The sequence below is a fragment of the Nocardia sp. Marseille-Q1738 genome, from assembly GCF_965283145.1.
The window spans coordinates 1028629-1251853 of the sequence record NZ_CBDIMS010000001.1; the positions used below are offsets into that span (position 1 = coordinate 1028629).

General features: G+C 67.9%; 224 protein-coding genes, 1 tRNA gene and 3 pseudogenes (2 of these 228 running past the window's edge). 135 read left to right on the forward strand and 93 right to left on the reverse strand.

All coding sequences use genetic code 11. From position 1 onward, the window contains the following. A protein-coding gene (locus tag ACWPXK_RS04610) for an amidase family protein (RefSeq protein ID WP_454194728.1) crosses the window boundary here: on the forward strand, positions 1-964 show its 3' portion. The gene continues 518 nt to the left of window position 1, outside the view; the window shows 964 of its 1482 coding nt (coding positions 519-1482); its start codon lies off the left edge, out of view; its stop codon occupies positions 962-964. Here the strand turns inward: ACWPXK_RS04610 and ACWPXK_RS04615 are convergent. The 3 genes from ACWPXK_RS04615 to ACWPXK_RS04625 all read right to left on the reverse strand — a co-directional run bounded on the left by ACWPXK_RS04615 (position 954) and on the right by ACWPXK_RS04625 (position 4729). Further along, positions 954-1841, reverse strand: a complete 888-nt coding sequence (locus tag ACWPXK_RS04615) for a LysR family transcriptional regulator (RefSeq protein ID WP_454194729.1) — start codon at positions 1839-1841, stop codon at positions 954-956. The two genes, ACWPXK_RS04610 and ACWPXK_RS04615, sit on opposite strands and share 11 nt — an antisense overlap. A gap of 432 nt (positions 1842-2273) precedes the next feature. Further along, positions 2274-3107, reverse strand: coding sequence for an SDR family oxidoreductase (locus ACWPXK_RS04620; protein WP_454194730.1), 834 nt, complete (start codon positions 3105-3107; stop codon positions 2274-2276). Next, the gene (locus ACWPXK_RS04625) at positions 3104-4729 is read right to left on the reverse strand and encodes an aldehyde dehydrogenase family protein (protein ID WP_454194731.1); all 1626 of its coding nucleotides are present in this window, start codon (positions 4727-4729) and stop codon (positions 3104-3106) included. Before ACWPXK_RS04625 ends, ACWPXK_RS04620 begins: the two co-directional genes overlap by 4 nt. Positions 4730-4909: 180 nt before the next feature. On the opposite strand from ACWPXK_RS04625, the gene ACWPXK_RS04630 reads away from it, so the two are divergent. Next, positions 4910-6217 (forward strand): PucR family transcriptional regulator, encoded by a 1308-nt coding sequence (locus ACWPXK_RS04630; RefSeq protein WP_454194732.1) that lies wholly within the window; start codon positions 4910-4912, stop codon positions 6215-6217. 11 nt (positions 6218-6228) lie between these two features. On the opposite strand, the gene ACWPXK_RS04635 is transcribed toward ACWPXK_RS04630, so the two are convergent. Both ACWPXK_RS04635 and ACWPXK_RS04640 read right to left on the reverse strand, forming a co-directional pair. Beyond that, positions 6229-6492 (reverse strand): DUF2277 domain-containing protein, encoded by a 264-nt coding sequence (locus ACWPXK_RS04635; protein ID WP_454194733.1) that lies wholly within the window; start codon positions 6490-6492, stop codon positions 6229-6231. A gap of 9 nt (positions 6493-6501) precedes the next feature. Continuing rightward, positions 6502-6651, reverse strand: a complete 150-nt coding sequence (locus ACWPXK_RS04640; RefSeq protein WP_454194734.1) for a hypothetical protein — start codon at positions 6649-6651, stop codon at positions 6502-6504. Between ACWPXK_RS04640 and ACWPXK_RS04645 the strand changes: the two genes are divergently transcribed. Next, a complete protein-coding gene (locus ACWPXK_RS04645; RefSeq protein ID WP_454194735.1) occupies positions 6650-7483 on the forward strand; it encodes a DUF1266 domain-containing protein in 834 nt (277 codons plus the stop codon). The genes ACWPXK_RS04640 and ACWPXK_RS04645 overlap by 2 nt on opposite strands. On the opposite strand, the gene ACWPXK_RS04650 is transcribed toward ACWPXK_RS04645, so the two are convergent. After that, positions 7463-8407, reverse strand: coding sequence for a hypothetical protein (locus tag ACWPXK_RS04650; protein WP_454194736.1), 945 nt, complete (start codon positions 8405-8407; stop codon positions 7463-7465). The genes ACWPXK_RS04645 and ACWPXK_RS04650 overlap by 21 nt on opposite strands. A gap of 437 nt (positions 8408-8844) precedes the next feature. Between ACWPXK_RS04650 and ftsH the strand changes: the two genes are divergently transcribed. The 19 genes from ftsH (at position 8845) to ACWPXK_RS04745 (ending at position 27800) form a co-directional block, all read left to right on the forward strand. Beyond that, positions 8845-11229 (forward strand): ATP-dependent zinc metalloprotease FtsH, encoded by a 2385-nt coding sequence (ftsH, locus tag ACWPXK_RS04655; protein WP_454194737.1) that lies wholly within the window; start codon positions 8845-8847, stop codon positions 11227-11229. 240 nt (positions 11230-11469) lie between these two features. Beyond that, positions 11470-12075 carry a GTP cyclohydrolase I FolE gene (gene folE / locus ACWPXK_RS04660; protein WP_454195448.1) on the forward strand — a complete coding sequence of 202 codons (606 nt, stop codon included), beginning with the start codon at positions 11470-11472 and terminating at the stop codon, positions 12073-12075. 110 nt (positions 12076-12185) lie between these two features. Then, positions 12186-13094, forward strand: coding sequence for a dihydropteroate synthase (gene folP / locus ACWPXK_RS04665; protein WP_454194738.1), 909 nt, complete (start codon positions 12186-12188; stop codon positions 13092-13094). Next, positions 13091-13528 carry a dihydroneopterin aldolase gene (folB, locus tag ACWPXK_RS04670; protein WP_454194739.1) on the forward strand — a complete coding sequence of 146 codons (438 nt, stop codon included), beginning with the start codon at positions 13091-13093 and terminating at the stop codon, positions 13526-13528. Before folP ends, folB begins: the two co-directional genes overlap by 4 nt. A 61-nt stretch (positions 13529-13589) precedes the next feature. Beyond that, positions 13590-14126 (forward strand): 2-amino-4-hydroxy-6-hydroxymethyldihydropteridine diphosphokinase, encoded by a 537-nt coding sequence (folK, locus tag ACWPXK_RS04675; protein WP_454194740.1) that lies wholly within the window; start codon positions 13590-13592, stop codon positions 14124-14126. A gap of 2 nt (positions 14127-14128) precedes the next feature. Then, entirely contained in the window at positions 14129-14599 is a 471-nt protein-coding gene (locus ACWPXK_RS04680; protein WP_454195449.1) for a DUF3180 domain-containing protein, read from the forward strand. Positions 14600-14669: 70 nt separating this feature from the next. Continuing rightward, positions 14670-15593 (forward strand): DUF6779 domain-containing protein, encoded by a 924-nt coding sequence (locus ACWPXK_RS04685; protein WP_454194741.1) that lies wholly within the window; start codon positions 14670-14672, stop codon positions 15591-15593. Between the two features lie 156 nt (positions 15594-15749). Continuing rightward, complete coding sequence (locus ACWPXK_RS04690) at positions 15750-16679, forward strand: Rossmann-like and DUF2520 domain-containing protein (protein WP_454194742.1); 930 nt, start codon at positions 15750-15752, stop codon at positions 16677-16679. Next, positions 16679-17659 carry a pantoate--beta-alanine ligase gene (panC, locus tag ACWPXK_RS04695; RefSeq protein WP_454194743.1) on the forward strand — a complete coding sequence of 327 codons (981 nt, stop codon included), beginning with the start codon at positions 16679-16681 and terminating at the stop codon, positions 17657-17659. Before ACWPXK_RS04690 ends, panC begins: the two co-directional genes overlap by 1 nt. A 13-nt stretch (positions 17660-17672) precedes the next feature. Beyond that, positions 17673-18092, forward strand: a complete 420-nt coding sequence (panD, locus tag ACWPXK_RS04700) for an aspartate 1-decarboxylase (protein WP_454194744.1) — start codon at positions 17673-17675, stop codon at positions 18090-18092. Between the two features lie 17 nt (positions 18093-18109). After that, a complete protein-coding gene (locus tag ACWPXK_RS04705) occupies positions 18110-18907 on the forward strand; it encodes a type III pantothenate kinase (RefSeq protein WP_454194745.1) in 798 nt (265 codons plus the stop codon). Between the two features lie 181 nt (positions 18908-19088). After that, a complete protein-coding gene (locus ACWPXK_RS04710; RefSeq protein WP_454194746.1) occupies positions 19089-19691 on the forward strand; it encodes a cysteine dioxygenase in 603 nt (200 codons plus the stop codon). An 8-nt stretch (positions 19692-19699) separates the two neighbouring features. Then, the gene (locus ACWPXK_RS04715) at positions 19700-20122 is read left to right on the forward strand and encodes a rhodanese-like domain-containing protein (RefSeq protein WP_454195450.1); all 423 of its coding nucleotides are present in this window, start codon (positions 19700-19702) and stop codon (positions 20120-20122) included. A 261-nt stretch (positions 20123-20383) separates the two neighbouring features. After that, on the forward strand, positions 20384-21883 hold the full coding sequence (gene lysS / locus ACWPXK_RS04720; protein ID WP_454195451.1) for a lysine--tRNA ligase: 1500 nt from the start codon (positions 20384-20386) through the stop codon (positions 21881-21883). Positions 21884-21999: 116 nt separating this feature from the next. Beyond that, complete coding sequence (locus ACWPXK_RS04725; protein ID WP_040773246.1) at positions 22000-22359, forward strand: histone-like nucleoid-structuring protein Lsr2; 360 nt, start codon at positions 22000-22002, stop codon at positions 22357-22359. Between the two features lie 181 nt (positions 22360-22540). Then, positions 22541-23188, forward strand: a complete 648-nt coding sequence (locus tag ACWPXK_RS04730) for an FHA domain-containing protein (RefSeq protein WP_454194747.1) — start codon at positions 22541-22543, stop codon at positions 23186-23188. Positions 23189-23321: 133 nt separating this feature from the next. Next, a complete protein-coding gene (locus tag ACWPXK_RS04735; RefSeq protein WP_454194748.1) occupies positions 23322-23912 on the forward strand; it encodes an anthrone oxygenase family protein in 591 nt (196 codons plus the stop codon). An 84-nt stretch (positions 23913-23996) separates the two neighbouring features. Then, positions 23997-24956 carry an esterase/lipase family protein gene (locus ACWPXK_RS04740; RefSeq protein ID WP_454195452.1) on the forward strand — a complete coding sequence of 320 codons (960 nt, stop codon included), beginning with the start codon at positions 23997-23999 and terminating at the stop codon, positions 24954-24956. A 288-nt stretch (positions 24957-25244) separates the two neighbouring features. Next, a complete protein-coding gene (locus ACWPXK_RS04745; protein WP_454195453.1) occupies positions 25245-27800 on the forward strand; it encodes an ATP-dependent Clp protease ATP-binding subunit in 2556 nt (851 codons plus the stop codon). 378 nt (positions 27801-28178) lie between these two features. On the opposite strand, the pseudogene ACWPXK_RS04750 reads toward ACWPXK_RS04745, so the two are convergent. The 3 genes and pseudogenes from ACWPXK_RS04750 to ACWPXK_RS04760 form a co-directional block, all read right to left on the reverse strand. Beyond that, positions 28179-28229, reverse strand: a pseudogene (locus ACWPXK_RS04750) (hypothetical protein); the annotation flags it as partial. Between the two features lie 387 nt (positions 28230-28616). Then, positions 28617-30347 (reverse strand): histidine kinase, encoded by a 1731-nt coding sequence (locus ACWPXK_RS04755; RefSeq protein ID WP_454194749.1) that lies wholly within the window; start codon positions 30345-30347, stop codon positions 28617-28619. Between the two features lie 157 nt (positions 30348-30504). After that, positions 30505-30723 carry a hypothetical protein gene (locus tag ACWPXK_RS04760; protein WP_454194750.1) on the reverse strand — a complete coding sequence of 73 codons (219 nt, stop codon included), beginning with the start codon at positions 30721-30723 and terminating at the stop codon, positions 30505-30507. Positions 30724-31032: 309 nt separating this feature from the next. Between ACWPXK_RS04760 and ACWPXK_RS04765 the strand changes: the two genes are divergently transcribed. The 5 genes from ACWPXK_RS04765 to ACWPXK_RS04785 all read left to right on the forward strand — a co-directional run bounded on the left by ACWPXK_RS04765 (position 31033) and on the right by ACWPXK_RS04785 (position 32711). Beyond that, a complete protein-coding gene (locus ACWPXK_RS04765; protein WP_454194751.1) occupies positions 31033-31812 on the forward strand; it encodes a helix-turn-helix domain-containing protein in 780 nt (259 codons plus the stop codon). Positions 31813-31904: 92 nt separating this feature from the next. Then, positions 31905-32108, forward strand: coding sequence for a DUF397 domain-containing protein (locus ACWPXK_RS04770; RefSeq protein ID WP_454194752.1), 204 nt, complete (start codon positions 31905-31907; stop codon positions 32106-32108). Beyond that, on the forward strand, positions 32105-32308 hold the full coding sequence (locus tag ACWPXK_RS04775) for a DUF397 domain-containing protein (RefSeq protein ID WP_454194753.1): 204 nt from the start codon (positions 32105-32107) through the stop codon (positions 32306-32308). Before ACWPXK_RS04770 ends, ACWPXK_RS04775 begins: the two co-directional genes overlap by 4 nt. Then, entirely contained in the window at positions 32305-32508 is a 204-nt protein-coding gene (locus ACWPXK_RS04780) for a DUF397 domain-containing protein (RefSeq protein WP_454194754.1), read from the forward strand. The genes ACWPXK_RS04775 and ACWPXK_RS04780 overlap by 4 nt, the downstream gene beginning before the upstream one ends. Then, the gene (locus tag ACWPXK_RS04785) at positions 32505-32711 is read left to right on the forward strand and encodes a DUF397 domain-containing protein (protein WP_454194755.1); all 207 of its coding nucleotides are present in this window, start codon (positions 32505-32507) and stop codon (positions 32709-32711) included. The genes ACWPXK_RS04780 and ACWPXK_RS04785 overlap by 4 nt, the downstream gene beginning before the upstream one ends. A 117-nt stretch (positions 32712-32828) precedes the next feature. Here ACWPXK_RS04785 and ACWPXK_RS04790 read toward each other — a convergent pair whose 3' ends face one another. Next, positions 32829-33434, reverse strand: coding sequence for a TetR/AcrR family transcriptional regulator (locus tag ACWPXK_RS04790; RefSeq protein ID WP_454194756.1), 606 nt, complete (start codon positions 33432-33434; stop codon positions 32829-32831). A gap of 107 nt (positions 33435-33541) precedes the next feature. Here ACWPXK_RS04790 and ACWPXK_RS04795 point away from each other — a divergent pair, with 107 nt between their 5' ends. The 3 genes from ACWPXK_RS04795 to ACWPXK_RS04805 all read left to right on the forward strand — a co-directional run bounded on the left by ACWPXK_RS04795 (position 33542) and on the right by ACWPXK_RS04805 (position 35119). Further along, positions 33542-34189, forward strand: a complete 648-nt coding sequence (locus ACWPXK_RS04795) for an FMN-dependent NADH-azoreductase (RefSeq protein WP_454194757.1) — start codon at positions 33542-33544, stop codon at positions 34187-34189. Position 34190: 1 nt separating this feature from the next. Next, positions 34191-34511: a DMT family transporter gene (locus ACWPXK_RS04800; RefSeq protein ID WP_454194758.1), complete on the forward strand. Its 321-nt coding sequence runs from the start codon at positions 34191-34193 to the stop codon at positions 34509-34511. Positions 34512-34678: 167 nt separating this feature from the next. Beyond that, a complete protein-coding gene (locus tag ACWPXK_RS04805) occupies positions 34679-35119 on the forward strand; it encodes an OsmC family peroxiredoxin (RefSeq protein WP_040773273.1) in 441 nt (146 codons plus the stop codon). Between the two features lie 126 nt (positions 35120-35245). Here the strand turns inward: ACWPXK_RS04805 and ACWPXK_RS04810 are convergent, their stop codons facing one another. From ACWPXK_RS04810 to mhuD, 4 genes are all read right to left on the reverse strand, one after another. Continuing rightward, the gene (locus tag ACWPXK_RS04810) at positions 35246-35713 is read right to left on the reverse strand and encodes a hypothetical protein (protein ID WP_454194759.1); all 468 of its coding nucleotides are present in this window, start codon (positions 35711-35713) and stop codon (positions 35246-35248) included. 36 nt (positions 35714-35749) lie between these two features. After that, positions 35750-36541, reverse strand: coding sequence for a CbtA family protein (locus tag ACWPXK_RS04815; protein WP_454194760.1), 792 nt, complete (start codon positions 36539-36541; stop codon positions 35750-35752). Then, positions 36532-36726 carry a CbtB domain-containing protein gene (locus ACWPXK_RS04820; RefSeq protein ID WP_039794710.1) on the reverse strand — a complete coding sequence of 65 codons (195 nt, stop codon included), beginning with the start codon at positions 36724-36726 and terminating at the stop codon, positions 36532-36534. The genes ACWPXK_RS04815 and ACWPXK_RS04820 overlap by 10 nt, the downstream gene beginning before the upstream one ends. A 262-nt stretch (positions 36727-36988) precedes the next feature. Continuing rightward, entirely contained in the window at positions 36989-37303 is a 315-nt protein-coding gene (gene mhuD, locus ACWPXK_RS04825) for a mycobilin-forming heme oxygenase MhuD (protein WP_454194761.1), read from the reverse strand. A 58-nt stretch (positions 37304-37361) separates the two neighbouring features. Here mhuD and ACWPXK_RS04830 point away from each other — a divergent pair, with 58 nt between their 5' ends. After that, complete coding sequence (locus ACWPXK_RS04830) at positions 37362-38108, forward strand: alpha/beta fold hydrolase (RefSeq protein WP_454194762.1); 747 nt, start codon at positions 37362-37364, stop codon at positions 38106-38108. Here ACWPXK_RS04830 and ACWPXK_RS04835 read toward each other — a convergent pair. After that, positions 38105-39019, reverse strand: coding sequence for an A/G-specific adenine glycosylase (locus ACWPXK_RS04835; protein WP_454194763.1), 915 nt, complete (start codon positions 39017-39019; stop codon positions 38105-38107). The genes ACWPXK_RS04830 and ACWPXK_RS04835 overlap by 4 nt on opposite strands. A 99-nt stretch (positions 39020-39118) precedes the next feature. On the opposite strand from ACWPXK_RS04835, the gene ACWPXK_RS04840 reads away from it, so the two are divergent. Both ACWPXK_RS04840 and ACWPXK_RS04845 read left to right on the forward strand, forming a co-directional pair. Further along, positions 39119-39742 carry a carbonic anhydrase gene (locus tag ACWPXK_RS04840; protein ID WP_454194764.1) on the forward strand — a complete coding sequence of 208 codons (624 nt, stop codon included), beginning with the start codon at positions 39119-39121 and terminating at the stop codon, positions 39740-39742. A 124-nt stretch (positions 39743-39866) separates the two neighbouring features. Next, positions 39867-40523, forward strand: coding sequence for a hypothetical protein (locus ACWPXK_RS04845; protein WP_454194765.1), 657 nt, complete (start codon positions 39867-39869; stop codon positions 40521-40523). A 238-nt stretch (positions 40524-40761) separates the two neighbouring features. Here ACWPXK_RS04845 and radA read toward each other — a convergent pair whose 3' ends face one another. Both radA and ACWPXK_RS04855 read right to left on the reverse strand, forming a co-directional pair. Next, entirely contained in the window at positions 40762-42159 is a 1398-nt protein-coding gene (radA, locus tag ACWPXK_RS04850; protein WP_454194766.1) for a DNA repair protein RadA, read from the reverse strand. Positions 42160-42527: 368 nt separating this feature from the next. Then, positions 42528-43298: a hypothetical protein gene (locus ACWPXK_RS04855; protein ID WP_454194767.1), complete on the reverse strand. Its 771-nt coding sequence runs from the start codon at positions 43296-43298 to the stop codon at positions 42528-42530. 431 nt (positions 43299-43729) lie between these two features. Between ACWPXK_RS04855 and carD the strand changes: the two genes are divergently transcribed. The 7 genes from carD to ACWPXK_RS04890 all read left to right on the forward strand — a co-directional run bounded on the left by carD (position 43730) and on the right by ACWPXK_RS04890 (position 48943). Next, entirely contained in the window at positions 43730-44218 is a 489-nt protein-coding gene (carD, locus tag ACWPXK_RS04860) for an RNA polymerase-binding transcription factor CarD (RefSeq protein WP_011206964.1), read from the forward strand. A gap of 3 nt (positions 44219-44221) precedes the next feature. Further along, positions 44222-45010, forward strand: a complete 789-nt coding sequence (gene ispD / locus ACWPXK_RS04865) for a 2-C-methyl-D-erythritol 4-phosphate cytidylyltransferase (RefSeq protein ID WP_454194768.1) — start codon at positions 44222-44224, stop codon at positions 45008-45010. A 2-nt stretch (positions 45011-45012) separates the two neighbouring features. Continuing rightward, positions 45013-45480 (forward strand): 2-C-methyl-D-erythritol 2,4-cyclodiphosphate synthase, encoded by a 468-nt coding sequence (gene ispF / locus ACWPXK_RS04870; protein ID WP_454195454.1) that lies wholly within the window; start codon positions 45013-45015, stop codon positions 45478-45480. Between the two features lie 64 nt (positions 45481-45544). Continuing rightward, positions 45545-46951: a cysteine--tRNA ligase gene (gene cysS / locus ACWPXK_RS04875; protein ID WP_454194769.1), complete on the forward strand. Its 1407-nt coding sequence runs from the start codon at positions 45545-45547 to the stop codon at positions 46949-46951. Next, on the forward strand, positions 46951-47931 hold the full coding sequence (rlmB, locus tag ACWPXK_RS04880; protein WP_454194770.1) for a 23S rRNA (guanosine(2251)-2'-O)-methyltransferase RlmB: 981 nt from the start codon (positions 46951-46953) through the stop codon (positions 47929-47931). The genes cysS and rlmB overlap by 1 nt, the downstream gene beginning before the upstream one ends. Before the next feature lie 45 nt (positions 47932-47976). Continuing rightward, entirely contained in the window at positions 47977-48129 is a 153-nt protein-coding gene (locus tag ACWPXK_RS04885; RefSeq protein ID WP_454194771.1) for a TrmH family RNA methyltransferase, read from the forward strand. Positions 48130-48634: 505 nt separating this feature from the next. After that, complete coding sequence (locus ACWPXK_RS04890) at positions 48635-48943, forward strand: DUF4190 domain-containing protein (protein WP_454194772.1); 309 nt, start codon at positions 48635-48637, stop codon at positions 48941-48943. A 406-nt stretch (positions 48944-49349) separates the two neighbouring features. Here the strand turns inward: ACWPXK_RS04890 and ACWPXK_RS04895 are convergent, their stop codons facing one another. The 7 genes and pseudogenes from ACWPXK_RS04895 to kstR form a co-directional block, all read right to left on the reverse strand. After that, complete coding sequence (locus ACWPXK_RS04895) at positions 49350-50159, reverse strand: enoyl-CoA hydratase/isomerase family protein (protein WP_454194773.1); 810 nt, start codon at positions 50157-50159, stop codon at positions 49350-49352. A 54-nt stretch (positions 50160-50213) separates the two neighbouring features. After that, positions 50214-51386: an acyl-CoA dehydrogenase family protein gene (locus ACWPXK_RS04900; protein ID WP_454194774.1), complete on the reverse strand. Its 1173-nt coding sequence runs from the start codon at positions 51384-51386 to the stop codon at positions 50214-50216. A 589-nt stretch (positions 51387-51975) separates the two neighbouring features. Continuing rightward, positions 51976-52845: a metal ABC transporter permease gene (locus tag ACWPXK_RS04905; RefSeq protein WP_454194775.1), complete on the reverse strand. Its 870-nt coding sequence runs from the start codon at positions 52843-52845 to the stop codon at positions 51976-51978. A gap of 230 nt (positions 52846-53075) precedes the next feature. Continuing rightward, a pseudogene (locus ACWPXK_RS04910) lies at positions 53076-53939 on the reverse strand (metal ABC transporter ATP-binding protein); the annotation flags it as partial. A gap of 4 nt (positions 53940-53943) precedes the next feature. Continuing rightward, entirely contained in the window at positions 53944-54768 is an 825-nt protein-coding gene (locus tag ACWPXK_RS04915; RefSeq protein ID WP_454194776.1) for a metal ABC transporter solute-binding protein, Zn/Mn family, read from the reverse strand. Between the two features lie 216 nt (positions 54769-54984). Then, complete coding sequence (gene otsB, locus ACWPXK_RS04920; protein WP_454194777.1) at positions 54985-57558, reverse strand: trehalose-phosphatase; 2574 nt, start codon at positions 57556-57558, stop codon at positions 54985-54987. A 256-nt stretch (positions 57559-57814) separates the two neighbouring features. Continuing rightward, entirely contained in the window at positions 57815-58465 is a 651-nt protein-coding gene (kstR, locus tag ACWPXK_RS04925; protein ID WP_364335458.1) for a cholesterol catabolism transcriptional regulator KstR, read from the reverse strand. Between the two features lie 143 nt (positions 58466-58608). Between kstR and ACWPXK_RS04930 the strand changes: the two genes are divergently transcribed. The 7 genes from ACWPXK_RS04930 to ACWPXK_RS04960 all read left to right on the forward strand — a co-directional run bounded on the left by ACWPXK_RS04930 (position 58609) and on the right by ACWPXK_RS04960 (position 66130). Next, positions 58609-60762, forward strand: coding sequence for an acyl-CoA dehydrogenase (locus ACWPXK_RS04930; protein ID WP_454194778.1), 2154 nt, complete (start codon positions 58609-58611; stop codon positions 60760-60762). A gap of 25 nt (positions 60763-60787) precedes the next feature. Next, entirely contained in the window at positions 60788-61852 is a 1065-nt protein-coding gene (locus ACWPXK_RS04935) for an acyl-CoA dehydrogenase family protein (protein WP_454194779.1), read from the forward strand. After that, the gene (locus ACWPXK_RS04940) at positions 61837-62997 is read left to right on the forward strand and encodes an acyl-CoA dehydrogenase family protein (protein WP_454194780.1); all 1161 of its coding nucleotides are present in this window, start codon (positions 61837-61839) and stop codon (positions 62995-62997) included. The genes ACWPXK_RS04935 and ACWPXK_RS04940 overlap by 16 nt, the downstream gene beginning before the upstream one ends. A gap of 18 nt (positions 62998-63015) precedes the next feature. Then, positions 63016-63951: a bifunctional MaoC family dehydratase N-terminal/OB-fold nucleic acid binding domain-containing protein gene (locus tag ACWPXK_RS04945; RefSeq protein ID WP_454194781.1), complete on the forward strand. Its 936-nt coding sequence runs from the start codon at positions 63016-63018 to the stop codon at positions 63949-63951. Beyond that, the gene (locus ACWPXK_RS04950; protein ID WP_454194782.1) at positions 63948-64370 is read left to right on the forward strand and encodes a MaoC family dehydratase; all 423 of its coding nucleotides are present in this window, start codon (positions 63948-63950) and stop codon (positions 64368-64370) included. Before ACWPXK_RS04945 ends, ACWPXK_RS04950 begins: the two co-directional genes overlap by 4 nt. 22 nt (positions 64371-64392) lie before the next feature. Then, the gene (locus ACWPXK_RS04955; protein ID WP_454195455.1) at positions 64393-65592 is read left to right on the forward strand and encodes a lipid-transfer protein; all 1200 of its coding nucleotides are present in this window, start codon (positions 64393-64395) and stop codon (positions 65590-65592) included. A gap of 103 nt (positions 65593-65695) precedes the next feature. Next, a complete protein-coding gene (locus tag ACWPXK_RS04960) occupies positions 65696-66130 on the forward strand; it encodes an NUDIX hydrolase (RefSeq protein ID WP_454194783.1) in 435 nt (144 codons plus the stop codon). A 17-nt stretch (positions 66131-66147) separates the two neighbouring features. Here the strand turns inward: ACWPXK_RS04960 and ACWPXK_RS04965 are convergent, their stop codons facing one another. Next, positions 66148-66747, reverse strand: a complete 600-nt coding sequence (locus ACWPXK_RS04965; protein WP_454194784.1) for a TetR/AcrR family transcriptional regulator — start codon at positions 66745-66747, stop codon at positions 66148-66150. Positions 66748-66809: 62 nt separating this feature from the next. Between ACWPXK_RS04965 and zapE the strand changes: the two genes are divergently transcribed. The 6 genes from zapE to ACWPXK_RS04995 all read left to right on the forward strand — a co-directional run bounded on the left by zapE (position 66810) and on the right by ACWPXK_RS04995 (position 72279). After that, a complete protein-coding gene (zapE, locus tag ACWPXK_RS04970; RefSeq protein ID WP_454194785.1) occupies positions 66810-67832 on the forward strand; it encodes a cell division protein ZapE in 1023 nt (340 codons plus the stop codon). A gap of 178 nt (positions 67833-68010) precedes the next feature. Next, positions 68011-68928 carry a DUF4129 domain-containing protein gene (locus ACWPXK_RS04975; protein ID WP_454194786.1) on the forward strand — a complete coding sequence of 306 codons (918 nt, stop codon included), beginning with the start codon at positions 68011-68013 and terminating at the stop codon, positions 68926-68928. A gap of 132 nt (positions 68929-69060) precedes the next feature. Further along, entirely contained in the window at positions 69061-69558 is a 498-nt protein-coding gene (locus ACWPXK_RS04980) for a hypothetical protein (protein WP_454194787.1), read from the forward strand. Between the two features lie 29 nt (positions 69559-69587). After that, positions 69588-70550 carry an AAA family ATPase gene (locus ACWPXK_RS04985; protein WP_454194788.1) on the forward strand — a complete coding sequence of 321 codons (963 nt, stop codon included), beginning with the start codon at positions 69588-69590 and terminating at the stop codon, positions 70548-70550. Continuing rightward, a complete protein-coding gene (locus ACWPXK_RS04990) occupies positions 70547-71821 on the forward strand; it encodes a DUF58 domain-containing protein (RefSeq protein WP_454194789.1) in 1275 nt (424 codons plus the stop codon). Before ACWPXK_RS04985 ends, ACWPXK_RS04990 begins: the two co-directional genes overlap by 4 nt. Then, positions 71818-72279 (forward strand): hypothetical protein, encoded by a 462-nt coding sequence (locus ACWPXK_RS04995; protein ID WP_454194790.1) that lies wholly within the window; start codon positions 71818-71820, stop codon positions 72277-72279. Before ACWPXK_RS04990 ends, ACWPXK_RS04995 begins: the two co-directional genes overlap by 4 nt. A 140-nt stretch (positions 72280-72419) precedes the next feature. Here ACWPXK_RS04995 and ACWPXK_RS05000 read toward each other — a convergent pair whose 3' ends face one another. Together ACWPXK_RS05000 and ACWPXK_RS05005 are read right to left on the reverse strand one after the other, a co-directional pair. Continuing rightward, positions 72420-72626 carry a DUF397 domain-containing protein gene (locus ACWPXK_RS05000; protein ID WP_454194791.1) on the reverse strand — a complete coding sequence of 69 codons (207 nt, stop codon included), beginning with the start codon at positions 72624-72626 and terminating at the stop codon, positions 72420-72422. Then, positions 72623-73528 (reverse strand): helix-turn-helix domain-containing protein, encoded by a 906-nt coding sequence (locus ACWPXK_RS05005; RefSeq protein WP_454194792.1) that lies wholly within the window; start codon positions 73526-73528, stop codon positions 72623-72625. The genes ACWPXK_RS05000 and ACWPXK_RS05005 overlap by 4 nt, the downstream gene beginning before the upstream one ends. 307 nt (positions 73529-73835) lie before the next feature. Between ACWPXK_RS05005 and ACWPXK_RS05010 the strand changes: the two genes are divergently transcribed. From ACWPXK_RS05010 to ACWPXK_RS05030, 5 genes are read left to right on the forward strand one after another with little or no spacing between them, the layout of a single operon-like run. Next, on the forward strand, positions 73836-74333 hold the full coding sequence (locus ACWPXK_RS05010; RefSeq protein WP_454194793.1) for a DNA-directed RNA polymerase subunit beta: 498 nt from the start codon (positions 73836-73838) through the stop codon (positions 74331-74333). Then, entirely contained in the window at positions 74323-74481 is a 159-nt protein-coding gene (locus tag ACWPXK_RS05015; RefSeq protein ID WP_454194794.1) for a hypothetical protein, read from the forward strand. Before ACWPXK_RS05010 ends, ACWPXK_RS05015 begins: the two co-directional genes overlap by 11 nt. After that, positions 74481-74720: a hypothetical protein gene (locus ACWPXK_RS05020; protein WP_454194795.1), complete on the forward strand. Its 240-nt coding sequence runs from the start codon at positions 74481-74483 to the stop codon at positions 74718-74720. The genes ACWPXK_RS05015 and ACWPXK_RS05020 overlap by 1 nt, the downstream gene beginning before the upstream one ends. Beyond that, positions 74717-75064 carry a hypothetical protein gene (locus ACWPXK_RS05025; RefSeq protein ID WP_454194796.1) on the forward strand — a complete coding sequence of 116 codons (348 nt, stop codon included), beginning with the start codon at positions 74717-74719 and terminating at the stop codon, positions 75062-75064. Before ACWPXK_RS05020 ends, ACWPXK_RS05025 begins: the two co-directional genes overlap by 4 nt. Continuing rightward, a complete protein-coding gene (locus ACWPXK_RS05030) occupies positions 75061-75465 on the forward strand; it encodes a hypothetical protein (protein ID WP_454194797.1) in 405 nt (134 codons plus the stop codon). The genes ACWPXK_RS05025 and ACWPXK_RS05030 overlap by 4 nt, the downstream gene beginning before the upstream one ends. A gap of 63 nt (positions 75466-75528) precedes the next feature. On the opposite strand, the gene ACWPXK_RS05035 is transcribed toward ACWPXK_RS05030, so the two are convergent. Continuing rightward, a complete protein-coding gene (locus tag ACWPXK_RS05035) occupies positions 75529-75909 on the reverse strand; it encodes a nuclear transport factor 2 family protein (protein WP_454194798.1) in 381 nt (126 codons plus the stop codon). Beyond that, the gene (locus ACWPXK_RS05040; RefSeq protein ID WP_454194799.1) at positions 75906-76673 is read right to left on the reverse strand and encodes a hypothetical protein; all 768 of its coding nucleotides are present in this window, start codon (positions 76671-76673) and stop codon (positions 75906-75908) included. Before ACWPXK_RS05040 ends, ACWPXK_RS05035 begins: the two co-directional genes overlap by 4 nt. A gap of 499 nt (positions 76674-77172) precedes the next feature. On the opposite strand from ACWPXK_RS05040, the gene ACWPXK_RS05045 reads away from it, so the two are divergent. The 3 genes from ACWPXK_RS05045 (at position 77173) to ACWPXK_RS05055 (ending at position 79688) form a co-directional block, all read left to right on the forward strand. Then, the gene (locus ACWPXK_RS05045; RefSeq protein WP_454194800.1) at positions 77173-77652 is read left to right on the forward strand and encodes a hypothetical protein; all 480 of its coding nucleotides are present in this window, start codon (positions 77173-77175) and stop codon (positions 77650-77652) included. Positions 77653-77694: 42 nt separating this feature from the next. Continuing rightward, positions 77695-78765 (forward strand): hypothetical protein, encoded by a 1071-nt coding sequence (locus tag ACWPXK_RS05050; protein WP_454194801.1) that lies wholly within the window; start codon positions 77695-77697, stop codon positions 78763-78765. Between the two features lie 512 nt (positions 78766-79277). Next, on the forward strand, positions 79278-79688 hold the full coding sequence (locus ACWPXK_RS05055) for a hypothetical protein (RefSeq protein WP_454194802.1): 411 nt from the start codon (positions 79278-79280) through the stop codon (positions 79686-79688). 313 nt (positions 79689-80001) lie between these two features. On the opposite strand, the gene dmpG is transcribed toward ACWPXK_RS05055, so the two are convergent. From dmpG to ACWPXK_RS05075, 4 genes are read right to left on the reverse strand one after another with little or no spacing between them, the layout of a single operon-like run. After that, positions 80002-81039, reverse strand: coding sequence for a 4-hydroxy-2-oxovalerate aldolase (dmpG, locus tag ACWPXK_RS05060; protein WP_454194803.1), 1038 nt, complete (start codon positions 81037-81039; stop codon positions 80002-80004). Positions 81040-81052: 13 nt separating this feature from the next. Next, positions 81053-81964 (reverse strand): acetaldehyde dehydrogenase (acetylating), encoded by a 912-nt coding sequence (locus tag ACWPXK_RS05065; protein WP_454194804.1) that lies wholly within the window; start codon positions 81962-81964, stop codon positions 81053-81055. Between the two features lie 10 nt (positions 81965-81974). After that, positions 81975-82760 carry a 2-keto-4-pentenoate hydratase gene (locus ACWPXK_RS05070; RefSeq protein ID WP_454194805.1) on the reverse strand — a complete coding sequence of 262 codons (786 nt, stop codon included), beginning with the start codon at positions 82758-82760 and terminating at the stop codon, positions 81975-81977. Between the two features lies 1 nt (position 82761). Then, positions 82762-84387, reverse strand: a complete 1626-nt coding sequence (locus tag ACWPXK_RS05075) for an FAD-binding protein (RefSeq protein WP_454194806.1) — start codon at positions 84385-84387, stop codon at positions 82762-82764. Positions 84388-84501: 114 nt separating this feature from the next. Between ACWPXK_RS05075 and kstD the strand changes: the two genes are divergently transcribed. The 5 genes from kstD to ACWPXK_RS05100 all read left to right on the forward strand — a co-directional run bounded on the left by kstD (position 84502) and on the right by ACWPXK_RS05100 (position 89939). After that, entirely contained in the window at positions 84502-86202 is a 1701-nt protein-coding gene (gene kstD / locus ACWPXK_RS05080; RefSeq protein WP_454194807.1) for a 3-oxosteroid 1-dehydrogenase, read from the forward strand. 168 nt (positions 86203-86370) lie between these two features. Then, positions 86371-87237: a MaoC/PaaZ C-terminal domain-containing protein gene (locus ACWPXK_RS05085; RefSeq protein ID WP_454194808.1), complete on the forward strand. Its 867-nt coding sequence runs from the start codon at positions 86371-86373 to the stop codon at positions 87235-87237. Between the two features lie 373 nt (positions 87238-87610). Beyond that, a complete protein-coding gene (locus ACWPXK_RS05090) occupies positions 87611-88237 on the forward strand; it encodes an MspA family porin (protein ID WP_454194809.1) in 627 nt (208 codons plus the stop codon). A 62-nt stretch (positions 88238-88299) separates the two neighbouring features. Beyond that, positions 88300-89238, forward strand: coding sequence for a hypothetical protein (locus ACWPXK_RS05095; RefSeq protein ID WP_454194810.1), 939 nt, complete (start codon positions 88300-88302; stop codon positions 89236-89238). Then, positions 89202-89939 carry a hypothetical protein gene (locus ACWPXK_RS05100; RefSeq protein ID WP_454194811.1) on the forward strand — a complete coding sequence of 246 codons (738 nt, stop codon included), beginning with the start codon at positions 89202-89204 and terminating at the stop codon, positions 89937-89939. The genes ACWPXK_RS05095 and ACWPXK_RS05100 overlap by 37 nt, the downstream gene beginning before the upstream one ends. A 139-nt stretch (positions 89940-90078) precedes the next feature. Here the strand turns inward: ACWPXK_RS05100 and ACWPXK_RS05105 are convergent, their stop codons facing one another. From ACWPXK_RS05105 to hsaA, 7 genes are all read right to left on the reverse strand, one after another. Further along, positions 90079-91143, reverse strand: coding sequence for a lipase family protein (locus ACWPXK_RS05105; protein ID WP_454194812.1), 1065 nt, complete (start codon positions 91141-91143; stop codon positions 90079-90081). A gap of 526 nt (positions 91144-91669) precedes the next feature. Next, positions 91670-92809, reverse strand: coding sequence for a baeRF10 domain-containing protein (locus ACWPXK_RS05110; protein ID WP_454194813.1), 1140 nt, complete (start codon positions 92807-92809; stop codon positions 91670-91672). A 286-nt stretch (positions 92810-93095) separates the two neighbouring features. Then, a complete protein-coding gene (locus ACWPXK_RS05115; RefSeq protein WP_454194814.1) occupies positions 93096-93659 on the reverse strand; it encodes a YdeI/OmpD-associated family protein in 564 nt (187 codons plus the stop codon). Positions 93660-93783: 124 nt separating this feature from the next. Next, positions 93784-94356, reverse strand: a complete 573-nt coding sequence (gene hsaB / locus ACWPXK_RS05120; RefSeq protein ID WP_454194815.1) for a 3-hydroxy-9,10-secoandrosta-1,3,5(10)-triene-9,17-dione monooxygenase reductase subunit — start codon at positions 94354-94356, stop codon at positions 93784-93786. A gap of 20 nt (positions 94357-94376) precedes the next feature. Next, positions 94377-95282 carry an iron-dependent extradiol dioxygenase HsaC gene (gene hsaC / locus ACWPXK_RS05125; RefSeq protein ID WP_454194816.1) on the reverse strand — a complete coding sequence of 302 codons (906 nt, stop codon included), beginning with the start codon at positions 95280-95282 and terminating at the stop codon, positions 94377-94379. After that, positions 95282-96160, reverse strand: a complete 879-nt coding sequence (gene hsaD, locus ACWPXK_RS05130; protein ID WP_454194817.1) for a 4,5:9,10-diseco-3-hydroxy-5,9,17-trioxoandrosta-1(10),2-diene-4-oate hydrolase — start codon at positions 96158-96160, stop codon at positions 95282-95284. Before hsaD ends, hsaC begins: the two co-directional genes overlap by 1 nt. A 9-nt stretch (positions 96161-96169) precedes the next feature. Then, complete coding sequence (gene hsaA, locus ACWPXK_RS05135) at positions 96170-97333, reverse strand: 3-hydroxy-9,10-secoandrosta-1,3,5(10)-triene-9,17-dione monooxygenase oxygenase subunit (protein WP_454194818.1); 1164 nt, start codon at positions 97331-97333, stop codon at positions 96170-96172. Between the two features lie 197 nt (positions 97334-97530). Here hsaA and ACWPXK_RS05140 point away from each other — a divergent pair, with 197 nt between their 5' ends. The 3 genes from ACWPXK_RS05140 (at position 97531) to ACWPXK_RS05150 (ending at position 100039) form a co-directional block, all read left to right on the forward strand. Further along, positions 97531-98730 (forward strand): Rieske 2Fe-2S domain-containing protein, encoded by a 1200-nt coding sequence (locus tag ACWPXK_RS05140; protein WP_454194819.1) that lies wholly within the window; start codon positions 97531-97533, stop codon positions 98728-98730. Then, positions 98730-99062, forward strand: a complete 333-nt coding sequence (locus ACWPXK_RS05145) for a hypothetical protein (protein WP_454194820.1) — start codon at positions 98730-98732, stop codon at positions 99060-99062. Before ACWPXK_RS05140 ends, ACWPXK_RS05145 begins: the two co-directional genes overlap by 1 nt. A gap of 158 nt (positions 99063-99220) precedes the next feature. Next, positions 99221-100039 carry an MBL fold metallo-hydrolase gene (locus tag ACWPXK_RS05150; protein ID WP_454194821.1) on the forward strand — a complete coding sequence of 273 codons (819 nt, stop codon included), beginning with the start codon at positions 99221-99223 and terminating at the stop codon, positions 100037-100039. Between the two features lie 6 nt (positions 100040-100045). Here ACWPXK_RS05150 and ACWPXK_RS05155 read toward each other — a convergent pair whose 3' ends face one another. Together ACWPXK_RS05155 and ACWPXK_RS05160 are read right to left on the reverse strand one after the other, a co-directional pair. Then, complete coding sequence (locus ACWPXK_RS05155; protein WP_454194822.1) at positions 100046-100456, reverse strand: cupin domain-containing protein; 411 nt, start codon at positions 100454-100456, stop codon at positions 100046-100048. A 7-nt stretch (positions 100457-100463) separates the two neighbouring features. Then, the gene (locus ACWPXK_RS05160) at positions 100464-101546 is read right to left on the reverse strand and encodes a saccharopine dehydrogenase NADP-binding domain-containing protein (RefSeq protein ID WP_454194823.1); all 1083 of its coding nucleotides are present in this window, start codon (positions 101544-101546) and stop codon (positions 100464-100466) included. A gap of 95 nt (positions 101547-101641) precedes the next feature. On the opposite strand from ACWPXK_RS05160, the gene ACWPXK_RS05165 reads away from it, so the two are divergent. Continuing rightward, positions 101642-102559 (forward strand): AraC family transcriptional regulator, encoded by a 918-nt coding sequence (locus ACWPXK_RS05165; RefSeq protein WP_454194824.1) that lies wholly within the window; start codon positions 101642-101644, stop codon positions 102557-102559. 344 nt (positions 102560-102903) lie between these two features. Here ACWPXK_RS05165 and ACWPXK_RS05170 read toward each other — a convergent pair whose 3' ends face one another. The 6 genes from ACWPXK_RS05170 to ACWPXK_RS05195 all read right to left on the reverse strand — a co-directional run bounded on the left by ACWPXK_RS05170 (position 102904) and on the right by ACWPXK_RS05195 (position 109826). Further along, positions 102904-103656, reverse strand: coding sequence for a DUF427 domain-containing protein (locus ACWPXK_RS05170; RefSeq protein ID WP_454194825.1), 753 nt, complete (start codon positions 103654-103656; stop codon positions 102904-102906). A gap of 415 nt (positions 103657-104071) precedes the next feature. Then, positions 104072-105127: an acyl-CoA dehydrogenase family protein gene (locus ACWPXK_RS05175; RefSeq protein WP_454194826.1), complete on the reverse strand. Its 1056-nt coding sequence runs from the start codon at positions 105125-105127 to the stop codon at positions 104072-104074. A 70-nt stretch (positions 105128-105197) separates the two neighbouring features. After that, a complete protein-coding gene (locus ACWPXK_RS05180) occupies positions 105198-106229 on the reverse strand; it encodes an acyl-CoA dehydrogenase family protein (protein WP_454194827.1) in 1032 nt (343 codons plus the stop codon). Further along, the gene (locus tag ACWPXK_RS05185) at positions 106226-107368 is read right to left on the reverse strand and encodes an acyl-CoA dehydrogenase family protein (RefSeq protein ID WP_454194828.1); all 1143 of its coding nucleotides are present in this window, start codon (positions 107366-107368) and stop codon (positions 106226-106228) included. Before ACWPXK_RS05185 ends, ACWPXK_RS05180 begins: the two co-directional genes overlap by 4 nt. Further along, entirely contained in the window at positions 107368-108273 is a 906-nt protein-coding gene (locus ACWPXK_RS05190; protein ID WP_454194829.1) for an enoyl-CoA hydratase, read from the reverse strand. Before ACWPXK_RS05190 ends, ACWPXK_RS05185 begins: the two co-directional genes overlap by 1 nt. Then, on the reverse strand, positions 108273-109826 hold the full coding sequence (locus ACWPXK_RS05195) for a FadD3 family acyl-CoA ligase (protein WP_454194830.1): 1554 nt from the start codon (positions 109824-109826) through the stop codon (positions 108273-108275). Before ACWPXK_RS05195 ends, ACWPXK_RS05190 begins: the two co-directional genes overlap by 1 nt. An 84-nt stretch (positions 109827-109910) precedes the next feature. Between ACWPXK_RS05195 and ACWPXK_RS05200 the strand changes: the two genes are divergently transcribed. The 5 genes from ACWPXK_RS05200 (at position 109911) to ACWPXK_RS05220 (ending at position 114761) form a co-directional block, all read left to right on the forward strand. Continuing rightward, complete coding sequence (locus ACWPXK_RS05200) at positions 109911-111119, forward strand: acyl-CoA dehydrogenase family protein (RefSeq protein ID WP_454195456.1); 1209 nt, start codon at positions 109911-109913, stop codon at positions 111117-111119. Further along, entirely contained in the window at positions 111116-111913 is a 798-nt protein-coding gene (locus ACWPXK_RS05205; protein ID WP_454194831.1) for an SDR family oxidoreductase, read from the forward strand. The genes ACWPXK_RS05200 and ACWPXK_RS05205 overlap by 4 nt, the downstream gene beginning before the upstream one ends. Positions 111914-112125: 212 nt before the next feature. Beyond that, a complete protein-coding gene (locus tag ACWPXK_RS05210; protein ID WP_454194832.1) occupies positions 112126-112905 on the forward strand; it encodes a hypothetical protein in 780 nt (259 codons plus the stop codon). A gap of 34 nt (positions 112906-112939) precedes the next feature. Beyond that, positions 112940-113557 carry a TetR/AcrR family transcriptional regulator gene (locus ACWPXK_RS05215; protein WP_157172145.1) on the forward strand — a complete coding sequence of 206 codons (618 nt, stop codon included), beginning with the start codon at positions 112940-112942 and terminating at the stop codon, positions 113555-113557. 10 nt (positions 113558-113567) lie between these two features. After that, positions 113568-114761 (forward strand): acetyl-CoA C-acetyltransferase, encoded by a 1194-nt coding sequence (locus tag ACWPXK_RS05220; RefSeq protein WP_454194833.1) that lies wholly within the window; start codon positions 113568-113570, stop codon positions 114759-114761. 104 nt (positions 114762-114865) lie between these two features. Here the strand turns inward: ACWPXK_RS05220 and ACWPXK_RS05225 are convergent, their stop codons facing one another. After that, positions 114866-115339, reverse strand: a complete 474-nt coding sequence (locus ACWPXK_RS05225; RefSeq protein ID WP_454194834.1) for a YbhB/YbcL family Raf kinase inhibitor-like protein — start codon at positions 115337-115339, stop codon at positions 114866-114868. Between the two features lie 296 nt (positions 115340-115635). Further along, positions 115636-116211 (reverse strand): TetR/AcrR family transcriptional regulator, encoded by a 576-nt coding sequence (locus ACWPXK_RS05230; RefSeq protein ID WP_454194835.1) that lies wholly within the window; start codon positions 116209-116211, stop codon positions 115636-115638. A 78-nt stretch (positions 116212-116289) separates the two neighbouring features. On the opposite strand from ACWPXK_RS05230, the gene ACWPXK_RS05235 reads away from it, so the two are divergent. Beyond that, a complete protein-coding gene (locus tag ACWPXK_RS05235; protein WP_454194836.1) occupies positions 116290-117075 on the forward strand; it encodes an SDR family NAD(P)-dependent oxidoreductase in 786 nt (261 codons plus the stop codon). A gap of 3 nt (positions 117076-117078) precedes the next feature. Here the strand turns inward: ACWPXK_RS05235 and ACWPXK_RS05240 are convergent, their stop codons facing one another. The 4 genes from ACWPXK_RS05240 to ACWPXK_RS05255 all read right to left on the reverse strand — a co-directional run bounded on the left by ACWPXK_RS05240 (position 117079) and on the right by ACWPXK_RS05255 (position 120624). After that, positions 117079-118164, reverse strand: a complete 1086-nt coding sequence (locus ACWPXK_RS05240) for an NAD(P)H-dependent flavin oxidoreductase (RefSeq protein ID WP_454194837.1) — start codon at positions 118162-118164, stop codon at positions 117079-117081. Continuing rightward, a complete protein-coding gene (locus tag ACWPXK_RS05245; RefSeq protein ID WP_454194838.1) occupies positions 118161-118919 on the reverse strand; it encodes a CoA-transferase subunit beta in 759 nt (252 codons plus the stop codon). Before ACWPXK_RS05245 ends, ACWPXK_RS05240 begins: the two co-directional genes overlap by 4 nt. Next, positions 118919-119794 (reverse strand): CoA transferase subunit A, encoded by an 876-nt coding sequence (locus ACWPXK_RS05250; protein ID WP_454194839.1) that lies wholly within the window; start codon positions 119792-119794, stop codon positions 118919-118921. The genes ACWPXK_RS05245 and ACWPXK_RS05250 overlap by 1 nt, the downstream gene beginning before the upstream one ends. 65 nt (positions 119795-119859) lie before the next feature. Continuing rightward, entirely contained in the window at positions 119860-120624 is a 765-nt protein-coding gene (locus ACWPXK_RS05255; protein WP_454194840.1) for an enoyl-CoA hydratase family protein, read from the reverse strand. 62 nt (positions 120625-120686) lie between these two features. Here ACWPXK_RS05255 and ACWPXK_RS05260 point away from each other — a divergent pair, with 62 nt between their 5' ends. The 3 genes from ACWPXK_RS05260 to ACWPXK_RS05270 all read left to right on the forward strand — a co-directional run bounded on the left by ACWPXK_RS05260 (position 120687) and on the right by ACWPXK_RS05270 (position 123196). Beyond that, positions 120687-121469 (forward strand): SDR family oxidoreductase, encoded by a 783-nt coding sequence (locus ACWPXK_RS05260; protein ID WP_454194841.1) that lies wholly within the window; start codon positions 120687-120689, stop codon positions 121467-121469. Positions 121470-121511: 42 nt separating this feature from the next. Continuing rightward, positions 121512-122423, forward strand: a complete 912-nt coding sequence (locus ACWPXK_RS05265) for an SDR family oxidoreductase (protein WP_454194842.1) — start codon at positions 121512-121514, stop codon at positions 122421-122423. A gap of 374 nt (positions 122424-122797) precedes the next feature. Beyond that, positions 122798-123196: a hypothetical protein gene (locus ACWPXK_RS05270; protein WP_454194843.1), complete on the forward strand. Its 399-nt coding sequence runs from the start codon at positions 122798-122800 to the stop codon at positions 123194-123196. Positions 123197-123622: 426 nt separating this feature from the next. On the opposite strand, the gene ACWPXK_RS05275 is transcribed toward ACWPXK_RS05270, so the two are convergent. Both ACWPXK_RS05275 and ACWPXK_RS05280 read right to left on the reverse strand, forming a co-directional pair. Beyond that, the gene (locus ACWPXK_RS05275) at positions 123623-124039 is read right to left on the reverse strand and encodes a helix-turn-helix domain-containing protein (RefSeq protein ID WP_011207048.1); all 417 of its coding nucleotides are present in this window, start codon (positions 124037-124039) and stop codon (positions 123623-123625) included. A gap of 360 nt (positions 124040-124399) precedes the next feature. Next, positions 124400-125563, reverse strand: coding sequence for a steroid 3-ketoacyl-CoA thiolase (locus tag ACWPXK_RS05280; RefSeq protein WP_454194844.1), 1164 nt, complete (start codon positions 125561-125563; stop codon positions 124400-124402). 101 nt (positions 125564-125664) lie between these two features. Here ACWPXK_RS05280 and ACWPXK_RS05285 point away from each other — a divergent pair, with 101 nt between their 5' ends. Continuing rightward, complete coding sequence (locus ACWPXK_RS05285; RefSeq protein ID WP_454194845.1) at positions 125665-126966, forward strand: cytochrome P450; 1302 nt, start codon at positions 125665-125667, stop codon at positions 126964-126966. Between the two features lie 60 nt (positions 126967-127026). Here ACWPXK_RS05285 and ACWPXK_RS05290 read toward each other — a convergent pair whose 3' ends face one another. Genes ACWPXK_RS05290 through ACWPXK_RS05310 form a run of 5 tightly spaced genes read right to left on the reverse strand, consistent with a single transcriptional unit; the run spans position 127027 to position 131514 of the window. Beyond that, entirely contained in the window at positions 127027-127440 is a 414-nt protein-coding gene (locus tag ACWPXK_RS05290) for a nuclear transport factor 2 family protein (RefSeq protein WP_454194846.1), read from the reverse strand. Continuing rightward, a complete protein-coding gene (locus ACWPXK_RS05295; protein ID WP_454195457.1) occupies positions 127437-128339 on the reverse strand; it encodes a TIGR03619 family F420-dependent LLM class oxidoreductase in 903 nt (300 codons plus the stop codon). Before ACWPXK_RS05295 ends, ACWPXK_RS05290 begins: the two co-directional genes overlap by 4 nt. A 5-nt stretch (positions 128340-128344) precedes the next feature. After that, entirely contained in the window at positions 128345-129511 is a 1167-nt protein-coding gene (locus ACWPXK_RS05300) for a thiolase domain-containing protein (protein WP_454194847.1), read from the reverse strand. Further along, positions 129508-130548: a thiolase domain-containing protein gene (locus ACWPXK_RS05305; RefSeq protein ID WP_454194848.1), complete on the reverse strand. Its 1041-nt coding sequence runs from the start codon at positions 130546-130548 to the stop codon at positions 129508-129510. Before ACWPXK_RS05305 ends, ACWPXK_RS05300 begins: the two co-directional genes overlap by 4 nt. 12 nt (positions 130549-130560) lie before the next feature. Beyond that, entirely contained in the window at positions 130561-131514 is a 954-nt protein-coding gene (locus tag ACWPXK_RS05310) for a Zn-ribbon domain-containing OB-fold protein (RefSeq protein WP_454194849.1), read from the reverse strand. Positions 131515-131681: 167 nt separating this feature from the next. Between ACWPXK_RS05310 and ACWPXK_RS05315 the strand changes: the two genes are divergently transcribed. After that, entirely contained in the window at positions 131682-132716 is a 1035-nt protein-coding gene (locus ACWPXK_RS05315) for an LLM class F420-dependent oxidoreductase (protein ID WP_454194850.1), read from the forward strand. 73 nt (positions 132717-132789) lie between these two features. Beyond that, positions 132790-134340 (forward strand): acyl-CoA synthetase, encoded by a 1551-nt coding sequence (locus tag ACWPXK_RS05320; RefSeq protein ID WP_454194851.1) that lies wholly within the window; start codon positions 132790-132792, stop codon positions 134338-134340. 628 nt (positions 134341-134968) lie between these two features. On the opposite strand, the gene ACWPXK_RS05325 is transcribed toward ACWPXK_RS05320, so the two are convergent. Then, entirely contained in the window at positions 134969-135970 is a 1002-nt protein-coding gene (locus tag ACWPXK_RS05325; RefSeq protein WP_454194852.1) for a sigma-70 family RNA polymerase sigma factor, read from the reverse strand. A gap of 184 nt (positions 135971-136154) precedes the next feature. On the opposite strand from ACWPXK_RS05325, the gene ACWPXK_RS05330 reads away from it, so the two are divergent. Then, positions 136155-136574 carry a VOC family protein gene (locus ACWPXK_RS05330; protein WP_454194853.1) on the forward strand — a complete coding sequence of 140 codons (420 nt, stop codon included), beginning with the start codon at positions 136155-136157 and terminating at the stop codon, positions 136572-136574. A gap of 73 nt (positions 136575-136647) precedes the next feature. On the opposite strand, the gene ACWPXK_RS05335 is transcribed toward ACWPXK_RS05330, so the two are convergent. Next, the gene (locus tag ACWPXK_RS05335) at positions 136648-137430 is read right to left on the reverse strand and encodes a crotonase/enoyl-CoA hydratase family protein (RefSeq protein WP_454194854.1); all 783 of its coding nucleotides are present in this window, start codon (positions 137428-137430) and stop codon (positions 136648-136650) included. A 60-nt stretch (positions 137431-137490) separates the two neighbouring features. Between ACWPXK_RS05335 and ACWPXK_RS05340 the strand changes: the two genes are divergently transcribed. After that, complete coding sequence (locus ACWPXK_RS05340) at positions 137491-139140, forward strand: acyl-CoA synthetase (RefSeq protein ID WP_454195458.1); 1650 nt, start codon at positions 137491-137493, stop codon at positions 139138-139140. A 64-nt stretch (positions 139141-139204) separates the two neighbouring features. Here the strand turns inward: ACWPXK_RS05340 and ACWPXK_RS05345 are convergent, their stop codons facing one another. Beyond that, positions 139205-140392, reverse strand: coding sequence for an FAD-dependent monooxygenase (locus ACWPXK_RS05345; protein ID WP_454194855.1), 1188 nt, complete (start codon positions 140390-140392; stop codon positions 139205-139207). A gap of 100 nt (positions 140393-140492) precedes the next feature. Between ACWPXK_RS05345 and ACWPXK_RS05350 the strand changes: the two genes are divergently transcribed. Genes ACWPXK_RS05350 through ACWPXK_RS05360 form a run of 3 tightly spaced genes read left to right on the forward strand, consistent with a single transcriptional unit; the run spans position 140493 to position 141687 of the window. Further along, positions 140493-141080, forward strand: a complete 588-nt coding sequence (locus ACWPXK_RS05350; protein ID WP_454194856.1) for a TetR/AcrR family transcriptional regulator — start codon at positions 140493-140495, stop codon at positions 141078-141080. Positions 141081-141121: 41 nt separating this feature from the next. Then, a complete protein-coding gene (locus ACWPXK_RS05355; protein WP_454194857.1) occupies positions 141122-141319 on the forward strand; it encodes an antitoxin Phd in 198 nt (65 codons plus the stop codon). Further along, entirely contained in the window at positions 141316-141687 is a 372-nt protein-coding gene (locus ACWPXK_RS05360; RefSeq protein WP_454195459.1) for a type II toxin-antitoxin system death-on-curing family toxin, read from the forward strand. Before ACWPXK_RS05355 ends, ACWPXK_RS05360 begins: the two co-directional genes overlap by 4 nt. Before the next feature lie 27 nt (positions 141688-141714). On the opposite strand, the gene ACWPXK_RS05365 is transcribed toward ACWPXK_RS05360, so the two are convergent. The 3 genes from ACWPXK_RS05365 to ACWPXK_RS05375 all read right to left on the reverse strand — a co-directional run bounded on the left by ACWPXK_RS05365 (position 141715) and on the right by ACWPXK_RS05375 (position 144381). Beyond that, positions 141715-141954: an AbrB/MazE/SpoVT family DNA-binding domain-containing protein gene (locus ACWPXK_RS05365; RefSeq protein ID WP_454194858.1), complete on the reverse strand. Its 240-nt coding sequence runs from the start codon at positions 141952-141954 to the stop codon at positions 141715-141717. A gap of 109 nt (positions 141955-142063) precedes the next feature. Further along, on the reverse strand, positions 142064-143167 hold the full coding sequence (locus ACWPXK_RS05370) for an acyl-CoA dehydrogenase family protein (RefSeq protein ID WP_454194859.1): 1104 nt from the start codon (positions 143165-143167) through the stop codon (positions 142064-142066). A 20-nt stretch (positions 143168-143187) separates the two neighbouring features. Then, complete coding sequence (locus ACWPXK_RS05375; protein WP_454194860.1) at positions 143188-144381, reverse strand: acyl-CoA dehydrogenase family protein; 1194 nt, start codon at positions 144379-144381, stop codon at positions 143188-143190. 207 nt (positions 144382-144588) lie between these two features. Between ACWPXK_RS05375 and ACWPXK_RS05380 the strand changes: the two genes are divergently transcribed. From ACWPXK_RS05380 to ACWPXK_RS05435, 12 genes are all read left to right on the forward strand, one after another. After that, complete coding sequence (locus ACWPXK_RS05380; protein WP_454194861.1) at positions 144589-144777, forward strand: ferredoxin; 189 nt, start codon at positions 144589-144591, stop codon at positions 144775-144777. A gap of 43 nt (positions 144778-144820) precedes the next feature. Beyond that, entirely contained in the window at positions 144821-145723 is a 903-nt protein-coding gene (locus ACWPXK_RS05385) for a 3-oxoacyl-ACP reductase (RefSeq protein ID WP_454194862.1), read from the forward strand. A gap of 292 nt (positions 145724-146015) precedes the next feature. Further along, the gene (locus ACWPXK_RS05390) at positions 146016-146780 is read left to right on the forward strand and encodes an MlaE family ABC transporter permease (RefSeq protein WP_454194863.1); all 765 of its coding nucleotides are present in this window, start codon (positions 146016-146018) and stop codon (positions 146778-146780) included. Between the two features lie 4 nt (positions 146781-146784). Further along, positions 146785-147636, forward strand: coding sequence for an MlaE family ABC transporter permease (locus ACWPXK_RS05395; protein ID WP_454194864.1), 852 nt, complete (start codon positions 146785-146787; stop codon positions 147634-147636). A 5-nt stretch (positions 147637-147641) separates the two neighbouring features. Beyond that, positions 147642-148856, forward strand: a complete 1215-nt coding sequence (locus ACWPXK_RS05400) for an MCE family protein (protein ID WP_454194865.1) — start codon at positions 147642-147644, stop codon at positions 148854-148856. Further along, a complete protein-coding gene (locus ACWPXK_RS05405; protein WP_454194866.1) occupies positions 148853-149881 on the forward strand; it encodes an MCE family protein in 1029 nt (342 codons plus the stop codon). Before ACWPXK_RS05400 ends, ACWPXK_RS05405 begins: the two co-directional genes overlap by 4 nt. Beyond that, on the forward strand, positions 149878-150939 hold the full coding sequence (locus tag ACWPXK_RS05410) for an MCE family protein (RefSeq protein WP_454194867.1): 1062 nt from the start codon (positions 149878-149880) through the stop codon (positions 150937-150939). Before ACWPXK_RS05405 ends, ACWPXK_RS05410 begins: the two co-directional genes overlap by 4 nt. 82 nt (positions 150940-151021) lie before the next feature. Then, complete coding sequence (locus ACWPXK_RS05415; RefSeq protein ID WP_454194868.1) at positions 151022-152296, forward strand: MCE family protein; 1275 nt, start codon at positions 151022-151024, stop codon at positions 152294-152296. Beyond that, a complete protein-coding gene (locus ACWPXK_RS05420; protein WP_454194869.1) occupies positions 152296-153543 on the forward strand; it encodes an MCE family protein in 1248 nt (415 codons plus the stop codon). Before ACWPXK_RS05415 ends, ACWPXK_RS05420 begins: the two co-directional genes overlap by 1 nt. Further along, positions 153540-154964, forward strand: coding sequence for an MCE family protein (locus ACWPXK_RS05425; protein WP_454194870.1), 1425 nt, complete (start codon positions 153540-153542; stop codon positions 154962-154964). Before ACWPXK_RS05420 ends, ACWPXK_RS05425 begins: the two co-directional genes overlap by 4 nt. Further along, the gene (locus ACWPXK_RS05430) at positions 154961-155752 is read left to right on the forward strand and encodes a hypothetical protein (protein WP_454194871.1); all 792 of its coding nucleotides are present in this window, start codon (positions 154961-154963) and stop codon (positions 155750-155752) included. Before ACWPXK_RS05425 ends, ACWPXK_RS05430 begins: the two co-directional genes overlap by 4 nt. Next, positions 155749-156243 (forward strand): h domain protein, encoded by a 495-nt coding sequence (locus ACWPXK_RS05435; protein WP_454194872.1) that lies wholly within the window; start codon positions 155749-155751, stop codon positions 156241-156243. Before ACWPXK_RS05430 ends, ACWPXK_RS05435 begins: the two co-directional genes overlap by 4 nt. Before the next feature lie 257 nt (positions 156244-156500). On the opposite strand, the gene ACWPXK_RS05440 is transcribed toward ACWPXK_RS05435, so the two are convergent. From ACWPXK_RS05440 to ACWPXK_RS05455, 4 genes are all read right to left on the reverse strand, one after another. Further along, the gene (locus ACWPXK_RS05440) at positions 156501-157886 is read right to left on the reverse strand and encodes a sensor histidine kinase (protein WP_454195460.1); all 1386 of its coding nucleotides are present in this window, start codon (positions 157884-157886) and stop codon (positions 156501-156503) included. Between the two features lie 74 nt (positions 157887-157960). Continuing rightward, positions 157961-158692, reverse strand: coding sequence for a response regulator transcription factor (locus ACWPXK_RS05445; protein WP_454194873.1), 732 nt, complete (start codon positions 158690-158692; stop codon positions 157961-157963). 85 nt (positions 158693-158777) lie between these two features. Beyond that, positions 158778-160328 carry an alpha,alpha-trehalose-phosphate synthase (UDP-forming) gene (locus ACWPXK_RS05450; protein WP_454195461.1) on the reverse strand — a complete coding sequence of 517 codons (1551 nt, stop codon included), beginning with the start codon at positions 160326-160328 and terminating at the stop codon, positions 158778-158780. 84 nt (positions 160329-160412) lie between these two features. Continuing rightward, positions 160413-160583, reverse strand: a complete 171-nt coding sequence (locus ACWPXK_RS05455) for a hypothetical protein (protein ID WP_169333842.1) — start codon at positions 160581-160583, stop codon at positions 160413-160415. A gap of 186 nt (positions 160584-160769) precedes the next feature. Here ACWPXK_RS05455 and ACWPXK_RS05460 point away from each other — a divergent pair, with 186 nt between their 5' ends. The 4 genes from ACWPXK_RS05460 to ACWPXK_RS05475 all read left to right on the forward strand — a co-directional run bounded on the left by ACWPXK_RS05460 (position 160770) and on the right by ACWPXK_RS05475 (position 162727). Further along, on the forward strand, positions 160770-161603 hold the full coding sequence (locus ACWPXK_RS05460) for an alpha/beta fold hydrolase (protein ID WP_454194874.1): 834 nt from the start codon (positions 160770-160772) through the stop codon (positions 161601-161603). Positions 161604-161772: 169 nt separating this feature from the next. After that, positions 161773-162015 carry an MbtH family protein gene (locus ACWPXK_RS05465; RefSeq protein WP_040773625.1) on the forward strand — a complete coding sequence of 81 codons (243 nt, stop codon included), beginning with the start codon at positions 161773-161775 and terminating at the stop codon, positions 162013-162015. Positions 162016-162124: 109 nt separating this feature from the next. Continuing rightward, positions 162125-162199 (forward strand) — tRNA-Thr (locus tag ACWPXK_RS05470). Positions 162200-162565: 366 nt separating this feature from the next. Beyond that, complete coding sequence (locus ACWPXK_RS05475; RefSeq protein ID WP_454194875.1) at positions 162566-162727, forward strand: hypothetical protein; 162 nt, start codon at positions 162566-162568, stop codon at positions 162725-162727. Between the two features lie 583 nt (positions 162728-163310). On the opposite strand, the gene ACWPXK_RS05480 is transcribed toward ACWPXK_RS05475, so the two are convergent. Further along, complete coding sequence (locus tag ACWPXK_RS05480) at positions 163311-164294, reverse strand: aldo/keto reductase (RefSeq protein WP_454194876.1); 984 nt, start codon at positions 164292-164294, stop codon at positions 163311-163313. A 128-nt stretch (positions 164295-164422) separates the two neighbouring features. Here ACWPXK_RS05480 and ACWPXK_RS05485 point away from each other — a divergent pair, with 128 nt between their 5' ends. Next, complete coding sequence (locus tag ACWPXK_RS05485; RefSeq protein ID WP_454194877.1) at positions 164423-164845, forward strand: MarR family winged helix-turn-helix transcriptional regulator; 423 nt, start codon at positions 164423-164425, stop codon at positions 164843-164845. 52 nt (positions 164846-164897) lie between these two features. Here ACWPXK_RS05485 and ACWPXK_RS05490 read toward each other — a convergent pair whose 3' ends face one another. Next, positions 164898-166013, reverse strand: a complete 1116-nt coding sequence (locus ACWPXK_RS05490; protein ID WP_454194878.1) for a helix-turn-helix domain-containing protein — start codon at positions 166011-166013, stop codon at positions 164898-164900. Between the two features lie 507 nt (positions 166014-166520). Here ACWPXK_RS05490 and ACWPXK_RS05495 point away from each other — a divergent pair. After that, positions 166521-167726 carry an IS110 family transposase gene (locus ACWPXK_RS05495; RefSeq protein WP_454194879.1) on the forward strand — a complete coding sequence of 402 codons (1206 nt, stop codon included), beginning with the start codon at positions 166521-166523 and terminating at the stop codon, positions 167724-167726. A gap of 746 nt (positions 167727-168472) precedes the next feature. Then, on the forward strand, positions 168473-170191 hold the full coding sequence (locus tag ACWPXK_RS05500) for a glycoside hydrolase domain-containing protein (protein ID WP_454194880.1): 1719 nt from the start codon (positions 168473-168475) through the stop codon (positions 170189-170191). Between the two features lie 6 nt (positions 170192-170197). Here the strand turns inward: ACWPXK_RS05500 and ACWPXK_RS05505 are convergent, their stop codons facing one another. After that, a complete protein-coding gene (locus tag ACWPXK_RS05505) occupies positions 170198-170623 on the reverse strand; it encodes an HIT family protein (protein WP_454194881.1) in 426 nt (141 codons plus the stop codon). Positions 170624-170671: 48 nt separating this feature from the next. Beyond that, positions 170672-171049, reverse strand: a complete 378-nt coding sequence (locus tag ACWPXK_RS05510) for a PH domain-containing protein (RefSeq protein ID WP_040773644.1) — start codon at positions 171047-171049, stop codon at positions 170672-170674. A gap of 332 nt (positions 171050-171381) precedes the next feature. Between ACWPXK_RS05510 and purD the strand changes: the two genes are divergently transcribed. Continuing rightward, entirely contained in the window at positions 171382-172653 is a 1272-nt protein-coding gene (gene purD / locus ACWPXK_RS05515; RefSeq protein WP_454194882.1) for a phosphoribosylamine--glycine ligase, read from the forward strand. Positions 172654-172659: 6 nt separating this feature from the next. Here the strand turns inward: purD and ACWPXK_RS05520 are convergent, their stop codons facing one another. Beyond that, positions 172660-173643 carry a M23 family metallopeptidase gene (locus ACWPXK_RS05520; protein ID WP_454194883.1) on the reverse strand — a complete coding sequence of 328 codons (984 nt, stop codon included), beginning with the start codon at positions 173641-173643 and terminating at the stop codon, positions 172660-172662. Positions 173644-173694: 51 nt separating this feature from the next. Here ACWPXK_RS05520 and ACWPXK_RS05525 point away from each other — a divergent pair, with 51 nt between their 5' ends. From ACWPXK_RS05525 to ACWPXK_RS05550, 6 genes and pseudogenes are all read left to right on the forward strand, one after another. Beyond that, positions 173695-174864, forward strand: a complete 1170-nt coding sequence (locus tag ACWPXK_RS05525) for a pyridoxal phosphate-dependent aminotransferase (RefSeq protein WP_454194885.1) — start codon at positions 173695-173697, stop codon at positions 174862-174864. A 128-nt stretch (positions 174865-174992) separates the two neighbouring features. Then, positions 174993-175589, forward strand: a pseudogene (locus ACWPXK_RS05530) (TetR/AcrR family transcriptional regulator); the annotation flags it as partial. Positions 175590-175962: 373 nt separating this feature from the next. Beyond that, on the forward strand, positions 175963-177384 hold the full coding sequence (gene purB / locus ACWPXK_RS05535) for an adenylosuccinate lyase (protein ID WP_454194886.1): 1422 nt from the start codon (positions 175963-175965) through the stop codon (positions 177382-177384). Between the two features lie 181 nt (positions 177385-177565). After that, positions 177566-177988: an HIT family protein gene (locus ACWPXK_RS05540; protein ID WP_454194887.1), complete on the forward strand. Its 423-nt coding sequence runs from the start codon at positions 177566-177568 to the stop codon at positions 177986-177988. Positions 177989-178114: 126 nt separating this feature from the next. Continuing rightward, positions 178115-180292 (forward strand): S9 family peptidase, encoded by a 2178-nt coding sequence (locus tag ACWPXK_RS05545; protein ID WP_454194888.1) that lies wholly within the window; start codon positions 178115-178117, stop codon positions 180290-180292. A gap of 154 nt (positions 180293-180446) precedes the next feature. Next, the gene (locus ACWPXK_RS05550) at positions 180447-181148 is read left to right on the forward strand and encodes a DUF2334 domain-containing protein (protein WP_454194889.1); all 702 of its coding nucleotides are present in this window, start codon (positions 180447-180449) and stop codon (positions 181146-181148) included. Between the two features lie 139 nt (positions 181149-181287). Here the strand turns inward: ACWPXK_RS05550 and ACWPXK_RS05555 are convergent, their stop codons facing one another. Beyond that, complete coding sequence (locus ACWPXK_RS05555; protein ID WP_454194890.1) at positions 181288-182679, reverse strand: glutamate decarboxylase; 1392 nt, start codon at positions 182677-182679, stop codon at positions 181288-181290. A 245-nt stretch (positions 182680-182924) separates the two neighbouring features. On the opposite strand from ACWPXK_RS05555, the gene ACWPXK_RS05560 reads away from it, so the two are divergent. Beyond that, the gene (locus ACWPXK_RS05560; RefSeq protein ID WP_454194891.1) at positions 182925-184280 is read left to right on the forward strand and encodes a M20/M25/M40 family metallo-hydrolase; all 1356 of its coding nucleotides are present in this window, start codon (positions 182925-182927) and stop codon (positions 184278-184280) included. A 2-nt stretch (positions 184281-184282) separates the two neighbouring features. Here ACWPXK_RS05560 and ACWPXK_RS05565 read toward each other — a convergent pair whose 3' ends face one another. After that, positions 184283-184927 carry an MBL fold metallo-hydrolase gene (locus ACWPXK_RS05565; protein WP_454194892.1) on the reverse strand — a complete coding sequence of 215 codons (645 nt, stop codon included), beginning with the start codon at positions 184925-184927 and terminating at the stop codon, positions 184283-184285. A 130-nt stretch (positions 184928-185057) separates the two neighbouring features. On the opposite strand from ACWPXK_RS05565, the gene purS reads away from it, so the two are divergent. Together purS and purQ are read left to right on the forward strand one after the other, a co-directional pair. Continuing rightward, a complete protein-coding gene (gene purS / locus ACWPXK_RS05570; protein WP_454194893.1) occupies positions 185058-185294 on the forward strand; it encodes a phosphoribosylformylglycinamidine synthase subunit PurS in 237 nt (78 codons plus the stop codon). Continuing rightward, positions 185291-185968 (forward strand): phosphoribosylformylglycinamidine synthase subunit PurQ, encoded by a 678-nt coding sequence (gene purQ / locus ACWPXK_RS05575; protein WP_454194894.1) that lies wholly within the window; start codon positions 185291-185293, stop codon positions 185966-185968. Before purS ends, purQ begins: the two co-directional genes overlap by 4 nt. Positions 185969-186249: 281 nt before the next feature. On the opposite strand, the gene ACWPXK_RS05580 is transcribed toward purQ, so the two are convergent. Then, positions 186250-187326: a substrate-binding domain-containing protein gene (locus tag ACWPXK_RS05580; protein WP_454194895.1), complete on the reverse strand. Its 1077-nt coding sequence runs from the start codon at positions 187324-187326 to the stop codon at positions 186250-186252. A gap of 49 nt (positions 187327-187375) precedes the next feature. Between ACWPXK_RS05580 and ACWPXK_RS05585 the strand changes: the two genes are divergently transcribed. Beyond that, a complete protein-coding gene (locus tag ACWPXK_RS05585) occupies positions 187376-187807 on the forward strand; it encodes a MarR family winged helix-turn-helix transcriptional regulator (protein WP_454194896.1) in 432 nt (143 codons plus the stop codon). A 443-nt stretch (positions 187808-188250) separates the two neighbouring features. Further along, positions 188251-189549, forward strand: a complete 1299-nt coding sequence (locus ACWPXK_RS05590; protein WP_454194897.1) for a M18 family aminopeptidase — start codon at positions 188251-188253, stop codon at positions 189547-189549. Here ACWPXK_RS05590 and ACWPXK_RS05595 read toward each other — a convergent pair. Continuing rightward, complete coding sequence (locus ACWPXK_RS05595) at positions 189498-190799, reverse strand: glycosyltransferase 87 family protein (RefSeq protein WP_454194898.1); 1302 nt, start codon at positions 190797-190799, stop codon at positions 189498-189500. The genes ACWPXK_RS05590 and ACWPXK_RS05595 overlap by 52 nt on opposite strands. A 272-nt stretch (positions 190800-191071) precedes the next feature. Between ACWPXK_RS05595 and purL the strand changes: the two genes are divergently transcribed. Beyond that, complete coding sequence (gene purL, locus ACWPXK_RS05600) at positions 191072-193366, forward strand: phosphoribosylformylglycinamidine synthase subunit PurL (RefSeq protein WP_454194899.1); 2295 nt, start codon at positions 191072-191074, stop codon at positions 193364-193366. Positions 193367-193424: 58 nt separating this feature from the next. Here purL and ACWPXK_RS05605 read toward each other — a convergent pair whose 3' ends face one another. Beyond that, positions 193425-193715, reverse strand: coding sequence for a YiaA/YiaB family inner membrane protein (locus ACWPXK_RS05605; protein ID WP_454194900.1), 291 nt, complete (start codon positions 193713-193715; stop codon positions 193425-193427). 187 nt (positions 193716-193902) lie between these two features. On the opposite strand from ACWPXK_RS05605, the gene ACWPXK_RS05610 reads away from it, so the two are divergent. Together ACWPXK_RS05610 and ACWPXK_RS05615 are read left to right on the forward strand one after the other, a co-directional pair. Next, a complete protein-coding gene (locus ACWPXK_RS05610) occupies positions 193903-195636 on the forward strand; it encodes an alpha/beta hydrolase (protein WP_454194901.1) in 1734 nt (577 codons plus the stop codon). Then, entirely contained in the window at positions 195633-196280 is a 648-nt protein-coding gene (locus tag ACWPXK_RS05615; RefSeq protein ID WP_454194902.1) for a CPBP family intramembrane glutamic endopeptidase, read from the forward strand. Before ACWPXK_RS05610 ends, ACWPXK_RS05615 begins: the two co-directional genes overlap by 4 nt. A 42-nt stretch (positions 196281-196322) precedes the next feature. On the opposite strand, the gene ACWPXK_RS05620 is transcribed toward ACWPXK_RS05615, so the two are convergent. Both ACWPXK_RS05620 and ACWPXK_RS05625 read right to left on the reverse strand, forming a co-directional pair. Next, complete coding sequence (locus tag ACWPXK_RS05620) at positions 196323-196601, reverse strand: hypothetical protein (protein ID WP_454194903.1); 279 nt, start codon at positions 196599-196601, stop codon at positions 196323-196325. A 15-nt stretch (positions 196602-196616) separates the two neighbouring features. Next, positions 196617-197450, reverse strand: a complete 834-nt coding sequence (locus ACWPXK_RS05625) for an alpha/beta fold hydrolase (protein WP_454194904.1) — start codon at positions 197448-197450, stop codon at positions 196617-196619. Between the two features lie 126 nt (positions 197451-197576). On the opposite strand from ACWPXK_RS05625, the gene ACWPXK_RS05630 reads away from it, so the two are divergent. Together ACWPXK_RS05630 and ACWPXK_RS05635 are read left to right on the forward strand one after the other, a co-directional pair. After that, a complete protein-coding gene (locus ACWPXK_RS05630) occupies positions 197577-197846 on the forward strand; it encodes a hypothetical protein (protein ID WP_454194905.1) in 270 nt (89 codons plus the stop codon). Between the two features lie 40 nt (positions 197847-197886). Continuing rightward, positions 197887-198246, forward strand: a complete 360-nt coding sequence (locus ACWPXK_RS05635; RefSeq protein WP_454195462.1) for a sterol carrier family protein — start codon at positions 197887-197889, stop codon at positions 198244-198246. Positions 198247-198543: 297 nt separating this feature from the next. Here ACWPXK_RS05635 and ACWPXK_RS05640 read toward each other — a convergent pair whose 3' ends face one another. Together ACWPXK_RS05640 and ACWPXK_RS05645 are read right to left on the reverse strand one after the other, a co-directional pair. Beyond that, complete coding sequence (locus tag ACWPXK_RS05640) at positions 198544-199545, reverse strand: acyl-CoA dehydrogenase family protein (protein ID WP_454194906.1); 1002 nt, start codon at positions 199543-199545, stop codon at positions 198544-198546. 28 nt (positions 199546-199573) lie between these two features. Next, positions 199574-200842: an ABC transporter permease gene (locus ACWPXK_RS05645; protein ID WP_454195463.1), complete on the reverse strand. Its 1269-nt coding sequence runs from the start codon at positions 200840-200842 to the stop codon at positions 199574-199576. 216 nt (positions 200843-201058) lie between these two features. Here ACWPXK_RS05645 and purF point away from each other — a divergent pair, with 216 nt between their 5' ends. Then, the gene (purF, locus tag ACWPXK_RS05650) at positions 201059-202648 is read left to right on the forward strand and encodes an amidophosphoribosyltransferase (RefSeq protein ID WP_454194908.1); all 1590 of its coding nucleotides are present in this window, start codon (positions 201059-201061) and stop codon (positions 202646-202648) included. Positions 202649-202745: 97 nt separating this feature from the next. Here the strand turns inward: purF and ACWPXK_RS05655 are convergent, their stop codons facing one another. The 4 genes from ACWPXK_RS05655 to ACWPXK_RS05670 are packed head-to-tail and all read right to left on the reverse strand — an operon-like array spanning position 202746 to position 204438. Continuing rightward, positions 202746-203246 (reverse strand): hypothetical protein, encoded by a 501-nt coding sequence (locus ACWPXK_RS05655; RefSeq protein ID WP_454194909.1) that lies wholly within the window; start codon positions 203244-203246, stop codon positions 202746-202748. A gap of 22 nt (positions 203247-203268) precedes the next feature. Further along, positions 203269-203709 carry a hypothetical protein gene (locus ACWPXK_RS05660; RefSeq protein WP_454194910.1) on the reverse strand — a complete coding sequence of 147 codons (441 nt, stop codon included), beginning with the start codon at positions 203707-203709 and terminating at the stop codon, positions 203269-203271. Positions 203710-203721: 12 nt separating this feature from the next. Further along, the gene (locus tag ACWPXK_RS05665; protein ID WP_454194911.1) at positions 203722-203931 is read right to left on the reverse strand and encodes a hypothetical protein; all 210 of its coding nucleotides are present in this window, start codon (positions 203929-203931) and stop codon (positions 203722-203724) included. 6 nt (positions 203932-203937) lie between these two features. Beyond that, the gene (locus tag ACWPXK_RS05670) at positions 203938-204438 is read right to left on the reverse strand and encodes a DNA-directed RNA polymerase subunit beta (protein WP_454194912.1); all 501 of its coding nucleotides are present in this window, start codon (positions 204436-204438) and stop codon (positions 203938-203940) included. Between the two features lie 590 nt (positions 204439-205028). On the opposite strand from ACWPXK_RS05670, the gene ACWPXK_RS05675 reads away from it, so the two are divergent. The 7 genes from ACWPXK_RS05675 (at position 205029) to purM (ending at position 213848) form a co-directional block, all read left to right on the forward strand. Beyond that, entirely contained in the window at positions 205029-206315 is a 1287-nt protein-coding gene (locus ACWPXK_RS05675; protein ID WP_454194913.1) for a helix-turn-helix domain-containing protein, read from the forward strand. Continuing rightward, positions 206312-206647: a hypothetical protein gene (locus ACWPXK_RS05680; protein ID WP_454194914.1), complete on the forward strand. Its 336-nt coding sequence runs from the start codon at positions 206312-206314 to the stop codon at positions 206645-206647. The genes ACWPXK_RS05675 and ACWPXK_RS05680 overlap by 4 nt, the downstream gene beginning before the upstream one ends. Positions 206648-207248: 601 nt before the next feature. Beyond that, positions 207249-208781: an ABC transporter substrate-binding protein gene (locus ACWPXK_RS05685; RefSeq protein ID WP_454195464.1), complete on the forward strand. Its 1533-nt coding sequence runs from the start codon at positions 207249-207251 to the stop codon at positions 208779-208781. 119 nt (positions 208782-208900) lie between these two features. After that, positions 208901-209911 carry an ABC transporter permease gene (locus ACWPXK_RS05690; RefSeq protein ID WP_454195465.1) on the forward strand — a complete coding sequence of 337 codons (1011 nt, stop codon included), beginning with the start codon at positions 208901-208903 and terminating at the stop codon, positions 209909-209911. Continuing rightward, entirely contained in the window at positions 209911-210957 is a 1047-nt protein-coding gene (locus ACWPXK_RS05695; protein WP_454194916.1) for an ABC transporter permease, read from the forward strand. The genes ACWPXK_RS05690 and ACWPXK_RS05695 overlap by 1 nt, the downstream gene beginning before the upstream one ends. Next, on the forward strand, positions 210950-212641 hold the full coding sequence (locus ACWPXK_RS05700) for an ABC transporter ATP-binding protein (RefSeq protein ID WP_454194917.1): 1692 nt from the start codon (positions 210950-210952) through the stop codon (positions 212639-212641). The genes ACWPXK_RS05695 and ACWPXK_RS05700 overlap by 8 nt, the downstream gene beginning before the upstream one ends. A 130-nt stretch (positions 212642-212771) precedes the next feature. Continuing rightward, the gene (gene purM / locus ACWPXK_RS05705) at positions 212772-213848 is read left to right on the forward strand and encodes a phosphoribosylformylglycinamidine cyclo-ligase (RefSeq protein ID WP_454194918.1); all 1077 of its coding nucleotides are present in this window, start codon (positions 212772-212774) and stop codon (positions 213846-213848) included. 150 nt (positions 213849-213998) lie between these two features. Here purM and ACWPXK_RS05710 read toward each other — a convergent pair whose 3' ends face one another. From ACWPXK_RS05710 to ygfZ, 4 genes are all read right to left on the reverse strand, one after another. Continuing rightward, on the reverse strand, positions 213999-214208 hold the full coding sequence (locus tag ACWPXK_RS05710; RefSeq protein WP_043686525.1) for a DUF3073 domain-containing protein: 210 nt from the start codon (positions 214206-214208) through the stop codon (positions 213999-214001). A 175-nt stretch (positions 214209-214383) separates the two neighbouring features. Next, positions 214384-215337, reverse strand: coding sequence for an asparaginase (locus tag ACWPXK_RS05715; protein ID WP_454194919.1), 954 nt, complete (start codon positions 215335-215337; stop codon positions 214384-214386). 93 nt (positions 215338-215430) lie between these two features. Further along, a complete protein-coding gene (locus ACWPXK_RS05720; protein ID WP_454194920.1) occupies positions 215431-216138 on the reverse strand; it encodes an MOSC domain-containing protein in 708 nt (235 codons plus the stop codon). Between the two features lie 101 nt (positions 216139-216239). Beyond that, complete coding sequence (gene ygfZ, locus ACWPXK_RS05725; protein ID WP_454194921.1) at positions 216240-217355, reverse strand: CAF17-like 4Fe-4S cluster assembly/insertion protein YgfZ; 1116 nt, start codon at positions 217353-217355, stop codon at positions 216240-216242. Positions 217356-217674: 319 nt separating this feature from the next. Here ygfZ and ACWPXK_RS05730 point away from each other — a divergent pair, with 319 nt between their 5' ends. The 4 genes from ACWPXK_RS05730 to ACWPXK_RS05745 all read left to right on the forward strand — a co-directional run. Next, entirely contained in the window at positions 217675-218595 is a 921-nt protein-coding gene (locus ACWPXK_RS05730; protein ID WP_454194922.1) for an aminodeoxychorismate lyase, read from the forward strand. A 409-nt stretch (positions 218596-219004) separates the two neighbouring features. Next, on the forward strand, positions 219005-220498 hold the full coding sequence (locus ACWPXK_RS05735) for a cytochrome ubiquinol oxidase subunit I (protein WP_454194923.1): 1494 nt from the start codon (positions 219005-219007) through the stop codon (positions 220496-220498). Between the two features lie 9 nt (positions 220499-220507). Further along, positions 220508-221539: a cytochrome d ubiquinol oxidase subunit II gene (gene cydB / locus ACWPXK_RS05740; RefSeq protein ID WP_454194924.1), complete on the forward strand. Its 1032-nt coding sequence runs from the start codon at positions 220508-220510 to the stop codon at positions 221537-221539. 4 nt (positions 221540-221543) lie between these two features. Then, positions 221544-223225 carry the 5' portion of an ABC transporter ATP-binding protein/permease gene (locus tag ACWPXK_RS05745; protein WP_454194925.1) on the forward strand. It continues 367 nt past the right edge of the window, so 1682 of the gene's 2049 nt are visible here — the first part of the coding sequence; its start codon is at positions 221544-221546; its stop codon lies beyond the right edge, outside the window.

Sequence of the window (223225 nt, forward strand, 5' to 3'; positions counted from 1 at the left end):
TCCGGGGGATGCTTCGGATCGCGTTGTGCACAACCCATGGAACGCCACGCGTGACGCGGGCGGATCGGCCGGTGCGGCGGTCGCGGCAGGGCTTGTGCCGTTGGCGCACGGCAGTGACGGCCTCGGTTCGGTGCGCGTCGCCGCGGCTTGCTGCGGGGTCTTCGGGATCAAGCCCGGGTGCTACACCGCTGCCGGGGCGGGCGGTTGGCCGGGCCTGGTCGAAAACGGCGTGCTGGCGACGACGGTGCAGGACGCGGCATTGGCGCTGTCCGTGCTGGCCGCGCGGCCGAATCTAGCCGAGGTGGACCCACCCGGCCGACTACGCATCGGGCTGGCCGTGGATCCACCGTCGCGCCTGGTGCAGGTCGACCGGCATTGGACCGCAGCCGCCCGCAGAGCCGCTTCGGTCGCAGCGGCGGCAGGCCATCTCGTCGAAACCGCCACCGTGCCCTACGGCAACGCCCTATTCGCGGTCTTCCTACGCTGGCTAGCCGTGGGGGCGCGCGACGCCCCCGCCCCACCCCAGTCCGCTCGACTATCGGGTCGCACCCGGCACCAACTGGCCCTCGGCCGGGCGGTGCACCAGTTGCGGCTCGTGCGCCCAGGCCAGATCGACCGGGTCGAGGCGCGACTACTGGAATTCTTCGACCGATACGACGTGGTGATCACACCCACGCTCGCCGCCCCGCCACCAAAGGCGCGGGCCTGGCACTCCCGCGGTCGACCGGCCACTCTGCTCGCCGGCGCGCGGTTCACACCTTTCACCCCGCTGTGGAATCTGGTCGGCTGGCCCGCCGCCTCCGTGCCGATGGGCATGCATCCGTTGTCGGGGACTCCCGTAGCGGCACAGCTGGCCGGTCCGCCCGGCAGTGAATCCACCCTGTTGCGACTGGCCGCGCAGCTGGAGACCCGGCACCCCTGGCAGCGCACCGCGCCCTCAGCCGCGACGCCGTTCAGACGCTGACCGGGGATTGCTGCGCGGCGAAGCCGCCGTCGACGGCGCGGCCGGCGAACTCCAGGATGGTCGGCCGGTTGTCGTCGGCCCGCCACGCCACGGCGAGCTCACACGGCGCGAGCCCGGAGACGGGGCGCGCGGTGAGGCCGGGCCAGCGGTACATCGGCACGTTGTTCTCCGCGAGCAGGCAGACGCCGAGGCCGAGGCTCACCGCCTCCAGCCGGTCCTCCGGAGTCGCGGCCTCGGCGCCGATCTTCGGCGCGCGGCCGCCACGGCCCTCGTTGCCGAGCCAGAAGTCGCGCACGGCACCGGCTTCGGTGGGCAGCGCGACGAACGGCTCATCGAGCAGATCGGCGAATTCGATGGTCTCCGAGACCGCCAGCGGGTGGTTCTCCGGGAGCAGCACCCAGCGCGGCTCGGTGCGCAGCACCTGCCAGCGGTAACGGCTCGGGTCGGGTAGCGGAAGCCAGACCAGGGCGAGGTCGGCCTGACGTCCCGCGAGTCCGCTGGACGGATCGGTCCAGGACGCGGCGTGCAGTGCGAGGCGGTGGCCGCTCGCGCTCTCCAGATCGCTGAGCAGGCCGCGGCCGAGCGCGGACTGAATGCCGACGCGCAGCACCTCGCCCGCCTCCTGCAGCGAGACGTTGGTGACTTCCCAGAGCTCCAGGATCTTGCGGGCGCCTTCGAGCAGCTCCTTGCCCGCGACGGTCAGCGCGACACTGCGCTGGTTGCGGTCGAACAAGACCACGTCGAGCTGGCGTTCCAGCTGACGGATCTGACGCGACAGGGTGGGTTGAGCGATGTGCAGCCGCTGAGCGGCGTTGGTGAAGTGCAGTTCCTCAGCGACGGCGACGAAATACCGCAGGTCGCGCAAATGCGGGTCCATAGCCCCTTGCTATCAGAATCAGTCCTGAATTTCCAGCCTTATCAGGCCGAAAAGTCCGGATACGGGCGCCGAAACAGTCGGCAGGTTTGTTAGAGACAGCATATTGCTTGTCATGGTGCTCCGCACTAGGCAGTTGGCCAATCCTCGGCATGCGCCGAGCTATCCGACCCGAAACCCGCAGTTGGGCGTTTGACCAGCATTGATGCGAGGATATCGGTGGTGCCGATAGCGGATTGTGGACACCCAAAGAGTTGCCGATGACCGGCTGCGCATTTGCCATCGAACGCCCAGGACGTGTAATCGATCGCTCTGGTGATTTTCATCACACATTGTTTGTGGCACCAATCCGTACGCGCCGGCGGTGTGCCCGAACGCATCGCGGCGCCGCCCTCCGGATGAATCCGGGACGGCGGCGCCGCGGCCTGGCGACGATCACACTCCGCGGGCGCGCTCCTCATACGCTTTGCGCTTCTCGGCATCGAGGTCGTCCAGGAACGCGTGTCCGGAGCCGAGCGCGCGGCCGATGCTGTCACCGAGCTTCTCGGGCAGCAGCCCGACCACCTGGGCGACGAAACCGGCCAGCGCGGTCACTCTGACCTTGGACTTCGGTGCGACGATCAACTCGGCGATGGCGTCGGCGATTTCCTCCGGCTCGGCCGCACGCAGGAGGACCGGCGCCGTGACGCCTGCGCCCAGTTCGGTATTGGTCAGCGTGGGCAGGACCGAGGAGAAGTGCAGGCCGGTACCCCGGTACTCCTCGCGCAAGGTATCGGTGAACCCCAGCACGGCGTGCTTACTGGCGTTGTAGGTGGCCAGGCCCGGAATGTGCGTCTCGCCCGCCAGCGAGGCGATGTTGATGATGTGCCCGCGCCCGCGCGGCAGCATCCGGCGCAGGCCGAGTTTGGAGCCGAGAATCACGCCGTAGACGTTGATGTCCAGGATTCGGCGGGTCACCTGGTCCGGCTCGTCCACCAGCTTGCCGGTCGGCATGATGCCAGCGTTGTTGATCAGCACGTCGACCGGGCCGAGGGTGCGCTGCACGTCGTCGAGGAAACTCTCGAACGAGTTCTGATCGGTCACGTCGAGCTTGCCGTAGAGCTCGAACCCACGCGCCGAGCCGGCTTCTTTTACCGCGGCCTCGTCGATATCGCCGATGGCGATCTGCGCGCCGAGGGCCTGCAGCGTGGTGGCCGTGGCCAGTCCGATGCCGCGGGCGCCCCCGGTGATCACGACGACCTTGCCGCGGATCTGCTTCGCATCGATCACTTGTCGTCACCCTTCAGCTTCAAGAGGGCGGGCAGGTCGAGGCGGCGCAGACCGCGCGCACCCGCCGCGCGCATGGCGCCGAGCGCGAACAGGAGCTTCGGCATCGAATACGGGTACCAGAAAAGCTCCTTCTGCTGAGTCGGCAAGATCGGTGTGGTGATCGCCTGCTGACGGCAGTACTTGCGCACACCGTTCGCCCCGCCCCAGCGGGCCCCGAACCCGGACAAGCCCCAGCCGCCCATCGGTAGCGCATAGCTGAACAGGTTGGCGAACACATCGTTGATGTTGACCGCACCCGCTTCGAGTTGCCGGGCGATCCGCGCGCCGCGCTCTTTGTCGCCCGTCCACACCGACGCCGACAGCCCATAGACCGAGTCGTTGGCCAGCCGGATCGCCTCCGCCTCGTCGGCCACCTTCATCACCGGCAGCGTCGGGCCGAAGGTCTCCTCGGTGACGCAGGACATGGTGTGGTCGACGTCGACGAGCACGGTCGGCTCGAACGCGGTGCCGAACCCGGCCCGCTTGCCGCCGGTCAGCACCTTCGCGCCCGCCGCGACGGCCTCGTCGACGTGGCGCTGCACGATGGCTACCTGGTTCTCGTTGGCCAGCGCACCCACGTCGTACTTCGCGTCGCGTCTGTCCAGACCCTGGCGCAGCGCCTTGACGTTGGCGGTCAGCTTGGCGACGAACTCGTCGTAGACCGGCGCCTCGACATACACCCGCTCCACCGAGATGCAGACCTGGCCGGAGTTGAACATGCCGCCGAAGGCGATGCCGTGCGCCGCGCGATCGAGGTCCGCGTCGGCCAGGACGATGGCCGGGTCCTTGCCGCCGAGCTCGAGGCTGTAGGGGATCATCCGCTCCACGCAGGCGGCGGCGATCTTGCGGCCGGTGGCGGTGGAGCCGGTGAACTGGATGTAGTCGGCGTTGCCGACAACGGCGGCCCCGGTCCCGCCCGAGCCCGTGACCACCGCGAAGACCGGCGGAGCGCCGATTTCCGCCCAGCCCTTGGCCAGTTCGAGCGCCGACAGCGGAGTCACCTCGGACGGCTTCAGGATGACGGCCGCACCGGCGGCGAGCGCGGGAAACACGTCCATCACCGGCATGGCGAGCGGGAAGTTCCACGGCGTGATCACGCCGACTACCGGATAGGGCCGGTAGACCGTGGTCAGTCGCTTGACCCTGGCCAGCGGACTGTGCGGTGACGGGTGGTCGTCGGCGAGGAACTTGGCCGCGCGGCGCGCGTAGTAGCCGATCAGATCGGTCGCGAAGCCCGGGTCGATCAGGGCGTCCACCCGCGGCTTCGCGGTCTCCGACTGCAGCACGGTGGCCAGGCGGTCGGTGTTGTCGATCAGCCAATCCTGGAACTTCAGCAGCCACGCCTTGCGGCCGTCCGGACCGATCGCCTCCCATTCCGGCTGGTACAGCCGCAGCTCGCGAACTTTCGCGGCGACCGCGTCCGGGCTCTCCTCCGGCACCGTGCCCACGACCGCACCGGTACCGGGGTTGCGCACCTCGATGACGGCCGGGGTGTCGCCGGTCTTCGCGGTTTTCGTGCGTGGCTGCGGTTTCCTGGCCGTGGCCTTCTCGGTCGCGCCCGGCGCTGGTTCGGTGTTGGTCACTAGCTGTTCTCCCACTGACGTTGTGCTGAACCGCGGTCTGCCTGTGAATCAGGCCACTGAACTATGATCGTGACACAATTCGTGGGGACTTTCTTGGCCTCATTCGTCAATGCTGGCTGGTGGTTTTGTGTCTCCAACACAAGTTGTTGCGCGATTTCGTCCGGAGGGAAGGAGCCGGTGATGACCGTTCCGCCATCGCCGCGCGCGACCAGGCCGAGCCCCGATCCGGACGAGGTGCGGGACTGGCTGGCCGACTACGTCTACGAGACGATGCGCGGCGAGACGCTCGACCGCCTGGTCACCCGGCTCGACGACGTCATCGTCGCGCGCATCCCCGAACTCGCCGATCGCGATATGCGCCGCGATCTGGCGGCGAGCACCAGGGCACACGCCAGGATCGTGCTCAGCCGCCTGACCAGCGACACCTTCGAGTTCTCGCTGCCGGAGGAGGCGCACGCGTTCGCGCGCAGCGTGGCCAGGCGCGGATTCGCGTTGCGGTTGCTGCTGCGCGTCTACCACGTGGGCATGGAAGCGGTGCTGGACTACATGACCGAGGTGGTCGAGCAGCGGCAGGCGCCGCCGGAGATCGAGCGCGTGGTGCTGCTGCGGCTGTTCGAGCGCGCCACCAAATGGATGGGCACCTCGGTCGAATTACTCACCGAGACCTACATGGAAGAGCGCGAGCAGGTCCTGCGCGCCGCGCTCAACCGGCGCGCCGAGACCGTCCGCGCCGTGCTCGAGGGCGACGACGTGGACGTCGAGCAGGCGTCGGTGCGGCTGGGATACCGGCTGTCCCAGCAGCATCTGGCCTTCCTGCTGTGGACCGACGAGCCCACGGGAGAGCCCGGCGGCGGGGACGGGGAGGCGACCGGAATGCTGGACCGGGTCGCGGCCCGGCTGGCCGCCGCCCTCGGCAGCGGTCGCGTGCTCACCGTCCCCTCCGGCGCCAGTGCGATGTGGGCCTGGGCGGGGTTGGACGACCCGGAACGCGCCGCCGAACTCGCCGCGCCGGGCGAGGTGGAGCGGGTGGTGGCGGCTCAGGTCGAGGCTCCGGTGCGGGTGGCGCTCGGGGTACCCGCCGGGGGGATCGCGGGCTTCCGGCAGAGTCATCGTGAGGCGGTCGCCGCACGGAATGTCGCCGAGCGCGCGCCCACGGACGGGCGGGTGACCGGGTATCGCGCGGTGGAGATCGCCTATCTGGCTGGCGCCGACGACGCCGCCATGCGCGGGCTGGTGCAGCGTGAGCTGGGCGCGCTGGCGGCCAGGGACGCGAACGCCGCGCGTCTGCGCGAAACGTTGTACGCCTACCTGCGCAGTCACCGCAGCCCGGAGGCCACGGCGAAACTGCTCGGCGTACACAAGAACACGGTCCGCTACCGCATGCAGCGGATCGAACACCTCCTGGGATTCACGATCGAGGAGCGGCGTTTGCCGCTGGAGATCGCGCTGGTCTGCGTCGCGATCTACGGCGTCGACGCCCTGCCCTGACCCGGCCGGACTTACTCGCCGGCGGCCTCGCGCGCCGCGAGGCGGCGTAGCGGTGGCTCGGTGGGCGGCGCGACCCTGCGGTCGGGCAACTCGGCGAGCAGGGTGGTGGTCGCCGCTGCGATGGCCGCGACGGCCTTGTCGACGGCCGGTTTGGTGGTCGAGCTCAGGCCGGACACGCCACCGACCTTGCGCACGTACTGCAGTGCGGCGGCATAGATTTCCTGCTCGGTTGCGGCAGGTTCCAAACCACGCAGGACGGTGATGTTTCTACACATGCGAGAACACTAGCCCCAGACCACGACCTGCGTCAGGCAAGTAGACACCGAGCGGCGATCGATTCGCTCCACGGACGCGTCGCGGCCCGACGCGACGACGAACACCGGAAGCGCGAATACCCGGCCCGCGCCGTGACGGATGGGGAACAATCGGGTCATGTCTTCGCGCGGTGTACCGACCTTGACGACGTTTCCGTACGCGGAGCTGGACGAGCGGGAGGAAGACCATTGGTCCGGCGCCGCGATCTCCGACGACCAGCTGCGGGCGCTGGCTCTCGGCGCCTTCTACTCCGCGCGCTGGGACGCGTTCCACGACGCGCTGCTGCTCGGGCCGGAACGCGCCCATCCGCTCGGTGACCGGCGCGAGCTGGCCATCGACACGCTCACCGGCGCGTGGGGCATCACCGACGGAACCGAGGCGCGAGCGTCGATGGAACAGTTGCTGGACGGTATGCACGCCCCGCTCTACGCCTTGGTGCACCCGCTCGTGACGGCCTCGATCAACGCCAGCGAGCGCGACCGCTTCGGCGAGCGGGCCGACCGGCACCGGGCGTTCCTGCGGCAGGTCGGCGCGTTCCGCGGCATGGACAACCCCGAGGCGTTGGTCCGGGACTACGACATCTGGTCGCAAGCGATCAAGATCGGTTTCACCGATCATCTGGCCAGGCCGCTGCCCAGCGACATCCACGCCTGGGATCTGGCCAGGGTGGTCGCGGTGGCCAGGATGGCCTACACCGCCGGCTACCTCGATGCCGACCTGGCCTGGAGCTATCTTGGTCGCGCCCTGCCGATCGCGCAGCGCAAGTACCGCAACTGGCGCCAGTTCGGGGACGCCTATCTCACCGGGTGGACCTATTGGCAGGCCTGCGAGGACCTGGCCGAGCTGAAAAACGGCGGCGTCGACCGCCGGATGGAGTTGCTGCGGCTGTGGCTGCGCCCGACCAGCCCGTGGCGGCGGGTCGCGCTGAACTCAGCTCCCGTCGGGGAGTGAGCGCAGGATGCCGCGGCCGTAGCGCTGGAACTGCGCGTCGTCGACCATGCCGAGGGAGTGCCGCTCGACCAGCAGCTCCCATTCCGTATACAGCTGGGCCACACCGGGATCCGCGGACCCGCTGGCGCCGTCCGCGGATTCGCGGCGCACCGCGAAGTTCACCGCGCAGGTGACCCGCTCGGTGTCGGCACGCTCGGTGCCCGCGAAACGCAGCGTCCGGTTGCCGTCGTGCACGTCCATGCCCGTCGTGCCGCGCACCGGGCCGATCTCGCCGGGGCCGACCGGGGGAGTGTCGGTGTTCCGCGCCCAGATGACCGTGGGGATGGGCAGTTCGTACGCGTACCGCGGCTCGCCGATGGCGATGAACAACAGCCGTTCCGTCGTCGCGGCGAGCAGGCCGAGCCCGGTGCCCGCAGGCGGATGCGCGACCGCGACGGCGGTCTCCAGTACATACTCGTCAGGCGTCACGTAACGATGCAGAGCCGCTATGGCCGGTTTGGCCTCGCGGCGCGGCGTCATCCTGCCGGCCGCCCGGTCCACGTCCGCGCGGGTCGGGCCGCTTCGGCCCCAGGTGGGTGTGGGTGGACGCAGATCGGGTGCGGCCACGTCGATGCGCTGGGTGGCCAGAATGTGGGCGTTGATCCGGTCGACGATCTCGGTGGCCGCGGGAACGTCGTGCTCGGCGATCAGTACCGGCAGTGGAGTGCGGTCCGCGGGCACGCCGGTGAGCACGGGCGTCGGGTATCGCAGGTAGATCTCGATGACCACCGCGTCGTCCGCGCGCCGGTTCAGCCGGACCTTGAGCAGGTCCGAGACGGGAACGTCGAGTACACGCTCGCCGTCGGATCCGGGCCGCAGAACTATCAGCCTGCCGCGGCCGTGACGCAGTATCGCTGTAGGTGTCCGTAACTCGACTATGTCCATACCCCCTGCGTTCTTGTCCGATTCGCGGCGCTCCCGGGGGGCTTGGTGGTTACGCGAGCTACCGCTGACGTGCCCGTCGCTCGCGCCGCTGTGTCTGATGGGTGGTACTCCGGGTGCCCTTCGTGGTTACGCAAGCTACCGCCTCCGTGCCCGTCGCCCGCGCCGCGTGTTGTGTCGTCGCTCACGATAGGCCGAACATGCCATGATTGTTGCCACTTGGAGGAAGCCGAACCGTAGACATCGGGAACCACCGTCGGTCTCCGGCCGTTGACCTCTTTAGCTGCACCTGCAGCCGAACTGCGCGATGTATCGAGTAGACCGTACGCGGTAACGTGGCATGTCCGCATCCGAACCCCCGCGGAACCGGACGCGCCAGACGCATCGCTAGGCAAGAACCGGAGACACCGGAAAGGACTGGCCGCCCCGGCCGACGCTCTATGAACCGCAAGACTGTGTTTCGCACCCTGGCCATAGTCTCGGGCATCCTGCTCGTGATCTATGCGTTCAGCTACTTCGGCAACGACACGCGGGGCTGGAAGAGCGTCGATACATCGGTTGCCCTGAGCCAGCTCGAGGACAAAAGCAACGTTCAGAACATTCAGATCGACGACCGCGAGCAGCAGCTGCGCATCGAGCTGAAGAACGGCAACGACGCGACCAGCGGCCAAAACAAGATCATCGCGAAGTATCCGGGCGGCAGCGAGACCTCCGCGCAGATCTTCGACGCCGTGAAGAACTCCGGCGCGAACTACAACACCGTGGTCAAGCAGGAGAGCTGGTTCACCCAGATCCTGCTGTTCGTGCTGCCGATGGTGATCCTGCTCGGCCTGTTCATCTTCGTGATGGCCCGCATGCAGGGCGGTGGGCGCGGCGGCATGATGGGCTTCGGCAAATCGAAGGCCAAGCAGCTGTCCAAGGACATGCCCAAGACCACGTTCGCCGACGTGGCCGGTGCCGACGAGGCGGTCGAAGAGCTCTACGAGATCAAGGACTTCCTGCAGAACCCGGTCCGCTACCAGGCCCTCGGCGCCAAGATCCCCAAGGGCGTGCTGCTCTACGGCCCGCCCGGCACCGGTAAGACCCTGCTGGCCCGCGCGGTCGCTGGCGAGGCTGGTGTGCCGTTCTTCACCATCTCCGGCTCGGACTTCGTGGAGATGTTCGTCGGCGTCGGCGCCTCCCGAGTGCGCGACTTGTTCGAACAGGCCAAGCAGAACAGCCCCTGCATCATCTTCGTCGACGAGATCGACGCGGTCGGCCGCCAGCGTGGCGCCGGCCTCGGCGGTGGTCACGATGAGCGCGAGCAGACCCTGAACCAGCTGCTGGTCGAGATGGACGGCTTCGGTGACCGCACCGGCATCATCCTGATCGCGGCGACCAACCGTCCCGACATCCTCGACCCCGCGCTGCTGCGTCCGGGCCGTTTCGACCGGCAGATCCCGGTCGGCAACCCCGATCTCGCCGGTCGCCGCGCCATCCTGCGGGTGCACTCGCAGGGCAAGCCGATCTCGCCGGACGCCGACCTGGACGGCCTCGCCAAGCGCACCGTCGGCATGTCCGGCGCGGACCTGGCCAACGTGATCAACGAGGCCGCGTTGCTCACCGCCCGCGAGAACGGCGCGATGATCACCGGCGACTCGCTGGAGGAATCGGTCGACCGCGTGATCGGCGGCCCGCGCCGCAAGAGCCGGATCATCAGCGAGCACGAGAAGAAGATCACCGCCTACCACGAGGGCGGTCACACCCTCGCCGCCTGGGCGATGCCGGACATCGAACCGGTGTACAAGGTCACCATCCTCGCGCGCGGCCGCACCGGTGGCCACGCCATGACGGTGCCCGAGGACGACAAGGGCCTGATGACCCGCTCGGAGATGATCGCCCGCCTGGTCATGGCGATGGGCGGCCGCGCGGCCGAGGAACTGGTGTTCCACGAGCCGACCACCGGTGCGTCCTCCGACATCGACCAGGCCACCAAGATCGCTCGCGCGATGGTCACCGAGTACGGCATGAGCGCCCGGCTCGGCGCGGTCCGGTACGGCCAGGAACAGGGCGATCCGTTCCTGGGCCGCTCGATGGGCATGGGTTCGGAATACTCGCACGAGGTGGCCGGCGCGATCGACGAGGAGGTGCGCAACCTGATCGAGGCCGCGCACACCGAGGCCTGGGCCATCCTCAACGAGTACCGTGACGTGCTCGACGATCTGGCCACCGCGCTGCTGGAGCGGGAGACCTTGCACCGCAAGGATCTCGAGCAGATCCTCGCCTCGGTGCACAAGCGCCCGCGGATCACCGCGTTCAACGATTTCGGCGATCGCGTGCCGTCGGACAAGCCGCCGGTGAAGACCCCGGGCGAACTGGCCGCCGAGCGCGGCGAGTCGTGGCCCCCGGAGCCCTTGGTGAAGCCGGTAGCCGCGTCCGCGCAGCGCGAGCCGCAGGGTGCCAACGGTTACCCGCCGCACGATGGTGGGTACGGCGCGCCGCCGCAGTACGGCCGCCCGGCCGCGCCCGGCTACCCGCTTCCACAGACGCCAGCTCCGGGCTACCCGCGCCAGGGGACGCACGGCTCGCGGCCGGATTACGGCGCTCCGGCGGGCTGGTCGGCTCCCGGTTGGCCGCCGCGGGACGAGCCGCAGCAACAGGGTCAGCCCGGCGCGTGGGGCGATCCCCAGCAGCCGCGGCAGGGCTACCAGCCATGGGGCGGGCCCGACGACGGCTATGGCGGGGACGGGTACGGCGACCGTGGTGGCTATGACGAGCCGCGTCGTAACAACCCGGTCGGCGACGGCGAGAACGGCGATTGGGATGGACCTAACGGGCGACACTGAAACCGGGGCGGCTTTCGGTCCCCGGGTCCGTCGGTCGCGCCGCAGGGGCTGATCGGCGGCGCCGCGGGCCTGTCGCTCGCGCCGCGGCCGGTGACGATTAGGCTCGATCATCGGGGGTGCCGAGTAATTGCCGGCATCCCGAGATTTTGGAGGTGTCCTCGATTGTCGGCCAACAATCACGGCGGTGGCTACGTCCTAGCCGAGTCGAATACTGCTGAATACGACGGTGTCGACCTCGGCATCACCGAGCCCGGCCTGGTCGCACTGGAAACCGGCAAGTCGTTCGACCGGGCCCGCGCCGAAGCCGCGGTGCGGGAATTGTTGATCGCCGTCGGCGAGGATCCGGACCGGCCCGGCTTGCGGGAGACGCCCGCCCGGGTCGCGCGCGCGTACCGGGAGACGTTCGCCGGGCTCTACGTGGAGCCGGATTCGGTGCTCAACACCACGTTCGACGAGGGACACCAGGAACTCGTGCTGGTCCGGGATATCCCGATGTACTCCACGTGTGAGCACCATCTGGTGTCGTTCCACGGCGTCGCTCACGTCGGCTACATCCCCGGGCTGCACGGCCGGGTCACCGGTTTGTCGAAACTGGCCAGGCTGGTCGACCTGTACGCCAAGCGTCCCCAGGTGCAGGAGCGTCTGACCAGCCAGATCGCCGACGCGGTGATGCGCAAGCTGGACCCGCGCGGCGCCATCGTGGTGGTCGAGGCCGAGCATCTGTGCATGGCGATGCGCGGCATTCGCAAGCCGGGCGCGAGCACCACCACGTCCGCGGTGCGCGGACAACTGCAGTCCGACGCCGCCTCGCGCGCCGAGGCGCTCGATCTCATTCTGCGTAAGTGAGCGGGCCGGCGGTGTCTGGACTGGGGAGCGACGAAAGCGCAGCGACTGGAGCGACGAGGGAAGACACCGCAAGGCGGGCTGAGGACGGGCAAACGGTCACGGACGCCCAGATGATCGGGCCCGGAGGTGTCAGGGCGCGCGGCGGTCGGTCCTGTGTGGTGATGGGTGTGGTGAACGTCACCAGCGATTCGTTTTCCGATGGCGGCAGGTATCTCGATCCCGAACTGGCCATCGCCCACGGCGTCCGGCTGTATGCCGCGGGCGCGGACATCATCGATGTCGGCGGCGAGTCCACCAGGCCGGGCGCGGTCCGTATCGACGCGACGACCGAGGGGGCTCGGGTTGCGCCCGTCATCCGTGGACTGGTCGCGGCGGGCGTGCCGACCAGTGTGGACACCATGCGCGCCGCGGTAGCCGAGGCGGCGATCGAAGCCGGGGTCTCGGTGGTGAACGATGTCTCCGGTGGCCGCGCCGATCCCGACATGGTGCGGGTGGTCGCGTCCGCCGGGGTCCCGTGGATTCTCATGCACTGGCGGGCAGGCGCCGACTACCGGCACACCGGCCCCGCCGACCACTACGACGACGTGGTCGCCGAGGTGCTGGCCGAATTGAGCGTGCAGGTGGACGTGGCCGTCGCCGCCGGAGTCGATCCCGCCCGGTTGATCCTCGACCCAGGTCTTGGCTTCGCGAAGAACGCCGAACACAACTGGGACCTGCTCGGTGCGCTACCCGAACTGGTCGGGAACGGACTGCCGATCCTGATCGGGGCCTCACGCAAGCGTTTCCTCGGCGCGCTGCTCGCCGACGACGCTGGACCGCGTCCACCGGACGGCAGAGAGACGGCCACCGCGACCATCTCGGCGCTTGCCGCGCTGCACGGCGCGTGGGGCGTGCGCGTGCACGACGTGCGCGCCTCACTGGATGCCATAGCCGTCGTCGACGCGTGGCAGAATGCCGCACGGCAGCGCGCCGCAGAGCACGACACCGTCCGCCCGAGTGCGCGAGGAGCTCACCGATGAGCCAGTCCCCGGTCCATGCCGAAGCCGGTGCCGTGTCGCGGAACACGCCGGTCCGCCGTGGCGCCGACCGGATCGAGTTGCGCGGCTTGCGCGCCTACGGGCACCACGGGGTTTTCGATCATGAACGCCGCGATGGCCAGGAGTTCCTGGTCGATCTGACGGTGTGGGTGGATTTCGCGGTCGCCGCGGCGTCCGACGACTTGGCGGCCACGGTGGACTACGGTGCGCTGGCCGAGCGCGCGGTGCGGATCATCCAGGGCCCGCCGCGCAATCTCATCGAGTCGGTGGTGTCGGAGATCGCCGACGACGTGATGACCGATCCGCGGATCAGCTCGGTCGAAGTGGTGCTGCACAAGCCATCCGCGCCGATCCCACACACCTTCGCCGACGTCCGGGTGGTCACCTCGCGCCACCGAGGGGAGCACCCCGCATGAGTGAAAGCAATCCGGGCTCGGTCCTTCCGCGGACCGAGCCGAGCGCCGCGGAGGCGTGCCGATGACTCGTGCGGTGCTGTCCATCGGCTCGAATCTGGGTGACCGGCTCGCGCACCTGCGGAGCGTCCTGGACGGGTTCGGCCACCGGGTGCTGGCCGTGTCCGCGGTGTATTCGACCGCGCCTTGGGGCGGTGTCCCTCAGGAGGACTACCTCAATGCCGCTGTGTTGATGGAGGATCCGGCATTCGGCTGCGCGGACTGGCTGCGCCGTGGCCAGGAGCTGGAGCAGGCCGCGGGGCGGGTCCGCGAGGTGCGCTGGGGGGCGCGCACGCTCGACGTGGACGTGGTGTGGTGCGCCGAACTGCGCAACGGCGAGCCCGTGGCTTGTCGCAGCACCGACCCGGATCTGATCCTGCCGCACCCGCAGGCGCACCGCCGTGCCTTCGTGCTGGTGCCGTGGCTGGATGTGGTGCCCGATGCGGTGCTCGAGCTCGACGGCACGCCGTACGCCGTCGCGGATCTGCTGGAGCGGCTCGATCCGGCCGAACGCGCCGGGGTGCGCCGCACCGCGTTCTCGCTGACGGGCACGGCGTCGTGAAACTGAAGCCGACCCGCGTTCTCGATCTCGTGGCGACCGTGCTCATCGCCGCGCTCGTCGCGTGGATCGCCACCAGGGTGGCCTACGACAATTTCCCGCCGATCTCGATCTTCGCGGGCGCCTCGCTCTATCCGGTGGCCGCCATCGAGGCTGTGCTCGCTTTCGTGATCCGGTCCAGGGTCAACGACAATCAGCTCGGCGATGGCCGCCACCAGCTGCATCCGATCACCGCGGCCCGCGCCGTAGCGTTGGCCAAGGCGTCGGTGCAGGTGGGTTCGATCGCCGCTGGCATCTGGCTCGGCTTCCTGTGCTGGGTCTTCCCGCAACGCGGCACGTTGCGCGCGGCGGCGGCCGACAGCCCAGGCGCGATCGTCGGGATGCTGGCGGGGGTGGCTTTGGTTGCTGCGGCCCTGTGGCTGGAGTACTGCTGCCGCGCGCCTGAGGACCCGACCGACGATGCGGCAACCACATAGCTAGTTTCACAAAGGGGAGTACCAAACCGGAATCTGGGCGTCGCTCGTCGTTTTGGCTACCCTGGCTGGCATGGTTTCACCCTCCCGTAGCAGCACTTCCCGTCGACGGCGGGACGACGCGGGAAAACTGTTCATCGGCGCCTTGATTCTGTTGGGTCTGGTTGCCAGCGTTTTCCTGGTCTTCAGTAACAATGTGCAGTTCGTACGGGTAGGTCTGGTCGCGGCCCTGTGGGCCGCCGCGATCGGCGCGCTGACCGCGACGAAGTACCGCAAAGAGGCCACGATCGACAAGGCGAAGGTCCGCGATTTGCAGACGGTCTACGAGTTACAGCTGGAGCGCGAGGTCACCGCGCGCCGCGAGTACGAGCTCGGCGTCGAGGCGCGCGTGCGCGAGGAAGTGGGCGCCGACGCGGCCGAACTAGCGGCGCTACGCGCCGAGCTCACCGTGCTGCGCCAGAGCTTGCAGCGGCTGTTCGACGGCGATCTGCCGATGGATCGGCCCGCGCTACGCGCCGACGCGACTCGGATTCAGGAGTTGCCCAGCTCGAGCGCGGAATCGGCGAACAATAGCTCCGCGAATGCCGGAATGTGGTCGGTCTTCGCCGACCAGCAACCGCATAGCAGTATGACGCCGATCTTCGAACCCGATCACCCCGCGCCACCGGTCTTCGCCAGCCCCTTCGACGAGCCGGTCACCGCGGAGACCGCGATCGTCTCCTTCGACGAGGACGACGACGAGCAGACCAGGTACGCCGAGCCGCACGGTTGGGCCGACGCCTTCACCGAGACGGTCGACGAACCTCCGACGCAGCCCGCCGTGCGGCCCGACCCCCGCCCCGAGCCCGTATCGGGGCCGACCTCCGCGCCGAGCGTCGGCACGCCGAGCACGCGCAGGCGACGCAGGGCCCAGGACGACGGAGAGACGCCGTCGCGCCGCCTTTCCGTCGCGGAGATCATGGCCAACTTGCAGTCCGAGCGGCGCGAAGGGCGCTGAACGGCGCGCTGTCCCCGGCCGGGCAGTGCGGTCTAAATCACGCGGGCACCCCGTGGCATCGGCGAACCGCGTGCCGATATTCTCGTGACGTACCGTCCGGTACCCGCATGGCGGGACTGGAACGACATCGAGAGGACAACGTTGACCTCGAGAAGCGTGAATTCCGATAGCGCTACTTCGGGCTACGACCCCGCGCCCGCACGCCTGACGGTGGGAATCGTCTCGGCGGGACGCGTGGGTTCTGCATTGGGCGCCGCCCTCGAGCGCGCCGGACACGTGGTGTTCGGCGTCTGCGCGATCTCCGACGCCTCGGTTCGCCGTGCCCGTACCCGGCTGCCCGACTCGAAGATCCTGCCGATCGAAGAGGTGGCCGCGCGCAGCGAGCTGCTGCTGCTCGCCGTGCCCGACACCGAGCTGGCCGGTCTGGTTCGTGGCCTGGCCGGGGCAGGTGTCGTCCGGCCGAGCACCATCGTGGCGCACACCTCCGGCGCGAACGGGATCGGCGTGCTGGCCCCGCTGGCCGAGCTCGGCGCCCGTCCGCTGGCCATCCACCCCGCCATGACCTTCACCGGCCACGACGAAGACGTGACCAGGCTCGGCAACGCCTGTTTCGGCATCACCGCCGCTGACGAGGTCGGCTACGCCATCGCGCAGTCACTGGTGATCGAGATGGGCGGCGAGCCGGTGCGGGTACCGGAAGAGAACCGGCAGCTGTATCACGCGGCGCTCGCGCACGGCAGCAATCACCTGGTCACGGTGATCGTCGACGCGCTGGCCGCGCTGCGCGTCGCGTTGGAGGGTCCCGGCCTGCTCGGCCAGCAGGTGGTCGACGACCAGCCGGGCGGGCTGGCCGAGCGTCTGCTCGCCCCGCTGGCCTCGGCCGCGCTGGACAATGCCTTGCGCCGCGGCCAATCCGCGCTGACGGGTCCGGTGGCCCGCGGCGACGCGGAAGCGGTCGCCGCGCATCTGGCCGCGTTGACCGCGGTCGATCCGCGACTGGCCGAAGGGTATCGCGCGTTGTCGCTGCGCACCGCGGAACGGGCGGGCACCGCCCCCGCCGTTATCGAGCTGCTGGAAGGACGCTGATGTTCGATCCGAAATTGCGCGGTGCGTACCGGCCCGGCGAGCTGACCGTGCACCACGATCCCGCAGTGCTCAGCGCGGTGTCCGGCGCCTTGCGCGGCGTCGGCCGCACGGTCGCGTTGGTGCCGACCATGGGCGCCCTGCACGAGGGCCATGTGGAGATCGTGCGGCTGGCCAAGCGGACCAATCAGGTGGTCATCGTCTCGATCTTCGTCAACCCCTTGCAGTTCGGCGCGAACGAGGACCTGGACACCTACCCCCGCACGCTGGACACCGACGTCGAGCTGCTGCGTGCGGAGGGCGTCGAGCTGGTGTTCGCGCCGAGCGTGTCCGATATGTACCCGGACGGTCCGCGCACCACCGTGCACCCGGGCCCGCTCGGCGCCGAGCTCGAGGGGGCCAGTCGGCCGACCCATTTCGCGGGCATGCTCACCGTGGTCGCCAAATTGCTGCAGATCGCGCGCCCCACCGAGGCGTTCTTCGGTGAGAAGGACTACCAGCAGCTCACGCTGATCCGGCAGATGGTTCGCGATCTGAATTTCGACGTGAAGATCACCCCGGTGGTCACCGTTCGGGAGGCCGACGGCCTGGCCCTGTCCTCGCGCAATCGTTATCTCGATCCGGTGCAGCGCGAATCGGCGCTCGCGTTGTCCGCCGCACTGTCGGCGGGCAGGCACGCGGCCGGTCTCGGCGGCGAGGCCGTATTGGCCGCCGCTCGCCAGGTGCTCGACGCCGCGACCGGCGTCGACCTCGACTACCTGGAGCTGCGTTCGGCCAACCTCGGTCCCGCACCGGCCACCGGCAACGCCAGGTTGCTGATCGCGGCCAAGGTCGGTGCCACCCGGCTCATCGACAACATCGCCGTCACCCTCGGCGCTCCGATCGATGGGCACCCCACCGTCTCCGGTTCGCGGCCCGCCGCGGATTACTCCCAGCCTGCCCCGGCGGTGTCAGATCCCGCCCTGCTCCCTCCCGCGAACTAGAAAGGGCGACGCAATGCTGCGCACCATGATGAAGTCGAAGATCCACCGCGCCACCGTGACGCACGCCGACCTGCACTACGTCGGCTCGGTGACGGTGGATCAGGACCTGCTCGACGCCGCCGATCTGCTGGAAGGCGAGCAGGTCTGCATCGTGGACATCGACAACGGCGCCCGGCTGGAGACCTACGTCATCGCCGGTGAGCGGGGTTCGGGCGTGATCGGGATCAACGGGGCCGCCGCCCACCTGGTGCATCCCGGTGACCTGGTCATCCTGATCGCCTACGGTCAGCTGAACGAGCAGGAAGTCGCGGAGTACGACCCCAAGGTCGTTTTCGTCGACGAGCGCAACCGCCCGGTCGAGCTGGGCTCGGACCCGGCGCACGCGCCGGAGGGCTCGGGACTGACCTCGCCGCGCTCGCTGTCGTTCGTCTGAGAGCCGGCGACCGGGACATGCTGCTGACCATCGATGTCCGCAACACCAGTATCGAACTCGGTCTGTTCTCGGGGACCGGGGAGCATTCGAAACTGGTGCGGCACTGGCGAATGCACACCAATCCGCTGCTGACCGCCGACGAATTCGCCATGCAGGTGCGCGGGCTGGTCGGCGCGCAACTGGACGAGGTGATCGGCGTCTCCGCGCTGTCGACCGTGCCGCCGGTGCTGCGGGAACTCCGCGGAATGCTGAGCCAGTACTGGGGTCACGTTCCGCACGTGCTGGTGGAACCCGGTGTGCGAACGGGCATTCCGCTGTTGGTCGACAATCCGAAAGAAGTCGGCGCGGACCGCATCGTCAATTGCCTGGCCGCCTACCAGCGGTATTCCTCGGCCGCGATCGTCGTCGATTTCGGCACGGCGATCTGTGTGGATCTGGTGTCGAAGAAGGGGGAGTTCCTCGGCGGGATCATCGCGCCAGGCGTGGAGATCTCCACGGAGGCGCTGGTGGAACGCAGCGCGCTGCGGCGGGCCGAGTTGACCCGGCCACGGTCGGTGCTGGGGAAGAACAGCATGGAATGCATGCAGTCCGGCGCGGTATTCGGATTCGCCGGTCTGGTGGACGGACTGATCGATCGGATTCGCGACGAGTTCGACGCCTTCGCCGGCGACGACGTGGCGGTGGTGGCTACCGGCGCGACCGCGCCGTTGATCGTCCCGGAATCCGAGACCATCGAGGACCATGACCCGCATCTCACGCTGAACGGCCTGCGGCTTGTATACGAACGCAACCAGCGGCGCAAGGGCAGTGTCTGATATGCGCGGTGTTGGCTTTGTCGCAGGACAGGGACTTGCCGACCCCGCGCACTGTGCTGTTAAACTCGCATTCGTGTTTTCTAGCGTGAGCACCCAGGAGTGTTGTCGAGGCTGACCTGCCTCGACCGATCGAGGCTGCCTACCCGCCCTCGACCGATACCATCCTCCTGGAGATTCGCTCATGCGTTCTTCCGTACTTTCCCTTTCGTCCGCGCGTACCGCGTTGTCAGCCACCCCGCCGCTGGATCGTTCGGTGGCGCCCGCGCTGCCGACCCGGCTGCGCCCGGCCGATCTGCTGCGGCTGACCGACGAAGGTGCCGAAGACGTGCTGGCCGGGCGCTATGACCATCTGCTTCCCGCGAACGGCGAGTGGCCGACCGACGAGCGCTGGGCGAGGAGATTGCTCGCCGACGACGAGGTCGACGTCTGGCTGATCAGCTGGACGCCGGACAAGTCCACCGAGCTGCACGACCACGCCGGATCGCTCGGCGCGCTGACCGTGCTCAGCGGCGCGCTGTCGGAATTCCGTTGGAATGGAAGGGAACTGCGCTGCCGCACGCTCACGGCGGGTGATCAGGCGTCGTTCCCGATCGGTTGGGTGCACGACGTGATGCGGGCGCCCGACGCCGGCGCTACCGCATCCGCGGGCCCGCTCGATCCCACGCTGAGTGTGCACGCCTATTCCCCACCGCTTACCGCCATGTCGTATTACGAGGTGACCGGCCACGGCACCCTGCGGCGCACCCGAACCGTCCTCACCGACCAGCCCGAAGGTGATATGTAATGACCCGTTTGACCGTCGATCAGATGCTCGAGAACGCGCGGGCCCAGCTGAACCGGATCTACGCCTTCGAATTGCCGGAAGCGATCGAGCGGGGCGCCATTCTGGTGGATATCCGGCCGCAGGCGCAGCGCGGGCGCGAGGGCACCCTACCCGGCGCCTTGGTGATCGAACGCAATGTGCTGGAATGGCGGCTGGATCCCTCCAGTTCCGCCCGGCTGGCCTTGGCCGCCGACCACGACGTGGAGTGGATCGTCGTCTGCTCCGAGGGCTATACCTCCAGCCTGGCGGCCGCCGCGTTGCAACAACTGGGACTGCATCGGGCGACCGACCTGGTCGGCGGCTACCAGGCACTGAAGGCGGCGGGCCTGCTGAACGTGGCGGTGCGGGCGCCGCACTTCGCCCGCGAGCTCGACGCGCTCGCCTCGCTGTAATTCCCCCTGATCACTTCCATCTCGAATTAGCCGGGCGCACAGGTGTTTACGGGCACCTCATGGTGCGCGCCGGCTATTTTCGAGTTCCCTGAGTGCCCTCGGGGCAGCCCGGGTGGGTCGCAGGGCCGATGCCGTTTCGTTACTACCGGCTCGAGCCTGGGCGGCCCGCAAAACGATTTCCGGTGCACGCTAGGGTTGTTCGATGTGAGCACCCCGAACTCTGCATCCTCCAGCGCATCGACATCGGATTCGCGGCCTGCCGTGGCGCCCGACGCCGACGACGCCCCGGAGCAGATACGGATTCGCCGGGAGAAGCGCGAGCGGCTGCTCGCGGCCGGTGGCGAGGCCTATCCAGTCGTCGTGCCGCGTACGCATACCCTCGCCGAAATTCGGGCCGCATATCCCGACCTGGCCGCCGACACGGCCACCGGCCAGCAGGTCGGTGTCGCCGGACGCGTCATATTCATGCGTAATACCGGCAAGTTGTGTTTCGCGACGCTGCAGGAGGGCGACGGCACCAAGTTGCAGGCGATGATCAGCCTCAACGGGGTGGGCGCGGACTCGCTCGCCGCCTGGAAAGCCGACGTCGACCTCGGTGACTTCGTCTTCGTGCAGGGGGAGGTCATCGCCTCGCGGACCGGGGAGCTGAGCGTCATGGCCGATTCCTGGTTCATGGCGGCAAAGGCGCTGCGTCCGCTGCCGGTCGCGCACAAGGAGATGAACGAGGAGTCCCGGGTACGGCAGCGTTATGTCGACTTGATCGTGCGTCCTGAAGCCAGGGAAATGGCACGTACCCGCATCGCCGTGGTGCGGGCGCTGCGCGGCGCGCTCGAGCGCCGGGGATTCCTCGAGGTGGAGACGCCGATGCTGCAGACGCTGCACGGCGGCGCGGCGGCCCGGCCGTTCGTCACCCATTCGAATGCCCTCGATATGGACCTCTACCTGCGCATCGCGCCCGAACTGTTCCTGAAGCGCTGCGTGGTCGGCGGCTTGGAGCGGGTCTTCGAGATCAACCGGAACTTCCGGAACGAAGGCGCGGACTCCACGCATTCCCCCGAGTTCGCGATGCTGGAGACATACCAGGCATATGGCACCTATGACGACTCGGCGCGGATGACCCGGGAATTGGTGCAGGAAGTGGCCCAAGAGGTGTTCGGCACGCAGGTGGTCACCCTGGCCGACGGCACCGAATACGATCTACGCGGCGAGTGGGCGACCGTCGAGATGTACCCGTCGCTGTCGGACGCGCTGGGTGTGTCGGTCACGCCGGAAACGTCCGTTGCCGAATTACGGGCACTCGCGGATCGGGTCGGTCTGGAAATTCCCGAGGACAAGGGCTATGGCCACGGGAAACTCGTCGAGGAACTATGGGAACACCAGTATGGCGACAAGCTGTACGCACCGACTTTCGTGCGCGACTTCCCGGTCGAGACATCCCCGCTGACCAGGCAGCATCGCAGCCGGGCCGGCGTGACGGAGAAGTGGGATCTCTATGTGCGCGGCTTCGAGTTGGCCACCGGCTATTCGGAGTTGGTCGACCCGGTGATCCAGCGCGAGAGGTTCGTCGACCAGGCTCGGCTGGCCGCCCAGGGTGATGACGAGGCGATGGCGCTGGACGAGGACTTCCTCGCCGCGATGGAGCACGGCATGCCGCCGACCACCGGAACCGGTATGGGAATCGATCGGTTGTTGATGGCGCTGACCGGATTGGGAATCCGAGAAACGATACTGTTCCCAATTGTGCGTCCGGTCACCAGGTGACCGATCGGATTGCAAAGTAGCGACTCCGTCTTGGAATTTCCGGAATTCGAGGTATTCTTGCCTCGGGTAATCGGCCTAGTATGCGGGTCGCACGATTTCGAGAGGACGTTCATCTCATGGCAAAGAAGGTCACCGTTAGCCTGATCGACGATGTCGACGGTGAGTCCATCGCAGACGAGACCATCGAGTTTGCGATCGACGGTGTGTCGTACGAGATCGATCTGTCGTCGGCAAATGCGGCGAAGCTGCGCGACGGTTTGGAAGAGTGGGTTTCGAATGCGCGCCGGGTCAGCGGTCGGCGCCGGGTCAAGGCCGCCGCGACGGCGGCGGGTACGCCCAAGAGCCGGGTCTCCATCGACCGGGAACAAAGCGCCGCAATTCGCGAGTGGGCGCGTCGGAATGGACACAAGGTGTCCGCGCGGGGCCGTATCTCCGCCGACATCACCGACGCGTACAACAAGGCCGCGAAGGGATAGTTCTATTTTCGGCCGCCGTCCCGGCGAATCGTGCGACGTCGGGGCGGCGGTCTTGTTTGTGATAGGGCTTCGATATAGCAGCAAGACCAGATCACACGGTGGCCCGTGACGGCAGGCGAATCGATCTTGCTCGAAGTTCCCGAACGGGGCACCATGGAAACGTGCGACGGTCACTGGCGGTATGGAAAGGCGAGGTATCGGCGCAGTGACAGGATTCGTCGGATCATTCTTACGGTTCACCGATGACGACGGTCGCCAACAGGAGTTCACCCTCACACCTGACAGCGGCCGTGTCACCATCGGTCGTTCTCCGCATGCCGATCTGTCCCTGAGCTGGGACGCGGAAGTCTCCCGGCTGCACGCGGCGGTCGAATACCTGGGCGCGCACTGGACCATCGTCGACGACGGCCTTTCCCGCAACGGCACGTTCGTCAACGGCGACCGGCTGGTCGGCCGGCGCAGGCTGATGGCCGGCGACGTCATCCGGGTCGGCACCTCGACGGTGTCCTTCCATGATTTCGGCGGTGTGGCCGACGACATCACCCGCACCTCGACCGGCTCGATTCCCACCGCGCGTTCGCTCACCGAGACACAGCGCTCGGTGCTGATCGCGCTGTGCCGCCCGTACAAGCACGGCGCCGGTTTCGCTACGCCCGCTTCCAATCAGCAGATCGCGGAAGAGCTGTTCCTCAGCGTCGACGCGATCAAGACCCATCTTCGCGCGCTGTTCGCCAAGTTCGGCGTGGAGGATCTGCCGCAGAACCAGAAGCGGGTGCGGCTGGCTGGACTGGCCATGCAGAGTGGGCTCATTTCCGATCGGGACCTGTGAGACCTCCACCGTAGACGCTCGCTTAGCCGGTCGAGCTTCTCGGCCATGGAGAGTGCCCGCGTCAGCGGCTTGACTTGGAGGCACGCGCCGGATGCGATTCCGCTCCGGCCGGGTTTTCGAGCAGGAGGAAATCATGACCGCCACACGTCTCGCCGCACTGGTGCTCGCCACGCTGGCGACGGGCCTGATCGCGGGGCTTTTCTACGCGTACGCCAATTCGGTGATGCCCGCCCTGGCCCGCACGGACGACCGCGCGATGATCGACGTGATGCAGAAGATCAACGTGGTGATCATCAACCCCTGGTTCATGATCGGGTTCCTCGGCACGGTCGGCTTCACCATCTTGGCCGCGGCGCTGCACCTGGGGCGGGAGCACCGGAGCACGCTGATCTGGATCGTGCTCGCGCTGGTGCTCAACGTGATCGCCTTCGCGGTGACCTCCGGGCTGAACGTCCCGCTCAACGACCAGCTGGCCGCCGCCGGTGATCCCGCTTCGATCACCGATCTCGCCGCCGTGCGCGCCGATTTCGAATCGGCTTGGGTCCGTTGGAACATCGTGCGCGGCGTCTTCCACACGCTGGCCTTCCTGGCGCTGTGCGGCGCGCTGTTCGTCGCGGGCGTCCAGCAGGGGAAGTCGACCGTCGCGGCGGGAACGGGTCAGATGATCGCGGGCCACTACGCGGCGCCGAACCAGCCCGGAGCGCCTGCTTTCGGTCAGCGCTAGTTTTCTCCGGCAACCCGCCGGAATTTCCCCCGCCTGGGACACTCCATGCGGTAGCTTCCCGGACACGGTCGATACCTGGAGGCTATCGTGCGACGTGTCTCAGGCTTTTCGTTGGTCGTCTCGTTGGTCGTCGTGCTGCTCGCCGCGGTCTGCGCCGCCATGGCGGGCTCGGCGCACGCGCAGGAGCGATATCCCGTCGACTACAACTTCTTCGTCGGCATCCCCGCCGAGCTGGCGAATCCCGGGGGTTCGCTGCCCGGCACCAATGACTGGTCCTGCCGGCCGAACCCCGCGCGCCCGAACCCGGTGGTTCTGGTGCACGGCACAGGCGGTGGCGCACAGACGAATTGGGGCGTGTATGCGCCGCTGCTGGCCAACGAGGGCTACTGCGTGTACTCGGGCACCTTCGGCAACTACGACGTGCCCTGGCCCGGGTCGGCCATCGGCGGCATGCTTCCGATCGAGCGGAGCGCGGCGCAGCTCGGCGCCTTCGTGGACCGGGTGCGCGCCGCGACCGGCGCGGCCCAGGTCGACCTCATCGGTCACTCCCAGGGCAACTTCATCGGCAATTACTTCGTCAAGCGGCTCGGTGGCGCGGCGAAGGTGGACAAGATGGTCGGACTGGCCCCACCCTGGCTCGGCTCGAACGCGGGTGGGATGGCGGAACTGAACGAGTTCGGCACGCGGCTGGGTCTGGGCCCGGTCTTCGACGCGGTGGCCGGATCGCCGTGCCAGGCATGCCGCCAGGTGTTGCAAGGATCGGAATTCGTGCGCGCCCTCAACAAGGACGGCGTCTACCACCCCGACGTGACCTATACGAACATCGCGACCGTGCTGGACGAGCTGGTCGTGCCCTACACCGCAGGACTCGTCGCCGGGCCTCGCGTGACCAATATCGTGGTTCAGGACGGCTGCGCGACGGACTACTCTGGGCATACGGGCATAGCGGGCAGCCCGAGAGCCGCGACCTATGTGCTCAACGCGCTCGATCCCGCGCATCCACGTCCGGTGCCCTGCGGTTTCGTCGCTCCGTACACCGGGTAGGCAGCCGGGGTCATACGTGCGCGCCGGAGATCCGGTCGTCGGGCAGCCTGTTCGCTGAGGGCAAAACCTGGCCGGAAACGAATCCCGCGACGCCCACGTTATGAGTGAATGACCGTGCTGTCGCCGGTCGGCAATAGGGTGGACTGGCGACGGCGGCATCTCCCGCCAACTAGAGTGGATGGCGGGGGCCGCAACCCCCGGGCTTCATGGCAGTCTGACGCCCACGGTTGTACACAGCACACTGCGGCGTCTGTTGCCAGAATGTCGGAGCAGGAGAGTGAGGGAGCGATGTTCGAGAGGTTCACCGACCGCGCGAGGCGTGTCGTTGTCCTGGCCCAAGAAGAGGCCCGGATGCTCAACCACAACTACATCGGCACCGAGCACATCCTGCTGGGGCTGATCCACGAGGGTGAGGGCGTCGCGGCCAAGTCGCTGGAGTCGCTCGGCATCTCGCTGGAAGGCGTGCGCAGCCAGGTGGAGGAGATCATCGGCCAGGGCCAGCAGGCCCCGTCCGGGCATATTCCGTTCACCCCGCGCGCCAAGAAGGTGCTGGAGCTGAGCCTCCGCGAGGCCCTGCAGCTCGGCCACAACTACATCGGCACCGAGCACATCCTGCTCGGCCTCATCCGCGAGGGTGAGGGCGTGGCGGCGCAGGTGCTGGTGAAGCTGGGCGCCGATCTCAACCGCGTGCGTCAGCAGGTCATCCAGCTGCTGTCCGGGTACCAGGGCAAGGAGCCGGTCGAGTCCGGCTCGCGCGGTGAGGCGGGTACCCCGTCCACCTCGCTGGTGCTCGACCAGTTCGGCCGCAACCTGACCCAGGCCGCGCTCGAGGGCAAGCTCGACCCGGTCATCGGCCGCTCGAAGGAGATCGAGCGGGTCATGCAGGTGCTCAGCCGCCGCACCAAGAACAACCCGGTGCTGATCGGCGAGCCCGGCGTCGGTAAGACCGCCGTGGTCGAGGGTCTCGCGCAGGCCATCGTCAACGGCGAGGTGCCCGAGACGCTGAAGGACAAGCAGCTCTACACCCTCGATCTCGGCTCCCTGGTCGCGGGCAGCCGCTACCGCGGTGATTTCGAAGAGCGTCTGAAGAAGGTGCTCAAGGAGATCAACACCCGCGGCGACATCATCCTGTTCATCGACGAGCTGCACACGCTGGTCGGTGCGGGCGCCGCCGAGGGCGCCATCGACGCGGCCTCGATCCTGAAGCCGAAGCTGGCCCGCGGCGAGCTGCAGACCATCGGCGCGACCACCCTCGACGAGTACCGCAAGTACATCGAGAAGGACGCCGCCCTGGAGCGCCGGTTCCAGCCGGTGCAGGTGGGCGAGCCGACGGTCGAGCACACCATCAACATCCTCAAGGGTCTACGCGATCGCTACGAGGCGCACCACCGGGTCTCCATCACCGATGGCGCACTGGTGGCCGCCGCCACCCTGGCCGACCGCTACATCAACGACCGGTTCCTGCCGGACAAGGCGATCGACCTGATCGACGAGGCCGGTGCGCGCATGCGCATCCGTCGCATGACCGCTCCGCCGGACCTGCGCGAGTTCGACGACAAGATCGCCGAGGCGCGCCGGGAGAAGGAGTCCGCGATCGACGCGCAGGACTTCGAGAAGGCCGCGCGGCTGCGCGACAAGGAGAAGCAACTCGTCGCCAAGCGGGCCGAGCGCGAAAAGCAATGGCGTTCGGGTGATCTGGACGTCGTGGCCGAGGTCGACGACGAGCAGATCGCCGAAGTGCTGGCCAACTGGACCGGTATCCCGGTGTTCAAGCTCACCGAGGAGGAGACCACCCGTCTGCTCCGCATGGAGGACGAGCTGCACAAGCGGATCATCGGCCAGGAGGACGCGGTCAAGGCCGTCTCCAAGGCGATCCGCCGCACCCGCGCCGGTCTGAAGGATCCGAAGCGTCCGTCCGGCTCGTTCATCTTCGCCGGTCCGTCCGGTGTCGGTAAGACCGAGCTGTCCAAGGCGCTGGCGAACTTCCTGTTCGGCGACGACGACGCGCTCATCCAGATCGACATGGGCGAGTTCCACGACCGCTTCACCGCCTCGCGGCTGTTCGGTGCCCCTCCGGGCTACGTCGGCTACGAGGAGGGCGGCCAGCTCACCGAGAAGGTGCGCCGCAAGCCGTTCTCGGTCGTGCTGTTCGACGAGATCGAGAAGGCCCACCAGGAGATCTACAACACCCTGTTGCAGGTCCTGGAGGACGGCCGCCTGACCGACGGCCAGGGCCGGACCGTGGACTTCAAGAACACGGTGCTGATCTTCACCTCGAACCTCGGCACGTCGGACATCTCGAAGGCCGTCGGCCTCGGCTTCACGCAGAGCAACGCCGAGGGTTCGAACTACGAGCGGATGAAGCTCAAGGTCAACGACGAGCTGAAGAAGCACTTCCGGCCCGAGTTCCTCAACCGCATCGACGACGTGATCGTCTTCCACCAGCTCACCACCGACCAGATCGTCGAGATGGTGGACCTGATGATCAACCGCGTCGCCACGCAGCTGAAGAACAAGGACATGGCGATCGAGCTCACCCAGAACGCCAAGAACCTGCTGGCCAAGCGTGGCTTCGACCCCGTGCTCGGTGCCCGGCCGCTGCGCCGCACCATTCAGCGCGAGATCGAGGACCAGCTGTCGGAGAAGATCCTCTTCGGCGAGATCGGCCCTGGCCAGACCATCGCGGTCGATGTCGAGGGCTGGGACGGCGAGGGCTCCGGCGAGGACGCCAAGTTCACCTTCACCGGTAAGGCGAAGCTGACCAAGGCCGCCGCCGAGGAGAAGCCCGAAGTCGTGCTGACCGGCGCGTCGGAAGGCTCCGCGGAGTCGGCCGCAGGCGAGTAAGTCGCGATCGAAAGGTCCGTGCCCACTGAATGTGGGCACGGGCCTTTCTTGTTCCCAATGCTGGGAATTTTCCACTAGTGCTGGGCGGTGCGCCGCGGCTCGGTCGGGATGGCGAGCCTGCTGCGCTTGGACGTGTGTATGGCGGCCGCAAATCGCGGATCTCCACAGTGCTTTACCAGGTGATTGCTGGATAGCGTCGGATTCAGTTAACCAATGGATTGCCAACTCCACGTTCGCTGGATCGCGTGGCGTAGCGGCTTCTGTTGCCATCCCGGGCGGACCAGCCCCGATTCGTACGCCACGACCACGAGCTGGGCTGGCGTTCAGCTGGGTGCGGATACGGCTGACGTGGATGCGCGCCGTTGCCGGGCTCATGAAGAGGCGGTCGCCGATTTCAGCGTTGGTGAGCCCCTCGGGGACCAGGGCCATCACCTCCCGCTCCCAGTTGGTGAGTTCGGTGAGGGTCGCGTCCGGTGGCGTCCTCGCGCGCGCAGAGAACTCCGCGATCAGCCTGCGGCTGCGGCGCCCGGGTCGTTTCCGGTGGACGCCAGTGCTTCCAGCGGATGTACTCGGTTGCTCAGTGTCGGCGGGCTGCACCGGCGAACTGCCCGGTTCCGTCGTGGTCGGCGGCGCCCGGGTCGTTTCCGGTGGACGCCAGTGCTTCCAGCGGATGTACTCGGTTGCTCAGTGTCGGCGGGCTGCACCGGCGAACTCCCCGGTGCCGTCGTGGTGGGCGGCGCGTCGAGCGAGGCCGCGTTCCCCTCGGCGTGTTGTCGTGGGGTCGTGCATCGCGGCCTCCCCTGTCGTCGGCCCGGGCTAGCGCTTCGTTCGTCCGGCGGATGTGCTCGGTCGCTCAGCGGGTTCGTCTCGCGGACCACTTGATGGGCCCATGCCCGGCTCCGGCAGGCCTGATCCCGCTTTGCTCGGAGCGGTCGTGTCAGGGGCCGTCCTGGTCGCCGCATCGTGTTCGGCCGCCCCCTGCGCGAGGGTGCTTGTTGTCGCGCTGCGAGGAGCGGTCGGGCCGGAGGTGGTCGTGGGCGGTGCGGTGCCGGTCGGTGTGCTGGCGGGCGGCGTCGTTCCTGGTCTCGCCGTGCTTGGTCCGGCCGCATCCTGATCGGCTGCGGTTGTTGCCGGGTTGCTCGGGGCGGTCGTGCTCGCTGCTGTGCCGATCCGCGTTGTTCCTGGTGACGCCGTATCGGCTCGAGCCGCTCCCGGCTCAGGGGTTCGGGCGGGCAGGCGCGCCGCGACTCGGTAGCCGCCGCTGGGGCGCGGGCCTGCCGTGAGCGCGCCGCCGAGTGCGTGGGCTCGCTCGCGCATGCCGATGATGCCGTTGCCGCCGCCGCTGCCGGAGCGCGATGGGGCGCTGGTCGGGCGGGTGTTGTCGACGGTGATGTCGACCGAGTCGGCCGCGTAGCGCACGGTCACCGTCGCGTCGGCGCCCGGCGCGTGCCGGAGCACGTTGGTCAACGACTCCTGGACGATCCGCGCCGCCGCCGCGTCGATGACAGTGGGCAGCTGCTGTGGGGTGCCGAGCACTCGGGTGTCGACCGTCAAACCGGTCGCGCGCGGGCGCTGCAACAACTGGTCCAAGTCGCCGATGCTCGGTGCCGGAGCGCGCGGTGCGGGCGGTGGCTCGGCGGCATCGGCCCTCGCCGGGGAAGTATCGCTGTCGTTCGAATCAGGCTCGGCAGCCGTCGAATCGCGGCCGTTACGCGAGCCGAGCGTGCGAGGGTGGCCGGACTCATCGTTGGGGTATGCAGCGGCGGCCGGTTGGTCCTCGGGCGTCGCGACCGTTCCGGAGCGGATCGTGTGCAGCAGCGCGTGCACCTCGGCCAGCGCGTCGCGGCTGACGGTCTTGATCGCCGTCAGCGCCGTCTCCGCGTGCTCGGGTCGCTTGTCCAGCAGTTCCAGCGCCATCGAGGACTGCATGTTGATCATCGACAGGCTATGGGCGAGCACGTCGTGCAGTTCGCGGGCGATGGCCAGGCGCTCCTCGCTGGCCCGCAGCTCGCGCTGCGCTTCCTCATCCCGGCGCGCGGCCTCGGCGCGCTGTCCGCGCGCGACGAGCACGGCCTTGCGCTGCCGGATCCCTTCGGCGGCCGACAGCAGCACGGCCGGCCAAGCCATCAATGCGAAGATCTGCCACAGGTTGGAGGGCCGGCCGAGCAGCGCGGGCACCGGCCAGACCAGGGCAAGGTAGCCGAGCGGGACGAGCGGGTAAGTCCACCAACGAGATCCGCTGCTCGCGGCGGTCAGGAAGGCGACGATCAGCGAGACGAAGATCGGCCCGTACCCGTAACCGCGCACGAAATACAGCACGCAGGCGGCCAGGACGACGAACAGCACCGGCACCGGCTGCGCCCGCCGCCAGATCAGCGCCACCGGACCGGCGAGCAGTAGCAGGTAACCGAGCACATCGACCGACTGCACCCCCGTCTGCCGCATGTTCGCGAAGGTTCCCCCGACCACTTGGACCGCGGCGACGACAAGCGCGACCCCCCAGTCCAAGCCGACCGAGCTCCGATCTGTAACCGCTGCCACCCGCACGCACGTAGCCTATGCGGCTGGGCACAGATTCGACGTCTGCCTGAGAACGTATTTCCCGAATCGGCATTCGAATACGTGATGGGGGCGGATGAGATTCCGCCGCCGTGGATGCGGTGAATTCTCTGTTGACGATCACCGTGACCCCCGCTCTGCCTGGTCAGTCCCATGCCCAGAGTCGCCAATGCGGCAGGGGTGGCACGTTGCCCTCGGGATCATCGACCGACTCGACCTCGACGGTGTAATCCGGGTTCCAGTTCTTCAGTGCCGTGAGGAAGCGCGCGATGACATCCGGGGGCGCGGTGTAGACCAGTGCGGGGTAGCGCTTCGATTCCCGGCCGAAGTCGACCCGTACCACCCGACGCGGCAATTCGTTCATCCTTCGCGCACCCGCCTTCCGTTGGTGAGCACCCGGAACCGAGGCTGGACCGCACCACCCAGCAACAGTCGCTCTTCGACCGTGCCGGATGTCCCACTGGCACAGGGCAGATGCCACGGGCTTTCCCGGTTCCGGGTGCGGGCCAAGTAGATACCCGGAACACCCAGGTGGACAGTCCATTTGGACGACCCATACAGATTCGCCCGTTTCTCCAGCAACCCGTTCGCGATGCGTGCACAATGCAATCCAGCACCAGGTGACCGGCCACCCACGAAATCGACCAGGTGCCACCCACGACGAGGGGGACGAATGGGGAAGATTCCGAGCACGATCCCGCGCCGCCAGCTCGGCCGACGTCTCCGCGACATGCGGCTCGAGGCGGGACTGTCGATCCAGGACGCCGCCCGGCTGATCGAACGGGGAGCGGGCACCCTGCAACGCCTGGAGAAGGGCGAGGCCAACCGCATCCGGCTGCTCGACATCCAGGCGCTGTGCCAGATCTACGACCGGATGGACCAGCTGCCCGGGCTACTCGAGCTGGCGAAGGTGGCTGCGAGCGGGGACGGCGAGGACGGCTTGTGGTGGTACGAGGACGGCCATGCCATCCGGGCCGACTTCGAGCTGTACGTGAGCCTGGAGGCATCGGCGTCGAAGCTCACCGTGTACCGGCCGGACATCATCTCCGGACTGTTCCAAACGCCTGCCTACGCACGGGAATTGGACACGCTGTACTTCCCGGATGCCTCATCCGACGACCTCGACCAGCGCGTGCGCGTCCGGCTGAACCGACAGCGGATCATCACCCGGCGGCGCAATCCGGTCGAAGTGGACCTGCTGCTCGATGAGAACGTGCTCCGCCGTGCGGTCGGCGACCCGGGTGTCATGGCAGGCGCATTGTGTCATCTCGCGGACCTGCCCGAGAACGTCACGGTCAGCATCCTGCCCTTCTCACGCGGTTATCCGGGGGGTGTCGCGCCGGGGCCGTTCACCGTGTTGGACTTCGACCGGGCGACGGGTGAGCCACCCACGGTCTACGTGGAGAATTACACCGGAAACATGTATTACGACCGCCCCGAGACCGTCTCCTAGTACCGAGACGCGCATGAGGCGCGCAAGCGGGTAGCGTTGCCCATGGCAGACAGCAAACAGATGCTTCGGCGAATAGCTAGGGAGTACGAGCAGTGAAGGCTGATCTTTCCGGCGCTCGGTGGTTCAAGTCGAGCCACAGCAGTGGGGGCAACGACTGCGTAGAGGTGGCGCATCTCGACGGCGGCATGGTCGGTGTTCGCGACTCCAAGAATCCGAGCGGGCCTGCGCTGGTGTTCACCCCTGGCGAGTGGGATGCATTTCTGGCCGGTGCCGCTGATGGGGAGTTCGAGCGGTGAAGGCTGATCTTTCCGGCGCTCGGTGGTTCAAGAGTAGCCACAGCGGCGGGGGCAACGAGTGCGTAGAGGTGGCGCATCTCGACGGCGGCATGGTCGGTGTTCGCGACTCCAAGAATCCGAGCGGGCCTGCGCTGGTGTTCACCCCTGGCGAGTGGGATGCATTTCTGGCCGGTGCCGCTGATGGGGAGTTCGAGCGGTGAAGGCTGATCTTTCCGGCGCTCGGTGGTTCAAGAGTAGCCACAGCGGCGGGGGCAACGAGTGCGTAGAGGTCGCCTGGCTCGACGGCGGCATGGTCGGTGTTCGCGACTCCAAGAATCCGAGCGGGCTAGCGCTGGTGTTCACGCCCGGTGAGTGGGATGCGCTCCTGGCCGGTGCCGCCGACGGGGTGTACGAGCAGTGAAGTCTGATCTTTCCGGCGCGCGGTGGTTCAAGTCGAGCCATAGCGGCGGGGGCAACGACTGCGTAGAGGTGGCGCATCTCGACGGCGGCACGGTCGGTGTTCGCGACTCCAAGAATCCGAGTGGGCCTGCGCTGGTGTTCACCCCCGGCGAGTGGGATGCGTTCCTGGCCGGTGCCGCCGAGGGGGAGTTCGAGCGGCCGTAGGTCAGTTCTGGGCACACCACACTGGTTCGCTCACCGGCGACCAGCATAAACCGAGGTCGAGCACAACGCTCGAGTGCCGCTACCGGTCGACTACCTGGCGTATACCTCGGTTCGCCGTTACTTGTCGCCGAGAAGGGTTTCCGCGATTGTTCGCAGGGCGTCGGTGATCTGCGCAGACGTGAGTCCGCGCTCGCGTTGCCGCCGATAGACCTCCGCGGCCAGTGGCGCGAGAAGCGGATCGACCATCGCGTCCGGCTCGCGAATTCCTGCCGACACCAATAGTGCTCGCACGTGCGCGTACCAGAATCCGTACGCGCCGGTAGCGAAGCGGGCGCCGCCGATTTCGGCGCCGAGCACCAAATGTGCGTGCGCATCCAGCAATTCGACCATCGCGGCGTAGAACGCGGCCAGCCGTTGTCCGGGTCCGGCTCCGGGGCCGAGCGGCGGTGGACCGGAGAGCAATTTCTCTTGCAGGGTGCGCTCGTGTTCGTCGAGCAGGGCTACCGCGATCGAATTGATGTCCGGATAGCGCCGATACAGGGTGCCGCGACCGACACCGGCCGCCTTTGCGATGTCATCCATCGTCACCGTGCGGGGATCCCGGGTGGCGAACAGTTCTGCCGCCGCCATCAGGACCTTGGCCCGGTTGCGCGCCGCGTCCGCGCGTTCGGGCGGTGTCACCGCCCGGTCGGTGCTGGTGAGCAGGTCGGCGCGGGGTTCCATGTCGTGACTCTAGCCGATGACGGAGCAACTGGACAATGTGTCCAGTTAAGGCTAGCGTGGTTCCGACTCGAAGTGGACGATATGTCCAGTTAGTTGGAGGTTGGATGATGACCACCTTGTTGCATCTGGATGCCAGCGCGCGGCGGCAGTCGATCAGCCGGGAGTTGAGCGCCGCGTTCGCCGATGCCTGGCGTGCACGGCATCCCGAGGGCGACTACCGCTACAGGGATCTCGCGGCCGACCCGGTGCCCTTCATCGGAGCAGCGTGGACCGAATTGTGTGACGCGGTGCTGGCCCTGCCGCACACGGATCCGGAGCGGCTCGGCGAACTTGTCCGCACCGCCGAGCAGGCTGCCGCGTGGGAAATCGTGGCGCCCCTGCTCACGGAACTGCTCGCGGCCGACGTGGTCCTGATCGGGACGCCGATGTACAACTACTCGATCCCGGCCTCGCTCAAAGCGTGGTTGGATCAGGTGACCTTTCCGCGAATGTCGTTGGGACACCGGCGGTTCGTCGTGACGACGGCACGCGGCGGCGCTTACTCGCCCGGCGCGCCCAAGGCGGCCTATGACTATCAGGAAGGTTTTCTGCGCGATTTCTTCGCAGGACATTTCGCCGTCTCCGACACGGTCTTTGTCCATGCGGAACTGGCCAATTCCCGCCAGGACCCGGCCCTGGCGAATCGGCGCGCCGAGCACGACAAGTCCTACGCCCGCGCGCTGGTGACCGCGCGCGATCTGGCCGCGGGGTACTGAGATGAACTGGGTAGTCCTGGGCATCGCCGGGTTGGTGGAGATCGTCTGGTCGCAGAGCATCAAACCGACCGAGAACTTCACCAGACTCGTGCCGACGCTGATCTGTTTCGCGCTCGGCACCACCGCGGTGTACCTGCTGTCCCGAGCCATGCAGACGCTACCGGTAGGCACCGCCTACGCGGTCTTCACCGGCATCGGAGCACTCGGCGCGATCACCCTCGGCATCGTCGTCAACAAGGACCCGCTCAGCGCGGGCCGCATCCTCGCGCTCACGCTGATTCTGGGCGGCATTGTGCTGGCCAGGATCACGAACCCGGAGTGATGTACGCCGAACGACTTGGGGCGCCTGGTTTTACGGGTGTGGCCACCGCAACGCGAGTGCGGGCAAGACGATAGTGCGAACATGATCCGCGAACTGGTGGGCCGGGGCCGGGCGGCCGGGGTAGGTTCGTGCTGAATCGTCAAACGATCATCGGCGAAAGGACCGTGATGCCCACACGTACCGCGCGTACTGCCTGGACCGGAACCCTGCAGGAGGGTTCGGGACAGGTCGAGCTGACCAGTTCGGGGGTCGGCAAGTACGACGTGTCGTTTCCGAAGCGTTCCGCCGAGGAGGCCGACGGCACCACCAGCCCGGAGGAACTGATCGCGGCCGCGCACTCCTCCTGCTACGCGATGGCGCTCTCGGCGCAGATCGGCAACGCGGGCGGCACGCCGGAGAGCCTGGACGTCACCGCCGACGTGACCCTCGGCCCCGACCCGGCGGGCGGCTTCCGGATCACCGGCATCAAGCTGACCGTCCGCGGTCGCGTCTCCGGCATCGACGCCGACGCCTTCCAGGCCGCCGCTGAGGCCGCCAAGGCGGGCTGCCCGGTCAGCAAAGCGCTGGCGGGTGTCGACAACATCACCCTCGACGCGGCCCTCGCGTAGTTTCGCGCGGCCGCTTTGTTCCCCGCACACCGCGGTGACGTGTGCGGGGAACGAGGCGGGTGCGTGAAAATTCGGCGACCGCGGAGCCAGCGGCGGGGATGTGGAGCGCGACGGATGCGCGGAGAATCAATGCTTGCGAAAGTAGCGGCGGGCGGTGCGGGTGTAGAGCGCGGGAATCGCGATGAGCACGGCGGCTATGTGGACTGCGCGAAAGACACCGAGCGACACGGATGCAGGGGTGACGTCGGTGAACAGGTCGCGCAATTCCTTTGCGGACATGGCCGCCGCCAGCGGCCCGATGATCAGCGAAAGCAGGCCGAACACGCCGATGCCCACCGTGATCAGCAGGCGCGCCCAACGGTCGCCAGAGGTCATACGGACCGCGACAGCCAGCACCACCAGGTAAATCGCCACGCGCATGCCGAATCCGGCCACCAAGCCCGCCGGGTCGATGTCGAGCGCGCGTGCTGCTCGCACGATCGCCTCGGCGACGCCCGCCAGCAAAGCGACGACAAGCGCGACGAACGCGACGCGAACCGAGGATGGTGGCGCGGAGACGTGGGCGGGCCAAGACGAAAAGGCAGTGCCGGTCATAGGACCGAACACTGCCTCAGCGCTTCTGGACGCGAATCAGTCCGCGGTAGCGGCCGTTACTCGTACCGGGGTATCGGTACGCGTCGCGAATTCGGTGAGCGCGGCGAAGCCCAGGGCCAGGCACGTCCACAGCGTCGCGGTCTCGGCCAGTGACGCCACTCGGAACTCCCACAGCAGGCTGGCCGGGAAATCCGCCTGCACTTCGTTCACGCCGGGCAGCAGGACGTAGCCGAGCGCCGTCACCGACACGAACGCGGCAACACCGCCGATCAGCCGGATCGTGGACAGCTGTGCGCGCAACACGGTGAACACCGCCACCGCGGCACCGACCGCCACGATGCCGAGCAGCACCGCCGCCAGCCACAGCAGGGTGCGGTCGTTGATGGTGTCGGGATCACCCACCGCCGGTGGATTGGCCGGGTACTTGAAGAAGGGCACCGCGACGATCGCGGCCCAGCCGGCTACGCCCAGCACCAATGCGAGCCGCGGCCCGGACAATGTGGTGTAGCGCCGCGCGACATGCGCGACCGAGGCGTAGATGGCGCCGAGCGCGACCCCGGCCAGCCCGAGCGCGAGGAACTGCCCGAACTTCTGGCCGGTGCGGCTGACCAGCGGTTCTTCTTCGTCCCCGTGCGAATGCCCGGCCGGCGACTCGGCGTGCTCGCCGTGCGTGTGCTCGGCGGCGGAACTTGCTTCTTCGATGGCGATCGCGGCGTCCACCTTGGGTTCGCCGACGAAGTAACCGACTGTCGCGGCCAGCAGCCCGGCGATGAGGCCGGCCAGCAGGCCGCGAAGCAGCAGTGTGGTGAGCGATCCGATCAGTGGCACGGAAGCCCCAGCAGGTGGCGTCCGTCGTGCATCAGCTCATGCAGGTACATCCCGCTGCGCGAGATGACGCCCTGGTCGAATCCGACCAGGTAGAGCGTGAGCAGTGCGAGAAGAACGACACCGACCGTGACGAGCACGGTGGCCAGGGAATCGGTTGCCCGGCTGGGTGAATGCGCGATGGCCATTCGAGTCCTCCTTGGGATACGCGTCCCATCGGGTGGTGGCGCGACGGTGCCGGTGTCTGGCTTTCCGGCACCGGACTCGGTGCATGGAACACAGTGGCGCGACCGCTCCGGAATCTCACCGGAATTACCGCATCACCTTCGCGTTTGTCCTTCGAACTGTGACACCCGCACGCACCCGGCGTCAACTGTGTCCGGCACGGGCGTACCACGGCGTCGGGCGAGTCGCCGGGCAGGCAGGCCTGCCCGGCGATAGGCACCGAGGTCAGTTCGCGGGCTTCCCGGCGACGTCGAGCACGACCTCGAACTCGAGCAGCGAAGCGCCCGTCGCGACCGGCTTCTGGCGCTCGCCCGCGTGTGCCTCGCGCGCGGGTCCGTCCCGCCATGCGGCGAAGGATTCCTCCGAATCCCACTGCGTGACAACGAAGTACCGGCTCTCTCCGGCGACCGGGCGCAGCAACTGGAAGCCGAGGAAGCCGGGTGAGTTCTCGACCGCGTGCGCACGGTGGGCGAACCGCTTCTCCAGCTCGGGGCCAGCGCCCTCGGGAACCTCGATCGCGTTGATCTTCACAACAGCCATGCGTCCAAGCTAGCGGTTGCCGCCGAGCAGGTGCTCGGTGCCTCGTATTGTCGAACCGATGTTGCACGACGAAGGCGGAGCAGGCGCGCCGATACTGCTGCTGCACGGACTGATGGGCAGCGCGCGCACGTGGCGCAATCAGCTGGACTGGCTGCGCGAACACGGCCACATCTTCACCTTCGACGCCGCCGGGCACGGCAGGCCCGCACCGGCGGAACTGACGACCGAGGCGTTCGTCGACGACGTTGCCACGAGCACGGCCGGAATCACCGAGCCCATGGTGGTGATCGGGCATTCGATGGGCGCGCTGCACGGTTGGGTGTTCGCCGCGACCTACCCCGAGCGGGTACGGGCGCTGGTGATCGAGGACATCGCCCCGGACTTCACCGGCCGCACCGCCGCGCACTGGGCCGCGATGATCGAGGCATGGCCGCAGCCGTTTCCCGACGCCGAGGCGGTGCTTTCCTTCTTCGGACCGGTGGCCGGACAGTACTTCCTGAACGCATTCGAGCGCGGGCCGGAGGGATACCGGCTGCACGGCGCGGTCACCACGTTTCGTGACATCTCCGAGGAGTGGGGCACACGCGACTTCTGGCGGCAATGGCATGCCGTGCAGGTGCCTGTCCTGCTGCTGGAGGGCGAGCACAGCATCACCCCACCGGGACAGATGCGGCGGATGGCCGCCGCACATCCGGAAGCCGACTACGTCTTGGTCCCCGGCGCGGGGCACCTCGTGCACGATGACCAGCCACAGCGTTACCGGGCGGAGGTCGAGCGCTTCCTGCGGCGCGTGCTCGGCGGCTAAGGACGGATTTCCGCGTCGTGGCCGCCGCCCTCGCCCGCGAGCGCGAACAAGCCATCGGCGGTTTGTTCGATCAGGCCGTCCACCAGAAGCGAGTCGAGCGCCCGATCGCGTTGTCCTGGGTCGCGGGTCCAGGCCAGATCGAGGCGTACCCGCTCGACCGGGCCGCTGGCGTGGCGCAGGACATCCAGCAGGCGACCGCGGGCTTGGCGGTCGGTGCCCTCGTACTTCTGGGTGCGGCGGACCAGGTCGCTCACCGGCCGTCCCGCGGTGACCCACGCGCAGCTCGGCAGCGGACACCGTGAGCAATCCGGGGTGCGCGCGGTACACACGGTCGCGCCGAGTTCCATTAGAGCCGCGGAGAATACGGCGGCGCGGTCGACCTGGTGTGGCAGCAGCGCTTCGGTCTCGGAGAGATCGCGCGAGGACGGATTGCCCGCTTCCGCGCGCCCGTGCACCGCTCTGGCAACCACGCGGCGGACGTTGGTGTCCACCACCGGGACTCGCTGACCGTAGGCAAAACACGCGACGGCACGCGCGGTGTAGGCGCCGATGCCGGGCAGGCCGAGCAGCACCTCCACGTCGGCGGGCACCTCGTCGCCGTGCTCGGCCGCCAGTACTCCGGCGCACTCGTGCAGGCGCAGGGCGCGCCGCGGATACCCGAGCCTTCCCCAAGCCCGCAGCACTTCGGCCGGCGAGGCTGCCGCCATCGCCGACGGAACCGGCCAGCGCGCCACCCACTCGCGCCAGATCGGCTCCACGCGCACGACCGGGGTCTGTTGCAGCATGATCTCGCTCATCAGGATCTGCCACGCGGTGACGCCCGGCCTGCGCCACGGCAGGTCGCGCGCGGTCGCTCGATACCAGTCCAGCAACGTGTCCGCGTCGATGCCCTTCGGTGCGCCGTTCCGCACTGCCCTCACTATCCCTGTCCTATCGCCGCAAGGCGGTATTTGCCCACCTGTAACCGACCAAACTCGCTGGTAACACAACCGGCGTGCACAATGATCGGTATGCCGGATTCCAACCCGATCAGTGCCTGGAAGTCCCTGCGAGAAGGCAACGAACGCTTCGTCAGCGGTGCGCTGCTGCATCCTAGCCAGGGTGCCGCGGACCGGGCCAAGCTCGTCAGCGGCCAGCACCCGCAAGCGATCCTGTTCGGCTGCGGCGACTCCAGAGTCGCGGCCGAGTTGATCTTCGACCAGGGCCTCGGCGACATGTTCGTCGTGCGCACCGCGGGCCATGTGGTCGACAGCTCGGTACTCGGCTCGATCGAGTACGGGGTGCAGGTGCTCAACGTGCCGCTCATCGTAGTGCTCGGCCACGACAGCTGCGGCGCGGTGAAGGCGACCATCGACGCGCTCGACGGCGGCGAGGTCCCCGGCGGATTCATCCGCAGCGTGGTGGAGCGGGTCACACCGTCCATTCTGATCGGACGCCGCGAAGGTCTGTCCACCGTCGACGAGATGGAGGCCAGACACGTGGTGGAGACCAGCCGCTTGCTCATGCAGCGGTCGATGATCATCTCGCAGCGGGTCGCGACCGGCGAGTGCGCGATCGCGTGCGTGACCTACAAGCTGGCCGAGGGCAAAGTGCAATTGCACCGGGTCGTCGGCAACATCGGCGAGGTGGTCTGAAACCGCGGCGCGCCCGAGGTTTGCCCAGCGTGCCGGCGGAATGTACCTGCCGCCAACGGGGGCGGGCGGCCGACACGCCGTGGCCCTGAGACGCTGTGCCCGATGGTGCCCTTACCGTTGAGGCGTGCTGGAACCGAATGGACCGCTGCCACCGGAGATCTACTGGCGTCGTCGCGCATTCGCCATCGGCATTCTGGTGGTCGCGCTGGCGCTGGTGATGTGGGTCGTGCTCGCGGTCGTGCGCGGCGGTGACTCGCCGGGCGACACCAAGGTCGCCGGGTCCAGTTCGGTCGTGGCCAAGCCCGCCGACACGGGGGCGGCCAAACCGTCGGGCGCCGGTGATTCCGGCGTACCGAAGTCGTCGGCCGCCGCCGGCGTGGTGGCGGCGGCCCCGTGCCCTGACCAGTCGCTCGCGATCAAAGTGACCGTCGAGCAGCCCACTTACCGGACCGGCGAGCAGCCGGTGTTCGGGATCGTCATCACCAATATCTCGTCGGTGGCCTGCACCCGCGACATGGGCTCCGGTCTGCAGCAAGTGTCGGTGCACACGCTCGACGGCCAGCGGCGGCTGTGGTCGAGCACGGATTGCTACCCGGACGGCCAGCCCGACGTCCGCACGATGAATCGCGGTGAGCAGGCGGCGTTCACGGTGACCTGGTCGGGCTCCACCTCGCAGCCCAACTGTGCGGGCGAACGTGTTCCGGTGCCACCCGGCGCGTACAACGTTGTGGCGCAACTGGGTTCGGTGCGCAGCGCGGCCGAGCCGTTCAACATCGCGTGACTGTGCTTGTTTTGCAGCGCCTGCGGCGCTGCGTGTTCGCGGCCCCCTAGTGGCTCGCGTCCGAGCGACCGCCGCTTGCGACTGCGTCGCGGACGCGGCGGCCACTCGGACGCGAGCCGGGCCGCGAACGGGGAACGCTCGGTCTCGCTTCGCTCGAAAGCGGGGGTCGGGCCGGTGTGGTCGCGTTTTGTGGCTAACGCGAGACCTATGTGTTGCTATCCGAGCCGGGTTGAGCGCACTAGCTCGCTGCCTCTTCGGGGGCGGCGCGCAGTTTGCGCAGGCCCGCTATGCGGATGGCGGAGCGGAGGTCGGTGACCTCGTGGATTTTCATGGTGGTTTTCACCGGGGCCAGGCCGGGAGGTATCAGGGCGGTGGTGAAGCCGAGGCGTTGGGCTTCGGCCAGTCTGCGGCTCACGCCGGTCACCTTGCGGACCTCCCCCGCCAGCCCGACCTCGCCGAGGATCACCCAGCCCGGAGGGATCGGCACATCGGCTTCGGCGCTGGCGATGGCCAGTGCGATGGCCAGGTCGGCCGCGGGCTCGACCAGGCGCATGCCGCCGACCGTCGCGGCGTAGACGTCGCTTTTACCGAGGAATACCCGGCCGCGGCTCTGCAGGACGGCCAGCACCATGGCGACCCGGTTGTAGTCCAGCCCGCTCACCGCGCGGCGCGGCTGCGGGATCTCGGTCTTCACGGTGAGGCCCTGCACCTCGCCGACCAGGGGTCGTTTGCCGTCCATCGCGACGGTCACCGCGGTGCCCGGCACCGAATCGGTCCGGTGGTGCAGGAACAGGCCGGACGGATCGTCGACACCGGCGATACCGTCCTCGTGCAGCTCGAAGCAGCCCACCTCGTCGGCGCTGCCGAAACGGTTCTTGATGCCGCGCACCATGCGCAGCGTTGAGTTCTTGTCGCCCTCGAACTGCAACACCACGTCGACAAGGTGTTCGAGCGTGCGCGGACCGGCCACGTTGCCGTCCTTGGTGACGTGTCCGACCAGCAGCACCGCGATCCCGCTCGCCTTGGCCAGCGACGTCAGCGCGGCGGTCACCGCGCGCACCTGGGTGACGCCGCCGATCACGCCGTCGGCGTCCGGAGCGAGCATGGTCTGCACGGAGTCGACCACGAGCAGCGTCGGGCGCACCTGCTCGACGTGCCCGAGCAGGATCGACAGATCCGATTCCGACGCCAGATAGACCCGCTCGTGCACCGCGCCGGTGCGATCGGCACGCAGCCGGACCTGCCCCGCCGACTCCTCCGCCGTGACATAGAGCGATTTCTCGTCGCGCTCCCTGGCCCACCGATGGGCGACCTCGAGTAGCAGCGTCGACTTGCCCACCCCTGGCTCGCCGGACAGCAGCACCACCGAACCGGGCACCACGCCGCCACCGAGCACCCGGTCCAGCTCGCTGACTCCGGTCGGCCTGGCCTTGGTGACCTTGGCGTCGATCTGGGAGATCGGCGCTGCCGCGGTACTGGGCAACATCGCCTTGCGCCCAGGAGCCCCGACCGCACCCGCTCCGACGGTGACCTCGTCGACGGTGCCCCAAGCCCCGCACTCGGGACACTTGCCCACCCATTTGGCGACTTCGTGCGAACAGGCGGAACACCGGAAGATCGGCTTGGTCTTTGCCACACGGGCACCTTACGCACCAACACCGACAGGGCCGGATTCCCCAGTTCCCGCGGCGCTGCGTATTGCGCTTCGGATGCAAACAGACGCTCTATAGCTGCAATCCGTGCTGAATGGCGCCACAGCTGTCCACAGCTAACTCGGATATCGAATGCACTGCCGACACGCCAGCGAGTGCTACCCGACGCAACTACACCGGACCAACCCCCGATTTCGAGCGAAGCGAGACCGAGCATTCCCCGTTCGCGGCCCGGTTCGCGTTAGAGCGGGCGAAGCGCATGCGCCGCAGGCGCGAGTCTCGCCCGCTCTAACGAGGGCCACAGAGGGGCCGCGAACACGCAGCGCCGCAGGCGCTGCAAATCAGACACAGCTCAGTGACCGCCCTTGTGTTCGCCTTCGGCCGGGCCGGACTTGTCGGACTCGTGCCGCTCGGTGTGCAGTCCCGCGTCGACCGGGACCTGAACCTGGACCGTGCCGTTCTGCTTGAAGTTGAACGAGACGTTGTAGGTCAGGCCGGGGGTGATGTCCTTGGTCAGGCCGGTGATCTCGATGAGGATCGGGTTGGCCTCGGGGTCGGCGGCGGGCTGGGTGCCGTGGTCGTCGGCACCGTGCGAATCGGCCGCGGTGGTGGTCGGCGCGGTCGTGCGGGCCGTGGTGGTCGGTGCTCCAGCCGTGGTGGTCGGCGCCGCAGTTGTCGTCGGTGCCGCGGTCGTCGTCGGTGCCGCGGTCGTGGTGGTCGGCGCGTCGTGCTTGACCGGGTGGGTACCGGCGACGACGGTCTGCTGCGGGGCGAGCTGGACGCCGGACTTCCCGGCGACCGGGGTGATCTTGACGGTGCCCAGGTCGGTGGTGATGCTGGCCAGCTCGTCGGTGACGGACTCGCTGTTGTTGATGATGGACAGGGCGATGACCGCCTTGCCGCCCTTGGCGTTGGTGTACGCGGTGCCCTCGGCCGGGTAGACGATGTGCACGTTGCGCAGCGCGATGTCGCCGACGTCGGCGGAGTTGCCGTTCACGGCGGCGACCTGCTCCGCGGTCTGCGAGATCTGACCCGCGCTGCAGCCGGACAGCGCGATCGCCGCTCCTGCGGCGAGTGCGGCAACCGTCACCATGCGACGTCGCGCCCTCTTCGGGGCGGTCACAGCTTTCAGGGCAGTCACGGGTTGTCCCTCCATGTCGACCGGGCTCTGCTCCGCTCGGGAGCGTAGTAACTAGGCAGCGTAGTAGTTCCCTCGGCGGTCCAGGCGTGGGGGCTGTGCTAACTTGCCCCGGCGCCGTGCGAGTCCGCTCCGGAGCGGTGTCGGGTCGGGCGCGGGCATGCCCGCGTCGACACCCCCGCGCGCGGGTAACAGTTCGGTCGAGCTTCGGAGGTTGCGGAGACGGTGCCGGGCCGCGGGCGGGACAGCGGGGCCGACCGAGCCGGGAGATAACCCGTTCTGGCACAACGTAATGCACACAGCCCGGCTTCTGTCAAGCCCCGCGGTCGCCTCGTTGTGGCCCTGACCTGCACAGTTGATCGCGCCGTTATCGAGTCGCATGTTAAACTGTGAACATCGAAAGGGGCACGGGACACATGATTTTTAAGGTCGGAGACACCGTCGTTTACCCCCACCACGGAGCGGCGCTGATCGAAGCAATCGAGACTCGCACCATCAAGGGTGAGCAAAAAGAGTATCTGGTCCTGAAGGTCGCCCAAGGCGATCTGACTGTTCGGGTTCCCGCGGAGAACGCCGAATACGTCGGCGTGCGTGACGTCGTCGGCCAGGAGGGTCTCGATCGGGTCTTCCAGGTTCTGCGGGCGCCACACACGGAGGAGCCGACCAACTGGTCTCGCCGCTACAAGGCCAACCTGGAGAAACTCGCCTCCGGCGATGTGAACAAGGTGGCCGAGGTCGTCCGCGACCTGTGGCGCCGGGAGCAGGACCGCGGCCTCTCCGCGGGTGAGAAGCGCATGCTCGCCAAGGCTCGGCAGATCCTGGTCGGTGAGCTCGCGCTGGCCGAAGGCACCGATGACGGCAAGGCCGAGACCCTGCTCGATGAGGTCCTCGCCGCGGCTTCCTGACCCGTGAACACACCTGACAACGGTGTCCGTTCCATCAGCGGACCCGTCGTTGCTCTGGTGCCTGCCGCCGGTCGTGGCGTACGTCTGGGCGAATCGATGCCCAAGGCGTTCGTCACGGTCGGCGGCACGCCCATGGTCCGGCTCGCCGTCGAAGGCCTGATCGCCTCCGGCGCGGTCGACCGGATCATCGTGATGGTTCCCACCGAGCTCGTCGACAGCGCCGTTGCCCTGCTGCCGACCTCGGATTCGGTCCACGTGGTCGTCGGCGGCGCCGAACGCATCGACTCGGTGCGTGCGGGTATCGCCGCCGCGCCCGACGCGGGCTACTTTCTCGTACACGACGCCGCCCGAGCCCTCACGCCTCCCGGGCTGATCGCCCGGGTCGCCGCGGAGCTGCGGGCGGGGCGATCAGCGGTGATTCCCGGGCTCCCGGTCGCCGACACCATCAAGTCGGTCGATGCGACCGGGGCGGTCACCGGCACTCCTGATCGCGCCCAATTGCGTGCCATACAGACGCCGCAGGGTTTCGCGGCCGATCTGCTGCGCTCCGCCTACGCGACCGAAGGCATCCAGGCCACGGATGACGCGGGGCTGGTCGAGCGGCTCGGCGCCGTGGTCACCACCATTCCCGGCGATCCGCTGGCTTTCAAGATCACCACTCCGCTCGACCTCCTGCTCGCCAACGCGGTGCTGGACGGTGCGGAGATCGGCCGGGTGATGAGCGAGCTTGCGAGCGCACCATCGACACAGCGCGCCATGGCGGCGCCGAGCGCCGGCGAGGTGGCGCCGTGACCATGCGCGTCGGCATCGGTAGCGACGTCCACCCCATCGAGGCCGGTCGGCCCTGCTGGATGGCTGGTCTGCTGTTCGACGGCGACGACGGCTGCGCGGGCCACTCCGACGGCGACGTCGCCGCGCACGCGTTGTGCGACGCGCTGCTGTCCGCGGCCGGCATGGGCGACGTCGGCGCGGTGTTCGGCACCGGACGCCCGGAATGGGAAGGCGTCTCCGGGGCGGCCATGCTGAAGGAAGTGCGCAGGCTGCTCGGCGAAGCGGGCTACGAAGTGGTCAACGCGGCGGTGCAGGTGATCGGCAATCGGCCCAAGATCGGGCCCCGCCGCGCCGAGGCGCAACAGGTGCTCGGCGAGCTGCTCGGAGCCCCGGTTTCGGTGTCCGGCACCACCACCGATGGTCTCGGGCTGACCGGGCGCGGCGAGGGCGTCGCCGCTGTGGCGACGGCCCTGCTGCAAGCCTGTCGTTGATCCTGCTCCGGCGGACCAGAGCCGGTCCGTGAACGCCCTGAAACACCAGCTAGGATCGACTGCCGTGACGCTGCGCCTCTTTGATACCGACACGCGGACCGTGCGCGAATTCGCGCCGTTGGTCCCCGGCCGTGCTTCGGTGTACCTCTGTGGCGCCACCGTGCAGGGCGAGCCGCACATCGGCCATGTGCGCAGCGGAGTCGCGTTCGACGTGCTGCGACGCTGGCTGCTCGCGCACGACTACGACGTCTGGTTCATCCGCAACGTCACCGATATCGAGGACAAGATCCTGACCAAGGCCGCCGAGGCGGGCCGGCCGTGGTGGGAATGGGCCGCCACGCACGAGCGCGCCTTCGATCGCGCCTACGAGAAGCTCGGGGTGCTGCCGCCGTCCGCGGAGCCCCGCGCCACCGGCCACATCACCCAGATGGTCGAGATGATGCGGCGGCTGATCGATCGGGGGCACGCCTACGCCTCGGCGGGCAACGTCTACTTCGACGTGGTGAGCTATCCCGAGTACGGCAAGCTTTCCGGCCACAAGCTCGATGACGTGCACCAGGGCGAGAGCGCGGGCGAGGGCAAGCGCGACCCGCGCGACTTCACCCTGTGGAAAGCCGCCAAGCCGGGCGAGCCGACCTGGCCGTCGCCGTGGGGGCCCGGCCGCCCCGGGTGGCACCTGGAGTGCTCCGCCATGGCCGAGTTCTATCTCGGCGCGGAGTTCGATATCCATTGCGGCGGCATGGATCTGGTGTTCCCGCACCATGAGAACGAGATCGCCCAGTCGAAGGGCGTCGGCGACGGCTTCGCCAGGTACTGGCTGCACAACGGCTGGGTGACCATGGGCGGGGAGAAGATGTCCAAGTCTCTGGGCAACGTGCTGTCGGTGCCGAACGTGCTCAGGAAGGTTCGCGCCGTCGAACTGCGGTTCTACCTTGGCAGCGCGCACTACCGCTCGATGCTGGAGTACTCGGACAAGGCGCTGTACGACGCCGCCCAGTCCTATCAGCGCATCGAGGCGTTCGTGAACCGGGTGTTCGACCGGGCCGGGGAGATCCCGGTCGGCAAGTGGACCGACGCGTTCGCCGCCGCCCTCGACGACGATCTCGCGGTGCCGAAAGCGCTGGCCGAGATCCACCGTGCCGTGCACGAAGGCAACAAGGCCTTGGAGGTCGGCGCGATCGACTCGGCCCGCGACCTGGCCGGCCAGGTGCGCGCCATGCTCGGTGTCCTCGGCGTCGATCCGTTCGACCCGCACTGGTACGCGCCGAGCGACTCCTCGGCCGCGCTCGGCGCACTCGACGTGCTGGTCGGCGCGGAACTCGACCGTCGCCAGCAGGCGCGGGCGGCGAAGGACTGGACCACGGCCGACGCCGTGCGCGATCGCTTGCAGTCCGCGGGCATCGAGGTCACCGACACCGCCAACGGTCCCGAATGGGCGCTCGGCGCACCGCAATCCGGAAAGGCCAAGTGATGGCAGGCAATTCGCAGCGTCGAGGTGCGGTTCGTAAGGGCGGCACCAAGAAGGGCGCGGTGGTCGGCTCCGGCGGCAAACGCAGGCGCGGGCTGGAGGGGCGCGGCGCGACGCCGCCCGCCGAGAAGCGGACCAAGCATCCCGCCGCCAAGCGGGCGGCCGCGAAAGCCAAGGCCGCCCAAGGTCGTTCGTCCGCACGCGGTGGTGCCGCGGCGCGGCCCGCTGGACGCAAGACCGATGACGGTCCGGAGTTGGTGCTCGGTCGCAACCCTGTGGTGGAGTGTCTGCGGGCGGGCGTGCCCGCGACGGCGCTGTATATCGCGGTCGGCACGGAGAACGACGACCGGTTGACCGAGAGCGTGCGGATCGCCGCCGACGCGGGCATCTCCATCCTGGAGGTGCCGCGCACCGACCTGGATCGGTTGAGCGCCAATGGTTTGCACCAAGGCGTCGCGTTGCAGGTGCCCCCGTACCGCTACGCCCATCCGGACGATCTGCTCGACCGTGCCCGGAACTCGGCGGCTCCCGCGCTGCTCGTCGCGCTGGACAACATCTCCGACCCGCGCAACCTCGGCGCGGTGATCCGTTCCGTGGCGGCCTTCGGCGGCCACGGGGTACTGATTCCGCAGCGGCGCAGCGCGAGCGTCACGGCGGTGGCCTGGCGCACCAGCGCGGGCGCCGCGGCTCGGCTCCCGGTCGCCCGCGCGACGAATCTGACGCGCACGCTGAAGGATTGGGCGGCGCAGGGCGTTCAGATCGTCGGCCTGGACGCGGGCGGCGATACCACCCTGGACGAGTTCGACGGGCGCGAGCCGACCGTGATCGTGGTCGGCTCGGAGGGCAAAGGTCTGTCCCGCTTGGTCCGCGAGACCTGCGACGCGGTCCTGTCCATTCCGATGGCCGGTCCGGTGGAATCGCTCAACGCCTCGGTCGCCGCCGGTGTGGTGCTCTCGGAAGTAGCACGCCAGCGCCGGATTTGATCACGTGAGTCCCGCGGCCGCTGGCATGCGCGCTTCGGGGCGACCGTGATCGTGGTCGGCTCGGTAGGCAAGGGCCTGGCCCGGGAGACTTGTGATGCGGTCCTGTCCATTCCGATGGCCGGTCCGGTGGAATCGCTCAACGCCTCGGTCGCCGCCGGTGTGGTGCTCTCGGAAGTCGCCTGGCAGCGCCGGATTTGATCGTGTAAGTCCCGCGGCCGCTGGCATGCACGCTTCGGGCCGACCATGATCGTGGTCGGGCTCGAAAGGCAAGGGCCTGGTCCAGGAGACCTGCGATGCGATTCTGTCCATTCCGATGGCCGGTCCGGTGGGAATCGCTCAACACCTCGGTCGCCGCCGCTGTGGTGGTGCTCTCGGAAGTCGCCCGGCAACAGAGGTTTGAGCGCAGGGGTCCATTCGCCGGTCGATGCCGCCGAGACTCATGCTGCACCCGGCGAACGCGTGCCCGGTCTTTCCGATAGTGACCACTCACTCGGTTGGCACGCGCACTCGAGCCGACCTGTGGGTCCCGATATCCAACCCGACTAAGGATGCGCAACACCTGATTTCGTGAGCACATGGGTAACTCACCGGGTACGCCCAGAACTCACGCGGCACTCAACGCAGGACCTGAACGCAAATCACCCGCCACTCGACTTGTACGGCCTGAAGACCCGGAGAGGCGGACTAGCCTAGAATTTGGCTGGTGGTGATACCCAATCAGCCTATCGGGCAGCCGATCGAGCATCCGAACGCTTCGGCGGTGTTGTTCCTCGGCGCGGGAAGCGTCCTCTGCTGCGGCGTGCTGGGGCCGGTGGCATGGGCACTGGGTCGGCGTGCGCTCAACGACATCGAGGATTCTCTCGAAGCGGCCGCGAAAGGCGCCGGTCCTGTCCAGCCGTACGGCGGCAGGGCCCAGGTGCTGGTGGGCTACATCCTCGGCATCATCGGCACCGTCTTCATGATCATCTTCGCGCTGCTGTTCCTGTTCTTGCTGCTCGGCAGCAACGCGTAAGGGGCGCGGGCGGACGAAGTCCGTCCACAGCCCGTGCGGGGCCGAGTGGAGGCCGAGGTTGCCGCAGAGACGGCGGAGCCCGGAGGAGTTCGTCCCTTGTGCCGGGCTGAGCGGAAGCTGAGGTAGCTGCAGAGAGGACGCAGCCGGACGGAGTCCGTCCAAACGCCGTGCGGGGCCGAGGTAAGGCGGAGTGGCCGCGGAGAGGGCGCAGCCAGACGAAATCTGTCCATAGCGTGCGTCGGTGCCGACCGGAGGCTGAGGTTGCCGCAGAGACGGCGCAGCCGGACGGAGCTCGTCCCTTACCCTGTCCCGGGCCGACCGGAGGCTGACGTTGCCGCAGCGACGGCGCAGCGGGCGACGTTCGTCCATCAGCCTGTGCCGGGCCGAGCGAAGGCGAGGCAACCGCCTAGTCCAGACTGGGCCTCTCGCGCTCACCGGTGGCGTCCCAGGCGGGCCATTCCGTGCTGACACTGCCGGACCAACTGGGCTGTCGGCGATCCCGGAACGCGGCCATGGCTTCACCGCCGTCGATGCTGTTGGCGGCGTGCTGGTTGAGATCGGTTTCCAACTGACCGACCACGGCCGGGTTCATCCGGAGCCCCTCCCATAGCAGCCGCTTGGATAGCGCGACCGGCAGCGGGGCCGAGCCATTGGCGATGTCGTGCGCGACCGCGAGCGCCGTCGGTAGCACCTCGCTGCCGGGCAAGCAGCTGTTCGCCAGGCCCATCGCCTTCGCCTCTTCGCCGTCGAAGGTGCGTCCGGTCAGCATGATGTCGGCGGCGTTCGCCATACCGATCAGGCGCGGTAGCGTCCAGTGCGCGTATCCGTCCGCCACGACGCCACGGCGGACCTGGTTGAGCCCGTACACCGCGTCGCGCGCCATATACCGCAGGTCGCACTGCAGGGCGAGGGCCAGGCCGATGCCGACCGCGTGTCCATTCACCGCCGCGATCACGGGTTTGCGCACCCGCCACGGGGGCGGATCGATGGTCGCGCTGACCTCGCCGACCCGATTGGATAGGTCCGCGCCCGCGCAGAACGCGGGCGGAGTGCCGGTGACGACGACGGCACGGATGGCGTCTTCCACATCGCAGCGTTGCAGGGCGGCACCCAGTTCGGCGGCCATCGTGGGGGTGAAGGCGTTCTGCTGAGCGGGCCGGTTGAGCGTGAGCACGGCGACACCTTTGGAGACATCGACGTGCAGTTCCGAACTCATGCCCAAGGATGTTAGCCGACCGGGGCAGCTCGCCCCAGGCCGGAAATCTTTCGGCTATCCGCGCAGGATCTTGCGTCCGATGGCGTACTTGTGCACTTCGGTGGGTCCGTCGTAGAGCCGGAAGGCGCGCATGTCCCGGAAGATCATCTCGACTACGGTCTCGTCACTGATGCCGATGCCGCCGAGCACCTGCACACATCGATCGGCGACCTGGAACAGCTCCTCGGAGACGAACGCCTTCGCGATCGAACTCTCGTGCCGCGCCTTCTCGCCGTTGTCCATCAGCCAGCACGCGTGCCAGATGGTGAGCCTGCACTGGTGCAGCGCGATCTCGTTGTCCGCCAACATGAACGACACGCCCTCGTGCTCGCCGATCGGCTTGCCGAACGCGGTGCGGGTGCGCGCGTGTTCCACCGCGATGCTCTGTGCGCGCTCGGCCGCGCCGAGCCAGCGCATGCAGTGGGTCAGGCGGGCCGGCGCCAGCCGGAGCTGGGCGTAGCGCAGCGCTTGGCCGGCCTCGCCGAGCAGCGCTTCCCTGGGCAGGACCAGGTTGTCGAAGCGGACCACGCCGTGCCCGGCGACGTAGTTGCGGTCCATGGTGTTCATCGTGCGTTCGATGACGATGCCGGGCTGGTCGCCGTCGGTGAGGAACAGCGTAGGGCCTTCTGGCAGATGTGGGTTGGGCGCGAGCCGGGCCATGATGATCCAGGTTTTCGCGCCGTTTGCGCCGGTGATCAGCCATTTGCGGCCGTTGACGGTGAAGTTCTCGCCGTCGAAGGTGGCTTCGGTGGCCAGCTGGGCCGGGTCGGATCCGGCGCCGTCGGGTTCGGTCATGGCGAACACCGAGCGCTGATGTCCGGCGACAACGGGAGCCAGATAGCGCCGCACCTGGTCCGGGTTCGCGACCTTGGACAGCAGGAACATGTTGCCCTCGTCGGGTGCCGCGCAGTTCATCGCGATCGGGCCGAGCGTGGACCAGCCCGCCGCCTCGTAGATCACCGCCTGCTCGATATGGGACAGCCCGCGTCCGCCGAGTGATTCGGGAGCCTGCACGGTGAGCAGCTTCTCGGCGCGGGCGAGTGCGACGAGTTCCTGGCGCAGATCGTCGGTCGGTCCGTGCGCGGTGAGGCGAGGGTCCCGCTCGAACGGGACGATCTTGTCGATGACGAATTGGCGGACTCGGTCGCGTTCTGCGGCGAGCTCGGCGGGTATCGCGAAGTCGATCATCGTTGGTCACCATTCGTTCGGGGGCGCGATGGATCGAGCATACGAAACCGGCCCGCAGTGACTGAAGGCGGCTGCCATCAAAACTGATATCGCCGATCGGCGCCGCCTCTGAGCTGCGCTGATATTGGCTGACATCCCGTGTCGACGCCCGTGACTGCGCATGGTCGCGGTCATCGAGAATGAGGGCCATCGAGGCGCGCAGGAACCGGACGTGAACAACCGCGCCATGCCGACCGTCGCCGCCATCGCTCAGCTCGGGATCACACGCGCCTCCCTCGGCATGCCTCGTGGTGCGACACCGTTACGGACGTGGTGTGGCCCCGTTGCCCTGCTCGTCCGCGAGCCGGGCCGGGTGGTGCCGGTGAGCATGCTGGTCTGCGGAAGAGCGGGCATGGAGCAGCGAACTCCACCAACGGCATGGTGCGCGACCCGGAGTCGAACGCCGATCACCGCGACAGCAATGGCACCGCAGCCAAGGGCGTTAGCCCGCGCTCCGGCGCATGGCGACCCGATGCCGCGTGCGGATCGAGGTGGCAGCACTGCTCGCCGCGCCCGTTCCCGTCTGGCTGATGCCTCTTGGGCGGCGGTCTCAGCGAGCGCGAGCGAGGTTGCGGTTGCGGGTCCCGAGTACGCGGCAGCCGAGGTAGATCAGGAACGAGATCGTGGTGACGAACGTCGAGACCGGGACGCCCGGCGCCAGCGACAGCAGGATGCCGCCGACCGCGGCGACTTCGGCGAACACGACGGCGAGCACGGTGGCCCGCAGCGGATTCGCGGTGAGCTGTGCCGCGGCGGCGGCCGGGGTGATCAGCAGCGCGAGCACGAGCAGCGCCCCGACGATCTGCACGCCGAATGCCGCCGTAATGCCGAGGAGCACGGCGAACACGATGGACAGCGCCCGCACCGGGACCCCGCGCGCCACCGCCACCTCCGGATCCGAGCTGGCGAACAGCAGTGGCCGGTAGACGAACGCGAGCACCGCGATCACCGCCGCCGTGCAGACCGCGAGCAGCCCGATGCCGTTGTTGCCGACGCTGACCACCTGGCCGGTGAGCAGCGAGAACTTCGATCCCGCACGGTCGGGCCCCAGCCACAGGAACAGCACCGAGAGCCCCAGCCCGAACGAGAGCACCACCGCGATCACCGAATCGCGTTCCCGCGCGCGGGTTCCGAGCAGACCGAAGAGCACCGCGGCGACCACGGACCCGGCGATGGCGCCGAGGCCGACCCCGATACCGGCAAGCAGCGCCGCGGCGGCGCCGGTCAGCGACAGCTCGCTGGTGCCGTGCACGGCGAAGGACATCTGCCTGCTGATGATCAGCGGACCGATCACCCCGGACAGCAGCCCGAGCAGAGCCGCGGCCAGCAACGCCTGCTGGACGAAGCCGTAGGACAGCAGGTTCGCCGTGGTGCTGAAGTCCAGCATCTTCGTGAGCACGCCGGAAAGCTTGTCGGTCACGAGCGCACTCCGCTCGCATCCGGATGTGCCGCCGAAGGGGTTGCGCTGCCGTCGTCGTCGACCAGGTCGGCCGCGCTGGTGACGGAAACAGGCGCGTCGCTCGGCGTCAGTCGCGTGGACGTGGCGCTGTGTGACGCCGGATCGCTCGATCCGGCACCGCCGGACGGCGACGCGCCGTCCGATGCGGAGACGCCGGGCGCGAACCCGTCGCCCGCCGCGCCGTGGCAGTGTCCGCCCGCGGTGCCGAGTGCGTCCATTGTGTCGCCCGTGCCGACGACCACCAGACGCCCGCGCACCCGCAGCACGTCCACCTCGGTCCGGTACAGCTCGGAGAGGACCGCCGAGGTCATCACCTCGTCGGGCGTTCCGATCCGGAATTGCCCGTCGACCAGGTACAGCACCCGATCCACCAGCGGCAGAATCGGATTGATCTCGTGCGTCACGAACAGCACGGCGGTGTCGTGGGTGCGCCGCCGCCGATCGATCAGATCGGCGACCAGTCGCTGGTTGGCCAGGTCCAGGCTCAGCAGCGGCTCGTCGCACAGCAGCACCTTCGGATCGCCGACCAAGGCCTGCGCCACCCGCAGTCGCTGCTGCTCGCCGCCGGACATGGATTCCAGTGGCGCATAGGCGAAGTGCTGCGCGCCGACGTCGGCGATGGCCGCGGCCACCTTGCGCTTGCGTTCGGCGCGGGAGCGCAGGCCGAGGCCCCAGCGATGCCCGTCGACGCCCAGGCCGACGAGATCGACGCCGCGCAACTGCACCCCGGCGTCGATCGTCTTCTGTTGCGGCACATAGCCGATGTCGTGATTGCCGGCGCGCGCGGGCGATCCTGCGATCCGCGCCGTACCCGCGCTCAGCCCGAGCTGGCCGAGCAACACCTTCAGCAGGGAGGTCTTGCCCGATCCATTCGGCCCGAGAACGGCGACGAATTCGCCAGGAGCGACGCTGAGATCCAGCCCTTCCCAGAGGGTTCGATCGCCGAAGGACAATCGGGCCGATTCCAGCCGGACGACGGCCGAGTCGTCCTCGCGGCTCGCTCGCCGCCGGTCGACCCGGTCGGTGTGCTCGGTCAGCGCGGCTCCCTTGTTCATCTGCTCAGCCCAACGCGGTGGCCAGCGCCTGCGCGTTCTTCGTTTGCCACTGAATGTAATCCACGCCGTCGGGCAGGGTTTCGGTCACCTCTACCACCGTGATGCCCGCGTTCTGCGCGGTGCCACGCAGGTCCTTGGTGATCTTGTCCTCGGTCTGCACGTTGTAGATCAGCGCGCGCACCCGCTTGCCGGTGAGCAGGTCCTGGGTGGCCGCGACGGCCGCGGGCGCCGGGTCGGTCTCCTGCTCGATGGCCTCCTGGAACTCGTGCGGGGTGAGGTCATCGGCCCCGGCGGCGACCAGCAGATAGTGCGCGAGCGGTTCGGTCTGCAGCACCGGCGTTTTCGGGTGCTCGGCAGCGAGCTTGCCGGTGATGGCGGTGATCGCGGCGAGCCGGTCCTTGAACGCCTTCGCGCGCTCGGCGTAGGCCGAGGCCTTGTCCGGGTCCAGTTCGCCGAGCTGCGTCGCGATCCCGTCGGCCACCACGCCGACGGTGCGCACGTCGTACCAGATGTGCTCGTTCTCGTCGCTCTTGTCGACCCGGGAGGCGAACGCGTCCACGGTGCGCTTGTTCGTGCCCGCCACCGCCTTCTCGGCGAACTCGTCGTAACCGCCGCCGTTGTAGATCACCAGGTCGGCGTCGGTGAGCTCGGCCGACTCCACGGCCGAGGTCTCGTGCGAGTGCGGGTCGGCGGACGGATCGGTGATCAGCGACCGGACGGTGGCGTCGGGGCCGGCGATGGCGGCGGCGATATCGCCCCACACGTCGGTGGAGGCGACGACGGTCGGCCGGTCCGAGGCGGTCGAGTCGCCGCAGGCGGCGAGTGTCATGGCTGAGGCGACCCCCACGGCGAGGCTTACGCATCTGATGGCAAATCGGGTATTCACGTGGGGTACTCCTGGCAGTCCGGCAGTTCGTAATGGAAATCGTTCCCGTTTAACTCTAGCAATCCCGTCAAACGGTAGGATGCGGCGCCCTTCGTGGAATTCAAAGGCGAAGGGCCCGTGAACGATTCCTCGTTCACGGGCCCTCGAGCGGTACGCCCGTCAGACCAGCGCGGCCTCCACCGGCTGTCCGAGCAGTTGCGCGCAACGCAACAGGCCCAGGTGGCTGTAGGCCTGCGGGTGGTTGCCGAGCGAGCGTTCGGCCACCGGGTCGTACTCCTCGCTGAGCAGTCCGGTCGGGCCAGCGACGTCGACCAGCTGGGCGAACAGCGCCTCGGCGTCCGAGCGCTTCCCGATCAGCAGGTACGCCTCGACCAGCCAGGCCGCGCAGAGGTGGAACCCGCCCTCGCCGCCGGGCAGGCCGTCGTCGTGGTGGTAGCGGTACACGGTCGAACCGCTGCGCAGCTCGGCCTCGGTCGCAACGACGGTCGCCGCGAACCGCGGGTCGGACGGATCGATCAGGCCGCTCAGCCCGATGTGCAGGGTCGCGGCGTCCAGGTCGGTGCCGTCGTAGGCCGCGGTGTAGGACTGCACCTCGTCGTTCCAGCCCTTGGCCTTCACCTCGTCGGCGATGGTGTCGCGCAGCACCGCCCATTCCGGGTCGACCTCGCGATCGAACTTCTGCGCAAGGGTCAGCGCCCGGTCGACGGTCAGCCAGCCCATCACCTTCGAGTACACGTGGTGGCGCGGGTTGCCGCGGATCTCCCAGATGCCGTGGTCGGGCTCCTGCCAGCGTCGCTGCACGGCGGAGACCATGGCACACACCAGCTCCCAGTCGGCGTCCGGCAACACGCCCGTCGGATCGGTGACGCCCCGCAGCTCCCTGGCGTGCGCCAGGGTCGCGATGAGATCGACGATCGGGCCGAAGACGTCCAGCTGCACCTGCATGTTCGCCGCGTTGCCGACGCGCACCGGGCGCGAGCCCGCGTAGCCGGGGAGCTGGTCGATCGATGCCTCCGGCGGCAGCGTCTCGCCGTAGAGCGTGTACAGCGGGTGCAGGCGCTCGGGTCCGGGGATCGTCTCCAGCACCCGGTGCACCCACCCGAGGAAATCCTCCGCCTCGGCGAGCGAGCCGAGCGAGACCAGCGCCGACGCGGTCAGCGCGGCGTCGCGCAGCCAGCAGTAGCGGTAGTCCCAGTTGCGCACGCCGCCGATGTCCTCCGGCAGCGAGGTGGTGGCCGCCGCGAGGATCGAGCCGGACGGAGCGTGCACCAGGCCGCGCAGGGTGAGCGCGGAGCGCTTCATCAGGTCGGGCTTCAGCGGGGGCAGCGTGAGCTGCGCGGCCCATTCCGACCAGTAGCGCTCGGCCTGGCGTCGCCGCTCCTGCTCACCGGTCTGCGCGGGTTCGAGATCCTGGGTGCCGCAGCGCAATTCGAGCACGATCGGGCCGCGGGAGGGGTCCACCACGGCCCGCGCGGACTCATGGGTGCCGTCGGTGACGATCTGCCACTGCACGCCGGGAGACCGCAGCACGATCGGATCGTTGGTGCCGTACACCCGCAGCCCGCCGTCCTGGGCTTCCAGGTTCACCGGAACCTGGCCGAACTCCGGTCGCGGGGCGAAGGTGACCACGGCCTTCGCGTCGCCGGTGATCACCCTGGTCAGATCGGTGCGGGTGGGCGCGACATCGTGCGGCAGGTAGTCGGTGACTTGCAAACTGGCCCACCGGGTTTCGACGGTCATCGTGCCGTCGACGTAACGCTGCGAGAGCGGCAGCCCCGGCCGCTCCGGCTCGATGGTGAAGTGACCGCCCTGCGGACCGCCGAGCAGGTGCGCGAACACCGCGGCCGAGTCCGGTTCCGGATGGCAGAACCAGGTCACCGTGGCGTCCGGGGTGAGCAGCGCGACCGAGCGCGGGCTGGCCAGCATGGTCAGCCGCTCGATGCGCGGGGCGCTCGCGCCGGCCAGCCAGGTGCGCCGCTCCTCGAGCAGGTAGGCCAGCGCGCGGGACACGGCCTCGGTGCTGTCCACCCGGAATTTGGCCAGGCTCTCGCCCTCGCCGACCTTGATGCCGACGTCCGGACCCGACAGCACCCGGAACGCCTTTTCGTCCGTGACGTCGTCACCGAAGAACACCGCGGCCGACGCGCCCGCCTGGTGGCGCACGGTGTCCAGCGCGGTGCCCTTGTCGGTCTGCACCACGGCCAGCTCGATGACGGCCTTGCCCTCGGTGACCTGAACGCCGAACCAGCACGCCGGGCCGAGCCGGACCTGTGACAGCGCGCGATGCCCGATCTCGGGGCTCGCGTTGCGCACGTGCAGGGCCACACTCGCCGGTTTGATCTCGACCGTGACGCCGGGATTCTCCGCGGCGATCTTATTGAGTGCCGACTGCAACTCTTGGAGCAGATGCTTGGCGTCGTTGTCGATCGCGTGGACGAAGCCCACGTCGAATTCCGAGCCGTGGCTGCCGATCAGTTGCACTTCGACCGGCAGGCGGGACAGCGCCGCGAGATCGCGCAACGCGCGCCCGGATATCACGGCGGCGGTAGTACCGGTGAGGCCGGCGAGTGCTCGTAACGCGCTCACCGATTCCCGATGGGGAAAGGCTTTGGCCGGGTCGGACACGATGGGCGCGAGTGTCCCGTCGTAGTCCGATGCGACCAGCAGCCGTGGCACGCGCGCGACCGTCGACAGTGCACGGCGAAGTTCCAGTGGCAGATCCTGTGCGCTCACGCATCCAACCTAGTGATCGGAGGATTTTTTCAGGGGGCGGCCAAAACAATACTGGGTTGAATTTGCCGCACAGAAGAGCGCCGGTCCGCGTGCGCACGATAACGTACGTGTTGATCTCGCGTCCAACAGATCCGCCCAGCTAACGGCAACGCGATCGCGGCAGGTGAGCTTCGTCGCAGGACAAGGGTAATTCGAGCCCGGCGTGGCGGCCGGGCGTCGAATTCGCTCGAGGTGCGCTCGCGTCGCTCGTCGTCCTTTACTGGTTGCGTTCGCCGAGCAGGAGGTCGACGGTCAGTTCCAGGCGTTCGGTGACGTCGGTGGCCGAGGCGCGCCGGGTCAGCCAGGCGACCAGATTGGACAACCACACATCGCTGATCACCCGTGCGATGGCCAGCTGCCGTTCGGTGGGCTCGCCGTCGTTCATGGCGCGCGCGAACACCCGGTCCATCACCTTGCCGACGCGGTCCACCTCGGCGGCGGCCGAGGCGTCGGCGAACATGAACGCACGGGTCATGGCCTCGGTGAGCAGCGGGTCGCGCTGCATCATCCGGGTGATCTGGGTCAGCAGCAGGTGCATGCGCTCTTGCGGAGTCTGTCCGGCAAGCGGCTTGCGTTTGCCTTCGATCTGCTCGAATTCGCGCGAGAGCGCCGAGACCAGTAGATGCACCTTGGACGGAAAGTACCGGTACAGCGTGCCGACCGCGACGTCGGCGCGCTCGGCCACCGCCCGCATCTGGACCGCGTCGTAACCGCCCTTGGACGCCAGCGCCAAGGTCGCGTCCAGAATCCGCTTGCGCCGCTCGCGCTGCGCCGCCGAGCTCAGTTCGTCCTCACTGAGCGTGGTGACCGTTGCGGCGGGCGGTGCCGCGCTCGGGTCGGCTGGCTGCGAACGGGACGGACTGGCCATCGATGAAAGTCCTTTCCGGAAACGTCGTTTCGTCGGCCGCGTGGCGCGGTGCCGCGGCGGCGATGGTCTCTTGACTTCCGCCCGGCTAGGATATTAGAACATGTTCTAGGTGTGGGAGTCACGCCGGAAAGGCGGTATGGAGTGTGACCATCGCCACCACTGACGAGCATAAAGCCGTTCAGGAGTCGATGCGCGGTTGGGCGGCGTCGGTCCGTCCAATTGCAACAATGCGGACCGGCCCGGCCGACTTCTGGCGCGCCTACTGGCCCGCGCTCGCCGAACTCGGAATCTTCCGTGTCGCGGTGGACGAGGACGCGGGTGGCGCGGGCGGTTCGGTCGCCGATCTCGCCGTGCTGGTGGAGCAGGCGGCGCACGATCTGGTCGGTGGCCCTGTGCTGGCAACGGCTTTGGCCAATCTGATCACCGCGGGAAGCCTCGACGAGGACCTGCCCTGCGGCGTCGCGCTCGACTTCGTTGTCGGTTCGACGGTGAGCGTACCCGCCGCAAGCGACGCGCTGTTGCTCACGGGTACCTGGGATTCCGTGCTCGGCGCCGCACCGGGCACCGCCGTGCTGCTTCCGGTCGAACTCCCGCACGGACAGCGCTGGTGCCTGGTCCCGCCCGACGCCGACGGCCTGCGGGTGGAACCGCTCGCGCCGCTGGATCCGAGCACGCCGCTGGCCCGGGTGCAGTGCACGGACCTGCGCGTGCCCGTCGAGCGGGTGTTCGTCGCGCCGCACCCGGCCGAGGATCTGCTCGTCGCGCTGGTCGCCGCCGAGCTGGCCGGTCTCGCGGGCTGGTGCCTGGAGACCGCGGTCGAGTACGCCAAGGTGCGCGAGCAGTTCGGCCGCAAGATCGGATCGTTCCAGGCAGTCAAGCACATCTGCGCCTGGATGCTGTGCCGCACCGAACTCATCCGCGCCGTCGCGGGCGACACCGCGGCCGCCGTGGACGAGGGCGGCGCGGAACTGCCGATCGCCGCCGCCATCGCCGCCGCCATCGCGTTGGACGCGGCCGTCGACACCGCCAAGGACTGCATCCAGGTACTCGGCGGGATCGGTTTCACCTGGGAACACGACGCGCACCTGTACCTGCGCAGGGCGGTGGCACTGCGCCAGCTGCTCGGCGGTTCGGCACGCTGGCGGGCCCGGGTCACCGAGTTGACCCGGCGGGGCCTGCGGCGCACCACCGGCACCGACCGGATCTTCGCCGTGGACGGCGTGGCCGCCGTGGACGGCGACAACGCGCACGAACTGGCCGCGGAGGTCGCGCGGATCGCGGCGCTGCCCGCCGATCGGCAGCGCGCGGCGCTGGTGGAGGCGGGACTGGTCATGCCGCATTGGCCGCGGCCCTACGGACGCGCCGCCGATCCCATGACCGGCCTGATGATCTCCGAGGAACTGCGCCGCGCCGGGCTCGCCGCGCCGGACCTGGCCATCGGCGGTTGGGCGATTCCCACGCTGCTGCACCACGGCACCCAGGAGCAGATCGACCGGTTCGCCTGGCCGACTCTGCGCGGCGAGGTGGTCTGGTGCCAGTTGTTCAGCGAGCCCGAGGCCGGTTCGGACCTGGCCGCGCTGCGCACCACCGCGAAAAAGGTGGACGGCGGTTGGGTGCTGCGCGGGCAAAAGGTGTGGACTTCGCTGGGCGACAAAGCGAATTGGGGAATTTGTTTGGCTCGCACCGATCCGGACGCGCCCAAGCATCGCGGAATCACCTATTTCCTGGTCGACATGCACAGCGCCGGACTCGAGATCCGCCCGCTGGTGCAGATCACCGGCGAGGCGCGATTCAGCGAGGTTTTTCTCGACGACGTATTCGTACCGGACGACTGTGTGGTCGGTGCGGTGAACAACGGATGGAAAATCGCCCGCTCGACGCTGTCGACCGAGCGCGTCGCGATGGGCGGCAATGGCATCGGGCCGGTACTCGAGGAACTGATCGCGAAATCACCCGCGACCGGCCGGGGTGCGGAACTGGTGAATGACCGGCTCGGCGGATTCGTCGCCGAGGCGATCGCGGGGCTTTTGCTCGAGCAACGCGCCACGCTGAAGGCGCTGGTCGGCGCGGATCCGGGTGCGCAGAGTAGCGTACGGAAGTTGGTCGGGGTGCGCCACCGCCAAGCGGTCGCGGAATTCGCTGTCGAGACGGCAGGGCCCGTCGGCGCGCAGGATGCCGATGTGGCGAAGGAATTCCTGCTCACGCGTTGTCTATCGATCGCTGGTGGAACCGAGCAGATTCTGCTCACCGTGGCCGGTGAGCGGATTCTGGGGCTGCCTCGTGACGCGGATAACTAGTCATCGAGACAACTGGGAGAAAAGCGTGGATTTCACCAGGGACGAGGGCCAAGACGCGGTGGCCGAAGTCGTCGTGAGCTTGATGGAGCACGAACCCGCACGCGATATGGAGCTGTGGCCGAGACTGGTCGACTCCGGCCTGCTTGCCGTTCCGTTACCGGAGCGCCACGGCGGCGACGGCATGGGTCTGCTCGAGGTGTCCGTGCTCCTCACCGAGCTGGCTATGGACGCTGTCGCGGTGCCGGCTCTTCCTACGCTCGGCTTCGGGGTGCTGCCATTGGTGGCCTCCGCGCCCGAGAGCGTGCAGGCGCAGGTGCTCCCCGAGGTCGCCAAGGGCACCGTGCTCACGGCGGCGCTGAGTGAACCGGCGGCGCCGTTCATCGACAAGCCGGAGACCATCGCGGTCACCAGCGGCAAGATGGTGCGCGTCAGCGGGTGCAAGATCGCCGTGCCCTACGCGGAGCAGGCACGCTGGCTGCTGGTGCCGACCAATTCCGGCATCGCGCTGGTCGATGCGGACGCCGAGGGGCTCACCATGACGCCGACGCCGGTCTCCGGCGGCATCCCCGAATACACCGTGTTGCTGGACCAGGTGGAGATCCCCGCCGATCAGCTGTGGCCGACCGGGCTGGGCGACCTGCACCGGCTGGCGCTCGCCTCGATCGGTTCGGTGGCCGACGGGCTGCTCAGGGGCGCGATCATCCTGACCGCCGAGCATCTGCGCACCCGCAACCAGTTCGGCAGGCCGCTGGCGCAGTTCCAGGCGGTGGCCCAGCAGATCGCCGATCTGTACGTCGTTTCGCGCACCCTGCATGTCGCCGCGGCGTCGGCGAACTGGGCGCTTGCTCAGCGAGATTCGAGTCAGCAGCACCGTGAGCGGACCGATGACGACCTGGAGATCCTGGCCTACGCCGTGGCCGCGGAACTGCCCACGGCCATGCAGAAGTGTCATCACCTGCACGGCGGTCTCGGCGTGGACATCACCCACCCGATGCATCGCTACTACTCGCAGGCCAAGGACATCGCCCGCTGGCTCGGCGGGGCGTCGTTCCGACTCGATCGTTTGGGGGCAAGATGTTCATCGACCTGACCGCCGAGCAACGCCGGTTGCGCGACGAGTTGCGCGCCTATTTCGCCGATCTCGTGACTCCCGAGGAGGAGGCCGAGATGGCGGTGAACCGGCACGGCGACGCCTACCGCGCGGTGGTGCGGAGGATGGGTCGCGACGGCTGGCTCGGCGTCGGCTGGCCGAAGGAGTACGGCGGCCAGGGCTTCGGGCCGGTCGAACAGCAGATCTTCTTCAACGAGGCGGTCCGGGCCGATGTCCCGCTTCCGCTGGTGACCCTACTGACGGTCGGTCCGACGTTGCAGCAGTTCGGCACCGAGGAACAGAAACAGAAGTTCCTGCCCGGAATCCTCACCGGTGACATCCACTTCGCGATCGGCTACTCCGAACCCGAGGCAGGCACCGACCTGGCGTCGCTGCGGACCTCCGCCGCGCGCGACGAGGCCGGGGACTGGATCGTCAACGGGCAGAAGGTCTTCACCACCGGTGCGCACGAGGCGGACTACGTCTGGCTGGCCTGCCGCACCGGGACCGCCGAGTCGCGTCATCGCGGCATCACCATCCTGATCGTGGACACCACCGACCCCGGCTACTCGTGGACGCCGATCATCACCTGCGATGGCGCCCACCACACCAACGCGACCTACTTCGACAACGTGCGGGTGCCGGCGAACATGCTGGTCGGCGCGGAGAACGAGGGCTGGAAGCTGATCACGACGCAGCTCAACCACGAGCGGGTGAGCCTGGGTCCGTCCGGAAAGATCGAGCAGCTCTACGACCGGGTCCGCGACTGGGCGCAGGCGCGCGGTGTGCTCGGCGAACTCGACGTGCGGCGCTCGCTCGGGCGCATGCACGCCATGGTCCGGCTGAACGAACTGCTGAACTGGCAGGTGGCCGCCACCGTGGACGGGGACCAGGCGCAGGTGATCGCCGACGCCTCGGCCACCAAGGTCTTCTCCACCGAGTCGCTGCAGGAGGCGGGCAGGCTCGCCGAGGAGATCGTCGGCCGCTACGGCGACCCGGCCGAACCGGACACCGCGGAACTGTCCACCTGGCTCGATCGGCGGACCAAGCAGAACCTCGTGGTGACCTTCGGCGGCGGCGTCAACGAGGTGATGCGCGAACTGGTCGCCTCGTCCGGACTGCGGTTGCCGCGAGTCCCCAGATAATCAGTGAAGGAGTCGCGCGTGCCGGAAACAACAACTCCGGAAGCGATCATCGCGGCAGCTGAGGCCATCCGTGCGGCGGGCGAGTGCGCGCCCCGTTTCGGGCGTGATCCGGTGAACCAGTCGATGATCCACAACTGGGTCGAGGCCCTCGGCGATGCCAACCCCATCTACGTCGACGAGGCGGCGGCTCGCGCCGCCGGGCATCCCGGCGTCGTCGCACCGCCCGCGATGGCTCAGGTGTGGACCATGTTCGGGCTGAAGGGTTCTCGGCCCGCCGACGACCCGATGGGCGCGGTCACCGAACTGCTCGACGCCGCAGGCTACACCTCCGTGGTCGCCACCGACTGCCAGCAGACCTACCATCGCTACCTCAATGTGGGCGAACAGGTTTCGGTGACCAGCAGGCTTTCGGACATCCGCGGCCCGAAACGGACCGCGCTGGGGGAGGGGTGGTTCGTCACCTTCCGGACCACCTGGCGTGTCGGTGACGAGGTGGTCGCCGAGATGCTGTTCCGGCTGCTGAAATTCGCGCCGGGAACCGCGGCGCCGAAGCCCGCGGTGGGCGAGCGGGTCAAGCCGCTGGTTTCCCTGGACACCGAATTCTTCTGGGAGGGAACCAAAGTCGGCGAGCTGCGGATTCAGCGGCTGCCGGACGGATCGCTGCGGCACCCGCCCATTCCGGCCATCTGGCAGGACAAGTCGAAGCCGACCGATTACGTGGTCGCTTCCGGGCGCGGCAGCGTGTTCAGTTACGTCGTGCACCATGCGCCGAAGGTGCCGGGGCGGCAGCTGCCGTTCGTGGTCGCGCTGGTCGAATTGGAGGAGGGCGTGCGCATGCTCGGGGAATTGCGCGGCATCGATCCCGCCGAGGTGCGGGTCGGCCTGCCGGTCGAGGTGGGCTTCGAGAAGCTGGACGACGAGGCGATCCTGCCGTTCTGGCAGGTGGTCTCGTGAATACCGTCGAACCGGAGAGCGTGCGGGTCGGCACCGTGCTGCCCGAGCTGGTGATCACCGCCGATCCGACGTTCGTGATCAGCACCGCGCTGGCCACCCGGGATTTCCAGGACGTGCACCACGACCGGGACAAGGCCGTCGCCCGCGGCTCCAAGGACATCTTCGTCAATATCCTCACCGACACCGGCCTCGTGCAGCGCTTCGTCACCGACTGGGCCGGTCCGCGCGCGATCGTGAAGTCGCTCGCGCTGCGCCTGGGTGTGCCGCTGTACGCGGGGGACACGCTGACCCTCACCGGCACGGTGACCGCGCTGGAAGACGACGACATTCACATCGACGTGGTCGGCAAGGACAGCCTCGGCGATCACATCACGGCCACGGCCGTGATCGCGTTGCGGAGGACTGATGACGATGACTGAGCCGGCATCGCGCAGCGATTCGATGCGCGGCGGTGGCCGGGCGACGGGTGGGCACATTTCCGGCCGCGCGGCCATCGTCGGTATCGGCGCCACCGATTTCTCCAAGGACTCCGGGCGCAGCGAACTGCGGCTGGCCGCCGAGGCGGTCACCGCGGCGCTGGCGGACGCGGGCTTGACCGCGGCCGACGTGGACGGCCTGACCACGTTCACCATGGACACCAACACCCAGGCCGCGGTGGCCAGGGCGGTCGGGATTCCGCGGCTGACCTTCTTCAGCCACATCGGCTACGGCGGCGGCGCGGCCTGCGCCACCATTCAGCAGGCCGCCATGGCGGTGGCCACCGGCATCGCCGACGTGGTGGTGGCCTATCGCGCGTTCAACGAGCGTTCGATGTCGCGGTTCGGGCAGTTCTCCACGGCGCTGGCCACCGCGCCCACCTCGTCGGGCATCGATGCGGGCTGGTCCTACCCGCAGGGGCTGGGCACACCGGCCGCGCAGGTGGCGATGGTGGCTCGGCGCTACATGCACGTCTACGGGGCCACCAGCGCGGATTTCGGACGGGTCGCGGTCGCCGACCGCAAGCACGCCGCGGCGAACCCGGCCGCCTTCTTCTACGGCAAGCCGATCACGCTGGACGACCACCAGAATTCCCGCTGGATCGCCGAGCCGCTGCACCTGCTGGACTGCTGCCAGGAGTCCGACGGCGGCGTCGCGATCGTGGTCACGAGCGTCGAGCGCGCCCGCGACCTGCCGCAGCGTCCCGCCGTGATCGCCGCCGCGGCCCAGGGTTCCGGCGCCGACCAGTACGTGATGACCAGCTACTACCGCGACGCCATGACCGGCCTACCGGAGATGGGCCTGGTCGGCGACCAACTGTGGGCGCAGAGCCGGTTGCGTCCGCAAGACATGCAGGCCGCCATCCTCTACGACCACTTCACCCCCTTTGTCCTCATGCAGCTGGAGGAACTCGGCTTCTGCGCACGCGGCGAGGCGAAGGACTTCATCACCGACGGCGCCATCGAGATCGGCGGACGCCTGCCGCTGAACACCCACGGCGGACAACTCGGCGAGGCCTACATCCACGGCATGAACGGCATCGCCGAAGCCGTCCGGCAGATCCGCGGCACCTCCGTCAACCCGGTCGAGAACCTGGAGAACATCCTGGTCACCGCGGGTACCGGTGTGCCGACCTCCGGCCTGGTCCTGTCCGCCCACACCTAGTCGCCGTCGTCATGCACCTGAGCCGGATCCCTTCTTGCGGCGGCGTGCGAACGGTGCGGTGAAGGTGCCTCCGGCGGGTGACACCAAGCGTTAGGTTGAGGCGGTGACGGATCGGCATCTGGTGGATGTGCACGTTCTGTTACTGCACGGCGACGAGCTGTTGCTGAGCAGGCGGCGCAGCGCGGACGAGTTCGATGGACGATGGCATCTCCCGGCGGGCAGGCTGGAGGCGGGAGAACCGGCGACGGCCGGGGCGGTACGGGAGGCGCGTGAGGAGACCGGGGTCGAGATCGATCCGGACGATCTGAGATTCGTGCACGTCGCGCACGTGGTCGCGGCCGGCAGGGAACCACGGCTCGGGTTGTTCTTCGAGACGTCACGGTGGGTCGGCGAGCCGGTCAACCAGGAGCCGGACAACTGTTATGAGCTGCGCTGGTTTCGGTGGGACGAGCTGCCGGACGACATCATCGAATACCCGCTGGCGGCGATTCGTGCGCGTGCCCGCGGCGAGAGGTATTCCGAACGGGGTTGGCGATGACGCGGATTCGGTATCCCTCAACGGGCGCGCAGGTAGACCGACAGCAGGTTCGTGAGCTGGTCGACGCTGGCCTCGCTGCCGGGCGCGAGATGGGCGCGGTTTCCGGTGCAGCGGTCGAAGACCGCGCCCTCGAGCACGGCGACGAAGTCGGCGGCTGCGCTCTCCGGGTCGGCGTAACCCGTGGCGCGGACCAGTTCTCGTGCATGCTCGACGGAAAACAAGCTGTGCGCGAGTTGGGCGCGCAGTTCGGGGTCCGCGCGTAGTTCCGCGAGCAATGCATGCCGGGCGATCAAGTGGTTGCCACGTTCGGCGAGCAGCCGATCGACCCACATCGCGATCGCGCGTCCGACCAGGTCGGGATCGAGTGCGGTGTCCTGGGTGCCGGAGATTTTCAGGCTCGGTCCGGCGGCGGCGAAGTCGGCGCGTGAGCGCTCGGCGATGCGGTCCGCGATGCCCATGAGCAGTGCGCGTCTGGTGCGGAAGTAGTAAGAGGACGAACCGGCAGGCAGGTCGAGCGCGGTGTCCAGCGCGCGGTGGGTGAGTGAGCGGATTCCTCGCGTCGCGATCAGCTCGATGGCGGTGTCGACGAGCAGCACGCGCCGGTCGCTTGTGGACATGATCACCTTTCCTGGCCGCGGGTCGGGCCGTCCTCTACAAATGTAGAGGGCGAGGAGGTGTCATGGAACCCGACGTGATGCAATGGGATGCCGATCAGATGTGGGCGGCGGCGCGGCTGCGTGAGTTGCTCGATCGGCGTGGCACGCCGATCCGGCGCCATCGCGGCGTCTACCTGCACGGCAGGCCGGGGCGTGGCAAGACCATGCTGATGAACCGGTTCTTCACCGAGATCGCCTCGGAGCGCAAGCGGCGCTACCACTTTCACCAGTTCTTCGCCCGACTGCACGCTGCGGCACACGAATCGGGCTCGATCGACGCCGCGGTGGATGAGCTGCTCGGCGACGCTCTGCTGATCTGCTTCGACGAGTTCCACGTGCACGACATCGGCGACGCGATGCTGATCGCACGGCTGCTGGACGCGCTGTTCGCCCGTCGCGTCGTCTTGGTGGTGACGTCGAACTATCCACCGCATGAGCTGCTGCCCAATCCGTTGTTCCATGACCGGTTCGTGCCGACGATCGAACGCATTCTGGGGCGCATGGACGTGGTGTCGGTCGACGGCCCGATCGACTATCGCGCTCTGAACTCCCGGAAGGATTCCCGAACGGGATTCGCCGCCGGACGATACATCGTGGCGCTGGAGCGACGCACGTCGCGTGACGTCGAGGCGCTATCCGATGGCGCTGGGAATAGTGATGCGGGACAAATGATCACCGACCCTGCCGTCGAGATATTCATCGGCGCACGGAGATTACGCGCCATTGCCGCCGATGACACCCTCGTCATCGACTTCGCCGATTTGTGTGGTGTACCAACCTCCGCGGCCGATTATGTTGGACTTGCCCAACGTTTTCAGCGCTGGGAAATCAGAGATATCCCCCTGCTGAACGAAATTCCGCCGGACCAGGCGATGCGGTTGGTGAACGTGATCGATGTTCTCTATGACGCCGACTGTCAACTCACCGTGGTCGCGGCCGCGTCGCTTCATGAGCTCGTCCAGGACGTTCGCGGAGTGCCGGATATCTCACGTTTGACAAGCCGACTTTGTGAATTGTCCCAACTCACGCCCGCTGTGGCCCGGTAGTAGCCATCCCGCGGTGCGCTGCGATGTTCCCACTACAGGCGCGGTTTAAGAGGAGGAACTCCGAAGTATTCGATTCCATCCCGAGCGGACCCCGCGGCATGTAACTATGTGGCTGCTTTGTGCAGTACTCAGATGTGGTGGTAACGCAGTGGCCCGGGCGCGAGCGCCGATATCGCGCGTGATCGTGCTGATCACGCTGCTGGCTCTTGCCATCATCGCCCTGCGCGGATACATCCCAGGAATTATCGAGGCCGAGCCGCAACGGCGTGTTCCGTCCGCGGTGTCGGTCGCGCTCATGCCGGTCTTGCTCACCGTGTCGATGGTGATCCTGCTCGCGGGTGTGATCGCCAGCCAGCATCGCCTGCCGCTGGCCATGCCCGAGCCGGAACGTGCGAAAGAGCGCCAGCAGTGGCGTCTCGGGCGGGTCGGCTTGGCGGTGCTCGGGGCGCTGGCGATGTTCCTCCTGCTGGTCGCCGCCGGGTCCGCGATCTACTTCATCGGCGCGAGCGGTCCGAGCGAGCCCGCGCGCCCGGCGGCGCCCGCCACCACCACGGGTGCCCCGCCGGCATTCGGGACACCCGCGCCGACCGAACCCGGCCCGGAGTCGTCGGAACTGACCGGGATGGCTCTGGTGCTGGCCGGTATAGCCGCAGCAGGGTTGGTGACGGTCGCCCTGACCGGTCTGGTCGTAGTCACGGTGGCGTCCCGGCGCAAACCGGTACCCGCTCCAGGGCCCGCCGCCGCAGGGGCGCCCACCGTGGTGGACTCGCTGGCTCGCGCGGCCGAGATGGGCCTTGCCGCGATGAACGCGCCCGGCCAGGACCCCCGCACCGCGATCATCGCCTGCTATGTCGCGATGGAGCGCGGCCTCGCCTCCGGCCGGTCCGCCGCACCGCTGATCTCGGACACTCCGATGGAGGTGCTGGCCCGCGCGTTCGAACGGGGCGCGCTGCACGACGCGTCCGCGCGCGAGCTGGTCGCGCTGTTCGAGGAGGCCAGGTTCAGCCCGCACGCCATGCTCGAGTGGCAGCGCATGCGTGCCCAGCAACTGCTGCGCATCGTGCTCGCCGACCTGCAAGGGGAGGTGCCCGCATGATCGGACGGACCCCGGCGCGGCGGTTTGCCTCACCACGCCGTGCCGGAAAGGGCGCCGCATGATCGGTCAGGCCCGGAGGCGGCAGCTGGCGACACCACGCAGGGCCCCCGGTCATGCGAGAAAGGATCCGGCATGACCCGGGTGGCGGGCGTGATCACCTGCGTGATCGCCGTCGCGGTGGTCGAGTTGGTGGCCGTGGAGCGAGCGCGTGGGTTGCTGCTGATCGTCGCGGGTATCCCGGTGGCGATGGCGCTGGGCTGGCTGGTCTGGTCGTTGCTCGACCGGTCCGGCGCCGGGGAGGAACCCGAAATCGACGAGATGGAGAACGGTCCCGCGGAGATGTTGCAGCGCTGGCACGCCAGGGCGCAGATGCTCGCGGACCGCGCGGATGGCACCCGTGCCGAGTGGGACCGCCACTTGCGTCCGTTGCTGGCCAAGGAGTTCGAACTGTCCACCGGTCAGCGGGTGGCGAAGAACCGCAGGGCGGTCGAAGCGGCGGGTATCCACCAATTCGGCCCCGAACTGTGGCGATGGGTGGATCCGGCCAATTCGGCGTTACGTGATCAGACCAGCAGGGCACCGGGACGTGCGGCGCTGGACGAGATCCTGAGCCGCCTGCAGAGAATGTGAAATGGGTTGAGGCAAGTGCGAGTACACAAATGACGATGCCGATGGATGTGACCGTCCAGCGCAGTGAGGCCGTGCTCCGGGAACTGTCCCGGGTCGTGGTCGGCAAACAGGACGAGTTGCAGTTGATCATGATCGCGGTGCTGTCCGGCGGGCACGTGTTGATCGAGGACCTGCCCGGCCTCGGCAAGACGCTCATCGCGAGGTCGTTCGCCGCCGCGCTCGGGTTGCAGTTCACCCGCGTGCAGTTCACCCCCGATCTGCTGCCCGCCGACCTGCTCGGATCGACCATCTACGACATGTCCTCCGGCCGGTTCACCTTCCGGCGCGGGCCGGTGTTCACCAACGTGCTGCTGGCCGACGAGGTGAACCGCACCCCGCCGAAGACGCAAGCCGCGCTCCTGGAGGCGATGGCGGAGGGGCAGGTCAGCATGGACGGCGAGACCTTCCTGCTGCCGCAGCCGTTCGTCGTGCTGGCCACCGACAACCCGATCGAGTACGAGGGCACCTACCCGTTGCCGGAAGCTCAGCTCGACCGGTTCGCCATCCAGCTGCGCCTGGGCTACCTGTCCGAACAGGACGAGACCCAGATGATCCGGCGCAGGCTGGAGCGCGGAGCGCAGCAGCCGCAGGTCAACCAGGTCGTGGACGCGAACGGTCTGCTGGAGATGCGGCAGTCGGTCGAATACGTGACCGTGCACCCCGACGTGGTCGGCTACGTCGTCGCGCTGGCCACGGCGACCAGGGGACACCCGCAGGTAGAGGTGGGCGCGAGCCCGCGCGCCGAGCTCGACCTCGTGCAGATGTCCAGGGCACGGGCGCTGCTGCTCGGCCGCGACTACGTGGTCCCCGAAGACGTGAAGGCGCTGGCCGTTCCGGCGATGGCGCACCGGATCACGCTGCGGCCGGAGATGTGGGTGCGCCGCATCCGCGGCGAGGACGTGATCACCGAACTGTTGCGCCGTCTGCCGGTCCCGCGCGCCAGCGTGACATGAGGCATCGCGACGCCAGCTCCGCGGTCGACGCCGAATTGCGGTGGCGGCCCGCACCGCTGGTCTTCATGCTCGCGGTGTGCGCCGCGGCGGCCTTGGTGCTGGCGGTGATCCTGGGCAGGTGGCAGCTGGTCGTGTTCGCCGCGCCGCTGCTCGGCGTGCTGGCCACCGCGCCGTGGCAGCAGTCCGCGACCAGGATCCAGGTCGACGGCGGCGGCACGCTGCGCTGTTTCGAATCCGAGGAGGTGACGCTCACCGTCGCCGCCTTCGTCGAGAAGGGGCACGCGCTGCTGCGGCTGAAACCGCGGGTTCTTCCCGGGCTCGGGCTCCGGGTCGAGGAGGCCAGCGATTCCGGCGTCGCGCCCGCCGGTCTGCGCCTGTCGCTCACGGCGGATCGGTGGGGCCGTTACCCCGTTTCGGTGCGAGTGTCGGCGCTGAGCCCGGCGGGACTCGCGATCGCCACGGCCGTGTTGCCCGCGGGTGAGCTGTTCGTCTACCCGATCACCGATCCACAGCGGATGCGCTTGCCGCGCACCGAGTTTCCCGAGCGGCTCGGCACCCACCTGACCCGCAGGCACGGCCCCGGCGTCGAGTACGCCGACATCCGCGCCTACGCGCCCGGCGACCAGTTGCGCATCGTGAACTGGCCGGTGAGCGCGCGGCGCGGGCGACTGTACGTCACCGAGCGACTGACCAACCGTTCCGCGGATGTCGTCGTGCTGGTGGACACCTCGCAGCAGGCGCCGGGACCGGCCACCGACTCGCTGGAATTGTCGGTGCGCGGCGCGGCGCAGGTGGTGCAGTCGACGTTGCAGGCGGGTGACCGGACCGCGGTGGTGTGCCTGGGCCAGGCGCCGCGCTGGCTTCGGCCGGATATCGGACGCCGCCAGTTCTACCGCATCGTCGACACCGTCCTCGACGTCGGCGACGAGCACATTCCGACCACCGGTACCCTCGCGCCGCACGCGGCCGTGCCGCTCGGTGCGATCGTGGTGGCGTTCTCCACGTTGCTGGACACTCAGTTCGCGCTCGCGCTGATCGACCTGCGCAAGCGCGGGCACGTGGTGGTCGTGGTGGATGTCCTGCGCGGTACCCCGTTCCGCGAGGACCTCGACCCGATCCTGGCCAAGATGTGGCAGCTCGAGCGCGCCGCGATGTACCGGGACATGGGCACCGTCGGCGTCGACATCGTGGCCTGGCCGCATGATGCCCGTCTGGATCAGATCATGCGCGTGCTCCCGGAGCACCGCAGGACGGTGCGGGTGCGCCGATGACCCGATTTCTCGCCGTTCTCTCCGGGGTGCTGCTGGTGGCGTCGGTGGCGCTGCTGGAGCCGTGGGTCGGCGTGCCCGCCCTGATCCTGGTCGCGCTCGGCTGGTGGTACCGGCCGTTGGCGGTGTGCGCGGTGCTGCTCGCGCTCGGCGTGCTCGCGGTCGACGACGCGGGCGTACTCGCTTCCGCCGCAACGGGATTGGTGGCCACGACCTATCTGCTCAATGCCGCGACGGTGACCGCGCCGCACGGGGTGGTGCCCACCACCATCCCATCCGTGGTCGGCGCGGTCGGCTTCGCGGCGGTAGCGGTCGGCGCCGCACTCGTTCCACTGCACCTGTCCTGGGCTCCGTTGGCCGCCCCGGTGCTGGTGGTGGTGTTGTTTGCCATGGTGATCCATGGCGCGGCGGCCCGTGGCAGACCCGGCGACCGAGACCTCCGGCCGTCCGGCGGAGCCTGAGCGGGTTGCGCTTGGCCGCCGGTCGCGCCCACATCCGCGGCCACCACCGCATCCGGCAGCAGCGATGGCAGGATATTCCGAAATGAATAAGGCCCGATCCGTCAGCAACGGACCGGGCCTTGCCCATTGGGACGGATTGCCTACGGGCGGTTGAACTCGCCATCGCGCGCACCCGCAACGAATGCGTTCCATTCGCCGGGCGTGAAGACGAGAGCTGGTCCGGTGGGGTTCTTCGAGTCACGGACACCGACATGCCCGCGATCGAGAAACGCGACCTCGACACAGTCTTGCCCGCCTGCGCTGCGGCTGCTTTTGAACCACTTGGCATCGGACAGGTCGATGTTCACGGTACATACTCCTTCGCTACCTGCCTCAGCAGATGTTTGCTCTCCACTGTGCTCAACGCTACCCGCTGGAGCCCGTCGAACGCCTTGCGGTACTTCCGCACGCTGTCTCGCCGCGAAAGGTACAGGGGCCCGGTGTAACTCTCCACGTAGACCGTCGTCGGCTCCAGCGGTTGCCCCTTACCGTCGACGCCGAAGTCCATGATCGTGAACGGTCCAGTCGCGATACCTAATGGGAAACCCGCCGAATCCGGCAGTATGCGAACCGTGACATTCGGCGGCATGTCGGCCAGATGCCGCAGCTGCTGACCCATGACCTTCGGCCCGCCGACCCTTTTCCGGAGGACACCCTCGTCCACAATCAGCTCGACCTGAACCGGCGAGACCTTCCGGGTGATCAGGTTCTGTCGTTCCCGCCTGACGCGGATGCGCCGCTCCAGTTCGTCGGGAGTGTCATCGATGAAGTACAGCCGATCGAGCGCGCGGGCGTAGTCGGATGTCTGAAACAGGCCCGAGATCAGATCCGGTCGGTAGATGCGCAGCTTCTCCGCCGCCGCCTCCAGGCCGACGTACACGTTGAACGTTTCGGGGATAACGTCGCCGTACTGATGCCACCAGTTCGGCTCGCGCCCCTGGCGCGCAAGGGCTTTGAGAACTTCGATCATGTCGGGTCGGTCGTACAGCAGGCACAGTCCTTCGAGCACCTCGTCATGGATCACTGGCGCCGCGCCGGTCTCGAGCCGCTGTAGCGAGCCCGCGCCCTTCCCGATTGCCTTGGAGGCCAGCCGGATCGACAACCCCGACCCCTCGCGCATATCGCGCAGATACCGGCCGAGCTGGCGGTGGGGAACCCCGGCAATCGGCTCCGATGCTGACGGATCGCTGGCACCCCTGGTCTTACTCATCAATGTTTCCGCCCCCTGCTCGCTGGATCACGCCTGTCGCTGAATATGGATCAAGCACTGGCTATCTCGTGGATCACGCTCGCCGAACAGTGTGGATCATCCGCTGGGAGAATGCAGCAGTTTCCGTGGATCGTCCTCTGGATGACCCAAATGCCCCTGATCAGCTGCTTTCATCTGACGTGCGCTCGGCACGGAGCACGGTACCGCAGCCCCAACGCAGTCCGCTCCTTCCCCGGGTACCGATCAGGGGGTTGTCGGGGACCGGGCGCACCCTAGCCGACTTTCAATGTGAGCCAGAGGTTCCCGAATGGATCCGATAGCGTCAGGGGACACGCCGATGTCCCGATGCCGGTATTACCGGCGCACTTGCGATCTCGCCGCGGTCATCGACCCGCCTGAACTCGGCCGCATCATCGTGCGTGCTGGCAGTGTCTGGGGGATCACGATGCCGGTGCGGCTCGGCCAGTCGGTGCGGGCGCATATGGATAAGCATGGGCAGGCTTCGGGGCCGATCGTGGCGCACCCGAGGGCGAAAAGGTGGACGTTCCTGATCCGGCCCGACCTGCCGGACGAGGACAGGTTGTTCTCGGAGTTGTTCCGGCTGGACGTCAGCGTCGCCCGGGAGGGGGCCACGATTGCGTTGCCGTCGCCCGCCGCATCGTCGGAAAGCATTCGGCACTGGGTGATTCCGGCTCGTAGCCCGTTCCGGCCATCCGGTCTCGTGGTCGTCGCCGCCGTCCGTGCGCAGACCACGCGCACGCCGATGCCGCAGTCGCTCCAGCGGGTGGCGAACCATGTCGCATAGCGCCGTGCGGCTCCCCGGAATGGTCCTATGCCCGAACTGCGGTGACCACGTGCCGCTCGTCGAGGGAAGGCTCGGCATCCACGTCAACGCCGAGGCCACTGACGCGTGCCAGGGCTCCAACGTCGCCGCGGAGGAGGTGAGCGCCTGATGTTCTCGACAGTCGTTGTCGCTTTTACCGCCTTGGCGGTTGTCGGCTGGGTTGGCGCGTGCTTCGGCGGCGGCATGCGCCTGCTCGACTACCGCCTTGAGCGCGACCACCGGTCTCGCGCCGAGCGCCGCGCGCCTGATGCCCCGACCTACGGGCTGCGCTATCGCAACTACATCGACACCCAGCGTGAATCGCTCAGCGTCATCAGTCGCCCGCTGCCGGAGGAGATTTCGACATGACGATTGCCAGGACGGCCGTGATCTTCATGGACCGGGGCCGGATGGCTCGGCTCGCAGTCGAATTGGAGGCCGCGGGCCGCGAGCTTGCCGCCCAGCACGGCTACAGAGTTGTGGGCGTCGTAATCGCGCCCGCCAACCGCCCGGACGTGCTGGAAGACACGCTCGAGCGGGTCGCCCGCGCCGACGTCACCGCCATCATCACGCCGACACTCGCGCACATCAAACGGCAGACCAACCGCATCCGCCAGGTGTGCGAGCTGCTGACCATGACCCCTCCGGCCACATACACACGGCTACAGCCACAGTCGCGGGTCCGTCCCTACCTTGCGGGGGGCGCGCGATGAGCGACGAGGACTCGACCGAAGACGACCTGGCCCGACTGATCGAGGCGTTACGGCGGATCCCGGATGCTGACGACCCGGACATTCGGGATCAACAGATCGAAATGCCGGTCACGTGGATGTGTGATCACGAGGGCAACTGGTCGCCGGTCTACGCGGACGGGCGGGTTGGGGAGCATTCGTTCTCGTTCGCCCAGATGGCCGCCTTCCGTGGTGAAGACCTCGGCCCGTTCCTCGAGACGCTGATCGACGCACAGATAGTGCCGGACACCGCTCGCGTCGGCTTGGACGTCTTCCGCGAGGCATGGAAGGGGGTGACCGACTTCGTTTCGCGTGTGGTGGACCCAGGACCGTGTGAGCGGCCGACAACCGAGTTGACCCAGGAGCTCAGCGAAGACGACTGATCAGGAAGACTTCTACCCGGCGTTGTGAGTCCGCCGAGACTGGTACGCAGCCAGTCCCGGCGCTCAACTCGTCTCGCGTGAAGTCCAGTACTCCCGCAAACTCGCGATCAGCGGCCCGTCGAATTCGAGGATCGCTACCTCGCGCATCCGCTTGCGAGTGCCTTTTACCCGGTCATCGAACTGGGCTTCCCACTCGGCCACTGCCGTGTTGCCGTCCACGTACAACGCCAGCAGGTCGCATTCGATATTGCCTTGCGACTCGACAACCTTCGACTTCCAGTAGGCGCGGATACCCTCGCGACCCTCGATCGGCGCGTCGAGCACCCGCTCGTGATAGGTCGCGTCCTCACCGAAGATAGTGACGATCAAATCCGGGTCCTGGCCCACCCATGCCCGGATGTACACCGCTACAACATCTTCGACATGTTGCCTGGTCAGCGTCATCGTGCCTCCACAACATCGCTCAAGGTGAGCGGCCCATCGGTATGTGTGTGCTCGCCGACCAGAGCGTAGACCACCCGGGGGTCCGGCAACGTGATGTCGTTCAGATCGACACCCGACACCGACGCCTCGTCCAGGCGTACCCACTTCCAGCGCTGCGCCACTACCCGTAGGTCGTGAGCATTGCCGGTGTAGTAGCCATCCAGCACGCCTTCACCGGGAAGCACAGCCAGGTGTAGTGCTCCGAAGTAGTACGCATCGCTGACGTTCCGCCACCGCCCGATCAACTGCCGATCGAACAACTCGGCGTCTATCTCATGGCGGAAACCGGCCCTGCGTTTCTCACTTCGAGGCTCGGGCGGATAGTTCCGCGCGATCACCCCACGCCCACCGGGCGCTGCAATCTCCGAGATATCGGCATGGCAGCGATCCTCATCGAACAGGAAGCACGTCACCCAGTGACCAGCCAGCGCAGACGGAGCCAGCGACGACGTAATCGGCATACCGCCCGGCCCTCGCCAGCGATCCCACTCGGCGGTCAGCGCGTCCTCGAACCGCCGCCGCTGCACCTCGTCCAGCCCCAACAGCATTGTCGCGAGCCGCTTCTGATTACCGTGCCGCAGTCGCGCATCCGGCCCGGCCTTGCGCCACCGATAGACCATGCTCGTCGTGACATCGACCTTCGCCGCGAAGTCTTCGACGGTCATCCCCAACGCCTGCTGTAGGGCGAACGACTCGATACCGGTCCACCGCTCCACATACGTCATGCTGAAACACTCCGTTCCACCATCCACCTGGACCGTACGCCGGAATCCGTTGCAGCACCTGAACTTACGTGAACTCTGGTGAACTTCGTCGGAATCTCAGACTTCAAGGACAAGCAATGGTTACTCCATACCCGGCCAGTGCACGCTTGATCAGTACCGCAAGCCGACGGAGACACCGACATGACACCCGCAACGGCAACCACCAGTCTTGCCCGCCAAGGCCACGAAACGCCCTGCGAATGGAGAGAACCAGCGCGCGCGTGGGTAGTGGCTGACGAACTCGCCGCTACCCACCGCGCCGCCCGTGGCGAGATCGTGCGCAACCCTCCCTTGACCGAACCGTGGGCCTGGGCGCGGGTGAACTCCCGCGCCTTGACCGCCCGCGTGTGCGCGCTACTGGGGCCGGCCGCCGCTTGCCCGACGCCGCGTGCGGGCGCGACACTTGGTTGCTCGAGCCCGCGATAAACCAGACAGCCAGCATGAGGGGAAGGCCCGGCCAGTGGACGATGAACAGATCGGTTTCGATATCGAATTCGATGATAAGACCCAAGCATTCTTGGACTGGGTTGCGCCCGAACATATGGAATCGGGAGTGCGAGCATTTCTCGCCGAAATGGTTCCGGATGTGAGCTACGAGTTGGCATGGTGGAAACCGCCGCTGTCGACTCGGATCATGGAAGCGGCAAAAGGGCGGTTCGGTGAGGCCGGATTGACCGGCGCCGAAAACCGCGAACTCGCCGATGGGTTTGTTCGATTCCTGGGCGAATGCTATGTGCGGCGTGGCGGTCTGCATTGGACGAACCGTCCCGAGTGGGGTCCGCCGCTGTACTCCGATTTTGGTCCGGCTGTGCGGGGCGACGGTGACCGCAGCATGGTGGCGATAGCGGAATATTTGTCTGACAGTGATGGTCCTCGGTTGATCGAATACAACATCGCTGAGGCTGTGCGCGAAGCCCGAAAATATCGGACCACCATATAGTGTTCTGACTCGCTCGATATAAACCGGGGGGTGGGTACAGCTGTGCCCGACGAATACGATGCCATCCGTAGTAAATTGACCAATTACGAGAAGGGGTTGTACTTCGAAGTCGGTAGGGCACACGAGCGGGGAGAAACATCGGAAAAGGGATGGGTTCGCCAGTTCAGGGTAGTAACCAAAGAAGGCCCGCGCGTTCTGGACTCGGCTCGAACCCACGAGCGAGGCATCCAAGGTGTCGAGCGTAAATCAGGTCGGGTCAACGAGGTAGATGCTCGCGCTCAACTAAAAAAGGAACGAGCGGGACTGAATTCCGGCCAGATTACTCATTCCCGATGGGAAACGGTGGCCGGTGAGGCGGTCCCCGAGAAAGTGCGCGAAGACCTGCGAGATATGGCCAGAGATTTTGGTGACAAATTTCAGCATGTGGTCATTTCTCGCGCTGACGCATTTCGCGCCATACAGTTGGGTCGGTCGCTGGTATCTCAGCAATTGGAGCTGATCCGGCCGTACGAGTTGCAACGGGCAGACCGAGCGCGGGAACGGCTGGAGAAGATACGCCAAATCGTGCGGGCGCAAGAGCGAGCCGAGAAATTCCGGAAGATGGAGCAGTTCCGGGAAGCCGCTGCGCGTGGCCGGGCGGATGCCCCACAGAAGATCGAACGTGATCGGCAGGCCAGAGAAGAAGCCGAGCGAGCCAGGCGAGCACGCGGAGCCGATGAGCGTGCACGCGTTGAACGGGCGGCTGCCGAACGGGTGGCGCTGGAATTCCCGGTGCCCAATCAGTTCCAGGAGCGCGAAGCCGCTGACACTGGGGAACAGGCGGCCCGGGAGGCGGCCGACACTGCCAGCCTGGAGCGTGCAGCAGCCGACGCCCGTTCGGCGGAGGAGAAGGCGCGCGAAGCACGGGAGGCGGCGGAGAAGGAACGCGCGGAAGAACTGGCACGCCTGCAAGCCCGGGGAGTGCCCCCGGAAGTGGTGAAGATTCTCGGGCTGGGGCAGGCTCAACCACCTTCAGCGGCTGTGCGGGAACCGCCTGGTCATGCGCCGGGCGTGGTTCGTGGGGGCACCGGACAAGGGCACGAACGCAGCCGGGAAATCACCCGAGACCGGTGAAATAGCCTGCGAGATATCAACACTGAGAGTTCACCTCGCGGATTTCGGCCACATCGTCCGATTCTCCTGCGGAAGTTGCGCTTTCCCCGAACATGGTCAGGAACGTGGGCAGCCCCCGAACCAAGGGGACAGTTCGGGGGCCGTTCAGGAAGGCTACATCGACAATCCGCCGTGTAGATGCGGATTCACCGACGACTTACGTAGCCACCTTCCACATTGTCCGAGGCCCACGACCCAAGCGACTCAGCGTCTACCGTAGTTGACGTCTTGCCCGTGACTAGTCCGACGAGTTTGCGAGGCGGTCTCGAAGGTGCCCTGGCAAGCGCAACACCGTGCACAAAAGTAATAGACGACAGCATTCGATCAGGGCTACCTGTAAGTAGCATTCAGGCTGTTATCAAATCTTTATAATGCCAGGTCAAGCTACTCATCGGTACCATGCGGTACCCGTTGAGGTTGCTTTAGGGTTCTCCCAGTCTGTTGCGCAGGGCACACCCGAGAGGAAGCAGTCAGTGACGATCCATGAGAGTGCATCCGCCCGTCCGCTTGTCGTCTCCCGGCGATTCACCGACAGCGCCGACCCCAGCGAGTTGATGCTGTTTCGGGCGTTTCAGTCTCAGGGACGCCGCCTAACGATGCTTGGCGCAGGGCTGGAGACCACTCTGCTAGCGGCAGTTACTGGACAAATTGTGATCGCCGTACTCCTCGCGGGGCAGGTGCCGTGGCTGGTGCTGGGCGGACTCGTCGTACTCACGTCCGGGGTCGCGGTGGCTCTCGTCCTCCGCTTGCCGCAGATCCTTCTGGCGATCGCGCAAATCGAATCGACCCGCAATGACAGTCCCACGCTCCGTGGCATTGGGCGCGATCGCGATGATCCTCGAGAAGCAGTGGGGCAGAGCAGCAACGATTGTCAGGCGGCGTAGAAATGAGTCCCGACGCGGACGACCGAGCCGTGAGCCATACATAAATACACTCTGATTCCGCTCGCCCCACTCCGGGCGGTGGTCTGGTCATCGTGGTGCTGTTCGCCCTGGTGATCCAGGGCGCGGCGGCCCGTCGCGCACCCGGCGACCGAGATCTCCGATCGTACGACGGAGCCTGACGGTCGCCGAGTCGTCACGATCTGCCCGGCGTGGTCGCGAGCCGCTCGCCGAGCCGGCGACGGTGTGCCGGTCGAGCCCCGGCCTGTGGCACCGGACCGCGGCTGGGTTGCCGTAGGCCGGTATCAGTCGCTGGTCAGGCGGTCACCGTTGCCTTCTCTCGCTGTAGTTCCAGGGCGATGTCGATGAGCTGGTCTTCCTGGCCGCCGACGAGTTTGCGCTTGCCCGCGCGGACGAGCATTTCGGCGGCGGAGACGCCGTAGCGCTCGGCTTGACGTTCGGCGTGCTTGAGGAAGCTGGAGTAGACGCCCGCGTAGCCCATCATCAGGGCTTGGCGGTCCAGCAGACATTCCTGCGGCATCGCGGGGCGGACGACGTCCTCGGCGGCGTCTGCGATGGCGAAGAAGTCGATGCCGGTCTTGATGCCGAGCTTGTCGCACACGCCGACCAGCGCTTCGACCGGCGTGTTGCCCGCGCCGGCACCGAAACGGCGTGCGCTGCCGTCGATCTGGGTGGCGCCCGCGCGGATGGCGTAGACGGAGTTCGCGACGGCCAGGTCGAGGTTCTCGTGACCGTGGAAACCGACCTGGGCGTCGCCGCCGAGTTCGTCGACCAGTGCGGCCACGCGGTCGGAAACCTGCTCCAGCACCAAGGCTCCGGCGGAGTCGACGATATAGACACACTGGCAGCCCGCGTCGGCCATGATGCGCGCCTGCTTGGCCAACACCTCCGGCGGCTGGGTGTGCGACATCATCAGGAAGCCGACCGTCTCCAGCCCGAGTTCGCGCGCGAGGCCGAAGTGCTGGATCGACACATCGGCTTCGGTGCAGTGGGTAGCGATGCGGCAGATGGACGCGCCGTTGTCCTGGGAGATCTTGATGTCTTCCTTCACGCCGACACCCGGCAGCATCAGCACGGCGATCTTCGCCCGCTTGGCCGTCTCGGCGGCGATGGTGACCAGTTCCTGTTCCGGCGTCTTGGAGAAGCCGTAGTTGAACGACGAGCCGCCGAGTCCGTCGCCGTGGGTCACCTCGATCACCGGAACGCCCGCGCCGTCCAGCGCGGCCACGATGTCGCGGACCTCCGTGGCGGTGAACTGGTGGCGCTTGTGATGCGATCCGTCGCGCAGCGAGGTGTCGGTGACGCGGATGTCGAGTTCTGCTGAATAGACCATGTCGATAACTCCTCTACACCCGGGCCGAGGTGATCTGTTCCGCGATGACCTCGCCCACCTGCGTGGCGGCGGCGGTCATGATGTCGAGGTTGCCCGCGTACGGCGGCAGGAAGTCGCCCGCGCCCTCCACCTCGACGAACACCGACACCTTGGCCATGCCGCCGGACACCACCGACGGCTCGTCGAACTGCGGCTCGTTGAGCAGCCGGTAGCCGGGTACGTACTGCTGGATGTCGGCGACCATCCGGTGGATGGAGTCGGCGATCGCGTCGGTGTCGGCGTCATCGGGGATGGCGCAGAAAATGGTGTCGCGCATGATCATCGGCGGCTCGGCCGGGTTCAGGATGATGATCGCCTTGCCGCGCTGCGCACCGCCGATGGTCTCCACGCCACGGCTGGTGGTCTTGGTGAACTCGTCGATGTTCGCGCGTGTACCTGGTCCCGCGGAGACCGACGACACCGACGCGACGATCTCCGCGTACGGCACCGGGACGACCCGCGACACCGCGGCGACGATCGGGATCGTCGCCTGCCCGCCGCAAGTGATCATGTTGACGTTCGGCGCGTCGAGGTTGGCGCCGAGGTTCACCGGCGGCACCACGGCGGGGCCGACGGCGGCGGGTGTGAGGTCGACCGCGCGGATGCCCGCTTCGGCGTAACGCGGGGCGGCGGCGCGGTGCACGTAGGCCGAGGTCGCCTCGAAGATCAGGTCCGGCAGTTCGGATTGCCCGAGCAGCCAGTCGACGCCCTCGTGCGAGGTCTCCAGCCCCAGCCCGCGGGCCCGCTTCAGACCTTCGCTGTCCGGGTCGATCCCGATCATCCAGCGCGGCTGGATCTTCTCCGAGCGCAGCAGTTTGTAGAGCAAATCGGTACTGATGTTGCCGGACCCGACGATCGCGGCGGTGACGGTCCCGTTCGCGGACACGACAGCCTCCCTAAGTGAATTGCAGACGGACAGAACCGAGTCCGGCGAACTCGGCGTGGAATGCGTCGCCCGGACGGGCGTCGATGGCGCGGGTGCACGAGCCGGGCAGCACGATGTCGCCCGCTTTCAGCCGGACGCCGAAGCTCGCGACCTTGCGCGCAAGCCAGGCGACCGCTATCACGGGATCGCCGAGCACGGCGTCGCTGCGGCCCTCGGCGACCACCTCGCCGTTGCGGGTGAGCACCGCGTCGATCGCCTTGACGTCGATGTCCGCGGGCGCGACGCGCTGGGCGCCGAGCACGAAACCGGCGGAAGACGCGTTGTCGGAGATGGTGTCGGCCAGGCCGATGTTCCAGTCCTTGATCCGCGAATCGATCAGCTCGATGGCGGGCGCGAAGGCGACCGTGGCGGCGAGCACGTCGTCCTCGGTGCAGTCGGCTCCGGGCAGGTCGGCGCCGAGCAGAAAGCCGACCTCCACCTCGACGCGGGGGAACAGGTAGCGGCCCGCTTCGACCGGGACGTCTTCGTAGACTTCCATTTCCGCGAGCAGATGACCGTAGTCGGGCTCGTCGACGCCCATCATCTGCTGCATGGCCTTCGAGGACAGGCCCACCTTGTGCCCGACGATGCGGGCGCCGCCGTCGAGCCTGCGCCGGATGTTGATCAACTGGATCTCGTAGGCGTCGACCACGTCGATGTCGGGATGCCTGGCGATCAGTGGATCGATCGCCACCCGCTCGCGCTCGGCGCGCTCGAGTTCGTCGGCCAGTTCGGTTCGTACCGTGTCGGACAGCACGCTAGTTTCCTTCCACAGTTGCTTGATCGAGCGCCGAGACCTGCTCGCCCGCCGCGGACCGGCCTGCCCTGCGGCCCGAGAAGACGCAGTCGGCCAGCGACAGACCGCTGACGTAGGACTTCGAGCAGATGCCGATCGCGGTGCGGCCGGCCGCGAAGAGCCCCGGAATATCCCTGCCCTCGGTCGATTTGACCGCGCCGGACCGCTCGTCCACGACGACGCCGCCGAGGGTGAGCATGGGGCACGGGTTGGTCAGGCTCGGTTTGATGCCCACATCCAACAGCCAGTACGGGCCGCTGCCGACCGGTTCGGTGAACTCGGCGGGCTTGCCGACCGGATCGGGGGCGCCGGTCTCGATCGCGGTGTTGTGCGCCTCGACCGTCGCGCGCAACCCGGCGGGGTCGATGCCCGCCTTGGCGGCGGCTTCTTCCAGCGTGGCGCCGCGAACCGCGGTGCGCCGCATGGTCTCGAACTGCCCGCGCTGGAACCACGCGCCCTGCTTGCCGATCTGCCCGATCGCGGAGCGCATCAACGCGTTGTCGGCCAGCAGCCAGCCCTTGCCGCCGTGCTCGGTGATCAGCGCGTGACCGACGGCGGCGCCATAGCGTGTCTCGTCGATGACCCGGCGACCGGCGGCGTCCACCAGCAGCGCGCCGGTGAAAGCACTCGGGGGCAGGAGGAATCGCCATGCGGAGACGTTGTCCATGCGGTCGACGGCCGCGCCGGCCTGCTGTGCCATCAGAATGCCACTGCCGTCGTCACCTGTGGTGCCGAGCGCGAGACCGCCCCGGTAGGCGGGTGCGTACAGCCGCACCATGTCGCGATTGGCGATGAAGCCGCCCGCGCTGACCACCACCCCGCGCCTGGCCAGGACGCGAATCGTGGTGCCGTACCGGCGTTCCAGCCCGGCCAACCGCCGTTCCAGCCTCCGGCGCAGCGGCGGGTAGTAGATGCCCGGCTTGGCCGCGATATTCGCCAAGCGGGTGTAGCGGTCCCGCACCCGTCCGGGCGCGTTGCGCAGCGTGTGGCATTCCACGCCGATCACCGCACCGGTGCCGTCGGTGATCAATCGGGTAGCTCGCGTAAGGGTTTCGACGCGCACGCCGAGCCGGGACGCGGCGGCGGCGAGCGGGCCGGTGAGCTTCTTGCCGGAGGTCCCCCGGCCCTTCACCCGATGTCCGCGCTGAGCGGCCGGGATATCCCGGAACGCGCCGGAGATCTCGCTGCCGGAGTAGTACAGGTAGTAGCGGTCGTTCGGATAGGAGGTCTTGTATGGGCACAGCGAGGCTTCGAACGGAACGCCGTGGCCCTTCAGCCACTCGATCAGCGCCGGGCTTTCCTCGACGAACCGGCGCAGCGTCTCAGGGGTGACGGCGTCGCCGACCTCGCGCTCCAAATAGGCGTACATCGCTTCCGGGGTGTCCTCGACCCCCGCCTCACGCTGCACCGAGGTCCCGCCGCCCGCGTAAATGATGCCGCCGGACAGCGCCGACGCACCGCCTCCCGCGAACCGCTCCAGCACGAGCACCTGCGCGCCCGCCGCGGTCGCCTCCAGCGCGGCGGCCGCACCCGCGGCGCCGTATCCGACCACGACAACGTCGGTGGCCAGGTCCCATTCGAGGCCCATGTTCCTCACTCCGGTCCGAAACTGAAACAAGTTTCCTCGACAAATGGAACGTCGAGCAAGTCTTCTGCCACACAACATAGACCAATGGCGCGTCCATTCTATAACGTGTTCTACATGACTGATCGGGAATACGACGTGGTGGTGGTCGGCAGCGGCGCCGCCGGCATGACCGCCGCCCTCACCGCGGCCCATCACGGGCTGAGCGTGGTGGTCATCGAGAAGGCCGCGCACTACGGCGGGTCGACCGCACGCTCCGGCGGCGGCGTGTGGATCCCGGGCAACAAGGCGCTGCGCGCGTCCGGTCGGCCCGACGACCGCGAGGACGCACGGACCTACCTGCACAGCATCATCGGTGACGTCGTGCCCAAGGAACGGATCGACACCTACATCGACCGCGGTGCCGAAGCCTTCGACTTCGTGCTCGACCACACGCCGCTGAAGATGCGCTGGGTGCCCGGCTACTCCGACTACTACCCCGAGGCACCCGGCGGCCGCGCCGAGGGACGCTCGTGCGAACCGAAGCCGTTCAACGCCAAGATCCTCGGCGCGGAGCGGTTCAATCTGGAACCGCCCTACAGCAAGACGCCGCTGAACGTCGTGGTCACCCAGGCCGATTTCAAGCAGCTCAACCTGATCCGGCGGCATCCGCGCGGCATGCTGCGCGCCATGCGGGTCGGCGCGCGCACCACTTGGGCCCGGATCGCCGGCAAGCATCTGCTCGGCATGGGCCAGGCGCTGGCCGCTGCGCTGCGCAAGGGGCTGCTGGACGCGGACGTGCCGCTGCTGCTGAACACCCCGCTGACCCGGCTGATCGTCGAGGACGACCGGGTCACCGGCGTCGAGGCCGAGCACGAGGGGGAGACCGTCCGCTTCGCCGCTCGCTACGGCGTCGTGCTGGCCACCGGCGGCTTCGAGCACAACGCGGAGATGCGGCACGCCTACCAGCGCGAGCCCATCACCACCGAATGGACCACCGGCGCGCCCGCCAACACCGGCGACGGCATCAACGCCGGCCTCGAACTCGGCGCCGCCGTCGACATCATGGCCGACGCCTGGTGGGGGCCGACGATCTTCAAGGGCGGCAAGCCCTGGTTCTGCCTGGCGGAACGCAATCTGCCGGGCTGCATCATCGTGAATGCCGACGGGAAGCGTTTCGGAAATGAGTCCGCTCCTTACGTCGAGGCCGTGCACACCATGTACGGCGGCGAGTACGGCCAGGGCGATGGCCCCGGCGAGAACATCCCCGCCTGGCTGGTGTTCGACCAGCGCTACCGCAACCGCTACATCTTCGCGGGGTTGCAGCCCGGCCAGCGGTTTCCGTCCCGCTGGATGGAAAACGACCTCATCGTGCAGGCGCCGACGCCGGCCGAACTGGCCGCGAAGATCGGCGTGCCGGAGCAGAACCTGGCCTCGACCATCGAACGGTTCAACGGTTTCGCGGCCACCGGCGTGGACGAGGACTTCCACCGCGGCGACAGTGCCTACGACAAGTACTACGGCGACCCGACCGTCAAACCGAACCCTTGTCTGGCTGCGCTGGTGGAAGGGCCGTTCTACGCGGCGAAGATCGTACCCGGCGATCTCGGCACCAAGGGCGGCCTGGTCACCGATACCGCGGGCCGGGTGCTGCGGGAGGACGAGACCGTCATCGAGGGCCTGTATGCCTCGGGAAACGTCAGCGCCCCGGTGATGGGCCACACCTACGCGGGCCCCGGCGCCACCATCGGCCCCGCGCTGACCTTCGGCTATCTGGCCGTGCTCGATATCGCCAAGCGCAAGAAGGAGCAGCCCGCCGCGGCCACGGCCGGGGCCTGAGGCGATGTCACGGGTCTACACCCAGACCTGGCCAAACCAGCCGAATCGTCCCGCGGAACGGACCAAGCAGAGGCGAGCCGGTGTCACGGCCCGCAGGATTGGTCCGTGACGGCAGGTCCGCGACACGAGCAGTCCGGATTCGTCCACAATCATGCACAAGGAGTTCTGATGCCCATCGACCCGAAGACCGCGCTCGGCGCGGAGCTGCCCAGCCGGGAATTCGCCTGGACGCCGTCGGACGTGCAGCTCTACCAGCTCGGTCTCGGCGCGGGTGCGCGCTGGACCGACCCGGCCGAGCTGCGCTACCTCGACGATCGGGTACCGCAGGTGCTGCCGACCTTCGCGACCGTCGCACCGACGCTGCACGAGACCGAGCCGCCGAAGGTGAGCTTCCCCGGCATCGATATCGATCTGGCGAAGGTGGTGCACGGTCACCAGGAGATCGAAGTGCATCGGCCGATCCCGGCCGCGGGCAAGGCGACCAGCACCGGCCGGATCGCGGAGCTCTGGGACAAGGGCTCGGCGGCGGTGGTGGTGCAGGAACACACCGTTACCGGTTCCGACGGAGCGCCGCTGTGGACGGCGCGGTCATCGATCTTCGCCAAGGGTGAGGGCGGCTTCGGCGGCGAGCGCGGACCCAGCACCAAGACCGAGTTGCCGGACCGGGCACCGGATTTCGACGTCACCACGCCCACACTGCCGCAGCAGGCGCTGCTCTACCGGATGTGCGGTGACCGCAACCCGCTGCACTCTGATCCCGAATTCGCCCGCGCGGCCGGTTTTCCCGCACCCATCCTGCACGGGCTGTGCACCTACGGCATTGTCTGCAAGACCGGGACCGACACCGTGCTGGACGCCGACGCGAGCCGGGTCACCGGATTCCGCGCCCGATTCGCCGGCGTGCTCTATCCCGGCGAAACCATCCGCACCCGCATCTGGCGGCAGGACGACGCGCTGACCATCGCGGCGACCGTCGTGGACCGCGACGACGCACCGGTCCTCGCCGACGTCACGCTGCGATTCCGGCCCGCCTGACGCCGCTTCCACACCGGTACGGTGTTGGTAGCCGATTCCTCGGACCATTCGGCTACCGGCATTCGCCACTCAGTACATTCAGCACAGTGCTTCGCCGATGGCGACGGGATCGGCCGAACGTACGTCCTTTCCCCCAGTGGAACTCGACATGTCGAGACACTCTCAGTCGGTGCCGGCGAGCGAATGGTCGCTGTGTCGGCTGTGGTAGAGATCACCGGTCCACAGCTCGTTCCAGTTGTCCGCTCTCTGGCTCGGGGGCATGTGACCGTGTTAGCGTTTTGCCGAGAAGGGGCGGTCTTCATGGGGGAATTCGCCTTGCGTCGCAGGCAAATTCAGTGTGATCGGGTTGCCCGGCCATATCTACACACGGGGGATGTTCATGCGTACTCGGGGTGTCATTGCAGGACTTGCAGGCTTGCTGACCAGCATCATGGTCGGCGTTGTCGGAGGCGGTACAGCGGTTGCCGAACCATTAGCGGATAAGTCGCGGGACACAATTACCGATGACGGTTGGCAGATACGGATCACCAAGACCGAGGAAAGCCTCGACAGGTACCCGAATCTCGCGGCAACCATGTTCACCCGCGAAGGTTTCGTCAGCCTCAAAGCCGTCGCCGACATCGACGGTATGGGCACCGCGCCGGTCAACTCGGGCACCATCACCCTCGGTTATCAAATCGGATGCCAGGTTGACGTCACCAACGGAATGTCACTGGGATTGGCGGTCGGCCCCAGCGTCAGCATCGGGGTGTTCTCCAGCCTCGGTGGCAGCGCAATGCTTTCACCAACGGTGAACCTGAAGCCGGGTACCATCGCCAACATCCCGTTCGGCACAAAGCCTTTGACCGGACGCCACGGTTCGATCACCTCCGACCAAGTCCACATCAAGATCGACGGCTGCCTCGGCCCGGTCAGCTTGCGCTCCTACGCCCAGGCCAACATCTCGACGCCCAACGCGGACAACTCCCTTGCCGTGTACGGCGACCCGATCTACCTGTGAGACGACCGATGTCGTTGGATTCGAGGCGAGTACCGTGCGGTCGCGGCTGCGGCCTATTGATGATGGTTCTGGCGCTGTTGATCGGCTACGGTGCGGTGGCCGGTGCACGGAATGCGCCCCAGGCCGAGGCGAAGCCGATCAATCCCTACGTTCCATGTCCGGAATGGCAGATCCTGCATCCTGGATGGCCGTGCTGGGGCAACTTCCCCGAGATCGAAGAACCAGCCCCGCCAGCCCTTCCTCCCGCTCCGCCGGTTACGCCGCCACCAGCCGCTCCCGGTCCACAGGCCCCGACCCCGACCACACCGCCGTCGACAACCGCGGCCCCGCCACCGGCGGCCGCGCTCACCCCGCCACCGGCACGACCGGCTCCCGATCCCTGCGACGCCATCATCCCGGTGCCCAGCTACGTCCCGCCTGCCCTGCCTGGTAATCCATCGAACCCGCCGTGCGGATCGGGACCGCGCAACCTCCGTGAACTGATCGACTACCTTCTGCGCACTCCGGTTAGGCAACTAGCAGACGGGCAGTACCCGGATGAGCCGTCTCTCATTCAGCGGGTCAACGCATGCGTGAACCATGACGACCTCCACCGTCCGCAATACCCTGATGTGTATGGATTCGAGGACAGCACATGGACAGTGGTGGGCATGGAGCGTGGCCTTGGGGCCGAACGAGCGATCCTCGGCTGCGACGCGGTTCGCCACATGATCCTCGATGGCAACACCCGTTACGACGGCAAGATCCACGACCCCAGGACCAACCCGAGGGCGTTCATGTACTGCATGCAGAACATAATGCGGTATCCCAATAGTGCGAAAATCGACACCAAAACCGGCAACCAGAAGTTCGTCTACCTGTACGCGCCGGGCAAAGAAGCCGTGATGTATGTGGGTCCAGCTGAATCCGGGGTCCGGCAAATCCGGACGGTTTACACCAACGGCGACCCGGATGACTGGGTCGGATGCGCAGGAACAGCCATGGCAGGTCCAATACGATGATCTCCGAAGCAGAATTCAGGCGACTGCACGCCGAAGAGCGGGAACGGCTGAAGCGTTGGGACGTATCGGAGCTTCGCCGCGATATCGATTCGTTCCTGTCGATCGCTTGCTGGTACTTCACTGATTTCGAAACCGACGAACACGTTGTTGTCGACGCATTCGTGGAATACCTCGCTCGCGCGAATCCGCTCGCAGTTCGGCCAATAGGTCATTTCGAGCAGTTCGTATCGAATCACCTCACTCGACTCGCGGACCGATACGGTGCGGTCGTCAACGCAGCGCGGGAAGGTGGACGAACCGACCGGGACGAGGAACTCGGGTGGAAGTTGGCCAATGAACTGGCCTGGCGCCTAGGCGGCGAGCTGGGCAACCGCGGTGATTGGCGAGCGAACAAGCTGTTCATCCACGGGTCGATCGCAGATCGGACAATGACGCCGTACCTGGGCTTCTCTCGCATACGAGGAGTGGCCCGCTCGGGTGCGATCAAGGTACCCAGCGGCGAACAAAAGTTCGTCCAGGACACCGTGCGGTGGTGCCTCCAGTGGGAAGCGGAAGCTCACCACCGATACGACCTCGAATCCTCCGCGCAACAGCGCGCCACGACAGTGGTCGAACAACTGATGAGTGAGGTGACCTCGCTCCACGGACACTCCGATCTCGATGAAGAGCTCGGCAGACTTCCCCCTACCCGCTGGGTATAGGCGGTCGGATAAGACGGCGAAGAAATCGACGATCCGTGCGCCATCGCAACCGAGGGGATTGTCGGCCGAGGCGGCTTTTGGCGTCCGGGTGGACGGTCGGATGCTCTTCGGCTTGCGGGATAGATAGTCTGGAGACCGATCACGCGGGCGCGAGAACACGGGCGACGAAGGACAGCACGTCCGGCCAAGACGCGTCGACGATCCCGCCGTGATCGGCATCGTAGGTGCGGAACTCGTATTTCGTTCCCGCGACGGTGAATTGGGCGAGCAACCCGTGGGTGATCGGGAGGGGAATGTCGCGGTCGGTGGACCCGTGCGCCACGAACAGCGGCTGGTGGTATCCGGAGGTCGGCACCTGCATGTATCGGGTCAGGGCGTCGGCGACCGGGCTGCCCGCTATCGGTCGGTTGAGCATCGACCCGATCGTGATGCCGGCGACCGCTGTCTTCCATTCGGGTTCGCACCGGCGGTCGATACGAGCGAGCGCGTCCGCACCGGCGGGTGTCAGTACCGACGCCACCGCCTCGGGGGCAACGAGCCGCACCCCGTCCAGCACCGCGGCGAACGTCGCGGTGAGGCCGTCGAAACCGGGCACCGTGGGTGCATACGGCCCGGCCAGCACGAAAATCTTCTCGATGTTCGATGCGGGCGCGAGCGCCGCGGTGCCGCGGAAATCGAGTTCGGGAGCGTAGCGGTCGGCGATATTGCCGGTGTTGAGTGCCGCGTGCCCGCCCTGCGAGACACCGGCCACCGCCCACCTGTGCGCGAGCGCGGGCTCGACGCGGCGGGCGGCGCGAACGAGGTCGACGGTCGCCGTGGCCTCGGTGCGCGAGTGCAGGTACGGATGGACGGTCTCGGCGCCCGGACCCAGGCCGAGGTAATCGGGCGCGACCACCGCGTAGCCCTGATCGACCAGGCTCCGCACATGGGGTGCGTCGGCCTTCGCGTTCGTGCTGATCCCGCAGGTAGGCCCGAGCCCGGTGGTCCCGTGCGTCCAGGCGACCACCGGCCAGCCGTCCGCCGGAGGCGTACCGGTCGGCGTCGCGAGAATGCCGGTCGCCGTTGTCGGCGCGCCGGTCGGGCCTTCGGTGACGTACTCGATGACGCGGGCCGACTCGATACCGCCCCACCTGGGCGGCGGACTCGTGCGAGCTGACCACCGAACCCAGTTCCCTTGTCGCGGCGGCGGTCTGGCCGATCTCATCGGCATGCGCGGTCGCAACCGCCGTCGCGGAGAGCACGGCGAGCGAGCAGAGCGTGGCGGCCATCGACCGCAATCTATGCACGTTCGGAATCATGGGTGCACGGTCGATCCAGTTGGCGAACATAGGCTTTCCTTCGCAGACCCGACCCTGATTTCGGTAGCCACGCTACGTACTGTGTGTTCAGCGCACAACCCGATCGGATTGGGGGCGCGCACCCTGGTCGCTAGGTTGTAGGTCTCGATCAGCGCAGCGAAAATCCTTTATCTGCAAGAAGATCCAGCTCAGCGCGATGACGGACACGATCTCCATATTCGCTATGCAGGCGTGGACTCCACTCGGTGGTCAATACGCCGGGTCAGCTCGGCGTGCGGGTGCTGGCGGAACTCGAAGCGCGGAGCCGCGCGGGCCCTGTCTCGGCGCGTCGTCGGCCCACCCGCTGCGCTTTCCTGGTGCTCTACGACGGCGCGCCGGAAATTGTGGCGGCGTCATCCTCTGCCGTCCAGGACGCCGGAGGATCTGATGTCACTACGGCAGGGGTGGTAGCGGGAAGCGCAGCTCGGCGGCGGCCAGATGCTCCTTGACCTCGGTGTCGGCCTTGACGTGCCGAACAGAGCCGCCCTCATCGATGACGCACTGGGCGAGCTCGTCCAGGATGTCCTCGGTCTGGCTGACCGCATCTCCGCATACCGGGCACTCGTCGCCGGAGAGGCCGAGCCAGCCGCAGCTGTCGCAGACCAATCCGTCGACCATGGCTGCGTCCTGGATCAGCTGCGTAGCTACGCCTTTCACGCTGCAGGCCCGCAAGCAGTTCGCGACGCCGAGCGTGGCTTGGCCCTCGGTGGCGACCTTCGCCAGTAGCTCGCCGACCAGACGGACGTCGATGTCCCGCTCGTAGCGAGCGACGATCTCGGTGGCGTCCTGCCTGAGCTCCCCCAGCGTCACCGTGTTCGGGTCGACGGTGAACGTGCCGGCCACGCGCTGGCGCAGCTCGCGGGACAGCGTGTCGAGAAACTGCGGTATCTCGTCGCGATGTCCACCTACGGCGAGCAGGTCGTAGTCGTCGGCGTCGAAGAGTTCCGCCAGCTCGCCCGCCGTCCGCCGGTAGTGCCTCTTGGCCAGCTCCTGAACCTTGTGGTGCACCCGGTTCTCCAAGCGGTTCCCCGCGAAGTTCGGGCTGCGTAGCGCCCGGTCGGCGATCGCGCGGGCTTCCTCGATCTCGTCGGCGAACAGTTCCCATACCAGCGCGCTCGCACGATCGACCACCGCGACGCAACAGCGGGCGTATTCCTCCAGCACGGCGAGCATCGGCCGCGTCCACGCGGTGTGGTCCACGACGAGCCGGTCCCGGACGGCATGCGGTAGTTGCACCGCCTCGAACAGCCCTTTTCCGCTACAGGAGAACATCGCGACCGCACCGGGCTGCCAGTAATCGGAGCGGACCGTCTCGCGGAACCGTTCCAGGTCGGCGCGGACCGACAGTCTGGCCGCCCGCTCCATCGATCTGTCCTTGGCCATCGGGTTGACCTCGTCCGCCATGCTGTTCACCCGGCTCAGCAGCCCGGAACGGTCTCCTGGATCGACCGGCACGTGCGCGTACATCGATACGATGGGAATCCCGTGGCCCCGCATCCGGCGTATCCGCCCGATCGTCTCGGCTGTGATCATGGTTCCTCGCTTCCACCCGGTCGGCGCCACCGGTCAGCGGCGCCTCTGACGCCACGGCGTTACTGGCACCAGGACCCGGAGGGACCTCCGTCGAGCCCCGGATGTCTCGCTTGCCCTGATTGTTCTCGGTGGCGGGCGGGCGCACTTCGACCTGCCGGGTCGAGTAACACGGCGCCGAACCAACCGGCCGGGCCGACAACCCTGGCCTTCGCCTCGCTCATGTCCAGGAGCTGGGTCTCCGAGGTGCAGGAGCGCCGGACCCTGTGGGGATCCTGGTCCGGATTCCCTATTCGCTCAGTTCCGCGAGGACCCGGCGCAGCTGGGTGGCGCGCTCGGTGGGCGTCCGCGACTTCATCAACCGCAGGTAGAACGCGTACTGTCCGCTGCGATCGAGTCGGTCGAACCTGCCGCGGGCGCTGGGATTCTCGGTCAAGGCGGCATGAAGGTCGGCGGGGCAAGTGGCAGTGCGCTGGGGCTCGTAGGCGGCGGACCAGCGGCCATCGGACCGCGCGGCGGCGATGGCGGCGAACCCGGGGGAGCGCATGCGGCCGGAGGCGATGAGCGCCTCGGCTTTGGCGACGTTCACCTGGGACCATGGGCTCGTCGGGCGGCGCGGGGAGTACCGCTGGAGGTAGTGGTCGGCATCGAGGCCGCGACGGTGGCTGTCGATCCAGCCGAAGCACAGTGCGCCGTCCAGCGCCTCGGTGATGGTGATCGTCGTACCCGCCGCGCTCTTCTTCGCGATCTTCAGCCACACATCCGTGGCGCGGTCGTGGTTGTCGGCGAGCCAACTCTCCCACTGGGTGCGATCGGTGCACGTGATGATCTCGGTGCCATCGAGCTGATCCATGGTGGGCCTCCCTCTTGGTGCTGTCCTACACCTCATCCTCACCATGGAAGTGCTCATCAATTGAGCACTTTTGTTCGGCGGCTCTGGTTTCTTCGTCGCGTGGTGTCAGAACCGCTCGGCAGGCTTACAGCCAGGTGTCCAACGTGGTCGTGGTGAGGAAGTGTTCCAGGTCGGCGCGCCAAGGGGCCGGGGTGGTTTTCTCGGGTTCGATGGCGGTGTACTGGCCGCGGTAGAACAGCAGGGGGCGGCCCGTGGCGGTCGTTTCGGAGAGGGCTTGGACTCGGCCGATGACGATGTAGTGGTCGCCGCCGTCGATGACGCTGTCGACTTTGCACTGGATGGTGGCCAGGGCGTCGTCCAGGACCGGAAGCTCCAGGTCGGAGGTGTGCCAGTCGGCGCCGGCGAACTTGTCGGGCTCGCGGGAGCCGAAGCGGGCGCACAGTTCGCGCTGCTGTTCGGCGAGGACGTTCACGCAGAAACGTCCGGACTTCTCGATCGCCGCCCAGGACCGGGAAGCCTTGGTGGGGCAGAACAGCACCAGCGGCGGTTCCAGGGAGAGGGCGGCGAACGACTGGCAGGCGAATCCGATCGGGGCCTGGTCGCCGTCGAAGGTGGTGATCACGGTGATGCCGGTGCAGAACTGCCCGAGCACGTTCCGGAACTGCCGCGCATCGATCTCGGGTCCGTCCGAGGTCATCGTTTCGCTCGCCCTCTCGGTCACTGTTGTCGCTGCCCCACGGTGAAGTCGTGACCCCACAGGCTCACCGCGGTGGATTCCCGTGCGATCCAGTCCTCGTCGTCCACTTCCAGACCCTCACAGCCGAATTCGACGTCGAACCCGCCCGGCGTCTTCATGTAGAAGGAGAGCATCTTGTCGTTGACGTGCCGTCCCAGCGTCGCGGACATCTTGACCTTCTTGCGCAGCGCCCGGTCCAGGCACAGCCCGACGTCGTCGGCGTGCTCCACCTCGATCATCAGATGCACGATGCCGCTCGGCGTCGGCATGGGCAGGAACGCCAGCGAGTGGTGGCGCGGGTTGCACCCGAAGAAGCGCAGCCAAGCGGGCTCGCCGTCGGCCGGGCGCCCGACCAGCTGCGGTGGCAGCCGCATCGAGTCGCGCAGCCGGAAGCCGAGGACGTCGCGGTAGAACTCCAGCGCCGCCTTGTCGTCTTTGGTGCTGAGCACCACGTGCCCGAGCCCCTGCTCCTCGGTGACGAACTTGTGCCCGTAGGGGCTCACCACCCGGCGATGCTCCAGCGCGACGCCGTGGAAGGCCTCGAGCGTGTTGCCGGAGGGGTCGTCGAAGCGGATCAGCTCGTGGACCCGGCGATCGGCGAGTTCCGCGGCGGTGCCTTCCTTGTACGGCACGCCCGCCGCGTCCAGCCGGTTGCGGATGTCTTGCAGCTCAGCCGCATTGGCGGTCTCCCAGCCCGAGATCTGCAGCTGGTCCTTCTCGCCGGGGACGATCACCAGCCGGGCCGGGAACTCGTCCATGCGCAAATACAGCGCCTCGGGATCGGTGCCCTTGCCCTCGACCATGCCGAGGACCTTCAGCCCGTACTCCCGCCAGGCGGACATGTCGGTCGCCTCGATACGCAGATATCCCAGTGAGCGGATTCCCATCACTTCTCCTTGACGCCTGCGAGGAAATCAATGGCCAGCCGGTTGAACTCATGGAACTTCTCCAGCTGTGCCCAGTGCCCGCACCCGCCGAAGACGTGCAACTGCGCGCGCGGGATCAGCTTGGTCGCCACCAGCGCGCCGTCGAGCGGGTTGACCCGATCCTCGCGACCCCAGATCAGCAGCACCGGCTGACGCAGCTTGTAAGCGTCGCGCCAGAGCATCCCCTTCTCGAAGTCCGCGCTCGCGAACGACTTACCCATGGCGCGGGTCGCGGCCAGCGCCTCCGGCGTGCTCGCCGACGCGAACCGCTCGTCGATCAGCTCGTCGGTGATCAGCGACTGGTCGAAGACCATGATGCGCAGGAACGCCTCCAGGTTCTCCCTGGTCGGCTCGTAGTTGAACTTGGCGAGCAGCTTGACGCCCTCGGTCGGGTCCGGCGCGAACAGGTTGGTGCTCAGCCCGCCCGGGCCCATCAGGATCAGTTTTCCGGCCCGGTCCGGGTAGTCCAGCGCGAACCGCACCGCCGCGCCGCCGCCGAGCGAATTGCCCAGCAGGTGCACCCGCGAAGTGATCTGCAAGTGGTCGAGCAGGTCCTTCAGCGCGGACGCGCTGTGCACGAAGTACTGCGGATGCTCGGTCGGCTTGTCCGAGTGACCGTATCCCGGCTGGTCCACGGCCAGCACATGGAAATGTTCCGCGAGCACCGGGATGTTGCGGGCGAAGTTCGACCAGGAGGACGCGCCCGGCCCGCCGCCGTGCAGCAGGACGATCGTCGGCCCATTGCCGACACCCGCCTCGTGATAGTGCAGCCGCAGGCCGGGTCGCACTTGGGCGTAGCGGGAGGTCGATTCGGCGGTGAGTTCCACGGTTGAGGTCACAGTCGCCCCCTACACCATGCCGTCGGTGACCGGGAGGCCGAACTCGTGCGTGCCGTACATTAGGTACGCGCGCTCGGGATCGTTGGCGGCGTGTACCCGCCCGGCGTGCGCGTCGCGCCAGAAGCGTTGCAGCGGAGTGTCGTTCGCGAGCGCGGTGGCACCGGAGCTCTCGAACAGCTTGTCGATGGCCGCGATCGAGCGGCCGGTGGCCCGCACCTGGTCGCGCCTGGCCCGCACGCGCAGGTCGAACGGAATGTCCTTGCCCGCCACCAGCAGCGCGTATTCGTCGGCGACGTTGCCCGACAGCTGCCGCCAGGCCGCGTCGATGTCGCTGGCGGCCTCCGCGATGCGCACCTTGGCGAACGGGTCGTCCTTGGCCTTCTCGCCCGCGTAGGCCGCGCGTACGCGCTTGCCCTGGTGCTCGACATGCGCCTCGTAGGCGCCGTAGGCCATGCCGACGATCGGGGTGGAGATGGTGGTGGGATGGATGGTGCCCCAGGGCATCTTGTAGACCGGATCGGTGTTCTGTTCCAGCCCAGGTGATTTCAGCTCGCTCATGGCGCGAAAGCTCAGGAACCGGTGCGACGGCACGAAAACGTCCTTGACCACGACGGTGTTGGAACCGGTTCCGCGCAGGCCCACGACGTTCCAGACGTCGTCGATGCGGTAGTCGTCGCGCGGAATGAGGAAGCTGCCGAAATCGACCGGCTTGCCGTCCTTGATCACCGGGCCGCCGAGCACGGCCCAGGTCGCGTGATCGCAGCCGGACGACCAGGCCCACGCGCCGTTGACGATATAGCCGCCGTCGACGACCGTGCCCGCACCCATCGGCGCGTAGGAGGAGGAGATCCGCACCTCGGTGTCCTCGCCCCAGACGTCCTCCTGCGCCTGCTGCGCGAACAGCGCGAGATGCCAATTGTGCACGCCCACAATGCCCGCCACCCAGCCGGTGGAGCCGCACGCGCTGGCGATCTTGCGCACCGTGTCATAGAAGACCACCGGATCGGCGGCGTGACCGCCCCACTGCTTGGGCTGGAGCAACCGGAAGAAGCCGGTCTCCTGCAACGCCTTCATGGATTCGTCGGGGATGCGCCGCAGGTCCTCGGCCTCCTGCGCGCGTTCGCGCAGCGTCGGCAACAGCGCTTCGACCCGTTCGGTCACTTCTTGCGTCATCTCGGGACCTGCTCCTGCCTGGTCGATTGATAACCGATAGTCACGTGCCTCTGAGATTAGAACAGGTTCCTATTTCTGTCGAGAACCGGTGTTCATCCCTCGTCGGACCTGCGCTCATGCAGGAAGTGGGGTGAATCGCTGGCGTCCAAGGCGCCAGTTTTGTAACGTGTTCTAGTACAGAAGGAGGAGGAATCGCGATGGCAGGTACCCCACAGGGGAGCGGTTCGAAGGTCCGGGAGCTCGATGTCGGCACCGTACCGACCCGGTATGCGCGGGGATGGCATTGCCTGGGTCTGGCCAAGACGTTCCGGGATGGCAAGCCGCATGCGGTCGACGTGTTCGGCACCAAGCTCGTCGTCTGGGCCGACAGCAGCGGTGAACTGCGGGTACTCGACGCCTACTGCAGGCACATGGGCGGCGACCTGAGCATGGGCGAGGTCAAGGGCGACGACATCGCCTGCCCGTTCCACGACTGGCGCTGGTCGGGGACCAGCGGCAAGTGCACCGCGATTCCGTACGCGCGCCGGGTTCCGCCATTGGCGCGCACCAGGAAGTGGACCACGCTGGAGCGCAATGGTCAGCTGTTCGTCTGGCACGACGTCGAAGGCAGCCAGCCGCCGCCCGAGGTCACCATTCCGTACATCAAGGGCCCCTACACCGACGCCGACGGCAACCCCACCGAGGAGCTCGACGGTGGGTGGACCGACTGGACCTGGAACTCGATGCTGATCGAGGGCGCCAACTGCCGCGAGATCATCGACAACGTGGTCGACATGGCCCACTTCTTCTACATCCACTTCGCCTTCCCGACGTACTTCAAGAACGTCTTCGAGGGCCACATCGCCACCCAGTTCCTGGAGACCAAGGGCAGGCCGGACATCGGCATGGCCTCCAAGTACGGCGGTGACACGCTGCTGAAGTCCGAGGCCTCCTATTACGGCCCCTCGTACATGATCAACCCACTGATCAACATCTACAGCGGTTACGAGGTCAAAAGCGTGCTGATCAACTGCCACTACCCGGTTACCCAGGACTCCTTCGTCCTGCAATGGGGCATCACGCTGGAGAAGCCGCAGGGCGTCGACGGCGAGATGGCCGATCGGCTGGCGGAGAAGATGACCGAGGGCATCAGCGTCGGCTTCCTGCAGGACGTCGAGATCTGGAAGCACAAGTCCAAGGTGGAGAACCCGCTGCTGTGCGAGGAGGACGGGCCGGTCTACCAGCTGCGTCGCTGGTACGACCAGTTCTACGTCGACCTGGCCGACGTCACCGAGAAGATGACCCAGCGCTTCGAGTTCGAAGTGGACACCACCAAGGCCAATGAGGCGTGGGAGGCCGAGGTCGCCGAGAACCTGCGGCGCAAGCGCGAGGCCGAGGAAGCCGAGGCGGGCGTCTGATGGCGGCCACCTGGGCGAAGGCACCCGATTTCGCCGACCAGCCCGCTCGGCGAGCCGAAGTGCGCGCCCAGACCGTGGCCGATAAGCAGCGGTATCTGGAGGACGGCCTGACGCCGCTGCGGTGTCAGGCATGCCACAGTCAGGTGCTGGTGCGCAAGAGCAGCTCGCACCAGACGTCGGTGCAGTGGACCGGCGATCCGGCCGAGCACTGCCCGGTCTTCGCCGAGCTGAGCGCGAGCGGCTACCGGCCGGGCCGCCCGGAATCCTGTCCTCAGCTGGAGCGCACCATCGCCTGGGCGGTGGACGAGGGTCTGCTCGAAATCCCTGAATAGGCCCGGTATTCGGGCGCTCGGTGCACGCGCCGATCGTCGTGACGGTGGCCGAGCTGTCGCGAGCGAGCCGCGATCGGGCTACGTTGACCGGAACGACAAAGACCTTCGTGCCGGATCGGATCTGCTCCGTCCGGCGCCGTAGGAGGGAGTTTTCCGCGATGCTGGTGCACCATCTGGACTGCGCGACGATGTGTCCGTTCGGCGGGCGCGCGCTGCTCGGCAGCGGTGGGCTGCTGACCGGCGAGCTGGTCGGCCACTGCCTGCTGGTCGAGACGGACGACGGGCTGGTGCTGGTGGACACCGGATTCGGTATGGGCGATGTGCTCGACCGGAGCAGGCTCGGCTTCGGCACCGCGCAGCTGCTGCGGCCGCGGTTGCGTCCGGAACTGACCGCGCTGCACCAGATTCGCGCGCTCGGCTATCGGCGGGAGGACGTCCGCCACATCGTGCTCACCCACCTCGACCTCGATCACGCGGGCGGCCTGTCCGATTTCCCCGACGCCACCGTGCACGTCTTCGCCGACGAACTCGACGCGGCGACCCAGCGGCCTACGGTCGGTGAGCGCTCGCGCTACCAGCCGCGCCAATGGGAGCACGGGCCACGCTGGCTCGCCCACGAAACCGGCGCCGACTCCTGGTTCGGCTTCACCGCTGTGCCGGTGCTCGAAGACATCCTGCTGGTTCCCCTGATCGGTCACACCCGTGGGCACAGCGGCGTCGCGGTCCGGCAGAGCGACGGTTGGTTGCTGCATTGCGGCGACGCGTACTTCCACCACCGGGAGCTCGAATCGGCGAAGGCGCGTCCCCCGGTGGGGCTCGGGTTCTTCGAGGTGCTCGCGGGCACGCTGGGCCGAGCACGGGTGGAGAACCTGGAGCGGCTGCGCACGCTGCGCGCCGAACACGGCGACCGGATCCGGATGTTCTGCGCGCACGATCCGCAGGAGCTCGCCGCGTTCGCCCCGGCGCCGGTGGCCTGATCCCGGTCAGTCCAGCCGGAAATCCGCGAAGTCGAATCCCGGCGCGACTATGCAGCTGACCAGGACATAGTCCGCTCCCGCTGGCCGGGCCGCCTGGCTCACCCCACCCGGCACGACGGCCTGGAGCACCTGGCCGTGCTCCAGGTCTGGACCGAGGATCACTTCTTCGCCGCCGATGTTCAGTGCGAGCGGCCCACCGCGATGCCAGAGCCACAGCTCATCGGAGCGCACGGTGTGCGGGGCGGACTGCTCGCCGGGCAGCAACAGGAAATAGATCGCCGTCGCGCTCGCGCGCTGGCCGCCGTACCCCTCGGGCGTGAATTCGACCGGGCTACGCCAGGTTTGGCGGTACCAGCCGCCTTCGGGGTGCGGCGCGAGATCGAGTGCGACGGCGAGCGGCGGTCGGTTGTCGGTCATCGTTCGACTATGCCCGATCCGGTGCCGGTTCTCCGGTTTCCTCGATGCGCCACGTGATGCCGAAACGCGCCAGTCCGTCGAGGAAATCGGCCGCGTCGAAGGCTTCCGCGGGGGCCAGCGCGCCCGGCGTGGCGGTGCCTTCGGCCAGCCGGACAGCGGTTTCCACCGCCATCAGCGCCGAATCGCGGTAGGAATCGACGCCGCTGACCACGCCGCGAACCACGCGCCCGTCCGTCCCGGACGCGTCGACCACGAGGTCGTAGCGCAGATCCGAGCTGGGCTCGTCGGGCAGCGTGTCGATGATCTCGGCGGTGAACCCGCTGAGCATGTCGAGGATCGACGTGGCGAGAACGCCTTCGACGTAGGAGACGTTCGAGTGTCGCGGGATGGTCAGGACCGGTGGCTGCGGGAATTTCGCGACGGAAGTCGGCTCGGTGTCGCCGGGGAAGGTCAGCTTGTCGTGGCGTGCCGCCGCGCCGGTGCGCAATTCGCCGTCGGCGTAGTGCCAGCCGCCACGGCGAAACCAGTCCAGGCTGGCGAAGACCGTCTTGGCGCTGCCCTTGGAACCGTTGCCGCCGCTCTTGCTGAGGTGGCTCAGCACCACGTCGGCCGGCCCGGCGACGCGGCGGCTGGTGAGGTAGCCGAGCAGGTCGCCGGGCACATTGCTGTCGGTGATGCCGGAAACCACGGTGACGCCCGCCGCCGCGGCCCTCGGCCCGAACTCGTCGAAGACCCGCTTCAGGAACAGCTGCTCACCGGACATGTCGGTGTAGTGCGCGCCCGCATCGATGGCCGCCGCGAGTACGGCGGCGCCGTGGTTCACGTAGGCGGGCAGGCTGCTGATCACCGCGTCGGCGCCGGTGAATGCCGCGACGAGGGCCGCGTGATCGGTCAGCTCCGCGACCCGCACGTCGGCGTCGGACAGGCCTGCGGCGTCGGCGGCGGCGCGGATTCGATTTGCGTCGCGTCCCACCAGGATCGGGGTGAGTCCGCGGCGGCGCAGTTCGGTGAGCAGGTAGCCGCCGGTGTGGCCGGTGGTGCCGTAGACGGCGATCGTCGGGGAGGATGCGCGGGCTGCGGTTGATGTCATGGATGAAAACCTATTGTGAAACCATGAGTCGATCCATGGCCATATCGCTCGGTCTGATGTCTAAAACGCTCATGATGAAAGTGTATTGTGACTACGTGGACATCCTGAGCGAGACGATCGCGGCCATCCGCACCGGCAGCCCGACATCCGGTCTGTTCATCCGGCATGCGCCGTGGGGCCGCCGGTATCCCGTGGTGCCCGGCGCGGGGTTCCACGTGGTCTTGCAGGGCTCGTGCTGGGTGGTGCCGCCGAACGGCGAACCGATGGCGCTCGGCGTGGGAGATGTGCTGTTCATGCCGCGTGGCGCCGATCACGACCTGGTCGACAGCCTGGACAGTCCGGTCACCGAGACCGCGCTGCCCGGCGAGCCGAGGGAGATCGTGGGGCCGGGCGTGCGGACCGCGCTGCTGTGCGGCGCCTACGAACTCGGACGAGGACGCAGCCATCCGATCCTCGACGAGCTGCCCGAATTCATCCATCTACCCGCGCGTCCCGGGCGTCATCCGGCACTGCGCGGCGCCGTCGATCTGCTGGCCGCCGAGATCGCCGAGCCGCGACCGGGGAGCGACGCGGCCGTGCCCGCACTGTTGGAGACGCTGCTGCTGTTCATCCTGCGCGCGTGGTTCGACGAACAGGCCGACGTCCGAACCTCAGGGTGGGCAGGCGCTTTCACCGATACCGCGGTCGCCGCGGTGCTCCGTGCGGTGCACGAGGATCCCGCCCGAGCCTGGACCGTCCCCGATCTCAGCGATGTCGCCGGTGTCTCCCGCGCCACACTCGCGCGCCGCTTCACCGCGACGGTCGGCGAACCGCCGCTCTCCTACGTGACCCGCTGGCGCATGCTGACCGCCGCCCGCCTGCTCCGTGACACCGATCGCGGTCTCGGCGCCGTCGCCCGGCAAGTCGGCTACACCTCGGAGTTCGCCTTCGCGAAGGCGTTCAAACGCGAATACGGCGTGGCGCCGGGGCAATACCGTCGCGCGGCAGACAGCCCGCCACTGGTCGCGGTCTGATCAGCCCGCTGCGCGATGCCCGGTGAGCTGCTGAGGACCCGCACTCGCGGTCGGTGCGGAGGCCGCCACCGTGCTGGCCTTCTGCCAGTGTTTGGGCGGATGGCGCAGGAGGCCAAGGCGGCCGAGGCGCAGCGACGACACCAGTAATGGCTGGCCGAGCAACACTGTGTGGGAGAAGTGGTTTCAGCTCGCGGCGCAGGGGGAGTTACGGCCGGGCGTCCTACGCCGGTCGCCGGCGTACCTGCCTCCGCACGGCTGGCCGGTGGCGCGGCGCCTTCATGCGCGGCGGTCGAGCCGCCGACATGGCCGACCGGCTGGCGGGCTACCGGTGAGCCCGGAGACGGTCAGCTGAACGGCGAGCGGGGCCGCTCCTGGAGTTCGCGGTCCAGGTAGATGTCGACCTTCTCGTTGTAGAAGCAGACCAACCCGGCGATCTTCTGGCTCTCCGGCAGCGGGGTGCGGTAACCCCACACGTAGTCGAAGTACTCCTTGCCGTTGACCCGGACGGTCCAGTAATCGGCGGTGCCCTTGTAGGGGCAGCTGGTGTGGGTGGTCGACGGATGCAGCAGTTCCATGCGGACGTCCGTCATCGGCAGGTAATACCGTGGGGGCAAGCCGGTTTCGAAGAGGATGCGCGGTGCGTGCGAGTCGGCGACCGTCACGCCGTCGACCTCCACCCGCACGTGCCGCGAGCTGGCCAGGATGTCGACGCGCGAGTACGGATCGCGCGGATGGACGTAGATCGGCTCGTCCTCCTCGAACCACTCGTCCATCGCGTCCCACTCCAGCCGGACCAGGTCACGCAATTCGGGGATCGGTGAATCGTGATATCGCAGCGCCGCCGCCCCGGCAGTCGTGCCGTCGACCGCCACGTCGTACACGGTCGCGTCGCCCCGGCTGGGGGAGTGCTGGGTGGTTCCGTGCGGTTCGAGTTTCGCGCGCAGATCCGCGACCGGCACATAGTAGGTCGGGTAATGCGGGTTCTCCCAGACGAGCACCGGCCTGACCGTGTCGGCCACCATGTACCCGCCCAAATAGACTCGCACTCGCTTCTGGCCGGTCTCGACGCGGACGCGGCCCCGCTTCGCTTCGGTCATATCTCCTGACCGTACTCCTCGCACGGGACGGCGCCAGGGGTGTGACGACCCCGCCCCTGGTGGCTGCCTCGGGCCCGCGGCAGATCGTCGCCACTGATCACCCCGGCCAGCCGAGTGAGCCTGCCCGGTCGGCCGCATCGCCTGCACGGTGGGTGATGTCTACCTGATCGTCGGCGCCATGTCGGCGACGATAAGCAGCGGGAGCGGCGTCTGGTGGACATCCTCGACGGTCTGCGTCCGCGGGGCGATGAGCGGGTGACCGGCACGGGCGATTGCGTCTGCGTCGTCGTGGCCGCGGCAACCGTCAGGTCGGCCCGGCTCGAGCCGCGACAACTCATGGACGCCGAGTCGGCAGGCAATGAGCGCCGTCGACATCGAAGTGGCGCACCGTCAAGGGGATCGGTGCGCCCCGGCCTCATGCCGACTGGGTCAACGGCCGGCGCGGCGTGCCGAACAACTGCGCGTCCCCGTGGGCGCGCTTGAAGAACAGATGCGCGTCGTGCTCCCAGGTGATCGCGATGCCACCGTGCAATTGGACGGTCTCGGCCGCGATGGCGGTGAGCGCTTCCGAGCAGTGCACGCGGGCGCCCCACACGTCCTCGGCGGCCGACGGGCTGTTCGCCGCTACCGCCGCGGTGGCCGCGACGGACGCGGACCTGGCCGATTCCAGCAGCACGTACATGTCCGCCATGCGGTGCTTGAGTGCCTGGAAGCTGCCGATCACCCGGCCGAACTGCACCCGGGACTTGGCGTAGTCCACCGTCATCTCCAGGCAGCGGTCCGCCACACCGACCTGCTCGGCGGCCACGGCGGCCCAGGCGATGTTGCGCAGCCGGGCGATGGTCGCCGCCGGATCTCCGGCCCCGAGTCGGCGGGCGGGCGCCGCGGCGAAGGTGATCTCGGCGAGTTTCCGGGTGGGGTCCATGGTCGGCGCGGACCGCCGGGTGACGCCCGCCGCCGTTGGTTCGACTTCGAAGAGACCGCCTGGGGTGACGACGACGAGGGTGTCCGCGGACACCCCGTCGAGCACGTAGTGCGCGGTCCCGGTCAGGGCGCCGTCCGTCGCGTGCACGCCCGGCTCATCCCAGCCGGTCTCGCCCGCCCAGCAGACCGCGATCGTCCTGCTGCCCTCGGCAACCTCGGGCAACAGCCGCGCGCACGCCTCGGCATCATCCGACAACAGCACGGCCTGCGCACCGAGCACGGCCGACCCGAGCATCGGCACCCCGGCGAGCGTACGGCCCAATTCGCCGACCACCAGCAGTGATTCGACCAGGCTCGCACCGAAACCGCCGTACTCCTCGGGAATCGCCAGCGCCGCCACGCCGATCTGCTCGCACAGCAGCCGCCACAGCGCCGGGTCGTAGCCGAGTTCGGTGTCCATCGCGGCACGCACCGCCGCGGATCCGGCGTGCTTGGTCAGCAGGGCACGGACCGAGGCGAGGAATTCCTGGTGTTCCGCGCTGCTCATGCTGTGTCCTTTCCGGCATGGGCGGGGGCCTGCGTGGTCACGCTTCGCTGCCGCCTCCGGGCCTGACCGGTCATGCGATTCCTTCCGCGGCAATGTCCCGCTCGGCCTCGTCGCGCAGCGCGCGGGCGATCCGCGAGCGGTGCAGATCCGTTGTGCCCCACGCCGAACGCAAGGCCGTCACCTTGGTCAGCCACAGCGAGAGGTCGTATTCGGCGGTGTAGCCGATGGCGCCGTGCACTTGGAGGGCGGCGCGGGCCGCGCGGTAAGCCGCGGCGCCGCAGGCGATCACGGCGGCCGACACGTCCCGGCCACGGGTGGGTCCGGTCATGGTCAGCGCGGCGCGGTAGAGCAGTGGCTCGGCCAGATCCAGCGCGATCAGCACGTCGGCGAGCTTCTGTTTCACGGCCTGGAATTCGCCGATCGGCTTGCCGAACTGTTTGCGCTGCTTGGCGTATTCGGTCGAAGCGTGCAGCAGCGCCCGTCCAGCGCCGAGCAACTGGGCCGCGCAAGCCAGCACACCGGTATCGAATCCCGCGGCCGCGGCCTCGCGGACCTGTTCGCCCTCGGCGACGGGGTCGTCCGCGGTCACGGTGAACAAGCGACGTGCCGGATCGACCGACCGCGTCAGGCCGGTGCGGTGCCCGGTGTACAGCCGCGTTCCGTGGGCCAGGAGTACGACGTCGGCGGTGTCGGCGTCCAGCGCGACGCCGCTGCGACCAGGCGCTTCGAACGCGACAGTGCCCAGCGCCACGCCCCCCGCGAAGCCCGGCAACCACCGCGCGGCCAGGCTCGGGTCCGGAAGTGCCTGCAGCAGTGCGGGGATCGCGGCGGCCGTCTCGACCAGCGGCCCCGGCACGGCCGCGCGTCCGATCTCTTGGAAGGCGACGACCAGATCGATCGGCTCCGCGCCGAGGCCACCGTGCCGCTCCGCGACGGCCAAGCCGAGCACACCGGCTTCGGCCAGCTGCCGGATCAGGGCGCGCCCCGGTCCGGGATCGCCCGATGCCCAGGCCCGCACCGCGGCGGGCGTGCGGCCCGAGTCCAGCAGTTTGCGCAGGCTGGCGCCGAAGTCGAGTTGTTCGGGGCTGAGCGCGAATCTCATCGGCTGCTTCCTCTCGGTAGTCCGAGCAGCCGCTCGGCGATGATGTTGCGCTGGATCTCGTTGGTGCCCGCGTAGATCGGGCCGGACAGCGCGAACAGGTACCCATCGGTCCACGGGCCGCAGCGCTCGGCCGCCGCGCCGAGCACCTCGAGTGCGGTCTCGTGCATGGCGATGTCCAGTTCGGACCAGAACACCTTGGTGATCGAGGATTCCGCGCCCAGCTTGCCACCCTCGTCGAGCCGGGTGACCGTGCCGAAGGTGTGCAGCCGGTATGCCTCGCTGCCGATCCACGCGTCGACCACCGCGTCGCGCTGCGCGGTGTTGTCCTGGTCGCCGGTGTCGAGCCACAGATCGATCAGCCGCCGCGCGGTGGCGCTGAACCGGCCAGGGCTGCGCAGCGAGAGGCCGCGTTCGTTGCTGGAGGTGCTCATCGCCACCCGCCAGCCCTCGCCGGGCGCGCCGATCACGTCACGATCGGGCACGAAGACGTCGTCGAGGAAGATTTCCGCGAAGCCGGGCTCGCCGTCCAGCTGTGGGATCGGGCGCACGGAAACGCCGTCGGCGCTCAGCGGGAACATCACATAGGTGAGACCCTTGTGCCGCTCGGCTGCGGGGTCGCTGCGGAACAGCCCGAACGCCCAGTCCGCGAAGGCGGCGCGCGAGCTCCACGTCTTCTGGCCGCTCAGCAGCCAGCCGCCGGTGGTGCGCCGAGCGGTGGAGCGGATGCCGGCCAGGTCGCTGCCCGCCTCCGGCTCGGACCACGCCTGCGCCCAGATGTCGTCGCCGCGCGCCATCCGCGGCATGATCCGTGCGAGCTGCTCCGGCGTGCCGTGCTCGAAAAGCGTCGGGGCCAAGAGGAAGATGCCGTTCTGGCTGACCCGCCCCGGCGCGCCCGCCGCGTAGTACTCCTGCTCGAAGAGCACCCATTCCAGTAGCGAAGCGTCGCGTCCGCCGAACTCCTCGGGCCAGGCGACCACCGAGAGCCGGGCGTCGGCGAGGGTGCGCTCCCATGCGCGGTGCGCCTCGAATCCGGCCTTCGTGTCCATCGAGGGCAGCGGCTTCGCGGGTTTGCTGGCGGCCAGGAATTCGCGGACCTCCCGCTGGAATTCCCGCGTCGCCTGGTCGAGATCCAGATCCACTACGTCGTTCCGTTCTGTTCTGCGGTGCTCGCGGAAGCCTTCATCGACTTGGCGTTCATGCCGCCCAGCGAGTCGTTGCCGACTTCGGCGTTGTGCGCGTGAGCGAAGTGGTGCAGACCGAAGACCGAGTCCATGCCCGATCGCATGCCCATCAGGTCCTCGGCCTGGTTGACCGCCTTCTTGGTCAGCGCGAGACCGAATTGCGGCATGGTGGCGATCTTTTCGGCCAGCGCCAAGGTCTCGGCCTCGAGCTCGGCCCTCGGCACCACCCGGTTGACCATGCCCCACTCCTTGGCCTGGGCCGCGCCGAACCGGTCGCCGGTGAACAAGAACTCCTTGGCCGCGCGCGGTCCCATCACCCACGGGTGCGCGAAGTATTCGACGCCCGGAATGCCCATGCGGACCACCGGATCGGAGAAGAACGCGTCGTCGGAGGCGATGATCAGATCGCACACCCAGGCCAGCATGAGCCCGCCCGCGATGCAGGCGCCCTGCACCATGGCGATGGTGGGCTTGGGAATCTCCCGCCAGCGACGGCACATGCCGAGATAGACCTCGAGCTCCCGCGCGAAGCGCTGATCGCCGCCGACCCGGTCGACGTGGTCCCACCACAACGCGGCCTTGTTCTGGTATCGCACGTGATGGTCGCGGCCCGGCGTGCCGATGTCGTGCCCGGCGCTGAAGTGCTTTCCGTTGCCCGCCAAGACGATCACCCCGACCTCGGGATCCTCCACGGCGCGCTCGAAGGCGGCGTCGAGCGCGTAGGTCATCACCGAGTTCTGCGCGTTGCGGTAGTCCGGCCGGTTCAGCGTGACGATCGCGACGCGACCCCGTCGCTCGTAGGTGACCACCTCGCCCTCGTCCGGGATGGCCGGACCCTCGTTCGGGGTTGCCGGTTGTGACATCAGGACTTCTCCTCACGTAGTTGACGCTTGAGCACTTTTCCGGCGGCGCTGTAAGGCAGCTGGTCGCGGAATTCGACGAACCGCGGCACCTTGAAGTTGGCCAGCACGGTGGTGGCGTGGGCGAGCACCTCGTCCTCGGTGAGCGCCGAACCCGGCCTGCGCACCACGTACGCCTTGCCCACCTCGCCCATCCTGCTGTCGGGCACCCCGATGACGGCGGATTCGGCCACGCCCTCCAGCCGGGCCAGCGCCTGCTCGATCTCGGCCGGATAGACGTTGAAGCCGCCGGAGATGTACATGTCCTTGAGCCGGTCGGTGATCTTCAGGTACCCGCGCTCGTCGATCGTGCCGACGTCGCCGGTGTGCAGCCAGCCGTCGGCGTCGATGGTCTCGGCGGTGCTGTCCGGGTCGTCCAGGTATCCGAGCATGACGTTGGGTCCGCGCAGCAACACCTCGCCCGCCTCGCCGAGCCGCAGTTCGAAATCCGCGATCGGCCTGCCGCAGGTGTTCGCGATGGTCTCGGCGTCGTCTTCGGCGCGGCACATGGTGCCGAAGCCGGCGGCCTCGGACAGGCCGTACGCGGTGATGACGACATCGAAGTCGAGTTCCGAGCGCATCCGCTCGATCAGCACCACCGGTACCGTCGCCGCGCCGGTGACGGCCACCCGCAGGCTGCTCAGGTCGAACGCGTCGCGGTCGGGGAAGTCCAGCATCGTCTGGTAGATGGTCGGCGGGCCGGGCAGGACGGTGACTTTCTCCGCGCCGATCAGCCGCATCGTCTCCGGCACGTCGAAGGTCGCCTGCGGGATGATCGTGGCTCCGGTGACCAGGCAGGCGAGAATTCCCGCCTTGTAACCGAAATTGTGGAAGAACGGACTGATCACCAGATACCGGTCGGCACGGCGCAACGTCGCGCATTCCGCCCACGCTCGCACCACCGCGAGCGCCTGCCGGTGCGCGACCAGGGTGCCTTTGCTGCGGCCGGTGGTACCGGAGGTGAACAGGATGTCGGAGATGTCGTCCGGGCGCACCGCCGCGGCGCGGTTCTCCGCCTCGGCCACGGTGACCTGTTCGGCGACGATCGCGAGTTCCGACCAGTCCAGCGCGGCGATATCCGTGTTCTCCGTACCCGGTTCGACCGGAATCACCACTACCGTGTCGATGCCGAGATCCGATGCGGCAGCGCGCAATTCCTCGAGCCGGTCGCGGCCGAGGAAGCTCCCCGCGATGAACAGCGCCTTCGCGCGCACCCGGCGCAGGACGTCGGCGGCCTCACCGGCTACATAGCGGGTGTTCAACGGCACCAGCGCCGCACCGGCGTAGTGCGCGGCGAGCGCGGCGATCACCCAGTGATGGGTGTTCGGCGCCCAGATGGCCACCCGGTCACCCACCCGCACGCCGCGCGCGATGAGCGCCCGAGCCACGTCTTGGACCGACTCGAGCAGATCGGTCCAGTCCAGCCGGACCGCGCCATCCGCGACCGCGGGGGCGGTCCCGAACGTGCGCGCGGCGTGATGCAGTGCCATCGGTGTCGTCTGTGCAGGGGTTGTCACGGTTGTCCTTACCGTCCGCGAGCTAGTTATGCGCGCGCTCTACAAAGCAAGTGCTTGGTAGGTTATCCTACCGGCGTGGGTGCGATCCAGACCTCAGAATCCGACACCGCCGCGCCGGACGGGCGGTTTTCCGCCGCGCAGGACGCGCGATTCGCCGCCGAAGTGCGCGAGTGGCTGGAGGAGAACCTCAACGGAGACTTCCGCGCGCTGCGCGGTCTCGGCGGCCCGGGCCGCGAACACGAGGCGTTCGACGAGCGCCTGGCCTGGGACCGGCATCTGGCCGCCGCGGGATGGACGTGCCTCGGCTGGCCGAAGGAATACGGCGGCCGCGAGGCCACGGTGCGGCAGCAGGTGATCTTCCACGAGGAATACGCCAAGGCCAACGCGCCCGCGCGGGTGTCGCACGTGGGTGAGGAACTGCTCGGCCCGACACTGCTGGCCTTCGGCACCAAAGCGCAGAAGGATCGGTTCCTTCCCGGCATCCGGACGGTCAGCGAACTGTGGTGTCAGGGCTATTCGGAACCCGGCGCGGGCTCGGACCTGGCCGCGATCACCACCTCGGCGCATCTGGATGGCGACGAGTGGTCGATCAACGGGCAGAAGATCTGGACGTCGCTGGCCCACGTGGCCGACTGGTGCTTCGTCGTCGCCCGCACCGAACGCGGCTCCAGCCGCCACAAGGGCCTCTCCTACCTGCTGGTTCCGATGAAGCAGCCGGGTATCGACGTGCGTCCGATCGTCCAGCTCACCGGGACGTCGGAATTCAACGAAGTCTTCTTCGACGACGCCCGCACCGCCGCTGACCTGGTGGTGGGCGAACCGGGTGACGGCTGGCGGATCGCCATGGGCACGCTCACCTTCGAGCGCGGCATCTCCACCCTCGGCCAGCAGATCCGGTTCGCCCGCGAACTGGCCGACATCGAGGCGCTGGCCCGCCGCACCGGCGCGGCCGACGACCCGCTGATCGCCGACCGGATCGACCGAGCTTGGGTCGGACTGCGGGTGCTGCGCGCGCACGCCATGCGCACGATGGAGGGCGCGGGCGTGGACGACGGCGGCGGCCAGGCATCGGTGGCGAAACTGCTATGGGCCAACTGGCATCGCGGACTCGGCGAGTTGGCGATGGCCGTGCTCGGCGCCCGCGGCCTGGTGGCTGGGGAGAACGATCTCAACGAATGGCAGCGGTTGTACCTGTTCACCCGCGCCGACACCATCTACGGAGGTTCGAACGAAGTGCAGCGCAACATCATCGCCGAGCGCGTGCTCGGACTGCCGCGCGAGGCGCGCCCGTGACGGGCCCGCTGTCGATCGCCCCCGCGCCCGTTCCCGGGCACGGATTGCTGACCGGGCGGACCGCCGTGATCACCGCCGCCGCGGGCACCGGCATCGGCTCGGCCACGGCGCGCAGGCTGCTGGCCGAGGGCGCGGACGTGGTGGTCTCGGACTGGCATGAGCGGCGGCTGGCGGAGACGGCCACCGAACTCGCCGCCGAGTTCCCGGACCGGCGGGTCGCCTCGATCGTGTGCGACGTGCAGAGCACCGAGCAGGTGAACGCGCTGGTGCGCGGCGCGGCCGAGATCGTCGGCCGGATCGACATCATGGTCAACAACGCCGGGCTGGGCGGGGAGACGCCCGTGGTCGACATGACCGACGAACAGTGGAGCCGCGTCCTTGACATCACGCTGAACGGCACGTTCCGCTGCACCCGCGCCGCACTCGGCTACTTCCGCGAGGCGGGCCACGGTGGCGTGATCGTCAACAACGCCAGCGTGCTCGGCTGGCGCGCGCAGCACGGCCAAGCGCATTACGCCGCGGCGAAGGCGGGCGTGATGGCGCTGACCAGGTGCAGCGCGATCGAAGCCGCCGAACTCGGCGTCCGGATCAACGCGGTGGCCCCCAGCATCGCCAGGCACGCTTTCCTCGACAAGGTCAGCTCCACCGAACTGCTGGACCGATTGTCCGAACGGGAGGCGTTCGGCCGCGCTGCCGAGCCGTGGGAGGTCGCCGCGACGATCGCGATGTTGGCCAGTGACTACACCTCGTACCTGACCGGCGAGGTGGTCTCGGTCAGCAGCCAACGCGCCTGAGCCGCCTGGGTTTCCGCGGCTGTCCGCCCGGTTCGTTCGCGTACGATCGCGCGGACGGGCGCGTCCGGCGACCATCGAGCAGCCGCTTGCTCGGTGCCGGTGCGGTGATCCGCGCGCCGTAGTGCGATCGCCTTCCAGCGTCGGGCACAGTGCGCGGAAATAGGCGGCTGATCAGGTGGAAAAGCGCGAGCCGGACAGCGCCGGGGTGTGCCATGCTGGATGGGATCGGATCCGCGCTCTGCAAGGGGGCGATGGCTATGGGCCTGGATCGCCCACCTGCCCGCGAACAACTGGAACTCGACTTGGTCCGCGACGTCGTGCTGGCCCGGCGGCGGCTGGACAGCCTCGTACTTTCGGCGCTCACCCTCGGCGCCGAACTCATCGAGCACACCTCCGAACGCGCGGTCGCGATGGCGGCCGCGCGCATTCTCGAGCAGCACGCCGTCGACGAGGGCGAAGTCGCGCGCGACCCACGCGGCGCGTTGCGCACGGATCTGGCGCGCGATCGAGAGCGCGCGAGGCGCATCGGACTCAGCTCCCCGCCGGGCCGGTTCGAAACCGAGGACGAGCGGCGCAGACAGCGCCAGATGGCTCTGCTGGGTGAGGTGCGCGCGGACCTGCTCGCGGTGCTCGCGAAATGCCGCAAGTCCCGTTTCGATGGGGTGACCTTCGCCGATGAGATCGCCCAGGGTCTGTGCGCGGCCACGGACAAGCTCGTGATCGGCGCCGACATGGACACCTATCGCGCTTGGCAGCGCGGCATGGTGCTCAAGTTGAGCGAGGAACCGGTCCCCGGCGGTCCGCCGCGGGTGATGGCCACCGTGGACGCCGGACCGGACCGTGGCCAGCTCACCGTGGAATGGGACAGTTGCGAGCGCCGTCTCGCGCTGGTCGCGCGGATGGCGCGTGCGGGCGTCTCGCCCGTGGTGATCTGCGATCGACTGCTCGCCGACCTCTCGGTTTCTTCCCCGCTGCGCTACTCGGCGCGCTGAACGCCACTCGACCAAGCAAATGCTTGGTTGTATGATGGGCCGCGTGACCGCACCAGACGCCTCGAAATCAGCACGGCGCAGCGAGCTGCTCGCCCTTGCGGCCGAATTGTTCGCCGAGCGGGGATTGCGCGCCACCACCGTGCGTGACATCGCCGACGCGGCCGGAATCCTATCGGGGAGCCTCTACCACCACTTCGATTCCAAAGAGTCGATGGTGGACGAGATCCTGCGCGGCTTCCTGGACGACCTCTTCGGCCGTTATCGCGAGATCGTGGCCTCCGGACTGAGTTCGCGAGACACCTTGGAAGCCTTGGTGCTCGCGTCCTACGAGTCGTTCGACCGCTGGCATGCCGCGGTCGCGATCTACCAGGCCGAGGCGAAGCGGTTGCGCACCGCCGAACGGTTCACCTACATCGCCGACTACAACCGCGAATTCCGTGAACTCTGGCACCGGGTGCTGACCAACGGCGTACAGGACGGCAGTTTCCGGCCGGAACTCGACGTCGAACTGGCCTACCGGTTCCTGCGCGACACGGTGTGGGTCGCGGTGCGGTGGTACCGGCCCGGCGGGCCCATCACCGTCGACAACCTCGCCAAGCAGTACCTGACCATCGTGCTCGACGGGCTCACCGTCCCCGAGCGCACCACGTAGGAGTCCTTACATGTCAGCACCTTCCGCGTCCCGTCGTCCGTATGCCCCGCTGCGGGACGCCTACGTGATCGATGCGGTACGCACCCCGGTCGGCAAGCGCGGCGGCGCACTGGCGGGCGTGCACCCCGCCGATCTGGGTGCGGCCGTGCTGCGCGGCCTGCTGGACCGCAGCCCGATCGACCCGGGGGTCGTGGACGACGTCATCGTGGGTTGCGTCGACAACATCGGTCCGCAGGCGGGCAACATCGGCCGCACCATGTGGCTGACCGCGGGTTACCCCGAAGAGGTTCCCGGTGTCACGGTGGACCGGCAGTGCGGCTCCAGCCAGCAGGCGATCAATTTCGGCGCACAGGCCATCATGAGCGGCACCGCCGAAGTGATCGTGGCCGGCGGCGTGCAGAACATGAGCGCGATCCCGATCTCCGCGGCCATGCTCGCGGGCAAGGAATACGGCTACGACTCGCCGTTCGTCGGCGCGGAAGGCTGGGACCACCGCTACGGCACCGGCGAGGTCTCGCAGTTCCGCGGCGCGGAGTTGATCGCCGAGAAGTGGGGCATCAGCAGGGCGGACATGGAGCGCTGGGCGCTGCGCAGCCACGAACGGGCCCGCGACGCGATCAAGAACGGCCGCTTCGACAACGAGATCGTTCCGGTCGGCGACTTCTGGATCGACCAGGGCCCCCGCGAGACCAGCCTGGAGAAGATGGCCGGGCTGCCGCCGCTGGCCGAGGGCAGCCCGCTCACCGCGGCGGTAGCCAGCCAGATTTCCGACGGCGCCAGCGCCACCCTGCTCGCGTCGGAGTGGGCGGTGCGGGAATACGGCCTGACGCCGCGGGCGCGCATCCACCATGTGAGCGCGCGCGGCGCCGACCCGATCTTCATGCTCAGCGCGCCGATTCCGGCGACCAAGTGGGCTCTGGAGAAATCCGGGCTCACCATCGACGACATCGATGTGGTCGAGATCAACGAGGCGTTCGCGCCGGTGGTGCTGGCCTGGTTGAAGGAGACCGGCGCCGATCCGGAGCGGGTCAACGTCAACGGCGGAGCGATCGCCCTCGGCCACCCGCTCGGAGCGACCGGCGCAAAGCTGTTCGCGACCCTGCTCAATGAGCTCGAGCGAATCGAGGGCCGCTACGGCCTGCTGACCATCTGCGAGGGTGGCGGCACCGCCAACGCCACCATCATCGAGCGCCTGCCCCGCTGACCAGAGACAGGCGAGCGGCACGTCAGCGCTCGGCCTGCGTGCCGCTTCGCCGACCCGAGGCGAGCCGACCTCGACCGCTGGCGACACCCGAATGGGACGTCCGGTCAGGCCGGGCCGGTGTCGACGGTGTAGGTGCCGACCAGCTGGCCGCTGCCGACGCTTGCTTCCTCGATCGCGGATTTCGCCTGAGCCACGGGTGTTTTCGAGCTCAATGAAACCGGATGTGACAGGGCATGGACGATGAATCGGTAGTGGTGCACTCCGGTCCCGGTGGGTGGGCACGGTCCGAAGTAATCGGCCAGGTCCGCGCTGTTGAGGCTGACGACACCGCCCTTCGGTGTCTGCCCCTCCTCGCTGAAGGTCGTGGTCGGCGGGATGTCGCTGACCACCCAGTGGGTGAACAGCCCGATGGGTGCGTCCGGGTCGTCCATGATCAGGGCGATGCGGACGGCTGAGTCCGGAACGCTCCAGGTCAGGGGTGGCGGCCGGTTCTTTCCGGTGCACGAGTAGACCTCCGGAATGGGTGCGCCATCGGCGAAAGCGCTACTGCTCACCGTGATCTCGTTCGTCGCAGGCATCGTGGCCTCCGCTCGAGTGGTAGTGGTCGAGTCCTTACGATTCGCCGGTATCGCCACATGCCGCGACCGACGCCTGCGCCGGCACGGCGGAGACAGGCGAGACCGGTATGCGGTTATGGATCAAGATTAGGCCGCCGATTCCCCGTCAACCAGGTATCGGCGCTCGGTGCGCGGGTCTGAGCGACGGCGGGTATCGGTGCGGCAGGTGGCGGTGAGTATGTTCGGCGGCGCCGCAAGCCCCGGGGCGGGGAGATATCGCGCGATGTCCGGATCCGCGGGATGGATGCCGCCGATGGTCACGGTAGGTCGGCGAGGGCTGCGACGACTGCCCAGGCGTCGGCACGTGGTTCCGATGTCCAAGGGGCCGTGGGTTTGTGGATGCGTAGCGAGACCACTCCGTGCAGGGCGCACCACACACGCAGCGCGAGGTCAGGGGACTTCTCGGCGGCGGGTAACAGATCGGCGAGACGATCCAGCAGATCCAGTCCGGGCCCGATGCCGGGCTCGACCGGGGGATCGGGTCGTTCGAACAGCAATTGGTAGGCGCCGGGATGATGCTCGGCCCACGTGAGATAGGCATCGATCAACGAATGCAGCCGGTCGGCGCGGGTGCCATTGGACATGTCCGCGGCGTCCAGCGCCTGCCGCAGCCGGCCGAACAATTCCTCGGTAACTGCATAGTTCAGCGCATCCTGAGACGGGAAGTGCATGTAGACCGCACTAGGCGCGACACCGCAGGCCCTGGCGATGGCCCGCAGTGACGGCGTTGGCAACGACTGCGGTTCCAGCAGCAGCTCGATCGCGGCGGCAACCAACTCCGCGCGCAGCCGCTCGCCCTCGCCACGCGCTCGTCGCTGGCGTGTATCGGTCATCGAGCCTCCCTTGACACTGATCACTGAACAGCTGTTAAGTATAGCTAGCTGAACACCTGTTCACCTTCAGGAGGCGACATGAAGAACTGGGATGGCGCGACCGCGGTCGTGACCGGTGCGAGTAGCGGGATCGGCGCAGCGTTCGCTACGGCCTTGGCCGAAAGACGCTGCAACCTGATCCTGGTCGCCAGGCGCGAGCATCGGCTGCGCGAGCTGGCGACAGACCTCGAACACACCTTCGGTATCCGGGCTCGAATCGTCACCGCCGACCTTTCGATCCCCGCGGACGTCGAGCGACTCGCCGCCGTGCTGAGCGCGGAAGACAACCCGATCGACCTGCTGGTCAACAATGCCGGTTTCGCAACCCACGGCCTGCTCGCCGACCACGACCCTGCGCGATTGCGCGAGGAGATCGCGGTCAACATCACCGCCGTCGCGGAACTGACCCGAGCGGTACTGCCGGAAATGAGGCGGCGCGGCCACGGAGCGGTGGTCAACATCGCCTCCACCGCGGCGTTCCAACCGATCCCGTTCATGGCCGTCTATGGCGCGACGAAGGCGTTCGTGCTCTCGTTCACCGAGGCGCTGTGGGGCGAACTCGAAGGCAGCGGTGTCACCGCGCTCGCCGTATGCCCCGGCGCCACCGACACCGAGTTCTTCGAGGTGGCGGGCGAAGCCGCCAGCGTCGGACGACGGCAGACATCGGCGCAGGTGGTGGCGACGGCTCTCGGCGAACTCGACCGCCGCAACCCCCGGCCGAGCGTGGTATCCGGGCTGGCGAACGCGGTGTCCGCGCGTCTGCCGCGGTACCTGCCGCGCCGCACCACGATTCGCCTGACCCGTGGACTGGTCGCCGCGAAATGAGGACTAGATCCTCGTCGAGTTCGCCCCGTCGGGAAGCGCGGCGAGCACACCGATCCGCTCGACCGCGTCGGTGACGATCCGCTCGATCAGCTCCTTGCAGGTGGGCAGGTCGTCGATGATCCCGGTGACCTGCCCCGCGGCGAGCACACCCGCCTGGGTGTTGCCTTCGACCAATCCGGCGCGCAGCAGCATCGGGGTATTCGCGGCCATCACGACCTGCGACCAGCTGAGGTCCTTGGTCTTTCGCATGGCCAGGCCGTCGCGGATCATGGTGGACCACTTCATACCGGTCATGCTCTTGAACCGGGCCGCGTTCGCGACCGCCGCGGTGAGCCCGCGCCAGCGGCCCGAATGTTCCAGGTGCTGTACCAGTTCGGTGTTCAGCACTCGATGCGGCATGCCGTCGACCTTCACCGACACCACCGTGTCCTGCAGCTGCCTGCGCAGGTACTCCTGTTTGACGGCGTCCGGGACCGTGCTTTCCTGGGTGAGCAGGAACCGGGTGCCCATCGCGATACCCGCCGCGCCATAGGCCAGGGCGGCGGCCAACCCGCGGCCGTCGAAGAACCCGCCCGCCGCGATCACGGGAATGTCCACCGCGTCCAGCACGGACGGCAGCAGCAAGGTAGTGGCCACCGGGCCGGTGTGCCCGCCGCCTTCGCCGCCTTGCACGATCACCGCGTCCGCGCCCCAGGACGCCACTTTGACCGCGTGCTTGGCCGCACCGATCGACGGGATGACCACCACGCCCGCGTCTTTCAGCTTCGCGATCAGATCCTGTTTGGGCGCGAGCGCGAACGAGGCGACCGCCACTTTCTCCCGGATCAGCAGATCGATTCGCTCCGGCGCGTCGGCGGCGTCGGCCCGAATGTTGACGCCGAACGGTTTCCCGGTGTGCGCCTTGGTCTTCGCGATGGCCGCCTCCAGCTCCGCGAATGTCATGGTGGCGGAGGCGAGAATGCCGAGCCCGCCCGCTTCCGCCGTGGCCGAGACCAGCCGCGGACCCGCCACCCAACCCATGCCGGTCTGCACGATCGGGTGTTCGACGCCTACCAGATCGGTCAGCGCGGTGCGCAGGTGTGCGGTCATGACGGGACCTCGCTTTCGCGAACCTTCTCGGGGTCGAGTACCTCTCGGATCAACCGCAGTTCTTCGGCGGTCGGCTCGCGCGTCTCGTCCGCCTCGGCGAGCCCCGCGATTTCGAAGGAGGTGTTCTCGGCGACCTCGTCGGCGGTGACGCCGGGGTGCAGGCTGCGGGCGCGCATGGTGTGGCCGGGACCTTCGAAATCGAAGACACCCAGGTTGGTCACCACGCGGTGCAGGTGATGGAAGCGGTAGGCGGGGTTGGCCGGGTCGACCTTGTCGTATCCCACACCCGAGACGATGTCGACTCCGTCGGTGAACACGCGCCTGGAGTGTCGCGGGACCCAATAGCTGGTGGCGTGATTGATGGTGTTGCCCGGCGCGCCACGCACCCCGAACATCTGCCGGGTCGGCTGCTGCAATGGGCCGAACGCCGAAAGGTTCTGATTGCCGAAGCGGTCGATCTGGTTGGCGCCCATCACCACGTGCCTGCGCCCGGAGGCCACCACGTCGAAGACCTTCCGGAACGGAATCCAGCCCTCGATCGGTGCTTTCCCGCCCAGCGGGGGAGTCTCGGCGAGCAGAAGCGCTTCGCCGTCCGACAGCAGCAGATCCGGTTCGGTGGTGAGCTTGGCCAACCGGGCGCCGAGGATGGACATCGGCGACATCGGACTGGCCATGATTTCCCCCGCGCCGCGGAAGATCTCCGCGCAGGCGACCGCGCACACCTCGGCGCGGGTCACGATCTCGGTGCTGGTCATCACGCCTCCTCGGCGAATCGGCGGACGGCGGCCTGGTACTGCTCCTCGGACCCGGCCAGATAGGTATCGACGAACCGCCGCCACGCTTCCGGCGTCTTGGCGGACTCGACGTAGTGCTTCTGGAACTTCTCGTCCCGGCCGTAGCTGTCCGCGGCGAGGGTGAAATGCGCGCCGCCCGGAGCCTCCACCACGCCGTCGACCATCATGCGATTGAGTAGCAGCGCTTGTGGTGGAACGGTTTTCACCAGTTCGTCGGTCTCCACCACCCGTTCCACCGAGACGTAACGTCGCTGCGCGGCCAGGCAGAAGAGGTCGTCGAAATACGGGTCGACGCCGGTGTAGGCGGCGTTGCCGTGCGGGTCGCCGAGGTTCAGGTGCACCAGCGCCGCATCGAGGCGCAGCGCCGGCATGGCGATCAGCGTCTCCGGCCCGCCGTCCACGGGGTAAGGCGATTCGACCGTCTTCAGCTCGCCCTCCCAGAAGTTCGGGACGTCCGATCCGAGACCGGCTCGGATCGGCAGGAACGGCAGCCGCGCCGCGGCCGCCTCCAGGCCGCACTTGAGCATGCCCTCGTCCATCTCGCGGGCGACCAGCGCGCCGGAGGTCCGCGCCGCGGCGAACCATGGGTCGTAGAACGGCGGCGAATCCAGCGACACGAAGCCGTAGTACGCCTTGCGTACCTTGCCCGCCGAGCACAGTAGCCCGAGGTCGGGGCCGCCGTAGCCGACCACGGTCAGATCCGTCAGGTCCGACCGCAGGATGGCCCGCACCAGCGCCATCGGCTTGCGCCGGGAACCCCAGCCGCCGATGCCGATGGTCATCCCGCTGCGCAGTTCGCCGACGACCTCGTCGAGCGACATCCGCTTGTCTCGCATCCCTTTTCGCTCCCTATCCGATGGGCGGCCCGCGGCCTCCCGGCCCGCCGCCCGCACCGTTGTGTTCACTGCCCGGCCTTGCGCGCCGCGAGATCGTCGTCGAACCGGGCGCGGATCTCGTCGGCGACGCCGGCGAGGTTGAGTTCGAAGGTGAAGCCCTGCTCGTACCGGTAGCTGCGGTGCACGTCCTGCACGTCGATGCCGTTCAAGGCCCGCTTCGCCGCCCGGATCACCCGGCCGTCCTTGGCCGCGATGTTCTCGGCCAATTCCACGGCCGCCGCGTCGAGTTCGGCGCGCGGTACCACCTGGTAAACCGAGCCGTAGTGGTGCAACTGCTGCGCGGTGATGGTGCTCGCGGTGTAGAACAGCGCGCGCATCAGGTGCTGGGGCACCAGGCGCGCCAAGTGGGTCGCCGCGCCGAGCGCGCCACGGTCCACCTCGGGCAGGCCGAACGTGGCGTCGTCGGAGGCGATCACGATGTCCGCATTGCCCACCAGCCCGATACCACCGCCCAGGCAGAAGCCCTGCACCACCGCGATGACCGGCACCTGGCACTCGTAGACCGCGGCGAAGGCCTCGAAGCAGCCGTGATTGGCGTCGATCAGCGCCTGGTGGCCGGGCTTGCTCTGGATCTCCTTGATGTCCACGCCCGCGTTGAAGCCACGGTTCTCCGCACGCAGGACAACCACTCTGGTATCCGGATCGCGGCCCGCCGCGCGCACTGCGTCGGCGATGGCGAACCAGCCCTCGGTGGGGATGGCGTTGACCGGCGGGTAGTCGACCGTGACCACGGTGATGCCGGTGGATTCGGAGTGGCGGTTGATCCCCATCGCAAGTCCCATCGTGTGTGAACGCATTGGCAAAGCAAGCAGTTGCTTGGTAGGTTAGCACGGTGGCACTCGAAATCGATCTCGCCGGACGCGTAGTTCTGGTGACCGGCGGTGTTCGCGGCGTCGGCGCGGGCGTCAGCAAGGCGTTCCTGGCGGCAGGTGCGACCGTTGTCGCGTGTGCGCGGCGGCCCGCCGACGTTCCCGTCGAGGTCGACGGTCGTGCGATCGACTACCTGCCGTGCGATGTCCGGGACGCGGACGCCGTCGGTGCGCTGATCGAGACGATCACCGAGCGCCACGGCCGCCTCGACCATCTGGTCAACAACGCGGGCGGCGCGCCCTTCGCGCTGGCTGCCGAGGCGGGCAAGAACTTCCACGCCAAGATCGTCGAACTGAATCTGCTCGCGCCGCTGCTGGTGGCGCAGGCCGTCAACGCGGTGATGCAGCGCCAGCGAGAGGGCGGCTCGATCGTGAACGTCTCCAGCGTCAGCGGGCACCGTCCGTCGCCGGGTACCGCGGCCTATGGCGCGGCCAAGGCGGGCATGGACAGCCTCACCGCCTCGCTCGCCGTCGAGTGGGCGCCGAAGGTGCGGGTCAACTCGCTGGTGGTCGGGCCGGTCCACACCGAATTGAGCCACCTGCATTACGGCGACCAGGACGGCGTAGACGCGGTCGGCCGGACCATCCCCTTGGGTCGCCTGGCCCGCCCCGAAGACATCGGCCGCTGCGCCGTCTTCCTCGCCTCGCCGCTGGCCGGCTACGTCAGCGGCGCGACCCTGCTGGTGCACGGCGGAGGCGAGCGACCCGCCTTCCTCGCCGCCTCCACCGCGGAGCAGCAGTCCTGAACAAACCGGACCCGAACCCGACCACCCACGAAGAGGACACACATGGACACCGACCAGATCTGCGCCGGGCGCGTCGTCATCGTCACCGGAGCGGGCCGGGGCATCGGCCGCGCGCACGCCCTCGCCTTCGCCGCGGCGGGCGCCCGCGTGGTGGTCAACGACATCGGTTCGGCGCTGGACGGCGCGGCCACCGCGGAGACGCCGGCGCAGCAGGTGGTCGCGGAGATCGAGGCGCTCGGCGGTGCCGCCGTGGCCAACGGTGACGACGTCGCCGACTGGGCAGGCGCCCGCAGGCTGGTCCGCCAGGCCGTCGACACCTTCGGCAAGCTGGACGTGCTGGTCAACAACGCCGGTTTCGTGCGCGACCGGATGCTGGTCAACCTCAGCGAGGAGGAGTGGGACGCGGTGATCCGCGTGCACCTCAAGGGCCACTTCGCCACCATGCGGCACGCGATCGAGTACTGGCGGGCGGAGACGAAGGCGGGCCGTCCGGTCGACGGCCGCATCATCAACACCAGCTCCGGGGCGGGTCTGCAAGGCAGTGTGGGGCAAGGAAACTACGGCGCGGCCAAGGCGGGTATCGCGGGCTTGACGCTGACTGCCGCCGCCGAATTCGCCCGCTACGGCGTCACGGTGAACGCGATCGCCCCGGCCGCACGCACCCGGATGACCGAGACGGTGTTCGCGGAGACGATGGCCAAGCCGGACAACGGCTTCGACGCCATGGCCCCGGAGAATGTGTCTCCGCTGGTCGTGTGGCTGGGCAGCACGCAGTCGGCGGCCGTGACCGGGCGGATGTTCGAAGTCGAGGGCGGCAAGGTGGCGCTGGCCGACGGATGGCGGCACGGCGTCGCCGTCGACCGCGGCGCCCGTTGGAATCCGGCCGAACTCGGACCCGTCGTGGCCGATCTGATCGCCAAGGCGGCGCCGCCGGAGCCGGTCTACGGCGCCTGACCGGCACAGCCCCTTCCGGGGGTGCGGTTGCGGCTGGGTTTACTATGGGCACCCATCCGTTGGAAGTCCCGTGTGAGAGTGGCGACCGGGCAGAGAACTGCGCTTCAACTGATGAGGGAAGGTTCGGCGCGCATGGCCGTAGGTCGCACATTCCGTGTGCTGGCGGTAGCCGGAGCCGTCTTGGGCTCAGCGCTGCTCGGCGGCCCGGTAGACGCCCACGCCCAGCCTTCCTGCCCTTCTTGCGTCGCTGATCCCGCTCCGCCGCCCCACGACGGGGACGCTACCTCGTATCCGCTGACGGTGCCGTGGGAGCGATCCGGGATCAGCGCGGTGCCCACCAATCCGGCGGTCGGCCCGGTTCCAGGCGGCAGCCGATGAGCGAGAGTACGACACGCACTGGCTTGCGGTCCTACCGCGGGGCAGCGGTCGACGCGGTATGCGCGGTGGCGGCCGACTTCGACGCGACCACGCTGGACGAAGTGGTGCTCGCCATCGCCGGTGAACGGCGGCACGAGATCGAAATCGCCAGTGCCCGATCGGCACCGGGCGGTGCGGGCGCGCGTGCTGGTCCGCGAGACCCGCGTGCTGCACCGGACCATGGTCGGGCGTTTCCCCGAGGTGCTCGCGCACGAACCACCCCGCAGCTCGAGGCTTCCGACCGGGTAGCGCAGATCATGGACGCGCTGTACCTGCACTCCGGCGGCGTCGTGCTCGCGGAACTCGCTTCCCCGCCCGCCTCGGCGGCGGAGCGGGCCGACCGGGTGGCGCGGTGACGCGCAATCCGGCGGGGAAATCGTGGTTGACGCCCGGTGGATAGCTCCGCCGGAAGGCATTAGTCCGCGCGGATGGGTCCAGGCCATCGCCAGGGCCTATACGGCGGTGGCTTCCGCGCCTGCTCGAAATTGAGCGCACTCGCGCGCACACGATCGGTCCGATGCAATAGTGCGCGACCGGTCGGCTATTCGAACGAACCGGCGCCGCTGGGAATCCGGTTCGGCGCGAACGAGGAACGCCGAACGGCATCGAAAACCGTTATACACGCCGGTGATCCCGACGACATCGCATACCGGAGCGCGGTCGTGCCCTTATTTCTTCGGGCACGACCGCGGCGCCGATTGTGTGCTGCACGTGCGCTTGCACGTGCATAACGCAACACAGTGCGACCCGGTGGGCCGCACTGTGTTGCCGTGCAAGAGAACCTATTCGGTGCCGTCCGGAGGAATTTCGGGCAAGCCTTCGCTGGCCCGCAACTTCTCCGCCATGGACGTGAGCAGGTTCTGTGATTCTTCGGACAAGTCGAACGCCCTACTCGACAGCCGTCGCAGTCCGTAGCCCTGCAGCTGGGACAGCAGCTCCAGATCGTGATCGATCTTGGCGGCATAGATGTCGTTGAAGAAGTAGTCCGGCTTGACCTTGAAGAACTTCGCCAGGGCGGCCACCGTCTCATCGGACGGGTTCGTCCGTTGTCCCGACCGCAACTGCGACAGGTACGGTTTCGAGATCGGATGTCCGGAGGCCGTCAGCGCCGCCGCAACCTCCGCGTTGGTGTGCGGCTTACGCCCCGGGGGATGCACGGTTTCGAACAGCTTGTTCAGCCGCGCCGCGAAATCAGCCATTGTGAGCCGCCCAATTCCCTTCGCTGTACTAACAGTCGTTATCTCGGATACGTATCATTGATATTAGCGGCTCAGTAACTGAAAACCTACGCCTGATTCCGGATTTCCTTGAAGCTTCTAGGTCGGATCGCGGCTAAGGCACTGGGACGGTTGCGTTTGCGGGTCACCCCAACGGCTCTCGAGAACCCCGGGTACGACCCGGTTCTGGCCCGTCGTTGCGGTCTCGCGACGGGGGGTCTTGATAGCCGCAAGATAGCTGACGTCTCATCGACCGGGCGGTATGGGGGTTTGTGTGGCGTACGACACGTTTCGGCCCCTAGGGGATGAACGTTCAACCTAGGGGCCGAAATAGTTGAAACTTCACAAACGTTCGATGATCGTGCCTGTCGCGAGTGCGCCACCGGCGCACATGAGAACCATCGCCGTGCTGCGGTCGCTGCGCTCCAGTTCGTGCAAAGCCGTTGTGAGAAGACGTGATCCGGTGGAGCCGACGGGATGTCCGAGCGCGATGGCGCCGCCGTTGACATTAACCCGATCCATGTCCGGTTGATGGACCGACGCCCACGAAAGTGCCACCGACGCGAACGCCTCGTTGATCTCGAAAAGGTCGATGTCGCCGATATTCATGCCGGACCGTTCCAGTAACCGGCTGCACGCCTGTACCGGGCCGTCGAGGTGGAATTCGGGCTCGGCCCCGACCACCGCCTGGGTGACGATCCGCGCGCGCGGGCGCAAACCAGCTCGGCGGGCGGCCTTTTCGTCCATCAGCAGTACCGCGGCGGCGCCGTCGGAGATCTGCGAGGACGATCCAGCGGTGTGCACGCCGCCCTCCAGTACGGGCTTCAACACGGCCAGGCCCTCGACGGTGGTCTCGCGCAGGCCCTGATCCCGTGTCACATCGAGCTTTTCGCCGGTCGGGTTGCCTTCCTTGTCGACCGCGGGAGCGGTGACGGTGAGCACCTCGCGGTCGAATCGCCCTTCGGCCCATGCCTGCGCCGCCAGGCGCTGTGAGCGCGCCCCGAACTGGTCCACGTCGGCGCGAGTGATGCCGCGCCGCTTGGCGATTCGCTCCGCGGCCTCGAACTGATTGGGCAGGTCGATGCTCCACGACGCGGGCCTGCGCGGTCCGGCGTGCTCGCCGACGTTGGCGCCCAACGGAACCCGGCTCATCGCCTCCACGCCGCAGGCCATACCCACCTCGATCGCGTCGGCGGCGATCAACCCGGCGATCAGGTGGTTGGCCTGCTGGGCCGATCCGCACTGCGTGTCGATGGTGGTGGCGCCGACCTGCCACGGCAGGCCTGCGTGCAGCCAGGCGACCCTGGTGACGTTGTTGGACTGCTCGCCCGCCTGGGTGACGCATCCGCCGATGACCTGCTCGACCTGCGCGGGGTCCAGATGGGCTCGCTCGAGCAGTCCGTGTTGGGCCAGGCCGAGCAGTTCGGCCGCGTGCAGGCCCGACAGCCAGCCGCCGCGCTTGCCGATCGGGGTGCGTGCGGCCTCGACGATCACGGGTGTGCCCATGTCCAACCTTTCCTTTGGGACAGAAAACTGAAACGCGTTCATAGCACTTGCCAGGGGCGGATCTGTCCGGTTTCTTTCCTCGTTCTCGCGCCTGTGCTTCAATGATTATAGAACGTGTTTCAGTTTGTCGAAGGAGACATCTGGTGGTAGACACTCGGAATGCCCGGCCGAATCTCCCGGACGGGTTCGACGTCACGGACCCGGACATCTACGCCGAGCGTGTTCCGGTCGAGGAGTTCGCCGAACTGCGCCGGACCGCGCCGATCTGGTGGAATCCCCAGTCGCCCGACGTCAGCGGCTTCCACGACGACGGCTTCTGGGTGGTCAGCAAGCACGCCGACGTCAAGGAGGTCTCGCGGCGCAGCGATGTGTTCTCCAGTTACGAGAACACCGCCATCCCGCGGTTCAACGACGACATCTCCCGCGAGCAGATCGAGCTGCAACGCATCGTCCTGTTGAACATGGACGCGCCCGAGCACACCAAACTGCGCAAGATCATCTCGCGCGGGTTCACGCCGCGCGCCATCAATGGTCTGCGCGCCGAGCTGTCGGCCCGCGCCGAGTCGATCGTGCAGGCGGCGGCCGAGGCGGGCTCCGGCGATTTCGTCACCCAGGTCGCGTGCGAACTGCCGCTGCAGGCCATCGCCGAGCTGATCGGCGTTCCGCAGGAGGACCGGATGAAGGTCTTCACCTGGTCCAACGACATGACCGGCTACGACGACCCGGAGAGCACCGCCGACCCGGTCGCGGCCTCCGCCGAGATCCTGGGTTATGCCTACCAGATGGCGGCCTCCCGCAAGCAGTGCCCGGCCGACGACATCGTGACCACGCTGATCGAGGCCGACATCGACGGTGACAAGCTCACCGAGGAGGAGTTCGGCTTCTTCGTGATCATGCTCGCGGTGGCGGGCAACGAGACCACCCGCAACGCCATCTCGCACGGCATGATGGCGTTCCTGGAGAACCCGGACCAGTGGGAGCTGTTCAAGAAGGAGCGGCCCGCCACGGCCGCCGACGAGATCATCCGCTGGGCCACCCCGGTCACTTCGTTCCAGCGGACCGCGCTGGAGGACACCGAACTGGGCGGCGTGCGGATCAAGAAGGGCCAGCGCGTCGTCATGCTGTACCGCTCGGCCAACTTCGACGAGGACGTCTTCGATCACCCGGAGAAGTTCGACATCATGCGCAAGGACAACCCGCACCTGGCCTTCGGCGGCACTGGCGCGCACTTCTGCATCGGGGCGAACCTGGCCCGGCTGGAGATCGACCTGATCTTCAATGCCATCGCCGATCACCTGCCCGATATCACCAAGGTCGCCGGCGCGAAGCGGCTGCGCTCGGGCTGGCTCAATGGGATCAAGGAACTCCCGGTCGACTACAAGACTTGCCCGGTCGCGCACTGAGATCGAAAAAGGGGCCCTCGCACCGCGTGGTGCGAGGGCCCCTTTTCGTCTGGAGCGCGTTCAGTCGACCGGTCGCGCGGTTGCCATGGCGCGGTCGACCTCCCAGAACGCGCGCAGGGCCGCGATCTTGCCGTCGTCGTTCACCCGGTAGGTGAAGACGCCGTCGGCATCGATCCGGTGACCGCCGATCGTGCTGCGGATGGTGCCGGTGAAGGCGACTTCATTGCCGCAGGCGAACGAGTCGCCGAACCGGAACTCGATCAGGTCGGTCTTGGCGATCGCCTTGTCCCAGAACGCGGCGATGGCGTCCTTGCCGCGGTGTCCCTTGCCCTCCGGGTCGAACCCGGACGGGCCGATCGGGTCTTCCACGATGCCGTCCTCGGCGAACAGGGCGACCCATGCCTGCTTGTCCCGCGCTCGAACCGCGGCCTGCGAGGCGAGGCCCGCCGCCCTCGCTGGGTGCTCCTCGGTCATGGCGTATCCTTTCCGCGCTGCGCGACCACGATGGGTTCGGCGATGTTCTGCTGGGCGAACTTGCGCAGTGAGTCCTGCTTGGCGGCCAGCTCGCCGTCGAAGCCGATGCCGTCGGCCAGCCATGGCACCACGATCGCGTCCGTGACGCCCGCGTCGGCGAGGTCCTGATATCCGGACCGGCCGAAGCGGGCGACGCACACCGCCTGGATCTCGAACGGTTCGCCGGTCCTGCCGAACTCGGCGCGCAGCGCGCCGAGCCTTCCGATCGTGCGCCGCAGCTCGTCGTAGGTCATCATGGCCGAGGTCCAGCCGTCGCCCACCCGGGCGGCGCGCCGCAGCGCCGCGTCGGTGTGCCCGCCGATATAGAAGGGCACCGGTTCGCTCGGCGCGGGACTCATCTGCAACGGATCGAAGTCGAAGAACTCGCCGTGATACTCGACCATCCCTCCGCCCAGGACCAGCTTGATGACCTCGATCATCTCGTCCACCCGGGCGCCGCGGCGCGCGAACGGCACCCCGCACCACTCGAATTCCTCCGGCGCCCAACCGATCCCGACGCCGAAGCCGAAGCGGTTGCCGGACAGGTTGGCCACTGAGCCGACCTGCCTGGCCAGCAGCAGCGGGTTGCGCGAACCCAGCTTCAGCACGTTCGTGTAGAAGCGGATGCGGCTGGTCACGGCGGCCATGGCGGTCGCGCCGATGAGCGGGTCGACCCACGGTGTGTCCGGTCCCCAGAACCTGCTGCCATCGGGTGTGTACGGGTATTTCGCCGCCGCCGACTTCATGTAGAACAGCGAGTCCGGCAGCGCGATCGACGAAAAGCCGCATTCCTCGGCTGTTTTCGCAAGCTCGGGCAGCTGGTCCAGTGGACTCAGCGCGATGCCGAGGGTGAACTTCAGGGCAGTCACCGGGGCTCCGATCCGACCACCCACATCGAGAAGTACTGCGACCCGCCGCCGTACGCATGGCCGAGCGCCTTGCGCGCACCCTCGACCTGATAGTCACCGGCCCGTCCCATGACCTGCTTGGCCGCCTCGGCGAACCGGATGAGCCCGGACGCACCGATCGGGTTGGAGGACAGCACGCCGCCGGACGGGTTGACCGGCAGGGTGCCGCCGATTTCGGTCTCACCTTTGTCGGTGAGCTTCCAGCCGTCGCCCGGGGGCACGAAGCCGAGGTTTTCCAGCCACATCGGCTCGAACCAGGAGAACGGCACGTAGATCTCGGCCACGTCGATCTCCTCGAGCGGGTTGGTGATCCCTGCCGTCTCCCACAGCGCCGCGGCCGCGTCCCGTCCGGCCTGGGGATTGACCTGGTCTCGTCCGGCGTAGGTGGTCGGCTCGGTGCGCATCGCGGTGGCGTGCACCCAGCCGACCTTCCTGCCGGTTGCCTCGACGGCGGCGGCAGCGTCGGCATCGCCGAGCACGATCGCGCACGCGCCGTCGGAGGAGGGGCAGGTCTCGTCGAAGCGGATCGGGTCCCAGAGCATCTGCGAGGCGAGCACCGATTCCAGCGTGATGTCGGGCTGCTTCAGATGGGCGAGCGGGTTCTTGGCGCCGTTGCGGCGATCCTTCACCGCGACCATCGCGCCGATGTGGCCCGGCGCGTTGGAGCGCCGGATGTAGGAGCGCACGTGCGGTGCGAAGTACCCGCCCGCACCCGCGCCCACGGGCATGGTGAACGGCACCGGAATCGACAACGCCCACATGGCGTTCGACTCCGACTGCTTCTCCCATGCCACCGCGAGCACGCGCTTGTGCACGCCCGCCTGCACCAGGTTGGCCGCGACGATGCCGGTGGATCCGCCGACCGACCCGGCGGTGTGCACGCGCAGCAGCGGTTTCCCGGTGGCGCCCAAGGCGTCCGCCATATACAGCTCGGGCATCATGACGCCCTCGAACAGGTCGGGTGCCTTGCCGACCACGACCGCGTCGATATCGGCGATGGTCAGCCCGGCGTCGGCGAGGGCGCGGTCGATGGCCTCGCGGCACATGCCCGCCATCGACACATCGGTGCGTTTCGTCACGTGATGGGTTTGTCCGGTGCCGAGCACCGCGGCGGGGAGGGTCATCGGGTCGTCTCCGATTCCAAGACGGTCACAAGGTTCTGCTGGAGGGCGGGGCCGCTGGTGGCGTGGGCAAGGGCCCGATTCGCCGAGCCCGCCATGATCGCCTCGGCCGCGAAGCCGATGCGCTCCAGGCCCGCGGCGAACATCGGGTTGGCCGCGAGGGCGCCGCCGGACGGGTTGATCACGGTGCCGTTGCGCAGGCCGATGGCCTCGGTGAGGATCAACTGCTGATGACTGAACGGCGCGTGCAGTTCCGCGACGTCGAAACCGCTGGTGTCGCCGCCGGTGACGGCCTGGGCAGCGGCCGACGTCGACGGGGAGACGGTGAGGTCGCGTGCACCGAGGACCGGGGTGTCCACCCGGTGCGCCATGCCGGTGATCCAGGCGGGACGCTCGCACAGTTCGCGGGCGCGATCACCGACCGCCAGCACGACCGCGGCGGCGCCGTCGGTGATCGGCGCGACATCGTGCGCGCGCAGCGGATCGGCGACGTACGGGTTGTCCAGCAGGCTGTCGACGTCACCGGATTCGCCCGCGGCCACGGCCGCCATGTCGCGCTCGGTCCAGCGGCCCGCATCGAGCCCGGCGCGCGCCTGCAACCCGGCAATGGACACCGCGTCCGGCCACAGTGGCGCGACCAGGTACGGGTCCAGCTGCATGGTGAGCACCTGGCGCAGCGTGCCCGCGGAGGACTTGCCGAAGCCGTACACCAGCGCGGTCTTCGCCTGCCCCGAGCGCAGTTTCACCCACGCCTCGTACAGCGCCCACGCGGCGTCCATCTCCACGTGGGATTCGTTGATCGGCGGCACCGCGCCGATCGCGTCGACCGCCGAGATGAACGAAAACGCGCGGCCGGCAAGGTAATCGGAGGATCCCGAGCACCAGAAATCGATATCGGACTTGGTGATGCCGAGCCGGTCGTAGAGCTGCTGGAAGCAGGGCACCAGCATCTCGACGCCGTTGGTGGTGCCGAAGGTCTCCGGCACGTGCGGTGCGTGGGCGAAACCCACGACCGCGATGTCGGTGGCGTTGTCAGTCAACGTGCGCCTCTCTCAGAGGTGATGGGAGTAGGTCTCGTAGTCGGCGTCCGGCTCGCCGGTGGGACGGAAGTGGTCCACGTTCTCCAGGCCGTAGCCCCACTCCTCGCGTGGCTTCCACACCGCCTCCACCCGCATGCCCATGCGCACTTCACTGGCGTCGCATCCGAGCACCAGGTGCAGCACCGGGATGTCCGCGCCGTCCAGCAGCACATACGCCGCGACGTACGGCGGCTTGATCCGCTGCCCGAGGAACGGCACATTGACGATGCAGAAGGTGGTGACCGTCCCGCGGTCGGGCAGCTCGATGAAGTCGTTGGTCGGCCTGCCGTCGGTCGGGTTCGCGCCGCGCGGCGGGAAGTACACCTTGCCCGTGGCGTCGCTGCGCGCGCCGATCAGCCGGCCCTCGGCGAGTCCGCGCAGGTAGACGGTCTCCTGCGGGGAGGCGGTGTGCTTGTAGGACAGGTCGACCGGGGTGGTGATCACGGTGACCGGCTCGGCCGCTGGGGCGGATTCGGCAGGTGCGCCGGACTTCTCGCCGGGCTCGAAGCACACGATGTCGCGAATGCTGCCCTCGGTCTGTGCCGCCCACCGAGCGGTCACCCGCAGGCCGGTGTGCATGTCCTCCGGCGCGGCGACGTCGACCGCGTGCAGCAACGCGGTGTCCGCGCCGTCGAGCCGGATCAACGCCCAGGCGAACGGGCGGTCGAAAGGCTGGCCGGGCAGCGGGTCGCGTACCCAGGTCCACGATTCGACGGTGCCGGTATCGGCGACGTCGACGAATTCGGTCAGCGGTTCGGCGGTAATCGGGTCGTATTCCGGCGGCGGCACGATCACCCGGCCGTCGGAACCCCGCACGCCGACGATCTTGTGGTCGCGCAGATTGGTCAAAAACGTCCCGATGGTGGTTCCGACGGAGCGGGTGTAATCGAAACGCATCCGCAGGGGCGCGCTGAGTACGTCGGGCATGGTGTCCAATCCCGTGCCACTCCGACCCGCGATTGCCGTGGATGCAGTATTCCCCTGAGTCACGATATCGAGTAGAACAGGTTCTAACTCTGGTGGCAAGCGGCGGTATGAGGAAGGGTCCGCTGACGCCGCCGATGGAAACGCGGTCGATCGGAAAGGGGTCCGGCGTGAAGTTCGGATTGCAACTCGGGTACTGGATGGCTCAGCCGCCCGCGAACGCGGGGGAGCTGGTGGTGGCGGCCGAGGAAGCCGGGTTCGACGCCGTGTTCGCCGCCGAGTCCTGGGGGTCGGACGCCTTCGGTCCGCTCACCTGGTGGGGCTCTTCGACGCGACGGGTGCGCCTCGGGACCTCTGTGGTGCAGATGTCGGCGCGAACTCCCGCCGCTACCGCCATGCACGCCCTCACGCTGGATCACCTCAGCGGCGGCCGCGCGATTCTCGGCCTCGGCGTTTCCGGGCCGCAGGTGGTGGAGGGCTGGTACGGCCAGCCGTTCGCCAAGCCGTTGCAGCGCACCAGGGAGTACGTCGACATCGTGCGCAAGGTGCTGGCCCGCGAGGCGCCGGTCACCAACGACGGCCCGCACTACCCGCTGCCCTACACCGGGCCGGGTTCGCTCGGGCTCGGCAAGCCGCTCAAGCCGATCGTGCATCCGCTACGTGCGGATTTGCCGATCTGGCTGGGCGCGGAGGGACCGAAGAACGTCGCCCTCACCGCCGAGATCGCCGACGGCTGGCTGGCCATCTACTACGCGCCCCGGCTGGCCGGGATGTACAACGAGTGGCTCGACGAGGGCTTCGCCCGGGCGGGTGCGCGGCGCGGCAGGGACGATTTCGAGATCGCCGCGAGTTGCCAGGTGGTGATCACCGACGATCCAGCCGGCGAGCTGGAGCGGATGCGCTGGATCATGGCGCTCTACATCGGCGGCATGGGCGCGCCGGAGCTGAACTTCCACGCCCAGGTGTACCGGCGGATGGGCTATGACCGCGAGGTCGACGAGATCGGACAGCTGTTCCAGGCGGGCAAGAAGGCCGAGGCCGCGGCGGCGGTGCCGGACGAGCTGATTCTGGACACCGCGATCATCGGCGATGAGGACCACGTCCGTGAACGGCTGAAGGTGTGGGAAGCCGCCGGCGTCACGATGATGCTGGTGTCGGTTCCCGATATCGCGCAATTGCGTCGGTTGGCACCCCTTGTCGAATAGTAGAACACGTTCTAAATTCAATGGGGTGACTGCCTCACCCGCCCCGTCGGCTCCGCCTCCTCACCATTCTCCCGTGCAGGAGTCAGTGAAAATTCTCGGTCTGTGGAACATCGCCGAAGCCGAACCCGATCGGATCGCGATGGTCGATCCGTCGGGCCGGGAGGTGACTTATCGCGAATTGGCAACGCTCGCCAATCGTTACGCCACCGGCCTGCGTGGGCTCGGCCTCGATACCGGTGACGTGCTGGTCAGCATGGTGCACAACTGTGTGGAGGCGGTCGCCGCCTACTTCGCGGCCTACCAGTCCGGGTTGTACATCGTCGCGGTGAACTGGCATCTCACCGGCCCGGAGGTGGCCTACATCCTGGGCGACAGCGAGGCGAAGGCGTTCATCGCCAGCGAGCGTTTCGCCGCCGCCGCGAAGGCCGCGGCCGACGAGGCGGGATTGCCCGCGACGGCCCGGTTCGCGGTGGGCGAGATCGAGGGTTTCAAGTCGGTGGCCTGGCTCGGCGCCGCGGATACCGGGCGTCCGTCCGAGCGCAGCACGGGCGCGCCGATGCTCTACACATCGGGAACCACAGGACGGCCCAAGGGAGTCCGGCGCCCGCTCACCGGCGCCGACCCGGACGTCGTTCCCCCGCACACCACCGCGTTCTTCGGCCTCTTCGGCCTCGCCCCCTACGACGATCACGTGCACATCTGCGGCTCGCCGCTGTATCACACGGCGGTGCTGAACTTCGCGACCATCTCGATCCAGTTGGGCCACAAGCTCGTTCTGATGGACCGCTGGGACGCGGAGGAAATGCTGCGGCTGATCGACAAGTACCGGGTGACGCACAGCCACATGGTGCCCACCCAGTTCCACCGGCTGCTCGCGCTGCCAGAGGAGGTGCGCGCCAAGTACGACGTCTCCTCGCTGCGCAGCATGGTGCACGGCGCCGCGCCCTGCCCGCAGGAGACCAAGCGGCAGATGCTCGAGTGGTGGGGACCGACGGTCACCGAGTACTACGCGGCCACCGAGGGCGGCGGGACGGTGATCAACGGCGCCGAATGGTTGCGCAAGCCGGGGTCGGTGGGCAAGGCGTGGCCGTGGTCGGTGATCAAGGTGCTCAGCGAAGAAGACGGCTCCGAGGTCCCGGTCGGCGAGCCCGGCCTGGTCTACATGCGCATGGGCGCTTCGAGTTTCGAGTACCACCACGACAAGGCCAAGACCGAGGACTCGCGCGTCGGCGATCTGTTCACCGTCGGCGACATCGGTCATCTCGACGAGGACGGCTACCTCTACCTGCACGACCGGCGCTCGGACCTGATCCTGTCCGGCGGCGTGAACATCTATCCCGCCGAGGTCGAGAACGTCCTGATCACCCACCCGAAGGTCGCCGACGTGGCGGTCTTCGGTATCCCGCACCCGGATTGGGGTCAGGAAGTCAAGGCGGTCGTGCAGCCCGCCGAGGGGTCCGAGGGCGACGACGAGCTCACCGCCAAGCTGCTCGCCTTCGCCGCAACGCAATTGGCGAAGTACAAGATGCCCAAGTCGATCGACTATCTGCCCGAACTGCCGCGCGACCCCAACGGCAAGCTCTACAAGCGCAAACTCCGCGACCGCTACATCCCGGCGCAGTAGCGCGGCCCCGGTGAGAGATCGGGAGTAGTCATATGGCGGCTCGCAGCACCGCGACAACCGCCATTTGACTCCCCTCGATGCTCTAGCGACAACGCGACCACAGCCGGTTGACCGGGCTGGGAGTGCGTGATCGACGGCGGGAGGTAAGCCGGGTACGGCACCCAGCGTGCCCAGCACTGCTCCGGTACACCCATGGAGGGCGTGCTCGACTATGGGGGCAGGCCAGAGATATCTCTGCCGGAGGCTTCGAGTAATGCCCTACCTACCATTGCTTTCCGCTGGCGGTGCTGGGCGCGTCGGGTGCCGTACCCGGCTTACCTCCCGCAGTTGGTCGGAACCCCTCGGCTTCCAGCGTGGTCAACTGGCTGTGGTTGCGTTCAGAAATCCGAACTGAGGGAGCTTTCGTGGATCGGGGGTAGTCATATGGTGGCTGGCCCACCCCCTTGAGCCGCCATTTGACTCCGCTCGATGCTCCAGTTGGACAACGCAACTACAGCGTTGACGGATGTGGTTGCGTTTAGCGAGGTTTGGGTGGGAATCGCGGTCGGGTTGTGGATCCGGTAGTGAAATGGCGGCTCGGACTCGATATCCGGGCCGCCATTTCACTGTTCTCGGACCAGCGCGCTGGTCAGCTGACTGGCTCGTGGAGTTCCGGGGCAAGGCCGAACAGTGGGAAGAGCTTTTCGGTGTCGAGGAAGAAGTTGAGCCCGGCGATGGTGTCGTCGTCGAGTTCCAGCACTGTGATCGACCACGGCACCCACACGCCGGGCTCGGCGCCCGGCTTGTAGTGGCCGAAGGCGGGCAGGCCGTTGGCGCCCTCCAATCGGACCAGTCGCGAGTCGCGGCAGGCGCTTCCGGTACTCAGCATGAACGCGGCCACGTTCTCCGGGCCGGAGATCCACAGCTCGATCGGCGGCATCGACAGCGCCACATCCTCTTTCAGCAGGGAGGTGAGCGTGTCCATGTCGTAGGCCTCGAACGCCTTGACGAAGTTGTCCACCAGTCTGCGCTGGTCCTCGTCGGTCTCGTCGTAGGTGTCGGTGGTCGTCGGCTGGACCTTGGACATGGTCGCCCGCGCCCGCTGCAGGGCACTGTTCACCGACGCGGGTGACATGGTGAGCGCCTCTGCGGTCTCGCTGGCGGAGAACCGCAGTACCTCGCGCATGATCAGGATGGCGCGCTGGGTGGCGGGCAGGTGCTGGCAGGCGGCGACGAAGGCCAGGCGCAGGGTGTCCTTGGCGCTGGCGTGCTCGGCTGGATCGGCGCCGAAGGCGAGCGCGTTGGGGATCGGCTCGATCCAGACGTAATCCGGCTGGGGCGCCGGGAGGGGCGAATCCGGCCGCGACGGGCCGGACAGATCCATGGGCCGAGCCCTGCGCTGCGGGCCGTCGAGCATGTCGAGGCAGACGTTGGTGGTGATCTTGTACAGCCAGGACCGGAGGCTGGCGCGACCCTCGAACGAGGCGTAGGACTTCCACGCGCGGGTGAAGGTCTCCTGCACCGCGTCCTCCGCTTCGAAGGAGGAGCCGAGCATGCGGTAGGCGTACGCGCACAGCTCTCTGCGATGGGTCTCGAACGAGGCGAGCACGTCGGGAGCGAGGCCCGCGGAGGAGCCGGGCGAGTCGTTCATGGGTGCCACCCTGCCACAGGCCACCGACACAGAACAGGCCTCGAGCTCGAGAGCCCGCGCCGATCAAGATCATTAAACCTGCTCGGTTTGTGGGACGTGTCACCTTTGCCGTGGCGATGAGTTTGGCTGGGATGGCCCGTCATATCCAGTGACACGAACGGATGTGCTCGAAAGGACGAGGCCCATGAGCAGCAAGATGATCTTCATCAATCTCCCCGTCGACGACCTGAACCGGTCGAAGACCTTCTACGAGGCGCTGGGCTGGAAGGTCAACCAGGAGTTCACCGACGACAACGCCGCCTGCATCGTGGTCGACGACAACATCTGCCTGATGCTGCTCACCAAGGATTTCTTCACCACCTTCAGCAAGCGGCCGCTGGCCGACACGAAGGCGGCGATCAATGCCGCGTACGCGCTGTCGCTCGGCAGCGCCGCGGAGGTCGACAACCTCACCGCCGCCGCGCTCGCCGCGGGGGCGACCGAAGAGGTGAACGAGGACAAGCGGGCGCAGGAGGCGCAGGTCGGCATGCACGGCCGCACGTTCATCGACCCCGACGGCCACCAGTGGGAGCCGTTCTGGATGGACTACCCGGGCAGCAACTGAGTCCGGCGAGGGGTCGCCCTCCGATGCGCGTGCGCACTGGCCGGTGCGCACGCGCATCGGAGGGCGTTGTGCTTTAGTTGCCGGTGAACGTGGGCTTGCGCTTCTCCGCGAACGCCTTCGGGCCTTCTTTGGCGTCGGCCGAGCGGAATACCGCCATGCCGAGCTCGGCGTCGATTTGGAACGCGTCCTCCTCCGGCATGGCCTCGGTCTCCCGGATGGTGCGCAGGATGGCCTGCACCGCGAGGGGGCCGTTGGCGGCGATCTGCCCGGCGAGTTCGAGTGCCTTGTCCAGCGCCGTTCCGTCCGGCACCACGTGCCCGATCAGGCCGATCTCCTTGGCTTCGGCCGCCGTGATGTGCCGACCGGTGAGCAGGATGTCCGCGGCGACGGTGTAGGGGATCTGGCGGACCAGCCGCACCGCCGAGCCGCCCAGCGGGAACAGGCCCCAACGCGCTTCGGACACACCGAATTTCGCGCTCTCCCCGGCCACTCGGATGTCGGTGCCCTGCAGGATCTCGGTGCCGCCCGCGATGGCCGGGCCCTCGACCGCCGCGATCAGCGGTTTGGTGAGCCTGCGGCCCTTCAGCAGTGCCTCGAGTTTGGCCGGATTCCAGCCGCCGCCCTCGATGGTGTCTCCGGGGTGCGCGGAGGTCATGCCTTTGAGATCGGCGCCCGCGCAGAACGCGCCGCCGGCGCCGGTCAGGATCGCCACCCGGATATCCGGATCGTTGTCCACCTGGTCCCAGGCGTCACGCATGATCGCCATCATCTCGCCGGACAGCGCGTTGCGCGCCTCGGGCCGGTTCATGGTGACGATGAGGACCTGGTCGCGCTTCTCGACGAGGCAGTGCGGCATTGCTGATTCTCCTGACTTCGAGCCTTGTCAGAAACAGTAACACGTTCTATTTTTAAGGTTGTGAGCTACAACATAGCGGACCTTGTCGAACACGCCATCGACCTGATGCCCGACCGCGTCGCGCTGGTCGACGACGGCCGCGAGGTCACCTACGCCCAGTTGGAGGAGCGGGCCAACAAACTCGCTCACTACCTGCAAGAACAGGGAGTCCAGCCGGGCGACAAGGTGGGCATCTACTCACGGAACACGATCGAGGCCGTCGAGGCCATGGTCGCGATCTTCAAAGCGCGCGCCGTGATGATCAACGTGAACTTCCGATATGTCGAGAACGAGTTGCAATACATCTTCGACAACTCGGACATGGTCGCGCTGATCCACGAGCGTCGCTACAGCGACAAGGTCGCGGCGGTTCGTCCGAACACCCCGAAGCTGCGCACCGTCGTCGTCGTGGACGACGATACGACCGGGACGATTCCCACCGCAGCGGATTCGGCGGAATACGAGGCGGTGCTCGCGCAGTCCTCGGGTGTGCGCGACTTCGGCGAGCGCTCCCCGGACGACCTGTACATGCTCTACACCGGCGGTACCACCGGCATGCCCAAAGGCGTGATGTGGCGCCAGGAGGACGTGTGGCGCGTGCTCGGCGCGGGCATCAACTTCGTCACCGGCGAGTACGTCCAGGATGAATGGGAATTGGCCAAGGTCGGCGCTGGCAGCCCGCCCATGGTGCGGTGGCCGATTCCGCCGATGATCCACGGCGGCGCGCAGTGGGCGACGTTCCACAGCCTGTTCGGCGGGGGCAAGGCTGTGATGATCCCGGAGTTCTCCGGGCACGGGGTGTGGCGGGCGATCGACAAGCACAAGATCAACCTGATCTTCATCACCGGCGACGCGATGGCACGTCCGATGCTGGACGCGCTGATCGAGGGCAACCCGGAAACCGGGCAGCCCTATGATCTTTCGAGCCTGTATGTGATGGCCAGCAGCGCGGCGCTGTTCTCGCCCGCGATCAAGGACCAGTTCCTCGAGCTGTTGCCCAACCGGATGATCTCCGATTCGATCGGCTCCTCGGAGACCGGTTTCGGCGGTATCTCCATCGTGGCCAAGGGCGCGACGCACACCGGAGGCCCCCGGGTGAAGATCGACGCCTCCACCGAGGTGCTCGACGAGGAGGGCAATCCGGTAGAGCCCGGCTCCGGGAAGGTCGGCATCCTGGCGCGGCGCGGGCACATCCCGCTGGGCTACTACAAGGACGAAGCGAAGACCGCGGCGACGTTCAAGGAGTTCAACGGCATTCGCTACGCCATCCCCGGCGATTTCGCCAGGGTCGAGGAAGACGGCACGGTCACGATGCTCGGCCGCGGTTCGGTCAGCATCAACAGCGGCGGCGAGAAGATCTATCCCGAGGAGGTCGAGGGCGCGCTCAAGACGCACCCGGAGATCTTCGACGCGCTCGTGGTCGGCATCGAGGACGAACGCTGGGGCCAGCGGGTCGTCGCGGTCGTGCAATGTCGCGGCGAGAACCGGCCGACGCTCGAGGAACTGCGCCCGATGCTCACCCAAGAAATCGCCCCGTACAAACTGCCCCGCAGCCTGTGGTTCGTCGACGAAATCAAGCGCTCTCCGGCGGGCAAGCCCGACTACCGCTGGGCCAAGGAGCAAACCCAGGTCCGTCCCGCGGACGACCACGCCGACGCGGGCACCAAGTAGGAATCCACGACCGGGCGGGCCGCACTTCGGGGCCCGCCCGGTCGGATTCTGTCGCCCTGCGAGTTCAGCGGTTGGCGAGCTCGGCCAGTCGGAACGCGAGGCGGCGGCGGAAGGCGGGGATGCGGGTGAGGGTGGCGAGGGCCAGGTTGCGCAGGGCACGGGCAGGGCGGGCGCGCAAGGTCGCCATTTTGGTCATCCGGTCGGTGAACGAGACGACGCCGAGTGCGACGGGGCGGCGGCTGGCTTCGTAGTCGTCCAACAGCGTGTCCGGCTCACCCGCGAGTACTCGGGCCAGCAGCGGGCCGAGGGCGGCGGCGTCCTGGATGCCGGTGTTCATTCCTTGGCCGCCCGCCGGGCTGTGCACGTGGGCGGCGTCGCCCGCGAGGAGGATGCGGCCGTCGCGGTAGTGGTCGGCGACCCGGTGGTGCACGCGGAACCGCGAGCTCCACAGCACCTCGCGAACTTTCACCTCGCCACCGGGACCGCGGGAGTCCAGGACGGACTGGATGTCCTCGGGGGTCGGGTGCTCGGGCGCCGTTTCCAGGGTGGCGACCACGCGGTAGCGGTTCGGTTCGTCCTGGTCCGGCAACGGCGCGACCACGGTGACACCCTCGGGTGAAAGGTGCAGAACTACTTCGTCGCGTGCGACGGGCCAATCCATCCGCACGTCGGCGAGCACGAAGGATTCCGGGTACATCGCGCCGGTGAAGCCGATGCCCGCCTGCTCGCGGACCACGCTGTGCATGCCGTCTGCCCCGATGACGTAGTCGGCGCGGATGCTGCCCGGAACTCCTGTGGCGTCGGCGTACTCGATCGTCACCCCGTCGGCTTCACCGATCACTTTGCTGACCTGGTAGGGACGGTGCACGTCGCCGCCCGCCTGGCGCAGCCGGTTCAGCAGAACCGCTTCGGTGATGTCCTGTGGGGTCATCAAGGTGTACGGGTAGCGCGTCGGAAGACCGCCGAACAGGATCGTGGCAAGGGTGCGCTTGCCGTCGCGAACCGTGAAGCGCGGCACGACGATACCCGTCGCGGCCAGTTCGTCGGCGATGCCGAGCTGCTCGAGCACCTCCAGTGTCCTGGCGTGCACGACGGCGGCGCGGGAGGTGTTCGCTCCTTCGGCGAGCCGGTCCAGCAGCACGAAATCCACCCCGGCGTCGGCCAGCGTGATGGCGGCGGTCAGCCCGGCCGGTCCGGCGCCGACGACCACGACGGAGGTGGTGGCGGGCAGCGCGTTCGGGGTGGTGTTCATCGGAACTCCTCAGGTCAACGTTTGTAGGCCAACGCTTGTTGGCATAACTGTAGCCACGCGCGGTGGACAAAGTCAACAGCTGTTGGCCTACATTGTTGGCATGACTGCCGAACCTGATCACCCTCCCGCCCGCCGGTCGGACGCAACCCGGGCGGCGATCCTCGCGGCCGCCCGCGCCCGCTTCGCCGCCGAGGGCTTCCGCAAAGCGACCATCCGCGCCATCGCCGCCGACGCCGCCATCGACCCGTCCATGGTCATGCGGTATTTCGGCAGCAAAGACGGCCTGTTCGCGGCCGCGGTCGACATCGACCTCGATCTGCCGGACCTGGGCTCCGCCGAGCCGGACGCCCTGGGTGAATTGCTGGTGCGCCGATTCTTCGCGATCTGGGAGGAACAGCCGAACCAGGAGGTGCTGCTGACCTTGCTCCGCTCGTCCATCACCGACGACGCGGTCGGCGAACGCTTCCGCGCGATCTTCGCCCAGCAGGTGCTGCCCGCCGTCCTACGCTTCGGCGATCCCGCCGACGCTCCGCGCCGGGGCGGTCTCATCGTTACGCAGATGCTCGGTCTCGCGCTGTGCCGCTACGTGCTGCGCCTGCCGCCGGTCGTCGCGCTGACCCGCGAGCAGATCATCGCGGATGTCGCGCCTACTCTCCAGCGCTACTTGGTGTCGACTCCGGCCGACTGAATCCGATGGTGTTGTGTGGTACCACGCGATACCATGGGGTAGTGGCTGGTCTGAACATACGGTTTTCCGAGGAGGAGCTGAGTGCCCTGCGCGATCGAGCGGAGGCGGAGGGCAGAAGCATGCAGCAGTTCGTCCACGACGCGGTCATCAGGGCGATAAACGAGCACGCCAGACTGTTCAACGAGGCTGCTGATCACGTCTTGCGAGTCAGTGAGGAGCTGAACCGGAGGCTTGCCTGATGGAGTATCTGACGCTGCCGGAGCTCCTGAATCTCGCTGAGCGGTTGGGCACTCCGGCGGTTCGTGACTACGGCCTTCTCGACTCGGCTCTTGCTCGACCACAGTCCAGCGTTTTCGGACAGGACGCCTACCCGGATGTGTGGCAAAAGGCTGCTGCCCTGATGGAATCGATTGCGCGAAACCACGGCTTGGTCGACGGCAACAAACGATTGGCTTGGTACGCGAGCTGGGTCTTCCTGCAGATGAACGGTCATAAGCTGGACGCACACTTCGACGTCGATGATGCCGAGCAGTTCGTGCTGGATGTATGCCAGGGTGCGCTCGACATACCGTCGATTGCCGAACACCTGGCGAAGTTCGAGGGCTGATGAATCAGCGGCGAGAATGGGGTCGGGCTACGCGCCCCGAAGAAGGGCCATGATCTGGTCGGTGGTCATGCCTTCGATGTCCCTGCTGTTCGCCGCGCCCCGCAGTCGTCGGGTGATGCGTTGGCCTCGGGTCGAGGAGCCTTCGGCCCGCACGATCCGCAACGTGCCATCGACTTCGATGATCTCGATGGCGTCGCCCTCGTGCAGATTGTGCTTTGCGCGGAGGTGGGCAGGGATTGTCACCTGTCCTTTGCTGTTCAGCAGCATCGCAGCCTCCGTCGTGTGGGATTCGCAGTAAACGTAATACGACCTGCGCGCACAGTCCGGCGAACCCGCCAGTCGGCCCGCCATGGCGGGCCGACTCGGTGGTGTCCCGCTAGGCCGGGGTCCCGGCCAGCAGCGCGCCGAGCGCGCGCAGGTGGTCGGTGCCCGTGCCGAGGGCGAACTCGTTGTGTTTGGCGGCGGTGAAGTAGTTGTGCACGATGTGGTCGCGGTCGATGCCGACGCCGCCGTGTACGTGGATGACGGTGTGCGCGACGCGGTGGCCCGCGTCGGCGGCCCAGAACTTGGCGGTGTGCACCGCCTCCGCGGCGGGCAGGTCCTCCGACAGCAGCCACGCGGCCTGGGTCGTCGCCAGGCGCAGGCCTTGGACGTCGATGTACGCGTCGGCGAGCCGCTGGGCGACGGCTTGGAAACTGCCCACCGCCTTGCCGAACTGCTCTCGCTCCCTGGCGTATTCGGCGACCAGCTCGAGCGCTCGTTCCAGGGTGCCCAGCTGCAGGGCGCTCAGTCCGAGCCAGGCGCGGGTGAGAATCCAGTCGAGGATCTCCGCGCCGCCCGTGCCGGTGCCGACCAATTCACCTGGGGTATCAGTGAGTTCGACCGCGAATTCGGGGCTGCGATCGACGACCTGCTGCGCCGTCACCGTGGCCGCCGCTGGATCGACCAGGAAGATCGCGGTGGCGCCGGATACCGTGGCTGGCACCAGGATGCGCTCGGCGCGGTTCGCGTAGGGCACGGTGGTTTTGGCGCCGGTCAGCCGCCACCCTTCGCCGGTTTCGACCGCGGTGGTGGTCGGCGCGGTGGGTTCCCAGTTGCGCTCCTCGGCCAGAGCCACGGTGAGGATGATCCGGCCCGCGCCGGCCTGGGTGGCCAGATCCTGTTGCGCCGCACCACCGAAGCGGGCCAGCGCGCCCGCGCCGAGGACGACCGACCAGAGATATGGCACGGCCGCGACGTGCTTGCCCAGCTCGCGCAGGATGGCGGTCTGCTCGAGCGAGCCCAGGTCGCTGCCGCCGACCGACTCGGGCAGGGCCGCCGCGAGCACGCCGGTCTCGGCGAGCGAACTCCACAGCGGCTGGTCGAATCGCTCGTCCGCGGTATCGAGTTCGCGCAACCGGTCGGCGGTGACCAGCTTGCCGCACACCTCGCCGGTGAGCCGGGCGAGATCCAGTTGGGCTTCGGTGGGAGTGAAATCCATGGTGGTCTACTCGCTTTCGATCAGCGCGCCGCGGCAGGCTGCTTGAGGGCGGTCATGGCGATGATGTCGCGCTGCACCTCGTTGGTGCCGCCGCCGAAGGTCAGGATGAGCGCGGCGCGGTGCATCCGCTCCAGCCGTCCGCGCAGTTCGGCGCCGGGGGAGTCCTGGCGCAGGTACGCCTGCGGACCGAGCACCTCCATGAGCAGCCGGTAGGCCTCGGTCGCCAGCTCGGTGCCGTACACCTTGCAGGCCGAGGCATCCCACGGCTGCGGCGCCGCGTCACCGCCCGCGTCGGCCCGACTGGCGATCTCCCAGTTCAGCAGCTTCAGGTAGTCGACCTTGGCGTGCACCTTGGCCAGGTTGAGCTGCACCCACTCCCGGTCGATCACCCGGGAGCCGTCGCTGGCCTTGGTATTGCTCGCCCACTCCACGGTCTGGCGCAGCGCCAGCGCCAGTGGCCCCGCGGAAGTGAGCGCCACGCGTTCGTGGTTGAGCTGGTTGGTGATCAGCGCCCAGCCACCGTTCTCCTGACCGACCAGAGCGCTCGTGGGCACCCGGACGTCCTGGTAGTACGTCGCGCTGGTGTCCGGGCCCGCCATGGTGTGCACCGGGGTCCAGGAGAAGCCCTCGGCGGTGGTCGGCACGATGAGCATGCTGATGCCCTTGTGCTTCTTGGCCGTCGGATCGGTGCGCACGGCCAGCCAGACGTAGTCGGCGTAGGCGATCAGGCTGGTCCACATCTTCTGGCCGTTGATCACGTACTCGTCGCCGTCGCGCACCGCGGTGGTGCGCAAACTGGCCAGGTCGGTGCCCGCGCCCGGCTCGGAGTAACCGATGGAGAAGTGCAGTTCCCCGGCCGCGATCTTGGGCAAGAAGAACTTCTTCTGCTCCTCGCTGCCGTAGTGCATGATCGTCGGCGCGACCGAGTTGATGGTCAGGAACGGCACCGGCGCGCCCGCGATCGCGGCCTCGTCGGTGAAGATCAGCTGGTCCATGGTCGGGCGGTCCTGGCCGCCGTACTCTGTGGGCCAGCCCAGCGCCAGCCACCCGTCGTGGCCCATCTGCTGGACGACCTCGCGATAGACGTTGCCCTGCCCGTACTCACCGGTCTGCGCGCTGAGCGCCTCCCTGCGCTCCGGGGTGATGAGCCGCGCGAAGTAGTCGCGCAGCTCCGCGCGCAGCTGCTCCTGTTGCGGCGTGTACGCAATGCGCATGGCAGTACCTCTTGGGGGATGGTCAGCCGACGGAGCTTGCGGAGTCGGCGGGGTGGGTGGGACCGAGCCTTCGTTGGATCGGGTTCTCCCGATCATTGCATATGGACTGAAACATGTTCCAGTATTGATACGGAATCCCCCGATGACGCCCCGTCGAGGCTGATCGGCTTGTTAGGCTTCGGCCGGAGCGGTGGTAAAGGAGTCGCTATGAAGATCACGGTCGATCTGGACCAATGCGAAGCGAATGGAATCTGCGTCGGAATCGCCCCCGACGTGTTCGAACTCGATGACGAGGACGTGCTGCACATTGCGAATGCCGAGGTGCCCGCCGATCGGCTCGCCGACGTCGAGGACGCCGTCGCGCAGTGCCCCAAGGCTGCGCTGCGATTGCAGTGAACGACCCTTGCCGTAAGTTGGAACACGTTCTAGAGTCGGCCGCGTGAGCAATGAGCTGAGCCTTGCGGGCCGAGTGGCGATCGTGACCGGCGGCGGCGCCGGACTTGGGCGGGCCGAAGCGCTCGCGCTGGCCGGGGCGGGCGCCTCGGTGGTGGTCAACGATCTCGCGGAGTCGGACGCGGTCGCGGACACGCTCGCCGAGATCCGCGGCCTCGGCGCCAAAGCGGAGTTCGTCGCGGGCAGCATCGCCGAGCGGGCCACCGCCGACGCGCTGATCCGTACCGCCGAGGAATCCTTCGGGTCGGTCGACATCGTCGTCAACAACGCGGGTATCACCCGCGACCGCATGCTGTTCAACATGTCCGACGAGGATTTCGACGCGGTGGTCGCGGTGCACCTGCGCGGCCATTTCCTGTTGTCCCGCAACGCCGCCGCCTACTGGCGCGGCAAATCCAAGCGGGCGGGCGCCCCGGTCTACGGCAGGCTGGTCAACACCTCCTCGGAGGCGGGCTTGCTCGGGCCGGAGGGGCAGGCCAACTACGGCGCCGCGAAGGCGGGCATCACCGCCCTGACCTTGTCGGCCGCGCGGGCGCTGTCCCGCTATGGCGTGCGCGCCAACGCGATCGCGCCGCGGGCGCGAACCGCCATGACCGAGGCGGTGTTCAGTCCCGCGCCGGAGGGGGATGTCGATCCGCTGTCGCCCGAGCACGTGGCCCGGCTGGTCGCCTACCTCGCCTCGCCCGCCGCGGATGCGGTCAATGGGCAGCTGTTCGTCGTCTACGGGGGGATGGTGGCGCTCATGGCGGCGCCGGTCGTCGAACGCCGGTTCGACGCGACCGGTGGGCAGTGGTCGGCTCGGGACCTGGCCGACACGCTGGGGGACTACTTCGCCGACCGCCCGTCCGGGCGGACCTTCTCGGCATCGGCGCTGATCGAGCTGGGGTAACCGGCGGCGGCTTGCCGCGAGTGCGCTACTGATCAACTGTCCAGCTGTTGATCGGGCGATCGGCGCTTGGTAGACATAGGGACGGGTTATGTCACACCTCACAAAGGTGGGATCATTCCCGGATGAAACCGGTGTCAAATTAATATGCCGATCTTTCGAGAAAATGCACTTCAAAAGTGTGAAAAATGCTTCCGGCAACACGGTGAACATGTTCTAATCGTTCCGGCGGTGCGGCCACGGTGGAGATTCGCGCCGTGCTCCGTGTACGTCGGTTGAGCAAGGAGGATCGCGGATGAACGAGGTCCTTGCCGTGCCGTTGCGGGCCGTCGGTGGATTCTTCGAACTCACCGCCGATGTCGCACGTTCCAGTGTGCGCCGACCCTTTCAATGGCGTGAGTTCATCGACCAGTCCTGGTTCATCGCGCGAGTTTCGATCGTGCCGACATTGCTGGTGGCCATTCCGTTCACCGTTCTGGTGAGCTTCACGCTGAACATTCTGTTGCGCGAGATCGGCGCGGCCGACCTCAGTGGCGCAGGCGCGGCATTCGGCGCCGTCACGCAGGTCGGCCCGATCGTCACCGTGCTCATCGTCGCGGGGGCGGGCGCGACGGCGATCTGCGCCGACCTGGGCGCGCGCACCATTCGCGAGGAAATCGACGCGATGCGGGTATTGGGCATCAATCCGGTGCACCGACTGGTGGTGCCGCGCGTGCTCGCGTCGATGTTCGTGGCGCTGATGCTCAACAGCCTGGTGTGCACGATCGGCATCGTCGGTGGGTTTCTGTTCTCGGTATATCTGCAGGATGTCAACCCCGGCGCGTTCGTCAATGGGATCACGCTGCTCACCCATCTGCCCGAACTGATCATTTCCGAGGTGAAAGCCGGTTTGTTCGGGCTGATCGCGGGGCTGGTCGCCTGTTATCTGGGCCTGAATGTCAGAGGTGGTCCCAAGAGTGTCGGTGATGCGGTGAATCAGACCGTAGTCTTCGCTTTCATGGCCCTGTTCGTCGTGAACGTGGTGGTCACCGCCGTCGGCATCAAGTTCACGGTGCGGTGACGCGATGGCCTTCGTAATCGAATCCCGCTTTCCCCGGACCGTTCGGCGGGTACGCCGGATATCGGACTCGCTCGATTCGGTCGGCAAGCATGCCGTGTTCTACGCACAGGCGCTGGGCTCCCTTCCGCGGGCGCTGCTGCACTACCGCACCGAGACGATCCGGCTGATCGCCGAGATCAGCATGGGCACAGGAGCTTTGGCGGTCATCGGCGGCACGGTGGTGATCGTCGGATTCCTCACGCTGTTCGCCGGCGGCACCATCGCGGTGCAGGGCTACAGCTCATTGGGCAACATCGGCGTCGAGGCGCTCACCGGCTTCTTCGCGGCGTTCATCAACGTCCGCATCGCCGCGCCGGTGATCTCCGGCATCGGCCTGGCCGCCACCATCGGGGCCGGTTCCACCGCGCAATTGGGCGCGATGCGGGTGGCCGAGGAGATCGACGCGCTGGAGTCGATGGCGATCCGGCCGGTGCCGTACCTGGTCGGCACCCGCGTGCTGGCCGGGATGATCGCCATCGTCCCGCTCTACGCGCTCGCGGTGATCGCCTCGTTCCTGGCCAGCCGGTTCGCCACGGTGGTGATCTACGGGCAGTCGGCGGGCGTCTACGACCATTACTTCTCGACCTTTCTCATCCCGAGCGACATCCTCTGGTCGTTCGCCCAGGCGATCTTCATGGCCTTGGCCGTCATGATGATCCACACCTACTACGGCTACAACGCCGCGGGCGGACCGGTCGGCGTCGGTGTCGCGGTAGGCAACGCGGTGCGGGCCTCGCTGGTCGCGGTGGTCACGGTGACCCTGCTGATCTCGCTGGCCATCTACGGCACCTCCGGCAACTTCCATCTCTCCGGATAAGCGACATGGCGGAATCGAAGCAAACGGAAAGCCGCCTGGTGCGGGCACTGCACGGCGGACTCGGCCTGAAATTGGCCGGGGCGGCGATGGTGCTCGCGCTGGTCGCCGTCGTGGCCGTCGCGCTGATCATGTTCGTCGGCGGGTTCACTCCCACGGCAACCGTGACGGTGGACGCGCCGCGCAGCGGCCTGGTCCTCGACCCGGACGCCAAGGTGAAGGTGCGCGGTGTGGAGATCGGCCGCGTCGCGTCGGTCGACCACACGGCTGACGGCGCCAGGCTGAAACTGGCTCTGGATCCGGAGTTGCTGAAGCTGGTGCCGTCCAACGCGGACGTCGACATCAGGTCCACCACCGTGTTCGGCGCGAAGTACGTCAATTTCGTTGTGCCCCAGCAGCCTTCGTCCACCCCGCTGCGGCCGGGCGCGACCGTGACGGCGCAGCAGGTGACCGTCGAGTTCAACACGCTGTTCCAGCATCTGGCCGACGTGCTCGCCAAGATCGCGCCGGAGAAGCTGAACGCGACGCTGTCCGCGCTGGGCACAGCGTTGCAAGGCCGGGGACAGAAGCTGGGCGACCTGCTCGCGCAGAGCGACGCCTACCTGCGCGACATCAACCCGTATCTACCCACGCTGCAGCAGGACCTGGCGAAGACCAGCGACGTCACCAACCTGTACGCGGACACGGTGAACGACCTGCTGCGCACGGTGAACAACGCGATCGTCACCGGCAACACCCTGGTCGAGGAGCAGAACAGTCTCGACAACGTGCTGGTGAACCTCATCGGGCTGGCCGACACCACCGGTTCGGTCCTGCGCGACAACGAGAGCCAGCTCGTCACGGCGCTCGATCTGCTGCGCCCGACCACCGGACTGCTCGACGATTACGCGCCCGCGCTGTACTGCCTGATCGGCGGCCTGGGCAAGGCGCTGCCGATGGGCGAGGCGGTCTTCGGCGGCCTACAAGAAGGTGTCGCGCTGAACACCGGCTTCATGTACGGCGTCAAGCCCTACACCTATCCGGAGGACCTGCCCAAGGTCAACGCGACCGGCGGTCCACGCTGTGCAGGGCTGCTGGACCGGGTACCGGGCAGCCACGCGGACTATGTCGTCACCGATACCTCGGAAGGTCTCGTGTACACACCGTCGACGACGCTGACGGTGAACCCGCCGAAGATCTTCCAGATCCTGTTCGCCGGAATGCCGGGGGTGCCGCGTCCGTGAAGAAAAACGCGACGACCGTCAAATTGGCCATCTTCACCCTGGTGATGACGCTGGTCTTCGCCGGACTCGCGGTCGTGTTCAGCCAGATGCGTTTCGCGCGGGAGCACGGCTACCACGCCGTGTTCACCAGCTCCTCCGGCATGCTGCCCGGCGCGAAGGTGCGCATCGCCGGTGTGCCGGTCGGGTCGGTCACCTCGGTGAAGGTCGGCAAGGACTACCTGGCGCACGTCGAGTTCGACGTCGACCACAAGTATCGGCTGCTCACCAGCACCCGCGCGGCGATCAAGTACGAGAACCTGGTCGGTGACCGCTATCTCGAGCTGTCCGAGGGACCCGGATCGAATCGGGTGCTGCAGCCGGGCGGCACCATCGACAAGGAACAGACCGCGCCGGCACTGGATTTGGACATGCTGCTCGGCGGGTTCCGGCCGCTGCTGCGCGGCTTGGACCCCGGGCAGGTGAACGACCTGACCAACGCGCTGTTGCAGATCTTCCAAGGCCAAGGCGGCACGCTGGTGGCGCTGCTCAACAGCGGCGGCTCGTTCGCCAAGACGCTGGCGGATCGGGACGCGCTGATCGGCAGCGTGATCGACAACCTGAACACCGTGTTGCGGACCATCGATGAGCGCGGTGACCAATTCGCCACGACCATCGCCGAATTGCAACGGTTGATCAGCGGATTGGCCGCCGATCGGGACCAGATCGGCGACGCCATCCCGCGCATCGCGGGCGCCACCGGCGACCTCACCGACCTGCTCGCCCAGGCCCGCCCCGACCTACAGGGCACCATCGAGCAGACCGGACGACTGGCCACCAACCTCGACGCCGGGTCCGACACCGTGCAGTGGGTGCTGGAACGGCTGCCGTCGACCTATCGCCAGCTGATCCGGATCGGTGCGTACGGCTCCTTCCTCCAGCTCTACGTCTGTCAGACGAACTTCCTGGTGGACGGCCCGAACGGACAGACGATGAAGATCAACATGCCTGGGGCGCAGACGACCGGAAGGTGTGCGGACGAGCGATGAACGACCAGCGATCACCCGCCATCACCATCGGCATCGTCGGCCTCGTGCTCGCGGTGGCGGTGGCGCTGTCGGCATTGCAATTCGACCGGCTTCCGTTCATCCGCTCCGGCGCCACGTTCACCGCCTACTTCGCCGACGCGGGCGGTCTGGTGCCCGGGGACCCGGTCCAGGTCGCGGGCGTACGGTCCGGACGGGTCGAAGACGTCAGCCTGGACGGCGCGAAGGTGCTCGTCCGGTTCACCCTGGCGGAGTCGATCGTGCTGGGTGACAAGACCTCGGCGGCGATCAAGACCAATACGGTGCTCGGGCGCAAATCGCTGGAGGTGACACCGTCCGGCCCTGGCGCGTTGCGCCGCGACGACACCATTCCGCTGGACCGCACCACCTCGCCGTATTCGCTCAACGAGGCGCTCGGCGATCTGGCGGGCACGGTGCACGGCTTGGACATGGACCAGGTCGATCAGACCCTCGACGCGCTCTCGGCGACATTCGCCGACACGCCCGCTCCGCTGCGCTCGGCACTCGACGGCGTCACCGCGCTCTCGCGCAGCATCAACGCGCGCGATGAGGCCCTATCGGATCTGCTCAGGCGTGCGCAGAACGTGACGAAGATCCTCGCCGACCGCGGCAACCAGATCAACGCGCTGCTGCTGGACGGCAACGAGTTGCTCGGCGAGCTGGACCGGCGGCGCACCGCGCTCGGTCAGCTGATCGTGTACGTCAACGGACTTGCCCAGCAGCTGTCCGGCCTGGTCGCCGACAACGAGGCACAACTGAAACCCGCACTGGACAAGCTGAATTCGGTGCTGGCGCTGTTGCAGCGGAACAAGCAGAACATCGCGGACGCGCTGGAGGGGCTCGGCCCGTTCGCCGCCGCGCTCGGCGAGCAGGTGGGCAGCGGACCCTACTTCCAGGCGTACGTGGTCAACGCCGCGAGCAAGACGCTCCAGCCGCTGGTGGACGCGCTGGTGTGGCCGCAGCACCTGCCGAACGATCTGCAGAGCTACCTCACGCCGTTCCCGTCGATCGAACCAGCGATACAGGAGCCGCCGCGATGAGTGGGCATTACCCGTCCATCCTTTACCCGTCTCGAACCGTCGATAGATCGGCCCCGACGACGAGGGAGTCGCGTCCGGGGGGATGTGCATGCTGAGCGTCGTACGGAAACTGCCCCGTTGGGCGCTGGTGGTGGCCGGTGTGCTGGCCGCCGTGCTCGTGGTCGCCATCGCGTGGAACGGCATAGCCCGCATCGGAACAACCAAGGTCACCGCCTATTTTCCGTCCACATCAGGCTTGTACGCGGGCGACGACGTGCGGGTGCTCGGCGTGCAGGTGGGCCGGATCGACGCGATCGAGCCCGGCGCCGACCGGGTGAAGGTGACGATGACGCTCGACCGCGGTGTCGACGTCCCCGCCGACCCACGGGCGGTGATCATCTCGCCCTCGCTGGTCTCCGCGCGGTTCATCCAGCTCGCACCCGCCTACACCGGCGGCCCGAAGCTGACCGACGGCGCCGTGATCCCCATGGAGCACACCGCGGTGCCGGTCGAGTGGGACGACATCAAGGCGGAGTTGTCCAAGCTGGCCACGGCGCTCGGCCCGGTCGGTGACGACAAACAGGGCTCGTTCGGCCGCTTCATCGATACCGCCGCCGCCAATCTCGATGGCAACGGCCAGCGGTTCCGCGACACACTGCGGGAGCTGTCGGCGACCTTGAGCACGCTGTCGGACGGTCGCACCGACCTGTTCGGCACCGTGCGCAACCTGCAGAAGTTCGTCGAGGTGCTCGCGGCGAGCAATGAGCAGATCGTGCAGTTCGGCGGACGGCTCGCGTCGGTGTCCTCGGTGCTGGCCGGCGTCTCGGCGGATCTCGGCGCCGGACTGGACAACCTCGACGCCGCGGTGGCCGACGTGCGCCGGTTCCTGGACAACAGCGGCGCCGAACTCACCGAGGGCGTGCAGCGGCTGGCCGACGCCACCCAGGTGCTCGCCGACAAGCGGCCGGAGCTGGAACGAGTGCTGCACTCCGGTCCGACCGCGCTGGTGAACTTCTACCAGATCTACAAACCGGCTCAAGGCACCCTGACCGGCGCCATCGCCCTGAACAACCCGGCCGACCCGCTCGGTTTCCTGTGCGGCTCGGTCCGCGCGCTGGAGACCAACGACTCCGATCGCAGCGCCGACCTGTGCGCCCAGTACCTGGCTCCGGTGATCAAGAGCTTGAGCATGAACTACGTGCCGATCATGGCGAACCCGGCCAGCGGCGTGACCGCGTTCCCGGATCAGCTGGTGTACACCGACCCCAGTCTGGCCGATCGGGCGGCGAGCCAGACCCCGGCGCAACCCGCACCGGTGAGCGTGCCGGACGGCATTGCCGGACTGGCCATTCCGGGTCTTCCAGGAGGAGTGCGATGATGCCGACGCGCCGAATGCGCCGCACCGCCGTCGTCGCGGTGGGGCTGGCGGTGGCGCTCGGCCTCTCCGGTTGTCAATGGGACGGGCTGAACTCGCTGCCGATGCCCGGCACCGAGGGCACCGGGCCGGGCTCCTACCAGGTGCGCATCCAGATGCCGAATGTCACCACGCTGACCAGGAATTCGCCGGTGCGAGTGCACGACGTGACGGTCGGCACGGTCTCGAAGATCGAGGTCGAGGACTGGCACGCGCTGGTCACCGTCACGCTGAATCCCGACGTGCGGCTCCCGGCGAACGCGGTCGCCAAGATCGGGCAGACCAGTCTGCTCGGATCCAATCATGTCGAGCTGTCCGCGCCCACCGACCAATCTCCGGAAGGCCAGCTGAAGGCGGGCGACGTCATCCCGCTGCCGCGGGCCGGGGCCTACCCGACCACCGAGCAGGTGCTGTCCTCGCTGTCGGTGGTGCTCAACGGCGGCGGCGTCGCGCAGCTGGAAACCATTACCCGGGAACTGAATTCCGCGCTCACCGGGCGGGAGGACGCGATCCGGGACCTGCTGCCGCAGCTGACCGAGCTGACCACGAACCTGGACCGCCAGACCGGTGACATCGTCGCCGCGATGAGCGGCCTGGACCGCTTCGGCGGACAACTGGCCCAGCAGCGCGACCTGGTTGCGGCCGCCATCGAACAGATCCATCCGGCGTTGACCGTGCTGGCCGACCGCCGGGCGAACATCACCAGGGCGCTCACCGCGCTCGGCGAATTGAGCGATGTCACGCAGCGGATCATCGACGCCAGCGGCAACGACCTGAAGGCCAACTTGCACAGCCTCGTCCCGGTGCTGCGGTCACTTTCCGACACGGGCAGCAACCTCACCGAGGCGCTGAAGATCCTGGCCACCTTCCCGTTCCCGATGAAGAACCTCGACCACGCCATCAAGGGCGACTACCTGAATCTGTTCATGACGGTGGATATGACCGGGCGGCGGCTGGATTCGAACTTCCTCACCGGCACCCCGCTGGGCGGGCGCTTCGGCGGGGTGGAAGGGGCGCTGGGCAGCTTCGCACCGGGCACCGCCGCGCAGAACGGTGACCCGGCCACCGGGCCGCTCCAGGCGCCGCCGCCGGCGAACCAGCCCGCTCCGACCATCCCCGGTCTGCCGCCGATACCGGGCCTGCCCGCAATCCCCGGGTTGACCGTGCCCTTGCCGGGCAACACCGCACCGCAAGGGGGTCCGGGACAGTGAAACTCACTCCGTTCGTCCGTACCCAGCTGATCATCTTCTCCGTGCTCACGGTGATCGGCTTGGTGGTCATGGGCGGGACATACGTGAAGTTGCCCGCGATGTTCGGCATCGGACGCTATGAGGTCACGGTGCAGCTGACCGCGACCGGTGGCCTTTACCCCACGGCCAACGTCGCGTATCGCGGCACGAATGTCGGTGTGGTGAAGGAAGTCCGGCTGACGCCCGTAGGGGTGGACGCGAAACTGTCCATCGGCAGCGACTACAAGATCCCCGCCGACGTCGACGCCTGGGTGCGCAGCGTATCCGCGGTCGGCGAGCAGTACGTCGACCTGGTGCCGCCCGAGCGCCGAACGAGCGGAAACCTGCGCGACGGCAGTGTGATCCCGGTGGAGCGCACCAAGCTGCCGCAGGACGTCGGCACGCTGCTCGATCAGGCCGACCGGTTGCTGTCCAGCGTCGCGGACACCCGGCTACGGCAGGTCATCGACGAGGCGTTCCTCGCGTTCAACGGCGCAGGCCCGGACCTACAGCGGTTCATCGATTCCGCGGCCCTGCTGGTGCAGGAAGCGCAGGCCAACGCCGAACCGACGAAACAGCTCCTCGATCAGATCGGGCCGCTGCTGGACACCCAGACCCGCTCGGATGCCGCGATCCGTTCCTGGACCGCTGATCTGGCGACGGTCACCGATCAACTGCGCGGCCACGACCCCGCGCTGCGCGGCGTGCTGAACAAGGGACCGGCCGCGATGCAGCGGGTCAGCGCGCTGTTCAACGATCTGCGGCCGACACTGCCGCTGCTGCTGGCGAACCTGGTCAGCGTCGGCCAAGTGGGCGTCACGTATCACGCCGGACTGGAACAAGTCCTGGTGATCTATCCGCCACTGGTCGCCGCGCTGCTCACCGCGGTCCGCGGCCCGCTCGAATACGGCGCCTTGGTCGACTTCATGTCGTTGGTCAACGACCCGCCCGCGTGCACCACCGGGTTCCTGCCGCCGGACCAGCGCCGTTCGCCGAGCGAGCTGGACACCCCCGACACGCCGCCCGGCCTGTACTGCAAAGTTCCGCAGGATGCGCCCGAAGCGGTGCGCGGTATCCGCAATACCCCGTGCGCCGAGGTGCCCGGTGTGCGCGCCCCCACGCCGGAGCTGTGCCGGAGCGGGTACGTTCCGGTGGGCAACAACCCGCCGTTCGGGCCGCCGCAGCCGGTCGCCCCCGCGGCCGCGCCCACGGACGAACCCGCTGTTGTCGCACCTGCGAGTTACGGTGGCGGCACCCCGGCCGCCGCGCGGGCATACGACCCGGACACCGGCGTGTACATCGGCACCGACGGGCGGACATACCGACAGGGCGATATCGGACCGGGCGGTTCGGGCACGGTACCGTCGAGCTGGCAGGCGATGCTCGAGGAGCAGCAACGATGAGTGAGAGCAACGGAGAAGGTCACCGCACGCGGCGGCGCGCGGTGCGCTCGGCCGGGCCCCCGGTCGAGGAGAACGCGACCGCGACCACCAGGGACGCGAAGACCTCGGCCGCCGTGGCCACCGCGGCCCGCGGTGCCGATACCTCGACCTCGCTGGCGAAACCCGCCTCGCAGGACACGCCCGACTCGGTCGCGGCGGGTGCAGATGTCGCCGAGACATCCATCGCCGAAGCGAAATCGGATGCCGAGCAGGACACTGCCGAGGATTCGCCGACCGAGAAAGAGGCCGCGCAGACGCGGCATCGCGGCATCGTACGGATCCTCGCGCTGGCCGCCTCAGCGCTGCTGGTGCTCGCACTCGTATGCGGTGCGACTCTTTCGGTGTTCGCGATGCGCTCGGCGCACGAACGCGACGAGCGCCGCGCCGAGTACCTGCAAACAGCCAGGCAGGCGATCGTCAACCTCACCACCATCCGCGCCGACTCGGCCAAGCAGGACATCGACCGGATCCTGTCGCTGGCCTCCGGCGAGTTCAAGACCGAGTTCGACGGCCGGGTGGACCCGTTCACCAGCATCGTGCAGCAGGCCAAGGTGGTCTCCAGCGGCGAGATCGTCGAGGCCGCGCTGGAGAGCGACGACGATAGCTCGGCGCGCGTGCTGGTCGCCGCCAAGCAGACGCTCACCAACGCGGGCCAGGCCGAGCCGCAGACCAGGTACTACCGGTTCCGGGTCACCGTCTCCCGCGGCGATTCCGGTTTGACCGTGTCCGACGTGGAGTTCGTGGCATGAACCTGAATGGAATTCGAGGCAGGATCCTGCTCGCGGTGCTCGGGGTCGTGGTCGCGGCGGCCGCGATCATCGGCGGCGTCAACGGATACCGCTACTGGGACGACCAGCAGGCCGAGCAAGCGCGCAAGGACGCGGTCGCCACGGCCGGCCGCACCGTCGAGGCGATGTTCACCTACAGCCCGCAGACCGTGGACACCGACCTGCGGAAGTCGGCCGACAACCTCACCGGCGACTTCCGCGAGGACTACCTGACGCTGATCGACAAGCAGATCGCGCCGGGCGCCAAGGAAAAGCAGCTCACCGTCACCGCGACCACACAAGCGGGCGGTGTCGTCTCCGCCGACCGCTCGCGCGCGGTGGTCCTGCTGTTCCTCAACCAAGTCATGACGAGCAAGGACACGCCGCAGGGCACCACCACCGGCAGCCGGGTGCGCGTCACCTTGGCGAAAACCGACTCGCGCTGGTTGGTCGAGGCCGTCACTCCGGTCTGAGCGTCCGGGAGCCGCCCGAGGATCGTCCAGCGCCGCTGGTGATGCGCTGGGCACCAAGCGGCTCTGGCGGAACGAAGTATTTGGCCGCGCGGACCAGCGCGTACAGACTCGATCAAGTCGGACTGCCACCGATCCCCTCAGGCCGCTAGCCGCGCATCCGCGGTACGGGCGCCGCTGGTGGCGCATCCACCGTCGTCGCGGTGGACCCTTGTGGAGTGCGCACGACGGCCGGATCGATGGCTGCCGCGGATTCGTCGCTAGGGCGAACCCGGGTCGCGGGGCAGCCGCACGGTGAACGTCGTTCCCTCGCCGGGCGTGCTGCGCACACCGACCTCGCCGCCGTGCGCGATGACCAGAGCCTGCACGATGGACAGGCCGAGCCCGGTCCCCCCGCTGGTGCGGGTGCGGGAAGTGTCGGTGCGGTAGAAGCGTTCGAAGACGCGTTCGGCCTCCTCCGGCGGCAGGCCAGGGCCGGTGTCGGCGACCTCGAGCAGGACGTGATCGGTGGCGGGTGTCAGCCGGACCGTCACCGCCGCGTCGGGTGCGGTGTGCGTGACGGCGTTGTTCAGCAGGTTGGCCAGGACCTGGCGCAGTCGCGCCTCGTCGCCGACCACCTCCAGTGTTCCCTCGCCCGGTTCCACTTTCAGTTCAATGGTGCGCACGGGCCCGTCGGTGTGCCCGGCGGCGACCACCGCGCGCGCGTTGTGCACCGCGTCGCTGGCGACGGCGAGCAGGTCCAGCTGCCCCAGCTCCAGCGGGCGTTGCGCATCGAGCCGCGCGAGCATCAGCAGGTCCTCGACCAGCACACCCATCCGCTGGGATTCACGCTCGATGCGGTCCATGAACATGCCCGGATCAGCTGTGGCGCCTTGCCGGTACAACTCGGCGAACCCGCGGATCGTGGTCAGGGGGGTGCGCAGTTCGTGACTGGCGTCGGCGACGAAACGCCGCATACGCTCCTCGGACCGCTTGGCCGCCTCCTCGGACGCCGCGGTCGCGGTGAACGCCCGCTGGATCTGCGCCAGCATGCTGTTCAGCGACCGGGACAACCGGTCGACCTCGGTGTTGCTACCCCGCACCGGCACGCGACGGTGCAGGTCGCCGCCCGCGATCGCCGCGGCGGTACTCTCCACCCGCCGCAAGGGCCGCAGACTGCGCCGCACCATGAAATACGCGATCACCGCGAGCGCGGCCAAGACGATCGCCCCGACGATCAATTGCAGCATGATCAACCGGTGCACCGTGTCGGTGTTCTGCGTGAGCGGCAGCGCCACCGTGGTCGTGCCCTCCGGAGTCCGCACCGTCAGCGCACGCCACTCGATCGGTCCGCCGTCTACGGAGCCAACGGTGTACGGACCTGGTCGCGTTGTCTGTGGTAGGTCGGGCTCAGCATCATCGACACCGAAAGCCTTGATCATGAGCGCGCGCCCATCTGTCCGCAGCGAGCGCACGTAGAACTGGCTCGGCGCGTGGCGCGGGTCCGGCGGCGGCAGCAGTGGCGGAGGCGGTCGCCGCGACCACTCCATCGCGGCGTCACGCAACTGTTGATCGGTGCGGTCGGTCAGCTGCTGTTCCAATCCGGAGGTGACCACCATGCCGGAGACGAGTAGGCCGAGCCCGGCGGTGAGCACCAGCAGGACCATCAATGTCACGCGCAGGGGTATCGCGGACAGCAGTTCGGAGGCTTTCGCACGCGCTGTCGCGATCTTGCTCGGGCTCACGTTCCGCTCTTGCGATGGGGCGCGCGCATGACGTAGCCGACGCCGCGCAGAGTATGGATCAGCCGGGTATCGCCCGTGTCGACCTTTTTGCGCAGGTAGGAGACGTAGGTTTCCACCACGCCGACCTCGCCGCCGAAGTCGTAACGCCACACGTGATCGAGGATGCGTGGCTTGCTCAGCACCGTTCCGGCATTGACCATGAAATACCGCAGCAGTGTGAACTCGGTGGGGGACAGCGCCACCGGCTCGCCCGCCTTCCACACCTCGTGGGTATCGTCGTCGAGCTCGATGTCCTCGAAGCGGATGCGCGAGCTCTCCCGCTGCGGTGCGGCGTGACCCGCGCGGCGCAAGATGACGCGCAACCTGGCCACGACCTCCTCGAGGCTGAACGGCTTGGTGACATAGTCGTCGGCCCCCAGGGTGAGCCCTGCGACCTTGTCCTGCACCTCGTCACGTGCGGTCAAGAACAGCACGGGCGCGTCGACGCCGTCGGCGCGCAGCCTGCGCAGCAGGCCGAAGCCGTCCATGCCCGGCATCATCACGTCCACGATGAGCGCTTGGGGGCGGAAAGTGCGCGCCTTGTCCAGCGCTTGGGCGCCATCGGCCGCGGTGTCCACTTCGAAACCCTGGTAGCGCAGGCTCACCGAGAGGAGTTCGACGATCATCGGCTCGTCGTCGACCACCAGCACCCTGGCCTCGGGTCGCGGCTCGACCGGCACACTACTCATGGCTTCATGGTCCAGCACCCGGCTGCGAAGTTCCTGGATCGAAGCTGGGTGGTTCCTGTGAACCGCGGGTCGGCGGAACGCCTGCTCAGCGCGACTCGCGGGGTTCCGGGTACACGTCGTCGTCGGTCAGCAGCGCGCTGCCCGCGACCTGGCCCTGCGCCAGCGCGTCCAGGAAGGCGCGGGCCCAGCGATCCACGTCGTGGGCCAGCACCTGACGGCGCAGTGCGCGCATCCGCCTGCGCTTGACGTCCCGGTCGTCGCCGAGTGCGGCGACGATGGCGTCCTTCACGTCGTCCAGGTCGTGCGGGTTGCACAGGTACGCCTGGCGCAACTCGGCGGCGGCGCCGGTGAATTCGCTCAACACCAGGGCGCCGTTGAGTCCGCTGTGGGAGGCGACGTACTCCTTGGCGACCAGGTTCATGCCATCGCGCAGCGGCGTCACCAGCATCACGTCCGCGGCCACGAAGAACGCGATCAGCTCGTCGCGGGGAATCGGCCGGTGCAGGTAGTGCACCACCGGATAGCCCACCCGGGCGAACTCGCCGTTGATCCGGCCGACCTGACGCTCGATATCGCCGCGCATCTGGATGTAGCTCTCGACGCGCTCGCGGCTGGGCGTGGCCAGTTGGATCATGACCGTGTCGGCCGGATCGATCCGGCCGTCGATGAGCAGCTCCTCCAGCGCGTTGAGCCGGATGTCGATGCCCTTGGTGTAGTCCAGGCGGTCCACGCCGAGCAGGATGTTCTTCGGGTTGCCCAGCTCGGCCCGGATCTTCGCGGCGCGTTCGCGCACCGACCTGCGCCGGGACTGCTCGTCCAGGTCGGCCGAGGCGATCGAGATCGGGAACGCGCCGACCCGCACCGTACGGAATCCGACCTGGACGACGCCGAGCTTGGATCGCACGCCGATCGAGCCGCGCGAGGTCGGCTGGCCGGCCAGCCGACGAGCCAGGTAGAGGAAGTTCTGCGCGCCGCCGGGGAGGTGGAAGCCGATCAGGTCGGCGCCGAGCAGGCCCTCGACGATCTCGGTCCGCCATGGCATCTGCATGAACAGCTCGACCGGCGGGAACGGGATGTGCAGGAAGAACCCGATGGTCAGATCCGGGCGCAGCATGCGCAGCATCTTGGGCACCAGCTGGAGCTGGTAGTCCTGCACCCATACGGTCGCGCCCTCGGCGGCCACCTTGGCGGTGGCCTCGGCGAAACGCCGGTTCACGGTGACGTAGGCGCTCCACCACTTGCGGTCGTAGACCGGCCGCACGATCACGTCGTGGTAGAGCGGCCACAGCGTGCCGTTGGAGAAGCCCTCGTAGTAGTCGGCGACCTCCTGCGCGGCCAGCGGGACCGGGTGCAGTTCGAGGCCGTCCTCGATGATCGGGTCGACGTCCACGTCGGGCACTCCGGCCCAGCCGACCCACGCGCCCTTGTTGTTGCGCAAGACCGGCTCCAGGGCGGTGACCAGGCCGCCCGGGCTGCGTTTCCATCGGGTGGTGCCGTCGGGAAGTCGATCGAGGTCGACGGGGAGTCGGTTGGCGACGACGACGAAACCGGAGCCCGCGTCGGGACCGGTGGTTCCGGTCGCGGTGTCAGCAGTCGAGGTGTCTCTGGCGTGCTCGGAGTCGTCGGACGGGTTCATCTGGTCCACTCACGCATCCTTTGCGCGTTGCTGTATCCCGCTGGAGTTGTGTAGTCGACGTCGCCGTTGGCGTCGAGAACGAGACTATTCGCCCCGAGCGCTCGGTCCAATACCCAACATAGACAACAACATCCGGCATTCGTCGGCATCTTCGGCATAGGCCGCGACCACCCGCTGCGCCTGGCGCGCGGTCTCGTCGGCGAGTGGCTCCAGATCGTCGTCCGCAATGTCGTTGGCGCTGCCCTTCGCGGCCATTGTCAAGTCCTCCCGGCTCGTGCGCTCGTACGTGCGAAAAGTCAATGGTATGCGACGCTGGAAGGGGCGTCCGCCGGGGCGCCGACCGCCGCATGGCGCGCGACACCAGGTCACCCGGTCGGTGCGCCGACCCCGCCGGTCCCTATACCGTGGGGAGCGCAGCACCAACTCCACGAAAGGGTCGATATGCCGCTGGCCACGGTGAACGGGATTTCCCTCAACTATCAGGTGAAGGGCGACCGCGCCAGGGGCACCGACGTCAAGGGCTCCGCGCCGCTGGTGGTCATGATCATGGGCACCGGCAGTCCTGGCCGGGTGTGGGAGCTGCACCAGGTTCCGGCGCTGGTCGCGGCCGGTTACCGGGTATGCACCTTCGACAACCGCGGGATCGCGCCGTCCTTCGAGGCGGCTTCCGGCATGACCATCGACGACCTGGTCGCCGACACGGCCGCCCTCATCGAATTCCTCGGCGAGGGCCCCGCCCTGGTCGTCGGTACCTCGATGGGCGCAAGGGTGGCCCAGGAGCTGGCGCTCGCCCGCCCCGACCTGGTGCGCAAGGCAGTGTTCATGGCCGGCCACGGGCGGCTCGACCAATTCCAGAAGACGCTGTCGCTCGGCGAACACGAGCTGGACGCCAGCGGGGTGAAACTGCCGCCGAAATACGACGCCGCGATTACCGCGGTGATGAATCTCTCGCCCGCCACCATGGCCGAGCCGAACGCCGCCCGCGACTGGCTCGACCTGTTCGAGTTCACCGGCGGACCGGTTGCGCCCGGCATCCGCGCCCAGCGCAGGATGGACCACGATTTCGACCGGGTACAGGCATACCGGGCGATTCGAGTGCCCTGCCTTTCGGTCGGATTCGCCGACGACCGGATGATTCCGCCGTACCTGTCCAGGGAGATCGCCGACGTGATCCCCGGTGCGCGATACCAGGAGGTGCCGGACGCGGGACATTTCGGATATTTGGAACGGCCGGAGGCGGTCAACAAGATTCTGCTCGACTTCTTTGCGAGCTGATTGCGAGGCGGCCGACGTGCCCGCCCGGGTAAGCGCCCAGGCGTAACGTCTTGCTTGCTAGTGTCGAAACAACGCTCGGGAACACTCGGCGCCGGTGGCTTGTGAAAACCCGGCGCCGTGCGAACCAAGAGCGATCCCGTACATTGCGCCAGTATCCAGTGAGGTGAAATTGAGCACCAACCCCTTCGATGATGAAGACGGCCGCTTCTTCGTCCTGGTCAACGACGAGGAACAGCACTCCCTGTGGCCCGCCTTCGCAGAGGTTCCAGCCGGATGGCGAGTCGTGTTCGGCGAGGACAGCCGCGCCGCCTGTGTCGAGTACGTGGAGAAGAACTGGACCGACATGCGTCCGAAGAGCCTGCGCGACGCCATGGCCGCGGACGATGCGGCCCGCCAGGGAGCACAGCCCTGATCGCGCGGTAATCGATACTGCGCCGGGGATGATTCGACCGCCGCTGCGTGACACCGAAACCCGGTGTCACGCAGTCGGCGTACCCGGTTATGATGACAACCGCTTTCCCGCCTCCTTAGCTCAGTGGTAGAGCACTCGCCTTGTAAGCGAGCGGTCGTCAGTTCAATCCTGACAGGGGGCTCCATCCAGCCGCTGCGCGGCTGAGCTCAGTGGTAGAGGCCGTGCCCGTTGTTGTAAGCGAGCGGTCGTCAGTTCAATCCTGACAGGGGGCTCCATCCAGCCGCTGCGCGGCTGAGCTCAGTGGTAGAGGCCGTGCCCGTTGTTGTAAGCGAGCGGTCGTCAGTTCAATCCTGACAGGGGGCTCCATCCAGCCGCTGCGCGGCTGAGCTCAGTGGTAGAGGCCGTGCCCGTTGTTGTAAGCGAGCGGTCGTCAGTTCAATCCTGACAGGGGGCTCAAATAGGGGCTGACCTGCGATGATGGGTCAGCCACTCTGTCTGTGTATAGACAGCACACCGCTGAAACAACGCTAAACTTTGCTACCGTCGAGGGATGACGGCGTCCCGTTCCCGACAGCCCCGAAACCTCAACGCGGGCCGGTTCGAACCCGAGATTCGGTCGTTCAAGCTGCACCTGAACGCTGAGGGCAAGTCGTCGAACACGGTGACGACCTACGTCGAGGCGGTCCAGTGGTTCGCTAGTGAGTATCTCTGACAAAACAAAAGACGCCCCCGACCCAATGATCGTGCGTCGTGGAGGCGAGTGCGGACTCGGCCTGACGCTTGCTCGGCATCCCAAGATCGGATGGTCACTGACCACCGTGCCGGACCACACTCGGCACTGTTACCGGAACGAGCTCGACGAGCTGACGTTCGCACTCGTCGCTTACCGTCGCCGCGAACCCGACCGGCGCGGTGGCCGCAAGTCCAACAACAACGGCCTGTCCGCCGAATGCGACTGCGGACGTAAGATCCGCGTCTCGCATAGCGTGTACGGCGCCGGACCAATCAACTGCGGCAACTGCGGCGAACCGTTCACCACTGCGTAAAGACCTGAAAGACCGCAGTCCCCCAGTCAGTACCGATTTCCGGTCATGACGATCCGCGCCGTGGTTCTGGGCGTCAATGTCGACAGCGTGTGAGCGCGAATGTCGACATCACTCGCCCGAGCGCGGGACTCGTGACCGCGAAATCTGACATCACTGTGGGTCGGGGTGGCCGGGGATCTCACCCCGGGCCATCCGACCCCATTGAGGGCGGGGTGGCGCGCACAGCCGTGACGGACCGGAGGGCTGGAGTTAGTTGTTGACGCGGTCCATGAGCTGGTCGGGGTAGCGTGGCCCGGCGGCGGCGCCGGGAGGGAGAGCTGCGTTCAGGGCGGCGAGGTGGTCGGCGTCGAGACGGGCGTCGGCGGCCGCGGTGTTCTCTTCCAGATAGCTGATGCGCTTGGTGCCGGGAATGGGGACGATGTCGTCGCCCTGGTGGAGGAGCCACGCGAGGGCCAGCTGTGTCGGTGTGAGGCCGGCCTCTGCCGCGAAGGTGCGGACCCGGTCGGCCAGGTGCAGGTTGCGGCGCAGGTTGTCGCCCTGGAAGCGGGGGTCGAAGCGGCGGTAGTCGTCTGCGGCGAGTGAAGCGGTGTCCTTGATCGCGCCGGACAGGAAGCCGCGGCCGACCGGTGAGTAGGGGACGAGGGTGATCCCGAGCTTGCGGGTGGTCGGGAGGATCTCGGTCTCCAGGCCGCGTTCCCACAAGGAGTATTCGCTCTGGAGTGCAGTGATGGGGTGAATGGCGTGTGCCCTGCGCAGGGTGTCCGCGTTCACCTCGGACAGTCCGATGTGGCGGATCTTGCCTGCCGCGACGAGTTCGGCCAAGGCGCCGACGGTGTCTTCGATCGGAACGGCGGGATCACGCCGGTGGAGGTAGTACAGGTCGATGTGGTCCAGGCCCAGCCGGGTGAGGGAGGCATCGACGGCCCTTTTGGCGTACTGCGGGGTGGAGTCGACGGTGAAGGTGCCCTCGTGCAGGCGGGAGCCGAACTTGGTGGCCACGACGGCTTCCTCCCGCCGTCGGCCCGCCAGGGCACGGCCTAGCAGGGGTTCATTGTGGCCGGCGCCGTAGACGTCGGCAGTGTCCAGAAGGTTCACGCCCAGGTCGAGGGCGCGGTGGATGGTGGCGATGGACTGGGTGTCGTTGGTGGCTCCGTAGAACTCGGACATGCCCATCAGGCCGAGTCCGACGGCGGAGACCGACGGTCCGTTGATGCCTAGGGTGCGCTGCTTCATGAGTGGTGGCTCCTTGCTGTGGCGGGTGGAGGTGGGTGTGCAGCAATGGCCGCACACATAAAAGTTATGGTACATAACCATGATAGTCAACCCTTGTCATGCCGAATGACTTTTCATAGTCTGGAGCAATGCTGGCAGACGACCCCCTGACCTCCGAAGTGATCCACCTTTTCGCGAAGGTCACCGATCGCTACACCCGCGAGTACGAGGCCGCCGCAGCTCACCACGGACTCACCCCCCAGCAAGCGAAGGCGCTGATCGCCCTGGATGAGGCCCCTCTGCCCATGCGTCGCGTCGCCGAACGACTGGGAGCTGAACCGTCCAACCTCACCGGCATCGTGGACCGCCTGCAGAACCGGGGCCTGGTCGAACGCCAGCTCGAACCCAACGACCGGCGAATCAAGCTTCTCGCCACCACAGACGCCGGGAAAGCAGCAGCCCAAGACCTGCGCAGCCGTCTGCGCTTCGCCCGCAACCCGCTCGCCGCCCTCAACGAAGACCAGCGCCGCGACCTGCGCAACCTGTTGCAGCTGATGACCGAGGATATTTGAACACCACTAAACTATTTGTCCAGCGCTTGTGCGCTTGCTGGATGTTTCGTGGTCAGGGCTCTATCTCAGCCATCAACATGCGCAGTGTGAGCGAGTGCTTCTCTGGGGGCAGCGCGTCCAGTGCCGTCCGGGCCAGTTTCACTCCCAGAGCCCGGTCCCCGGCCCGAACCAGCATCAAGCCTCGATGCATGTCCAAGTGGGTCGCGAATCGAGGCAGCGAATCGGGCAGTTCGGCCCGCGCCGCCTCCTGTGCCTGGACCGCCAGCCGTTCGTCGCCGAGCCGGGCGGCGAGCAGCGACAGGAAGACGTTCACTCGCCACCACGGCACCGCGTAGTCGGAGGTCTGCTCCTCGGAGCCGGAACGGTCGAACGCGCGGCGGCCGTCGTCGATCAACTGACGGGCGGTGTGAGTGTCGCCTTGAAGTGCGGCGGCATGCGCCTTTCCCCATACCGCGTTGAGGCGGCCGAGACCGGGCCGCTCGGAGATGGCTAGAGCTTGGTCGGCGAATTCGTGCGCGACCGGCAACGCGGCGCCTTCGTAGCCGAGGGCGATAGCGGCCCGGCCGCGAACCCAAGTCCGGATGTCGGTGTCACCGGAGCGGTCCGCCGCTTCGGCGGCCATGCGATACCACGAGATCGCCTTGTTGCCGTCGGAGCCGGGGTAAGTCTTCGCGAACAGGGTCATCAGCCGGGCGGCGACGGCCCACATCCGTGGGGAATCGAGTTGCTGTTGCAGCACGACCAGATCGGCGGCAAGCCGCTGCTGAATCTGTGCCGCGCCTTGGCTCATATAGTCGGTGCCGTACTGAAAAAGCCTGCCTTCCCATTCCTCGATCGCTGGCCCGGTGGAATGCAGCCGCGCCGAAAACCCTTGCGCCAGAAGGTCTGACGCCACCACAGCCGCGATCGAGGTAGCGGCGAGATGCGATAGGAATTCGCGTCGATTCACGTCGGCCTCCAACAAACTCAGGGGGCAATCCAGCACCGTCGCCAGATGGCGCAGCCAGAACGACGACGGCTCGGTTCTGCCTGACTCCCAGTGCCGCGAGATGTATTCCCGCGTCATGTTGTAACCCGACACCTTGGACAGCTCAGCCGCCAACCTGCCTTGACTCCAGCCTTTGGCGGTGCGCAACTGCCTGATCAGATCGCCTGTGGCCCCCGACATATCACCAGCCTGCCACCTCTCCGGCCGGAAACGCCCGCCGAACGGCCGAATGCCACCCCTGTGCCACTAGCACGGCAACGGCTGCCCTCACCGCGCAGCGTCGGGCCGGTCATGCCACCAGTGGTGCCACTGCTCCGCGCGCCGTATGCGCGGAAAGCTCTAGAGGTAGGCCCCGGCGCGCGGATGTTCGCCACCTTCTGACGATTCCCCCCGCGCCGGGTGCCGATACCAACGCAGTCGAACACGGCAGGGGTGAAGTGGTGGGATTCAACTGGTCCTACCTTTCTGATGTACCCCGGTCGTCCGGAATGATCGGGTGTGCGAGCGGGGCAGGGATGGTTTTCAATTGGTTGCCCTGGGATGGCCACCGCCGCTGCGCCCCCTGTCCCGCTGCTTCTTCTCGACCGCTGATTAGAGAATGCGACGTCGAATCGCTATGGAGGGCCGAGACGGCGGGAAGTGGCTGCACAGGACAGGGATCGCTACTGGGAGAAGGGTGTGCCGTCTATGACTATTGCCGTGGGTATCGATATAGCGAAAGAGGTCCACTGGGCCGCTGTGAAGGTCGCCGAGACCGGGAAGCTGCTGGCCTCTCATAAGGTCGACAACACCGCGGCCGAGATCGCCGACCTGATCGATGAAATCCGTGGTGCGCAAAGCAAGCATGGTCCGGCGACAGTGGGGATCGACATCTTGGGTGGTATCGCCGGCCTGGTCGAGGCGATGCTGCTGGATGCGGAGATCTCGGTGGTACACGTGCCTGGGCTGGCGGTCAACAGGGCCCGGCGAGCCACCACCGGAGGTGAGAACAAGAGCGATCCCAAAGACGCCGCCGTGATCGCCGACCAGGTCCGCGTCCGTGACGACCTGCGCTCGGTCACCACTGGGCGCGAACCCGACATCGAACTGCGACTGCTGGTCGGTCGGCGCAGCGAGATCGTCGCCGATCAAACCCGCCGCGCGACCCGGTTGCGGGACATGCTGACCTCGATTCACCCCGGCCTCGAAAGCGTCGTGGACCCAACCACCAAGACCGGACTGCACCTGCTGACTCGCTACGTCACCCCCGCCGAGATCAGGGCCGCCGGGCATAACCGCCTGCTGGCACACCTGCGCAGAACAGGCAACGTCAAAGAGACCACCATCCAGGCACTGGCCACCGCCGCCATCACCGCCGCACAAGCCCAAACAATCGCTGTCCAAGGCGAATCCGTGGCCGCCGATCTGATCCGCGGCCTGGCCGCCGAAGCATTGAACGGACGTGAGCAACTCAAGACCATCGATGCACGTATCGAGGCGGTCTTGCGAGATCACCCTGACGCGGCCCTCATCCGCAGCCTGCCCGGGATGGGGGCCACGCTCACAGCAGAGTTCCTCGCCATCACCGGCGGTGTCGACAGGTTCGCCACCGGTGATCAGCTCGCCGCCGCAGCCGGACTGGCACCGGTACTCAAACAATCCGGCAAGGTCCGTTACCTGCAACGCGCCACCACTGGCGACAGAGTCCTCAAACGAGTCTTCTACCAATCAGCGTTCATCGCCGTCCGGCACGACAACGCCAGCAAAACCTATTACCAACGCAAAAGAGCCGAAGGCAAACTCCACCACCAAGCCGTCATCGCACTCGCTCGCCGACGCGTCAACGTCCTACACGCCATCCTCCGCAACCGCCAGCCCTACAAACCAGCAACCAACTCCACCACCGCCGCTTGACAAACGCATTAGAGAGCGGCGGGAAGCCGAGCCGGACGAAACGTCCCCGCAGGCGATCATCGACCGCGTACAGGCAGAATGGCGAGCAGAGCGCCGACGTGATCATCATTTGCGCGCCGAGTTGTCCACCGCTTTCGGCAACGCACAGCTATGGCCAACCGGCTGGCCGCACGAAGCGCCTGACCATCCGCTGAGCGTGTCCGAAGCGCACCGAACCATGCAAAGACATCGCGGATGCCGTGCCGACTCGTGTCCGCGTAAGGCAGCAGCACGGCAAACGCTGATCGACGCCGGGCGCATGGTGCCGGACGCCTCGCGGGAGTACTGAGCCAGTATGGGCAAGGTGAGCAAGTCATCTCCCTCGAGGTGAATGTGATGGTGGCGGAACGCCTCATCCCGTTGTCCCGGCAGAGACTCTGGGGCTAATGATCATTGGAATCCGGTGGAGGCTCCCAGCGAAGCGGCCGACCAGTATGAAATGCCGTAAACAGTTGGCAGACTTCCGCGCCCACGGTGCGCATGTTCTCGGCAATGGGAAAGTATGCAGGCGACCAGGTCTCGCTGCGGGTTCGGTGAGGTCACGGGCAAACACCAGATGGGGAACAACCCGTGCATGAGTGCATCTCCTGCTAGCATCGCGCCGAATCTCACTATGTCGGGGTTCACCACATGTCGAAAGTTGTTGAGATGTACGAACATAACGCGTTACTGCAAGCCAGCACGCGGACTCGTACGGGGGGTGCGCGATGACTGAGCTGATCGACTTCTCCGCCGCGTTGATCGAACCGCAAGCGATCAAGGATGCTGGATATGCCGGTGTCATCGGCTACTTCAGCGATTCCCGGCCGGGCACGAATTTCGGAGCGAAGCCGCTGCGGCGGGAATACTGCGACCGATTACGTGCCATCGGGCTCGAAATAGTGACCAATTACCAGTACGGCAAAGGTGACACGTCGGATTGGAAAGGGGGCTATGACGCAGGGGTGCATCATGCGCGAATCGCGCTGAACTACCATCTCGCGGCGGGCGGACCGGGCTTCCGACCGCTGTATGCCCCGGTTGACGCGAATCCCTCCCTGAACGAGTGGAATTCGCTGATCGCCCCGTTCTTACGGGGTTGGGCATCGGTGGTCGGCCTCGAGTGGACCGGCATGTACGGCAACGCGCGGTGCATCGACTGGGCGCTCGAGGACGGTGTCGCCACGTGGTTCTGGCAACACAACTGGTCCGGTGATCCTTCGATCAACGGGGATCATCCGGCCGCGCACATCCACCAGATCCGCATCGACAGCGACCGGGTCGGGGGCGTTGTGGTGGATGTCAACAAAGTTCTCGCCGACGACTACGGGCAGTGGTCGAAAGCGGCGAATCCTGATGAAGGGGGAACCATGAACAAGCCGGAGTACACCGAAATCGACCGTATGGGCAACTCCGCGTCCAGCCGTCACGGAGCGCGGATTACCAATTTCCTGCTACACACCCAGGAGGGCAACGGAACCGCGGAAAGCCTGGCGAACTACCTCAACAATCCGAACAATGGCGTGAGCTACCACTACACGGTCCGCGATCGCATCGTGGTCGACGTCGTCGACACCGACCTGGCGAGCTGGTCTGTGCTGGACGCGAATCCGTACACGATCAACCTATGCTTCGCAGGCAGCCGCGCCGCGTGGAGCCGAGACGATTGGTTGCGCATCCGCGACGATATCCGGATCGCGGCGTGGCTGGCGGTGCAGGACGCCAGGAAATACGGTTTCGACACCCATGTCATCGCGCCGCCATATGAACGACGTGAAGGGATCTCCGACCACAAGTACGTGACCGAAGTTCTCGGGTTCGGTACGCACACGGATGTCGGACCGAACTTCCCGTGGGACGTCTTCGCAGACGATGTGCGCGGCTTCGCCACAGGCGAACCGGGCGGCGGGTCGGAGCCGAACGCGATCAACGACAGCGCCGCCGCGAATCCATGGCTGGGCAGACGGATCACCGAAGGTGAAATCGCGACGCCTGACGGCGTCGGCCGGTTCGCCCAGTTCGAGCACGGCTACATCTACTGGCAGCCCGATACCGGCGCACACCCCATCCCGGAAACGCTGTGGGGGAAGTTCGAGGAATTGCGCTGGGAGGCTGGTCCGCTCGGCTACCCGGTCACCGACCGTACCGTTTTGCACGGGCCGGATGGGCAGCCGTCGGGCGAGGTGCAGGGTTTCCAGGGCGGCGCGCTCTACCGGCAGCAATCCAGCGAGCTCGCCTTCTGGGTGCACGGCGCGATCCGTGACCGCTGGAACCGCTCCGGCGCCGAGAAGGGGCCGCTGGGCTGGCCGAAGACCGACGAAATCCCCTGGGACACCGGCACGTACCAGGACTTCGAGCACGGCCGGATCTACTGGACCCCGAGCCAGACGCTGGCCACGGTCGCGATCGGCGGAGTCGATACTCCGCTGCACGACGTGGCGAGCTGACGAGGTTCATTCCGGGACGTTGGCGCCGTAGCCGAGGTCGCGCAGTGCCTGCTTGATCTTGGCCTGGGCCTCGTCCAGGGATTCGGGGCTCGGGTTCGGGTCGGCGCCGGAGATGTCGAAGTCACCCAGGGTGAAGGCCGGGAAGACGTGCACGTGCAAGTGCGGCACTTCCAAACCGGCGATCAGCAGACCGGCGCGCGGCGCGTCCCACGCCGCGCGCACGGCCTGGCCGATCTTCTGCGCGACGCCGGTCAGCCGGGCGAAGGTGTTGGTGTCGACGTCCTGCCACTGGTCGATTTCCTTGCGCGGCACGACCAACGTGTGGCCCGGGTTGATCGGGGCGATGGTGAGGAAGCCGACAAACTCGTCGTCCTCCCAGACGAATCGGCCCGGAAGCTGACCGGCGATGATCGCACTGAAGACAGAAGCCATGCTCCGCAGACTAGACCGGTCCGCATACCGCGGTGCGGCACCGGCGCGCTACACCGCGACGAAGTGCGACAGGATGCCCTGCACCTCGTAGATGTCCACCTGGCGGTTGAACCGCTTCAATAGCGGCTCGGGGGTGCCCGCGATCCAGATGGCCAGTTCGGCGTCCAGATCGAAGGTGCCCGCGGTCTCCACCGAGAAATGGGTGATCGCGCGGTAGGGGACGCTGTGGTAGCTCACCTTGCGGCCGGTGACGCCCTGCTTGTCGATCAGGATCAGGCGGCGGTTTGTGAACAGCATGGCGTCGCGGACCAGCAGGTATGCGGCGTAGACCTGTTCACCATTGCCGAGGAGCTTGGCATACTCCTGTTGCGCCTGACCCGGATCGATCCGGCCGGCATTCCCCATCAGTCCATCGATCAGCCCCATGGTACGCACATCCTTCAGGTGCTCCGATGCGGTCGGAACTGGGCGTGATCGCCCATATCCGTTGTCCCCATTCATCATCCCCCGCGCACGGACCGGCAGCGGCGAAGTCGGCAACCGGTTCGTTCAGGCGGCTGCTGCCTCGCCTTCGCTCGGCCCGGCGCGGGCCGCGGGCGGAATCGGTCCGGCTGGGTCTGCCTCAGCCTCGATCGGCCTGGCGTGGGCTGTTGACGGGCTGCGTCCGGCTTGGTCTGTCGTGCGGCTGCTCGTCCTCCCTCCGCCCGGCGCGGGGCCGCGGACGGACTGCGTCCAGCTGCGCCCATTAGTCTGTTGCCGTGCGTGTACTCGTCATCGGTTCCGGAGCCCGTGAACATGCCCTCGTCCTTGCCCTGCGCCGGGACCCCGCGGTGACCGCGCTGTTCGCCGCCCCCGGCAACGCGGGGATCGCCCAGCACGCGGAGGTCCGCCCGGTGGACCCGTGCGCCGCCGAAGACGTGGTCGCGCTGGCCACCGAGGTGGACGCCGACCTCGTGGTGGTCGGGCCCGAGGTTCCCCTCGTGCTGGGGGTCGCCGACGCGGTGCGCGCGGCGGGCATCGCCTGCTTCGGCCCGTCGGCCGCCGCCGCCAGGATCGAGGGATCCAAGGCGTTCGCCAAGGACGTGATGGCCGCGGCCGGCGTGCGTACCGCGCACAGCGAGGTCGTGGACAGCCCGGCCGAACTCGATGACGCACTCGACCGCTTCGGGCCCACCTGGGTGGTCAAGGACGACGGCCTGGCCGCGGGTAAGGGCGTCGTGGTGACCGCCGACCGCTCCGCCGCGCGCGACCACGGCGCGGAACTGCTCGAGCAGGGCCATCCGGTACTGCTGGAATCGTTCCTGGACGGGCCGGAAGTGTCGCTGTTCTGCCTGGTCGACGGCGAGACCGTGGTGCCGCTGCTGCCCGCGCAGGACCACAAGCGCGTCGGCGACGGCGATACCGGCCCGAACACCGGCGGCATGGGCGCCTACACGCCGCTGCCCTGGCTGCCCGACCAGACCGTCACGGCGATCGTCGAGGACGTGGTGAAACCCGTTGCCGCGGAACTGGTGCGGCGCGGCAGCGGATTCTCCGGCCTGCTCTACGCGGGCCTGGCGATCGGCAAGGACGGTCCCGCCGTGGTCGAATTCAATTGCCGCTTCGGCGATCCCGAGACGCAAGCGGTGCTCGCGCTGCTGGAAAGCCCGCTGGGCGAGCTGCTCAACGCCACCGCCACCGGCACGCTCGCGCAGGTCGCGCCGCCGCGCTGGCGCGATGGCTCCGCGATCACCGTGGTACTCGCCGCGGAGAACTACCCGGGCCGCCCGCGCATCGGCGACGCCATCTCCGGCGCGGGCGAGGGTGCGCTCGACGACACCGCCACGGTCCTGCACGCGGGAACCGCGCTGCGCGAAGACGGCGCGCTGGTCTCCGCGGGCGGCCGGGTGCTGAACGTGGTCGGGGTCGGCGCCGACCTGGTCGAGGCTCGGACGCGCGCCTACGACCGCATCGCCGCGATCAAGCTCCCCGGCAGCCACTACCGCACGGATATCGGCCTCGCCGCCGTAGAAGACCGAATCTCGGTCTGACCCGGCTCAGCCGTAGGTCAGTCCGCGGAGGGCCAGCCAGTGCAGTGGGTCTACGTGGCGCCCGCCGACGAGCACCTCGAAATGCAGGTGCGGGCCGGTGGAGTCGCCGCGGTTGCCCATGCGGGCGATCTGCATGCCGGCGGGTACGCGTTCGCCGACCGAGACGAAGAAGTCGTACATGTGCCCGTAGACGGTGATGCTGCCGTCGTCATGGCGGATCCGCACCCAGAGCCCGAAGCCTTGGGCTGGTCCCGCATCGATCACCGTGCCGTCGGCGACCGCGTAGATCGGAGTGCCGATCGGCGCCGCGATATCGATCCCGTTGTGGAAGGTGCCCCAGCGGGAACCGAACCCGGAGGTGAACACGCCGCGGGTGGGCAGAACGAAGCCGCCGGTGCCCGGCAGCATCGCCCCTGGCTGCACCGGCGCGCTTCCGGTCATCCACGGCTGACGCTCACCGGCCGTCGCGGCGGCGGCCTCGGCCTTGGCGCGTTCCAGGGTGGCGCGCGCGGCCGCGGCGACCACGGCCTGCTCGCGCAGCCGCTCCCCGTTGGCGATCGCGTTCAGCAACCGGCGCACCGACGGTGGGGTGCTCTGTACCTGCGGTGGATAGGCGACGGCGACGCGCTGGGCGCGATCCGGCGCCGGGGTGCGTTCGGTGACCGTCCCCGCGAACGACGTGTCGCTCGACGCGAACACCGCGGCCGCGGCGAGCCCGGCCAGTAACACCTTGTGCTCGCGTGCCAGCGCGAGCAGATCCTCGCCGCTGGGCCTGCCCCGCCACAGGGCACGGAGATCCGCTCTGCGTTTCCATCGGGTCCGGATCCGCAGCTCGGATCGGCGCGCCCACAGGACGCGCGAATCCAGTCTTCCGAACACCCGCCTCGCGGGACGTTTCGGCGGGCGCGCACGCCAGTTACGCGGAATGACCCCGATGCCACCCACTCCGCGTACTCGGTCGAGCCGGTCTCGTCGAGCTTTCTCGAGCATTACGCAGACCATAACCGCGACCGAGCCCGCTGGTGCTCTACCGTCTGTCGAGTGTCCAGAGAATCTCGCCGGTCGACCATTCCACCTTTCTACGTGATGGATGTCTGGAAAGCCGCCGCGGAACGCGCCAGAACACACGGCGACGTGCTCGTCCTCGCCGCGGGGCAGCCGTCGACACCGGCGCCCGCGCCGGTGCTGCGCGCGACGAGACTGGCGATCGAGTCGGAATTGCTCGGTTACACCGAGACTTTCGGCATCCTGGCGCTGCGTGAAGCGATCGCCGAACACCATCGCGAGACCTACGGCTATCAGGTCGACCCGGACGACGTGGTGGTGACGACAGGCTCGTCCGGCGCCTTCTCACTGATCTTCCTCGCCGCCTTCGATCCCGGCGACACGGTCGTGGTCGCGCGCCCGGGCTATCCGGCCTATCGCAACACGCTTGCCGCGCTCGGTTGCCGCGTGCTGGAGCTGGACTGCGGAGCCCAGACCCGATTCCAGCCCACCGTCGCGATGCTGGACGCTCTGCCGGAACCGCCTGCGGGTCTGATCGTGGCCAGTCCCGCCAATCCCACCGGAACCATGATCGCCCCCGCCGAACTCGCCGCGCTGGCCCGCTGGTGCGAGGAGCACGGCACGCTGCTGATCTCCGACGAGATCTACCACGGCATCACCTACGACAACTCCAGCGCCGACAGCGCGACCTCGTCGGCTTGGGAGACTTCGCGGGAATCGGTGGTGATCGGCTCGGTCTCCAAGTACTTCTCCATGACGGGCTGGCGGCTCGGCTGGATGCTGGTGCCGAGCGGATTGCGGCCCGCACTGCAACGACTGGCTTCGAACCTGACCGTCTGCCCGCCCGCCATCTCGCAGTACGCGGCCATGTACGCGTTCGGCGCGGAAGCCAAGGAGGAACTCGACGGGCACGTCCGGCGGTACGCGGTGAACCGACGGCTGCTGCTGGACGGCCTGCCGAAGCTGGGCATCACCGACCTCGCCCCCGCCGACGGCGCCTTCTACGCCTATGCCGACATCGGCCACCTCACCGACGACTCTCGGGCATGGTGTGCGGACGTGCTGAACCACACCGGGGTCGCGCTCGCGCCAGGAGTCGATTTCGACACCGTCAACGGGCACCACACGGTGCGATTCTCGTTCGCCGGAGCCACGGCGGACATCGAGGCGGCGCTGCTGCGTCTAGGGCACTATCTCGCTCGCTGAACTCACTGTCGTGCAACAACTTTCCGCAGTTCGGCACCATGACCGCGCGGATGCGGTAAAACAACGATGGCTGCTTTTCCTCGCTGATTTCCCCTGGAAGAACTGATGACGACTGGCACGATGGCACGGTGATCACCGCGACGACCCCGAAAGGCGAACGGCGTCGCCAGGCCCTGGTAGCCGCCGCCGCCCAGTTGCTGCTCGAAGGTGGATTCGAAGCGGTGCGGCATCGTTCGGTCGCGACCCGCGCTGATCTGCCGCTGGCGTCGACCACCTACTATTTCGAATCCCTGGACGATCTGATCGCGCGGGCGGTCGAGTTCAGCGGCAACGCCGAGCTGGACGCGATGCGCAGGCGGATCGGGGAGGTGAGCCACCGCCGCCGCGGCGCGGAGGCCACCGTCGATCTGGTGCTCGACCTGCTGGTCGGGTCCGATGGCGCCGACGAGGTCGCGCGCGGGCAGCTGATCGCCCGCTACGAGCGTTCGGTCGCCTCGGCGCGGCACCCGGAGTTACGGGAGGTCCAGTTACGGTTGCGCGCCCAGCTGGACGAGCTGCTGGCCGACGTGCTGCGCCGATCCGATCGGATGGTGCGGCCGGAGCAGCTGCGCAGGCTGGTCGCGGTGGTGGACGGAGCGGTGGTCGCGGCGCTCACCGAGATGGACCCCGAACCGCGGCGGATGGCTCGCGGCGCGCTGCTGGAAGTGATCGACATCGTCGCGCCCCCGGCGCGAGCGTCCGGGGCGGAGACGGCGGCCGCCGCGTCGGGCACGGCGCGAGCATCCGGCCCGGAAACGGGAGCCTGGGTATCCGCGGAGGGCTCCGCTCGGGTCGCGTCGAGCACGCCGCGACCGCCCGGCCCCGAGGGCTACCTGCCCTCGGAGAGCGGGCGCGCCGGATCGGGCACCATGCCCGGGCAGGTCGATCGTTTCCGCGCACTAGACTGACGCCACGTGAGCGAGCGAACCATCAGCACAGCGCCCCAGGGCACGACGGAGCCGAGCGTCAGCGAGGCGCAGTCGTGAGGGAGCGAAGCGAGCGAACCATCAACGCAGCGCCCCAGGGCACGACGGAGCCGAGCGTCAGCGAGGCGCAGTCGTGAGCGTCGTCCCGAACGTCCTCGCCACCCGCTACGCCAGCCATGAACTGGTGCACCTGTGGTCGCCGGAGCACAAGATCGTGCTCGAGCGCCGGCTGTGGCTGGAGGTGTTGCGCGCGCAGGCGGAGCTGGGCGTCGACGTGCCCGAGGGAGTCATCGCGGATTACGAGCGGGTGCTCGACGAGGTCGATCTCGCGTCGATCGCCGAACGCGAGCGGGTCACCCGGCACGACGTGAAGGCCCGCATCGAGGAATTCAACGCGCTGGCCGGGCATGAGCACGTGCACAAGGGCATGACCAGCCGGGATCTCACCGAGAACGTCGAGCAGCTACAGATCCGGCTGTCGCTGGAGCATGTGCACGCGCATGGTGTGGCGATCGCCGCGCGGCTGGCCGAGCGCGCCGCCGAGTATCAGACGCTGGTGATGGCCGGCCGTTCGCACAATGTCGCCGCGCAGGCCACCACGCTGGGCAAGCGGTTCGCTTCCGCCGCCGACGAACTGCTGATCGCGCTCACCAGGCTGCGCGAGCTGATCGACCGCTACCCGCTGCGCGGCATCAAAGGCCCGATGGGCACCGCGCAGGACATGCTCGACCTGCTCGGCGGCGACCCGGCCAAGCTCGCCCGGCTGGAGCAGCAGGTGGCCAGGCATCTCGGCTTCGCGACCGTATTCACCAGCGTCGGCCAGGTCTACCCGCGCTCGCTGGACCACGACGTGCTCTCCGCGCTGGTTCAGGTCGGTGCGGGCCCGTCCTCGTTCGCGCACACCATCCGGTTGATGGCCGGGCACGAGCTGGTCACCGAGGGTTTCCAGCCCGGGCAGGTGGGCAGCTCCGCGATGCCGCACAAGATGAACACCCGCTCCTGCGAACGGGTCAACGGTCTGCAGGTGGTGCTGCGCGGTTACGCCTCGATGGCGGCCGAGCTGGCGGGCGCGCAGTGGAACGAAGGCGACGTGTTCTGCTCGGTGGTTCGCCGCGTCGCGCTGCCGGACGCGTTCTTCGCCGTCGACGGGATGATGGAGACCTTCCTCACCGTCTTGGCCGAGTTCGGCGCCTACCCGGCCGTCGTCGCCCGCGAACTGGACCGCTACCTGCCTTTCCTGGCCACCACCCGCATCCTGATGGCCGCGGTCCGCGCCGGAGTCGGCCGCGAGACCGCGCACGAGGTCATCAAGGAACACGCGGTCGCGGTAGCGCTGGCGATGCGGGAGCAGGGCCGCGAACCCGACCTCTTGGACCGCCTCGCCGCCGACGAGCGCCTCCCGCTCGATCGCGCCGCTCTCACCGAGGCGCTGGCCGACAAGTCCGCCTTCGTCGGCGCCGCCGAAGCGCAGGTAGCCGACGTCATCGGCCAGGTGCAGAAACTGGTCGACCGCTACCCGGACGCGGCCCGCTACACACCGTCACCGATCTTGTAACCGCGGCGCTGCCGAGACAGCCGGGTATCTCTCCGATAGCGCGAAACCCGGCTGCCCACCGTCCGGTGAAGAGCCGGGTTCACTTCTGCCAGGAGCTGAACGAACGGTACCCGAGGCCGTGGCCTGTGGGTACGGAATTGTGTTGCGGCTTCGCGGCGCACGAGCACATAAGCTGCGGATCGTGAATCCGTACACGATTTTCGCCGATATCGTTGCCGGGCGGGCACCGTCGAGCAAGGTCTACGAGGACGATGATGTGCTGGCGTTCATGGACATTCGGCCGATGACGCCGGGGCATCTGCTGGTGGTGCCGAAGGTGGCGGCGCGCAGTCTGGCGGAACTGGATCCGGTGATCGGGGGGAAGCTGTTCCAGGTGGGGCAGCGGCTCGCGGCGGCGCTGCGGGCCAGCGAGGTGGGGTGTGACGGCGTCAATTTCTTTCTGGCCGATGGGGTGACGGCAGGGCAGGAAGTCTTTCACGTCCACCTGCACGTCATCCCGCGCACGCCGGGCGACGGATTCGGGCTGCGAGGTCGCCCGACCAGCCCGCCGCGGGCCGACCTGGACTACCTCGCATCTTCAATTCGCGGCGCACTCGGGGACTGAGGTCCACGAGTGGCACACCGCTGCGGCAACAGCCGAGAAGGGGCCTGCGTGGTGTGCCACTCGTCGCCACTTGGCCGGAGATGGCGGCGGCGGGCGGCGCGGAGTCCGGACAGTAGGGTGGACGCCATGGCTCTCGACAGCGGAACGATCTCCGAACCCGGCAGCGGCGCTCCGGTCGTGGCGGCGCCGATCGCCAAGACGATCCCCACCGAGCGGGTGCACCACGGCGACGTGTTCGTCGACGAGTACGAGTGGCTGCGGGACAAAGAGAACCCCGACGTCATCGCCTATCTGGAGGCGGAGAACGCCTACACCGAGGCGCAGACCGCCCACTTGGCCACGCTGCGCGAGACGATCTTCGACGAGATCAAGGCGCGCACCCAGGAGACCGACCTGTCGGTGCCGACCCGGTTGGGCGACTACTGGTACTACTCGCGCAGCTTCGAAGGCAAGCAGTACGGCGTGCACTGCCGGTGCCCGATCGCCGCCGACGCGGAAGGCATCGACGCCTGGACGCCGCCGGTACTGGACGCGGAGACCGAGGTCGCGGGCGAAGAGGTGCTGCTCGACAGCAACGAGCTGGCCGAGGGCCACGATTTCTTCGCGCTGGGCGCGTTCTCGATCAGCCATGACGGCACGCTGCTGGCCTACTCGGTGGACAACGTCGGCGACGAGCGCTACGTGCTGCGGTTCAAGGACCTCCGCACCGGTGAGCTGCTCGGCGACGAGATCGCGGGCACCGCGCCCGGCGCGACGTGGTCGCTGGACGGCAGCCACGTCTTCTATCAAACCGTCGACGAGTCGTGGCGGCCCGACACGGTGTGGCGGCACCGGCTCGGCAGCACCGAACCCGACGTCAAGGTGTTCCATGAGCCCGACGAGCGCTATTGGGTGAGCATCGGCGCGAGCCGCTCGGAAAAGTACCTGATGATCTGGGTCGGCTCGAAGATCACCAGCGAGGGCTGGGTGCTGGAATCGGACGATCCCGAGGGCGAGTTCCGCGTCCTGCTGCCCCGCCGCGAGGGCGTCGAGTACTCCGCCGAGCACGCGGTGGTCGGCGGCGCGGATCGTTTCCTGATCCTGCACAACGACGTGGTGGACGGGGTCAAGGCGGAGAACTTCGTGCTGGCCGAGGCGCCGGTGGACGATCCGTCGAACCTGACGCCACTGATCGGTCATCGCGATGACGTGCGGCTCGAGGACATCGACGCGTTCCACGACCACCTGGTGCTCAGCTACCGGCGCGAGGCGCTCACCCGGCTCGCGGTGTGGCCGCTGACCGAAACGGGCTACGGCCAACGCCGCGAACTCGACTTCGACCTGGAACTCTTCGCGGTCGGCGTCGGTTCCAACCCGGAGTGGGCGCAACCCACCCTGCGCATCGGGCTGACCTCGTTCATCACGCCCATGCAGGTGTTCGACTACGTCCCGGCCACCGGTGAGCTGCTGCTGCGCAAGGAGCAGCCGGTGCTCGGCGGCTACGACGCGAACGACTATGAACAGCAACGCGATTGGGCGGTCGCCGAGGACGGCACCCGGATTCCGATCTCGCTGGTACGGAAGAAGGACGCCGCCGACGACGGGCCGAAGCCGCTGTTGCTGTACGGCTACGGCTCCTATGAGGCGAGCATCGACCCGTCGTTCTCGGTCGCCCGTCTCTCGCTATTGGACCGCGGCATGGTCTTCGCGGTCGCGCACGTGCGCGGCGGCGGCGAGATGGGCAGGCTGTGGTACGAGCACGGCAAGACGCTCACCAAGAAGAACACCTTCACCGACTTCGTTTCCTGCGCACGGCACCTGATCGATACCGGCGTCACCGCGGCGGACCGGATGATCGCGGACGGGGGTAGCGCGGGCGGCCTGCTGGTCGGCGCGGTGGCGAACCTGGCGCCGGAACTGTTCGCGGGCATCCTGGCCAACGTGCCGTTCGTCGATCCGCTCACCTCCATCCTCGATCCGTCGCTTCCGCTGACCGTCATCGAGTGGGACGAGTGGGGCAACCCGCTGGCGGACAAGGACGTCTACGAATACATGAAGTCCTACGCCCCGTACGAGAACGTCGAGGCCAAGGACTATCCGGCGATCCTGGCCATCACCAGCCTGAACGACACCAGGGTGCTCTACGTCGAACCGGCGAAGTGGATCGCCAAGCTGCGGGCCACCGCGACCGGCGACGCGCCGCTGTTGCTCAAGACGGAGATGACCGCGGGCCACGGCGGGGTCAGCGGGCGCTACGAGAAGTGGCGGGAAGTGGCCTTCGAACACGCGTGGGTGCTCGATACGCTCGGTCTCGCCGACGCGTAGGCCGGTCGTAGGCGGCCGGTGCCATCCGGTGGCCGGGCGGTAGCGGCGGCGCGCCGACGCCGGGGTGTCCGCTCGGCACAGCCTTGACGGACTGTTCGCCGCGTGGTCATACGGGCTGCACGTCGAGGACATGTGCGGCTGGCACCGTAGGTTCATGAACGCTGAGCTGGTCGTATCGATTTCCGGGATCAGGGACACCACCCGGGACACGGCGATTGGATTCGCCGAGGAGATGGATCGGCGCGGCGTACCGCTCTCACTGCTGGTCGCACCGCGGCTGAAGGGCAAGTACCGGCTACTCGATGATCCGGCGACCCAGGCATGGCTGCGCGGTCGCCGGGCCCGCGGCGATGCCATCGTGCTGCACGGCTACGACCAGGCCGCTACCAAGCGGCGGCGCGCCGAGTTCGCCGCGCTGCCCAAGCACGAGGCTCGGTTGCGGTTGACCGCCGCCGACCGGGTGATGGAACAGGTCGACTTGCGCACCCGGCTGTTCGCCGCTCCGCGCTGGGACGCCTCGACGGGCGCGCTCGACGCGCTGCCGGAGGTCGGTTTCCGGCTCGCGCTCGGCCTCACGTCGATCATCGACCTGGAGCGCAACATGGCGCAGAAGTCCCGGGTCTACGGCATCGGTGAGGGTTTCCGCGCGGAGCCGTGGTGGTGCCGCGCTCTGGTGATGGGCGCCGCCCGCACCGCCCGCCGCGGCGGGGTGATCCGGCTCGCCGTGTCCGCGGCGCAGTTGGAGCGTTCCGGACCGCGCCAGGCCATGCTCGACGCCGTCGACCTCGCGCTGTTCCACGGCGCGGTCGGCGAGACCTACCGCTGGGAGCCGTTCCCGGTCGCCCGAGCCGCATGAATGACGCCGCGGCGCGGCGGTGGCGGGGCTTTCTGACCACGTCGGCCGCCGCCGCACCGCGGCCGGTCGGCACCGCTCCGCGCGGCCGATCGGCGCCGCCGCCCGCGAATGGCGTAATCGGGCGGCGGCGCGGTCGCGGTCAGGTCGGCGTGATCTTCGTCTTCGGGACGGCGGGTGTCGCGTCGTGCGTGAATCCGCCCGCTTCCGTACGGGTGAGCGAGGTGGAAAACGGTCGTTCTTCCAGTTGCTTCATGCAGCGGGTGAGATCGTCCAGCAGTAGGTCGGCCATGTCGACCGAGAAACCGTGGCGGATCACCGCGCGCATGATCGTCTCGTCGTCGCGGTCGGCGGGCAGCGGATACGCCGCGATCAGCCAGCCCCTGGAGCGCAGCCGGTCGGACAGGTCGTAGAGGTTGAAACCGGGATCGCCGGTGAGCCGCCAGCACACCGCCGTGATGCCGCGCTGCGGATCGCCGTCATGGATCAGCTCGAAGATCTTGAACTCGCGCAGACCCGCGGCCAAGTGCTGCGCCGTGCGGTAGATCGCGGACTGCACCCTGGCGTAACCGGCACGCCCCAGGCGGATGAAGTCGTAATACTGCGTGATCGCCTGCCCACCGGGCCGGGAGAAGTTCAGGTTGAAGGTGGCCATGCTGCCGCCGAGGTAGTCGACGTTGAAGATCAATTCCTCCGGCAGGTCGGCCGCCTCTCGCCAGATCGCCCAGCCCGCGCCGAGCGGCGCCAGACCTGTCTTGTGCCCGGAGGCGTTGATCGATTTCACCCTGGGCAGCCGGAAGTCCCAGAGCAGGTCGGGCGCGGCGAACGGCGCGAGGAAGCCGCCGCTGGCTGCGTCGACGTGGATGGGGATGTCCAGGCCGTTTTCCTCCTGCAGCGCGTCGAGCGCGGCACTGATTCCGGCCACGTCTTCGAACAGGCCGGTGTAGGTCTGGCCGAAGGTCGGCACCACCATCATGGTGTTCTCGTCGCAGTGCTCCGCGAGATCGCCGGGCCGCATGGTGAGCCGGTCGCCGCGCAGCGGAATCTGCCGGATCTCGACGTCGAAGTAGCGTCCGAACTTCTCCCAGCAGACCTGAACGGGCCCGCAGACGAAGTTGGGTGTCCCGGTGCCACCGCGCTTGCGCCAGCGGAATTTCGCCGCCAGACCGCCGAGCATGGCCGCCTCGCTGGACCCTGTGGTCGAGGTGCCGTGGGTGGTGGCCGGGTCCGGCGCGTGCCACAGGTCCGCGACCATCCGGACGCCACGGCGCTCCAGTTCGGCGGTCTGCGGATATTCGTCCTTGTCGACGATGTTCTTGTCCAGGCATTCGGCCATCAGCCTGCGGGCCTGGTCGTCCACCCAGGTGGTGCAGAAGGTGGCCAGGTTCATCCTGGAGACGCCATCGAGCATCAGCTCGTCGTGCACGATTTCGTAGGCGACCTGGGGGAACATCTCGTGCGCCGGAAATCCTGCGCGCGGCGCGGAGCGGCTGAGCCCCGGCAGGGTGAACAGGTCATCGGCTCCTTCGGACATGAATGCGGCCTCCCGATTCGGCTCGTGTGCGGTGTGCCTGTGCGGGCGCCGGTCGCTTGCGGACCGGCCGCGTTGCCGTGCCCTTCGAGGATGCCAAAAAATAGCTGACGCCCTCCCGCTCAGCTTGACACACCGCCTTCCGCCGCGGATGGACTTCACGCATCCATCAGGTAGGACGCGCTGGATCCGAAGACCCGCCAGGCAGTGCGAACTTCGGCCGAGCGAGGCAGGGATAGGGTTGGGGGATGACTGAGGACGCTCGTACCGTGGGGCTGCGCGCGCGGATCGCGGAACTGATGCCGCAGGCGAAAAGCGATTTGGCACAGCTTGTTTCGTTCAAGTCGGTGGCCGACCCGCGGCAGTTCCCGCCCGAGGAGTGCGACCGTGCGGCGCAGTGGGTCGCCGATGCGTTCGCCGCGGCGGGCCTGACCACCGTCGGCCTGCACGAGACTCCCGACGGCAGCACGGCGGTCGTCGCAGCGCGGCCGGCGCCGGATGGTGCGCCGACGGTGTTGCTCTACTGTCACTACGACGTCCAGCCGCCGATGGACGAGGGGGCATGGCGCACTCCGCCCTGGGAGCTGACCGAGCGGGATGGACGCTGGTACGGGCGCGGCAGCGCCGATTGCAAGGGCAACATCGTCATGCATCTGACGGCGTTGCGGGCACTCGGCCCCGATTTGCCGCTGGGGGTGACCATGGTCGCCGAGGGCTCCGAAGAGCAGGGCACCGGGGGCCTGGAACGGTTCGTCGAGGCCGGCCCGGATCTGCTGCGCGCGGACGCCATCGTGATCGGTGACTGCGGTAACTTCGCCGCCGGCGTGCCGACCCTCACGGAGACGTTGCGCGGCAACGTGAATGTGGTGGTCACCATCGAAACCCTCGCCAGCCCACTGCATTCCGGCATGTTCGGCGGCCCGGCCCCCGACGCGCTGGCCGCGCTGATCCAGGTGCTCGCTTCGCTACGCGACGAGCGGGGCAACACCACTATCGACGGACTACCCAACGACCAGGTCTGGCCGGGTGTGCAGTACCCGAGCGAGCAGTTCCACGCCGACGCCGGCGTCCTGCGCGACGTCGAACTCACCGGTGACGGCACCGTCGCCGACATGCTCTGGGCGCGACCGGCGCTGACCGTGCTCGGCATCGACGCTCCGCCCGTGGTCGGTTCCGCCGCCGCGGTCCCCGCGATCGCCCGAGCCCGCCTCAACCTGCGCATTCCGCCGGGGACCGATCCCGTGCAGGCGCACCGGGCGCTCGTCGCGCACCTCGACGCGCACACGCCGTGGCACGCCCAGATAACCGTTGAGCTGGAAGGCATGGGAGCGCCGTTCCGGTCCCGCACCGGCGGGCCCGCGCGTGCCGCAATGGAAGCGGCGCTGGCCACGTCCTATGGACGACCTGCGACCACTCAGGGGCAGGGCGGTTCGATCCCGCTGTGCAACGTTTTCGCCGCGACCTACCCGGACGCGGAGATCATGCTGCTCGGCGTCGAGGAACCGACCTGCCTCATCCACGCGCCCAATGAGAGCGTCGACCCGAAGGAGATCGAACACATGGCGCTGGCCGAAGCGCTGTTCCTCGCGACCTACGCAGGGTAGCGCTACAGGTCCGTGGCGTCCTCCGGCTTCAGCACCCGGAATTCGGTTCCGGCGGGCGCCATTTCGGTCAGGCGGCCGAAGTAGATGCCCTGCGCCTCGGGCTGGATGATGCCGAAGTGGATGGGCAGCGCGACACGCGGACCGACCGCGCGCAGATAATCGACCGCCTCGCTGATCCGCATCCACGGCGCGGCAGCCGGAGCGGCCAGCACGCCGACGGGAACCGGTGGTACCCAGAGCGAGTCGCCGGGATGCACGAGCTGAGCCGGGTCGTCCGGGGTGCCCAGCTGGAAAACGGTGTTGTCGATCACGGGGATCTCGGGGTGGATGACGGCGTGCCTGCCGCCGCCCCCGGTGATCTGGAGATCGCCGAGCGTCAGCACGTTGCCCGCGCGGACCGGCTCCCACGGCTCGCCGCGCTGCTGGGCCGTCTGCGGATCGGAGAGCAATCGTGCGCCGGGATTGGCCTCGATGAGCGCGTCGATCCGGTTCGGGTCGATGTGATCGGGATGCTGATGGGTGACCGCGATCGCGTCCAGGCCGGTGAGGCCCTCGAAGCCGTGCGAGAAGGTGCCCGGGTCGAACAGGATCTTCGTGCCGTGCAGCTCGACGAGGAGGCAGGAGTGACCGAAGTGGGCTATGCGCATGCCGCCATGCTATCGACGCCGGATGTGTTCTCGCCGACATCGCCGCGGCTTGTCCTACCCCGCGGATGCCGCGTCCGACCAGCACAACTACGCTGCTGAGGTAACCCCACAACCACATGAGGAGCAACGCGTGGCACGAGTCGTGGTCGAGGTGATGCCGAAAGCCGAGATCCTGGATCCGCAGGGGCAGGCCATCGTCGGCGCGCTCCCGCGTCTGGGATTCGATGGCGTCTCGGATGTGCGGCAGGGCAAGCGATTCGAACTCGACGTCGATGACAACATCGACGACGCGGCACTGGAGCAGATCGCCGAATCGCTGCTGTGCAACACGGTGATCGAGGAGTGGAAGGTGGTCCGCCTCTCATGACCGCGCGGATCGGGGTCATCACGTTTCCCGGCACGCTCGACGACGTCGACGCCGCACGGGCGGTGCGCCTGGCCGGGGCCGAGGCGGTCAGCCTGTGGCACGCGGACGCCGACCTGAAGAGCGTCGACGCGGTGGTCGTGCCCGGCGGTTTCTCCTACGGCGATTACCTGCGGGCGGGCGCAATCGCCAGGTTCGCCCCCGTGATGGGTGAGGTCGTTCGCGCGGCGGGCGCCGGTCTGCCGGTGCTGGGTATCTGCAACGGATTCCAGGTGCTGTGTGAGGCCGGGTTGCTGCCCGGTGCGCTGACCCGCAACGAGGGCCTGCACTTCATCTGCCGGGACGAATGGCTGACCGTGGAGTCGGTGTCGACGGTGTGGACGTCCCGTTTCGAGCCGGGCGCCCAGATCCTCATCCCGCTCAAGTCCGGCGAGGGCCGCTACCAGGCCTCGGCCGCCGTGCTCGACGAGCTGGAAGGTGAGGGCCGGGTGGTCTTCCGCTACGCGGGCGGCAATCCGAACGGTTCGCAGCGCGGTATCGCGGGCATCGCTTCCGCCAACGGGCGTGTCGTCGGCCTGATGCCACACCCGGAACACGCCACCGAGCCCCTGACCGGCCCGAGCGACGACGGGCTCGGGCTGTTCCTCTCGGTGCTGGACACGCTGGTCTCGGCCTAGATCCGGGGCGGACAGCAGCCGGGTCCGCCTATCGGACTGTCGGCCGCGGGTGCGGTGTTGCCGCTGCGCGGACCGCTCGCCTGTTGCGCGCGGTGGCCGCGAGATCCAGGACGGGAGTGACGCGGGGGTTCTGGCTGCTACCGCGGGTTCGGCGGACGTGGTCTGCTGCGCCCGGTTCGCGTCACGAAACGCACGCGCTCGGTCGCGTGGCTCGCGGCATTGCCGAAGTAGCTGGCGCATCGGAGAATGCCGGGGCGCACTCCGCGAAACCGGAATACGGGTCAGGCGATGCGGTCGACGATGTCGAAGCCGACGCCGTCGGCGCGGGCCAGGTAACCGTGCTGGATGGCCTGGTTGCCACGGAAACTCCGTAGCCCGCCGGGGGTTTCGACGACCACGCCCTGGTCGATGGCGTCGAGGAGCGCGGGCACCTCGAGCGATCCGACCGTCCGCGCGAGCGAGCCAAGGGTGTGGATGGCGTCGTAGGTAGCGTTGCTGAAGCTGGTGAGCGCGGGGGCGAAGGCGCCGTACCTTCGGCGGTAGCGGGTCAGCCGGTCGCGCCCGTCGGCCGTGCGGTCGTCGAGGAAGAAGCTGGACGCCACGTAGAGGTTCTGGTTGGCCTCCGGGCCTGCCGCCAGCAGCACGTTCTCGTCCGCGGCCGGGCTGACCCGCAGCTGTGTCGCGGCGCGGCCGGTGGCCGCGAACTGCTGGTTGAACCGGGACACGTCGGCGCCGACCATCAGGATCACCACCGCGTCGGCCGAGTCCAGCGCCGGATGCTCGAGGAAGCCGGAGAAGTCCGGCAGACCCAGCGGGACGAACTGTTCGAGCACGATCGCGGCCGGATCGGCCAGGCTGTCGCGAATCGCCTTGGCGGACTGGCGCGGCCAGATGTAGTCGTTGCCGATGACGGCCCAGCGCCGCACGCCGTACTCGCGCTCCAGCCAGTGCACGGCCGGCACGGTCTGCCCGGCCGGATGCTCGCCGAGCATCAGCACGCCGGGTAGTTCGTCGGTCAATCCCTCGTGGCTGGTCGCGTACAAGTAGGGCACCCGGCTGGCGCCGGCCCGCGCCACGGCACGCCGGACCGCGGAGGTGTGCCAGCCGGTGATGGCGTGCACCATGCCGGTGGCCAGCAGCGCCGAGACTTCGGCGGCGACCTCGTGCGGTGGCCGTCCGCCGTCGATATTCGTAGTACGAATTTCTCGTCCCAGAATTCCCGCCCCGTGGTTGATTTCCTCGACGGCCAGCGATATCGCCGCCTCGCAGGACGGCGCGATGATACCGCCCGGTCCCTGGAGCGGAACTATGTTGAGGATCTCGATGGTGCCCTCGGGGCTCTCGCCGAGCGCCGGCATTCGGTACTCTTCTTCTCGTTCGAGCGAAATTCATGGCAGGCAGGAAATAATGACGTCCATTGTAAGCGGAAATTCCACGCTGCATGGCGCGCTGCGTGCCGCGGAGCGCGGGTGGGTGCGGCACTTGGACGCGGCGCTGTGCGTCAGACAGCTCTCGCCGGATCAGTGGTCGATGCTGTCGAACCTGTGTGGCGACGCGGGGATCACCATGACCGAGCTGGCGGCCAAATCGCAGCTCGCGCCCTCCTCGGCCACGAGGCACGCGGACTACCTGGCCGAGCGCGGCCTGATCTTCCGGCTCGCCGCGCAGGACGATCGGCGGCGCGTCCTGATCGGTCTGAGCAGGCTCGGGTCCGACCTTGTCGCCGAGGTGCGTGCGGAAGAGGCGCGGGCCGAGCAGGAGTTGCGGGGACGAATCGGAGCGCGCCGATATACCGAACTCATGCGACTGCTCGATCTGGTTTCCATCGCCTCGGAGTAAATACTCTGCGGTACCGCACATTCATCCGATGAATGTCCCCAACGCCCGATTTCGCATGCGGCCGCCAAACCATTCTGACCGTTATGTTCCAATCGGAATCGACGTGGTCGAGGGAGTATTCACACCGGGCGGTTTCTCGGGAAATGTGGTATCGATGGCGGCGCCTGGCCGACATCGGGCTGCGCCTAGCTCGTCGATCTGTGGCACTCCGGTGGCCTCTCGTTTTCATGACAGGCGCAGTTGGCCGGAGGCCGTCCACAGCCTGCGCCGGGCCGAGCGTTGGCTGAGGCGGCCGCAGAAATGACGCTGTCGGACGAAGTCTGTCCGAGAACGCGCCGGACGAGCGGAGGCTGAGGCCGCCGCAGAAATGACGCTGTCGGGCGAAGCCCGGCCGAAGCCGCGCCGGACGAGCGGAGGCGAGGCCGCCGCCTAGGATCGCAGGCATGCCCGTTTCCACCACCGCAGCCACGGCCGCCGGGCTGTGCGCGTTCATCGATGCGTCTCCGTCACCGTTCCACGTCTGCCGGACGGTCGCTTCGGAATTGGACGCGCGCGGGTTCACCCGGCTGGCCGAATCGGAGCCTTGGCCCTCGGGTAGCCCGGGCAGACACTACGTGGTGCGCGGCGGATCGCTGGTCGCCTGGGCGACCGGAGACGACACGAGCGCGACCCCGTTCCGTGTGGTCGGCGCGCACACCGACAGCCCCAATCTGCGCGTCAAGCAGCACCCGGATCTGACTTCGGCCGGCTGGCAGCTGGTCGGCTTGGAACCGTACGGCGGCGCGTGGCTGAACTCTTGGCTGGATCGCGAGCTCGGCGTCTCGGGTCGGTTGAGCGTTCGCGAGGGAAATGCGGTGGGCGAGCGCCTGGTCCGCATCGACGAACCGATCCTGCGGGTGCCGCAGCTGGCCATCCACCTGTCCGAAGACCGCAAGGGCGTCACGCTGGACCCGCAGCGGCACGTCAACGCGGTGTGGGGTGTCGGATACGAGTCCGGCGCGTTCCTCGATTTCGTCGCCGCGCGCGCCGAGGTCCAGCCGGGCGAGGTGCTCGGCTGGGAGCTGATGACCCACGACTTGACGCCGAGCAGACTGGTCGGCCGGGACCAGGACTTGGTCAGCGCGCCGCGCCTGGACAACCAGGGCACCTGCTTCGCAGGCCTGCAGGCGTTTCTGGCCGCGATCGAGCAGCCGGGTGCGGCGGTCCCGGTACTGGCCATGTTCGACCACGAGGAGGTCGGCAGCCAGTCCGATCGCGGCGCGCAGTCGGATCTGCTGCCCGCCGTGCTGGAGCGCGTCGTGCTCGCGCGTGGCGGTGGCCGCGCCGATTACCTTGCCGCGCTGGCCGGTTCGGTGTGCGCGTCCGGTGATATGGCGCACGCCACGCACCCCAACTATCCGGAGCGGCACGAGCCCGCGCACCGGATCGAGGTGAACGGCGGGCCGGTGCTCAAAGTCAACCAGAACCTGCGCTACGCCACCGACGCCACCGGTGCGGGCGCGTTCGCGCTGGCGTGCGCGCAGGCCGGAGTTCCCTTGCAGCGCTACGTGCATCGCGCCGATCTGCCCTGCGGCTCCACGATCGGGCCGATGACCGCGGCCCGTACCGGCATGCCGACCGTCGACGTCGGCGCGCCGCAGCTGGCGATGCACTCGGCGCGGGAACTGATGGGCGCGTCCGATGTCCCGGCCTACGCCGCGGCGCTGGCCGCCTTCCTGACGCCCGAGACCACCGGGCGGTAGGTGGCGACCGCGACGACGAACACCGCGAAAGTGACCAGTACGTAGCTGCTTCCGATGACCTGCTGCCACCAGGCCCAATCGAGTTCGCGGTCGCGCGAGTGCGGCAACAACCAGTGCGGACCGATCAGGAACAGCACGGTGCACGCCGCGACCGCGCCGATCACCCGCGGGCTGCGCGCGCCACGCACCATCAGGTCGGCGGTGATCACCAGCGCGGGCGCGATCCACACCCAGTGATGCGACCAGGACACCGGCGAGACCAACAGAATCGCCGCGGCGTTGACCAGCAGCGCCGCGACGGTCGCGCCGGCATCGATCAGCCTGCGCATCCACACCGCCGCGAGCGCGACCGCTACCAGCGACAACGATATCCACAGCAGGGTGGCCGCCGAATCATCCACGCCGAGACGGAACGTCATGCCCTTGATGGATTGGTTGCCCGCGAAATAGGGCGGGCCGATCCGCCCGGTATCGGCGAGTGTGGTGAACCAGTAGTCCACGGAATCGCTGGGGAACAGCAGGAATCCCAGGCCGACCGCCGCGATCGCGGAGACCACCAGCGTGCCCGCGGCCTTCCAGTCCTTGCGCAGCAGGAAGTACAGCAGGTAACCGGCCGGGATCAGCTTCACCGACACCGCGATGCCGATCAGCATGCCGCGCGGCCAGAACGGCTTGCGTACCAGGCAATCCAGCGCGATGGCGGCCATCAGCACCAGGTTGACCTGGCCGAAGCCGAAGGTCTGGCGGATCGGCTCGAGGAACTGCGCCACCGCCACCGCGCCGATGACCAGGGTGAGCACGGTCGGCCGGGACAGCTCGGGACGCAGGCGCGCCAGCACCAACCACAGCGAGATACCCAGGCTCGCCACCGAGGTGGCGGTAACCAGCACCTCGGCGAGTGTCAGCGGCATCAGGGCCAGTGGCGCAAAGAACAACGCAGCCAGCGGGGGATAGGTGAACGGCAGGCCGATGCCCTCGACCGGCGGCATCGGGCCGTACAGCTCGCCGCCGTCCAACCACACCCGGGCACCGTTGCGATAGACCTGCAGATCGATGTAGCCGTGCCACCAGTGCGCTACCAGGGACACGGTCGCCGACACCGCGAACAGAGCGATGGCAGCAATCAGCCAGCGCACTTGCGGTGCGGACAGGTTGGGCGCGCTGCCGGGCGCGGCTGGAGAATCTGCGCTCCGGGATCGCGTGGCGGCTGATCGCCCACCCGGATTCGCGACCCCCGATCCTTCGTTCACCGGCTCAGAGTAGCCGGTGCGCGCCGCTGCTCAGCTGGTCCACCCGGGTGGCGACACCACACGCGGGACGCCCTCGTACGGACCCTCCTCCGCGGCTTCGGAGCTGCGGAGGCGGCCTCAGCTGCGTTGCCCATATCCACTGCCTTTAGACTTACACCCAGGCATCTCGCCGCAACCCAGTGACAACGCTCGTCGCTTCGCTGAGTTCGCCCACCCCGCCGGCTCCGCCGGCTTGCCGCCCCCCTGCCCGGCCGAAAGGACCCTGGTACCTCGTGACTCCGCAGGTCGACACCGTCAGCGCAGCCGCAGCAAACCCCGATGTGCCGCAACCCTACAAAGAACTGGGCCTCAAGGACGACGAGTACGCCCGCATCAAGGAGATCCTCGGCCGCAGGCCGACCGACGCCGAACTGGCGATGTACTCCGTGATGTGGAGCGAGCACTGCTCGTACAAGTCCTCGAAGGTGCACCTGCGCTACTTCGGCCAGACCACCACCGACGAGATGCGCGCGTCCATGCTCGCAGGCATCGGTGAGAACGCGGGCGTGGTGGACGTCGGCGACGGCTGGGCGGTCACCTTCAAGGTGGAAAGCCACAACCACCCCTCCTACGTCGAGCCGTACCAGGGCGCGGCCACCGGTGTCGGCGGCATCGTGCGCGACATCATGGCGATGGGCGCGCGTCCGATCGCGGTGATGGACCAGCTGCGCTTCGGCGCGGCGGACGCGGCCGACACCCGTCGCGTGGTGGACGGCGTGGTGCGCGGCGTCGGCGGCTACGGCAACTCGCTCGGCCTGCCCAACATCGGCGGCGAGACCGTGTTCGACGCCTCCTACCAGGGCAATCCGTTGGTGAACGCGCTCTGCGCCGGCGTGATGCGGGTCGAGGACCTGCACCTGGCCTTCGCGTCCGGCACCGGCAACAAGATCGTGCTGTTCGGCGCGCGCACCGGGCTGGACGGCATCGGCGGTGTGTCGGTGCTGGCGTCGGACACCTTCTCCGGCGACGAGTCCGGCACCGGCCGCAAGAAGCTGCCCTCGGTGCAGGTCGGCGACCCGTTCACCGAGAAGGTGCTCATCGAGTGCTGCCTGGAGCTGTACGCGGCCGAGCTGGTCGTCGGCATCCAGGACCTCGGCGGGGCCGGATTGTCCTGCGCCACTTCCGAGCTCGCGGCCGCCGGGGACGGCGGCATGCACATCGAGCTGGACAAGGTGCCGCTGCGCGCGGCCAACATGACCCCCGCAGAGGTGCTCTCCAGCGAATCGCAGGAGCGTATGTGCGCGGTGGTCACCCCGGAGAACGTGGACGCGTTCATGGCCGTGTGCCGCAAGTGGGACGTGCTGGCCACGGTGATCGGCGAGGTCACCGACGGCGACCGGCTGGTGGTCACCTGGCACGGCGAGACCGTGGTGGACGTGCCACCGCGCACCGTCGCGCACGAGGGCCCGGTGTACGAGCGCCCGGTCGCGCGCCCCGACGACCAGGACGCGCTGATCGCCGACACCCCCGACCGGCTGACCCGGCCGAAGACCGCCGACGAGCTGCGCGCCACCCTGCTGCAGATGATCTCCAGCCCGCAGCTGTGCAGCCGCAAGTGGATCACCGAGCAGTACGACCGCTACGTGCGCGGCAACACCGTCCTGGCCGAGCACGCCGACGCGGGCGTCATCCGGATCGACGAGGAGACCAGCCGCGGCATCGCGCTGGCCACCGATGCGTCCGGCCGCTACACCAAGCTGGACCCCTACACCGGCGCGCAGCTCGCGCTGGCCGAGGCCTACCGCAACGTGGCTACCACCGGTGCGACGCCGAAGGCGGTCACCAACTGCCTGAACTTCGGTTCGCCGGAGGACCCGGGCGTGATGTGGCAGTTCCAGCAGGCGGTGCGCGGCCTGGCGGACGGCTGCGTCGCGCTGGGCATCCCGGTCACCGGCGGCAACGTCAGCTTCTACAACCAGACCGGCCAGACCGCGATCCTGCCGACCCCGGTGGTCGGCGTGCTCGGCGTGATCGACGACGTGCACCGCCGCATCCCGACCGGGCTGGGCCTCGAGCCGGGCGAGACGCTGATCCTGCTCGGCGAGACGCACGACGAGTTCGGCGGTTCGATCTGGTCCCAGGTCGCGCACGATCATCTCGGCGGCGTCCCGCCGAAGGTCGATTTCGCCCGCGAGCAGTTGCTCGCCGAGGTGCTGACCGCCGGTTCCCGCGACGGCATGATCAGTGCGGCGCACGACCTCTCCGAGGGCGGTCTCGCCCAGGCCGTCGTCGAAGCCGCGCTCGCCGGTGAGACCGGTTGCCGCATCCTGCTTCCCGAGGACGCCGACCCGTTCGTGACGCTGTTCTCCGAGTCGGCGGGACGGGTGCTGGTCGCGGTGCCGCGCTCGGAGGAGACCAGGTTCACCCGCATGTGCACGGCGCGCGAGCTGCCCTGGGTGCGCATCGGCGTGGTCGACCAGGGCTCGGATTCGGTTGAGGTGCAGGGCCAGTTCTCGGTCGCCATGGACGAGCTGCGTGCCGCGTACGAGGGCACGCTGCCGAAGCTGTTCGGCGCGGGCGCGGTCTGAACGCCCACCTGGGCGGGCCTGGACCCCTCGTTTACCGGGCCCGCCCAGGTGCGCGTGATCAGGCGACGGATGTGAACGGATCGTGCTCGGAGAGCAGCTTTTCCATCCGCGCCTGGTCGATGCGACCGTGAATGGTCGCCGCTTCGTGCTGGTCGCGAACCACTTTCGCCAGCGTGAACGTGCTCGTGACCAGGAACAGGACCGACATCGCCAGGAATCCGCGCTGCCAGATGTCCAGAGGCAGCGCGAAGATGCCGATGCCAACCCCGATGAAGCTGACGCCGAAGGCGATCGCGGCTTGCGCGACGAAAGCCGCGGTGGCCCTCGGGCGTGCGTTCGCTGTGCTCATGAATAGGAAGTCTGCGGATCTCGCCGGGTCCGCGCCCGCGTACAACTACTCGAGCGGACTGGGTAGTTGCCATGGGCGCTCTCGATTCCGGGCTCTGGGCAACCGTTCGGCGTGAACCGCACCGGTCGCGCCCATGTTCCATCGGGCGACGCGCCGGATCGTCGGTGGCGACCGCCATACTGGTCGAATGCTGGAGACCGCCGGGACCATGCGGAGGCTGCGTACGCGCACCGTCGCGGTCGTCCGGCGCGCCGAGGAGATCATCGACCTGAACTACGTCGGCCTGGTGGTCGCGACGGTGTTCTTCGCGCTGTCGGTGACGCCGTCGTTGCTGCCGCGCGATTGGCTGTTCCAGGGGCTGATCAGCGGGATCAACGCCGCGCTCGGATACGGGGTCGGATGCCTGCTGGAATGGCTGTTCCGGCTGTGGGTGCGTCCGCGGCTGAAGTTCTCCCCACCGCCCACCTGGGTGCGTTACGCGGCGAAGTCGGCCATCCTGTTCACCGCGGCGCTGAGTGCCGCCCTCATGCTGGTGCAATCGGCGCGGTGGCAGCGCGAGATCACCGCGCTGATGGGGATGGCGGGCACCACCACGCCCGCCTACCTGCGCACCGGGCTCCTCAGCGTGGCTGTCGGCGCCGCCGCGGTCGCGGTGTATCGCACGGTGCGGGAGATCATCCTTTTCCTGGCTCGCCTGCTCAATCGGTGGGTGCGGGTGCCGCGGGAGCTCGCGCCGGCCGCCGGGTTCCTCGTTCTGGTGCTGCTCGCGGTCACGATCTTCAACGGTGTTGCGGTGCGAGCGTTCTTCGCGGTGGCGAACTCGGCGTTCAGCGTCCGCAGCGACCACACCTCGGTGAACGCGGTCCAGCCGCAGCAACCGGAGCGCTCCGGCAGCCCGGGCTCGCTGGCGAAATGGGAGACCCTCGGGTTCGAAGGGCGATGGTTCGTCTCGCACGGTCCCAGCGCCAGCCGGATCACCTCGGTCACCGGTCGCCCGGCCAAAGAACCGATCCGGGCCTACGTGGGGTTGGCGTCGGTCGACCGCGACGAGGAACCGGCCGAGCTGGCGGTGGCCGAGCTCGAGCGGACCGGCGCGTTCGACCGGCAGGTGCTCGTCGTGGTCACCACCACCGGAACCGGCTGGGTGAACGCGCTGGCCGCCGGGGCGATGGAGTACATGTACGACGGCGATACCGCCATCGTGGCCACGCAGTACTCGTACCTGCCGAGCGTGCTGTCTTTCCTGGCCGACCGCGGCAAGGCCGCCGCGGCGGGCAAGGACTTGTTCGACGCGGTGTACCAGCACTGGACCGCGCGCCCGCCACATCAGCGACCCAAACTGCTCGTGTACGGGGAGAGTCTGGGCTCGCAGGGGTCAGAGGCGGCGTTCGACGGCCTTGCCGATCTGCGGGCCAAGGTGGACGGGGCGCTGTGGGTCGGCCCGCCGAACTCCAACCGGCTGTGGCAGCAGTTCGTCGAGCGCCGCGATCCTGGTTCGGACGAGGTCGAGCCGGTGTACGCGGACGGGCTCGTGGTCCGGTTCGCCAACGACGCCGCCGACCTGGCGCGGCCCAACTCGGAATGGCGACCGCCACGCATCGCGTATCTGCAGCACGCGTCCGACCCGATCGTCTGGTGGTCGACGGATCTGATCTTCTCGCAACCGGATTGGCTGTCCGAGCCGCGCGGCTCGGACGTGTCCTCGCAGATGCGCTGGTGGCCGTTCGTCACCTTCTGGCAGGTCGCCGCCGACCTCACCAACGCACAGGCCGTCACCGACGGACACGGGCACCGCTACGGCAGCCTGGTGCTGGACGGTTGGGCGGCCATCGCGGCGCCGCCGGACTGGACGGCGGAGAGGTCCGAACGCATCCGGGCTGAAGTGGAGGCCACGGAGGACTACGAGCGGACGACCAAGTGAGCATCGCGCGCGTCGCGGGAACCATTGCGGCCGTCGTGCTTCCGCTGACGTGGAGCAACGTGGTCCTGCCTCGCCTCGGGCTCGGCGTGCGCGGACGCACCGCCGCCAACGCCGGATTCGCCACGGGATACGCGCTCGCGCTGCGCGACGGTCCGAACTGGCGGTGCAGAGGCGGTGTGGGCTGCGGGATGCTCGCCGCCTCGGTGGTCACGGCCGGTTATGGTGCGGCCCTTGCCCTTCCATCGGCGCGGCGGTTCGTGGGTGCGATCGCCGACCGCGGGCCGGAAGTGCCGACGGTGGAGTGGGTCGCCGTGCACATCCCGATCGGCACCGTCTACAGCGAGGAACTCATCTTCCGCGGCACCCTGGATCCCCTGCTGGACAAGGCTTTCGGTCCGCGAGCGGGCGCGCTGCTCAGCGCGGCGGCCTTCGGCCTCTGGCACATCGCGCCGGCACGTGCGGCGGGCGACAGTGTGCCCGCCACCATCGCCGTGACCACGGTGGGCGGTCTGATCTTCGGCGGTCTGCGCCGCCGCACCGTCGGCGCCACCGCCCCTGCCCTGCTGCATCTGGCGATGAACGCGGGTGGTGCGGTCGCCCCGCGCCTGGCCCGCCGTCTCGAAAGCTCCTGTCGCGAACGGTGAAGACCTCGCGGGCAAGCTGTTGCTGCGCGGGCCGACATCCCATCAAGCGGCGTCGAGGGCTGCGGCGATCTTGCGGGTCATCTCGGCCAAGGTGGGGCTGGGCTCGCCCTGGTGGGTCCGAGTGGCTGCTTCGATGGCGACGAGCACGGTGCGGCGGAAGTTGTCGGCCTCGGCCGGATCCTGCTTCCCGAGCAGGCTCATGGTGGCGGACAAGGCTGGCAGCACCTGGTCGGCGAGTTCGGCGACGGACTTGCCCTTCAGGTCGATGTCCTTCGACTTCGCGGCGAGCACGTGCCCCACCAGGCCGGTCGCCGACGACAAGGCGATGGAACCGTTCTAGATCGCTTCGCTCGGCGCCCCCTCCCGGTCATGGGCCGCTGCCGTCTCGCGTACGGCTGCGGAGATGGCGCGGAAGTCCTTGCGCAGGAGGGCGCCGTGGTTGCCGGCGACCTTGGCGCTGATGCGGATGTTCGGGTTGCGGGCGGTCACCGCATCGAGGCCGGTGCGGATCCGTTCTTGCTCATCACCGCGGCTTCCGAAGGACGTCCCCGAAGCAACCACATACCGCACCGGCACGGTGATGCTGTCCAGCACGGGGCCCAGCTCGCGCTCGCGGGAGAGCCTGCCGAGCTCGATGTTGCTGTCGGCCATCTGTTCGGCGGTCATGCGCGGGGTCAGGCCCGTCGGGCGCAGCAGCGGGATGAACCAGCCCAGCCGCTTGAACAGCTTGCGGATCCGCTGCTCCATGGCCTCGTCGAGCCAGTCGTACGGGAACGCGCCGTCGACCAAGACCGCGCCCACGGCACGGTCCGGATTCCGGCTGGCCCAGTGTGCCGCGACGACTGCCCCGTAGGACCAGCCCACCAGCAGCGCCCGGTCCACACCCCTGGCCGCCAGGACGGCATCGACATCCCGGACGGCGGCCTCGAAGGAATAGTCCGCCGAACGCCGCGACTTGCCGCGAGCGCGCTCGTCGTAGGTGATGTGCCGGAACCCGGCACCGAGGTCGGCGATGACCTTCCGCCAGTACCCCTGAGTGGCGAACTGGCCATTGAGGTAGACCACGGGGATACCGGGACCGCCGGTGTCGGTGACGGCCAGGGCCGTATCGTCGACCGGCACCATGCCGGTCCACTTCGAATCGGTCGAGGAGGTGCTGTTCTTCGTCATGGCAACCACTCTCGGCGTCTGGCCTGACACCACCCTGACACCCGCCTGACATGGCCACTGACACGGTGTTCGCGCCAGGCCAGGGCGCTGCGCGGCCTACTGACGAGCACTGAAGCACCATGAGCTGTGCGGTGCGGACAGGCGGTCTCGGCTCTCGATCACGGCGTCGTGGTCTTCGCCACCCTGCCCGACGGCACCGAATGCTGCTACGTCGGCATGCGCGCTACCCCAACGCAGGCCGCTTGCCCCTTTCCCGCAGTCGCCCGGATCTCCGCGCTTTTCCCGAGCGTGGTGCCGGGCAACTGTGCTGAGTGCGTCGCGCCACGCGCCACGCACAGCGCCCCGAGCGACCTGCCGCGCGGCGTCGAGAAGATCGGGTGCTCGGGCGGAAAGTAAGGTCTGCTGCGTGGCGCGAGGGGCGGTTGATCCAGCGGAGATGCGGGCGGCGGTGGCGGCGGTGAGCAAGTGGCTGCGCGACGAGTCGGCGGGCGCGCCCGCTCGGACCGAACTCGCGGCGGCGGTGCGAACCACGGCGCGTTCGCTGGCCGCGTCGGCGCCGGGGCACTCGGTGGAGGTCCGGGTACCGCCATTTGTCGCGGTGCAGTGCATCGAGGGCCCGCGGCACACCAGGGGCACCCCGCCGAACGTGGTGGAGACCGACCCGCGCACTTGGCTGCTCCTGGCCACCGGCCTGCTCGACTTCGACGCCGCGGTCGACTCCGGTGCGGTCAGCGCGTCCGGTACCCGCGCGGCCGAAATAGGTTACTGGCTGCCGATCACCCGGGCGACTGCATAACGCCTGACCCCACCTGCCTGGAGGCGCGACCCACCTCGCGGCGGACTGTGCTGCGTGCCCCCCGGGGCCTATCGCGATGGAAGCAGCATGGTCGCTCGCCGCCGTCTTGCGGGTCTCGTCGTCGACTCACGCATCAGGCGCTACGCGGCGGCCGGGCTGACCGCGGAACAGTGTTGTCGAGGCAAAACGCCGCTGCGGAGGCACGGCCGGTCGCTCTGCCCCGACGCGTTCGCAGTCAGGCAGTGCGCTGAGGCCGAGTGCGAGCTTGCCCGCCACGCCCAGCTGCGCAGGTCATCGTCATGGCTTGCTCGTAAACCGTTCGAGCAGAGCGGTTTTGATGCCGGGGCGAGAGCCGAAGACGAGCGTGAACGCCGCCTCCCGCAACGAGCGTTCGGCGAGCGTGCCGCGGCTGATCGCGGTGCTGCCGGTGGCCGTGAACAGCGCTGACGCGGCGCGCATCGCCAGCTCGGAGGCGCGGGCGCGCGCGACGTAGACATCGGCGCTCCCGCTGAGTGAGGCGTCCAGCTCGGTGCGGATCGCACCGCGCTCCGCGGCGAGCTCGGTGGTATCGATGCCGAGCCGATCGAGCTCGGCAAGGCAGCGGCGCACGATCCCGAGCGCGAGCGAACCGTTGCGCCACGCCGCCACGACGAACGACGCGTGGAACGATTTCAGTGACAGCCGGTTGTCCACCGCCGAATCCGGGACGCGCACGCCGTCGAACCGCGCGGTCACGGTGCGGCTGGCGTCCGCGGCGGTGAGCGGTATCGGCCGCACCGACAGCCGCGCGCTCTCCTCGGCGGGCACGATCACGCTGATCAGCGACTGGTCGTCGGCAGCGTCCCGTGCGACCACGCCGACCACGTCCACCATGCCCCACCCGGTGATGAACGGCGCCTTCCCCTCGATGACGAACCCGCTGTCGGTCCGGTGCGCGACCAGTGCGGGTTGCTCGGCGGCACCCGCATAGGTCACTCCGGAACGCACCCGCCCTTCGCGCAGGTCCGCGCTGAAGCGCTCACGCAGTGCGATATTCGGCGAGGCCGCCACCCGGCGGGCAACACCGAGATGCTGCGCCCAGACGAACGACGTGGCCAGACAGCCCGCTACCAGGGTCTCACCGACCTCGGTGAACGCGGCCAGATCGACGTCCGCACGCATCGATATGCCGTAGAACCCCGCCTCGGCCAGCGCGTCGAAATGCGCCCGCGGTATCGCACCGTCACGGTCGACGGCGCTCGCGTGCGGCGTGAGCACATCATCGGTCAGTCGGCGGGCCCGTTCCATCCACGAAGTCACGTCGACCATCATTCCGGCCGCGGGCCGCTCACGCTCGGACGCGGTTGCGCCGCTCCAGCCCCTTGCGGTCGTAGAAGCGGGTGACCACCGCGCCGAACACCAGCCCGATCGCGAGCCCGAGCACCGCCATCCACACCCCGCGGGTGAGCCCGGCGTCGAAGCTCGCGTCGAAGTACAGAATCGACCGCACGCCGAGGAAGACCTGGTGCATGGGCTCGAACGAGGCCAGCCAGCCGAAGTACCGCGGCGCCGCCTCGATCGGCACGGTGCCGCCGGAGGACGGCAGCCCGAGGATGACGAACAGGATCAGATTCACCAGCAGCCCGGCCGACCCGATCGCCGCCAGCATGGACAGCCCGGTCACGCCCACCGCGATCATGGCCAGCGCGCTGTAGAGGAACAGTGCGAGCGGATTGTCGATGGGCATGTCCAGCAGCGTGCCGACGATCAGGAACACCCCGGCGACGACGTTCGCCGCCAGCACGAACACACCCCATTTGATCAGCAGCGTCGTGAACCGCGAGATCGGCGTCGGGGGATAGTGCACGTACCACGGTCCGTACTCGGTGGGCACGAAACCGAGCTGCGCGTCGATCATGGTGTGGATGACCATCGAGCCGACCACTCCGGCCAGCAGCAACAGCAGCGCGTAGAAGAACGCGGTGAGGCCTTGACCGCTGCCGTCGGGCAACGGGTGGTACTGCTGCACGACCACGTGGACCGGCGAGGCGAGCGCGACCCTGGTCGCGCCGGACAGTTCGGGTGCGGGCGGGCCGCCGGGCCGCGGGGCCAGCTGCGCGTTGACCTGATCGGTCAGCTGCCTGCCGACCTGTTTGTTCACCTCGGTCAGCGCCTGGTCACCGATCCGGAGCACGATCTGGGTGCCGAACGCGCCCGTGCGCGGGTTCGTCTGCAGCGTGATGATGGGCCGCTGGATGTCACCCGGTATGACGCTGCCCACACCGAGAATGCCGAGCAGCTTGCTGAAATCGCTCGGGATGACGATCGCTCCGTACACCTGCCCGGACTGCATCTGCCGCTCCGCCTCGGTGATGCCGAGCACGCGTAGGTCGACCTTGTCGGAGGGCACGCGTTGGGTCAGCGCTTCGGTGATCTGGTTACCGAAGTTCACCTGCCTGCGCTCGTCCCCGCTGCCGATGACGTCCCCGACGTCCTGGTTGACCAGCGCGACGGGGAAATCGTGCAGGTTTTCCTCCGGATCGACGACGTAGTCGAGGTACATGATGCCCAGCAGCGCGGTCAGCAGGGTCAGCACGGCGAGGGGGAACAGCACCATACGAGGCCAAGGCCTGCGATCGCCGGGCGTACCGGGCACCGGTTCACCCGCGTCGTCCGTAGTCGTCACATTGCGCACGGTAACAGCTGACGGTGGCGAAAATCCGTAGCTTCGGTCGTCCCGAATTGCTGCTCGGATGCGGTGGCGGTGCGAAGGCACGGGCGTGCACCCGTAGAATGAAATTTGCCCCCAGCCCGCCCGAACAGGGAGCAAACGGTGACCAACGCCGAACTGCCGGTCGACAGCACTTCCGCCACCTCGTTTTCCGCCTCCGACGCCGACGAGAACGAGCCGCGCGAGGAGTGCGGTGTCTTCGGAGTCTGGGCGCCGAGCGAAGAAGTGGCCAAGCTCACGTACTACGGCCTGTACGCGTTGCAGCACCGTGGGCAGGAGGCGGCGGGCATCGCGGTGTCGGACGGCTCACAGATCCTGGTCTTCAAGGATCTCGGTCTGGTCAGCCAGGTATTCGACGAGCAGACCCTGGCCGCCATGCCCGGTCACATCGCCGTCGGCCACTGTCGCTACTCCACCACCGGCGGAGTGACCTGGGAGAACGCCCAGCCCATCTTCCGTACTACCGCGGTTGGTTCCGGACTCGCGTTGGGGCACAACGGAAATCTCGTCAACACGGCCGAATTGGCCGGTCGCGCACGGGAACTCGGTCTCGGTGCTTCGGTGCGCGGCGGCCGTCCGCAGCCCGCCGCGGCGACTTCCGACTCCGACGTGGTGACGGCCCTGCTCGCGCACGCCGCGGCCGATTCCAGCATCGAGCAGGCCGCGATGGAACTGCTGCCCACGCTGAAGGGCGCGTTCTGCCTGACCTTCATGGACGAGCACACCCTCTACGCGGCGCGTGACCCACACGGCGTGCGCCCGCTGTGCCTGGGCAGGCTGGAGCGTGGCTGGGTCGTTGCCAGTGAGACCGCCGCGCTGGACATCGTCGGCGCCGCGTTCGTCCGGGAGATCGAGCCCGGCGAACTGCTGGCGATCGACGCCGACGGCGTGCGTTCGATGCGCTTCGCCAACCCCGAGCCCAAGGGCTGCGTCTTCGAGTACGTGTACCTGGCCAGGCCGGACAGCGCCATCGCGGGCCGGTCGGTGCACGCCACCCGGGTGGAGATCGGCCGTCGGCTGGCGAAGGAGCATCCGGTCGAGGCGGATCTGGTTATCCCGGTCCCCGAATCGGGCACGCCGGCCGCGGTCGGTTACGCGCAGGGGTCGGGTGTGCCCTACGGCCAAGGCCTGATGAAGAACGCCTATGTGGGGCGCACGTTCATCCAGCCGAGCCAGACCATCCGTCAGCTGGGCATCCGGCTGAAGCTCAATCCGTTGCGCGATGTCATCCGCGGCAAGCGCCTGATCGTCGTGGACGACTCGATCGTGCGCGGCAACACCCAGCGCGCGCTGGTCCGTATGCTGCGCGAGGCGGGCGCGCTGGAGATCCATGTGCGGATCGCCTCGCCGCCGGTGAAATGGCCGTGCTTCTACGGCATCGACTTCGCTTCCCGCGCGGAGCTGATCGCCAACGGCGCCGGTACCGAAGACGACGTCGCGGACATGGTCGAGGGCGTGCGCCGGTCGATCGGCGCCGACAGCCTCGGCTACATCTCCATCGAGGGCATGATCGCCGCGACCGAGCAGCCGCGCTCCCGGCTGTGCTCGGCGTGCTTCGACGGCAACTATCCGATCCCGCTGCCCACCGAGGCGGCCATCGGGAAGAACGTGCTGGAGGGCATGCTGACCGGTCAGTCCGAGGCAGTGCTGTTGAGCGAGAACGCGAATGCGAGCGCGCTGAGCCGTCCGTGAACGCGGACGATCGCTGAGCAGCTCCTCGACGTGCCCTGCTGAACCGTTCTCTTCGAGCGGCGCGGTGGTTTCGTTCTGGTGCTATGCCACAAGGCGATCACGCCGCGAGCGGTCCGGCTGACACCCGCCGTCCATCGCGGGTGGTCACGGTGACGTGCGGCATGTCGCTGCCGTACGCGCGGATTACCGCGAACGCCAAACCGTCCTCGCCGATCGGTGCGACATATTCCTCCAGCGAGGAAGCCACCGACAGGGAAACCGCATCCTGGGCAGCGAGACCGATGACCGCGAACCAGCCCTCACCGGACCGGTCGGCAGTTGCGGACCGGAACCTGGTTCCCAGTCGCTGCAACGGCTCCCAGTTCAGGGTGTGCTCGTGCCGGGGTCCGGTGGGCCGGGCTGCGCCGAACGTGGTTCCGTGCGTCGCCCAATGGTCGCCTTCGGGGTGGACGAACACGATATAGCGGCCGTGGCTGCCGTCGACCACGACAGCAGCGATGTCGTCGCGGATGACGGCGCTGACCGGGGTGCGATCCCGGTCAGCGTCCGCGAGGGCATCGAGGGCCACGGTGACCGCTGGATGGTCCAGAGTGTCCATTGGCTATGCCCTTCCCGTGGTGTCAGCAGATCGCCGAGATGGTGGCGCTGTTGTCGCCGCCGTGGTCCCAGTTGCCGTTGAACGCGTTCACGATCACCTGTGTGTGGAACCCGTACAGGACTCCCGCACTCGAGCAGGACGCGGAGTACAGCGTTTCCACATCCGGGTCGGTCGAGGTGTCAGTGCGTTCGGCCTGCACGTACCGTCTCCCGTTGGAGGCATCGTAACGCCACAGCTTGGTGGTGACGCTGCGCAGCGAGGGCCGACCGGTGCAGTGCACCTTGAACCCGTACGAGATCGATGCGATCGAGTTGTGGCCGTTCTTGCGGGGCTCGATGGCGTGCGGGAAGCACACCACCTCGTCCTTGGAGGTGGGGACAGGTTCGGCGTTGGCGACGGTGGCGGTGCCCAACATCAGCCCGCTGGTGAGTAGGGCAGCGTGGATTGCGGTGGCGATGGTCATTGTTTCCTCCCGTTATTCGATTCTCGATCGTTCGTGCTGGTAGCGGACCTGTTCCCACAGCGAGCGCGGCATGAGGTCGACGCACTCACCCAGCGACGGTGGGGTGCGGAATCGGATGCTCGAACCGTCCGCGCGCTGCACCAGCAGTACACGGATCACCCCCGCCTCTACCCGCCACACCACGGTCTCGCCGTTCAGCTCCGTAATGCGCCGCTCGGACATGCGGGGTTACCTCCGCCGCGCTGGTCGCGGACGCACGCAGGCGCGGATGGCCTCGATTACCGCCAGCCCGGACGGCCGGTAGGAATCGCGTGGGGCCTGCGCCCAAAGCCGAAACCCCACAGCCCCAGCCTCATCGACGGGGGAGGGCAGCGCGATCTGCGCTCCGATCGGAGACAAGGTCGCGTTGAGCCGGAACAACTCGGTGAACAGCGGCATCTCATCGTGGACATCCGGCCTGATCAGAAATGTCCATCGTTTCGACCGTGGATGCGAGACGATCGGCCCAGCCGGTGCGGCCCGGTTCAGATGGTTCTTCACCAGCGCGCCGAGCTGCGCGGGCATGGTGATCGCGCCGACGCTGCCGGATAGCACGAAGATTCGGCCCATCTGCGGGTCTATCCGTGCGGGCAGCCCGCACACCCGCTGATAGAACCGGCACCGGGACACTGGAGTGTCCGCCAGGACCACGGTGGCATCGTCCGGGAAACGTCTTGTCCTGTCGGTCATTCCAGTCACGGCCGATCTCGAGGAAGCCGTTTCCGGTCGATGCCGGTTGTGTCGCCGATGGTGATCAAGCAGTCGCGTGGGATGCCAAGCCGGTCGTCCAGTACCTCGGTGCCGACCCAGCCGCACGGGCCGGGGACGTTGCGGTCATGCGGTCCGATCCGGCCGCCTTCGAAAGGGGCGAGCCGCAAGCAATGCTGGGTATCGGGACACCGCACACGCGATAGCGGCCCATACGGTGTTTCGTCGCTTGTCGCCCACTGCCCGACTTGCGACAGCCGGACTGCCCGTTGGGTCAGGCGCTTTTCGGATTCGGTAACCAGATCGTCCTCGGCCTGCACGTGGTGCAGCCGCGCTGTGAAATCATCGCTGACCCCGTCGTCGTCCCGACCCACCGTCAAACCCCTTCTGCTCGGCAATTGGAAGCGGCCCGGCGCAGGGGATCCCACCCGCCCGTTGGGTGACAGATGCCGGTGGAGTGCCCGGATGAGGAACGGGCTCACCCCGCGCCGGGGGCCGTTAGTACTTTCGCGGCGAAGGGGGTGGCGCTTCGGTGGCGTTTTGGTGGACCAGTGGGGGCCGAGTGGTGCACAGTGAGCCTCGACCACTTCGTCTTTGGGGGCCGCATGGTGAGCGTCAGAGAGTGGACTGGCAAGGAAAGCCTCGCCCTGCGCGAGGCTTTCCGGTTGAGCCAGGCAGATTGGGCAGCCAAGTTGGGCGCGCATGAGCGCACGGTCAAGCACTGGGAGGCCGGCCGATCGATCCGGCCTATGTATCAGGCAGTGTTGGATACGACGCTGTCCCGTGCACCGGCGGAGGTCGTGGCGGCATTCCGCGAACGGCTGCGCCCGAGCGAGGAGGATGATGTGGACCGGCGGCAGCTATTCAAGGTTGGCGCGCTCGGTGCTGGCGGGCTAGCGATGCTCGGCGTTGCCGACGCCGAGCGTGCTCGCTGGTTGATGTCCGGCGCGGGTCGACCGGATAGCGCCACCGTCGCAGTAGTCCGCAATACCCTGCACGCGGCGATGCAACTCGACGACATGCTCGGCTCGCCCGCAGCGCAGGGTCTCGTGATCGCGCAGCAGCAGCTCGTTGAGGCGATGCTTCGCGATTGTCCCGCGCCGCTGCGGCCCGAGATGCTGAGCCTGTATGCCGAATGGACCGGATTCGCAGGGTGTCTCGCATGGGACGGCAGCGACTACGACACGGCCACACGGCTCTACCATCTGGCTCGGGAGACGGCGCACGAGGCCGAAGACGCCGACCTCGGCGCATATATGCTGTGCCACCTTTCCCAGCTCTCTATCTGGCAGGGGCGACCACGCGTCGCGCTCGACTATGCGGTCGCCGCCCGCGCCTGGGTCGCGCAGTCAGAGGATCGACCGTTGCGCGCTTATGTTGGCGTTCGCACCGCCGAGGCCGCCGCAGTCGCCGGACAGCGACAAGCCTGCCTTACTGCCTTGGACGAGGCCGACCGCGATATCGCCGGGCTCGAACCGTGCCACCCGCGCGAGTCCCGCGCGTACTTCATCGGTGCCGCGCTGATGGAGTCCTACCGGGGCAACTGCCTGAGCATCCTCGGCAACGCGGCAGCGGCAGCCGAGGCGACCCGTCGCGCGCTGACTCTGATCTCGCCCAACTTCGTGCGTGACCGCGCGATGTCGCTGCTCGAACTAGAGCGGTCGCTGATCCAACTCTCGGAGATCGAAGAGGCTGCGGCCGTCGTCGGCGACGCCGCCGACCTCACGGCGCAGTGCCGGTCGCCGCGCCTGGCCGCCGCCATCCGTGACGGCCGCCGCGAGCTCTCGCCGTGGGCGGGTACGCGGCCGGTCCGCGCGCTCGACGCGAGCCTCACGGCTCGGGATATCGTGATGGCATGAGCATGGAGCGGGAAGCGGAGGTGTTGGCTCGGATCGAGCGAGCCAAGGCCGCACTTCTCGGCACCGGCGAAGTGTTCGCGCGCAGCGAGGGAGGACGTGCCCCGTCGCGGTCCGACCGGTTCAAGCAGGCCCGGGACGAAGTCCACGCAGCGGAGCAGGCCCGTAATCGGCTGCTCGTAGAGATTGTCGGTGACGCCGACGTAGTGCCGCTGGAGCTGGCGCAGCGGCTCGGTCTAACCGGGCGTGAGGCAGTGAATATCGTGGAGACCGCGCGCACCGGTTCCCCTCGGTTGAAGGACTACCTGCTCGGCCAGCCATCGGCGACTGAATAGCTGGTCAGTGGCCGTTGTCAGCCGACAGCGAGGGCCGCGATGCGCACCCCATTCGTCAATAGGCCATTCGGTTAGGAATGCCGCCTAGATACGCGCGGACTCCTCAGTGGGTGGACCGCAGTTCAGTGGAGGCTCAGTTGCATCCCGGCCGCCCGTTGCGTGACCTGTCACTGTTCGAGAGCGGCTCGTCGATACCTGCCGGAAGCAACTCGGCGGGTGTCGGTTGGTGATTCGTTCGGCCGCTGGAGTGGGTACAGTGCGACTGTCGTGCACCGTGATGTGGCGTCCTCGAGACATCGCAACCCGCGGTCCCCGGCAATTCTGGACGTACGACCGGTTTTTCCGCCCCGTCATCGACGAGACGCATAATCCCTGCTGACGACGCGGCAATTTTTCTTCGAAAACGTAACGTGCCGAAAATGCTTCGTAGGTACGGTGCCGATCAGATCGGAAGTTCACCCGTGTCCGCACCGGGCCTGCGATCCAGGAGAACGCGGTGCGGCGCTCGAGAAGTGGGGCCGTGATGAGGAATTCGAGGATTGGGCGACGGACCGGGGCGCGAACCATCGCGGCCGTCGGCTTGGTGGCGTTGGCGGCATCGATGGTGGCGGGCTGCGGTTCCGGAAGAACCGGCGACGGTGGCGGTGCCGGATTGGTGGCGGGCACCACCGACAAGATCTTCTCGCTCGACCCGGCGGCCGCCTATGACAACGGGTCGCTGGTCGCCGAAACGCAGATCTACCAGTACCTGCTCAACTTCGCTCCCGGCGACGCGACCCCACGGCCGGACGCGGCGCAGAAGTGCGAGTTCACCGCGCCGACGGTGTACACGTGCACCCTGAAAGAGGGCCTGAAGTTCGCCAACGGCAATCCGTTGACCGCGACCAGCGTCAAGTTCTCCTTCGACCGGATGCTGCGGATCAACGATCCGAACGGGCCCGCGTCGCTGCTCGGCAACCTGGAGAAGACCGACGTCGTCGACCCGCGCACCGTCGCGTTCACGCTGAAGGTCGCCAACGACCAGACCTTCCCGGCGATTCTGCCCACTCAGGCCGGACCGATCGTCGACGAGAAGGTGTACGCGCCCGACAAGGTGATGGCGGACGAGGAGGTTGTGCGGGCCAAGGGCTACTCCGGCCCGTACACCATCGCGAGCTACGACAAGAACAAGCTGGTGGAGTACCAGGCGTTCGCCGACTACAACGGCATTCTCGGCACCCCGAAAACCAAGACGGTCTCGACCAAGTACTACGCCACCGCCGACAATATGAAGCTGGACCTGCAGAACGGGTCGCTCGACGTCGGATACCGGTCCTTCACACCCACCGACGTCGAATCGCTGCGTGGCGACAGCAAGGTCACCGTGCACGAGGGTCCCGGTGGCGAGCTGCGCTACATCGTGTTCAACATGAACACCATGCCGGGCGGCACGCCGGAGCAGAAGCTGGCCGTGCGCAAGGCCGTCGCCGCCACCGTCGACCGGGCCGCGCTGGCCGACGGCGTCTACAAGAACACCTATCTGCCCGCGTATTCGTCTGTGCCGCAAGGCATGCCGGGTGCGGCGGAGCCGTTCAAGGAGATCTACGGCGCCCAGCCGAACAAAGACCGGGCCGCGAAGTTCCTCGCCGACGCCGGTGTCGCGACGCCGGTCGAGCTCAACCTGCAATACAACCCGGACCACTACGGCTCCAGCAGCTCCGAGGAATACGCGGCGATCAAGTCGCAGCTGGAGGCAACGGGGCTGTTCCGGGTCAACCTGCAATCCACCGAATGGGTCACCTACCAGAGGGAACGCGCGCGCGACGCGTACCCGCTGTACCAGTTCGGTTGGTTCCCGGATTTCCCGGACCCGGACAACTACCTCAGCCCGTTCTTCGGTCCGAACAACTTCCTGCAGTCGCATTTCGAGGACCCGGGCATCTCCGCGCAGCTGATCGCCGAGGCGACCCAGCCGGACAAGGACAAGCGGATGGAGCAGATCAGGCAGGTACAGCGTGATCTGGCGCAGAACTTCCTGCCGATCGTTCCGCTGCTGTCCGGCAAGCAGATCGCGGTATCGGCCACCGACGTGCAGGGCGTCGAGCAGACGCTCGACTCGTCGTTCAAGTTCCGCTATACGGTGCTGAGCAAGTGAGTTCCGGCGACACTGCCGGGCCCGGGACGACAACAGCGCCGGGTACGGCGCAGGCCCGGGCCCGGCGCTTCGGCTTGCCGCGAACGGTCAAGGGCGGCGACGACTCTCGGCACCTTGCGCTGCTGCGCTACCTGGGCGTGCGCCTGCTGCTGATTCCGGTGACCGCGTGGATCCTCGTGACGGTCGTGTTCTTCCTGATGCGCGTGGTCGGCGATCCGATCAGCGCCGCGATGGGCGGGCGCATGACGCAGGAGCAGATCGAGGCGCGCAAGGAGGCGGCCGGGTTGAACCGGCCGATCCTGGCCCAGTATTGGGACTATCTCTCCGGGCTGATGCGGGGGGATCTCGGTCGCTCCCAGGACAACCGGGAGATCAGCGAGGTCGTCGTCACCTATGGCGCCGCCTCGCTGGAACTGGTGTGCTGGGCGCTGGTCGTCGCGTTCGCGATCGGCGTTCCGATGGGCAGATACGCGGCGACCCATCGGGATTCGGCCGCCGACACGGGGCTGCGGTTGCTGGCCATCCTGTTCTACGCCGCGCCGGTGTTCTTCGTCGGCCTGCTGCTGAAGCTGGTGTTCGCGGTGGAGCTGGGGTGGTTGCCGGTGGCGGGCCGGGCCAGTACCAACGTCGAACTGCAACTGCAGCACGTTTCGCCCAAGACCAACATCATGGTGATCGACGCGATCCTCTACGGCGACACCGGATATCTGATCGACGTGCTGAAACACGCCGTGCTGCCCGCCATCGCGCTCGGCTTGCTGACCGCGGGCATCTTCCTGCGGCTGGTGCGGATCAACCTGATCCAGACGCTGCGCGCGGACTACGTGGACGCCGCACGGGCGCGCGGCTTGTCCCGCCGGGTCGTGACCGGACGACATGCCTTCCGCAACGCGATGATCCCGATCGTCACGGTGATGGGCATGCAGATCGCCATGATGCTCGGCGCCTCGGTGCTCACCGAGACGACCTTCGAATGGAAAGGGCTCGGCTACCAGCTCGCGTCGTATCTGTCGGCGCGGGACTTCATCGCCGTGCAGGGCATCGTCGCGTTCATCGCGCTCATCGTGGCGGTGATGAGTTTCGTGGTGGACGTCCTGGTCGCGCTGATCGATCCGAGGGTGAGGTTCTGATGACCGCTCCGGAACTGCTGAACGAACCGGTGCTCGCGCCGCCGGTGCCGAGCCGGGGCGTGCCCGGCCTGCGGTTGTTCTCGATGACCGCGGGATTGCAGCGCGCGACGCTCATCCTCGGGCTCGGCCTGGTCGGCGTCTTCGTGGTCGCTGCGCTCTTCGCCCCGCTGATCGCGCCGTACGGATTCGCCCAGAGCGCCGCCGACGGCGTCGATTTCGCCCGTCAGCAGGCGCCGTCGGCCGAGCATTGGTTCGGCACCTCGGTGCGTGGGGAAGACGTGTTCTCCAGGGTGATCTACGGTGCGCGCACCGCGCTGTGGGTGATCGCGATCTCGTTGGTGCTCTCGCTGCTGATCGGTGTGCCGCTCGGGTTGCTGTCCGGCTATATCGGCCGCTGGCCGGACCGGGTGCTGGTGCTGTTCATGGACGCGATGTACGCCTTTCCGACGCTGCTGCTGGCGATCGTGGTGTCCATCGTGGTCGCGGGTGGCCGCTCGACAAGTCTGGGCGGTGTGCTGTCCGCCGCGGTGGCGATCACGGCGGTGTTCGTGCCGCAGTACTTCCGGGTGGTGCGCAATGCCACCGTGGCGGTGAAGCAGGAGCCGTATGTCGACGCCGCGCGGGTGACCGGCGCGTCGACGGCGCGAATCCTGTTCCGGCACATCCTCGCCAACGTCACCCAGTCGCTGCCGGTGATCGTCACGTTGAACGGGTCGGAGGCCATCCTCACCCTGGCCGGTCTCGGTTTCCTCGGTTTCGGCATCGAACCGACCCAAGCCGCGGAGTGGGGCTTCGACCTGAACAAGGCGCTGCCGGACGTATCCAACGGCATCTGGTGGACCGGCATCTTCCCCGGTGTCGCCATCGTGCTCGTCGTGCTCGGCATGACGCTGGTCGGCGAGAGCCTCAACGAAGTGCTCAACCCGATCCTGCGCACCCGTCGGGCCGTCGCGGCCGGCGCCGCCCCGAGTGCCGCCGCCGAGCAGCCCGAAACCGTTCCGGGCGCGCAGGGCGGAGTCGGCGGGAAGGACACCGCCAATGCCTGAGTCATCCACGGCGAAGCGGGACCGCCCTGCCCTGTTGATCGAATCGCTGTCGGTCACCTTCGCCACCGACGCGGGGCCCGTGCACGCGGTCACCGACGTGTCCTACGAGGTCTATCCCGGCGAAGTACTGGCCATCGTCGGGGAATCCGGCTCGGGGAAGTCGGTGAGTTCGCGGACCGCGATGGGGTTGTTGCCGCAGACCGCGTCGGTACGCGGCCTGGTCACCCTGGGAACCGAACAGATCAGCGCGATGAGCGAGCGGCAGCTCACCGCGCTGCGCGGCGGCGCGATCTCGATGGTTTTCCAGGAGCCGGGTCTGGCGCTCGACCCCTTGTTCACGGTGGGCTTCCAGATCGGCGAGGCGCTGCGGGCACACACCGATCTGAGTAAGAAGGCCGCCAAGGCGCGCGCGGTGGAGTTGTTGCGGACGGTCGGGTTGCCCGATCCGGAACACCGGGTGGACTACTACCCGCACCAGCTCTCCGGCGGGCAGAAGCAACGTGTGATGATCGCCATCGCCATCGCCTGCGAGCCCAAGGTGATCATCGCCGACGAGCCGACCACCGCGCTCGACGTCACGGTGCAGGCCGAGATCCTGGCACTCCTGCGCGACTTACGCGACCGGATCGGCAGCGCGATCATCCTGATCACCCACAACATGGGCGTTGTCGCCGATATCGCCGACCGTGTGGTGGTGATGCGCGACGGCGCGGTGGTCGAGCAAGCGCCGGTGGACGAGCTGCTCGCGACTCCCAAGGCGGAGTACACCCGCTCCTTGCTGGCCGCGGTCCCGCATCTGGGCACCGAACAGATCGACCACGGCCCGGCCGACCCCGCGCGAGCCGAGGGCGAGCCGGTGCTCGAGGTCCGCGATCTGGTGGTGGAGTTCCCCGGGCCGTTCGGTCGCCCGAGATTCCGCGCGGTGGACGAGGTCAGCCTGCGCATCGGACCCGGCGAGACCCTGGGCTTGGTCGGCGAGTCCGGGTCGGGCAAGTCGACCATCGGCCGCTGCGTCGCGGCGCTGCAACGGCCGACCTCCGGGGTGGTGCGGGTGCGCGGGCAGGACATCGTGGGCCTGTCGCAGCGCAAGCTGCGGCCGATCCGGCGACGCTTCGGATTCGTGTTCCAGGATCCGGCCAGCTCGCTGAACCCGCGGCTCACCGTGGGCGACTGCGTGGCCGAACCGCTGATCGTGCACAAGACCGGCAGTTCGGCGCAGATCCGCGCCAGGGTGCGCGGACTGCTCGACGACGTGCGGCTGCCCGCGGGCGCCGAGCGCCGGTACCCGCACGAGCTGTCCGGTGGGCAACGTCAGCGCGCGAGCCTGGCCCGCGCCCTGGTGCTCGACCCCGACCTGCTCGTCGCCGACGAGCCGACCAGCGCGCTGGACGTCTCGGTGCAGGCGGCGGTGCTGGAACTGTTCGGGCAACTCCAGCGCGAATGCGGCTGGGCGTGCCTGTTCATCAGCCACGATCTCGCCGTGGTCGATCAGCTCGCCGACCGAATCGTGGTGCTGCGCAACGGGGCGGTGGTCGAGCATGGCGATCGGGACCACATCCTGCGGGCTCCGCGGGAGGACTACACGCGGCGTCTGGTGGCCGCCGTACCGGTGCCCGACCCGGCGCGGCAGCGTCGCCGCCGGGCACGGACGGCCGGACTGTTCGACGGGAACGAGTCGGACTGATGGTCCGTATTACGGTTCGCTCTGCCCTATTGTCAAGAGGGCGAGCCAACACCGGTGCGGGGTCGTTATCCCACTCCGGTAGCGTGAGCAGGCATCTATCCGCCGATTCGGTTTGGAGCTTTCCCCGAAAATGACTGAACAGACCCCCAGTGGTGGTGCTTCGTACGCCGCGGCAGGCGTGGACATCGAGGCAGGTGATCGCGCCGTCGAGTTGTTCGGACCATTGGCGAAGAAGGCGACCCGGCCCGAGGTTCAAGGCGGCCTCGGCGGCTTCGCCGGGCTGTTCGCGCTGAAGGGTGGCTATCGGGAACCGCTGCTGGCCGCCTCCACCGACGGCGTCGGCACCAAGATCGCGGTGGCGCAGGCGATGGACAAGCACGACACCGTCGGCCTCGACCTGGTCGCGATGGTCGTCGACGACCTCGTGGTCTGCGGTGCGGAGCCGCTGTTCCTGCAGGATTACATCGCGATCGGAAAGGTCGTTCCGGAGAAGGTCGCCGAACTCGTCTCCGGTATCGCCGAAGGTTGCGTGCGCGCCGGGTGCGCGCTGCTGGGCGGCGAGACGGCCGAGCATCCCGGCCTGATGGACCCCGACGACTACGACCTATCCGCGACCGGCATCGGTGTGGTCGAGGCCGACGCGGTGCTCGGGCCGGATCGAGTGCGTCCCGGCGACGTGGTGATCGCCATGGGCTCCTCGGGCCTGCACTCCAACGGCTACAGTCTGGCTCGGAAGGTGCTGCTCGACATCGACCGCATGTCGCTCACCGGGCATGTCGAGGAATTCGGCCGCACCCTCGGTGAGGAACTGCTCGAGCCGACCAGGATCTACGCCAAGGACTGCCTCGCGCTGATCGCCGAGACCGACGTACGCACGTTCGCCCACGTCACCGGCGGCGGTTTGGCGGCCAACCTGGCCAGGGTGCTGCCCGCCGGCATGGTAGCCGAACTGGATCGCGGAACCTGGAACCCGGCACCGGTATTCAAGATGATCGCCCAGCGCGGCCGGGTGGAACGGGCCGAGATGGAGAAGACGTTCAACATGGGCATCGGCATGGTCGCCGTCGTCGCCCCGGAGGACGTCGACCGCGCGCTGGCCGTGCTGACCGCGCGGCACATCGAGTGCTGGACGCTCGGCACGGTCAAGAAGGCCAAGGACGCCGACGCGGTGCGCGCCGTGCTGGTCGGTGAGCATCCGCGATTCTGATCTCGGCGGAAGACACGCCAGAGTCCCGCATCCTCATCCGATGCGGGACTCTGATGTATTGCAAGCCTTTTCGGCGCCAGTCCCGTCAACCCGCGACAACGCTCGAAGGGGGAGGCCCGTCGGCCTCCCCCTTCAAGACGTAAATCCGAGTCAGCGGCGCCAGTCGTCGTAGTCGTCCTCATCCCAGCGGGACAAGGAGTCGTCCGCGTCGTGCTCATCGGACAGCACACCACCACTCCGCTGGGAGTTGGGGCTTCCCGAAAGCTCGCGCTGAAGGCTCGCGAAGTCGGTCGACGGCGAGCTGTACTTCAGCTCGCGTGCGACCTTGGTCTGCTTTGCCTTAGCCCGGCCACGGCCCATGGCTGACCCCCTCGCGTCACAGCGGGGCGGCCTGGGGTTTGGTGGCGGCCCCGTTCGAATTAATACTCTTCCTGACAGACACTTTAGCGTGTGTCTGCCGGTCTCGCTTCCAGGAGTGGGTGAAGAACTCAGGAACTGGTGCCGTTTGCCCGCTTGTCGCCCCGCGATCGAATCGCTACACGACCCCGGGTATCGCGCGGATCACACCGACTCGCGCGCCGCCGCCGAGCACGGCGGGTGCCGCGAGTTCCGCATGCGCATCGGTCCATTCGATCCCCATCCGATGCAGAATGGCCAGCGTCAGCGGCATCCGGGCGCGGTCGTGACCGTCGTCGATCTTGTACGCGAAGGACGATCCATCCGGCAGCGCACCCGCGTGCACGCCGTCCGCGCCGATCTTGCACAACAGTCCCGGGGTTGCCCGCATGGCGAGCAGGTCGGGGCCGTTCGTGCCGGAAATCACTCGCGGATGCGCGCGGACGGCGTCGGCGACCCGGCGTTCCGGGGTGCCGGGTTCGGCGGTCGCCATGGCCGCGAACACCTTCGCCAGGTTCACCAGCGACACCGGGATGATCGGCAATCCGCAGCCATCGATGCCGAGATCGGATTCCGGCTCGCCGGTCAGATCGGCCACCGTGGCGACCACCGCGCGTTGCAATGGATGCGCCTGATCCAGGTAGCCGTCGGTGGGCCAGCCATTGATCGCGCAGGTCGCGAGCATCGCCGCGTGCTTGCCGGAGCAGTTCATGTAGATCGGGCGCGGCTGCTGTCCGTCGGAGAGCGCCGCGGCGCGGGCTCGCTCCTCGAACGGCAGGTCGGGTGGGCATGCGAGAGATGCCTCGGAGAACCCGAACCGGTCGAGCAGCCTGCGCACCAGCGCGATGTGGTCCGGCTCGCCGTAGTGTGAGGCGGTGGCGATGGCCAGCTCGGCGTCGTCGATCGGCTGGAAACCGTTGCGCAGCATGGTGATCGCCTGCATCGGTTTGTTCGTCGAGCGCGGGAAGATCGGCAGGTGCACCTCGCCGAGCGCCAGGGTGGGTTCGCCCTCGGCGTCGAGCACCACCACCGAGCCGCGGTGCACGCACTCGCGGAAGCCCGAGCGGACGACTTCGACCAGTTCCACGCTCACGACTGCGCCTCGCTCACGACTGCGCCTCGCTGGCGCTCGGCTCCGTCGTGCGCGAGGGCGCGCTGTGTTTCTGGTTCGCTCGCTGACGCTCGCTCACGACTGCGCTCCGATGCTCGGTTCTTCTATGCCGTCCCGGCGCGCTGCGGCGCGTGCGGCGTTGGTCTGCCTGCGCGCGTGCCGTTCGATCTGCATCCGCACGTCGTCGGAGATGGTCGGCTCGTCGGCCAACAGGATCGCGAGCAGGTCGAGATCGGCACCGGTGAACACGTCGCGGACGGTGATGCCGTGCTCGGGGACGTGCACCACCGTGACCCGATCGCCGGCGCCGATCGTGCCTTCGGTGAGCACTCGCAGGTAGGCGCCGGTATCACTGCGCAGCGTGAACCGCTTCACCCACTGCCGCTCGCCGCTCCAGTGCTGGAACGTGGCGCACGGCACCCGCGGCGCGCTCACTTCCAGCAGGGTGTCGCCGACCGACCAGCGCGAGCCGATCACCGCGTCGCTGACCGGGAGACCGGCGATGCGCAGGTTTTCGCCGAACCACCCCGCGGGCAGCTCCCGGCCGAGTTCCGTGCCCCAGCGCCGGGCGTCCTCATCGGCGTACGCGTAAACGGCCTGGTGCACGCCACCGTGGTGCTTGGTGTCGCAGACGTGGTCGCCCGCCAAACCGAGAACACGCACCCCGACCCGGCCGGCTACCGGCCTTTTGTCGATCGCCGTGCGACCGACTCGCCCCGGAACCTCGAGGTCGGCATGCACGACGCAGGTGGCGAGGACCTCTCCGGAGTCACCGATGCGCATGGACAGCGCTCCTCTCGTCATGGATAGGGAACTCGGCGCTGAGCGGGGATGGGTGCGCCGGCGGGGAAAGCCCCTGACCGACCGGTCATTCGTCAACGGGTTCAGCGCCCGCGGAGCCGGTCGACCGCGATCCGGCCGGCCTGCGGCGCGTCGTCGGCGGGCACCGAATCGGGATCGATGGCCGCCGCGACCGGGCCTGCGGCGAGTGCGGTGTCGGCCGGAACCGTGCGCTTGATCAGGGCCAGCGCGATGGGGCCGAGTTCGTAGTGATCGACGACCGTACCGAGCCGGCCGACCGCGCGGCCGCCCGCGGTGACGTCGTCGCCGGTGGCGGGCCGCTCGTCGGCCGAGCCGTCCAGGTGCAACAGCAGCAGGTGCCGCGGCGGTTTGCCGAGGTTGTGCACCCTGGCGACGGTCTCCTGGCCGCGGTAGCAGCCCTTGTCGAGATGGACGGCGCCGTGTTCGGCGACACCGCCGATCCAGTGGGCCTCGTGTGGGATGGTCCGTTCGTCGGTATCCAGTCCGATCCGCGGACGAACGGCCGCGACGCGCAGCGCCTCGAACGTCCACATCCCGGCGGGCGCCGCTCCGGCCGCGGTGAGCTGAGCCCACCGGTCGGCCAGCTGATCGCGCGGGATGACCAGCTCGAAGGAGTCCGCCGTCGGCCACGGCATCCGGCGCAGGAATCCGCCGCCGGGCAGCGGCGTCGCCTGGTACACGCCGGGAAGGGCGGCGATGCCGAGCGCGTCGGTCAGCTCGGCGACCCGTGGCCCGAGCAGGCTCAGCACCGCGTGGTCGGTGGCGTCGACCGGCTGTGCGTCGGCCCAGAACACCATCTTCTGCAGGAACGCGAGCAGGTCGGCCCCGCGCTCGGCTTCGGTGTCGATCCAGACCGCGCCGTCCAGTTCGGTGAGCACGAAGTGATGCAGCACCCGGCCGTTCAGATCCAGGTCGAGGTTCTCCGCGCACTGCCCGTCACAGAGGGCGGCGACATGCTGACTGGAGATGGTGTGCAACCAGGTGAGGCGCTCCGCGCCGGTGATGCGCAGGACGAACCGATGCGATCGGTCGACGATCGCGGCACGATCCACCGCGGCGCGCTGTTCGCCGAACGGATCGCCGTAATGCCAGGCGACGGCGGCGTCGGGCGAACCCGCCGCTCCCGGCACGGCTCCCGACACACTGAGGATGGGGCTGGGCGCAACGACCACGGACACCTTTTCCACTCTAGGCGGCTGCCTCGCCTTCGCTCACCCCGGCGCGGTCTAAGGACGGACTTCGTCCGGCTGCGCCCTTTCTGCGGCTGCCTCTGCCTTCGCTCACCCCGGCGCGGTCTAAGGGCGGACTTCGTCCGGCTGCGCCTTCCCTGCGCGGCCGCACGGTGGGGGGTGCACCGGGCCGCCGAGCCGGAACTGGGCATAGCGAATCGGCATTTTGCGAGTATTGCGACCGATGACGCAAGGAACATTGACAAAAGGTCTTGCGAAAGCGGCCGTGACGTAGGCATTGTCCGCCCGTACCGCCTACGCTCGACGCATGGTGGATCGAGTTCTGGTAACACTCGATGGCGTGGTCCGCGATGCGGACGCGCCGTTGTTGTTTGCGGACGATATTGGCGTATTGCGCGGCGACGGTGTCTTCGAAACGGTTCTAGTGCGCGCAGGAGTCGCGTGCGCGATCGAATTTCATCTAGGCAGGTTACGTCGCTCCGCACAGGCGTTGGATCTGCCCGAGCCAGAGCTGGGGAAATGGCGGGAAGCGGTCGAGACTGCCGCCAAGGAGTGGGGCAGCGAGCGCGAAGGGATCCTGCGGCTGGTGCTCACCCGCGGCCGTGACTCCGAACTGTCCGGCGCGCCGGACAAGGTGAAGACCGGTGACCTCGCCGCCGCCGTGCCGGTGCCGACGGCCTTCGTGCTGGTGGTGCCGGTGCCCGAGCGCGTCGAGAAGGCCCGCACCGAAGGCGTCGCGGTGGTGAGCTTGTCGCGCGGTATCTCGGTCGACCTGGCGCAGGCGGCGCCGTGGCAGCTACTCGGGGCCAAGACGCTGTCCTACGCCACCAACATGGCCGCGCTCCGGTTCGCCCAGCGGATGGGCGCGGACGACGTGATCTTCACCAGCACCGAGAACCGGGTGCTGGAGGGTCCGCGGTCCACCGTCGTGATCGCGCGCGACAAGCAGCTGATCACCCCGCCCGCCAAGAACGGCGTGCTGCCCGGCGTCACCCAGCGCGCGCTGTTCGTCGAGGCCGAGAAGGCCGGCTGGCAGTGCCGCTACGACTCGCTGTTCACCGCCGATCTGCTCACCTGCGACAGCATCTGGATGCTGTCGAGCATCTCGCTGGCGGCGCGGGTGAACTCGCTGGACGGTCTGCGGATGTCCGCGCCGGACAACGCCGGGGAGATCATCGAACTGGTGAATCGCGGCATCGAGCGAGCAGGCGCCATCGGCGACTGGTGAATGGGTCCCTCGGCTCTGTGGGTCTCAGGCGAACAGGTGAGTGGCCGCTGGGGTCGGTCACCACGCTCATCGGCGAGGTGACACCTACGACGCGGGCTGCTCGTTGACGCGACAACTGATCTCGCCAGCACATGGGTAACTCACCGGGCACGCCCAGGACTCGAGCGGCACCCAACGCAGGACCTGAACGCAAGTCCTGCATCACCTGACTAGTACGGCCTGAAGACTCGGAGAGGCGGGGGAGCTCCGTGATCTCCGTCCTACTCGGGCGGGTACGGGGTGGCGGTGAACACGGGAAAGTGGCGATTCGGGCGGAAAGGCCCGGGATAGCGTGGCCTAGGACTCATTGTCGTGGCCTGCCTCCGGCGTAGTCTTACTACGACACGTCGTAGATACGCAGGAGGTCGGCTTGAGTGCCCTGGACATCTCCCGATGGCAGTTCGGCATCACGACGGTCTATCACTTTCTCCTGGTGCCGCTGACCATCGGTCTCGCGCCGCTGGTCGCCGCCATGCAGACGGCATGGGTGATCACCGGCAAGCAGCACTGGCTGCGGCTGACCAAGTTCTTCGGCAAGCTGTTCCTGATCAACTTCGCGCTCGGTGTCGCGACCGGCATCGTGCAGGAGTTCCAGTTCGGCATGAACTGGAGCGAGTACTCCCGGTTCGTCGGTGATGTGTTCGGCGCCCCGCTTGCCCTGGAGGGTCTGGTCGCCTTCTTCATGGAGTCGACGTTCCTGGGCCTGTGGATCTTCGGCTGGACCCGATTGCCGAGACTGCTTCACCTCGGCGCCATCTGGATGGTCGCCATCGGCGTGAACGCCTCGGCGTACTTCATCGTCGCGGCCAACTCGTTCATGCAGCATCCGGTCGGCGCGAAGTACAACCCGGAGACCGGGCGCGCCGAACTGGAGAGCATCGTCGCGGTGCTCACCAACAACACGACGCTGGCCGCCTTTCCGCATGTGGTCGCCGGATCGTTCCTCACCGCGGGCACATTCGTGGCGGGCATCGCGGGCTGGTGGATGGTCCGCAACGCTCGAACCCGCGACGAAGTGAAACTCGCCGAGGCGCGCACCATGTGGCGGCCCGCCGCGCGGGCGGGCATCGCCGTGCTGATCGTGTCGCTGGCCGCGCTGGTCTACACCGGAGACGTTCAGGGCAAACTGATGTTCGAACAGCAGCCGATGAAGATGGCGTCGGCGGAATCGCTGTGCCACACCGCCACCGACCCGCACTTCTCCGTGCTCACCGTCGGCACGCACAACAACTGCGACAGCGTCATACACGTGCTCGAGGTGCCGTACGTGCTGTCGTGGCTGGCCGAGGGCTCGTTCAGCGGGGTGACCCTCGATGGCGTCGTCGACCTGCAGAAGGCCTACAACGAACACTTCGGCGTCGGCGATTACCGGCCGAACCTGTTCGTCACCTACTGGTCGTTCCGTGCCATGATCGGCCTGGCCGCGGGCTCGGCGCTACTCGCCATGGCCGGGCTGTGGCTCACCCGCCGGGGCCGGGTGCCGGACCAGCAATGGTTCTCCTGGCTGAGCCTGTTCGCCATCCCGACACCGTTCCTGGCCAACAGCGCCGGATGGGTGTTCACCGAGATGGGGCGCCAGCCGTGGGTGGTGGTGCCGAATCCCACCGGGGACCCGAACCTGCGCCTCACCGTGCAGCAAGGCGTCTCGAACCACTCGCCCGGCGTCGTGCTGTTCTCGCTGATCACCTTCACGCTGCTGTACGGCGCGCTCGCGGTGGTGTGGTTCTACCTGATGCGCAGGTATGTGATCCATGGGCCGGATCCCGTCGCGCCGGTACCGGGCGAGTCGCGCGATACCGACGAGACCTCCGGCGGCCGCCGCGCCGAAGAACCTGCCGTCGAACAACTTTCGTTCGCGTACTAGGAGCCGGCGATGAGTTTGCAAGAGTTCTGGTTCGTCCTGATCGGCGTGCTGTTCACGGGCTATTTTGTGCTGGAGGGTTTCGACTTCGGCGTCGGGATGCTCATGCCGATCCTGGGCAAGGGGTCCGATACGCGTCGGCGCGTGGTGCTCAACACGATCGGGCCGGTGTGGGATGCCAATGAGGTCTGGCTGATCACCGCGGCCGCCGCGATGTTCGCGGCGTTCCCGGAGTGGTACGCCAGCCTGTTCTCCGGCTTCTACCTCGCGCTGCTGCTGGTGCTCGTCGCGCTGATCCTGCGCATCTGCGCCATCGAGTACCGCGGCAAGATCGATGACCCGCGCTGGCGCGCCCGCTGCGACATCGGCATCGGTATCGGTTCCTGGATTCCGGCGCTGGCCTGGGGCTGGGTGTTCGCGAACGTGGTGCACGGGGTTCCGCTGGACGAGAAGAAGCAGTTCGCCGGCTCGGTCGCCGACCTGTTCGGGCCGTACGCCCTGCTCGGCGGATTGGCCACCGGACTGCTGTTCGCGCTGCACGGCGCGATGTTCCTGGTGCTCAAGACCGGTGGCGAGGTGCGCGACGACGCGCGGCGCGCCGCCCGCCTGCTGCTGCCGCCGGCCGTGGTCGTGATCGGTGGATTCGGGCTGTGGACCCAGGTGTCCTACGGGACCGGGTGGACCTGGATTCCCTTGGCGCTGGCGGTGCTCGGGCTGCTCATCGCGGCAGCGGCCGACTTCGCCCAGCGCGACGGGTGGGCGTTCACCGGCACCACGGTGACCGTGGCGGCGGCGACCGCGTTGCTGTTCGGGTCGTTGTTCCCGAATGTGCTGCCCTCGACGATCGACGCGGCTTTCGACCTGACCATCCACAACGCGTCCTCGACGCCCTACACCTTGAAGGTGATGAGCTGGGCGGCGGCGTTTATCGCGCCGGTCGTGGTGGTGTACCAGGGGTGGACGTACTGGGTGTTCCGCAAGCGGATCACCGTCGAGCAGATTCCCGCCCCGGTGGGGCTGCCCTTGGGCCCCGTGCAGGATTGATGCCATGGCCCGTCCGCCGATCGATCCACGCCTGTGGCGGTACGCCCGCTCGGCGCGTAGCTACCTGGCGCTGAGTGTCGCGCTGTCGCTGCTGATCACCGGTGCGATCGTGCTGGCTGCGGTGCTGATCGGACGAGTGCTGGCCGGGGTCGTCACCGATCCGGGCCGGCGCACTCTCGGCGCGTGGACGATCGAACTGACCGTCCTCGCGCTCGCGCTCGCGGTCCGGGTGCTGGCTACCTGGTTCCAGTCCAGGCTGGCCCATCGGGCGGGCGCGAGCGTGGTGGCGGAGCTGGAAACGGCGGTGCTCGCGGCGGGCGCGCGGCTGTCCCCGCGCGAACTCGAGGCGCGCCGAACCGAGTTGGCCGTGGTGGTCGGCGCCGGGCTGTCCGGGCTGCGCGGCTACCTGGTCGGCTACCTGCCCGCGCTGCTGCTGGCGGGACTGGTTCCGCCGATCGTGCTCGCGGTGATCGCGATGCACGATCTGACCTCCGGTGTGATCGTGGTGATCACGTTGCCGCTGATCCCGGTCTTCATGATTCTCATCGGGCTGCTGACCCAGGGGCGCGCCGAAGCCACGCTCGCGGCCACCACCCGGCTGTCGGATCAGTTGCTCGACCTGTTCGCGGGCATGCCGACATTGCGGGCGCTCGGCCGGGAGACCGGCGAGGCCGAAGCCACCCCCGAGCCTTCCCCACACGCCGGACAAGTCGCCGCCGACTCCGGTCCGCTGGGCGAAACTGCCGGACGCGTGCACACCATGCAGCACCGCGTGCGAGATCTCGGTGACGCGTTGCGGCTGCGCACCATGCGCGCCCTGCGAATCGCCTTTCTGTCCTCGATGGTGCTGGAGTTGCTCGCGACGCTGAGCGTGGCGCTGATCGCGGTTTCGATCGGGCTGCGCCTGGTGTTCGGCGAGATGAGCCTGTATGCGGGGCTGGTCGCTTTGATCCTGGCGCCCGAGGTCTACCTGCCGCTGCGCATGGTCGGCGAGCGTTTCCACGCCGCCCAGGACGGCATGGCGGCCGCGGACAAGGCCTTCGGGATTCTCGAATCGGTGCCTGCCGGGCGGGGCCACCGAGCGAGTGCCACCGAGCACACTGCTTCGTCGGGAGCATCGGTTGCAGGACAGCGCGATACACCGCTACGTGGGATGGCGTCGGGCGTGCGCGAGCGCGATGGGGAGGAGCTCAGCGGTCCCGGCATGCGCAGTGCGGAGCGGGACAACCCGGCGGTGAGGTCGAACGCCATGCGCGATACGGCAGTCCACGAGTCCGATGTCGCCGATCGTGTTCCTGCGCCGTCAGCTCCGTCTGGCGAGGCGACGGCACAGCGCGGTATTTTCGGCGATACCGCAGGCCGTGGACTGGTCGAGGTGAGCGACCTCTCGGTCCGCGCACGGGACGGGTTCGCGCCCGCAGGGCTGTCGGCGACGTTTTCGCCCGGCTCCCTCACTGTGCTCGCCGGGCCCAACGGAAGCGGGAAATCGACGGCGGTGCAGGCCATCCTCGGCTTGATCACGCCCGATCGGGGTGTGGTGACCGTTGACGGGAACGATCTGCATGAGCTGGATTCGGAGCGATGGTGGGCGCGAGTGGCGTGGCTGCCGCAGCGGCCGGTGCTCGTTCCCGGCACACTGCGGGACAACCTCGAACTGCTCGGTGCACAGACGGTGGACCGCTCCGC

Bases quoted from the DNA above. Each gene is read 5' to 3' on its own strand.
- ACWPXK_RS04615 (WP_454194729.1), bottom strand. From the start codon at position 1,841: ATGGACCCGCATTTGCGCGACCTGCGGTATTTCGTCGCCGTCGCTGAG.
- ACWPXK_RS04630 (WP_454194732.1), top strand. From the start codon at position 4,910: ATGACCGTTCCGCCATCGCCGCGCGCGACCAGGCCGAGCCCCGATCCG.
- ACWPXK_RS04635 (WP_454194733.1), bottom strand. From the start codon at position 6,492: ATGTGTAGAAACATCACCGTCCTGCGTGGTTTGGAACCTGCCGCAACC.
- ACWPXK_RS04645 (WP_454194735.1), top strand. From the start codon at position 6,650: ATGTCTTCGCGCGGTGTACCGACCTTGACGACGTTTCCGTACGCGGAG.
- ACWPXK_RS04640 (WP_454194734.1), bottom strand. From the start codon at position 6,651: ATGACCCGATTGTTCCCCATCCGTCACGGCGCGGGCCGGGTATTCGCG.
- ACWPXK_RS04650 (WP_454194736.1), bottom strand. From the start codon at position 8,407: ATGGACATAGTCGAGTTACGGACACCTACAGCGATACTGCGTCACGGC.
- ftsH (WP_454194737.1), top strand. From the start codon at position 8,845: ATGAACCGCAAGACTGTGTTTCGCACCCTGGCCATAGTCTCGGGCATC.
- folP (WP_454194738.1), top strand. From the start codon at position 12,186: ATGATCGGGCCCGGAGGTGTCAGGGCGCGCGGCGGTCGGTCCTGTGTG.
- folB (WP_454194739.1), top strand. From the start codon at position 13,091: ATGAGCCAGTCCCCGGTCCATGCCGAAGCCGGTGCCGTGTCGCGGAAC.
- folK (WP_454194740.1), top strand. From the start codon at position 13,590: ATGACTCGTGCGGTGCTGTCCATCGGCTCGAATCTGGGTGACCGGCTC.
- ACWPXK_RS04685 (WP_454194741.1), top strand. From the start codon at position 14,670: ATGGTTTCACCCTCCCGTAGCAGCACTTCCCGTCGACGGCGGGACGAC.
- panC (WP_454194743.1), top strand. From the start codon at position 16,679: ATGTTCGATCCGAAATTGCGCGGTGCGTACCGGCCCGGCGAGCTGACC.
- panD (WP_454194744.1), top strand. From the start codon at position 17,673: ATGCTGCGCACCATGATGAAGTCGAAGATCCACCGCGCCACCGTGACG.
- ACWPXK_RS04705 (WP_454194745.1), top strand. From the start codon at position 18,110: ATGCTGCTGACCATCGATGTCCGCAACACCAGTATCGAACTCGGTCTG.
- ACWPXK_RS04710 (WP_454194746.1), top strand. From the start codon at position 19,089: ATGCGTTCTTCCGTACTTTCCCTTTCGTCCGCGCGTACCGCGTTGTCA.
- ACWPXK_RS04725 (WP_040773246.1), top strand. From the start codon at position 22,000: ATGGCAAAGAAGGTCACCGTTAGCCTGATCGACGATGTCGACGGTGAG.
- ACWPXK_RS04730 (WP_454194747.1), top strand. From the start codon at position 22,541: ATGGAAAGGCGAGGTATCGGCGCAGTGACAGGATTCGTCGGATCATTC.
- ACWPXK_RS04735 (WP_454194748.1), top strand. From the start codon at position 23,322: ATGACCGCCACACGTCTCGCCGCACTGGTGCTCGCCACGCTGGCGACG.
- ACWPXK_RS04745 (WP_454195453.1), top strand. From the start codon at position 25,245: ATGTTCGAGAGGTTCACCGACCGCGCGAGGCGTGTCGTTGTCCTGGCC.
- ACWPXK_RS04760 (WP_454194750.1), bottom strand. From the start codon at position 30,723: ATGAACGAATTGCCGCGTCGGGTGGTACGGGTCGACTTCGGCCGGGAA.
- ACWPXK_RS04765 (WP_454194751.1), top strand. From the start codon at position 31,033: ATGGGGAAGATTCCGAGCACGATCCCGCGCCGCCAGCTCGGCCGACGT.
- ACWPXK_RS04790 (WP_454194756.1), bottom strand. From the start codon at position 33,434: ATGGAACCCCGCGCCGACCTGCTCACCAGCACCGACCGGGCGGTGACA.
- ACWPXK_RS04795 (WP_454194757.1), top strand. From the start codon at position 33,542: ATGACCACCTTGTTGCATCTGGATGCCAGCGCGCGGCGGCAGTCGATC.
- ACWPXK_RS04800 (WP_454194758.1), top strand. From the start codon at position 34,191: ATGAACTGGGTAGTCCTGGGCATCGCCGGGTTGGTGGAGATCGTCTGG.
- ACWPXK_RS04805 (WP_040773273.1), top strand. From the start codon at position 34,679: ATGCCCACACGTACCGCGCGTACTGCCTGGACCGGAACCCTGCAGGAG.
- ACWPXK_RS04810 (WP_454194759.1), bottom strand. From the start codon at position 35,713: ATGACCGGCACTGCCTTTTCGTCTTGGCCCGCCCACGTCTCCGCGCCA.
- ACWPXK_RS04820 (WP_039794710.1), bottom strand. From the start codon at position 36,726: ATGGCCATCGCGCATTCACCCAGCCGGGCAACCGATTCCCTGGCCACC.
- mhuD (WP_454194761.1), bottom strand. From the start codon at position 37,303: ATGGCTGTTGTGAAGATCAACGCGATCGAGGTTCCCGAGGGCGCTGGC.
- ACWPXK_RS04830 (WP_454194762.1), top strand. From the start codon at position 37,362: ATGTTGCACGACGAAGGCGGAGCAGGCGCGCCGATACTGCTGCTGCAC.
- ACWPXK_RS04840 (WP_454194764.1), top strand. From the start codon at position 39,119: ATGCCGGATTCCAACCCGATCAGTGCCTGGAAGTCCCTGCGAGAAGGC.
- carD (WP_011206964.1), top strand. From the start codon at position 43,730: ATGATTTTTAAGGTCGGAGACACCGTCGTTTACCCCCACCACGGAGCG.
- ispF (WP_454195454.1), top strand. From the start codon at position 45,013: ATGCGCGTCGGCATCGGTAGCGACGTCCACCCCATCGAGGCCGGTCGG.
- rlmB (WP_454194770.1), top strand. From the start codon at position 46,951: ATGGCAGGCAATTCGCAGCGTCGAGGTGCGGTTCGTAAGGGCGGCACC.
- ACWPXK_RS04895 (WP_454194773.1), bottom strand. From the start codon at position 50,159: ATGAGTTCGGAACTGCACGTCGATGTCTCCAAAGGTGTCGCCGTGCTC.
- ACWPXK_RS04900 (WP_454194774.1), bottom strand. From the start codon at position 51,386: ATGATCGACTTCGCGATACCCGCCGAGCTCGCCGCAGAACGCGACCGA.
- ACWPXK_RS04915 (WP_454194776.1), bottom strand. From the start codon at position 54,768: ATGACACTCGCCGCCTGCGGCGACTCGACCGCCTCGGACCGGCCGACC.
- kstR (WP_364335458.1), bottom strand. From the start codon at position 58,465: ATGGCCAGTCCGTCCCGTTCGCAGCCAGCCGACCCGAGCGCGGCACCG.
- ACWPXK_RS04940 (WP_454194780.1), top strand. From the start codon at position 61,837: ATGTTCATCGACCTGACCGCCGAGCAACGCCGGTTGCGCGACGAGTTG.
- ACWPXK_RS04955 (WP_454195455.1), top strand. From the start codon at position 64,393: ATGCGCGGCGGTGGCCGGGCGACGGGTGGGCACATTTCCGGCCGCGCG.
- ACWPXK_RS04965 (WP_454194784.1), bottom strand. From the start codon at position 66,747: ATGTCCACAAGCGACCGGCGCGTGCTGCTCGTCGACACCGCCATCGAG.
- zapE (WP_454194785.1), top strand. From the start codon at position 66,810: ATGGAACCCGACGTGATGCAATGGGATGCCGATCAGATGTGGGCGGCG.
- ACWPXK_RS04980 (WP_454194787.1), top strand. From the start codon at position 69,061: ATGACCCGGGTGGCGGGCGTGATCACCTGCGTGATCGCCGTCGCGGTG.
- ACWPXK_RS04985 (WP_454194788.1), top strand. From the start codon at position 69,588: ATGACGATGCCGATGGATGTGACCGTCCAGCGCAGTGAGGCCGTGCTC.
- ACWPXK_RS04990 (WP_454194789.1), top strand. From the start codon at position 70,547: ATGAGGCATCGCGACGCCAGCTCCGCGGTCGACGCCGAATTGCGGTGG.
- ACWPXK_RS04995 (WP_454194790.1), top strand. From the start codon at position 71,818: ATGACCCGATTTCTCGCCGTTCTCTCCGGGGTGCTGCTGGTGGCGTCG.
- ACWPXK_RS05005 (WP_454194792.1), bottom strand. From the start codon at position 73,528: ATGAGTAAGACCAGGGGTGCCAGCGATCCGTCAGCATCGGAGCCGATT.
- ACWPXK_RS05010 (WP_454194793.1), top strand. From the start codon at position 73,836: ATGGATCCGATAGCGTCAGGGGACACGCCGATGTCCCGATGCCGGTAT.
- ACWPXK_RS05015 (WP_454194794.1), top strand. From the start codon at position 74,323: ATGTCGCATAGCGCCGTGCGGCTCCCCGGAATGGTCCTATGCCCGAAC.
- ACWPXK_RS05020 (WP_454194795.1), top strand. From the start codon at position 74,481: ATGTTCTCGACAGTCGTTGTCGCTTTTACCGCCTTGGCGGTTGTCGGC.
- ACWPXK_RS05025 (WP_454194796.1), top strand. From the start codon at position 74,717: ATGACGATTGCCAGGACGGCCGTGATCTTCATGGACCGGGGCCGGATG.
- ACWPXK_RS05030 (WP_454194797.1), top strand. From the start codon at position 75,061: ATGAGCGACGAGGACTCGACCGAAGACGACCTGGCCCGACTGATCGAG.
- ACWPXK_RS05035 (WP_454194798.1), bottom strand. From the start codon at position 75,909: ATGACGCTGACCAGGCAACATGTCGAAGATGTTGTAGCGGTGTACATC.
- ACWPXK_RS05040 (WP_454194799.1), bottom strand. From the start codon at position 76,673: ATGACGTATGTGGAGCGGTGGACCGGTATCGAGTCGTTCGCCCTACAG.
- dmpG (WP_454194803.1), bottom strand. From the start codon at position 81,039: ATGGTCTATTCAGCAGAACTCGACATCCGCGTCACCGACACCTCGCTG.
- ACWPXK_RS05075 (WP_454194806.1), bottom strand. From the start codon at position 84,387: ATGGGCCTCGAATGGGACCTGGCCACCGACGTTGTCGTGGTCGGATAC.
- kstD (WP_454194807.1), top strand. From the start codon at position 84,502: ATGACTGATCGGGAATACGACGTGGTGGTGGTCGGCAGCGGCGCCGCC.
- ACWPXK_RS05085 (WP_454194808.1), top strand. From the start codon at position 86,371: ATGCCCATCGACCCGAAGACCGCGCTCGGCGCGGAGCTGCCCAGCCGG.
- ACWPXK_RS05090 (WP_454194809.1), top strand. From the start codon at position 87,611: ATGTTCATGCGTACTCGGGGTGTCATTGCAGGACTTGCAGGCTTGCTG.
- ACWPXK_RS05095 (WP_454194810.1), top strand. From the start codon at position 88,300: ATGGTTCTGGCGCTGTTGATCGGCTACGGTGCGGTGGCCGGTGCACGG.
- ACWPXK_RS05100 (WP_454194811.1), top strand. From the start codon at position 89,202: ATGCGCAGGAACAGCCATGGCAGGTCCAATACGATGATCTCCGAAGCA.
- ACWPXK_RS05105 (WP_454194812.1), bottom strand. From the start codon at position 91,143: ATGAGATCGGCCAGACCGCCGCCGCGACAAGGGAACTGGGTTCGGTGG.
- ACWPXK_RS05110 (WP_454194813.1), bottom strand. From the start codon at position 92,809: ATGATCACAGCCGAGACGATCGGGCGGATACGCCGGATGCGGGGCCAC.
- ACWPXK_RS05115 (WP_454194814.1), bottom strand. From the start codon at position 93,659: ATGGATCAGCTCGATGGCACCGAGATCATCACGTGCACCGATCGCACC.
- hsaB (WP_454194815.1), bottom strand. From the start codon at position 94,356: ATGACCTCGGACGGACCCGAGATCGATGCGCGGCAGTTCCGGAACGTG.
- hsaC (WP_454194816.1), bottom strand. From the start codon at position 95,282: ATGGGAATCCGCTCACTGGGATATCTGCGTATCGAGGCGACCGACATG.
- hsaA (WP_454194818.1), bottom strand. From the start codon at position 97,333: ATGACGCAAGAAGTGACCGAACGGGTCGAAGCGCTGTTGCCGACGCTG.
- ACWPXK_RS05140 (WP_454194819.1), top strand. From the start codon at position 97,531: ATGGCAGGTACCCCACAGGGGAGCGGTTCGAAGGTCCGGGAGCTCGAT.
- ACWPXK_RS05145 (WP_454194820.1), top strand. From the start codon at position 98,730: ATGGCGGCCACCTGGGCGAAGGCACCCGATTTCGCCGACCAGCCCGCT.
- ACWPXK_RS05150 (WP_454194821.1), top strand. From the start codon at position 99,221: ATGCTGGTGCACCATCTGGACTGCGCGACGATGTGTCCGTTCGGCGGG.
- ACWPXK_RS05155 (WP_454194822.1), bottom strand. From the start codon at position 100,456: ATGACCGACAACCGACCGCCGCTCGCCGTCGCACTCGATCTCGCGCCG.
- ACWPXK_RS05160 (WP_454194823.1), bottom strand. From the start codon at position 101,546: ATGACATCAACCGCAGCCCGCGCATCCTCCCCGACGATCGCCGTCTAC.
- ACWPXK_RS05170 (WP_454194825.1), bottom strand. From the start codon at position 103,656: ATGACCGAAGCGAAGCGGGGCCGCGTCCGCGTCGAGACCGGCCAGAAG.
- ACWPXK_RS05175 (WP_454194826.1), bottom strand. From the start codon at position 105,127: ATGAGCAGCGCGGAACACCAGGAATTCCTCGCCTCGGTCCGTGCCCTG.
- ACWPXK_RS05180 (WP_454194827.1), bottom strand. From the start codon at position 106,229: ATGAGATTCGCGCTCAGCCCCGAACAACTCGACTTCGGCGCCAGCCTG.
- ACWPXK_RS05190 (WP_454194829.1), bottom strand. From the start codon at position 108,273: ATGTCACAACCGGCAACCCCGAACGAGGGTCCGGCCATCCCGGACGAG.
- ACWPXK_RS05210 (WP_454194832.1), top strand. From the start codon at position 112,126: ATGCTGGATGGGATCGGATCCGCGCTCTGCAAGGGGGCGATGGCTATG.
- ACWPXK_RS05215 (WP_157172145.1), top strand. From the start codon at position 112,940: ATGGGCCGCGTGACCGCACCAGACGCCTCGAAATCAGCACGGCGCAGC.
- ACWPXK_RS05220 (WP_454194833.1), top strand. From the start codon at position 113,568: ATGTCAGCACCTTCCGCGTCCCGTCGTCCGTATGCCCCGCTGCGGGAC.
- ACWPXK_RS05225 (WP_454194834.1), bottom strand. From the start codon at position 115,339: ATGCCTGCGACGAACGAGATCACGGTGAGCAGTAGCGCTTTCGCCGAT.
- ACWPXK_RS05230 (WP_454194835.1), bottom strand. From the start codon at position 116,211: ATGACCGATACACGCCAGCGACGAGCGCGTGGCGAGGGCGAGCGGCTG.
- ACWPXK_RS05235 (WP_454194836.1), top strand. From the start codon at position 116,290: ATGAAGAACTGGGATGGCGCGACCGCGGTCGTGACCGGTGCGAGTAGC.
- ACWPXK_RS05240 (WP_454194837.1), bottom strand. From the start codon at position 118,164: ATGACCGCACACCTGCGCACCGCGCTGACCGATCTGGTAGGCGTCGAA.
- ACWPXK_RS05245 (WP_454194838.1), bottom strand. From the start codon at position 118,919: ATGACCAGCACCGAGATCGTGACCCGCGCCGAGGTGTGCGCGGTCGCC.
- ACWPXK_RS05250 (WP_454194839.1), bottom strand. From the start codon at position 119,794: ATGCGAGACAAGCGGATGTCGCTCGACGAGGTCGTCGGCGAACTGCGC.
- ACWPXK_RS05255 (WP_454194840.1), bottom strand. From the start codon at position 120,624: ATGGGGATCAACCGCCACTCCGAATCCACCGGCATCACCGTGGTCACG.
- ACWPXK_RS05265 (WP_454194842.1), top strand. From the start codon at position 121,512: ATGGACACCGACCAGATCTGCGCCGGGCGCGTCGTCATCGTCACCGGA.
- ACWPXK_RS05270 (WP_454194843.1), top strand. From the start codon at position 122,798: ATGAGCGAGAGTACGACACGCACTGGCTTGCGGTCCTACCGCGGGGCA.
- ACWPXK_RS05275 (WP_011207048.1), bottom strand. From the start codon at position 124,039: ATGGCTGATTTCGCGGCGCGGCTGAACAAGCTGTTCGAAACCGTGCAT.
- ACWPXK_RS05280 (WP_454194844.1), bottom strand. From the start codon at position 125,563: ATGGGCACACCCGTGATCGTCGAGGCCGCACGCACCCCGATCGGCAAG.
- ACWPXK_RS05285 (WP_454194845.1), top strand. From the start codon at position 125,665: ATGATTATAGAACGTGTTTCAGTTTGTCGAAGGAGACATCTGGTGGTA.
- ACWPXK_RS05290 (WP_454194846.1), bottom strand. From the start codon at position 127,440: ATGACCGAGGAGCACCCAGCGAGGGCGGCGGGCCTCGCCTCGCAGGCC.
- ACWPXK_RS05300 (WP_454194847.1), bottom strand. From the start codon at position 129,511: ATGACCCTCCCCGCCGCGGTGCTCGGCACCGGACAAACCCATCACGTG.
- ACWPXK_RS05310 (WP_454194849.1), bottom strand. From the start codon at position 131,514: ATGCCCGACGTACTCAGCGCGCCCCTGCGGATGCGTTTCGATTACACC.
- ACWPXK_RS05325 (WP_454194852.1), bottom strand. From the start codon at position 135,970: ATGAACGACTCGCCCGGCTCCTCCGCGGGCCTCGCTCCCGACGTGCTC.
- ACWPXK_RS05330 (WP_454194853.1), top strand. From the start codon at position 136,155: ATGAGCAGCAAGATGATCTTCATCAATCTCCCCGTCGACGACCTGAAC.
- ACWPXK_RS05335 (WP_454194854.1), bottom strand. From the start codon at position 137,430: ATGCCGCACTGCCTCGTCGAGAAGCGCGACCAGGTCCTCATCGTCACC.
- ACWPXK_RS05345 (WP_454194855.1), bottom strand. From the start codon at position 140,392: ATGAACACCACCCCGAACGCGCTGCCCGCCACCACCTCCGTCGTGGTC.
- ACWPXK_RS05350 (WP_454194856.1), top strand. From the start codon at position 140,493: ATGACTGCCGAACCTGATCACCCTCCCGCCCGCCGGTCGGACGCAACC.
- ACWPXK_RS05365 (WP_454194858.1), bottom strand. From the start codon at position 141,954: ATGCTGCTGAACAGCAAAGGACAGGTGACAATCCCTGCCCACCTCCGC.
- ACWPXK_RS05370 (WP_454194859.1), bottom strand. From the start codon at position 143,167: ATGGATTTCACTCCCACCGAAGCCCAACTGGATCTCGCCCGGCTCACC.
- ACWPXK_RS05375 (WP_454194860.1), bottom strand. From the start codon at position 144,381: ATGCGCATTGCGTACACGCCGCAACAGGAGCAGCTGCGCGCGGAGCTG.
- ACWPXK_RS05380 (WP_454194861.1), top strand. From the start codon at position 144,589: ATGAAGATCACGGTCGATCTGGACCAATGCGAAGCGAATGGAATCTGC.
- ACWPXK_RS05390 (WP_454194863.1), top strand. From the start codon at position 146,016: ATGAACGAGGTCCTTGCCGTGCCGTTGCGGGCCGTCGGTGGATTCTTC.
- ACWPXK_RS05395 (WP_454194864.1), top strand. From the start codon at position 146,785: ATGGCCTTCGTAATCGAATCCCGCTTTCCCCGGACCGTTCGGCGGGTA.
- ACWPXK_RS05400 (WP_454194865.1), top strand. From the start codon at position 147,642: ATGGCGGAATCGAAGCAAACGGAAAGCCGCCTGGTGCGGGCACTGCAC.
- ACWPXK_RS05410 (WP_454194867.1), top strand. From the start codon at position 149,878: ATGAACGACCAGCGATCACCCGCCATCACCATCGGCATCGTCGGCCTC.
- ACWPXK_RS05415 (WP_454194868.1), top strand. From the start codon at position 151,022: ATGTGCATGCTGAGCGTCGTACGGAAACTGCCCCGTTGGGCGCTGGTG.
- ACWPXK_RS05420 (WP_454194869.1), top strand. From the start codon at position 152,296: ATGCCGACGCGCCGAATGCGCCGCACCGCCGTCGTCGCGGTGGGGCTG.
- ACWPXK_RS05430 (WP_454194871.1), top strand. From the start codon at position 154,961: ATGAGTGAGAGCAACGGAGAAGGTCACCGCACGCGGCGGCGCGCGGTG.
- ACWPXK_RS05435 (WP_454194872.1), top strand. From the start codon at position 155,749: ATGAACCTGAATGGAATTCGAGGCAGGATCCTGCTCGCGGTGCTCGGG.
- ACWPXK_RS05440 (WP_454195460.1), bottom strand. From the start codon at position 157,886: ATGGTCCTGCTGGTGCTCACCGCCGGGCTCGGCCTACTCGTCTCCGGC.
- ACWPXK_RS05445 (WP_454194873.1), bottom strand. From the start codon at position 158,692: ATGAGTAGTGTGCCGGTCGAGCCGCGACCCGAGGCCAGGGTGCTGGTG.
- ACWPXK_RS05450 (WP_454195461.1), bottom strand. From the start codon at position 160,328: ATGAACCCGTCCGACGACTCCGAGCACGCCAGAGACACCTCGACTGCT.
- ACWPXK_RS05455 (WP_169333842.1), bottom strand. From the start codon at position 160,583: ATGGCCGCGAAGGGCAGCGCCAACGACATTGCGGACGACGATCTGGAG.
- ACWPXK_RS05460 (WP_454194874.1), top strand. From the start codon at position 160,770: ATGCCGCTGGCCACGGTGAACGGGATTTCCCTCAACTATCAGGTGAAG.
- ACWPXK_RS05475 (WP_454194875.1), top strand. From the start codon at position 162,566: ATGACGGCGTCCCGTTCCCGACAGCCCCGAAACCTCAACGCGGGCCGG.
- ACWPXK_RS05480 (WP_454194876.1), bottom strand. From the start codon at position 164,294: ATGAAGCAGCGCACCCTAGGCATCAACGGACCGTCGGTCTCCGCCGTC.
- ACWPXK_RS05485 (WP_454194877.1), top strand. From the start codon at position 164,423: ATGCTGGCAGACGACCCCCTGACCTCCGAAGTGATCCACCTTTTCGCG.
- ACWPXK_RS05490 (WP_454194878.1), bottom strand. From the start codon at position 166,013: ATGTCGGGGGCCACAGGCGATCTGATCAGGCAGTTGCGCACCGCCAAA.
- ACWPXK_RS05495 (WP_454194879.1), top strand. From the start codon at position 166,521: ATGACTATTGCCGTGGGTATCGATATAGCGAAAGAGGTCCACTGGGCC.
- ACWPXK_RS05500 (WP_454194880.1), top strand. From the start codon at position 168,473: ATGACTGAGCTGATCGACTTCTCCGCCGCGTTGATCGAACCGCAAGCG.
- ACWPXK_RS05505 (WP_454194881.1), bottom strand. From the start codon at position 170,623: ATGGCTTCTGTCTTCAGTGCGATCATCGCCGGTCAGCTTCCGGGCCGA.
- ACWPXK_RS05510 (WP_040773644.1), bottom strand. From the start codon at position 171,049: ATGGGGCTGATCGATGGACTGATGGGGAATGCCGGCCGGATCGATCCG.
- ACWPXK_RS05520 (WP_454194883.1), bottom strand. From the start codon at position 173,643: ATGCTCGAGAAAGCTCGACGAGACCGGCTCGACCGAGTACGCGGAGTG.
- ACWPXK_RS05545 (WP_454194888.1), top strand. From the start codon at position 178,115: ATGGCTCTCGACAGCGGAACGATCTCCGAACCCGGCAGCGGCGCTCCG.
- ACWPXK_RS05550 (WP_454194889.1), top strand. From the start codon at position 180,447: ATGAACGCTGAGCTGGTCGTATCGATTTCCGGGATCAGGGACACCACC.
- ACWPXK_RS05555 (WP_454194890.1), bottom strand. From the start codon at position 182,679: ATGTCCGAAGGAGCCGATGACCTGTTCACCCTGCCGGGGCTCAGCCGC.
- ACWPXK_RS05560 (WP_454194891.1), top strand. From the start codon at position 182,925: ATGACTGAGGACGCTCGTACCGTGGGGCTGCGCGCGCGGATCGCGGAA.
- ACWPXK_RS05565 (WP_454194892.1), bottom strand. From the start codon at position 184,927: ATGCGCATAGCCCACTTCGGTCACTCCTGCCTCCTCGTCGAGCTGCAC.
- purQ (WP_454194894.1), top strand. From the start codon at position 185,291: ATGACCGCGCGGATCGGGGTCATCACGTTTCCCGGCACGCTCGACGAC.
- ACWPXK_RS05580 (WP_454194895.1), bottom strand. From the start codon at position 187,326: ATGCCGGCGCTCGGCGAGAGCCCCGAGGGCACCATCGAGATCCTCAAC.
- ACWPXK_RS05585 (WP_454194896.1), top strand. From the start codon at position 187,376: ATGACGTCCATTGTAAGCGGAAATTCCACGCTGCATGGCGCGCTGCGT.
- ACWPXK_RS05590 (WP_454194897.1), top strand. From the start codon at position 188,251: ATGCCCGTTTCCACCACCGCAGCCACGGCCGCCGGGCTGTGCGCGTTC.
- ACWPXK_RS05605 (WP_454194900.1), bottom strand. From the start codon at position 193,715: ATGAGCACAGCGAACGCACGCCCGAGGGCCACCGCGGCTTTCGTCGCG.
- ACWPXK_RS05610 (WP_454194901.1), top strand. From the start codon at position 193,903: ATGCTGGAGACCGCCGGGACCATGCGGAGGCTGCGTACGCGCACCGTC.
- ACWPXK_RS05625 (WP_454194904.1), bottom strand. From the start codon at position 197,450: ATGACGAAGAACAGCACCTCCTCGACCGATTCGAAGTGGACCGGCATG.
- ACWPXK_RS05635 (WP_454195462.1), top strand. From the start codon at position 197,887: ATGCGGGCGGCGGTGGCGGCGGTGAGCAAGTGGCTGCGCGACGAGTCG.
- ACWPXK_RS05645 (WP_454195463.1), bottom strand. From the start codon at position 200,842: ATGGTGCTGTTCCCCCTCGCCGTGCTGACCCTGCTGACCGCGCTGCTG.
- ACWPXK_RS05655 (WP_454194909.1), bottom strand. From the start codon at position 203,246: ATGGACACTCTGGACCATCCAGCGGTCACCGTGGCCCTCGATGCCCTC.
- ACWPXK_RS05660 (WP_454194910.1), bottom strand. From the start codon at position 203,709: ATGACCATCGCCACCGCAATCCACGCTGCCCTACTCACCAGCGGGCTG.
- ACWPXK_RS05665 (WP_454194911.1), bottom strand. From the start codon at position 203,931: ATGTCCGAGCGGCGCATTACGGAGCTGAACGGCGAGACCGTGGTGTGG.
- ACWPXK_RS05670 (WP_454194912.1), bottom strand. From the start codon at position 204,438: ATGACCGACAGGACAAGACGTTTCCCGGACGATGCCACCGTGGTCCTG.
- ACWPXK_RS05680 (WP_454194914.1), top strand. From the start codon at position 206,312: ATGAGCATGGAGCGGGAAGCGGAGGTGTTGGCTCGGATCGAGCGAGCC.
- ACWPXK_RS05685 (WP_454195464.1), top strand. From the start codon at position 207,249: ATGGTGGCGGGCTGCGGTTCCGGAAGAACCGGCGACGGTGGCGGTGCC.
- ACWPXK_RS05695 (WP_454194916.1), top strand. From the start codon at position 209,911: ATGACCGCTCCGGAACTGCTGAACGAACCGGTGCTCGCGCCGCCGGTG.
- ACWPXK_RS05700 (WP_454194917.1), top strand. From the start codon at position 210,950: ATGCCTGAGTCATCCACGGCGAAGCGGGACCGCCCTGCCCTGTTGATC.
- purM (WP_454194918.1), top strand. From the start codon at position 212,772: ATGACTGAACAGACCCCCAGTGGTGGTGCTTCGTACGCCGCGGCAGGC.
- ACWPXK_RS05710 (WP_043686525.1), bottom strand. From the start codon at position 214,208: ATGGGCCGTGGCCGGGCTAAGGCAAAGCAGACCAAGGTCGCACGCGAG.
- ACWPXK_RS05720 (WP_454194920.1), bottom strand. From the start codon at position 216,138: ATGCGCATCGGTGACTCCGGAGAGGTCCTCGCCACCTGCGTCGTGCAT.
- ACWPXK_RS05730 (WP_454194922.1), top strand. From the start codon at position 217,675: ATGGTGGATCGAGTTCTGGTAACACTCGATGGCGTGGTCCGCGATGCG.
- cydB (WP_454194924.1), top strand. From the start codon at position 220,508: ATGAGTTTGCAAGAGTTCTGGTTCGTCCTGATCGGCGTGCTGTTCACG.